The 230,686-nt window shown below is 52.1% G+C and carries 208 protein-coding genes and 2 tRNA genes (2 of these 210 running past the window's edge); 89 read left to right on the top strand and 121 right to left on the bottom strand.

Annotated features, from left to right (window positions below; all coding sequences use genetic code 11):
• The 4 genes from DG177_RS14965 to DG177_RS14950 form a co-directional block, all read right to left on the bottom strand.
• A protein-coding gene (locus DG177_RS14965; RefSeq protein WP_108812218.1) for an adenylosuccinate synthase crosses the window boundary here: on the bottom strand, positions 1 to 180 show its beginning. Its footprint begins 1,110 nt before the window's first position; only the first 180 of its 1,290 coding nucleotides appear in the window; it begins with the start codon at positions 178 to 180; the stop codon falls past the left edge of the window.
• A gap of 18 nt (positions 181 to 198) precedes the next feature.
• Positions 199 to 1,314 (bottom strand): ATP phosphoribosyltransferase regulatory subunit, encoded by a 1,116-nt coding sequence (locus DG177_RS14960; RefSeq protein ID WP_108812217.1) that lies wholly within the window; start codon positions 1,312 to 1,314, stop codon positions 199 to 201.
• Between the two features lie 59 nt (positions 1,315 to 1,373).
• Positions 1,374 to 2,957 (bottom strand): phosphoglycerate dehydrogenase, encoded by a 1,584-nt coding sequence (gene serA, locus DG177_RS14955; RefSeq protein ID WP_108812216.1) that lies wholly within the window; start codon positions 2,955 to 2,957, stop codon positions 1,374 to 1,376.
• A 107-nt stretch (positions 2,958 to 3,064) separates the two neighbouring features.
• Positions 3,065 to 4,234, bottom strand: a complete 1,170-nt coding sequence (locus DG177_RS14950; protein WP_108812215.1) for a phosphoserine transaminase — start codon at positions 4,232 to 4,234, stop codon at positions 3,065 to 3,067.
• 254 nt (positions 4,235 to 4,488) lie between these two features.
• Between DG177_RS14950 and DG177_RS14945 the strand changes: the two genes are divergently transcribed.
• On the top strand, positions 4,489 to 5,151 hold the full coding sequence (locus DG177_RS14945) for an extensin family protein (protein WP_108812214.1): 663 nt from the start codon (positions 4,489 to 4,491) through the stop codon (positions 5,149 to 5,151).
• A gap of 66 nt (positions 5,152 to 5,217) precedes the next feature.
• On the top strand, positions 5,218 to 6,087 hold the full coding sequence (locus DG177_RS14940; RefSeq protein WP_108812213.1) for a TIGR00730 family Rossman fold protein: 870 nt from the start codon (positions 5,218 to 5,220) through the stop codon (positions 6,085 to 6,087).
• A 48-nt stretch (positions 6,088 to 6,135) separates the two neighbouring features.
• On the opposite strand, the gene DG177_RS14935 is transcribed toward DG177_RS14940, so the two are convergent.
• Complete coding sequence (locus tag DG177_RS14935) at positions 6,136 to 6,774, bottom strand: c-type cytochrome (RefSeq protein ID WP_108812212.1); 639 nt, start codon at positions 6,772 to 6,774, stop codon at positions 6,136 to 6,138.
• A gap of 256 nt (positions 6,775 to 7,030) precedes the next feature.
• Here DG177_RS14935 and DG177_RS14930 point away from each other — a divergent pair, with 256 nt between their 5' ends.
• The gene (locus tag DG177_RS14930; RefSeq protein ID WP_108812211.1) at positions 7,031 to 7,939 is read left to right on the top strand and encodes a prephenate dehydratase; all 909 of its coding nucleotides are present in this window, start codon (positions 7,031 to 7,033) and stop codon (positions 7,937 to 7,939) included.
• Positions 7,940 to 8,040: 101 nt separating this feature from the next.
• Here DG177_RS14930 and DG177_RS14925 read toward each other — a convergent pair whose 3' ends face one another.
• From DG177_RS14925 to DG177_RS14910, 4 genes are all read right to left on the bottom strand, one after another.
• Positions 8,041 to 10,944 carry an insulinase family protein gene (locus DG177_RS14925; protein WP_108812210.1) on the bottom strand — a complete coding sequence of 968 codons (2,904 nt, stop codon included), beginning with the start codon at positions 10,942 to 10,944 and terminating at the stop codon, positions 8,041 to 8,043.
• Between the two features lie 168 nt (positions 10,945 to 11,112).
• Entirely contained in the window at positions 11,113 to 13,953 is a 2,841-nt protein-coding gene (polA, locus tag DG177_RS14920) for a DNA polymerase I (protein WP_108812209.1), read from the bottom strand.
• Between the two features lie 90 nt (positions 13,954 to 14,043).
• The gene (locus tag DG177_RS14915) at positions 14,044 to 14,883 is read right to left on the bottom strand and encodes a diguanylate cyclase domain-containing protein (RefSeq protein ID WP_108812208.1); all 840 of its coding nucleotides are present in this window, start codon (positions 14,881 to 14,883) and stop codon (positions 14,044 to 14,046) included.
• A 114-nt stretch (positions 14,884 to 14,997) separates the two neighbouring features.
• Positions 14,998 to 15,894 (bottom strand): LysR substrate-binding domain-containing protein, encoded by an 897-nt coding sequence (locus DG177_RS14910; RefSeq protein WP_108812207.1) that lies wholly within the window; start codon positions 15,892 to 15,894, stop codon positions 14,998 to 15,000.
• A gap of 217 nt (positions 15,895 to 16,111) precedes the next feature.
• Between DG177_RS14910 and DG177_RS14905 the strand changes: the two genes are divergently transcribed.
• The 3 genes from DG177_RS14905 (at position 16,112) to DG177_RS14895 (ending at position 17,871) form a co-directional block, all read left to right on the top strand.
• A complete protein-coding gene (locus tag DG177_RS14905) occupies positions 16,112 to 16,528 on the top strand; it encodes an MAPEG family protein (RefSeq protein WP_108812206.1) in 417 nt (138 codons plus the stop codon).
• Between the two features lie 54 nt (positions 16,529 to 16,582).
• Positions 16,583 to 17,098: a DUF1993 family protein gene (locus DG177_RS14900; protein WP_108812205.1), complete on the top strand. Its 516-nt coding sequence runs from the start codon at positions 16,583 to 16,585 to the stop codon at positions 17,096 to 17,098.
• Positions 17,099 to 17,232: 134 nt separating this feature from the next.
• Positions 17,233 to 17,871, top strand: a complete 639-nt coding sequence (locus tag DG177_RS14895; RefSeq protein ID WP_108812204.1) for a PEPxxWA-CTERM sorting domain-containing protein — start codon at positions 17,233 to 17,235, stop codon at positions 17,869 to 17,871.
• Between the two features lie 71 nt (positions 17,872 to 17,942).
• Here DG177_RS14895 and rimO read toward each other — a convergent pair whose 3' ends face one another.
• Entirely contained in the window at positions 17,943 to 19,310 is a 1,368-nt protein-coding gene (rimO, locus tag DG177_RS14890; protein ID WP_108812203.1) for a 30S ribosomal protein S12 methylthiotransferase RimO, read from the bottom strand.
• Between the two features lie 138 nt (positions 19,311 to 19,448).
• On the opposite strand from rimO, the gene DG177_RS14885 reads away from it, so the two are divergent.
• Positions 19,449 to 19,859 carry a DUF1761 family protein gene (locus tag DG177_RS14885; RefSeq protein WP_108812202.1) on the top strand — a complete coding sequence of 137 codons (411 nt, stop codon included), beginning with the start codon at positions 19,449 to 19,451 and terminating at the stop codon, positions 19,857 to 19,859.
• A gap of 4 nt (positions 19,860 to 19,863) precedes the next feature.
• Here the strand turns inward: DG177_RS14885 and DG177_RS14880 are convergent, their stop codons facing one another.
• From DG177_RS14880 to DG177_RS14860, 5 genes are all read right to left on the bottom strand, one after another.
• On the bottom strand, positions 19,864 to 20,760 hold the full coding sequence (locus DG177_RS14880; RefSeq protein WP_108812201.1) for a phytanoyl-CoA dioxygenase family protein: 897 nt from the start codon (positions 20,758 to 20,760) through the stop codon (positions 19,864 to 19,866).
• Positions 20,761 to 20,819: 59 nt separating this feature from the next.
• Entirely contained in the window at positions 20,820 to 21,545 is a 726-nt protein-coding gene (locus DG177_RS14875) for an alpha/beta fold hydrolase (protein ID WP_108812200.1), read from the bottom strand.
• Between the two features lie 84 nt (positions 21,546 to 21,629).
• A complete protein-coding gene (locus DG177_RS14870) occupies positions 21,630 to 22,694 on the bottom strand; it encodes an NAD-binding protein (protein ID WP_108812199.1) in 1,065 nt (354 codons plus the stop codon).
• A gap of 7 nt (positions 22,695 to 22,701) precedes the next feature.
• The gene (locus DG177_RS14865) at positions 22,702 to 23,775 is read right to left on the bottom strand and encodes a peptidoglycan DD-metalloendopeptidase family protein (RefSeq protein ID WP_108812198.1); all 1,074 of its coding nucleotides are present in this window, start codon (positions 23,773 to 23,775) and stop codon (positions 22,702 to 22,704) included.
• Positions 23,776 to 24,010: 235 nt separating this feature from the next.
• Positions 24,011 to 24,658, bottom strand: coding sequence for a rhomboid family intramembrane serine protease (locus tag DG177_RS14860; protein ID WP_108812197.1), 648 nt, complete (start codon positions 24,656 to 24,658; stop codon positions 24,011 to 24,013).
• Positions 24,659 to 24,795: 137 nt separating this feature from the next.
• On the opposite strand from DG177_RS14860, the gene DG177_RS14855 reads away from it, so the two are divergent.
• The 5 genes from DG177_RS14855 (at position 24,796) to DG177_RS17755 (ending at position 28,575) form a co-directional block, all read left to right on the top strand.
• Complete coding sequence (locus DG177_RS14855; protein WP_337658902.1) at positions 24,796 to 25,257, top strand: hypothetical protein; 462 nt, start codon at positions 24,796 to 24,798, stop codon at positions 25,255 to 25,257.
• Between the two features lie 132 nt (positions 25,258 to 25,389).
• Positions 25,390 to 26,286, top strand: coding sequence for a phosphotransferase (locus tag DG177_RS14850; RefSeq protein ID WP_108812195.1), 897 nt, complete (start codon positions 25,390 to 25,392; stop codon positions 26,284 to 26,286).
• A 556-nt stretch (positions 26,287 to 26,842) separates the two neighbouring features.
• Positions 26,843 to 27,640: a phytanoyl-CoA dioxygenase family protein gene (locus DG177_RS14845; protein ID WP_108812194.1), complete on the top strand. Its 798-nt coding sequence runs from the start codon at positions 26,843 to 26,845 to the stop codon at positions 27,638 to 27,640.
• Between the two features lie 71 nt (positions 27,641 to 27,711).
• Positions 27,712 to 28,269 carry a nucleotidyltransferase family protein gene (locus tag DG177_RS14840; RefSeq protein ID WP_108812193.1) on the top strand — a complete coding sequence of 186 codons (558 nt, stop codon included), beginning with the start codon at positions 27,712 to 27,714 and terminating at the stop codon, positions 28,267 to 28,269.
• Positions 28,270 to 28,428: 159 nt separating this feature from the next.
• A complete protein-coding gene (locus DG177_RS17755; protein ID WP_337658901.1) occupies positions 28,429 to 28,575 on the top strand; it encodes a hypothetical protein in 147 nt (48 codons plus the stop codon).
• On the opposite strand, the gene surE is transcribed toward DG177_RS17755, so the two are convergent.
• Positions 28,563 to 29,330 (bottom strand): 5'/3'-nucleotidase SurE, encoded by a 768-nt coding sequence (gene surE / locus DG177_RS14835; protein WP_108813001.1) that lies wholly within the window; start codon positions 29,328 to 29,330, stop codon positions 28,563 to 28,565. The two genes, DG177_RS17755 and surE, sit on opposite strands and share 13 nt — an antisense overlap.
• A 98-nt stretch (positions 29,331 to 29,428) precedes the next feature.
• Positions 29,429 to 30,715 (bottom strand): serine--tRNA ligase, encoded by a 1,287-nt coding sequence (gene serS, locus DG177_RS14830; RefSeq protein ID WP_108812192.1) that lies wholly within the window; start codon positions 30,713 to 30,715, stop codon positions 29,429 to 29,431.
• A gap of 137 nt (positions 30,716 to 30,852) precedes the next feature.
• Here serS and DG177_RS14825 point away from each other — a divergent pair, with 137 nt between their 5' ends.
• The 5 genes from DG177_RS14825 to DG177_RS14805 all read left to right on the top strand — a co-directional run bounded on the left by DG177_RS14825 (position 30,853) and on the right by DG177_RS14805 (position 34,961).
• Positions 30,853 to 31,431: a hypothetical protein gene (locus DG177_RS14825; RefSeq protein ID WP_337658900.1), complete on the top strand. Its 579-nt coding sequence runs from the start codon at positions 30,853 to 30,855 to the stop codon at positions 31,429 to 31,431.
• Between the two features lie 12 nt (positions 31,432 to 31,443).
• The gene (locus DG177_RS14820; RefSeq protein WP_337658899.1) at positions 31,444 to 32,010 is read left to right on the top strand and encodes a hypothetical protein; all 567 of its coding nucleotides are present in this window, start codon (positions 31,444 to 31,446) and stop codon (positions 32,008 to 32,010) included.
• 789 nt (positions 32,011 to 32,799) lie between these two features.
• Complete coding sequence (gene dksA, locus DG177_RS14815; RefSeq protein WP_337659038.1) at positions 32,800 to 33,210, top strand: RNA polymerase-binding protein DksA; 411 nt, start codon at positions 32,800 to 32,802, stop codon at positions 33,208 to 33,210.
• A 220-nt stretch (positions 33,211 to 33,430) separates the two neighbouring features.
• Complete coding sequence (locus DG177_RS14810) at positions 33,431 to 33,841, top strand: PilZ domain-containing protein (RefSeq protein WP_108812191.1); 411 nt, start codon at positions 33,431 to 33,433, stop codon at positions 33,839 to 33,841.
• 79 nt (positions 33,842 to 33,920) lie between these two features.
• Positions 33,921 to 34,961, top strand: a complete 1,041-nt coding sequence (locus DG177_RS14805) for a CoA transferase (RefSeq protein WP_108812190.1) — start codon at positions 33,921 to 33,923, stop codon at positions 34,959 to 34,961.
• A 12-nt stretch (positions 34,962 to 34,973) separates the two neighbouring features.
• Here the strand turns inward: DG177_RS14805 and DG177_RS14800 are convergent, their stop codons facing one another.
• The 3 genes from DG177_RS14800 to DG177_RS14790 all read right to left on the bottom strand — a co-directional run bounded on the left by DG177_RS14800 (position 34,974) and on the right by DG177_RS14790 (position 38,116).
• Positions 34,974 to 35,705 carry a response regulator gene (locus DG177_RS14800; protein ID WP_108812189.1) on the bottom strand — a complete coding sequence of 244 codons (732 nt, stop codon included), beginning with the start codon at positions 35,703 to 35,705 and terminating at the stop codon, positions 34,974 to 34,976.
• A complete protein-coding gene (locus DG177_RS14795; protein ID WP_337658898.1) occupies positions 35,702 to 36,769 on the bottom strand; it encodes a sensor histidine kinase in 1,068 nt (355 codons plus the stop codon). The genes DG177_RS14800 and DG177_RS14795 overlap by 4 nt, the downstream gene beginning before the upstream one ends.
• 99 nt (positions 36,770 to 36,868) lie before the next feature.
• Positions 36,869 to 38,116, bottom strand: a complete 1,248-nt coding sequence (locus tag DG177_RS14790) for a DUF2891 family protein (protein WP_108812187.1) — start codon at positions 38,114 to 38,116, stop codon at positions 36,869 to 36,871.
• A gap of 39 nt (positions 38,117 to 38,155) precedes the next feature.
• Here DG177_RS14790 and DG177_RS14785 point away from each other — a divergent pair, with 39 nt between their 5' ends.
• The 5 genes from DG177_RS14785 to DG177_RS14765 all read left to right on the top strand — a co-directional run bounded on the left by DG177_RS14785 (position 38,156) and on the right by DG177_RS14765 (position 43,573).
• The gene (locus tag DG177_RS14785) at positions 38,156 to 39,586 is read left to right on the top strand and encodes an MATE family efflux transporter (protein ID WP_108812186.1); all 1,431 of its coding nucleotides are present in this window, start codon (positions 38,156 to 38,158) and stop codon (positions 39,584 to 39,586) included.
• A 223-nt stretch (positions 39,587 to 39,809) separates the two neighbouring features.
• Entirely contained in the window at positions 39,810 to 41,189 is a 1,380-nt protein-coding gene (locus DG177_RS14780; RefSeq protein WP_337658897.1) for a cell wall hydrolase, read from the top strand.
• 120 nt (positions 41,190 to 41,309) lie between these two features.
• Positions 41,310 to 42,683 (top strand): class II 3-deoxy-7-phosphoheptulonate synthase, encoded by a 1,374-nt coding sequence (locus tag DG177_RS14775; protein ID WP_108812185.1) that lies wholly within the window; start codon positions 41,310 to 41,312, stop codon positions 42,681 to 42,683.
• Positions 42,684 to 42,686: 3 nt separating this feature from the next.
• Complete coding sequence (locus tag DG177_RS14770) at positions 42,687 to 42,920, top strand: hypothetical protein (protein WP_108812184.1); 234 nt, start codon at positions 42,687 to 42,689, stop codon at positions 42,918 to 42,920.
• A gap of 101 nt (positions 42,921 to 43,021) precedes the next feature.
• A complete protein-coding gene (locus DG177_RS14765; protein ID WP_108812183.1) occupies positions 43,022 to 43,573 on the top strand; it encodes a DUF4136 domain-containing protein in 552 nt (183 codons plus the stop codon).
• A gap of 5 nt (positions 43,574 to 43,578) precedes the next feature.
• On the opposite strand, the gene DG177_RS14760 is transcribed toward DG177_RS14765, so the two are convergent.
• The 5 genes from DG177_RS14760 to DG177_RS14740 all read right to left on the bottom strand — a co-directional run bounded on the left by DG177_RS14760 (position 43,579) and on the right by DG177_RS14740 (position 49,527).
• A complete protein-coding gene (locus DG177_RS14760) occupies positions 43,579 to 45,867 on the bottom strand; it encodes a CHASE2 domain-containing protein (RefSeq protein WP_108812182.1) in 2,289 nt (762 codons plus the stop codon).
• 63 nt (positions 45,868 to 45,930) lie between these two features.
• Positions 45,931 to 47,298: a FecR family protein gene (locus DG177_RS14755; protein ID WP_337658896.1), complete on the bottom strand. Its 1,368-nt coding sequence runs from the start codon at positions 47,296 to 47,298 to the stop codon at positions 45,931 to 45,933.
• A 2-nt stretch (positions 47,299 to 47,300) separates the two neighbouring features.
• Complete coding sequence (locus DG177_RS14750) at positions 47,301 to 47,996, bottom strand: response regulator (protein ID WP_108812180.1); 696 nt, start codon at positions 47,994 to 47,996, stop codon at positions 47,301 to 47,303.
• A gap of 265 nt (positions 47,997 to 48,261) precedes the next feature.
• A tRNA-Gln gene (locus DG177_RS14745) sits at positions 48,262 to 48,336 on the bottom strand.
• A gap of 93 nt (positions 48,337 to 48,429) precedes the next feature.
• Positions 48,430 to 49,527: a branched-chain amino acid aminotransferase gene (locus tag DG177_RS14740; RefSeq protein WP_108812179.1), complete on the bottom strand. Its 1,098-nt coding sequence runs from the start codon at positions 49,525 to 49,527 to the stop codon at positions 48,430 to 48,432.
• A gap of 91 nt (positions 49,528 to 49,618) precedes the next feature.
• On the opposite strand from DG177_RS14740, the gene DG177_RS14735 reads away from it, so the two are divergent.
• Positions 49,619 to 50,131, top strand: a complete 513-nt coding sequence (locus tag DG177_RS14735) for a MarR family winged helix-turn-helix transcriptional regulator (RefSeq protein ID WP_337658895.1) — start codon at positions 49,619 to 49,621, stop codon at positions 50,129 to 50,131.
• A 14-nt stretch (positions 50,132 to 50,145) separates the two neighbouring features.
• Here the strand turns inward: DG177_RS14735 and proC are convergent, their stop codons facing one another.
• The 4 genes from proC to DG177_RS14715 all read right to left on the bottom strand — a co-directional run bounded on the left by proC (position 50,146) and on the right by DG177_RS14715 (position 52,594).
• Positions 50,146 to 50,958, bottom strand: a complete 813-nt coding sequence (gene proC, locus DG177_RS14730; protein ID WP_337658894.1) for a pyrroline-5-carboxylate reductase — start codon at positions 50,956 to 50,958, stop codon at positions 50,146 to 50,148.
• A gap of 11 nt (positions 50,959 to 50,969) precedes the next feature.
• The gene (locus tag DG177_RS14725) at positions 50,970 to 51,476 is read right to left on the bottom strand and encodes a YbjN domain-containing protein (protein ID WP_108812177.1); all 507 of its coding nucleotides are present in this window, start codon (positions 51,474 to 51,476) and stop codon (positions 50,970 to 50,972) included.
• Between the two features lie 181 nt (positions 51,477 to 51,657).
• On the bottom strand, positions 51,658 to 52,008 hold the full coding sequence (locus DG177_RS14720) for an accessory factor UbiK family protein (protein WP_108812176.1): 351 nt from the start codon (positions 52,006 to 52,008) through the stop codon (positions 51,658 to 51,660).
• Between the two features lie 37 nt (positions 52,009 to 52,045).
• Complete coding sequence (locus tag DG177_RS14715; protein ID WP_108812175.1) at positions 52,046 to 52,594, bottom strand: tryptophan-rich sensory protein; 549 nt, start codon at positions 52,592 to 52,594, stop codon at positions 52,046 to 52,048.
• Positions 52,595 to 52,879: 285 nt separating this feature from the next.
• On the opposite strand from DG177_RS14715, the gene DG177_RS14710 reads away from it, so the two are divergent.
• On the top strand, positions 52,880 to 54,709 hold the full coding sequence (locus tag DG177_RS14710; protein ID WP_108812174.1) for an ABC transporter transmembrane domain-containing protein: 1,830 nt from the start codon (positions 52,880 to 52,882) through the stop codon (positions 54,707 to 54,709).
• 260 nt (positions 54,710 to 54,969) lie between these two features.
• Here the strand turns inward: DG177_RS14710 and DG177_RS14705 are convergent, their stop codons facing one another.
• The 4 genes from DG177_RS14705 to DG177_RS14690 all read right to left on the bottom strand — a co-directional run bounded on the left by DG177_RS14705 (position 54,970) and on the right by DG177_RS14690 (position 57,630).
• Entirely contained in the window at positions 54,970 to 55,422 is a 453-nt protein-coding gene (locus DG177_RS14705) for a biopolymer transporter ExbD (protein ID WP_108812173.1), read from the bottom strand.
• A gap of 43 nt (positions 55,423 to 55,465) precedes the next feature.
• On the bottom strand, positions 55,466 to 55,987 hold the full coding sequence (locus DG177_RS14700) for a biopolymer transporter ExbD (protein WP_108812172.1): 522 nt from the start codon (positions 55,985 to 55,987) through the stop codon (positions 55,466 to 55,468).
• Between the two features lie 127 nt (positions 55,988 to 56,114).
• Positions 56,115 to 56,885 carry a MotA/TolQ/ExbB proton channel family protein gene (locus DG177_RS14695; protein ID WP_108812171.1) on the bottom strand — a complete coding sequence of 257 codons (771 nt, stop codon included), beginning with the start codon at positions 56,883 to 56,885 and terminating at the stop codon, positions 56,115 to 56,117.
• A gap of 82 nt (positions 56,886 to 56,967) precedes the next feature.
• Positions 56,968 to 57,630, bottom strand: coding sequence for a TonB family protein (locus DG177_RS14690; RefSeq protein WP_108812170.1), 663 nt, complete (start codon positions 57,628 to 57,630; stop codon positions 56,968 to 56,970).
• Between the two features lie 264 nt (positions 57,631 to 57,894).
• On the opposite strand from DG177_RS14690, the gene DG177_RS14685 reads away from it, so the two are divergent.
• The gene (locus DG177_RS14685) at positions 57,895 to 58,746 is read left to right on the top strand and encodes a hypothetical protein (RefSeq protein ID WP_337658893.1); all 852 of its coding nucleotides are present in this window, start codon (positions 57,895 to 57,897) and stop codon (positions 58,744 to 58,746) included.
• A 124-nt stretch (positions 58,747 to 58,870) separates the two neighbouring features.
• The gene (locus DG177_RS14680) at positions 58,871 to 60,169 is read left to right on the top strand and encodes a homoserine dehydrogenase (RefSeq protein WP_108812996.1); all 1,299 of its coding nucleotides are present in this window, start codon (positions 58,871 to 58,873) and stop codon (positions 60,167 to 60,169) included.
• Between the two features lie 10 nt (positions 60,170 to 60,179).
• On the opposite strand, the gene DG177_RS14675 is transcribed toward DG177_RS14680, so the two are convergent.
• Positions 60,180 to 60,668 (bottom strand): hypothetical protein, encoded by a 489-nt coding sequence (locus tag DG177_RS14675; protein ID WP_108812169.1) that lies wholly within the window; start codon positions 60,666 to 60,668, stop codon positions 60,180 to 60,182.
• 56 nt (positions 60,669 to 60,724) lie between these two features.
• Between DG177_RS14675 and glpX the strand changes: the two genes are divergently transcribed.
• The 3 genes from glpX to DG177_RS14660 are packed head-to-tail and all read left to right on the top strand — an operon-like array spanning position 60,725 to position 63,547.
• Positions 60,725 to 61,696 (top strand): class II fructose-bisphosphatase, encoded by a 972-nt coding sequence (gene glpX / locus DG177_RS14670; protein ID WP_108812168.1) that lies wholly within the window; start codon positions 60,725 to 60,727, stop codon positions 61,694 to 61,696.
• 3 nt (positions 61,697 to 61,699) lie between these two features.
• Positions 61,700 to 62,947, top strand: coding sequence for an alpha/beta hydrolase (locus DG177_RS14665; protein ID WP_108812167.1), 1,248 nt, complete (start codon positions 61,700 to 61,702; stop codon positions 62,945 to 62,947).
• Complete coding sequence (locus DG177_RS14660; protein WP_108812166.1) at positions 62,948 to 63,547, top strand: uracil-DNA glycosylase family protein; 600 nt, start codon at positions 62,948 to 62,950, stop codon at positions 63,545 to 63,547.
• Here the strand turns inward: DG177_RS14660 and DG177_RS14655 are convergent.
• Entirely contained in the window at positions 63,531 to 64,022 is a 492-nt protein-coding gene (locus DG177_RS14655) for an NAD(P)H-dependent oxidoreductase (RefSeq protein ID WP_108812165.1), read from the bottom strand. The genes DG177_RS14660 and DG177_RS14655 overlap by 17 nt on opposite strands.
• 65 nt (positions 64,023 to 64,087) lie before the next feature.
• On the opposite strand from DG177_RS14655, the gene recJ reads away from it, so the two are divergent.
• The 4 genes from recJ (at position 64,088) to DG177_RS14635 (ending at position 67,712) form a co-directional block, all read left to right on the top strand.
• Positions 64,088 to 65,854, top strand: a complete 1,767-nt coding sequence (gene recJ, locus DG177_RS14650; RefSeq protein ID WP_108812164.1) for a single-stranded-DNA-specific exonuclease RecJ — start codon at positions 64,088 to 64,090, stop codon at positions 65,852 to 65,854.
• Between the two features lie 133 nt (positions 65,855 to 65,987).
• Positions 65,988 to 66,062: transfer RNA gene (locus DG177_RS14645), tRNA-Glu, on the top strand.
• 164 nt (positions 66,063 to 66,226) lie between these two features.
• A complete protein-coding gene (locus tag DG177_RS14640; protein WP_108812163.1) occupies positions 66,227 to 66,394 on the top strand; it encodes an integrase arm-type DNA-binding domain-containing protein in 168 nt (55 codons plus the stop codon).
• Positions 66,395 to 66,668: 274 nt separating this feature from the next.
• Entirely contained in the window at positions 66,669 to 67,712 is a 1,044-nt protein-coding gene (locus DG177_RS14635; RefSeq protein WP_108812162.1) for an alpha/beta fold hydrolase, read from the top strand.
• Here DG177_RS14635 and DG177_RS14630 read toward each other — a convergent pair.
• Genes DG177_RS14630 through DG177_RS14620 form a run of 3 tightly spaced genes read right to left on the bottom strand, consistent with a single transcriptional unit; the run spans position 67,709 to position 72,055 of the window.
• On the bottom strand, positions 67,709 to 70,189 hold the full coding sequence (locus DG177_RS14630) for an outer membrane protein assembly factor BamB family protein (protein WP_108812161.1): 2,481 nt from the start codon (positions 70,187 to 70,189) through the stop codon (positions 67,709 to 67,711). The genes DG177_RS14635 and DG177_RS14630 overlap by 4 nt on opposite strands.
• 42 nt (positions 70,190 to 70,231) lie before the next feature.
• On the bottom strand, positions 70,232 to 70,990 hold the full coding sequence (locus DG177_RS14625; protein WP_108812160.1) for an SDR family oxidoreductase: 759 nt from the start codon (positions 70,988 to 70,990) through the stop codon (positions 70,232 to 70,234).
• Positions 70,991 to 71,002: 12 nt separating this feature from the next.
• Positions 71,003 to 72,055 carry a VOC family protein gene (locus DG177_RS14620; protein WP_337658890.1) on the bottom strand — a complete coding sequence of 351 codons (1,053 nt, stop codon included), beginning with the start codon at positions 72,053 to 72,055 and terminating at the stop codon, positions 71,003 to 71,005.
• A gap of 197 nt (positions 72,056 to 72,252) precedes the next feature.
• Here DG177_RS14620 and DG177_RS14615 point away from each other — a divergent pair, with 197 nt between their 5' ends.
• Positions 72,253 to 74,775 carry a TonB-dependent receptor domain-containing protein gene (locus DG177_RS14615; RefSeq protein WP_108812158.1) on the top strand — a complete coding sequence of 841 codons (2,523 nt, stop codon included), beginning with the start codon at positions 72,253 to 72,255 and terminating at the stop codon, positions 74,773 to 74,775.
• Between the two features lie 38 nt (positions 74,776 to 74,813).
• On the opposite strand, the gene DG177_RS14610 is transcribed toward DG177_RS14615, so the two are convergent.
• The 3 genes from DG177_RS14610 to DG177_RS14600 form a co-directional block, all read right to left on the bottom strand.
• Positions 74,814 to 75,494, bottom strand: a complete 681-nt coding sequence (locus DG177_RS14610) for a TetR family transcriptional regulator (RefSeq protein ID WP_108812157.1) — start codon at positions 75,492 to 75,494, stop codon at positions 74,814 to 74,816.
• Between the two features lie 694 nt (positions 75,495 to 76,188).
• A complete protein-coding gene (locus tag DG177_RS14605) occupies positions 76,189 to 76,644 on the bottom strand; it encodes a nuclear transport factor 2 family protein (RefSeq protein WP_337658887.1) in 456 nt (151 codons plus the stop codon).
• A gap of 68 nt (positions 76,645 to 76,712) precedes the next feature.
• Positions 76,713 to 77,372 (bottom strand): glutathione S-transferase N-terminal domain-containing protein, encoded by a 660-nt coding sequence (locus tag DG177_RS14600; RefSeq protein ID WP_108812155.1) that lies wholly within the window; start codon positions 77,370 to 77,372, stop codon positions 76,713 to 76,715.
• 225 nt (positions 77,373 to 77,597) lie between these two features.
• Between DG177_RS14600 and DG177_RS14595 the strand changes: the two genes are divergently transcribed.
• Positions 77,598 to 78,737, top strand: a complete 1,140-nt coding sequence (locus DG177_RS14595; protein ID WP_108812154.1) for an oxidoreductase — start codon at positions 77,598 to 77,600, stop codon at positions 78,735 to 78,737.
• A 17-nt stretch (positions 78,738 to 78,754) separates the two neighbouring features.
• Here DG177_RS14595 and DG177_RS14590 read toward each other — a convergent pair whose 3' ends face one another.
• On the bottom strand, positions 78,755 to 79,567 hold the full coding sequence (locus DG177_RS14590) for a helix-turn-helix domain-containing protein (RefSeq protein ID WP_337658885.1): 813 nt from the start codon (positions 79,565 to 79,567) through the stop codon (positions 78,755 to 78,757).
• Between the two features lie 104 nt (positions 79,568 to 79,671).
• Here DG177_RS14590 and DG177_RS14585 point away from each other — a divergent pair, with 104 nt between their 5' ends.
• The 4 genes from DG177_RS14585 (at position 79,672) to DG177_RS14570 (ending at position 83,223) form a co-directional block, all read left to right on the top strand.
• The gene (locus tag DG177_RS14585; protein WP_108812152.1) at positions 79,672 to 80,577 is read left to right on the top strand and encodes an SRPBCC family protein; all 906 of its coding nucleotides are present in this window, start codon (positions 79,672 to 79,674) and stop codon (positions 80,575 to 80,577) included.
• Positions 80,578 to 80,688: 111 nt separating this feature from the next.
• Positions 80,689 to 81,813, top strand: a complete 1,125-nt coding sequence (locus tag DG177_RS14580; protein WP_108812151.1) for a serine hydrolase — start codon at positions 80,689 to 80,691, stop codon at positions 81,811 to 81,813.
• A 110-nt stretch (positions 81,814 to 81,923) separates the two neighbouring features.
• Positions 81,924 to 82,340, top strand: coding sequence for a cupin domain-containing protein (locus DG177_RS14575; protein ID WP_337658884.1), 417 nt, complete (start codon positions 81,924 to 81,926; stop codon positions 82,338 to 82,340).
• A gap of 505 nt (positions 82,341 to 82,845) precedes the next feature.
• The gene (locus DG177_RS14570; RefSeq protein ID WP_108812150.1) at positions 82,846 to 83,223 is read left to right on the top strand and encodes a hypothetical protein; all 378 of its coding nucleotides are present in this window, start codon (positions 82,846 to 82,848) and stop codon (positions 83,221 to 83,223) included.
• Between the two features lie 5 nt (positions 83,224 to 83,228).
• On the opposite strand, the gene DG177_RS14565 is transcribed toward DG177_RS14570, so the two are convergent.
• From DG177_RS14565 to DG177_RS14535, 7 genes are all read right to left on the bottom strand, one after another.
• Positions 83,229 to 83,441, bottom strand: coding sequence for a hypothetical protein (locus DG177_RS14565; RefSeq protein WP_108812149.1), 213 nt, complete (start codon positions 83,439 to 83,441; stop codon positions 83,229 to 83,231).
• 167 nt (positions 83,442 to 83,608) lie between these two features.
• Complete coding sequence (locus tag DG177_RS14560) at positions 83,609 to 84,193, bottom strand: hypothetical protein (RefSeq protein ID WP_108812148.1); 585 nt, start codon at positions 84,191 to 84,193, stop codon at positions 83,609 to 83,611.
• Between the two features lie 280 nt (positions 84,194 to 84,473).
• The gene (locus tag DG177_RS14555; RefSeq protein WP_108812147.1) at positions 84,474 to 89,057 is read right to left on the bottom strand and encodes an autotransporter domain-containing protein; all 4,584 of its coding nucleotides are present in this window, start codon (positions 89,055 to 89,057) and stop codon (positions 84,474 to 84,476) included.
• A gap of 242 nt (positions 89,058 to 89,299) precedes the next feature.
• Complete coding sequence (locus DG177_RS14550; protein WP_108812146.1) at positions 89,300 to 90,214, bottom strand: LysR substrate-binding domain-containing protein; 915 nt, start codon at positions 90,212 to 90,214, stop codon at positions 89,300 to 89,302.
• 19 nt (positions 90,215 to 90,233) lie between these two features.
• On the bottom strand, positions 90,234 to 90,446 hold the full coding sequence (locus DG177_RS14545) for a hypothetical protein (RefSeq protein ID WP_108812145.1): 213 nt from the start codon (positions 90,444 to 90,446) through the stop codon (positions 90,234 to 90,236).
• 6 nt (positions 90,447 to 90,452) lie between these two features.
• Positions 90,453 to 90,848, bottom strand: a complete 396-nt coding sequence (locus DG177_RS14540; protein WP_108812144.1) for a cupin domain-containing protein — start codon at positions 90,846 to 90,848, stop codon at positions 90,453 to 90,455.
• A 26-nt stretch (positions 90,849 to 90,874) separates the two neighbouring features.
• Positions 90,875 to 93,103, bottom strand: a complete 2,229-nt coding sequence (locus DG177_RS14535; protein WP_108812143.1) for a TonB-dependent receptor domain-containing protein — start codon at positions 93,101 to 93,103, stop codon at positions 90,875 to 90,877.
• Between the two features lie 273 nt (positions 93,104 to 93,376).
• Between DG177_RS14535 and DG177_RS14530 the strand changes: the two genes are divergently transcribed.
• From DG177_RS14530 to DG177_RS17750, 6 genes are all read left to right on the top strand, one after another.
• The gene (locus DG177_RS14530; protein WP_108812142.1) at positions 93,377 to 94,348 is read left to right on the top strand and encodes a helix-turn-helix domain-containing protein; all 972 of its coding nucleotides are present in this window, start codon (positions 93,377 to 93,379) and stop codon (positions 94,346 to 94,348) included.
• A gap of 98 nt (positions 94,349 to 94,446) precedes the next feature.
• Positions 94,447 to 95,217 (top strand): SDR family oxidoreductase, encoded by a 771-nt coding sequence (locus DG177_RS14525; protein ID WP_108812141.1) that lies wholly within the window; start codon positions 94,447 to 94,449, stop codon positions 95,215 to 95,217.
• Entirely contained in the window at positions 95,214 to 96,221 is a 1,008-nt protein-coding gene (locus tag DG177_RS14520) for a thiamine pyrophosphate-dependent enzyme (RefSeq protein ID WP_108812140.1), read from the top strand. The genes DG177_RS14525 and DG177_RS14520 overlap by 4 nt, the downstream gene beginning before the upstream one ends.
• On the top strand, positions 96,218 to 97,246 hold the full coding sequence (locus DG177_RS14515; protein WP_108812139.1) for a pyruvate dehydrogenase complex E1 component subunit beta: 1,029 nt from the start codon (positions 96,218 to 96,220) through the stop codon (positions 97,244 to 97,246). Before DG177_RS14520 ends, DG177_RS14515 begins: the two co-directional genes overlap by 4 nt.
• Entirely contained in the window at positions 97,239 to 97,475 is a 237-nt protein-coding gene (locus DG177_RS14510) for a biotin/lipoyl-containing protein (protein WP_108812138.1), read from the top strand. Before DG177_RS14515 ends, DG177_RS14510 begins: the two co-directional genes overlap by 8 nt.
• A complete protein-coding gene (locus DG177_RS17750; protein ID WP_337658880.1) occupies positions 97,468 to 98,175 on the top strand; it encodes a lipoate--protein ligase family protein in 708 nt (235 codons plus the stop codon). The genes DG177_RS14510 and DG177_RS17750 overlap by 8 nt, the downstream gene beginning before the upstream one ends.
• A gap of 46 nt (positions 98,176 to 98,221) precedes the next feature.
• On the opposite strand, the gene DG177_RS14500 is transcribed toward DG177_RS17750, so the two are convergent.
• The 6 genes from DG177_RS14500 to DG177_RS14475 all read right to left on the bottom strand — a co-directional run bounded on the left by DG177_RS14500 (position 98,222) and on the right by DG177_RS14475 (position 103,524).
• Positions 98,222 to 99,592, bottom strand: coding sequence for an amino acid permease (locus tag DG177_RS14500; protein WP_108812136.1), 1,371 nt, complete (start codon positions 99,590 to 99,592; stop codon positions 98,222 to 98,224).
• Between the two features lie 36 nt (positions 99,593 to 99,628).
• Positions 99,629 to 100,807: an amidohydrolase family protein gene (locus DG177_RS14495; protein ID WP_108812135.1), complete on the bottom strand. Its 1,179-nt coding sequence runs from the start codon at positions 100,805 to 100,807 to the stop codon at positions 99,629 to 99,631.
• 509 nt (positions 100,808 to 101,316) lie between these two features.
• Positions 101,317 to 101,865: a maltose acetyltransferase domain-containing protein gene (locus DG177_RS14490; RefSeq protein WP_108812994.1), complete on the bottom strand. Its 549-nt coding sequence runs from the start codon at positions 101,863 to 101,865 to the stop codon at positions 101,317 to 101,319.
• A 160-nt stretch (positions 101,866 to 102,025) separates the two neighbouring features.
• Positions 102,026 to 102,634 carry a DNA-3-methyladenine glycosylase I gene (locus DG177_RS14485; protein ID WP_108812134.1) on the bottom strand — a complete coding sequence of 203 codons (609 nt, stop codon included), beginning with the start codon at positions 102,632 to 102,634 and terminating at the stop codon, positions 102,026 to 102,028.
• On the bottom strand, positions 102,631 to 102,927 hold the full coding sequence (locus DG177_RS14480) for a YciI family protein (protein WP_108812133.1): 297 nt from the start codon (positions 102,925 to 102,927) through the stop codon (positions 102,631 to 102,633). Before DG177_RS14480 ends, DG177_RS14485 begins: the two co-directional genes overlap by 4 nt.
• Before the next feature lie 12 nt (positions 102,928 to 102,939).
• Positions 102,940 to 103,524, bottom strand: a complete 585-nt coding sequence (locus DG177_RS14475; protein WP_108812993.1) for a TetR family transcriptional regulator — start codon at positions 103,522 to 103,524, stop codon at positions 102,940 to 102,942.
• A 257-nt stretch (positions 103,525 to 103,781) separates the two neighbouring features.
• On the opposite strand from DG177_RS14475, the gene DG177_RS14470 reads away from it, so the two are divergent.
• Entirely contained in the window at positions 103,782 to 104,912 is a 1,131-nt protein-coding gene (locus tag DG177_RS14470; RefSeq protein WP_337658878.1) for an alkene reductase, read from the top strand.
• Positions 104,913 to 105,167: 255 nt separating this feature from the next.
• Here DG177_RS14470 and DG177_RS14465 read toward each other — a convergent pair whose 3' ends face one another.
• Together DG177_RS14465 and DG177_RS14460 are read right to left on the bottom strand one after the other, a co-directional pair.
• On the bottom strand, positions 105,168 to 105,662 hold the full coding sequence (locus DG177_RS14465; protein ID WP_108812131.1) for an SRPBCC domain-containing protein: 495 nt from the start codon (positions 105,660 to 105,662) through the stop codon (positions 105,168 to 105,170).
• A complete protein-coding gene (locus tag DG177_RS14460; protein ID WP_108812130.1) occupies positions 105,659 to 105,973 on the bottom strand; it encodes a metalloregulator ArsR/SmtB family transcription factor in 315 nt (104 codons plus the stop codon). Before DG177_RS14460 ends, DG177_RS14465 begins: the two co-directional genes overlap by 4 nt.
• A gap of 98 nt (positions 105,974 to 106,071) precedes the next feature.
• Here DG177_RS14460 and DG177_RS14455 point away from each other — a divergent pair, with 98 nt between their 5' ends.
• Positions 106,072 to 106,680 carry a glutathione S-transferase N-terminal domain-containing protein gene (locus DG177_RS14455; protein ID WP_108812129.1) on the top strand — a complete coding sequence of 203 codons (609 nt, stop codon included), beginning with the start codon at positions 106,072 to 106,074 and terminating at the stop codon, positions 106,678 to 106,680.
• 139 nt (positions 106,681 to 106,819) lie between these two features.
• On the opposite strand, the gene DG177_RS14450 is transcribed toward DG177_RS14455, so the two are convergent.
• The 6 genes from DG177_RS14450 to DG177_RS14425 form a co-directional block, all read right to left on the bottom strand.
• The gene (locus DG177_RS14450; RefSeq protein ID WP_337658876.1) at positions 106,820 to 108,610 is read right to left on the bottom strand and encodes a CocE/NonD family hydrolase; all 1,791 of its coding nucleotides are present in this window, start codon (positions 108,608 to 108,610) and stop codon (positions 106,820 to 106,822) included.
• Positions 108,611 to 108,706: 96 nt separating this feature from the next.
• Positions 108,707 to 109,657: a pyridoxal-phosphate dependent enzyme gene (locus DG177_RS14445; RefSeq protein WP_108812127.1), complete on the bottom strand. Its 951-nt coding sequence runs from the start codon at positions 109,655 to 109,657 to the stop codon at positions 108,707 to 108,709.
• A gap of 2 nt (positions 109,658 to 109,659) precedes the next feature.
• The gene (locus DG177_RS14440) at positions 109,660 to 110,340 is read right to left on the bottom strand and encodes a GntR family transcriptional regulator (RefSeq protein WP_108812126.1); all 681 of its coding nucleotides are present in this window, start codon (positions 110,338 to 110,340) and stop codon (positions 109,660 to 109,662) included.
• A gap of 2 nt (positions 110,341 to 110,342) precedes the next feature.
• A complete protein-coding gene (gene alr / locus DG177_RS14435) occupies positions 110,343 to 111,596 on the bottom strand; it encodes an alanine racemase (protein WP_108812125.1) in 1,254 nt (417 codons plus the stop codon).
• Between the two features lie 47 nt (positions 111,597 to 111,643).
• Positions 111,644 to 112,606, bottom strand: coding sequence for a threonine aldolase family protein (locus DG177_RS14430; protein ID WP_337658873.1), 963 nt, complete (start codon positions 112,604 to 112,606; stop codon positions 111,644 to 111,646).
• A 564-nt stretch (positions 112,607 to 113,170) separates the two neighbouring features.
• Entirely contained in the window at positions 113,171 to 113,530 is a 360-nt protein-coding gene (locus DG177_RS14425; protein ID WP_108812123.1) for a winged helix-turn-helix transcriptional regulator, read from the bottom strand.
• A gap of 129 nt (positions 113,531 to 113,659) precedes the next feature.
• On the opposite strand from DG177_RS14425, the gene DG177_RS14420 reads away from it, so the two are divergent.
• The 6 genes from DG177_RS14420 (at position 113,660) to DG177_RS14395 (ending at position 119,438) form a co-directional block, all read left to right on the top strand.
• Positions 113,660 to 114,340 carry a glutathione S-transferase N-terminal domain-containing protein gene (locus DG177_RS14420; RefSeq protein WP_108812122.1) on the top strand — a complete coding sequence of 227 codons (681 nt, stop codon included), beginning with the start codon at positions 113,660 to 113,662 and terminating at the stop codon, positions 114,338 to 114,340.
• A 51-nt stretch (positions 114,341 to 114,391) separates the two neighbouring features.
• Positions 114,392 to 115,177 carry an SDR family oxidoreductase gene (locus tag DG177_RS14415; RefSeq protein WP_108812121.1) on the top strand — a complete coding sequence of 262 codons (786 nt, stop codon included), beginning with the start codon at positions 114,392 to 114,394 and terminating at the stop codon, positions 115,175 to 115,177.
• On the top strand, positions 115,174 to 115,662 hold the full coding sequence (locus DG177_RS14410) for a DUF1330 domain-containing protein (RefSeq protein WP_337658872.1): 489 nt from the start codon (positions 115,174 to 115,176) through the stop codon (positions 115,660 to 115,662). The genes DG177_RS14415 and DG177_RS14410 overlap by 4 nt, the downstream gene beginning before the upstream one ends.
• Positions 115,663 to 115,798: 136 nt before the next feature.
• Positions 115,799 to 116,278, top strand: a complete 480-nt coding sequence (locus DG177_RS14405) for an SRPBCC domain-containing protein (RefSeq protein WP_108812120.1) — start codon at positions 115,799 to 115,801, stop codon at positions 116,276 to 116,278.
• 235 nt (positions 116,279 to 116,513) lie between these two features.
• Entirely contained in the window at positions 116,514 to 117,347 is an 834-nt protein-coding gene (locus tag DG177_RS14400) for an alpha/beta hydrolase-fold protein (RefSeq protein WP_108812119.1), read from the top strand.
• 270 nt (positions 117,348 to 117,617) lie between these two features.
• Entirely contained in the window at positions 117,618 to 119,438 is a 1,821-nt protein-coding gene (locus tag DG177_RS14395) for a serine hydrolase (RefSeq protein WP_337658871.1), read from the top strand.
• 115 nt (positions 119,439 to 119,553) lie between these two features.
• Here DG177_RS14395 and DG177_RS14390 read toward each other — a convergent pair whose 3' ends face one another.
• Both DG177_RS14390 and DG177_RS14385 read right to left on the bottom strand, forming a co-directional pair.
• Positions 119,554 to 120,819, bottom strand: coding sequence for an FG-GAP repeat protein (locus DG177_RS14390; RefSeq protein WP_108812117.1), 1,266 nt, complete (start codon positions 120,817 to 120,819; stop codon positions 119,554 to 119,556).
• A gap of 82 nt (positions 120,820 to 120,901) precedes the next feature.
• Positions 120,902 to 121,528 (bottom strand): LysE family transporter, encoded by a 627-nt coding sequence (locus tag DG177_RS14385; RefSeq protein WP_108812116.1) that lies wholly within the window; start codon positions 121,526 to 121,528, stop codon positions 120,902 to 120,904.
• Positions 121,529 to 121,642: 114 nt separating this feature from the next.
• Between DG177_RS14385 and DG177_RS14380 the strand changes: the two genes are divergently transcribed.
• Positions 121,643 to 122,116 (top strand): AsnC family transcriptional regulator, encoded by a 474-nt coding sequence (locus DG177_RS14380; protein ID WP_108812115.1) that lies wholly within the window; start codon positions 121,643 to 121,645, stop codon positions 122,114 to 122,116.
• Positions 122,117 to 122,119: 3 nt separating this feature from the next.
• Here DG177_RS14380 and DG177_RS14375 read toward each other — a convergent pair whose 3' ends face one another.
• The gene (locus tag DG177_RS14375) at positions 122,120 to 122,620 is read right to left on the bottom strand and encodes a nuclear transport factor 2 family protein (protein ID WP_337658870.1); all 501 of its coding nucleotides are present in this window, start codon (positions 122,618 to 122,620) and stop codon (positions 122,120 to 122,122) included.
• Between the two features lie 313 nt (positions 122,621 to 122,933).
• Between DG177_RS14375 and DG177_RS14370 the strand changes: the two genes are divergently transcribed.
• Positions 122,934 to 124,007 (top strand): putative sulfate exporter family transporter, encoded by a 1,074-nt coding sequence (locus DG177_RS14370; protein WP_108812113.1) that lies wholly within the window; start codon positions 122,934 to 122,936, stop codon positions 124,005 to 124,007.
• A 162-nt stretch (positions 124,008 to 124,169) separates the two neighbouring features.
• A complete protein-coding gene (locus DG177_RS14365) occupies positions 124,170 to 124,418 on the top strand; it encodes a DUF6356 family protein (RefSeq protein ID WP_108812112.1) in 249 nt (82 codons plus the stop codon).
• A gap of 211 nt (positions 124,419 to 124,629) precedes the next feature.
• On the opposite strand, the gene DG177_RS14360 is transcribed toward DG177_RS14365, so the two are convergent.
• Complete coding sequence (locus tag DG177_RS14360) at positions 124,630 to 125,271, bottom strand: hypothetical protein (protein ID WP_108812111.1); 642 nt, start codon at positions 125,269 to 125,271, stop codon at positions 124,630 to 124,632.
• A gap of 96 nt (positions 125,272 to 125,367) precedes the next feature.
• Between DG177_RS14360 and DG177_RS14355 the strand changes: the two genes are divergently transcribed.
• From DG177_RS14355 to DG177_RS14330, 6 genes are all read left to right on the top strand, one after another.
• Positions 125,368 to 125,775: a winged helix-turn-helix transcriptional regulator gene (locus DG177_RS14355; protein WP_108812110.1), complete on the top strand. Its 408-nt coding sequence runs from the start codon at positions 125,368 to 125,370 to the stop codon at positions 125,773 to 125,775.
• Between the two features lie 177 nt (positions 125,776 to 125,952).
• Positions 125,953 to 126,147 (top strand): hypothetical protein, encoded by a 195-nt coding sequence (locus DG177_RS14350; RefSeq protein WP_108812109.1) that lies wholly within the window; start codon positions 125,953 to 125,955, stop codon positions 126,145 to 126,147.
• Complete coding sequence (locus tag DG177_RS14345) at positions 126,134 to 126,598, top strand: MarR family transcriptional regulator (protein WP_108812108.1); 465 nt, start codon at positions 126,134 to 126,136, stop codon at positions 126,596 to 126,598. Before DG177_RS14350 ends, DG177_RS14345 begins: the two co-directional genes overlap by 14 nt.
• A gap of 73 nt (positions 126,599 to 126,671) precedes the next feature.
• Complete coding sequence (locus DG177_RS14340; protein WP_108812107.1) at positions 126,672 to 127,829, top strand: efflux RND transporter periplasmic adaptor subunit; 1,158 nt, start codon at positions 126,672 to 126,674, stop codon at positions 127,827 to 127,829.
• Positions 127,822 to 130,986 (top strand): efflux RND transporter permease subunit, encoded by a 3,165-nt coding sequence (locus DG177_RS14335; protein WP_108812106.1) that lies wholly within the window; start codon positions 127,822 to 127,824, stop codon positions 130,984 to 130,986. The genes DG177_RS14340 and DG177_RS14335 overlap by 8 nt, the downstream gene beginning before the upstream one ends.
• Positions 130,983 to 132,455, top strand: coding sequence for an efflux transporter outer membrane subunit (locus DG177_RS14330; protein WP_108812105.1), 1,473 nt, complete (start codon positions 130,983 to 130,985; stop codon positions 132,453 to 132,455). The genes DG177_RS14335 and DG177_RS14330 overlap by 4 nt, the downstream gene beginning before the upstream one ends.
• 51 nt (positions 132,456 to 132,506) lie before the next feature.
• Here DG177_RS14330 and DG177_RS14325 read toward each other — a convergent pair whose 3' ends face one another.
• The 3 genes from DG177_RS14325 to DG177_RS14315 all read right to left on the bottom strand — a co-directional run bounded on the left by DG177_RS14325 (position 132,507) and on the right by DG177_RS14315 (position 134,234).
• Entirely contained in the window at positions 132,507 to 132,821 is a 315-nt protein-coding gene (locus DG177_RS14325; RefSeq protein WP_108812104.1) for a DUF1272 domain-containing protein, read from the bottom strand.
• Between the two features lie 36 nt (positions 132,822 to 132,857).
• The gene (locus DG177_RS14320) at positions 132,858 to 133,544 is read right to left on the bottom strand and encodes an SDR family NAD(P)-dependent oxidoreductase (protein ID WP_108812103.1); all 687 of its coding nucleotides are present in this window, start codon (positions 133,542 to 133,544) and stop codon (positions 132,858 to 132,860) included.
• 255 nt (positions 133,545 to 133,799) lie between these two features.
• Entirely contained in the window at positions 133,800 to 134,234 is a 435-nt protein-coding gene (locus DG177_RS14315) for a hypothetical protein (RefSeq protein ID WP_108812102.1), read from the bottom strand.
• Between the two features lie 132 nt (positions 134,235 to 134,366).
• Between DG177_RS14315 and DG177_RS14310 the strand changes: the two genes are divergently transcribed.
• Positions 134,367 to 135,449, top strand: a complete 1,083-nt coding sequence (locus DG177_RS14310) for an AraC family transcriptional regulator (RefSeq protein ID WP_337658868.1) — start codon at positions 134,367 to 134,369, stop codon at positions 135,447 to 135,449.
• A gap of 104 nt (positions 135,450 to 135,553) precedes the next feature.
• Here DG177_RS14310 and DG177_RS14305 read toward each other — a convergent pair whose 3' ends face one another.
• Positions 135,554 to 137,371, bottom strand: a complete 1,818-nt coding sequence (locus tag DG177_RS14305) for a serine hydrolase domain-containing protein (RefSeq protein WP_337658866.1) — start codon at positions 137,369 to 137,371, stop codon at positions 135,554 to 135,556.
• A gap of 115 nt (positions 137,372 to 137,486) precedes the next feature.
• Between DG177_RS14305 and DG177_RS14300 the strand changes: the two genes are divergently transcribed.
• The gene (locus tag DG177_RS14300; RefSeq protein ID WP_108812099.1) at positions 137,487 to 139,067 is read left to right on the top strand and encodes a winged helix-turn-helix domain-containing protein; all 1,581 of its coding nucleotides are present in this window, start codon (positions 137,487 to 137,489) and stop codon (positions 139,065 to 139,067) included.
• 93 nt (positions 139,068 to 139,160) lie between these two features.
• Here DG177_RS14300 and DG177_RS14295 read toward each other — a convergent pair whose 3' ends face one another.
• The 11 genes from DG177_RS14295 to DG177_RS14245 form a co-directional block, all read right to left on the bottom strand.
• On the bottom strand, positions 139,161 to 139,982 hold the full coding sequence (locus tag DG177_RS14295) for a transporter (protein ID WP_108812098.1): 822 nt from the start codon (positions 139,980 to 139,982) through the stop codon (positions 139,161 to 139,163).
• A 42-nt stretch (positions 139,983 to 140,024) separates the two neighbouring features.
• Positions 140,025 to 140,708, bottom strand: a complete 684-nt coding sequence (locus tag DG177_RS14290) for a response regulator (protein ID WP_108812097.1) — start codon at positions 140,706 to 140,708, stop codon at positions 140,025 to 140,027.
• Positions 140,705 to 142,354: a histidine kinase dimerization/phospho-acceptor domain-containing protein gene (locus DG177_RS14285; protein WP_108812096.1), complete on the bottom strand. Its 1,650-nt coding sequence runs from the start codon at positions 142,352 to 142,354 to the stop codon at positions 140,705 to 140,707. The genes DG177_RS14290 and DG177_RS14285 overlap by 4 nt, the downstream gene beginning before the upstream one ends.
• A 19-nt stretch (positions 142,355 to 142,373) precedes the next feature.
• Positions 142,374 to 143,501 carry a porin gene (locus tag DG177_RS14280; RefSeq protein ID WP_108812095.1) on the bottom strand — a complete coding sequence of 376 codons (1,128 nt, stop codon included), beginning with the start codon at positions 143,499 to 143,501 and terminating at the stop codon, positions 142,374 to 142,376.
• A 40-nt stretch (positions 143,502 to 143,541) separates the two neighbouring features.
• Positions 143,542 to 144,420 (bottom strand): alpha/beta hydrolase, encoded by an 879-nt coding sequence (locus DG177_RS14275; protein ID WP_337658863.1) that lies wholly within the window; start codon positions 144,418 to 144,420, stop codon positions 143,542 to 143,544.
• A 9-nt stretch (positions 144,421 to 144,429) separates the two neighbouring features.
• The gene (locus DG177_RS14270; RefSeq protein WP_108812093.1) at positions 144,430 to 146,121 is read right to left on the bottom strand and encodes an ATP-binding cassette domain-containing protein; all 1,692 of its coding nucleotides are present in this window, start codon (positions 146,119 to 146,121) and stop codon (positions 144,430 to 144,432) included.
• Positions 146,096 to 147,223: a DUF1611 domain-containing protein gene (locus tag DG177_RS14265; RefSeq protein WP_108812092.1), complete on the bottom strand. Its 1,128-nt coding sequence runs from the start codon at positions 147,221 to 147,223 to the stop codon at positions 146,096 to 146,098. The genes DG177_RS14270 and DG177_RS14265 overlap by 26 nt, the downstream gene beginning before the upstream one ends.
• A gap of 321 nt (positions 147,224 to 147,544) precedes the next feature.
• The gene (locus tag DG177_RS14260; RefSeq protein WP_108812991.1) at positions 147,545 to 148,723 is read right to left on the bottom strand and encodes an LL-diaminopimelate aminotransferase; all 1,179 of its coding nucleotides are present in this window, start codon (positions 148,721 to 148,723) and stop codon (positions 147,545 to 147,547) included.
• A gap of 100 nt (positions 148,724 to 148,823) precedes the next feature.
• Complete coding sequence (locus tag DG177_RS14255; protein ID WP_108812091.1) at positions 148,824 to 150,461, bottom strand: alkaline phosphatase D family protein; 1,638 nt, start codon at positions 150,459 to 150,461, stop codon at positions 148,824 to 148,826.
• 3 nt (positions 150,462 to 150,464) lie between these two features.
• Positions 150,465 to 151,643, bottom strand: coding sequence for a DUF3667 domain-containing protein (locus DG177_RS14250; RefSeq protein ID WP_108812090.1), 1,179 nt, complete (start codon positions 151,641 to 151,643; stop codon positions 150,465 to 150,467).
• A gap of 123 nt (positions 151,644 to 151,766) precedes the next feature.
• Positions 151,767 to 153,791 (bottom strand): oxidoreductase, encoded by a 2,025-nt coding sequence (locus tag DG177_RS14245; protein ID WP_108812089.1) that lies wholly within the window; start codon positions 153,789 to 153,791, stop codon positions 151,767 to 151,769.
• A 144-nt stretch (positions 153,792 to 153,935) separates the two neighbouring features.
• Here DG177_RS14245 and DG177_RS14240 point away from each other — a divergent pair, with 144 nt between their 5' ends.
• Positions 153,936 to 154,706, top strand: a complete 771-nt coding sequence (locus tag DG177_RS14240; protein ID WP_337658862.1) for an NRDE family protein — start codon at positions 153,936 to 153,938, stop codon at positions 154,704 to 154,706.
• A gap of 28 nt (positions 154,707 to 154,734) precedes the next feature.
• Here DG177_RS14240 and DG177_RS14235 read toward each other — a convergent pair whose 3' ends face one another.
• Positions 154,735 to 155,901 (bottom strand): indoleamine 2,3-dioxygenase, encoded by a 1,167-nt coding sequence (locus DG177_RS14235; protein WP_108812990.1) that lies wholly within the window; start codon positions 155,899 to 155,901, stop codon positions 154,735 to 154,737.
• A 99-nt stretch (positions 155,902 to 156,000) separates the two neighbouring features.
• Here DG177_RS14235 and DG177_RS14230 point away from each other — a divergent pair, with 99 nt between their 5' ends.
• A complete protein-coding gene (locus DG177_RS14230; RefSeq protein WP_108812087.1) occupies positions 156,001 to 156,453 on the top strand; it encodes an Lrp/AsnC ligand binding domain-containing protein in 453 nt (150 codons plus the stop codon).
• Between the two features lie 49 nt (positions 156,454 to 156,502).
• Here the strand turns inward: DG177_RS14230 and sciP are convergent, their stop codons facing one another.
• The 4 genes from sciP to DG177_RS14210 all read right to left on the bottom strand — a co-directional run bounded on the left by sciP (position 156,503) and on the right by DG177_RS14210 (position 161,748).
• Complete coding sequence (gene sciP / locus DG177_RS14225; RefSeq protein ID WP_108812086.1) at positions 156,503 to 156,793, bottom strand: CtrA inhibitor SciP; 291 nt, start codon at positions 156,791 to 156,793, stop codon at positions 156,503 to 156,505.
• Between the two features lie 215 nt (positions 156,794 to 157,008).
• A complete protein-coding gene (locus DG177_RS14220; protein WP_108812085.1) occupies positions 157,009 to 158,193 on the bottom strand; it encodes a serine hydrolase in 1,185 nt (394 codons plus the stop codon).
• 27 nt (positions 158,194 to 158,220) lie between these two features.
• Positions 158,221 to 161,349, bottom strand: a complete 3,129-nt coding sequence (locus DG177_RS14215; protein ID WP_108812084.1) for a glycoside hydrolase family 2 TIM barrel-domain containing protein — start codon at positions 161,347 to 161,349, stop codon at positions 158,221 to 158,223.
• 129 nt (positions 161,350 to 161,478) lie between these two features.
• A complete protein-coding gene (locus DG177_RS14210; RefSeq protein WP_108812083.1) occupies positions 161,479 to 161,748 on the bottom strand; it encodes a LuxR C-terminal-related transcriptional regulator in 270 nt (89 codons plus the stop codon).
• 534 nt (positions 161,749 to 162,282) lie between these two features.
• Here DG177_RS14210 and DG177_RS14205 point away from each other — a divergent pair.
• Both DG177_RS14205 and DG177_RS14200 read left to right on the top strand, forming a co-directional pair.
• A complete protein-coding gene (locus DG177_RS14205) occupies positions 162,283 to 162,999 on the top strand; it encodes a helix-turn-helix domain-containing protein (protein ID WP_108812082.1) in 717 nt (238 codons plus the stop codon).
• A gap of 35 nt (positions 163,000 to 163,034) precedes the next feature.
• Positions 163,035 to 164,582 carry a transporter gene (locus DG177_RS14200; RefSeq protein ID WP_337658860.1) on the top strand — a complete coding sequence of 516 codons (1,548 nt, stop codon included), beginning with the start codon at positions 163,035 to 163,037 and terminating at the stop codon, positions 164,580 to 164,582.
• A gap of 384 nt (positions 164,583 to 164,966) precedes the next feature.
• On the opposite strand, the gene DG177_RS14195 is transcribed toward DG177_RS14200, so the two are convergent.
• From DG177_RS14195 to DG177_RS14165, 7 genes are all read right to left on the bottom strand, one after another.
• On the bottom strand, positions 164,967 to 165,563 hold the full coding sequence (locus tag DG177_RS14195; protein WP_108812080.1) for a hypothetical protein: 597 nt from the start codon (positions 165,561 to 165,563) through the stop codon (positions 164,967 to 164,969).
• A gap of 10 nt (positions 165,564 to 165,573) precedes the next feature.
• Positions 165,574 to 166,380 (bottom strand): cysteine peptidase family C39 domain-containing protein, encoded by an 807-nt coding sequence (locus DG177_RS14190; protein ID WP_108812079.1) that lies wholly within the window; start codon positions 166,378 to 166,380, stop codon positions 165,574 to 165,576.
• A gap of 14 nt (positions 166,381 to 166,394) precedes the next feature.
• Entirely contained in the window at positions 166,395 to 166,766 is a 372-nt protein-coding gene (locus tag DG177_RS14185; protein WP_108812078.1) for a hypothetical protein, read from the bottom strand.
• 90 nt (positions 166,767 to 166,856) lie between these two features.
• Complete coding sequence (locus DG177_RS14180) at positions 166,857 to 167,360, bottom strand: hypothetical protein (RefSeq protein ID WP_108812077.1); 504 nt, start codon at positions 167,358 to 167,360, stop codon at positions 166,857 to 166,859.
• Positions 167,361 to 167,602: 242 nt separating this feature from the next.
• Positions 167,603 to 170,038 carry a TonB-dependent receptor domain-containing protein gene (locus DG177_RS14175; RefSeq protein WP_108812076.1) on the bottom strand — a complete coding sequence of 812 codons (2,436 nt, stop codon included), beginning with the start codon at positions 170,036 to 170,038 and terminating at the stop codon, positions 167,603 to 167,605.
• The gene (locus DG177_RS14170) at positions 170,025 to 171,002 is read right to left on the bottom strand and encodes a FecR domain-containing protein (RefSeq protein ID WP_108812075.1); all 978 of its coding nucleotides are present in this window, start codon (positions 171,000 to 171,002) and stop codon (positions 170,025 to 170,027) included. Before DG177_RS14170 ends, DG177_RS14175 begins: the two co-directional genes overlap by 14 nt.
• 48 nt (positions 171,003 to 171,050) lie before the next feature.
• Positions 171,051 to 171,563, bottom strand: a complete 513-nt coding sequence (locus tag DG177_RS14165; protein ID WP_108812074.1) for a sigma-70 family RNA polymerase sigma factor — start codon at positions 171,561 to 171,563, stop codon at positions 171,051 to 171,053.
• A 347-nt stretch (positions 171,564 to 171,910) separates the two neighbouring features.
• On the opposite strand from DG177_RS14165, the gene DG177_RS14160 reads away from it, so the two are divergent.
• Both DG177_RS14160 and DG177_RS14155 read left to right on the top strand, forming a co-directional pair.
• Positions 171,911 to 172,303 (top strand): hypothetical protein, encoded by a 393-nt coding sequence (locus DG177_RS14160; RefSeq protein ID WP_337658859.1) that lies wholly within the window; start codon positions 171,911 to 171,913, stop codon positions 172,301 to 172,303.
• Between the two features lie 17 nt (positions 172,304 to 172,320).
• Entirely contained in the window at positions 172,321 to 173,163 is an 843-nt protein-coding gene (locus DG177_RS14155; protein ID WP_108812072.1) for an aldose epimerase family protein, read from the top strand.
• On the opposite strand, the gene eda is transcribed toward DG177_RS14155, so the two are convergent.
• From eda to DG177_RS14120, 7 genes are all read right to left on the bottom strand, one after another.
• Positions 173,160 to 173,747 (bottom strand): bifunctional 4-hydroxy-2-oxoglutarate aldolase/2-dehydro-3-deoxy-phosphogluconate aldolase, encoded by a 588-nt coding sequence (eda, locus tag DG177_RS14150; protein ID WP_108812989.1) that lies wholly within the window; start codon positions 173,745 to 173,747, stop codon positions 173,160 to 173,162. The two genes, DG177_RS14155 and eda, sit on opposite strands and share 4 nt — an antisense overlap.
• 17 nt (positions 173,748 to 173,764) lie before the next feature.
• Positions 173,765 to 174,739: a glucokinase gene (glk, locus tag DG177_RS14145; protein ID WP_108812071.1), complete on the bottom strand. Its 975-nt coding sequence runs from the start codon at positions 174,737 to 174,739 to the stop codon at positions 173,765 to 173,767.
• A gap of 2 nt (positions 174,740 to 174,741) precedes the next feature.
• Positions 174,742 to 176,562 (bottom strand): phosphogluconate dehydratase, encoded by a 1,821-nt coding sequence (edd, locus tag DG177_RS14140; RefSeq protein ID WP_108812988.1) that lies wholly within the window; start codon positions 176,560 to 176,562, stop codon positions 174,742 to 174,744.
• A complete protein-coding gene (locus DG177_RS14135; protein WP_108812070.1) occupies positions 176,559 to 177,200 on the bottom strand; it encodes a 6-phosphogluconolactonase in 642 nt (213 codons plus the stop codon). Before DG177_RS14135 ends, edd begins: the two co-directional genes overlap by 4 nt.
• Positions 177,193 to 178,641 (bottom strand): glucose-6-phosphate dehydrogenase, encoded by a 1,449-nt coding sequence (gene zwf / locus DG177_RS14130; RefSeq protein WP_108812069.1) that lies wholly within the window; start codon positions 178,639 to 178,641, stop codon positions 177,193 to 177,195. The genes DG177_RS14135 and zwf overlap by 8 nt, the downstream gene beginning before the upstream one ends.
• 216 nt (positions 178,642 to 178,857) lie before the next feature.
• Positions 178,858 to 180,264, bottom strand: coding sequence for a sugar porter family MFS transporter (locus tag DG177_RS14125; protein ID WP_108812068.1), 1,407 nt, complete (start codon positions 180,262 to 180,264; stop codon positions 178,858 to 178,860).
• An 86-nt stretch (positions 180,265 to 180,350) separates the two neighbouring features.
• Positions 180,351 to 181,394, bottom strand: coding sequence for a LacI family DNA-binding transcriptional regulator (locus tag DG177_RS14120; protein WP_337658858.1), 1,044 nt, complete (start codon positions 181,392 to 181,394; stop codon positions 180,351 to 180,353).
• A gap of 247 nt (positions 181,395 to 181,641) precedes the next feature.
• Here DG177_RS14120 and xylB point away from each other — a divergent pair, with 247 nt between their 5' ends.
• Positions 181,642 to 183,111, top strand: a complete 1,470-nt coding sequence (gene xylB, locus DG177_RS14115; RefSeq protein WP_337658857.1) for a xylulokinase — start codon at positions 181,642 to 181,644, stop codon at positions 183,109 to 183,111.
• The gene (gene xylA, locus DG177_RS14110; RefSeq protein WP_108812066.1) at positions 183,108 to 184,448 is read left to right on the top strand and encodes a xylose isomerase; all 1,341 of its coding nucleotides are present in this window, start codon (positions 183,108 to 183,110) and stop codon (positions 184,446 to 184,448) included. Before xylB ends, xylA begins: the two co-directional genes overlap by 4 nt.
• A 124-nt stretch (positions 184,449 to 184,572) precedes the next feature.
• Here xylA and DG177_RS14105 read toward each other — a convergent pair whose 3' ends face one another.
• The gene (locus DG177_RS14105; protein WP_108812065.1) at positions 184,573 to 186,801 is read right to left on the bottom strand and encodes a penicillin acylase family protein; all 2,229 of its coding nucleotides are present in this window, start codon (positions 186,799 to 186,801) and stop codon (positions 184,573 to 184,575) included.
• Positions 186,802 to 186,880: 79 nt separating this feature from the next.
• Between DG177_RS14105 and DG177_RS14100 the strand changes: the two genes are divergently transcribed.
• Positions 186,881 to 188,008 (top strand): helix-turn-helix domain-containing protein, encoded by a 1,128-nt coding sequence (locus DG177_RS14100; protein ID WP_108812064.1) that lies wholly within the window; start codon positions 186,881 to 186,883, stop codon positions 188,006 to 188,008.
• Between the two features lie 123 nt (positions 188,009 to 188,131).
• On the opposite strand, the gene DG177_RS14095 is transcribed toward DG177_RS14100, so the two are convergent.
• From DG177_RS14095 to DG177_RS14085, 3 genes are all read right to left on the bottom strand, one after another.
• The gene (locus DG177_RS14095; protein ID WP_108812986.1) at positions 188,132 to 188,557 is read right to left on the bottom strand and encodes a nuclear transport factor 2 family protein; all 426 of its coding nucleotides are present in this window, start codon (positions 188,555 to 188,557) and stop codon (positions 188,132 to 188,134) included.
• 221 nt (positions 188,558 to 188,778) lie between these two features.
• Entirely contained in the window at positions 188,779 to 191,370 is a 2,592-nt protein-coding gene (locus DG177_RS14090; protein ID WP_337658856.1) for a glycoside hydrolase family 3 protein, read from the bottom strand.
• A 118-nt stretch (positions 191,371 to 191,488) separates the two neighbouring features.
• The gene (locus tag DG177_RS14085; RefSeq protein ID WP_337658855.1) at positions 191,489 to 194,578 is read right to left on the bottom strand and encodes a TonB-dependent receptor; all 3,090 of its coding nucleotides are present in this window, start codon (positions 194,576 to 194,578) and stop codon (positions 191,489 to 191,491) included.
• Positions 194,579 to 194,862: 284 nt separating this feature from the next.
• Between DG177_RS14085 and DG177_RS14080 the strand changes: the two genes are divergently transcribed.
• Genes DG177_RS14080 through DG177_RS14065 form a run of 4 tightly spaced genes read left to right on the top strand, consistent with a single transcriptional unit; the run spans position 194,863 to position 201,034 of the window.
• Positions 194,863 to 196,404, top strand: a complete 1,542-nt coding sequence (locus tag DG177_RS14080) for a tryptophan 7-halogenase (RefSeq protein WP_108812062.1) — start codon at positions 194,863 to 194,865, stop codon at positions 196,402 to 196,404.
• Entirely contained in the window at positions 196,401 to 197,930 is a 1,530-nt protein-coding gene (locus tag DG177_RS14075) for a tryptophan 7-halogenase (RefSeq protein WP_108812061.1), read from the top strand. The genes DG177_RS14080 and DG177_RS14075 overlap by 4 nt, the downstream gene beginning before the upstream one ends.
• Before the next feature lie 10 nt (positions 197,931 to 197,940).
• Complete coding sequence (locus DG177_RS14070) at positions 197,941 to 199,473, top strand: tryptophan 7-halogenase (protein WP_108812060.1); 1,533 nt, start codon at positions 197,941 to 197,943, stop codon at positions 199,471 to 199,473.
• Positions 199,463 to 201,034: a tryptophan 7-halogenase gene (locus tag DG177_RS14065; protein WP_108812059.1), complete on the top strand. Its 1,572-nt coding sequence runs from the start codon at positions 199,463 to 199,465 to the stop codon at positions 201,032 to 201,034. Before DG177_RS14070 ends, DG177_RS14065 begins: the two co-directional genes overlap by 11 nt.
• On the opposite strand, the gene DG177_RS14060 is transcribed toward DG177_RS14065, so the two are convergent.
• The 3 genes from DG177_RS14060 to DG177_RS14050 all read right to left on the bottom strand — a co-directional run bounded on the left by DG177_RS14060 (position 201,029) and on the right by DG177_RS14050 (position 205,368).
• The gene (locus DG177_RS14060) at positions 201,029 to 201,604 is read right to left on the bottom strand and encodes a hypothetical protein (protein WP_108812058.1); all 576 of its coding nucleotides are present in this window, start codon (positions 201,602 to 201,604) and stop codon (positions 201,029 to 201,031) included. The genes DG177_RS14065 and DG177_RS14060 overlap by 6 nt on opposite strands.
• 29 nt (positions 201,605 to 201,633) lie before the next feature.
• Positions 201,634 to 204,252 (bottom strand): glycoside hydrolase family 3 C-terminal domain-containing protein, encoded by a 2,619-nt coding sequence (locus DG177_RS14055; RefSeq protein WP_108812984.1) that lies wholly within the window; start codon positions 204,250 to 204,252, stop codon positions 201,634 to 201,636.
• A gap of 96 nt (positions 204,253 to 204,348) precedes the next feature.
• Positions 204,349 to 205,368 carry a cupin-like domain-containing protein gene (locus DG177_RS14050; RefSeq protein WP_108812057.1) on the bottom strand — a complete coding sequence of 340 codons (1,020 nt, stop codon included), beginning with the start codon at positions 205,366 to 205,368 and terminating at the stop codon, positions 204,349 to 204,351.
• 199 nt (positions 205,369 to 205,567) lie between these two features.
• On the opposite strand from DG177_RS14050, the gene DG177_RS14045 reads away from it, so the two are divergent.
• From DG177_RS14045 to DG177_RS14035, 3 genes are all read left to right on the top strand, one after another.
• Positions 205,568 to 206,452: a TIM barrel protein gene (locus tag DG177_RS14045; RefSeq protein WP_108812056.1), complete on the top strand. Its 885-nt coding sequence runs from the start codon at positions 205,568 to 205,570 to the stop codon at positions 206,450 to 206,452.
• The gene (locus DG177_RS14040; RefSeq protein WP_337658853.1) at positions 206,452 to 207,453 is read left to right on the top strand and encodes a glycoside hydrolase family 5 protein; all 1,002 of its coding nucleotides are present in this window, start codon (positions 206,452 to 206,454) and stop codon (positions 207,451 to 207,453) included. Before DG177_RS14045 ends, DG177_RS14040 begins: the two co-directional genes overlap by 1 nt.
• Before the next feature lie 115 nt (positions 207,454 to 207,568).
• Positions 207,569 to 209,722 (top strand): FAD-dependent oxidoreductase, encoded by a 2,154-nt coding sequence (locus DG177_RS14035; protein ID WP_108812055.1) that lies wholly within the window; start codon positions 207,569 to 207,571, stop codon positions 209,720 to 209,722.
• A 169-nt stretch (positions 209,723 to 209,891) separates the two neighbouring features.
• Here DG177_RS14035 and DG177_RS14030 read toward each other — a convergent pair whose 3' ends face one another.
• The 4 genes from DG177_RS14030 to DG177_RS14015 form a co-directional block, all read right to left on the bottom strand.
• Positions 209,892 to 210,497: a CDP-alcohol phosphatidyltransferase family protein gene (locus tag DG177_RS14030; RefSeq protein ID WP_108812054.1), complete on the bottom strand. Its 606-nt coding sequence runs from the start codon at positions 210,495 to 210,497 to the stop codon at positions 209,892 to 209,894.
• Positions 210,498 to 210,509: 12 nt separating this feature from the next.
• On the bottom strand, positions 210,510 to 211,778 hold the full coding sequence (locus DG177_RS14025; RefSeq protein WP_108812053.1) for a nucleoside transporter C-terminal domain-containing protein: 1,269 nt from the start codon (positions 211,776 to 211,778) through the stop codon (positions 210,510 to 210,512).
• A gap of 79 nt (positions 211,779 to 211,857) precedes the next feature.
• The gene (locus tag DG177_RS14020; protein ID WP_108812052.1) at positions 211,858 to 212,664 is read right to left on the bottom strand and encodes an SDR family oxidoreductase; all 807 of its coding nucleotides are present in this window, start codon (positions 212,662 to 212,664) and stop codon (positions 211,858 to 211,860) included.
• Positions 212,665 to 212,828: 164 nt separating this feature from the next.
• Positions 212,829 to 215,285, bottom strand: a complete 2,457-nt coding sequence (locus tag DG177_RS14015; RefSeq protein WP_337658852.1) for a TonB-dependent receptor — start codon at positions 215,283 to 215,285, stop codon at positions 212,829 to 212,831.
• 272 nt (positions 215,286 to 215,557) lie between these two features.
• Here DG177_RS14015 and DG177_RS14010 point away from each other — a divergent pair, with 272 nt between their 5' ends.
• Together DG177_RS14010 and DG177_RS14005 are read left to right on the top strand one after the other, a co-directional pair.
• Positions 215,558 to 216,319, top strand: a complete 762-nt coding sequence (locus tag DG177_RS14010; protein ID WP_108812982.1) for an SDR family oxidoreductase — start codon at positions 215,558 to 215,560, stop codon at positions 216,317 to 216,319.
• 56 nt (positions 216,320 to 216,375) lie between these two features.
• A complete protein-coding gene (locus DG177_RS14005) occupies positions 216,376 to 216,819 on the top strand; it encodes a hypothetical protein (RefSeq protein ID WP_108812050.1) in 444 nt (147 codons plus the stop codon).
• 17 nt (positions 216,820 to 216,836) lie between these two features.
• Here DG177_RS14005 and DG177_RS14000 read toward each other — a convergent pair whose 3' ends face one another.
• The 6 genes from DG177_RS14000 to DG177_RS13975 all read right to left on the bottom strand — a co-directional run bounded on the left by DG177_RS14000 (position 216,837) and on the right by DG177_RS13975 (position 221,967).
• Complete coding sequence (locus DG177_RS14000; protein WP_108812049.1) at positions 216,837 to 217,226, bottom strand: limonene-1,2-epoxide hydrolase family protein; 390 nt, start codon at positions 217,224 to 217,226, stop codon at positions 216,837 to 216,839.
• Between the two features lie 11 nt (positions 217,227 to 217,237).
• Positions 217,238 to 218,260, bottom strand: coding sequence for a zinc-binding dehydrogenase (locus tag DG177_RS13995; protein ID WP_108812048.1), 1,023 nt, complete (start codon positions 218,258 to 218,260; stop codon positions 217,238 to 217,240).
• 14 nt (positions 218,261 to 218,274) lie between these two features.
• The gene (locus tag DG177_RS13990; protein ID WP_337658851.1) at positions 218,275 to 219,438 is read right to left on the bottom strand and encodes an acyl-CoA dehydrogenase family protein; all 1,164 of its coding nucleotides are present in this window, start codon (positions 219,436 to 219,438) and stop codon (positions 218,275 to 218,277) included.
• A gap of 114 nt (positions 219,439 to 219,552) precedes the next feature.
• On the bottom strand, positions 219,553 to 220,698 hold the full coding sequence (locus DG177_RS13985; RefSeq protein ID WP_108812046.1) for a thiolase C-terminal domain-containing protein: 1,146 nt from the start codon (positions 220,696 to 220,698) through the stop codon (positions 219,553 to 219,555).
• Between the two features lie 12 nt (positions 220,699 to 220,710).
• Positions 220,711 to 221,118, bottom strand: coding sequence for an OB-fold domain-containing protein (locus tag DG177_RS13980; RefSeq protein WP_108812045.1), 408 nt, complete (start codon positions 221,116 to 221,118; stop codon positions 220,711 to 220,713).
• Between the two features lie 78 nt (positions 221,119 to 221,196).
• Positions 221,197 to 221,967 carry a glucose 1-dehydrogenase gene (locus DG177_RS13975; RefSeq protein WP_108812044.1) on the bottom strand — a complete coding sequence of 257 codons (771 nt, stop codon included), beginning with the start codon at positions 221,965 to 221,967 and terminating at the stop codon, positions 221,197 to 221,199.
• A 93-nt stretch (positions 221,968 to 222,060) separates the two neighbouring features.
• Between DG177_RS13975 and DG177_RS13970 the strand changes: the two genes are divergently transcribed.
• Complete coding sequence (locus tag DG177_RS13970) at positions 222,061 to 222,441, top strand: nuclear transport factor 2 family protein (RefSeq protein ID WP_108812043.1); 381 nt, start codon at positions 222,061 to 222,063, stop codon at positions 222,439 to 222,441.
• A gap of 16 nt (positions 222,442 to 222,457) precedes the next feature.
• Here the strand turns inward: DG177_RS13970 and DG177_RS13965 are convergent, their stop codons facing one another.
• The 3 genes from DG177_RS13965 to DG177_RS13955 all read right to left on the bottom strand — a co-directional run bounded on the left by DG177_RS13965 (position 222,458) and on the right by DG177_RS13955 (position 225,922).
• Positions 222,458 to 223,597 (bottom strand): acyl-CoA dehydrogenase family protein, encoded by a 1,140-nt coding sequence (locus DG177_RS13965; protein WP_108812042.1) that lies wholly within the window; start codon positions 223,595 to 223,597, stop codon positions 222,458 to 222,460.
• Positions 223,598 to 223,611: 14 nt separating this feature from the next.
• A complete protein-coding gene (locus DG177_RS13960; RefSeq protein ID WP_108812041.1) occupies positions 223,612 to 224,823 on the bottom strand; it encodes an acyl-CoA dehydrogenase family protein in 1,212 nt (403 codons plus the stop codon).
• 97 nt (positions 224,824 to 224,920) lie between these two features.
• On the bottom strand, positions 224,921 to 225,922 hold the full coding sequence (locus DG177_RS13955) for a zinc-binding dehydrogenase (protein WP_108812040.1): 1,002 nt from the start codon (positions 225,920 to 225,922) through the stop codon (positions 224,921 to 224,923).
• Between the two features lie 122 nt (positions 225,923 to 226,044).
• Here DG177_RS13955 and DG177_RS13950 point away from each other — a divergent pair, with 122 nt between their 5' ends.
• The 6 genes from DG177_RS13950 to DG177_RS13925 form a co-directional block, all read left to right on the top strand.
• Entirely contained in the window at positions 226,045 to 227,037 is a 993-nt protein-coding gene (locus DG177_RS13950; RefSeq protein WP_108812039.1) for a Kelch repeat-containing protein, read from the top strand.
• 19 nt (positions 227,038 to 227,056) lie between these two features.
• Positions 227,057 to 227,827, top strand: coding sequence for an N-acyl homoserine lactonase family protein (locus DG177_RS13945; RefSeq protein ID WP_337658850.1), 771 nt, complete (start codon positions 227,057 to 227,059; stop codon positions 227,825 to 227,827).
• 105 nt (positions 227,828 to 227,932) lie between these two features.
• Entirely contained in the window at positions 227,933 to 228,916 is a 984-nt protein-coding gene (locus DG177_RS13940) for a thiamine pyrophosphate-dependent dehydrogenase E1 component subunit alpha (protein ID WP_337658849.1), read from the top strand.
• Positions 228,913 to 229,905, top strand: a complete 993-nt coding sequence (locus tag DG177_RS13935; RefSeq protein WP_108812036.1) for a pyruvate dehydrogenase complex E1 component subunit beta — start codon at positions 228,913 to 228,915, stop codon at positions 229,903 to 229,905. The genes DG177_RS13940 and DG177_RS13935 overlap by 4 nt, the downstream gene beginning before the upstream one ends.
• A gap of 2 nt (positions 229,906 to 229,907) precedes the next feature.
• Entirely contained in the window at positions 229,908 to 230,141 is a 234-nt protein-coding gene (locus DG177_RS13930) for a biotin/lipoyl-containing protein (RefSeq protein ID WP_108812035.1), read from the top strand.
• Positions 230,142 to 230,277: 136 nt separating this feature from the next.
• Positions 230,278 to 230,686: the 5' portion of a LuxR C-terminal-related transcriptional regulator gene (locus tag DG177_RS13925; RefSeq protein ID WP_108812034.1), read on the top strand. It continues 404 nt past the right edge of the window; the window shows 409 of its 813 coding nt (coding positions 1-409); it begins with the start codon at positions 230,278 to 230,280; its stop codon lies off the right edge, out of view.

Raw genomic sequence — 230,686 nt, 5'->3', positions numbered from 1 at the left:
GACAATACCGGAGGGCAGCAAAGAAAGCTTATAGACTTCGCCATCCACAACCAATGTGTGACCAGCATTATGACCGCCCTGAAACCGTACCACGACATCAGCGCGTTCCGACAACCAGTCGACAATCTTGCCTTTGCCCTCATCACCCCATTGGGCACCGATAACCGTTACATTGGCCATATCTAAAAAGTCTTCCTGTTAAATTGCTACCGGCTTGTCGCCGTCCAGATGATGCGTACAACCCAAAGTGGCGGCATCATCACTATCCGAAAGAGCGGCAACCGTGCGCCATCCCTTAGCGCGCAACGAAGCGGCAATTTCACTGTCATGTCCAAGGGGCAAGAACAATATGTCCTTGGCCTTGGCACTGAAGCCGGCGTCGATCAGTGGGCTCGGATAGAGCGAGAAGCCGACCGCATTTTCCATCCCGCCATCCGCTGTTGGTATCTCATAACTGCCGCCGCGGCCCATCGCACCGACGAAACCCTCTGCAAACAGCGTAAAGCCAAACCAGTTCTGATATTCAAAGCCATGCCGCTCGGTTGGGTCGAGGGTGAGGTTCGCTTTGTCTTTTATGTTCGCGCCAATAGCGGCAATGCCGTCCAGCCGCGATGCCAACAGATTGTCACTGTCAAACGAACGCATCTTAGCCATGGCATCATCAAAAGGCCCTGTTGCCTCAATCAATGGCAGATAGCCAACCGCACCCAGTTCGGCGAGGCCGCCTGCATCTTTCATGTCGAGTTCGCTGCGCACCTCGGCTGCCTGGGCAGCGCTCAGTGGCAATGGTCCGGCGGATAGAATATCCACCAAGTCCGGCATGGTGAAATCCACCGTAATGCCGATCAAACCGGCCCGGCTTAATGCTTCGATTGCGACCGACACGATTTCACTCGCCGCTGCAACGCTATCGGTTCCGATCAGCTCGGCGCCAATCTGCAAACGGCTGCGTTCCGGGCGCAATTGACCGGAACGCAACTTCAATACTTGTCCGGAATAGCTGAGACGTAAGGGCCGTGCTGCCTCCGACAGGCTGGTTGCAGCAATGCGGCCGATCTGCATTGTCACATCGGGTCGTAGGGCCAAGGTCCGCTGCGAAATCGGATCAACAAAACGCATCAAATCGCTTTTTGCCGATCCGGTCATCCGGCCCGTCAGCACATCCTCATATTCAACCAAGGGTGGAGACACCCGCGCATAGCCATGACTGGCCAGCGTATCGAGTACATCACGTTCCAGACGCGACCCTGCTTCAGCATGGGGCGGCAGGGAATCGTGAAAGCCTTCAGGCAGCAAGTTAGACAGCTTTTGCATAGACTTTCGTCTCCATAGCCTAAGCGCGCGCTCAGGCCACCGGTTTTTTGCTCTTCTGTTTAGAAGCGCAGTGCTTTGACCGTTTTCACGCCCTCAAGCTGGCAAACGGCCCACAGCACTGGTTCTTCCACTGGCGAATCGATGGAAAGCAGCAACACAGCTTCTCCACCCGGTGCATCCGCACGGCGCCCCAGATGGAAAGTACCGATATTGACACCCGCCTCGCCCAAGGTTGAGCCAACGCTACCAATAAAGCCGGGTTGATCCTGGTTAACGATATAAAGCATGTCGCCTTCCAGATCCGCCTCAACCTTGATGCCAAACATCTCAACAAGACGCGGTCCGGAAGAACCGAACAGCGTGCCCGCTACGGACTTCTCGCCTTCATCGGTCGTGACCGATACGCGGACCAACGTGTGATAGTCGCCCTCACGGTCATGTCGCACTTCACGGACGTCAAGACCACGCTCTTTCGCAAGATAGGGCGCATTCACCATATTCACCGAGTCGCTATAGGCTGCCATCAACCCGGCGAGAACAGCAGCGGTAATCGGTTTTGGATCGAGCTCGGCGGCTGCGCCTTCAACTTCTACCGAAATACCTTTCAGCGAACTACTGGATAGCTGGCCAATCATTGATCCCAGCTGATTTGCCAGCGTCATATAAGGCTTGAGCTTCGGTGCCTGTTCGGCAGAAAGACTAGGCATGTTCAGTGCATTTTCGACGCCGCCATTGACCAGATAATCGGCCATCTGTTCCGCTACCTGGATGGCGACATTAACCTGCGCCTCGCTGGTCGAAGCTCCCAAATGCGGCGTACAGATAAGGTTTGGCGTGCCAAAGAGCGCGTTTTCCTTTGCTGGCTCCTCCGCATAAACATCCAGCGCTGCGCCGGCGACGTGGCCGGATTCCAACGCCTCTTTCAAGGCCGCTTCATCAATCAAACCGCCGCGGGCACAATTGATGATTCGCACACCGGACTTGGTTTTGGCAATGGCTTCGGCAGACATGATATTACGGGTCTGGTCCGTCAGCGGCGTGTGCATGGTGATGAAATCAGCGCGTTCGAGCAGCTCGTCGAGCGTCACTTTCTCGATTCCAATCTCAACCGCACGGTCTGCGGTTAGAAACGGGTCATAGGCGACAACCTTCATACGCAGCCCGATGGCGCGCTCGGCAACAATCGAGCCAATATTACCGGCACCAATCAAGCCGAGCGTCTTGTTGGTCAGCTCAACCCCCATGAATTTCGATTTTTCCCATTTGCCAGCCTGGGTCGAGGCATCGGCAGATGGCAGTTGCCGCGCCAGCGCAAACATCATCGCAATGGCGTGCTCCGCTGTTGTAATGCTGTTGCCAAACGGAGTGTTCATAACCACCACGCCCTTGGTCGATGCAGCGGGAATATCGACATTGTCGACACCAATACCGGCGCGGCCAACCACCTTCAGGTTGGTGGCGGCTTCCAGTATCTCAGGCGTCACTTTGGTTGATGAGCGGATGGCAAGACCATCATAATCACCGATAATCTTCATCAATTCTTCCGGTGTCTGTCCCGTAATTTCATCCACTTCTACACCGCGTTCACGGAAAATTTCGGCGGCTTTGGGATCCATTTTGTCGGAAATAAGTACTTTTGGCATAGAAAATCTCTTTTGATTCTCGTCATCCCAGCGAAGGCTGGGATCTCCATAATTGTGGCGCTAGCTCGCAAGGAGAATCCAGCTTCCACTGGAATGACGGATAAATGTTAAATCTCGGCTTTGACCTGTGCATAGGCCCATTCAATCCAGGGCAGCAGGCGGCGGATATCTTCTTCCTCAACGGTCGAACCGCACCAGATGCGCAAGGATGCTGGTGCATCGCGATAACCATTAAAGTCATAGCCGATATTCATCTCTTCGAGCATCCCGGCGATCTTCTTGGGCACAGAGGCTTTCTGATCATCATTCAGACCATCATACCAATCACCCTGGAACATCATGCAGACGCCTGTATTCGTCCACTTTGCGGGATCGCTGACCATATTGCGGAGCCATGGTGTCGCTTCGATCCAGTCATGGACCAGCTTGGCATTGCGATCTGCCCTGGCATGCAGCTCAGGCAATCCGCCAATGGATTTGGCCCATTCCAGCGAAGCGATATAATCTTCTGTCGCCAGCAAAGAAGGTGTGTTGATGGTCGCGCCTTCGAAGATAGAACGATTAAGCTTGTCGCCTTTCTTCACACGGAAAATTTTCGGCAGCGGCCAGCTTGGGCTGTAGCTTTCAATCCGTTCAACAGCGCGTGGGCTGAGGATCAGCATGCCGTGGCCGGCTTCTGAACCCATGACTTTCTGCCAGCTATAGGTGGTGGCATCGAGCTTCGCCCAGTCCATAGGCTGCGCAAAAACGGCGCTGGTAGCGTCGTTGATCGTGACACCATCGCGATCGTCAGCAATCCAGTCGGTATTCGGAATTTTTGCTCCTGACGTCGTGCCGTTCCAGGTGAAGACAATATCATCACCCTTGTCGATCTGACTCAGATCGGGAATTTCGCCATAATCGGCTTCGAGGACGGTGAGGTCTGCAGGCTTAAGCTGTTTCACAGCATCCTGTATCCAGACATTGCCGAAGCTTTCCCAAGCCGCAACGGTCACCGGACGCGCGCCGAGCATATTCCACATCGCCAGCTCAACCGCGCCGGTATCGGACGCAGGAACAATGCCGATCAGATAGTCGTCAGGAATGCCCAGCAACTCTCGGCTAAGGTCGATAGCATATTTCAGTCGGCCCTTTCCTGTCGCGGAGCGATGAGAGCGGCCCATGGCCACGGTATTGATTTTGTCGAGAGACCAGCCAGGAAATTTGGCGGTTGGGCCCGATGAAAAATTCGGGCAATTTGGACGCAACTCGGGTTGCGGTAACACAGTATCAGTCATGTATGCTTCTCCTTACAGAGAGCTCGCGCGGCGTTGGGACCGCGTGGCCCGTCGCCGCAATGGTTGTTGCAGCGCAGCAAGTCAAGCGGCAATATCCAAGCGTCTATCAAAGTGGCTTTTTTTTAGGATGACACAGATTGAACGTCGCGAAAGAAAAATTCCATTTGTCGCAAAGACCATCCTATTTGGCTGAAAAACAGGTATAGACCCTGATCTTCAGCTCCGATTTAGGATCTCTTCGTCAAGTAGTTCTTATGAAAAACCCATCTGTTCATACACCCGTTTTGCGCAATTTTTTGATTTTGGGGATGCTGTCACTCGCACTGGGTGCTTGCGGCATACCTGACAGCAAACGGCCATCCAGCAGCACGAAAATTGATCCGAGTCCCAGCGCCCGTCAGTGTTTCGGAGAATTGCGCAATGCCGGTGTCCGTTTTTCACCCCTGCCCGATCAAAATTTCTCCGGCGGTTGTAGCCAGATAGATGCGATCACAATGCTGGATGTCGGTCGCAGTACGGAGATTTCAAACCTCGGGCCGGTCAGATGCGAGCTGGCGAACAAATTTGCCGCATGGACAGAATATGCGGTCAGACGCGCCGCGCGCCAATATCTCGGAAGCGAACTGGTGAGAATTGAGACCATGGGCAGTTATAGTTGCCGCCGTGTCGCCGGATCCAATCGTCTGTCCGAACATGGGCGCGCCAATGCCATCGACGTGTCGGGCTTTGTTTTAGCCGATGGGCGGCGCATTACGCTTACCAAAAACTGGAGAAATGGGCGGCAGGAGAAGAAATTCTTGCGGGCGATCCACAAAAGCGCCTGTAGGCGTTTCGGAACCGTACTCAGCCCCGATTTCAATGCCGCGCATTCCGATCACTTCCATTTTGACATGGGTGGCAACGGTTATTGCCGCTAGAATGATTTTTTCGATAAACCATTAAGTTTATTGGCAAGTCACATTGCTATGCTCTAGGGCAGAGCCATGACAAATAAAGATTTACACGACCGCCGCTTCTATCGTGCAAAACAAGAAGCAGATTTCGCCAAACAACAGGCCCTAAGTACCCCACAGACCGAAGACCCCGCCTACACGCTGGCTTTCCAGGATAATGACTTCCTGCTCCGCGAGGAATTGCGGCCAGTCCGGTTTCAGCTGGAACTGTTGAAACCAGAAATGTTGCTTGATGAGGCGGGTATTGGCTCAACGCTGGTCATGTATGGCTCAGCGCGCATCCCCGAGCCCAGCAAGGCAGATGCACTCGTCGAAGCAGCCACCGACGATGCCTCTTTGAAGACCGCCCAGCGGCTGAAAGAAAAATCCAAATATTACGATGAAGCCCGCAAATTGGGCCAAATCGCCAGCGATTGCGGAATTACGGAAAATGGCAAACGTGACTTTGTTGTCTGCTCCGGGGGTGGACCCTCCATTATGGAAGCGGCCAATCGCGGCGCGACCGATGCAGGCAAAGAATCAATCGGCCTCAACATCGTCCTGCCGCACGAGCAGGCACCGAATGAATATGTGACCCCATCTCTCAGTTTCCAGTTCCACTATTTCGCGCTGCGTAAGATGCACTTCCTGCTACGCGCCAGGGCTGTTGCAGTATTCCCAGGCGGCTTCGGTACGTTTGACGAGTTTTTTGAACTGCTGACGCTGGTTCAGACCGGCAAGATGGAACCGCTTCCGATCATCCTATTCGGTAAAGATTTCTGGCATCGCGTGATAAATTTCGACGCCTTGGCCGAAGAAGGCACGATTAGCGCCAAAGATCTCGACCTGTTTCAATTTGTTGAAACTGCGGATGAAGCCTGGGCTATTATCCAGGAGTTTTACGGTTTAGACTGCGGTTAAAAGCCGACAGCGATTGACCGGTAGAACTGTAATTGACCCGTCGGGATTTTATTCCGCCGCAGCCGCTTCGTCTGCTGCCACAGTTTCTTCCGCAACTTCGGTAGCAGCAGCATCGGCTTCTGCTTCAGCGACCGCTTCACCTTCTGCCGGCGCTTCTTCCGCTGGTGGCTCAGGAAATGGCAAGTTAGACCCTTGCGCATTCATATAGGCGATAACATTGGCACGATCTTCGGGCTTGCTCAGTCCGGCAAATGTCATTTTGGTACCCGGCGCATATTTGCGCGGAGAAATCAGCCACGCATTCATGTTGTCGAAATTCCAGTTGCCTTCGACTGATGACAGAGCATCACTATAAGCAAAGCCGGCGACATTGCCATGCCGCTTGCCCAGAGAATTATAGAGATTCGGGCCGATACCATTGGCACCGCCTTCATTGATCGTGTGACAGGCAATGCACTTCTTGAACACCGCTTCACCAGCCGCAACGTCCGACTTTGCAAGCATCATGCTCATCGGCATTTCTTCCTTGCCACCGTCAGATGATTCGACACCTTCAATCACATAGCCCATGGTTTCGGGGCGCTCATATTTGTCCGCGTGGAAATATTTTCCGCTAAGGATTGAAAAGCCGAGTGCCGCGATTCCGCCAGCTAATACCCAGCCAGCAATGGTGTTGTTATTGTCCATCTCGTGTCAAATCCCTGAATGACGGGCAGGATCAGCCTGCCGAAACTTTGGGGCTTTCTCTAATAAGAGCATCCGTTCAAAGCAAGACCTCAATTGCCTTGCCGCTCACTAATCTTGTCCCAACTGATATGGTAGCGACCCCTAATTATATTGCGTCAGCTTCGCTATTTTCTTTTCAGGTCTTGCGTAGCAGGGATTTGTACGGCAATCGCGGGCCAAACAGTCATCAGCTGAAAGAACAGGAACTGAGAATATTATGAACAGCTTTCCCGAAAACGCGTTGGGAATGGTCAAAAAAATGACCGAAACCGCTGCACAGCAGCCATCTCAAGCCATTGCGTTTCAGGGGGCTCCCGGCGCAAATTCTCATCTTGCCGCGATGGAATATGCGCCGGACTGTCTCACGCTGCCTTGTTTTTCGTTCGAAGACGCACTGGATGCGGTGAAACTTGGCACCGCCGGGTCTGCGATCATCCCAATTGAAAACAGTCTGCACGGGCGCGTCGCCGACATACATTTTCTGCTTCCCGAATCGGGTCTGCATATCGTCGCCGAACATTTCATGCCGATACGGCACTGTTTGATGGCGAAATCTGCGGATGCCGACATCAAAACCGCAATGAGCCATCCACAGGCCCTCGGCCAGTGCCGTCATTATCTGCGCACCCATGACATTATTCCGGTCGCTTATGCCGATACAGCTGCTGCTGCCGCCTATGTTGCGCAACATGACGATCATAGCGCTGCTGCTATTGCGCCCCCGCTCGCTGCTCAGATTTATGGCCTGAAACCAATTGCCGACGCGATTGAGGATGAAGATCATAATATGACCCGCTTCGTTCTGCTCGCGCCCGAAGCTGTGACTCCGCAATCCAATGGCGCTCATGACTACAGGGCGATGACGACCTTCATATTCGAGGTTAAGAATATTCCCGCTGCCCTGTACAAAGCGATGGGCGGCTTCGCCACAAATGGTGTGAATATGACGAAGCTGGAAAGCTACCAGGAGGGAAGCAGTTTTTCGGCATCGAAATTCTATGCTGATATTGAAGGTGCGCCTGGTGATCCAGCGGTAGATCGGGCGCTGGAGGAACTGCATTTCCACTGCAACAGTGTGCGCTTGCTGGGCTCTTATCGTCAGGCTCGCCCAAGAACAAAGAGCTGAAAACTGCCTTAGACGGACTGAAAGAACTGGTTGGGACCAAGTCTGTCTGGGTTGATTAGTTTAACGGACGGGCGAAGCGCGGTCGAAACGGAAGCCCAGTGTCATCCGCCAACCCGTACAGGATCAGTTTGTGCCTCCTCAGGAGGAGCCGGCAGAACATAGGCGGTCACCGCAGCCTGTGTATCGAAAATCTGTGCAGCCAGCACCTTGATATCGTCGACCGTCATGTTTCGCAGAATATTTTCACGGATCCGATGTCTCGCCAACCCGGTAGCATCTGTCTGCGCATCGCCTAAAATATTCAGCCAATAGCCGTTATTTTCCAGCGTGCTGTTAATGTCATCCATTATAGGTTTGAGGGCCCGACCGAAAATATCCTGATCAATTGCTCCATCAGCAAGCCCCTTTCCAACATCCAGTATAGCCTGATGCACGGCATCGACATTTTCTGGCGCTGCGGTTACGCTGGCGAATAAATAGCCATAGTCTTCAAACAGATCATTGGCGAATAGACCGGCACCTGGCGAATAGGTTGCGGCCATTTCTTCTCGGAGAACAGCGGTTAGCTGATTGCGGAATACGCTGCGCAACACCTGCATTTTGAATATATTGACAGGATCGGATGCATCAGGCGTAGGCCAATAGATCCTGACAACTGCCTGATCTTGATTCCCCTGATGGTAATAAGTGAACGGCTCCGCTGGCTGCGCCGGGAATTCGAGCTTGCGCATGTCCAAAAACGCATCCTTGCTGTCTGCTCTTCTGCGCAGCGCGCCAAATGTTCGCGCAACCTCCGCAATTGCGGTCGCCCGATCGACATCGCCGACGATTGTAATCTCGATCAAGCCATTTTCCAGCTGCGGCCCCATCCAGTCGCGTACATCTGCAATTTCGGGCAACAGAAAGCTCTCGAGACTATCATAGCCATAGCGCCGATCACCGGACCGGATCATGCGGGGCAATTCTTTGTCCGCTACTCTGAGCGGGGTCGCATCATGGGTCGGGTACCATGCTTTTATCTTGTCATGATAGCGTCTGACGGTTTGTTCTCGATATGCCGGGGCGGTCACATGAGCGGTCATCAAATTGAGCTGATCCGGAAGATTTTCGCGGTTCGTCCCACCGACAATTTCAAGCGCATCATTGTTGGGACGTAGGCGCACTCTGGTGCCGACACGTTTTCCGGCGAAAAGCGTCCGCAACTCGTCCGCACTATATCCTTCCACGCCACTGCCGTTCAGCAGGTTCTCAGCCAGCCGTCGCAGGCTTTCGTCTTTCTGCGGCATGGAAATAAATCCACTGCCAACGCGCACGCGAACACCAATGGTATCTCTGTCAAAATCCGTCTGTTTGAAATTTAGCCGCACATTGTTGGCAAATGTCACCGTATAGGCATCGGCATCGGGCAGGTACGCCTCCCTCGTCACCAGACCGCGCTTGCCGAAATTGGTATAGGCAAATTTTTTCCGCTGCTCGCTTTCCAATGGCGAAACCGCGATTTTACGGGATGCGATTAGCGCAGAGCCGATCTCCGCTTCGGGATTATCCAACTTTTGATCGGTCGCGAGATAGACAAACGGTTTTTCTATTCCCGTCCAACGTTCGCGAAAAACCCGCTCGACATCAGCGAGTGATATTTCAGCAGCAAACTTCTCGAACCGCTCAAGATCAGTCTCAGGCGCTGTAAAAACACGCTCGTTGGCAAAGCTATCTACCAATTCTTTTGCATAATTATATTCCAGTCCCGCATAGGTCTTGCGGGTATCCTTGCGATCCACGGCCACCTGCAGTCTTTTGCGCCACCGCGCCAGCGCTTCGTCCAGCTCTGTCTGGGAAAAGCCATAGGTAAAGGCGCGTCGGATCTCCTGGTCTCCTCCAGCTAACGCCTCGCGCCAGTTTTCTGGATTGCTGCGCATGCGGATAATCCACGCGTCCACCTTGTCTTCTGGTGCAAAGCGAATAATTGACGCATCAAGATAGGGAGCATCGCCGGCATCGACTTTCCGATCCAGCCGGCGATTGACGATCTGTGCTCCCAATGCGCGCAAAAAACCTTCTTTGCGGCGCGCCAGATTATCAGGACGTTCCTGATAGGGATGAAGAATACCCAATGAGACAGTGGTCAGGATTTCATCATTCTGATGATAGCCGATCCGGCCCGGAATGATGTTGACTGGCGGGGTTTCTGAAGCAGGTGGAGGCGAGAATGCGGATCGCCAGTTGCCAAAATAGGTTTCGATTTTTTTGATCGCCAGATCGGTCTCTACATCTCCGATAAAAGCGATAAATGTATTTTCTGGTCGATAATAAGCGCGGTAATATTTCACAAACTCCGAACGCGGCATGCTGGCGATGGTTTCGTTCGTGCCGATTGGCAAGCGATCAACCAGGCCGCTACCTTCGGTCAGGAAACCCAAATTGGCGACAAGAGCCCGAAAATTGACTGAATCTCGGCTGCGTTTCTCCGACGCAATAATACCGCGCTCCCGCTCGATAGCGTCTTTGTCGAGTGTCAGATTTTCCGCCGTTTCCCGCATCAGGAAAAAGGCTTCATTCAAAATCTCCTCGCCAATGGAAGGCAAGTTCAATTTGTAAGTGGTCTGACTAAAACCGGTGCTCGCATTGGTGTCTGCCCCAAAGGACAAACCATAGCGTTCAAGGCGTTTTATCATCTCACCTTCGGCAACATTTTTCGATCCGTTAAACGCCATATGTTCAAGAAAATGCGCGATACCTCTCTGCTTTTCGGTCTCATTCAATGACCCTGTTGCGACCCGCATTCGCAGCGCCGCAACACCAGTGGGCGTGCTGTTTTTCATCACGGCATAGCGTAAACCGTTTTCGAGCGTGCCGTACACAACACGCGAATCTGGCTCCAGATCACTACCATCATGTGCGAAACCGCCCTTTTGGCCTTCGCTGCTGGCCAATGCTGGCATTGTCGCCAATAGTATAAAGACCGCAAACAGAGCAGCGGGAAATTGCAACCGAAACATCTGTAGCATTAAAGAATCTCCAGAGAACCGGGGGACGGCTGACAATACTCGCCATGCGATGAGCAGGTCATAATTGCCGAGCTATGAGAGAAGATCAACACCCGCTTTCAAAGAACCAGTATCGCCGAAAGCTGACATTCTTCGAAGATTGATCAACGCATTAACGCAGCCGCAACATCAATGTGCCTCATCCCAAGACTTGCCCGTCCCGATATCTACATCCAACGGCACCGACAGCTTCACCGCCGGACTTGCTGCATTCGCCATCACCGTTCGGATCACTTCGGATGCCGCCTCGACATCGCTTTCCGGCAGTTCAAACACCAGTTCATCGTGGACCTGCATCAGCATTTTGACTTGCGACAAGCCGGCATCCGCCAGCGCTGGGCCGATGCGGGCCATGGCGCGTTTAATGATGTCAGCACTTGTACCTTGTATCGGCGCGTTGATCGCGGCGCGTTCACTGCCCTGACGTTCGGCTTGGTTCGCGGATTTCAGACGCTCGAACCAGGTTTTGCGGCCGAACAATGTCTCCGTATAGCCGCTCTCACGTGCGGCCTGCAGGGTCTCGGAGATATAGCGGTTGATGCCTGGGAAGCGCTCAAAATAAGTGTCGATCATCTGTTGCGCTTCATCAGGATCGACCTCCAAACGTTTGGCGAGACCCCAGCGGGAAATACCATAGAGTATGGCAAAATTGATGGTCTTCGCCCGCGCGCGGGTGTCGCGATCCACAGCTCCAAACAATTCTTGCGCCGTCCGATTATGAATGTCTTCACCGGCCGCAAAAGCCTCTTTCAGGGTCTCCACATCGGCGATATGCGCGGCAAGACGAAGCTCGATCTGGCTGTAATCGGCGGCGAGTATGACGTTGCCTGGTGCAGCCACAAAGGCTTGGCGGATTTGTCGGCCGATTTCGGTGCGGATCGGGATATTTTGCAAATTCGGTTCGGTAGAGGATAGCCGCCCGGTTTGTGCGCCGCTCAAGCTATAGGACGTATGAACCCTGCCCGTCTTGCTGTTGATCTGCTCCTGAAGCGCATCCGTGTAGGTCGATTTGAGTTTGGACAATTGGCGCCAATTTACAACCTTCTGAGCAATCGGTTCACCATCACCAGCAAGCCGTTCGAGAACAGTCACATCGGTCGAATATTGTCCACTTTTGCCTTTCTTTCCACCTTTCAGGCCAAGCTTACCAAACAGGATTTCGCCCAGTTGCTTTGGACTGCCGATCGAAAATGGCTCCCCTGCCAATTCGTGGATTTCTTTTTCAAGACTCTCTATATTTTCCGCGAAGCTCTGAGAAAGTCGAGAGAGTTCTTCACGGTCGACCAGCACGCCAGTTTCTTCCATTCTGGCAATGACCGGGACCAGCGGACGGTCGACCATCTGATAAACCCGCGTTGCCTGCTCCGGTGCCATGCGCAAGCGCAGAATTTCCCACAAACGCAAAGTAACGTCTGCGTCTTCAGCGGCATATTCGGTTGCTTTATCGAGCGACACTTCAGCGAAACTGATCGCTTTTTTACCAGTACCGGTCAGCGATTTAAAGCTGATACATTCATGGCCGAGATGCAGCTTGCTGAGTTCGTCCATTCCATGACCATGCAAGCCCGCATCGAGGTTGAAGCTCATCACCAGAGTATCATCAAATGGCGTGATTCGAACGTCATGTTGGGCGAGCACGGTCATGTCATATTTTAAATTCTGACCGATCTTCAGCACCGCATCGTCCTCGAGCAGTGGCTTGAGGCGTGCCAGCGCGTCATCTGTCGGAATCTGTTTGGGCGATTCCGCAAACATATCTCCGCTACCGTGACCAAGCGGGATATAGCAGGCTTCGTTGGGGCCGGTGGCCATGCAGACACCTACCACCCGCGCAGTGACGCTTTCGAGGCTATCTGTCTCGACATCTACGGCGAGCACGCCCTTGGCATGCGCACGATTAATCCACTTATCCAGCGCGTCGATATCCTGCACACATTCATATGCGCTACGGTCAATCGCCGGTACTTCGACCGGTTTGGCTGCAGCCGCCGGAGCGCTATTTCCAATTCCGCCATCAACATCTGGATTTTGTGGCTCCGCCTGCCCGCCGCCGAGTTTCTTGAGCAGCGAGTTAAACCCGTGATGGGTAAGAAATTCACGCAAAGGATCATCTGGAATATCCTTCAGCAAAAAGCTTTCGAGCGTGTCGGGCAGCGGGCAATCTTCCTTCAATGTCACCAACACCCGTGACAGGCGTGCCTGCTCAATATTCTCGAGAATATTCTCCTTCATCTTGGACTTTTTCATATCCGGCGCAGCGGCGAGCACAGCTTCGATATCGCCATATTCATTGATCAGCTTGGAAGCGGTTTTTGGGCCAATGCCAGGGACGCCAGGGATATTGTCCGCGCTGTCACCCATCAGGCCTAACACATCACCAAGCTTTTCAGGACCAACCCCGAATTTTTCTTCAACCGCTGCCTTACCCATCCGAACGTTTTTCATGGTGTCGAGCATGTCGACACGGCTATCATCAAACGGTTCGATCAATTGCATCAGGTCTTTATCAGACGACACAATCGTAACCTTCCATCCCTGTGCCACCGCGGCTTTGGTATAGCTGGCGATCATATCATCAGCTTCGACATTCTCCTCCTCGATAAGCGGCAGCGAAAAAGCACGGGTCGCATCGCGGATCATCGGAAACTGCGGGCGCAAATCTTCCGGGGGTTCCGGGCGATGCGCCTTGTATTCGCTATAAAGTTCATTGCGAAAGCTTTGCGACGATTTGTCGAGCACGACGGCCATATGCGTAGGACCATCCGCTTTATGAAGCTCGTCGGCCAGCTTCCAAAGCATGGTTGTATAACCATATACCGCGCCGACCGGTTCACCATGAATGTTGGTCAGGGGCGGCAGGCGATGATAGGCACGAAAAATATAAGCCGAACCGTCGACCAGATAGAGATGTTGATCTTTACCGGAGCCATTTTCGGACTGTGGAGCACTCGAAGAATCTGTATCTGTCATGCCAGATAGCACTAGCAGCGGCGGACATGCCCGTCATGACTAAATTGTCGAAAATTTGCAGATCAGGCTGCTTGAGTTTTCCGCTCTGGTTCAGGCCCGTATTTCGATCGGCTGCTGCATGACCCCAGCTTCAAAAAAGGGCCGCGGCTTTTCGCGCATGCCGGACGTGTAGCGTACACATTGGTTGCGCCCACGCCTTTTGGCTTCGAACAGGGCACTATCGGCATTGCGCATTGGCAAAGCACGCTCCTCATGTGGTGATATGCTGGTCATGCCAATGCTGATGGTGATCCGGTGAGCGACGCCTTCCTGAGGCTCAAATAGCGTATTTTCAATTTCGAAGCGGATCATCTCGGCAATTATCTCACCTTCGGCGGCGCTGGTGTCAGGTAAAAGGACACCAAATTCTTCACCGCCAATCCGTCCGACCAGATCATCTTTCCGCAGAATTCTCTTGAATACGGACGAGAACAGGATCAGCGCCTTGTCGCCGACAGGGTGACCATAGCTATCATTGATGATTTTGAAATGATCGGCATCAATGATCATCAATACACTATCCTGCGACTGCAGACGTCGTTGATCCAGCAGATCGAGAAAATGCTCCCGATTGGCAAGGCCGGTCAGGCCATCAATGTTCGCCTTGTGCTTCAGCGCTTTGTTGACATCCTGCAAATGCTCACGGGTCTCGCGCAAGCGATTGGCAAGCTTGACCAGTTTTTCGTTCTGTCGCGCAAGATACCAGCCCAGCGGCACGCTAATCGCCCATGGAATGACAAGAGCAATGGTGACTCCATTCCAGAAATCCCGGCCAAAACCAATGAAGGTATAGTGCAATATTGCCGACAATACGACTGACGCGATGGTCGCAATAGCCGTGATGATCGCGGTCTGACGACCGGCTGGCAGCTGAGGGAACGACTTGATCATGCAAGGATGATAAACAAGACCGGTTTACATGAGGTGCAATTTCATAGTTAAGCTGCAGCGAGAAAAAAGACCGCTTTCAAGGCTATTTGCCAGGAATTGGTTAATAGACTGACGTCAATCCACCAGCTGCGGCAACCGTCCGACAAGCGCAGCTTCATTGTCGCGTAATACCGTTTCGGCAAATTCCATAAACGCTCTTACCCGCGCTGTGCGGCGCAAATCATCATGAGTCAATATCCAGATATCGCGCGAGGGAGTTGGATCTCGATCGGTCGCACGGACCAGGTCTGGTATATGATCCCCTGCAAGACACGGGATCATTACAAGCCCCATTGCGGCCCGTGCCATTTCAATCTGCAGGGATATGCTGCCAAAATTTCCCCAAACTGGCACGCGCGCAAATTCGGTATCCTGTGTCCAGTCGGGAAACCGGCTTTCGCGATCAGTCCAACCCAACCAACGTGCTTGCTCAGGCTGGTTAACGAAATCATGGCGCGCGAGATAATCGGGGTGCGCATAAATGGACGTCGTGTAAGCAAACAGTCTTTTACCGACCAGCGTTTCCGGCGGGTTATTGTCCATCCGAATGGCAATATCAGCCTCTCGTCTGGCGACATCCAACAAGTCGTAGCTCGTCAAAATCTCCAGCTCGAGACCCGGATAGGCGTCACAAAATTCTGGCAGGCGCCCGGCAAACATCGATGTCGCAAAAGGTTCCGCCATGGTCACGCGAATTTTACCGGTCAGATCATTATCACGGCCGGCAATATGGCGCTCGACCGCGATCAGATCATCTGCAAATATACCTGCTGCGCGCGCAAGTTCTTCCCCAGCCGATGTTGGAAAATATCCTTCTGGTCGCCGTTCAAACAACGTCACATTGAGCGATTTCTCCAGATGTTCAACTCTTCTGCTAACGGTGCTGTGGTGGACACCAAGGTTTTTCGCGGCCGCTCGGACGGTGCCGCCGTTCATTACCTCGCGAAACGTCTTGATATCTTCCCAGTCCATATCGCCACCTGTTCATCTGCGCCTTGGTTTTCATATTCTTCCACTATAGCCGATACTGCAATAGCATGAAAATTACTTGGCTCGTTTTTGCACCAGCTATGTGCAATTACTTCTTTGGACATTGGTTTTTTTAGCCAGTAACCAAGTACATAGACGGCTTCAATGGCAGTAATTTTTTCTGGCACCCGCACCAACAAAGGCCGCAGGAGAGACCAATATGACTGCACCGATTATTTCCGCTTATGCAGGCGGCTTTTTAATTATCATGCAAGGAATATTGATGGTCCTTACCGGACTGCACCGAGCCAAGGCCGGGATCAACTTGGGTTTGGGCGATGATCCCGTGATGGAACGCAAAGTCCGAAGACATGGTAATCTGGCCGAAAATGCCGGCATTTTTCTAGCTGCCCTGGCCATCGCTGAAATGACAGTTGTCCCGCACCAAACGATCCTGATTATCGCCATCGGATTTGTCTTTGCCCGCTTTTGCCATGCCATAGCGTTATCCACTGAAGCGGGATCGCATGGTGCCCAAGACGGTAAGATATTCGTTCTGGCCCGCGTTATCGGGGCTTTCGGAACCTTGATTTGTTTCCTTGCGCTGGGCGGATTTCTTCTATTCAACTTAATGTGATACGCCTCGCGGCATCATTTCAGACACTATCCCTAAAAACATCAAGGATCCCCAATGACCATCGCCCTTTCCCATATCTTCAAATCCTCCACGGCTCAGGCATTTCGCGGACTGACCAACGTTTTGGAAAAGGCCAAGGCTCATGCCGAGGCCTCTGACGCTGCCGAAGCGGCCTTTATGGAGAACCGGCTATTCCCTGACATGCACGAGATGAAATGGCAGGTGCAGATGATCACCGAGTTTGCAGTGCGTGGCACCGCGCGAATGGAAGGTGTCGCAAGCGATGATTTGCCGAACCTACCAATGGAAGGCGACACATTTGACGCCTTGATCGCACGCGTTGCTGAATGCGGAGCAACTGTGGCCAAGGCCGATGACGCGACCATCGACGGCAATGAAACCATGATGATTTCTATGCCCATCGGCCCGGATCAGACGATGGACCTCGACGGCAAAACCTATGTGATGAGCTTTTACCTCCCCAACCTGTTTTTCCATGTCACGACCACATACAACCTGCTGCGCATGCAGGGCGTTCCGGTCGGTAAGAAAGATTATATGGGCATGTGACAGTGTAATAAGACTGCCCGAAATCAAAATTGCACAATCGTTTAAACTTTGTTAATGAAACTTTAGGGTTCGCATAACTCGGGAATTTTTCGTTCCCACTGGCACGATGTCCAGTGATCCTAAGGATAGTCTTCATGAAAAAATATCTTCTGGTGGGTAGTGCTCTTGCGCTATTATCCGCCGTTCCGGCACAAGCTGCGGAAATCTTGTTCACCGACCGGACCGCATTTAACGCGGCCGCCGGAGCTGGCCTCACCTTTGAAAGCTTTGAAACCGCACAAACAGGTGCGACGGTAAATTATCCGGGGTTCTCAGTAACAGAATCAAATGGCACTAACTTCATCACCCATACGTCAGTCAACAGCTTCTTCACATCAGCCACGTCTGATGGCGCGAATTCCATTTGGTTTGATGATAATGGCAACAGCTTGGCAACATTCGTATTTGATGCACCCATAACGGCTTTCGGATTTGACGTTGCGGCAGCTGCTGCTGGTACGATGACCTTTTCAGGCGGTGCTTCCGGATCATTTGCGCTAGGCGCCGACACTCCGACATTTTTTGGTGTGATCTCAGATACGGCATTTACCACATTGCAGTTCGATATGTCCGGCGGCCCCGAAGTCGGTTTTGATGCCCTTTCATTCGGCGCTGCGACTGTTGGCGCAGTTCCCGAGCCAGCAACATGGGCATTCATGATCTTTGGTTTTGGTGCAATTGGCGGGGCAATGCGGCGTCACCGCAAGACCAATGTGAAAGTCAGCTACGCCTAAACCATAGCTGATATAGTCAATACGAAAGACCTCGCTGGTACTGATCCAGCGAGGTTTTTTGTTACTGGTTTCTAGATTTCCTCTGGGGCTCCGAACAGATCATGGGCGTCGGCGTCTTCAATCTCGACATCGATAATATCGCCAACCGCAATCTGAGCGCTCACATTGCGCAGGAAGACATTGCCGTCGATTTCCGGGGCATCAGCTTGGGATCTGGCGGTGGCACCGATGTCGCCATCTTCATCCGGTTCACCGATTTCGTCGATGATAACGGGCAGGACGCGGCCGACTTTGGCCTGCAGTCTCGCAGCACTGATCGCAGCTGTTTTTTCCATCAGGCGCTGATAGCGCTCTTCCTTGACTTCCTCCGGCACCGCACCGTCCAATGCATTGGCCGCAGCGCCTTCAACCGGTTCAAAGCGGAAACCACCGACCCGGTCGAGCTGCGCTTCTTCCAGCCAGTCGAGCAGATATTGGAAATCCTCTTCCGTCTCACCGGGAAAGCCAACCACGAAGGTTGAGCGGATAGTCAGGTCCGGGCAGATATCGCGCCAGCTTTTCACCCGTTGCAACACTTTGGCTTCATTGGCCGGACGCTTCATGCGCTTCAGGACATTGGGTGCAGCATGCTGGAATGGAATGTCGAGATAGGGCGTGATCTTGCCCTCGGCCATCAGCGGAATGACCTTGTCGACATGCGGATAGGGGTAAACATAATGGAGCCGGGTCCAAACGCCGAGTTCGCCCAGCGCCACGGCCAGATCGGTCATATGTGCCCGCACTTCACGGCCCTGCCCGATCGGTCCATTCCATATCTGAGATTTGTGCCTGATATCAACGCCATAAGCCGATGTGTCCTGGCTGATGACCAGCAATTCCTTGGTACCATTGGCGACGAGCTTTTCTGCTTCGCGCAGGATCGCATCGGGCCGCCGCGACACAAGATCACCCCGCAAGGACGGTATGATACAGAAGGAACAGCGGTGATTGCAGCCTTCGGAAATTTTCAAATAGCTATAGTGACGGGGTGTCAGCTTTAGTCCCGCATCGGGTACGAGATCGACAAAGGCGCCGCGCGCCGCCGGTGCCGCAGCATGAACAGCAGTAACAACATCCTCATATTGATGCGCGCCGGTCACGGCCAGCACTTCGGGAAAACGCGCGCGGATGGCTTCGGCTTCATTGCCCATGCAGCCCGTAACGATCACCCGGCCATTTTCGGCCATTGCCTCACCAATAGCTTCCAGAGACTCTTCCTTGGCACTGTCGAGAAAACCGCAGGTATTGACCAGCACAACGTCTGCGCCCGCATAGTCTGCGGACATTTGATAGCCATCAGAACGCAACTGGGTAAGAATGCGTTCACTGTCGACAAGCGCCTTGGGACAGCCAAGGGACACCATGCCGACTTTGGGCGGAGAAGGAATTGCTGTTGCCATGATGGCAGCGCCCTTACCCGCTATTTACACCGGAGTCACGCGCACTTTGCCGAGGTGCCGCCCCCTTCCCTTCCGTAAACTGGTTTTCCAAGCAATTTCAGTATAAAAGCAGCATGTTCACAAATCAGGGAGGATGGAATGAATATTTTCGATGTAAACTGGATTGCTGTGGTTGTTGCGGCTTTGGCGGGCTTTCTCGTCGGCGGTATCTGGTATGGACCGGTCATGGGCAAGAAATGGATGGGCGCGGTTGGTCTGACCGAGGAAGAAATACAGGGCGGCAATATGGGCAAGATTTATGGCGGTGCTTTTGCCTTCAGCCTGGTTGCCTCATGGACTTTGGCCCATACTTTCGCGAGCTATGGCACAGATTTTTCTTTTACCATTAAGGTGCTGACCGCCTTTGGCGTTGCGCTAGGCTTCATCGTTCCGGCCATTGGCACCAACTATCTGTTCTCACAGAAAAGCAAGACCCTGTTCTTCATCGATGCTGGCTATTGGCTGCTTTTCTATATTGCCATGGGCGCTGTTCACGCCTGGCTCGGATAGAATATCAGACCGTTTCGCTGGAGCGCCGACTGACGCTTTCATAAAGATCGTCGCCGTCGCTCCAGTCGGTAACCTTGCCAGAGAAGAGAAATTCTGGCGGAACAACTTCCGGGCTTTCGCCCGGTCCGGTGGGCGGAGTGTAATAGCCCAGTGCATAGCTGCCCATACAATAACCGAGCAGATCACGTAGTGCCGGATCGAAATCCTTGGCAATGTGAGGCGGGCAGGAAAGATACTGATTTTCTTCCTGTCGCAACCAACCGAGTGCATAGGTGATGTTGAGGCCCATCCGGTCATGATCGGCCATGTTGGCGCCGCCACTATGAATTACCGAACCGGAATAGACCAGAACAGAACCGGCTTTCATCTCGGCATATTGGATTTCATCGGCATTGGCTTCTCGCCCTGCTTCCCAATGGTTCGAGCCTGGAACAACCTGCGTTGCGCCATTTTCCTGGGTAAAATCAGTGACAGCCCAGATCGTGTTGAATTGCGGTTCGATGCTGTCCTGCAAAAAACCGCCCCAGGCCAACCGGTCACGGTGAAGTGGCTGCTTCACTTGCCCGGGCTGGATACGGATTAACTGTGTGAGATGGAGTTGCACCCGCTCGCAAAAGGGCTTCAGAAAGCTGTTGGCACCCCCCAATATTAAATTATGCATGACAAGATCGCGGCAAGCCTGTGATCGGGCGACCAAGGCACCAGTCCGCGTTGTCTTGCGCCCAGTGAAATCATCTCGGCCGGGTTCGGTCGCCTCAACATAGGGCATGATTTCCGATCTCAGCTGTTTCAGGGCCGCTGCGTCGAGAACATCTTCAACGATCGCGGCACCATCATCGCGCAGCACCTGTGCCAGTTTCTCCGGATCACTGGCGGCGGAAAGCCGTTGTAACAAAGCCATAAATCATCTCCTGCCGAGCAGGGTAATCCGATTGCGCTTCGGTTACAAGTAGCGGTCGGTCAAACCCGTCCCGCCAGCGTATCAGCAATAATTCGCCACACTCTGGGATTGAAGCCAAGCCCAAAATGCCCGCCATCGACTTTGATGTTACGCGCTTGCGGATTGTAAATATCCTTGGCGATATCCGGCCCGACTATGCCGTCACGGTTGGAATAAAGGACCGTCAACGGCTGACTGAAACCGATGCTGTTGCGCTCATGCACTTCTTCTTCAAACCTATCGAGATTGATCTGGACCGATTTCGCATAGCGCTGACCAGGGGTTGTATATTTCGGGCCTCCGATAATCGGGGTTCCCATGGTAATCACTTCGCGAACCAGATCGGGAGAGAGGCGAGCAACCTCACGCGCGATGATCCCGCCGAGCGACCAGCCGATCAGAGTCAGTGGCCGTTGATCATTGGCATAATATTGCGCTTCAGCAATGGCGGTAAATCGCTCGATATCGCGATTGACAGAGCCTTGATTTCTGCCGAGCCCCCAATCGGAGACATCATAGTCCAGCCCCGACAGAAAGCCTTTCAAAGGTCCCATGGAGAGTTCGCTGCCGCCATAGCCGGGGATCAGGAAGATAGGTCGGCCATCACCCTTGGGCGCCGTTACTATCCGCGGCCATTGCAAGCCAAAGCGTAAAAAATCCAGAGGCAGTGCCAGTTCGCTAAGCTGAGCGAGACGATTGGGCGGACGTAGGCCACTGGGCATTGGTATCGCATTGGCCTGTGTCATTGCACTTCTCCCGCTGAAAAATAGCTATCTTAGCACCAACATAGCATGTTTGTTCGCAGGTGCAACATAAGCAATCTAGTGGGCTTATGCGTCTTCCCGATCTGCACGGTTACCAGATCCATTACCCGGTGTGATCTCAACAATGATATCTCCGGCTTCAAGTTTCTTGGCTTCTTCTTCCCAGAACCCGTACATATTATTGTCGCGATAGATACGGACACCCAGTCCGTCTTTTACGATATCCTTCATCGCCATGCCGACCTCGTCTTCATCAACGGGCCGTTGGACCAACTTCACCCGTCCGGTTGCCGACGCCAGATCACTGAGATAATCGGATATCTTCGCACCTTCACAGCTTCCTGCAAGCAACAATCCGGCGAAACTCACCGGATTAATAACAGTAGTCGCGCCAGCCTGCCGTGCCAGCATTTCATTGTCTGCCGCGCGCACCGATACGCTGATCGGCAGATGATAGGCGAGATGGCGTGCCGTCAGCACAATCAAGATGCTGGTGTCGTCACGTCCCGCCGAAACGATCATCGAACGTGCTCGGGATATCTTGACGTTCATCAGCGTCACATCTCGGGTCGCATCGCCGTTTATCACTGCACAGCCCAGTTTCTCCGCCTGTGCCAGAGCATCGTCAAACGGGTCGACGACGACAATCTCCGCGGGATTTGTGCCGCGTGCAATCAGCTCCTGCACAGCTTCCTTGCCGCTGGTTCCGAAACCGGCGATCACGATGTGATCGTGCAAATTATTCTGGATGATTTTCATGCGCCAATTGTCCCAGGTTCTTTTGAATACAAAATTATAGGCTGTGCCCAAAAATATAAGCACAACGAAGATGCGAATGGGAGTCACAAGCAATGCGTCAAACATTCGCGCGCGTTCGGTTACCGGTGCGATATCGCCATAACCCGTCGTTGTAATCGAGATCATCGTGAAATAGATGACATCAAGAAAGCTGACATCGCCGTCATAACTGTCCTGCAGACCATTACGATCAAACCAGTGCACGGCAACCGCCGCCCCGATCAGTCCCAAGACAAACAGCACCCGCCAGGCAATATCGAGCCAGATCGGCATGTTCGAACGGCGGCGCAGCGTCAGATAATCGGAAATATTTCGGGAATAGCGCCTGGACATAAAGGGATCAGGTCCGCTTCGGCAGGCGAGAGATGGGATCTAGCGGTTTACGGTCTTTACGAATTTCAAAGTGCAATTGCGGTTCCTGTACATAGCCGCTGTCTCCAGCCTGGCCGATGATATCACCTGCTTTGATCTTTTGTCCACGCGTAACATTGAGTTTGTCCGCGTGACCGTAGGCGGTAACCCAGCCTTTGCCGTGATTAAGCAGGATCAGCCCGCCAAACACGTCTATTTCATCGCCGCTATAGGCGACGACACCGTCGGCGGCTGCACGAATAGGTGTTCCTTTGGCTACTGCGATATTCAACCCGTCATTGACCTTCCCGCCGCCCTTGCTGCCAAAGCTCGAGAGCAATTTGCCGTCGACGGGCCAGATAAACTGGCCGACAAATGCTGTCGGTGCAGCAATCGCCACCGGTGTTTTGACAGGCGCAATGGCCTTGCGCCAATCGGATGGCTCTTCTGCAGCTGAGTTCTCAGCCAGAGCGGGCTGGCTGCCGGTGACAATATCATCAATATCGAGCTCGAAAGAGGCCGCGCGCTGTTCGATACTCATTGCTTGCGGATCAACAGGGGTTGCTGCTGGCAGCAAAAGTTTCTGACCCACCCGTAGGATAAAGGGCTCTTCCAAGCCATTTGATGCCACCACTTCACGCCATGGTACACCATAAGCGCGAGCAATGGCGATACCCGTTTCCCCGCCATTTACCCGGTGATAGCGACCTCCACTGATCTTCAGTCTCTGGCCCGGCTGAATAATATAGGGTGCAACGAGGTTATTTTCCGCCGCAATGATTTGCGAGCTGGCCCCGGTTTTGTTGGCGATACCGCGTAATGTATCACCGGCCTGTACCGTGTATGTGCCATCCTCTATCACCATCGCATTGGGCGACACCTGTTGCGTCGTCCATGTTGGTGGCGGCGCATCAGCAGGGCTTTGCCCAAAGACCGACGCGTCGGTTTCCAGCGTCGGTGGTATGTCCTGAACCGCTTCGTTCTGCGGCCAGCCATAATCACGGCCCGGCGGGATGCAGGCAGACACAGAAATGACCAGAAAAAGGAATATAATCTTACGCATAGACCGCCCCGTTCACTCGCTCTCACCCCAATGAGAGGGTTCTTTCTAGCATCAAATCCATTGGTTACCAGCCCTGCTGGTCGCAACATGTGTAAAACAGTTTATTTCCGGGCCAAGCCATGAGTTGGTAGGCGCCAGAACAAGGGTTGAGGAGTTTCTTGTGGTTTTACCGGAGCAAGTAAAAACAATGAGTCCGCTATGGGCGCAAAAGCAGACACAAACAATATGACTAAGCCTAGCGCTGCTTATGGCGGCGAAGTGAAAATCGCCAAGGACGGCGAGGTTTATCAAATTCCAACGAAGGCCGCGGCGCGGTAGTTTCGGTCACCAGCTTACGGTTTCGTTTGAGGAAAATTGCAGTGATGATTCCTGCGATTGCGCCAAACAGATGCGATTCAAAGGAAACAAAACCTGCGGTGGGCAATACACCAAACACCATGCCGCCGTAGAAAAAGACAACGCCAAGCGCGATAACAATATTGCGGAAACTGCGCTCTATCCATCCGAGTGCGATAATCAGGCTCCATAACCCAAATATCCAGCCGCTTGCGCCAATATGCAGGGCATCGCGGGCAAATAGCCAAACGAGGATACCGGTGATTGCGATGATCATGAAGCTCGCGACAAGAAAATAGCGCCTGCCATTGAGCAAACATAGGAAGTTGAACACCACTATCGCAAGCATGTTATTTCCCAAATGCGTGAAATCACCATGCAGCCACGGCGCGGCGAATATCGTGTAAATGCTGTCAATCTCACGCGGTTCGATGCCGAAACTATTCAGATAGCCGCCGGATAACAGATTGGCGAAATGGACCGCGACAAATAATCCGCATAGGATCGCGATGACTTTCAAGCGTTCTGTCAGGTTGGGAATTTTCATTGGTCCGTTTGGCATAGCATCCGGTCAACCGCTCTGCAAATTTGCAGGATACCGAGCGGCGGCTTTGGGCGCAAAAGCGGACGCTAGAGATTTGACGAACAGATTGATCTCGGCGGAATGGGGGCTAAGATCAATTCATGATACGAACACTTCTTCCTCTGATGCTTTCGTCAATCTTGATTGCCTGTAGTCCTCCAAGTGTAACCGCGCCTAGCCCAGAGGAGCTCCTCACAAAGTGCTGGGGTGCCAAAAAATTGAGAAACGGAAATTTTCGATTGCAAGCCACTATTGTAAATATGGGAGAACACGGATGGAAAGCAGGGACAGAGAATTGCGGCGGCGTAGGCCTTGATATTTCGCCTGACCCTGAGACTTTGGCACAAATGTATGAGGTCCAACTTCAGCGGCAGCCAATCGATAAAATGGGACAATATGTGTTTGATGTTTCACTTGATGTGAGAATTACTAGCCAATTGGAAAAAGGTCTTTCGCTCGAAACACAAACAGTTTCATCGTTCGAGTTGGCTGACCAAAAAGAAGCGTGCAAGATATTTGAGAGTTATTCAGAGCGAGACGTGTGCAATATTTATCAAAAATAGCTTGATTGCCTTAACTGAAAGAACGCTTTTTAGTGTCCGCTTTCGGGATAAAGCGGTCACAACGCTAACGTCTGCTTTGGGTGCAAAAACGGACGTTGCAAGTTTGACGTTTGTTATGGCACCATAAACAGAATGCACACAGACGGTTATCATCTCGACGACAAGTTGGTCCGTAAGTTAATTGACTTACAATTTGAGAATTGGGCACATTTGACCCTCAATCGGATTGATTCTGCGGGCACAGACAATGTGATCTTTCGGCTTGGCAGCGATATGTATATTCGAATGCCGCTAATTCCGTCTGCCTCTGATAAACTCAACAAAGAGCTATCTTGTATTCCTCGACTACCACTTCTGCCATTGAAAACCCCAGAGCCATTGGCGGTTGGTTCCCCAGCTGAAAACTATCAAAGCCCTTGGGCTATTTACCGATGGATTGAAGGAATTGAAGTAAACAGAGGTGGGATCAACGATATCAATGTGGCAGCGGAAACAAATGCTGATTTCATTCGAGTTTTGCATGGCGGCGATATTTCTATGATCCCATCCTATGGAGAGCATAACAATTTCCGAGGCTGCCCGTTACGGAAGAGAGATGAGCCAACGAGACAGGCTATTTTAAATTTGTCCGATATTTATGATGCCACCGAGCTTCTGGCTTTTTGGGAAAAGTCACTGACTATCCCTTCTTGGACAGAAGAACCGGTCTTAGTGCATGGAGACATTCACGCGGGCAATTTGTTGATGAACAATGGTAATATCTCCGCTGTGATTGATTTTGGACTAATGGGTACCGGCGACCCGGCTGTCGACCTCATTGTAAATTGGTCATTGCTATCAAATGGTGCGCGAAAACGTTTTAGAGATGTTTTGGGAACGGATGACAATACCTGGCTTCGTGGGCGAGGTTGGGCATTTTCAACGGCGATGATTGCTCATTCCTACTATCGCCATTCCAATCCCTTTATGACTGGGATGGCGAAACAAGTCATTTCGGAAGTATTGATCGATTTCAGATCAAAGGGCTAGTTCATAATCCCAAACGCTAGCGTCCGCTTTGGGCGCAAAAGCGGACACTAGGCACATCAACCTTTTCAAGTTATTGTCCAATGATGATAGCAATTAGGAATCCGCTTCTGATAGCCTTAGTTTCTTCAATTTTTTTGGCCTCATGTCAGCATACAAAAACGAACGATCCTGATGCATTCCTAAATCCAGAAACTTTGTTGGGAGAACGGATAAAAGCTTGTGGGGTCAAATCCGACATAGCAAACTTTAGTCCTGTAATGCTTGACGATGGCCGCAAGTTAGAAGGCTTGTCAATCGTCAATCATGGAACTTTAGATCCCAGTAAGCGCGGTCGGCTTTGCTTTGCGGGAACCATAGTCCAACTGGGATGCGGTACTAACGAAATCTTATGCACTGATTGGGCATTCGAGTACGGAATAAAAATTGAATAGCCGCAAACCTAATGTCCGCTTTCGGGATGTAGCGGACACTCGGCGCCTGCTCTTTTACATAAAACCAATCATCAGCTAGCAGCCCAATTGCTAACATCTCGAGCCTGATATAGACCGTCATCGCGATGGAGAACTTCGATGATCTTGCGAGAGAGCTGGGCGAGAGGGGCATAATCAAGCTCGAAGGGCTTGTTGCGTCTAAAGATACCCGAGCCGCATATGACATGATCCTGGACCTTGCCGCAGAGCACGGAATTTATACCGATGGTCGCTGGATCAAATCAACAAGCCGTTTTGGCTACCCCAAGCCGTTTCGCAATGCACTTAATGGGCTCAACAGATCAGAGGAATTTCCCGATCTGGTCGGCAACCGACTGACACCGTTAGTTGAGGGGTTTGTCGGTCAACCGGCAACCCCTTTGTCACCAGGTCAGCAAATCCTGTTTACTCTGCCTGGTGAGGACGATTGGTCAGTCCCCAGCGACGCCTGGCATATCGATATGCCCAAATTTGGTGAGCAAGCCTCACCAGGTCTACAGGCCTTCACATTTCTCGATGATGTCGATCCTCAAGGAGGAGCTACGCTTGTGATTGCAGGATCCCATCGTTTGTTAAACAACACCGCTGGTCTTTCTTCCAAGGAGCTTAAGCGCCACTTGCGGAAAGAGGACTATTTCAGATCACTCTTTGATCCCAATCTCCCGACGATTGCGAACCCGGAGGAGACAGTGGGACGCGTCGGAAACGTGGAATTGAAAGTGGTCGAACTCTCCGGCCGCGCTGGTGATGTTTACCTTATGGATTTGCGCGTGCTCCACACTCCCGCGCAGAATTGTTCAGACAAAGCACGACTGATGCTTACATGCCGATTTCCAAGATCAACAATCGCGGCAAGTTTTGGCAATCCTAGTTTGGTCAACTGATCGGCAGAGTGCCCAAATTCTTTCCAGCAACCGAAGTTCCCAATTCTTTAGAATCGCGCTAACCTAGATTGATGTCAGACGCTTTGCGCATAGAAGCTATCCTTCGTTCGGATCCCGTTCGCTGGCACTTATTGGGCGTCGTCGCGGAGTTGGCGTTACCAGATTGTTGGATCGGTGCAGGCTTTGTCAGAAATGCAGTATGGGATTCTCTCCATGGAAGGGCTCCAGGCCCACTATTGGGCGACATCGATGTGATCTGGTTCGATCCCGATCACTCCGACGCTGAACGCGATCGGAACATCGAAGAGACATTGCGCGCCGCGGCCCCTTCGGTCGATTGGTCTGTCAAGAACCAGGCTCGAATGCATCTGCGCAATGGTGACGCACCATATCTGTCTGCAACCGACGCCATGCGCTATTGGCCGGAAACAGCGACAGCCGTCGCAGCGAGGCGACACAATTCAGACCAATGTGAAGTGGCTAGTCCGTTAGGTTTGGATGACCTGTTTGATCTCATTCTCCGCCCTACAGGGAGGTTTGTTGTTGAGAAAAGGAACATTTACGATGAGCGAATTCAGTCGAAGGACTGGATTGGCAAATGGTCGTTGCTGAAAAACGCCACGCCCTAGCGCCACTTACCACCCAGTTCCAGTCTGCCAAGCAGATGTAGGATAGAGTCCGCTTTCGGGATGCGCTGCCCATTTACCCCGGCCCCCTATTCTCCTCTTTCCTACAATGTACCAGATAGGTTATATCTGTGTGTTTCTCTGACATGAAGGACCATAGCTATGACCGAACAGCCCGCTCACGACAGTTTCACCGATATCCCTGCTGCTGAGGAGCTGGCGCGGCCCCGGGCGCGTAGCGAAGGCGACGGATGTCGCCAACCGGCGCCTGAGGTCCAACAAGAACCCTCTCCAACCTATCTATCGTAAAGCTTGCCCAGATCATCCATCGACTCATAATGGGTCAGGTCGAGGTGCAGCGGGGTAATCGAAATATAACCGTCTTCGATCGCCTCCAAATCGGTGCTGTGCGCGGGAGTCTCTACCATCGGTCCGAGGCCGAACCAGTGATATTCAAAGCCGCGCGGGTCGCGGTTACTGACGATTTGCAAGCGGCCATAATCGCGGATGCCTTGCGACACCACACGAATGCCTTTGACTTCACTGGCAGGCAGCGCCGGAAAGTTGATATTGACCAGAGTCCGATGATCCATGCTCTGTTTGATCAAGGGGCGCAACACACGTTCACCCCATTGCAATGCTGCCTCGAAAGGAACGTCATCGCCCATTTCACCGCGTGCATAAGCCTGGCTCAACGCAATCGAGGGAATGCCAGCGAGGGCACCTTCCATCGCAGCAGATACGGTGCCGGAATAGGTTACGTCCTCGCCCAAATTGGCGCCGCGATTGACGCCAGAGAGGATCAGATCAGGCGGCCCGTCTTTCATGATTTTCGCAACCGCCATCATCACACTGTCGGTTGGCGTGCCATCGACCGAATATTGCTGATCCCCGCGCTTGCGGATGCGCAAAGGGCGGGTGAGCGTCAGCGAATGGCCGGCTCCCGAGTTTTCATCAGATGGCGCGACAATCCAGATATCGTTGGAAAAATGCTGGGCAATATCGAGCAATACTTTCATGCCCGGGGCGTCAAATCCGTCGTCATTGGTCAGCAATATGCGCATCATCTTTCCTTTTCCCGTCATTCCTGCGAAAACTGGTATCTCTTCAAAGTCCGCGACCAATCCAACGAGATCCCAGCATTCGCCGGGATGACGATAGGCTAGCTGTCAGCAGGCTCCAGCTTTTCAAGCCCGCCCATATAAGACTTTAACGCTTCCGGAATTATGACACTACCGTCTTCCTGCTGATAGTTTTCCACAACTGCGACCAAAGTCCGCCCGACTGCTAGGCCGGAACCGTTTAGCGTATGGACGAATTGCGTGCCCTTTGTCTCACCTTCGGCCCGGAAACGGGTATTCATCCGGCGTGCCTGATAGTCACCGCAGGTCGAGACGCTTGAAATCTCGCGATAGGTGCCCTGTCCCGGCAACCAGACCTCCAGATCATAGGTTTTGCGCGCGGTTGCTCCCATATCACCCGTGCAGAGCAGCATTTTTCGATAAGGCAGTTCCAGCGCCTTTAAAATCGATTCCGCTGCTTCGGTCATCCGCAGATGTTCCGCATCACTATGATCGGGATGAACGATCCCGACCATCTCAACTTTTTCAAACTGATGCTGCCGGATCAGGCCTTTGGTGTCCTTGCCAGCTGAGCCTGCCTCACTGCGGAAACAGGAGGTCAGCGCGGTCAGTCGGATCGGCAATTGTGTCTCGCTCAATATCTGCCCGCGCACACTATTGGTCAAGCTGACCTCCGCCGTCGGGATGAGCCAGCGGCCATCGGTAGTCTGGAATGAGTCTTCGGAAAACTTGGGCAGCTGGCCCGTACCAAACATAGCCTCGTCCCGCACCAGAACGGGCGGCGCGCATTCCTGAAATCCGTTTTCGATGGTCTGCTGATCCAACATATATTGCCCGATTGCGCGCTGCAGTCGAGCCATTTGACCGCGCAGAAATGCAAAGCGGGCACCGGATATTTCAGCTGCAGTCTCAAAATCCAGGCCCAGCGGAACACCAATATCACTATGCTCTCGCGGTTTAAAATCAAAGCTGCGCGGAGTGCCCCAGCGTTCCACTTCGACATTATCATCTTCATCCGCACCTTCCGGGACATCGGTCTCGGGGAGATTGGGTAACCCGGCTAGAATATCTCGCAATTTACTGGCGACTGCTCGAGACTGCTCTTCCAAAGCAGGCAAACTACTTTTGAGTTCCGAAACCTCGGCCATCAGAGCTTGTGCAGTATCCTCATCGCCCTGACCTTTTGCTTTGCCAATCGCTTTGGATGCTTCATTCCGCCGCGCCTGCCCTTCCTGAAGCCGGGTCGCTAGGCTGCGATTCTCTTCGTCCAATGCCAAAATGGTTGCTGCCACAGGCTCGAAACCCCGGCGTGCTAAAGCAGCATCGAAATCGGCCGCGTTTTCTCTGATGGTTTTTAGATCATGCATGGGACAAGCCTATGCCGAGACACGTGCGTTGGTTCAAGTGCGGAGCTTGGTTTGCGCCACAAAAAAAGCGACCGGATCGCTCCAGCCGCTTTTCGATTTTATCCGGTCAGTCTGACGCTTAAGCAGCAACCGCTTTCTTGGCCTTGCGGCTGCGTGCAAACAAGGCTGCTGCCGCTGCGCCGAAGAGCAGGACGACTGGTGGCGCTGGAACCGGTGTTCCGCCAGTTGATCCACCAGTTGATCCGCCACTGCTCGCACCCGACGAGGTGCTGGAACTGGAACTTGAGCTGCTGCTCGAAGAACTAGAACTGGATGTACTGTTACCGCCAAAGCTCGATGATGTGCTGCTCGCTCCCGATGAGGTGGAGGTCGAACTTGACGATCCGCTGCTTCCCGAAGAACCGCTGCTGCCATTGGAGCCGCCGCTACTCGATGAAGAGCTGGATGAGCTGGAGCTCGAACTGCTCGATGAACCACCAGAGGATCCACTGCTGCCGGATGAACCTGAGCTACCCGACGAACCGGAACCTCCAGAAGATCCAGTGCTACCGTTCGAACCGCCACTGCTTGAAGAGCTTGACGAACTGCCCGAGGATGAACTCGAGCTGCTTGACGAACCGCCCGAAGACCCACTGCTGCCGGATGAACCTGAGCTGCCCGAAGAGCCACTGCTGCCGGTGCTGGTATTACCGCTGCTGGTTGAGGTTCCGGGGTGACCGCTGGAGGTCATGCCGCTGGAAGTCATACCGCTCGATGTCATACCACTCGAAGTGTTACCGCTGGAACTCGACGAACTTGATGAGCTACTCGATGAGGAGCTGGAGCTGCTCGACGAACTTGAAGAACTGCTGCCACCAGTGGAAGTGCTGACTCCGCCAGTCGAAGTACTAACGCCGCCGGTCGAGGTGCTGACACCACCAGTCGAAGTGCTGACACCACCGGTTGATGTACTGATGCTGCCAGAAGAGGTACTGGTCGAGCCACCCGTGGACGTGCTTGAAAAACCACCAGTCGATGTGCTGGTAGAGCCACCGGTACTAGAAAAACCGCCGGTTGAGGTGCTGGTCGAGCCGCCGCTGGTTGAACTGCCACCCGAGGAGGTGCTCGTAGAACCACCGCTGCTGGTCGAAGAGATCACCACAGATCCTCCACCGGAACCGCCACCACCAAAGAAACCGCCGAAGAAACCGCCACCGAAGCCGCCGCCATATCCTCCGCTGCCGCCGATGACGACAGGAACAGAACCACCGCCGCTTTCAAGCACAGGTATTTCGGGCAGAGGTGCCGGAATATAGGCCGGGGCCGGAAGCGGAAGAGGTTGTGGCTGTGCGATGGTCACCACGCTGGGCGCACAAGCCGTCACTGTCTTCGTGACGGTCCGCCGGGTGCGTTTCACCTTGCGTGCGGACTGCCCCCGTTTCAGGACGCGAGCCCGTACTTTCTTTTTCTTGTCGACCTTTTTGACATAAGGGGCTGCCGGCGCTTCTGAAACATGCACTGCACCGCCACCAATTAACGCTCCGCCGCAAGTACAGGCGCATAATTTTGCTAAAGCCATTCGAACCGACATAATATCTTCTCTCTTCCGCTCTAGAACCGACAGACTGGCCTGCAACCATATGCTGGCCGTCTCTTTCGGGTTCCGACATCCATCAAAAACGCAGATGAAGCGGCTAACCACAATTGCGTTAACCTTGTTTGGACCAAGAAATTCCGAAAATTCCTTATCAACCCCTATCCAAGCACAGTTAATGTCCCGAATTGAGACCATTTTTGTCGAACATCTTTCCCACCAGAGAGAAAAACTTGGCAAAATTGGTGGTTTAACAAAGATACCGAACCATCAGAACTTGTAGACAAAGACGGTTATTCGCGTGATTCTGTACGCTCAAGAGGCCCGAACAGGATTAATTTTTGACCCGTTGCACATTGCATCTTGTTTCAAACCAAAGCCAAGTTTATAGGCCCGCTCATAGCCGTTCCTTCGCCGACCTCAATTCGGGGTTGGGGGCAAATGTTGGAGAGTATATTTGGCGTCCTCAGCGAAAAATTCATCCGCCTCGGATAGTGGTTCAAAAGGCGAAATCGTGCTCGAAGACGATTATCGCCCCAGTGCCGACGAGGAATTTATGAACGAACGGCAGCTTGCTTATTTCAAACGCGCTTTGGAACATTGGAAGCAAGATATTATCGACGAGTCCAAGGAAACGCTCGCTCACCTACAGGACGGACCGATACAGGAAGCCGATTTGAACGATCGTGCATCCAGCGAAACCGATTGGGGCCTGGAACTGCGCACACGGGACCGTCAACGCAAGCTGACATCCAAAATTGATGCGGCCCTGCGACGGATCGAAGAAGGCGAATATGGTTACTGTCAGGTTACCGGGGAACCGATCTCGCTCGAAAGGCTGGAAGCCCGGCCAATTGCAACGATGAGTGTCGAGGCGCAGGAAGCCCATGAGCGCAATGAAAAAATCTCTCGCGATCAGTGATTTATCACTAGCCTGACGACTGGACTCAATTCCTGACATACAGATATTTCGTTTAGCGTTAACGCGGCAGACCCAAGCAGTCTGCTGGGGCTGTGTTAGTCTGTGTTTCCGTGGGACGACTTTCCTGACAATCTCCTACAGACATTAACCAATTTTCCATCTTTTCCGGCCTATTATCCATCCCAAGGAAGATAATTTTACATATATCCGCGGGAAGCACATGAAAGAACCATATGACGAAAATCTGGGTAAAAACGGCCAGACCAGTGGCCTACCCAAACGCGAGCTTGATCGGGACAGCCTATTCCTGAAGGCCACGTTGCGCTTCGTCAATGGTGATGACTGTGGCGAAGTACGGATTCGCAACTTGTCCGCTGGCGGGCTGATGGCTGAAGCACCGGTTATCGCAAAGCGGGGCGACAAGGTAGAACTTGAACTGCGTAATATTGGCCGCGTAACTGGCTATGTTGCTTGGGTTGCGCAAGGCCGTTTGGGGATCGCATTTGATCATCCGATTGATCCAAAACTGGCTCGCAAACCGGTAGGACAATCCAAACACGAGCTGCCTCACTATCTCAAGCAGCAAAATACCAAGCTGAGACCGCTTGGTCATGGACAACGTCCACGCTAGCAGCACTCATAAATCTACTTGATTAGAATCCAACGCCTGCATAGGACCGTTTAATCATCTGATTAAACAGGAGCAGGACATGGCTGGGCCATTGGCGGGAATCAATATTGTCGAATTTGCGGGCATAGGCCCGGGACCATTTTGCGGCATGATGCTTGCCGATCAAGGGGCCACAGTCACGGTCCTTCATCGTCCTGGTGGGGCGCCTGATGGCCGTCTCGCGCTCTCCCGCTCACGCAAACTCGTCGAGGTCGATCTGAAATCCGACGCTGGAATTCAACAAACCCGTGATTTGGTGAAGCAGGCCGATGGACTGATTGAAGGCTTCCGCCCCGGAGTGATGGAGCGCCTGGGCCTGGGGCCGGATGTGCTTTTGGCGGATAATCCCAAACTGGTTTACGGCCGGATGACAGGTTGGGGACAATATGGATCGCTCGCCCACGCCGCCGGTCATGACATCAACTATATTTCGATTTCGGGCGCACTCCACGCCTTTGGCCGCGCGGGCGAAAAACCGACACCCCCGATCAATATGGTGGGTGATTTCGGTGGCGGCGGGATGATGCTGGCACTCGGAATGGTTTCGGCCCTCCTCCATGCCAAAACTGGCGGCGAGGGGCAGGTTGTTGACTGCGCAATGACTGACGGATCGGCAGCACTGATGGCAATGATTTTCGACTTTCACAATATTGGCCAGTGGCGCGACGAGCGCGGCGTAAATCTTCTCGATACCGGCGCCCATTTTTACGACAGCTATGAAACGTCGGATGGCAAATATATCTCGATCGGATCGATTGAACCGCAATTTTATGCACAGCTACGCAAGGTGGCCGGGCTCGAAGAGGATACCGAATTTGATGCGCAAATGAACCCAAAATCATGGGAACCGCTAAAGCTAAAGCTGACCGCTTTATTCAAATCCAAAAGCCGTGATGAATGGTGCGCGCTGATGGAAGGGACGGATATTTGCTTCGCCCCTGTTCTGTCGCTGGCAGAGGCCAAACAACATCCACACAATGTAGAGCGCGAAACTTTTGTCGATGTCGGTGGCCATCTGCAGCCGGCACCGACCCCGCGTTACTCTGTAACGGTTTCCGACAAGCCCAAGCCGCCGTCCTGAACGTTTACCGAGTCAATTGCTAAAGGCCGCCATCACCGCCTTGACATAGCTCGGCCCGATCGTGAGCTGCGTGTCGTCGTTCAGCACTACAAATTTTCGGCGCCCCTTACGACGAATATCCCGCACAAATTCCCGGCGCACAGCAGTCGAACGGTGGATGCGCACGAACATTCCCCCTGGCAATCGTTCCAATAGTGATTGCATGGCTTCATGCACCAGATAGCTATGGCCCGGCGAACACAGACGCATATAGTCTCGGTCAGCGGCAATCCAGTCGATATCTGCGCTTCTGATCTGGACCGCACTGTTACCATCCTGCACCCAAATCCGATGAACGTTAGCCTGCGATTGGCCATTGGATGTCATCTGTCTTTTTCGCATGACCCGTCCAAAGGCCTCTTTGAGAAGGCCTTCCTTCACCGGTTTAAGCAAATAGTCTGCGGCATCAAAACGGAATGCTTCAACGGCATAGCGGCTATGAGCGGTCGTAAAAATTATCTCTGGCACCTGGTCGAGGTTCTGGCATTGCCTAGCCACATCGATTCCCGAGACATCGGGCATGTCGATATCGAGCAATAATATTTCCGGGCAGTTTTGAGCAATGATATCCAGCGCTTCCCGTCCGCAGCTGGCAATATTTATGCGGTCAATATTGTTCATCCGGCCACATAGCGACTCAATCCGGCTGCGTGCCAAAGGCTCGTCATCAACAATAAGGATGTTCAGCTTGTGATCCTCAATCATAGGCAATAGTCCCGAAAAATCTGCTGCTCGTCAGGGATAATGATCGTCGCCGCCGCCATTCCCTTTTTGTCATTTCCAGTGAATAGCGCTGCAGAAGGACCATAAAGCGCTGCCAACCGTTCCTTGATATTGGACAAGCCCGTTCCTGTTCCCTTAGCTTTGTCGTTCGCGGCAAGCATTCGGCCATCATTGGCAACTTCCAGTTTCAGACGCCCGGCGTCCCTGACGGCTGAGATCACGACCCGAACCGGGCCGCAGGATTGCGCAACGCCGTGCTTGATTGCATTTTCAACGAGGGGCTGAATGATAAGCGCAGGAATTTTCCAGGCGCGAACATCATCGTCTATCTGGACCTCGAATTTAAGGCGCTTGGGAAAACGGACTTGCTCAATTTCCAGATACCGAACTTGCTGTGCAATTTCCTGTTCAACGGTGATCATATCATCGCCATCGTCGTTCAGAACCGACCGCATATAATCCGCCAATCCATCAACCAGATTTTCAGCCCGGCCGTTCTTCTTGTCAATGATCAGACTGCTGACGGAATTGAGCGCATTAAAAACAAAATGCGGATTGAGCTGATAGCGCAGGGCTCGCATTTCGCTCTCTCGAGTAGCGCGCTCCAGATTTCGGCTGTGAATAAGAGCGACCTGCGTTTTCCGGCTATTGGCCATGGCCAGATAGAGACCGCCCCAACCGACCAAAATGAGATAGTCTACAAAAGCAGTATCGAAGAAATGCGACAAAGCCTCGCGCGAAGGTATATTATGCTCAAGGCTGATATGGTCGAGCATCGGCACAGGATAGGACTGAATCAGGTTGGTCAGATAGGCCACCCCGATAGCCAGGAAGATGGTCGGAATCGTCAATATGAACAGTGCTCGCCCGGTACTGTCACCCATTAAAATCAACAGGCGATACAAAGCCCATGTTACCGTCACTGAAATAGTTGCAGTGATCAGATAGTCCTCTAGATCATGTGTGTGATCCGGTGCGCCCCATAAAAGAGCTCTCAGTGCATTGACCACGAAATAGGCGGTCCAAACTCCAAAAATGCTTTTCATTGCCAGGTCGATATTGACCGGGAATATCCTATGCCAGAAAGGCGATACCTTTGGTGACAGATTTTCTGGGGTGGGGAGGAATTGCGTGGCCATAATAATCTATTGCGTCTCAGCCTCCTGTTCGTTCGATTTGCCATCATTTGGGGTATTTTCTGTTGCCGGCTGGCGGTTCAGGCCACGCTCCGTTCGCCAATAGGTGGCAAAACTAGCCAACCAGTGACTCCCCGCATAGTGCGGGGTACGGACGGATTTCTCTCCCGCATCACCATGTAACTTGGCCGCGGCCAGTAGCGCCGCCTTACGACGATCTGCCTCGGGCAAAGCGGTGGCAATGCCTTCCAACGCCCAGGCACGGGAAAGATTGACGCCATCAAGATGAACCAGCTTGCCATCGCTGGGGTCATTGACAATTCCGATAGCTAGCCAGTCACTGCTGCCATCTACCGGTATATCCGGAAGAAAGGCGGTCAACCATTCGGCAAATTCCGTATTGGACAATACGCGCCGCATCAGGTCTGCCTCCATAAGGCATGGTGAAAGAAAATCCTCGCCTGAAGGTTCATAGGCGAGTGGGCAATTGCGATCATCGCGGTGGAAGATCAGGCTCTTGTCCGCGATGAGCTGCTCCATCTGGCTGTCACTGCTCACCTTGGCCCAATCGAGGAACAGACCAAAGGCAAAGGCCGACTGATTGTGGGTACCTAGCCGGATTGGATATGCGAGTTTCGGAACCCAGGTCTTGATGCGGTTAGTGATGACCGATTCAAGTGGTGTCAGACGGTCCAACCAGACTTGTGCTTGCTGCGCCTTCGCGCCCTCCCCTGCGGAAATTTCCTTCAACTCTGCGGTAAGCTGCAAAAACCAGGCGAGACCATAAGGTCGTTCAAAAGATGCCCTGCCATCGCCATTGAAATAGCTCACTTCACCGGCAATCTTTGCCTCCGTGAAATTGGTCTCCAACGCGGAGGCTATTTCTTCGTCCATCTCTGGAACCGAGTCATTGCCCCACAAGCGAGTGAGCAACCAGTGGCCATGAACTGCACTATGCCAGTCAAAGCAGCCATAAAATACCGGCGTCAGCTTTACTGGTTCCTGCACCTCGACGGCGCTGTTCATAACGTGACTGATCTTGTTCGGATATTGCTTGTTGATGCAATCGAGAGCAATCCGAGCATAGGCGTGCTCCGGCTTCCGCGGCGACTGACTATTGTCGGCCGGATCGGGCGCAACATTTTTGCGCTCGAAATAACCCTGTTCTGATGAATCTCGCTGGCCGTCGTCACCATTTACCGAGCAGGCCGACACCAAAGTGGCTGCCAAGAATAAGGCATAAAACCGCACACGCATATTTTGCTCCCAAAATGACTGTTTAAGCATAGAGAGGATTTGACCGAATGGCAAAACGCTATAGGGCCCATATTCGATAGAATTTTACTGATTCCACCCAACATATTCATTTTTCAGGATCATATTATCGCGAGCCAGACCGCCATATTTCTAACCGGCAGCCCGATGCGACACATTACCGTTATGACTTTGACGGCAAGCATTGGGCTTCTGACTATGTTCATCGTCGATTTTGTCGATTTGCTCTATATTGCGCAGTTGGGCGATAGCGCCCTGACGGCAGCGATGGGATTTGCTGCAACCATCTTGTTTTTCGGTACGGCGTTCAACATCGGTCTCATGATCGCGGCCAGCGCCTTGGCGTCGCGGAAGATTGGGCAAGGCGATGTTGAATATGCGCGTCGGTATCTGACCAATATATTGGTGCTCAGCATGATGCTGATCATTCCGCTCGCGGTCATATTCTTCGTCTTTGCTCCGCAAATATTGGACCTTGCAGGTGCGAAGGGGACTACAAAGGAAGCGGCCACCGGCTATATCCGCATCGTCGCGCCTTTCATGCCATTCAGCGTGACGGCAATGGTCTGCTCTGGTTTTTTACGCGCGCATGGCGCGGCACGACGGGCCATGAATGTGACACTGAGCATGGGTATTACAAATGCCATACTCGACCCAATTTTTATCTTTGGTTTTGGTTTGGGCATTGATGGTGCAGCGATAGCAACCGCTTGTGCTGCCATTGTTTCTTCGATTTTGGCGGTTCTCCCGATCATCAAACATTATGGCGGCTTTCAAACGTTCACGTCCGTTCTGTTCCAAGAGGATTTGAAACCGGTCATGGCAATTTTATTACCTGCAATCATGACCAATGTCGCCACGCCGGTTGGCGGCTTTATCTCTTATCGCTTCATCGCCAGCTATCCTGACGAGGTCATCGCAGGGTTTGCGGTCCTGGGACGGGTTGTGCCTGTTGCCTTTTGCTTGCTTTTTTCGCTGTCTGGTGCGGTGGGGCCGATTATCGGTCAGAATTTCGGAGCGCTGAAATTTGACCGGATCCGCCTGACCATCAAGCAGGCCATGGGCTTCGCCTTTGGCTACACGCTTCTCATTTGGCCGCTCTTGTTCTTGCTCCAGGGGCCGATCAGTGACCTTTTCAATTTGCAGGGCGAAGGGCGCGATGTCTTTTGGCTTTTTGCGGTTTATCTAACCCCATTATTCTTCTTCAACGGTATGTTGTTTATCGCCAACGCCGCGTGCAATAATCTGGAGCGTCCAGCGTGGTCGATGATCATGAACTGGTTGCGCAACACGTTAGGAATATTGCCGTTTCTCTGGATTGGCGGAGCGCTGTACGGGCTACCAGGAATTGTCATCGGCCCCGCAATTGGTGGGGTCCTATTTGGTGTTATCGGCTACGCTATTTCCCGCCATCTGGTGAATATTCAGGAGGCGAATCACGTAAAACGCTAAACAGGCGTGGCCTGGCCAAGCGATTCGAACGTCTCATTTAATTCCGATATTTGCACAATTCCGGATTTCTCCGCAGAATTGCAGCGTTAACCATTTAAGGACTAAGCACCCCGCGTCCCATCTTGAAACAGCCGATTTTTGATCGGCGAAAACTCACAAGAAAGACTGTATTTCCAACCCTTTCAGCCCGTCTGGGCCATTGCAGGTGTTTCGGAAAATTTCAGTGCGTGTTCCTCCTCCCTATGTGCCGCAGCTTGGTGGCAGCAGTTCGGCTCTCGCCGGACCGGCGGGATATGTGCTTTCACCATCGCCGAAATCCCGGCCAGCATCGACTGCTTCTGCAAAGACAAAAAGACCGGATTCGGTTCATCCAGAAATGCCTGTTTCAACCGCAACCACCACTGAAGCTCCCAACTCGGCAGCCAAACGAACCTGGCGTCTGCCAAATTGGCTGATGCTGAATGTTCGCGAACGGATATTGCTGGGGTTATTGGTGTTCAGTCTGGCCATGGTGCCAGCGACCATGCCAAAGGCAAGTCTCGATGCGCAGCAATATGATCCCAGCGATCCCGAATTGCAGCCAGTCGAGCGAGCAGAGGAAAATTTTGCGGGTTCGGCATTTTACTTTATCGATCCCGGCTACGCGATTCCGCAGAACTACAGCGAATTAGCGATCGATCCGCTCGCCGAGACCGGTAAAGATGATCTCGGCCGCCTATTAACTAGCAGCGGCGGCACAGCAACCGCCAGCCGCGATCAAACAGCCTCGGCGCATCTGATCCGCCCGGTCGCTTTCAGAGCCTCGCTGACGGACAATAGTCGGGCGCTGCAATGCCTGACCTCGGCCGTTTACTACGAAGCCGGACTTGAACCCGATGCCGGGCAACGCGCTGTTGCGCAGGTCGTATTGAACCGGGTCCGCCACCCTAGCTATCCACGCACTGTTTGCGGGGTGGTTTTTCAGGGTAGCGAGCGAAGCACCGGATGCCAGTTTTCCTATACGTGTGATGGATCGCTGCGCCGCGTGCCGTCCAGATATCACTGGAACCGGGCCAAGAAGGTTGCAGCCCTGGCACTGTCCGGCAAGATTGCATCGCCAGTCGGCACCGCGACACATTATCACACGACAGAAATTTATCCCTATTGGGCACCCAGCCTGCGATTCCTCGGCACTATAGGCGCGCATCGTTTCTACAGTTGGAAGGGCAGTGCCGGTAAGGCCATCGCATTCAGCCAGAAATATCGCGGCGGCGAGCCCATGCCAGCACCCAAACCGCGTAAATATGATTCGCCACCGGCCTCTGCGCTAGACCCGATTGCCTTGGAAAAAGCCTATGAAGCCGGCCGTCTCAAGGCCCAGCAAGAAGCAGCAAGAGCTGAGAAAGCCGCGGCCATGGCTGCCGATAATGCCCGCCGACACAGCTTGCCGGCACCCGCCATCTCGGTTGGCAAGCCGAAGACTTATCAGGCACCGAATTACAGCAAAGAAGCCGCAAAAAAGGGCGGCGAAAAAGCTTTTGCTGGCCAGAAATTGCCAAATGTCAGCCAAATCAAGCCAAAATATCGTAATGCTGGCACCTGGAAAACAAAACCCGGTAGCTAGGCCGTTTGATAGGATGACTTGTTAGTTTCCAGCGCAACCAAACCGCGCTTTTGCTTGCCATTGCCCTTGAAACGCGACTAAAGCCACCCGATTTTAAGTGAAAGATATTGGAGTGCGCTTATGGCGACGAACTGGACGCCAAATGGTTGGAGAAATTTTGAAGGGCTGCAAATGCCTGACTATCCTGATGCAAGTAAGCTGGCAGATACCGAGCAGCTGCTCGGTACTTATCCGCCGCTGGTCTTTGCTGGCGAAGCGCGCAGCCTGAAGCAGGATCTGGCGGAAGTGGCAGAGGGCAAGGCCTTCCTGTTGCAAGGTGGTGACTGTGCAGAGAGCTTCGCGGAATTTCATCCTAACAATATCCGCGACACTTTCCGGGTCATTTTGCAGATGGCCGTGGTCCTGACATACGCATCAAAAATGCCGGTGGTAAAACTCGGCCGGATGGCGGGGCAATTTGCCAAGCCGCGTTCCGCACCGACAGAAACGCAGGATGGCGTGCAGATGCCAAGCTATCGTGGCGATATAATCAACGGGATCGAATTTGAAGAAGGCCGCCGGCAGCCGGATCCTGATCGCATGGTCCGCGCTTACAATCAGGCAGCCGCAACTCTGAACCTGCTTCGCGCTTTTTCAACCGGTGGTTATGCCAATTTACAACAAGTCCATGGCTGGACCCATGATTTCATGAGCCGCAGCCTCTGGGCCAAGAAATTCGAAGAAATGGCAGACCGCATCGGCGAGGCTCTATCCTTCATGGAAGCCTGCGGAATCAATCCAGATACCGTGCCACAACTCAAGGCGACCTCTTTTTACACCAGTCATGAGGCGCTTTTGCTTCCTTATGAGGAAGCGCTGACGCGGCAAGATAGTTTGACAGGTGAGTGGTATGACACCAGCGCCCACTTCCTTTGGATTGGTGATCGGACCCGCTTTGAAGGGTCCGCCCATGTTGAATTTTTGCGCGGGATAGGCAATCCTATCGGCATGAAATGCGGACCGTCACTGAAAGCCGATGATCTGTTAAAGATGCTTGATACCCTGAACCCCGCACGGGAAGCCGGTCGGATCACGCTGATTTCGCGCTTTGGTCATGATAAGATCGAGAGCGGTCTCGCACCATTGGTTCGCGCCGTAAAACAGGAAGGTCACCCGGTCATCTGGTCCTGTGACCCGATGCATGGCAATGTCATCAAGGCAGATAGCGGCTATAAGACCCGTCCGTTCGAACGCATTCTCGCCGAGGTTCGTGGCTTTTTTGCAGTGCACCGCGCTGAAGGCACTTTTGCTGGCGGCATCCATTGCGAAATGACGGGCCAGAATGTTACCGAATGCACCGGCGGCGCTGTTGCGATTACTGATGCGGCGCTCGGAGATCGTTATCATACCCATTGTGATCCGCGCTTGAACGCTGCCCAGTCGCTGGAGCTGGCATTCCTTTTGGCTGAAATGCTCAATCAGGAATTGTCTGATCGTGCGCGTGAGGCTGCATAGAAAATGGCAGAAAAAATCAAGCCGGAACGGATGCGGCCAGAGGATTATGCCGAAGGAGGATCACCGATGAGTCGTGGCGCTACTTATGTTCGTAAGGAAATTGTCAGCAAGGGCGTCGGCTTTGGTAGCGCGCTTGCCATTGCAATTAGTTTTACCACGCATAAATCAATAGTCTGGGCGATTATTCACGGCTTCTTCTCGTGGTTCTATGTCATCTATTTCGCTCTGACCCGCTAGATAGCAGGCAGTATCCTTCTGGGCTTTTGGCCTATTATCGTGACATTTCAAGCCGATGCCATTAGTGTTACGTTCGGTTACCAACGAGCCAGAGGACTGCTATGCACCGCCTTGTCATCTTGATGATCCCGATATTGGCCCTCACTGCAAGCTGCGGTGGCCCCATTGAAACACGCATTCAAACCGAAGCAGCGGCCGCTCTGCCTGCACAGAAACAATATAGCTTCACCGCCAAGCCGGAACAGAATAGCAAAACTTACGACAAGGCACGCAATCTGGTCGCTCAGGCACTAACCGGGAAAAATTTTGTAGCTGTCGAGTCAGCCTCCGTAATCGTTCATATTGCATTGGCCAACCGCCCGGCATCCATTGCCATGACGACAGGCGAAAAAGAGAATATTGTAAGAATAGCGGATCAAAAGGAGCAAAAATTTCTGCAGTCCTGCGAGGATTTTGAGCATCGCCTAACGATCAATATGATCAATAGCACGAACGGATCGACACTCTATTCGGGTACAGCTGCCGAATATCACTGCAACGGCACCTTTGACCAGTCTCTGCCCCATCTGATCGACGCAGCCCTTTCTGATCTCGGAGGTGCGAGCGCTAAGCCGCCCAACAGCCGGATACGCATACGGACCGGGATTGAGTAAGCCTGCTATTGCTCAGCTTCCGCCGGATCTGGAGCCAGCGGCAATAGAATCGTAAAGCATGCGCCGCCCTTCCTCACATTTTCTGCGCTTATTGTTCCGCCATGGCGTTCGATAACAGCCGCGACGAAGTTCAGGCCCAATCCGGCCCCTTTGACAATCCCTTTGGCGTCCGAATCGTCGCTGGCAAAGCGCTCAAATAACTGGTCCAGCATATCCTCTGCTATTCCGTCACCTTGATCCGCTATGGTGACCGATACAAAGGGCTGTCGATCGAGGCTGATTTTACGCAGCAACAGGCTGATCTCACTATTGTCGGGACTATATTTTATCGCATTGTCGATGAGATTAACGAAGGAGCGATAGAGGCTCGACGGCTCACCAATTATAAAGGCACCATCGGACTGATCGTCAACACGAGATTTAATCCCTCGCTGTTTCGCCAGCGGCCACAAGCTGTCATTGGCCTCGATCACCAGATCGGATAACAAGATATCCTCGCCGGAAAATTCGCTCGACTTGATCCGTGCCAGACCAACAAAATTGTCCGCCAACGCCAGCGTCCTGCGCGCATGGCCTTCAATCCTCTTGTTACTGTCCGTCGCATCTTGCCCATCGAGCAAGGCCAAAATCGCCGCCTGGGGCGACCGCATGTCATGTGACAGCAGCTGCAATACCTCTTCCCTTTCTTGTGCGGCATTAGCCACAGCGGTAATATCGGCAAGATAATGGATATGCCCGCGCAGTTCACCTTCATTGGAAAGAACCCGAGCCCGGCGCATCGCAAATACCTGATCGCTCGTGGACGTAAAATCGACATAATCATGTTCTCGCGCCTGCTGGTCCAGAGCCAGATAATCCTTCACATCACCAAGATCAGCGGGCGATACAAAGCGGGCCAGCATGTCATCGAGCGCCAAATCCAGTGCGCCATCTTCAAAGCCGGTCTGCGCCAGCTTGTTCACGAATTTCACCTGACCATCGAGGCCGGTAATGAACATCGGATCAGGCAGATTTGTCAAAGCATCGGAAATGAATCGGCGTAGATCGCGCACATATTTGATAGCATGAGCCAGTTCTTCGGCCTGCTCGGTCACCAGATCGACCGGTCCCAGCGGCGTCTGCAGAACCGGAATATCGGGCGTCTCCGACCGGTAGTTTTTCAATTCGTCACCCATGAAATCACTTGTCGCCTGCAATCGCCGCCACCCCCAGATAGGATAGACCAGCGCCAGACCAACCAGTGCTGCACCAGGTGCCAACCAAATTTCAAATGACAGAAGCAGAACACTAGATGCCAATATGATCGCTACGAGCGCAAGGGATACGAAAATCGTCGTCCGGGGACGCCAGCGCCAGAACCCGATCAGCAATATCCAGGTCGGGACGAGCGAAAGGATGATATGAAAGGATGGTGATGCTGGTGTGATGAATTGATCTGCCTGGATATCGTTGAGCATATTGGCCATGATTTCGACACCAGCCATAGTTCCGCCATCACCAAGTGGAACCGGGTGCTGGTCTCCCAAACCCTGTGCTGTGGCGCCTACCAAAATGATCTTGTCCTGCAAAAATGCGGCCGGGATCTCACCGTCGACGACAGCTGCATAAGCAATTTGCGAGAACGATCCACGACTGGCAAAAGGCATTAGCAGAGGCTGTTCACAATTATCTAACCGGTCGTAAACGGCAGAATTCTTGCCAAACGCACTGCGATAGATTTGCTCCATCAGATGCGGCCAGGTTGTTTCTTTGCTGTCAGAAGCTTCTCTCGTTCCGACAAAGCAAAGTGATGTTCTGCGTACGACACCGTCGCGATCAAATTGCAAGTTGACGTGGCCGACATCGGTTACCGATTGCCTCAACGGTGCAACCGGCTCTTTGATATCAAATTCAGTTCCATTGGTTCCCGGGAAAACAAAATGCAGTGGTAGAAAGAGGTTTTCGTTCTTTGCTGCGGCTTCCGCCAACGCTGCGTCCTCGTCAGCATTGCCGGGTTCGCTCAGCAATATATCAAATGCAACTGCTTTTGGCCGCGCATCCGCGAGAATATCTAGCAATTCCGCATGGCGCTCCCTCGACCAGGGCCATTTTCCGAACCGCGCCAGGCTGTCTTCATCTATCGCAATGATCAGAATCTCTTCCGATGCTTCGGGTCGATCGACGTCTGAAAGCCGATCGTACAGGAGATTGTCAAACCCAGACAGGCTATTCCAGTAGATCAGTGCGGTCACAACAAGGGATGCGACCAGTGCAACACCGGCCCATTCGATCCCAAGGCGGCGGCGCAGTTTCATTGTCAGTCAGCTCTCCAGATACAGCCCAGACAAAGACCTGGCTTGGCGTCGGCGCTTAGGCCCCTAGCCAGCCACCGTCAATTTTTCAAAATCGGTCCATTTTTGAAAAACGTCCTGATCTTCAGGATCATCAGAATATTGTGTCACCCCGACGCGCCAATAATACTCGCCATCGGGAAGATCTGACAAGGTAATCACATCTTGAGTCAGTCCGGCTTCATCAACAATCGGAATGTTGTTTTCATCGCCGAGAATGAGCTGAAACCGGTAGACTCGTTTACCGCTGCCAGCACCGGTCCATTTGAACCGGAATCCGAAATCCCCTTTGCCTGCGCTGCCGCTCAACGTGCTGAGTTGCCGTTTAAACGCATAGGTTGCTGGCATGCCTTCAAAACCGTCCTGACCAATGGCCGTGGCCTTGGCAAAATAACGCCCGTCCTCGATAGTTGGAAGACTTATGGTCGCATCGTCGGAAAGCTGCTCGGCAACGATATCGACAAAACCGGCATCAGTTGAAACGATCACACGATGCCCTGCCGCGGCTGGGCGTGGCGTAACAGCAAACTCCAAAATCTCTTCCGATTGTACTTTTGCCGGATCAATCAATTCTGGCGGAGATAACAGGTCTGCCTTGGCAATGTCCCCTGTAACGGATGCAGCAGCGCCAGTTCCGGCTGGAACTGCCACCGTCTGGCCATCTTCAAAACTGTCACCGGCAGCAACATCCACCGCCCCTTCGACTGTTTCTGAAAAGGCTGTGCCAGTAGCCCCATCGACACGGGTACGATAGTCTGTCCCCCGTACAGCCGAAACGGCAACCGGTGTCCGAACCCGATAACGATCAGCCTTTTTGTCAAATGGCGTAACCTTTGAACGCATCCGGCCGCTATCCACTGCCAATTCATAGTCGACACTGTCGGTCAACAAGATATGCCGAAGCCGCATAATGCGCATTTTGCTGTTAGACGGCATCGAGATACGCGATCCATCTTCGAGTTGAAGCGTAAGGAAACTGCCAGCCGACGTTGAAAGCCTGCTGCCCTCTGCAATCTCGAGACCTTGAACGGGTCTGATCGCCTGCCCATCGGCTGCAATCGCAACATTGCCTCTAAAAGCAGCCAGATTGGCTTCACTTCTGCGATACTTTAATAAACGAAAGGGAATGGATATTGTCTTGCCCACCGGAATAAAACGGGGGCTCGCGATGCGGTTAAGCCGCTGGACTGCAACATAGTCTGACCGTTTACGCAGATATTTTGAGGCCAGCGCAATCAATGTATCGCCGCGCTTGAAGGTATAATCTACCCGCGCATTATCTGTCGACGTCTGAGCTTGTGCGACAAGAGGTAAAACACAAACGGGGCTGAGTAAAAGAACGGCATAGAGGCGCAAACTGCTAAAGTAGTTACGCTTGGTTTTCCTATATACCATCGTCATACCCCGTTGCTTAGTGTCTCCAATCTATAGCCATAACCGAAAACTGTGAAAATCCGAAACCCGTTCTCAGGCGTCAGAGACAGTTTCGACCGAACCCTTGAAACATGCATATCCAGTGTGCGGGTCGCCAGATGCGCATTTGTCCGCCAAACCGTTTCCATTATGTAACGGCGCGACAACGTCCTGTCGCGATTGCGGAACATCAGATCGGTCAATTCAAACTCTTTGGCGGTCAAAGAAACCTCGGTCTCCTTGTGCCGGACCTTTTGTTCAATACGGTCAAGAATATATTCGCCATATTGCGCGGTTGTTTCCATGGCAACAGCACCGTTGCTACGCCGAAGGATCGCGTTTACCCGCGCAGCAATAACGCCGGGATCTTCCGGTTTGGTAATATAGTCATCGGCACCGGCGTTCAGCGCTTCACTGATATCCTGTTTAGCGGTCCGACTGGTCATCATGATCACGGGTGGACGGTCATCAACCGCTTCTTCCATCCATTCCAATATCTGGATGCCCGTTTTACCCGGCATATTCCAATCAAGGATCACCAGATCAAAAGTGTCTCGCAGCAGTGCAGTAGTCAGAGCGTTGCCTTCGGCAAACCCAACAAAGACATGGCCCTGCCCTTCAACAATATTTCCTAAAAATTCGACGATCGCGCTGTCGTCGTCAGCTATTGCTATACGCATTCATCTTCCCCGGAAGCGAACGACAAAAACATATTTGCCTTCGCTTATTGTAATTTCCCAACCCCGGGTATGTTTATCTCTATTTTATTGGACTTTACCAGAACTACGACATGTAATTTACATTCCTTTACATAAATCAAGGTGAAATCTGGCAAATCGGCGATGAAATTGAGATTGGTTCGAGGATATTCCCGTAAAGAGGCCTTGAATCGGGACGTCCACGACAGAATGATTGTCGCACTGCGATTCGTTTTCAATGATAGTTTGGTTGGGGTGGCAGGATTCGAACCTGCGCATGGCGGCATCAAAAGCCGCTGCCTTACCACTTGGCGACACCCCAATATTGGCCGCTTCATTCGTCAGCGAAGGGGCCTAATATCCAACTTACCTCAAAGGAGCAAGAGGCAGTTACAGCTAATTTCAGAACATTGATTTAGAACAGACGTTTCACCCAGCCATGCTGGTCTTCGACAAGGCCGCGCTGGATGTCTACTAGCCGCATTCGCAGTTTTTCGGTCAATTGGCCCGGGCCGCCACTACCAATGGTAAAATCACCGGATCCAGATCGGACAGTTCCCACAGCAGTCACGACAGCGGCTGTTCCACATGCAAAAGTTTCCAGCAATTTTCCGCTTGCCGCATCTTCGCGCCATTGATCAATAGAGTAAGGTTCTTCACTGACTGCCAAGCCCTCTTCACGGGCCAACACCATAATTGATTCCCGGGTGATTCCGGGCAAAATAGTGCCGGTTAGCGGCGGCGTGATCAGTCGGCCGTCATCCATCACGAAGAACAGGTTCATGCCGCCCAATTCTTCAACCCACCGTTGCTCGGCAGCATCAAGAAATACCACTTGATCACAATCCTGCGTAATCGCCTCTGCCTGCGCGACCAGGCTTGCAGCATAATTGCCACCGCATTTGGCAGCGCCGGTACCCCCCGGTGCGGCCCGACTGTAATCTTGGGACACCCAGATCGTTATCGCCGATGCGCCAGCCTTGAAATAGGCCCCTGCCGGTGATGCGATCACCATGTAGAGATATTCCTTTGCCGGTCTGACCCCTAGGAAGACCTCGCTGGCGAACATAAACGGCCGCAAGTAAAGTGATCCACCTTCGGCTGAAGGAAACCATTCGCGATCGATATCAACCAGCTTCTCAACCGACTGAAGAAACACTGCTTCTGGGAGTTCCGGCATCGCCATCCGCCGAGCGGAGGCCTGAAAGCGCCGGGCATTCTGCTCTGGCCGGAACAAAGCTGTCGTTCCGTCGGCAAGCCGATACGCTTTCATACCCTCGAATATTTCCTGAGCATAATGCAGGACCGAGGATGCAGGGTCCATTGGGATCGAACGGCGCGCTTCTATTTTGGCGTCGTGCCAGCCCTTACCTTCCGTATAACGGATGAGCGCCATATGATCGGTAAACAAGTTTCCAAAGCCAGGATTCTCGAGCAACTTGCTGCGATCCGCATCTGGGACCGGCGCGTTATTGGGCTCCACCAGGATTTCAAGACTGTCGTCGTCGGCCATATCCCGTCACTTTCACTATGCTCGTTGGAAGGATCAATCCCTGATCAGATTATCTTGCAATCCCCAAAGCAGCATGTCAAGATACGTCAACATGGCTGACATATCTCGCCCTTCTGCCTCTCCGGGAGCATCACCACTCTTCCTCCGCGAAGACGAAATCAGACGCGGCGTGGAATTGCTCTATTTTGGTTATACCCGCCTGACAAACGCGATTGATCAAGAGCTGGGCAAACAGGGACTGGGACGGGCCCACCACCGGGCGCTGTATTTTATTGCGCGCCAACCGGATCTGACGGTTGGAGAATTGTTGCGCTTACTAGCGATCACCAAACAGTCGCTAGGCCGTGTGCTCAAAGAATTGCATGACCGCGACCTGGTGGTAACCAAAACCGGATCATTAGATCGCCGACAAAAATTACTGAGGCTGACCGACAAGGGCGCAGCCCTGGAATCCGAACTGTTCGCCCAATTGCGGGAAAAGCTATCCGCTGCCTATGTTACAGCAGGGCAGGAATCGGTGACGGGATTTTGGCATGTACTGGAGGGACTAGTTCCGGAAAGCGATCGTCAGATGGTATTTGACCTGCGTAAAGAGAAAAGCTGACACCGAAAAAGCGTTCAGGCCTTTGCCTCTTCAGCCATTTCCCGGTTCCGCTCCATTGCCGCTTTCAGGACATCCTGGAGTAGCCCATTAATCCGGCCATCAGCATCCAGGACATCAAGCCCTTTGCGCGTGACACCATTGGGGCTGGCCACCTGATCCGCCAGCGAACCTGGACTAACATCTGATCCCGCGGCCAATGTTGCGGCGCCGTCGACCATCGCCAATGCGAGACGAGCGGCCTGTGCTTCATCCATTCCCAGCTGCGCTGCCGAGACCGCCAGCGCATCAATGAAACGAAACAAGAAGGCGGGGCCAGAGCCAGACAGAGCCGTGGCAATATGCATCTGATCTTCATTCTCCAGCCACTCAGGATTGCCAAGTGGAGAGAATAGCTGGTTCATTTGTTCTCTCAGATCATCATCGCCAGCCTCACTGATCAAGATCATTGGGGACTTGGCCACAGTGACTGCCATATTTGGCATCAACCGAATGATTTTGCCCGCTTCTGGAAAGGATTGACGCAAAATGTCAATCTCTGTTCCGGCAAGCACCGATATAATATGGCTGTTTCTACCGACTAGCGGAGCGAGCTCGGCCGCGACCTCATCAAGCTGGTAAGGTTTCATGGCCAGCATCACCAGATCCGGCGCTTTGCCTGCAGGATAATCAGGCCGCGATTGCAGTCCGCCTGGCAGCGGGGAAGAATGCGGTTTGATCACGGTGACCTTGTCGGCATTCAGTCCATTGTCGAGCCAGGCTTGCAGGATAGCGCCGCCCATATTGCCGCAACCGACAAACCAGATGCTGTCAAAGTTGTCGGCGATCATGGCTTTCTCCTCTAAGCTTCGCCCTGCGTGTCGATCATCGCATGTTCAATTGCATCCTGCGGACTTTTGTCGCTCCACAACACAAACTGGAAGACTGGGTAAAAGCGCTCCCACTCATCAATGGCCATATCAACAATTGTCTGAGCCTGGTCCAGACCCAGCATACCGCTGCCACCCAGCATGATCGCATGGCGAAACAACAATATATTATTTGTTGACCAGAGATCAAAATGACCAAGCCAAAGCTGCTCGTTAATCAATCCGAGCGACTCATAGATGGCGATTTTTTTATCGTCGGGAACGCGGATATCGGGAAGCAGCAACAATTGCAGCACGTGATCTTCGTTGCGCCAGATCGCCCGCAACTGATAGCTGGTCCAATTGCCTTTAATCTCAACCGAGATTTCTTCTTCGCTGACATGGTTGACCGACCAGCCGCGTGCTTCAAAAAAAGCGACCAGCATATCAACTGGCGGCGCCTCTTCCTGATCAAGCTCAGACCAAATATCGTCAAGCATTACGTTTCCACATCATGTGCATCTTTGCCCCTGCATTAAGCTCGTAGTGGCCCAGCCCATTAGGCAGAGCAAGGCAACGCTATGGCTTTGATCACATTGTTTGTGGGAAGACTGTGGATAATCACGACCGGCGATCAATCACAAAATCACCGGCCTGTTTTGGCACAATGACCGGTGTAGACTAGCTTTCAGATTTTGGAGGTGTGGTTTTCTTCGCCGCCGGCTTGCGGGCGACTGGCTTGCGAGCCGCTGGTTTGGCCGCCGCAGTCTTACGCGCCGTAGGCTTTGTTGCACCTGTCTTTTCCAGAGCATCGATACGTTTTTTCAAGGCATCTGCTTCCGCTCGAGCATTCGACGCCATTTCCTTCACGGCTTCAAATTCCTCGCGCGATACGAAGTCCATACCACCAACCCATTCCTTTGCTCGTTCCCGTGCGCCGGCCTCGGCTTCACGGCCAACGCCCGCAACGGTTCCGGCAAGGCCGTTCAGTACTTTGGAAAGGTCGTCGAAAAATCTGTTCTGGCTTTGCATGTCAATTACTCCGTCTGGGGGTCAGGCTATTTTGTCTTTATATCTGGGTACTGGCCGCAGGTACAACAAGAGTTTCAGCGCCAGGATTGAGGTCAACAATCTGTTTATTCAAAATTCCCGCGAAACACAGCCATGCCAGATAGGGAACCATAAGCCAGGCGGCGGCTTTGCGTATCCGCCCGAAAACCAGGGTCGTGATAAAGGCCATCGCAAAAATCGTGATCAGGAGCCAAAATGCAGCAGATATTTGATGCATGCCGAAAAATAGCGGCGACCAGAACAGGTTGAGTGCATATTGGATCAGAAACAGGACGATCGCGAGCCCGCGCAAAGGCGCTCCGCGCGCGTGCAAAATCATCGCAAGTGCAACTCCCATCATGATGTAAAGGATTGTCCAAGCGACACCGAACATCCAGCCAGGTGGCTGTGCTTCGGGTTTTACCAACGCCTGAAACCATCGATTTTCCTCGCCCGAACCCGCGACTTGCCCAGAGAGAAAGCCCAGCAGAACAATCACCGGAACGATGAATAAGGCCCATCGCAACAGCGACATGCGCAATTGGCCTTTGGATGCAATTTGATTCACGGTTTCATTTCCTTAAGCCACATATCCTGTCCGCCATACTGACCGTCCAGAACGAATCACACAGCGGAAAACCGCTACAATAGCTTGGTTTCTTAGGCAATTTCGAGCCGCTTTGCCAGCAACTTGGCAGCGGAGCAAATTTGGTAGCTGCGGGACTGAGGTGGTTGGCATTACGCGATTAAGCCCTATCTAGAATAGACCGGCTTGATTGCGCACAGGATTTTCCATCCACCAACAACCGCGATCAGGATTGTGACGTAAGGGTCGGACTGCTAAGGGCTTTTTATGAGTGAAATTACCAATGACAACGCCCCAGAAAAGGAGCAGTCAGACAACGATAAACCTCCGGCAAAGAAAATCGGCAATTTGCGGATGGTCTGGGACCGGGCAATTGGATATCCAAAACAGATAACCTTTGCCGCGATTGCGCTATTCGTTGCAGCCATGGCCACACTGGCGATTCCACTAGGCTTTAAGATGATCGTGGATGAAGGCTTTGTTGCGGATGCAACTGATGTTGCACCTTATTTTCAGGGCTTACTTGGAATTGTTGGGATTTTGTCCATTGCGACGGCCTTTCGTTTTTACTTTGTCAGCTGGCTTGGCGAGCGGGTCGTGGCGGATATCAGACTAGCTGTTCAGCGCAATCTGTTGCGCTTGGCTCCCGGTTTTTTTGAAGAAAACCGACCGTCTGAAATTGCTTCACGGATGACATCTGACACCGCGATTATTGAGCAAATTGTCGGAACCACCGTATCCGTAGCGCTGCGTAATATAGTGATTGGCATTGGTGGGATCATCATTCTCTTCATACTGGCGCCCAAGCTCACTGCAGGGCTTCTGATCGGTATTCCCATAGTCATTCTACCAATCGTTTTTATCGGTCGGAAGCTCACCAACGTATCGCGGTTCAGCCAGGATCGGGTTGCAGACGTTGGCGCTATGGTTTCTGAAACTTTGGGTGCGATGAAAATTGTACAGGCCTTCGGTCAGGAAACCAGAGAACACAAACGTTTTGAAGGAGCGGTGGAATCGACATTTGATACCGCGAAGCGCCGGATCAGATTGCGCGCCGCCTTAACTGCCGTGGTCATTGCGCTAGTGTTTACCGGTATCACTCTGCTGATGTGGCGCGGCGCTCTGGGTGTAGCCGACGGTTCGATATCCGGCGGTACAATCTTCGCTTTTGTTTTGATTGGCGGCCTTGTTGCCGGCGCTTTCGGGGCTTTGACCGAGGTTTATGGAGATTTGCTGCGCGGGGCTGGTGCTGCCGGTCGTTTGGCGGAACTGCTATCGGAAGAACCCGGGATCGCAGCACCTGCATCTCCGATTTCTTTGCCGGAACCACCACGAGGTCAAATCTCTTTTGACAATGTGACATTCGCTTACCCCACGCGGCTGGAGACTTCGGCGCTCAAGAATTTTTCACTAAAAGTATCACCAGGTGAAACTGTCGCTGTTGTTGGCCCGTCTGGCGCTGGCAAATCCACGCTGTTTCAACTCGCCCAGCGTTTCTATGACCCACAGGGCGGGAGCGTAAGAATTGATGGCGTCGCCCTGCCCTCTGCCGATCCTGCAGACATTCGTGAACGTATGGCGTTGGTGCCGCAGGATACGGTGTTGTTTGCAGCCTCTGCGCGCGATAATTTGCGCTATGGTAAATGGGACGCGACAGACGAAGAAATCTGGGCAGCGGCACGCGCCGCCAATGCCGAAAAATTCCTGCTGGAACTCCCAGATGGGCTCGACAGCTTTATGGGAGAAGCTGGAACGCGGCTATCTGGTGGTCAACGCCAGCGTGTTGCCATTGCCCGCGCATTGCTCCGTCAGACACCTATCCTGTTGCTTGACGAAGCAACATCGGCCCTGGATGCCGAGAGCGAGAAGCTGGTTCAAGATGCGCTAGAGCGGCTGATGCGGGATCGCACAACAATTGTTATTGCGCACCGCTTGGCGACCATAAGGTCTGCAGATCGTATCATAGTGATGGACGAAGGCCATATCGTCGAGCAAGGCGACCATGACAGTTTGATTGCTCAGAGCGGATTATATGCCAAACTTGCCGAATTGCAGTTTAACGGTGCAGAGCAATCAAAAGCTGCCGTGGCCGTTTAACCCGATGAACTCCTGGAGTTTCGATCCGGTTCACACAGTATTTGCATAGCTCTTTTAACTCGCAACGAGAGCTGTTCGCTGCGTTGACAAATGAATTCACAATTCTCCCTAGCCAGATTTATCCGGTCAGATTGGCCGGAGAATGACAAGCACAGCCGTTGATATTATCCTGAGGCTAAGGGCGCGACCAGTTAGCGAAGACAAACAAAAAAGGGCGGTGAATTGCTTCACCGCCCTTTTTTGAAAATACAAGATACGTCTTAGTTGGGCAAACGTGAAGCCTTACCAAAACTGCTATATTGTTCGTTACCGACAAAACCGAACTTGCTAACGCCGCTAGACTTGATTTCAGCAAGCACGCGGTCAACGGTCAGATAAGCGCTGACGGGATCCGGTTGGAATTGCAGTTCCGGTTCAGGAACCATTGACTTGGTCTGTGAAAGAAACTGCTTAACCTGATTGAGCGAAACGGGTGTATCGTTCCACAAAATCTGGTTGGTCGCTGTAACTCCCAACCGGTTCTTGACAGGGTCAATCGGTGGTGGTGGTGGTGGATTCGGATCATCCACGGGCAGGTCCAGCTTTACCGCGTGGGTTTGGACCGGGATTGTAATGATGAACATGATGAGCAAAACGAGCAAGACGTCGATCAACGGCGTCGTGTTCATTTCCATCATCGGCTCACCATCATCGTTGCCGCCGCTCATGGCCATTAGTGCGTCTCCTTAAATACTCTAAACTTCATGCCGTTTCAGGCTATTCAATTGCAACTGGCGTCGACAGAAAACCAACCTTGGCAAAACCCGCGCGTTGCATTGCGTAAATCGCACCGCCAATGCACCGGTAAGGTGTGTTAATGTCACCACGGATATGCACTTCAGGCATATCTTCCGGCGTCATATTTTCCACACCGCCAAAAGCTTCGATCTGATTTTCCAGCTGCGTAACCGCACGCTGCACCAGTTCATTCGAGTCTATTGGTGTCGTGTTCCAGTAAATCCGGCAGTTACCGCCTGGATTAGCCCCAGCATAGTCTGGATCACCCGGATCCCGTCCAGCCGAGTCCGTTGTTGTAACGGCCAGCAAAACATTTTCCGGCTTTGTCGTTGTCACCTCAAACTCAAGAACCGGTAGTTCCAATTCAACCGTCTGGATAACCACTGGAACAGCGATCAAGAAAATGATCAGCAAAACGAGCATGACGTCCACCAGCGGGGTCGTGTTAATGTCCGATAGAGGAGTTTCCGCTCCACCGCCGTCCCCAACATTCATCGCCATAAGATTCTATCCTCTTATAATTATACTTTACCGAAATAGCAGGACGTACCTGCATGTCCGGGAATCAGGTGCAGCCCAGGCCGGTTGCGGGAAGAATTAAATCCAGCAATCGGCCAGGGCTAGCGCCTTACTTCTTTGCTGCTGGCTTCGCCGCAGCTGCAGTTGCTGGCTTGGCTTGAGCCGCAGCTTTCATTGCAGATGGCTTCACCGCACCGTCAGATGAAATATAGCCAAGAACATCATTAGCAAAATCGCTGAGATCTTCGGCGATACGCTTGTTGCGGCCCTGCAGCCAGTTATAGGCGAGAACAGCAGGCACAGCCACACCAAGACCAAGTGCGGTCATGATCAGCGCTTCACCAACCGGACCAGCAACAGCATCAATAGATGCCTGGCCAGCAATACCAATTTTAATCAGGGCGCGATAAATACCAATAACGGTACCGAACAGGCCGATAAACGGTGATGTTGCACCAACGGTTGCGAGCCATGGAAGACCGGTTGCCAACTTGGAGTTGATCAGGCCTTGCGAACGATCAAGCGAACCGTGCAGCCAGTCATGGGCTTCCACAGGATCAGTCAAGCGAGCGTGATCTTCTTCCGCTTTGATACCGTCATCAACAATCTGACGATAAGCACTATTCTTTTCGAGCTTGGCAGCGCCTTCCTTCAGGCTGTTGGCTTTCCAGAACGACGCACGAGCAGCTTGTCCCTGCTTCATCACCTTGTTCTGTTCGAACAATTTGGAAAACAGGATATAAAAGGAAGATACTGACATAATCGCCAGAACAGCCAGTGTGAACCAAGCGATGACACCGCCTTGTTCCATTGCTTCCCAAAAGCCGAATTGGTTTTGTGGAGCCGTTGAACCGGCCGCCGATAAGATTTCAATAAACATTATATTTTCCCCTCAAGGATAGATTAAATTTCAAACAGTTTATGTTGCGGATCAGGCAGCCACCCGATCCGCCACGATATTATTATTTCGGTATCTGCCAACGGACCCGGTTTGACCATGTCCCAGTTGTCGGGTTCCCTTGCGCATCAAGCGACGGGCGGAAACGCGCCCTACGTTTGATATTCTTGCAGGTTGCCGCGTCCAAATCACTGTGACCACTCGATCCGGTTATTTGACAACTGTCCACCCGTCCCCTGGCATTAACGACAACCCTAAAGCTGGTTGTACCTTCTCGTTCTTCACGCAGTGCACGAGATGGATAGTCGTTAGCATTCGCCCAGTTGCCTGGTCTACCGCGCGGCTCAGGATTTGCACGCTGTGGAGGCGGTGGAGGCGGTGGTGGCGGTGGTGGTGCAGCAACAACTGGAGCGACCACTGGTGGTGCTACTGGTTGTTGTGAAATCACCGGTCGTGGTGCCGCGGGCGGCGTCACGATTGGCGGTGGTGTTACCACTGGTGGAGGTTCAATTGGTTGATCCGGCGGCGGTGGAGGGGGCTCCTCAATCTCTTCCGGCGGTTCTTCTTCTTGGATATCGATCATATCAAGCTCTGACGCCACTTTCTTGACCGCGCTATAGGCGAGGCCAGTGACTAGAGCATATCCAAACAGCGCGTGAATCAGAACGACAAGAATAATAGATATTATCTTGCTCGAACTCATTTGTTGTTGGTCAGCATAAGCCATTCAGAAACGTAACTCCTTTTCTTCCCTCAGGAATCCAAACCCAATAATAGGTTAACTTATGAGAACTGTTGGATTTTTACCCACAGCGATCCCTTGGATTCCCCACGACAGCTTTTCGTTTCGGTGAAAGCCGTCTTAAAAATGTTTTAACGCGGTAGTTAGGGACAGGCAATCGGTTTGTTAGTTCAGCATTGATTAAGCTGTCAAAAACACAAAATGAGCGTTATGAATCTGAGCTTCAGATGCGAAATTTACAGGAAAATCATGCACAAAATCCTTTTGGTATTCATAACCCTGCTATGGGCAATATCAGCCAATTTTCCCGCTTTTTCGCAGTCAGATACAAGTCCAGATCCATTGCAATATGCAGACTTGGCGGATCTGAGTGTCAATGCTCCAATCATTGCTAAGATTACGGTTAAGCAGGCGATTAAAGTCGATCCAGAAAGAGCGCCCGACGCTCCGCAGGGAACGCAAAGACACTATATTGTGGCGACAACCAATGCTCTGATTCGGGGTCAGGGCGGAATTCCGGAAACGATTCGCTATGTTATAGATTTGCCCCTCAATGAACGCGGACGAGCGCCCAAAATAAAGAAGAAGACTTTCATTATTTTCGCTCGAAATCTTTTGGCTTCCAACGGCGATATCCAGCTTGCCGCGCCGGATGCACAGATTGACTGGACTCCAGCCAGAGATCAGCGTGTCCGCTCATTGGTGCGGGAAATTGTTGCGCGCGATGCCCCTCCTGCTGTTGCTCGTATCGGCAATGCCTTTCATGTTCCCGGGACGATAATCGGAGAAGGCGAAACCCAGATTTTCATGGAAACGAACAGCGGAGATCCGGTGTCCATCACCGTGCTGAGTCGTGAAGGCCAAAAAAAGATTTGGGCCGTGTCACTCAGCGAAATTGTTGACGAGGCTGCGCGAGCACCTGTTCGCAACACATTATTATGGTATCGTCTGGCTTGCTTCCTGCCACGATCATTGCCCGAAGAGTCGCTAACCAGCGATTCGGCAGCAGACGCGAATCAGGCGCGCCGCGACTATGATCTTGTTGTTCAGGATCTCGGCAATTGTCCGCGCACTCGACCGGCAAAATATCGGATACAATAGCCGGACAAAATGAAATCAATGCAGATTGGGTGAAAGACAGGCTGGCATTATGATATCGCAACGCTATTAAGCGTGGCCTAGTTCCTACAACTTGGCTCTTCAGCCCGAATTCAAGGTTTCCATCATGACAACACCGCTCCGTATCGCTCTGGCTGGACTGGGAACTGTAGGATCTGGAGTTATTCGTCTGATCAACGAAAATGGCGCTATGATAGCGCAGCGCGCCGGTCGACCGATAACCGTTACCGCGGTCTCCGCCCGTGATCGTAATCGGGATCGTGGTATCGACTTGTCGCCTTACAAGTGGGTTGATGACACCGGCGCACTGGCATCAGATCCCGATGTTGATTGTGTCGTCGAAATGATTGGCGGCTCTGATGGCCCGGCTCTAGAACTGGCCCGGAACAGCTTGAGCGGTGGCAAATCGTTCGTGACTGCAAACAAGGCGATGATCGCTCATCATGGCATGGAATTAGCTCTGCTTGCGGAAAAGCATAATCTCGGTTTGAAATATGAGGCCGCAGTGGCAGGCGGTATTCCGGTCATAAAAGGTTTGCGCGATGGTGCGTCAGCGAACCGTATTGAACGGGTATATGGCATTCTCAATGGGACGTGCAATTATATACTCACCACCATGGAAAAGCATGGCAGCGATTTTGATGCAGTACTGAAAGATGCACAGGATCTGGGATATGCAGAAGCCGATCCTAGTTTTGATATCGACGGTGTCGACGCCGCCCATAAGCTAGCGATACTGGCCGCATTGTCTTTTGGCACCACCGTCGATTTTGAAGGTGTTGAAATCGCAGGGATCAGGAACATTATGGCAGCTGATATCGGGCAAGCCAAGGCATTGGGATATCGTATCCGCTTGCTGGGAATGGCCCGGATCGATGGCGGCAATCTATTTCAACGCGTAAATCCCTATCTGGTGCCCGAAAGTCACCCGCTGGCGCATATTGAGGGATCAACCAATGCCGTGGTCGCCGAGGGCAATTTCTCCGGACGCTTGATGTTTCAAGGGGCAGGCGCCGGCGACGGGCCGACGGCCTCCGCCGTAGTCGCAGATTTGATTGATATTGCGCGCGGCGATCGCGGGACCGTATTCTCCATGCCCGCCGATCAAATGGTACGAAGCGAACGCGCCGAAAGCGGCAATCGTACAGGCAAAAGCTATATCCGTTTTGTGGTGGCCGACAAGCCGGGCGTGCTCGCAGAAATAACGGCTGCCATGCGCGATGCTAAAGTATCTATCGAAAGCCTTATCCAGACCGAGAAAACAGATGAAGGATCTGTCCTGATAGCAATGGTGACACACCGTAGCCTCGAACGCGATGTTATCCAGAGTCTGGAAAAATTGTCCGATTCAGATAGCCTTCAGGGAGCACCGGTCGTGATGCATTTGCTGAGCGATGAAGACTAACAGACCGCGGTCACTCCTGATCAACTGATTTGATTTGCGCCTGCTTGACATAATCTTCGTCAGGTACAGTCGGCTCAATAGCATTCCAAAGCCGCCCGGCGGGACCGCTTACACCGCTGCCGCTGCCACCGAATGAAACTTTCACAATCGGTAGCCCTTTGAAGCACTGCCGCTCACTGGCATCTATATAGCAACGGCCGGTATTAACATATTCGGCATTGCCCTTGGGGATAGGTTCACGGACCCGATCACCATTGGCGAGCAACTCGGGAAATGGCAGGCGATATTTGCGATTGGCGTCAAATGCTGCACAAACGACGATTTCATCAGGATCGCTGTTTTGCAGACAGCCATCAGCATCAACAGCCACCAGCCGATGCGCAGTTTCGATGAGCTGAAGGGTCCGGTCATTGGGCGCTAACTGTGCATGGGCCGTCTCGAAACCCGCGCCGCAGGTCAGGATTAAGGACAAGGCTATAAGGCTTCTCGACATTGTCATATCGCTCCCCTATCGAGAGTTCAAAATCTGCCCCTATAGAAGGACTAGACATTCAAATGCCTAAATCAAGTGATATTCTCGAACGCGTCCTCGTTTTGGAAATGGTGCGTGTTACTGAGGCTGCTGCGGTTTCTGCTGCAAAGCTAATTGGACGCGGAGACGAAAAGGCCGCTGACGCAGCGGCGGTGGAGGCGATGCGTGCGGCACTGAATGGACTGGATGTTTGCGGCACTGTTGTTATCGGTGAGGGTGAACGCGACGAAGCTCCCATGCTGTTTATTGGCGAGAAAGTCGGCCATGGTTGTGCAGGCGAATCACCGGAAATCGATATCGCGCTGGATCCTCTGGAAGGTACTACGATTACCGCAAAAGCTGGTGCCAATGCCCTTGCAGTTCTGGCCATTGCCGAGAAAGGCAACCTGCTGAACGCGCCGGATGTTTACATGGACAAACTTGCTGTCGGACCGGGCTATTCAGATGGGATTATCGATCTCAACAAGTCGGTAACTGAGAACGTGACCGCGGTAGCCAATGAAAAAGGTGTTGAACCATCGGATATCATTGTCTGTGTGCTCGACCGGCCTCGCCACGAAAAGATCATTTCCGAACTGCGCGAAATAGGCTGCGGCATCATGTTGATTCCGGATGGTGATGTTGCCGGTGTTATTGCCACCACCGATGAAGAAACCACGGTCGATATGTATATGGGTAGTGGCGGCGCACCGGAAGGTGTTTTGGCCGCAGCTGCTCTGCGATGTGTTGGTGGGCAGTTCAAAGGCCGGCTGACTTTTCGTAATGATGACGAGCGCAAACGGGCGCATAAATGGGGCATAGAAGATCTCGACAAGATTTATGACCTCAAAGAACTTGCCAAAGGCGACGTAATTTTCGCTGCCACCGGGGTTACCGATGGTTCGCTATTGGAAGGTGTCAAAAGACTGCGCAGCGGAGTAATGACAACCGAGAGTGTCGTGATGCGTGCCTCTTCCGGGACCGTGCGTTGGGTGAAAAGCGAGCATCGCGCCTGATCTATGATCGGCGGTAGCCTCTTGCCGTTAGTGGCTCGCTTAAAACCACTGATACTGGGCTTACCGCTTCTGGCGGCAGCCTGCATTTCACCGGTCGATTATGGCGATATTCGACATGCAGACTATGTCGCCAACGCGCGCTGTGATCCACCGACAGGCGCGGCTGCAGCCAATGTTACCGCCAAGCCGGAAATGCCGTTCTTTGTGGTGACCAGCCGGTTACCCGATTGCCGAAATGAGGCAATCAAACTGCTCAACCATCGCGGCGACAAGGTTCGCTTTGGCCGGTTTGGTGCTGCGCAAGCTATTATCAATGAGAAAGGCAAGGCCGACGGTCGCCGTGTTCCCGTTGCGATATCCAACGAGGCCCAGTGGTGGAATGACCTATCGAGAACGATGGGCAACCGCGAAGGTCGCGTGCTTGTCTATGTGCATGGTTACCGAGAGACGTTTTTTACCAGTTCTCTTGATACCAGCCAGATCGCACGGCTGACGAACTTCACCGGCCCTGTCATCCAATATTCTTGGCCCTCGCAAGGCGAACTTCTTAAATATGCGGTCGATGAAACCAACATGTACTGGGACGAACGAAACTTCCGCAAGTTCCTGACCAAGCTTGCGCAGCAAAGCTGGACGAAGGAAATTGTCCTCGTCTCCCATTCGCTTGGCGCACGCTTGATATTGCCTGCAGTCGAATTTGTTGACCGGACCACACCCAACGGTGATTCAAGTGTCATTTCCAACATAATCCTCGCCTCCCCAGACATTGATCGGCAAGATTTTGAACGTGATATCGCCGAAGAAATACTGTCGGCTCGACGTGTCAACAATGATCGGCGGATTACCGTCTATGCTTCTGCCGAAGACAGCGCCTTGTCCCTTTCAGACGATGTGCATGGCTATCCGCGATTGGGCCATCCACGCTGCTTCGACCCTTTTAAAGCGGCGGCGTTGAAGGAAAAAGGGCTACCCGAACGCTGCTATGCCGCCAAATCGGAATATGATGTTCCGCCTGAGAAAAGCGGCTTGACCATCGTTGATACCACTGCAGTCAGTAAAGGCCGGATTGGTCATGGCGATTATCTGCGTAGTGCCATTGCATGCCGTGATTTTGCGGCGGTGGTCAATGGCGCGCGCGGAGCAATAAGGGGCCGCAAACCCACCCATTTATCCTATGTATTCGCGCTGGCTGCTCCGGCGAAGGGCGAAGAACTCGACCATCTGGCGATTTGTCGCCGGGAGGCCGATTAGATGGCGGGCAACAGCACCAATCTCGACACACTGCTAAAAGACGTTCGCGCTTGTACAATTTGCGACGGTTTACCGCTTGGTCCCAGCCCGTTACTGCAAGCCGGATCGACATCCAAAATTCTGATTGCCGGCCAGGCACCTGGCAGCAAGACTCACGAAAAAGGTCGCCCTTTTGACGATCAGAGCGGAAAGCGCCTGCGCACCTGGCTCGGTGTCACTGAAGAACAGTTTTATGATCCTGCATTATTCGCGATCATTCCAATGGGTTTCTGTTTTCCTGGGACCGGTAAAGGTGGTGATCTTCCACCTCGTCCAGAATGTGCGCCGCAATGGCGCCGCCCGCTGCTTGGTCAATTACCCAGCGTCCAGTTGACGCTCATCCTGGGCCAATATGCACTCGATTGGCATCTCGGTGATACAAAATCCAGAACGCTGACGGGCACAGTCGAGCGATGGGAAGAATTTTGGCCCGATGCCCTGCCCTTGCCTCATCCCAGCCCAAGAAATATCCGTTGGTTCAAAGCAAATCCATGGTTTGAATCTGATGTCATTCCGGTGCTGCAAAAGCGTGTCACCCAATTGATCAAAACACACCCATAGCCAAGCCGGCAGACAGAGTGGCTCCTATTTCGGCGCACTGCGCCTTGTCGGTCTCGCCGATCGTCTTGGGTGCCAGAATCGCTTCCTCGGTCTGCGCATGGGTACAGATGATCGGTGTATCGATCACTTTTTTAAGCCGCCATCCGGTAGCAATTCGCTCCAGCTGTTTGCGCGCGTTTTCTCCGTCCGAACCGGCGCAAATCATTGCAGCATAGGGGCGCCCCTCAATTTGACCCAAAAGCGGATAATAGCAGCGATCGAAAAACGCCTTCATCACGCCGGCAATTGCAGCCAGATTCTCCGGTGTCGCAAAAATATATCCATCTGCTTCTAACATATTTGGAGGTTCGCAGTTTTCGACGCGCATCACTAAGGTTTCGATATCCTTTTCGCCGCGGGCTGCAGCTGCTGCGGCCTCGGCCATCTGTTCGGTACCGCCGGTATAGCTATGGTAGATGATCAGCAACTTTTTCATGCGCCCTGCCCTAACAGCGATCAAAGCAATTGTCAGCGGACCATGGTTCGCGCATAGCTGCAGACATGAATGCAGTTTTGAATGTTACCCAATCGCTATCTGGCCAAAGCTGGCAATGGCGCAGCACAAGTGCCGATGCGCGCGACCCCGGTTTTCAGCCGGATGACCTGGTTACGCAGCTGTTGCTGGCCCGCGGGGCTACGCGTGAAACACTGGATATCAACAAGGACCCGACGATCAGGGGCTTCATGCCCGATCCGTCGGTTTTTCAAGATATGGATGCCGCAGCAGAGCGATTGGCGCAGGCTGTCCTGAATAGCGAGGAAATTACAGTTTTCGGCGATTATGATGTCGATGGCGCCACCAGTGCTGCCTTGCTCATCCGCTTGCTCCGCGATCTTGGATTGGAGGCCGGCTATTATATCCCGGACCGCCTGATGGAAGGCTATGGCCCATCGGGTGAGGCCTTGGTCAAGCTGGGCAAGCAAGGTTCTGATCTCGTGGTCACCGTCGATTGCGGTGCGATGGCCTTTGATGCGCTCGACATGGCCCATGAAGCGGGCGTTGAAGTCATCGTCGTTGATCATCATAAATGCGCCGCCGAGCTACCTAAGGCTAGCGCGTTGGTGAACCCCAATCGTCTGGATGAAAGCGACGCTGGGGCTGAGCACGGGCATCTCGCTGCGGTTGGCATGGCTTTTCTGTTGGGCGCAGCGCTGGTTCGCAATCTGCGTGGGAAAGGCTTTTTTAAGAACCGCGCTGAACCGAAATTACTGGAGTTGCTCGACATTGTTGCACTCGGCACCGTCGCTGATGTTGCGCAACTGCGTGGACTGAATCGTGCTTTCGTGGCCCAAGGATTAAAAGTGCTGGCAGGCCGGAAAAATATTGGGCTGTCCGCTCTGATCGATGCCAGCCGTTTGAAACGCGCTCCGATTTGCTCTGACCTCGGCTTTGCGTTGGGACCGCGAATCAATGCTGGCGGACGGGTTGGCAAATCCGACCTGGGCGTCCGTTTGTTGACCACGCAGGACCCAGAAGAAGCACAAAAAATTTCGGCGGAGCTGGATCATTTCAACCACGAACGCCGAGCGATCGAAGCCCAGGTGCTGGAAGAGGCAGAGGCCATGTGTGCTTCTCAGCAGAATCAGGCCGTTGCCGTGTTGTCGGCAAAAGGCTGGCATCCCGGTGTCATCGGCATTGTCGCCGGACGCATTAAGGAAAAACTCGGACGGCCTGCGATCATCATTGCTGAGGATGACGAAGGGATTGGCAAGGGTTCAGGTCGATCCATTAGCGGCGTTGATTTGGGAGCGGCCATAATCGCGGCAAAAGAACAAGGCTTGCTGATTGCTGGCGGCGGTCATGCGATGGCAGCGGGCGTCACAATCGATGCAACCAAAATTGAAGCCTTCAGCGAATTTCTGAATGATAGATTGGCTGACACGGTCGGCACCGCGCAGGCTGGCAAGGCATTGCTGCTCGATGCGGTATTGTCTGCCAAAGGCGTCAATCCATTATTTGTCGAAGCGATGGATGGCGCTGGTCCCTATGGCATGGGCTGGCCGGCCCCACGCATTGCCGCCGGACCAGTGCGGATCATCAAATGCGATATTGTTGGCAAGGATCATGTCCGGATGATTGTAGCGGGCGACGATGGCGGATCGATCAAAACCATCGCTTTCCGCGCCGCAGAAAGTGATTTGGGTCAGGCGCTACTTAGTGCCCCCAAAAACCGGAAACTCTGGATCGCCGGTCGCGCCAAGATAGACGATTGGGGCAGCCGCCCGGCCGCTGAAATCCATCTGGAAGACGCAGCTTGGGCCGATTAATGTCGCTCATTGTCTGTGCCACAAAAAATATCCGATAATATGCCCGCAAACCGCCAATAAGGGGTTGACCAAAGCGTCCGATACCCCTAATCGCCCGAATTCGCTGCTTAGCGATGCCATCAGGCATTGGTGCGGCCCCTTCGTCTAGCGGTTAGGACGCGGCCCTTTCACGGCTGAAACACGGGTTCGATTCCCGTAGGGGTCACCACTTTGAACGTCCCAAGACGTCCTAATTTGTCCCGCGAACCCCTGTATTCCCAACGATTTTTCTGTTATGATGTCTCAGAAAGTTCAGAGGCATCCACCCCGATTTCAGAACATAATTGGTACAGGTGATGGACCTCTGGCTTGCAGTAGCCAAAGAGGTCCATCATGTCGGATACGAAAAAACGGAAATCTGGATTAACAGCGGCGTGGATCAAACGCGCGAAGCCCAAAGACAAGCCATACAAGATAAGTGACCGGGATGGGTTGTATCTTTTGATCAAGCCCAGCGGCGTTCGCTATTGGCGTATGAACTACCGCTTCGACCAACGATAGGAGACAGTCTTCTTTGCAGTGGACGCGGTTTGAAAGCTGCCGTTATGCTTCTCAATTGAGAATAGCGGATATTTTGTATCGCTTTTCCTGTGACCGCTTTGGGCGCAAAAGCGGACATTAGCCGTACTCGTAATGAATCTCCACTTCCAGTCCAACAATAGTCGCTTTAACCAAGCGACTAACTAGGGGCTGCAATTGTGCCCGCCTATCATAAGTTGACTATGAGATCACTTAGGGTAAAACTCCAAGTGTATGATATTCCAAGGGTGTATTGATGATGGCTAAACGCCTTCTACTGGTATCTTTTGCCGCAATTGCAGTTGCCATGGTCGCTGTGTTTTCTTGGTCGAGTTGGCCGAGCGCTGTTGACCGTCAATCACCTGATCCTGCTGTGAGCCTTCTCAACGCGCCTCTCGGTGAGCGCGGCAGTTTCCAAGAAGGCTATTTCGAATATGCTGGCAATAGGCTGCATTACGTCGAAGCAGGGCAAGGTGAGACTATTGTATTTCTGCATGGCTTTCCATCATTCTGGTTTTCGTTCCTGCGCCAGGTCGACCACTTTAAAAGCGACTACCGAGTTGTAGCAATTGATGGGCTTGGTGCGGGCAAATCCGATGCACCGACGGATGAACGAGACTATAAGCTTGAAGCGATGGCCGAACATCTTGCCGCATTGCTCGATGAACTGGGAACACAGCAGGTCCACATAGTAGGTCACGATTGGGGCTCAGCCTTCGCCATCGGGTTCGCGCAGCGCTATCCGGAGCGGGTGCTCTCAGTCACCGGCCTCAGCGCACCCGCGATCAACGCCAGTCTCCACGCCTTGGAAACCGATCCCAGTGCCCGAAAGAGCGCGGGCTATGTCGAACGCTTCAAGCAGGCGAACCCGCCGCTATTGGTACTTTTAGGCACGGCGGGCACAATTTACGATGGGGCCTACCGTCCGTTGGTCGATGCGGGAAAGCTGACGTCTGAAGAAGGTGATTTGTTTCGCGGTGCCACCAGCGACCCAAGGCGCACCAACGCGCATATCAATTGGTATCGTGCCAACCTGCCCCATCCAGATGATCTGACAGAGGCTGACTTTTGGCCGTCCCGTAACGCGCGCGTGACGATGCCTGCGTTGTATATATGGGGAGACGATGATCCGATCTTCAACCAAACCGCGCTCGACCGACTGATGGAACTCTCGGATAAGTCCAGACTTCTGACTCTGCCGGATATTGGCCATTGGCCACATGTTCGCGAAGCTGAAATCGTCAATTCGGCCATCCGAACACATATTGAGGCAGCCTCGGTGAATGCAGGCGCGAACTAGCCTTCCAATGCATAGGCGATGACGTAACCGCCTTTACCGTCCACAACGCTTTGCGAATCGATATACTGGTTCGTTGTCGGATCGCGCGGATAGCGCCATGTGGGGTTGGGCACGGTGACGATCAGATATTGTTTGCCGTCACGGGTCGACCGGTATGTCATTGGCGTTGCGAGGCCGTTGCCGGGAAGCGGAGCCTCCCATTTCTCTTCGCCCGTGCGCAGGTCAAAGGCCCGGACTTTTGCATCCATGGCAGAACTAAGAAAAGTGAGCCCGCCACGCGTCGTAAGCGTCCCCGCCCGTACCGCCGTGCCAACATCGTAAGGAATGCCAGAGCGCAGATTAAAGGGACCAGATTGGCTCATATCGCCAGCTGGACGACTCCAGAGCAGCTCCTTGGTGTTGAGGTCGATCACTGCGATTTGAGACCACGGCGGTTCAAAACAAGGAACCTGCGTACCGAGCCGCGACATGAACGGTCCAGGGTAGCCATAGGCCTTGATCTGACGATGATCGAAAGGATCGCTCGGATCGGGGTTGCCCAAAAGTGGCATAGGACCGTCTTCATCGTAGCGTACAGCCGGGTGATTGGAGCCCAGGAAGAGACCTGCAATCGGGCCGGCTTCGGCGACTTGTTCAGGCGTCACCATTATGAGTCGGTGCGCAAGCATCATAGGCGCAGCGACCAGAAGGCCGTTGTCCGCATCAACCGAAACACTGCCCCAGTTAAAACCGCCGAAATTACCCGGATAAAGCATCGTCCCGGTTTGCGTGAGACCTGTGGCAAGCGAAGGGGGGGTGTACATCCCTTCATAATTCATGGTCCGATATTCGATCCGGCAGACCATTTGATCAATTGGAGTAAGGCCCCACATATCCTTTTCGTGGCGGAAAGGGTGAAAATTGGGAAGCGGTGACTCTGGCTGGGTAGCAGCAAGTTTTTCGCCTTCGACCCCACCGGTTTGCGGCACAGGCTTCTCCAGAATTGGGTGCACGGGGGTGCCATCGCGCCGGTCGAGCAGAAAAATATCGCCCATCTTTGTCGGAACCGCGACAGAGGGTACCAACTCGCCTTCGCGCCGGACATCGACCAGCACGGGTTGCGCTGGCAGATCGTAATCCCAAACGTCGTGATGGACGATCTGATAATGCCAACTTGCTCGACCAGTGCTGGCATCAATTGCCACGATTGAGGAAGAATATTCCTCGTCAAAATCGCGCCGCGCCCCGCCAAAATAGTCGGGCGAAGGATTGCCAGTCGGAGCATAAATCAGGCCCAGATCCGCGTCATAACTCATAATTGACCAGACATTCGGTGTGCCCGGCGTGTAGGTCTTACCCTCGGCTGGGGCTTCATTATTGCCTGGATTGCCAAGATCCCAAGCCCAAACGAACTCGCCCGTTATCGCATTAAAAGCGCGTACAACGCCCGATGGCAGTCCCAAGTCCTGAGTGTCCGCTACCTGACCTCCAATTACCAGATTGTCCCCCGCCACTAGCGGAGACGAGGTGACCCAATATTCGAACCGCTCGTGCTGGTCTGCGCCCAACCCTTGCCAAAGGTCGACCACACCGCCTTCGCCAAAATCAGAGCAAAGTTCCCCGGTATCGGCATCCACCGCGATAATCGTCGCATCGACAGTCGAGGTGACAACCCGCTTGGCGCATTGGCCCGTATATCCTTTCGGTGCCTCATGATACCCGACCCCGCGGCAGGTGCGCGCATACTGATTTTCCATCGGCGGTTCGATCCCGTGGTCGTAGCGCCAAAGCTCTTCGCCCGTTGCATCATCCAGTGCGATCATGACATTGCGCGCGGTACACAGGAACAGTTTTCCTTCGATGTTAAGCGGGGTTGCCTTGAAGTCTTCTTCGACACCCGTTCGATAACGCCAGACTTCCTTCAATCCCCCAACAGTTTCGGTGGTGATATCATTGACCGTAGCAAAGCGCGTGCCGCCTTCGGTGTTGCCATAGTGCCGCCAGTCATCAGCGGCTGCGACCGCGTCGCCGTTGCGGACGGTGCCTTCGCTGTTGCGGACATAGCCCTGAAGACTTGCAACTATGAGAAGAAGAACGGAGGCAAGGGCCGGTCCACCGATCCACCAACGGTTGGGCGGCAATGCAACATCGGCTTCTGAATCTTTCCTGTTTATCAGTGACTGGCGATACCACGGCGTCAGGAACCAAATACCGAGACCCAGCCACATGGCAAGACGTGGTAGCAGCGCAAGGAAATGCAATTCGGCCTCGAACACTGACCAGATCAAAGTGGCGACGAGCAATCCTGCATAGACCCAAAACGCCTTTGCGCTTCGCCGGATCGTGAAGAAAGCGACCGCGAGAGATGCGATGCCGGCCAGTGTGTAATAGAAACTGCCGCCCAGATAGACGAGGAATCCGCCTCCCAGAGTCAAAAGCAATCCGATCAACAGGAACAGGATTGCGACAGTCCAGCGCAGTATATTTGAAACACTCATGATCTTATCCTTCGCCGTTTTTCTATCGCACAATCGCCCAAGTTACAGAGGGTAGATGGTGCTCCCGCCGTCAAGAACGATCCCTTGACCGGTCATGAAGTCACTCTCTTTCGACGCAAGGAAAACCGCAGCACCTTCCATATCCTCAAGCTCGCCAATGCGCCCGATCGCGGATCTGCGGCGTGCGGATTCCTGGAACGCCTCGCTCGTATCAAGTGACATTTCGGTTTCAATAAAGCCAGGTAAGAGAGCGTTCACACGGATGCCAGCCTTCCCCAACTCGACGGCAAGCGCTTGCGTCAGTCCGAGCACCGCTGCCTTGGTAGTCGAATAGCCGGCTGCGCCTCCCGAGCCAATCAAGGCCGCAACCGAAGAGGTTACGATCAGTCGGCCTGGAATCTTTCTTTCCAGAAAATGCTCTGTAATCGGGGCCCAGGTCTGCACCACACTCAGCAGATTGAGGTCAATTGTATCGAGCCAGGCTTGTCGACCAATGGTGTGCGAGGCGCCGCGAAAGCCGCCGCCACCTGCATTGGCAAAGCAGCTGTCGACCTTTTCAAATCGGTTGAGCGTTTGCTTGAAGGCGGCGTCGATCTCTGCCTCGTCGGTAACATCGCAGACAAAGGCTTCTGCTTCGCCGCCCATCGCGCGAATTTCTTCAATTGCAGAGGCATTCTTGGCCTCGTTTCGGCCCCAGATTGCGACCTTTGCGCCGCTTTTCACTAGGCCTCGGCAATAAGCGAGCCCTAGCCCGCCATTTCCACCTGTGACAATGGACACGTGGCCCGCCAAATCAAACATTGAAACTATCCCTCATTCTATTCCGTTGTTCCTGAAATTACGTGAGGAAACCAACGCGTCGGTCGGCGCCACCTGCAGGCCGATTAGGTTACCGTCCGGGTCTCGGCCAAAGATGATCTCTCCGCCGTCCATCGCGGTGGGACCTGTCTCGATTGTGCCACCGGCTTGCTCAAACAAAGTGCGCGCCTCTTCGAGATTGGAAACATCAAGGACGATCATATTATAGCCGGGCGCATCGAGTGGGCGCGGCGTCCCGGGAACTTCGGTCGGGTGACTATGAAACTGAAAGATCTCAAGCTCCAGATTGCGGATTTGAAACCATGCAGCTTCGCCCACACCATTATCGAGCCCTGAGACCGCATCGGACTTTTCGCCCTCCATGCGCAAGAAAGGCCATTGGCCGAAACGGCGAAACTCAGGCTGTCCGAGCAGTGCCGCATAAAATTCCGTGAGCCGATCCACGTCCGGCGTGGCAAGGGCGACATGGCGAATGCGACGTTGGTTTTTAGGGGGCTTAGGAAGATTGAGCTGAGCAATGTCGACATGCTCGATCTCTGCAATTAGCCCATCGAAGTCGCGAGAATAAGAATAATAGACCGGATTGCTCGGGTTGAGCTGCTGCATCTCCTTTTTACCCAAATGGGTCGCGCCGCCCGCCAGAAACTTCTGATATGTCTGAGTTTCCTGATCAACCTGATAGCAGACATGCATGATGCCCGGCCCAAAAACTTCTATCGGGGACGTTGCTTGCGCTTTGGCAGATGGATTTGCAAACGACATAAAGCGCAACTGCATATTAACGCTTCGCATCATACGGGTTTGCGCCTCCACCCCTTCGCGCCCCGCCAGTTGATCGAAGGCCTTATTACCTGTGATGGCTGTGTCATCGACTTGTTTCAGGTCGATCGCGTCCTCGTAAAGCGCGGTGGTCTTATCAAGATCGCTGACAACCGCGCCGACCCAGCCTACGCCTTTTATCACCGAATCTTCAGGAAGTTCAGAAGTTTGCGATGCGCACGCGCTCATGGCTAATGCGCCCGATGTCGCTAACGCCAGTTTCCACATCCTCATTGCTATCTCCCATGTGATTGATGCCGCGGCTCATTGAGTCGCCGAGCGACGGTGTTGTCAAGATGCACCATTAATCTCTATATTTACTTCAAGTCAACATAATGTGTAAAATACCTTGTTAAAAGAGCGATAGTACGACATTAAGCTGCCTAAAGTGTACTTTATTATCACTTAATCGGGAGGATAGACTCATGAAAACGACATATCGCGCATTGCTTGCGGGGTTCAGCACAATTGCATATTGCGCCACATCAACGGCCGCTTTCGCACAGGACAACGAGGCGGTCGAAAGTGCCACAGAACCTGATAGCAATCTGATCATTGTGACCGCGTCAAAGCGTCAGGCGACCTTGCAGGAAACGCCGATAGCGGTCTCGGTTACCACGGTAGAACAAATCGAAGATGCGCAAGTGCGGGACCTGCTCGATATTCAGACGCTGGTTCCCTCACTGCGTGTCAGTCAGAGCAGTCTGTCTACGAATACAAATTTCATCATCCGCGGCTTTGGCAACGGATCGGCCAATCCCGGGATTGAGCCTTCAGTCGGCGTGTTTGTAGACGGTGTTTACCGTTCACGCGCTGCTGCGCAGATCGCCGATTTGCCTGACCTGCAGCGAGTCGAGGTGCTCAATGGCCCGCAATCGACCTTGTTTGGCAAGAACGCCTCCGCGGGGATCATCAGCGTCGTCACGCGCGAGCCACAATTCGATTTCGGAGGACTTGCCGAGCTTTCTTATGGTAATTATGATGCAGTCGTTGCCAAAGCCAACATAACGGGCCCGATCAGCGACACGCTCGCGTTCAGCATCGGCGGCAATTACAATCGGCGTGACGGCTATATCGAAGACATTATCATCAATCAGGATATCAATGATCGCAATCGATGGGGCGTGCGCGGGCAGTTGCTGTTCCAGCCTAGCTCCGACCTCAAATTCCGCGTGATTGCCGACTACGACCAGATCGACGAAGTGTGCTGCGGAGCGACGAATGTCGTTGATGGGCCGTTGGGCGGGTTGGTGCGCGCGATTGGCGGCGAGTTTGTTGCTAACGAGCCGCTTTCGCTACAAAGCACGGTCAACTTTGCACCGACAAACGAGGTCGAAAACTACGGCATCTCATTACAAGGCGATTGGAGTACGGGTAATATAGATGTGACGGGAATCGGCGCGTATCGCCGCTCCGACGTGTTCGTAAATCAAGACAGCGACTTTACCAGCCTCAATTCGATTGGCACCAATATCAACACAATTGATATCAAGACATATACGGGCGAACTGCGCGCCGCATCCGATTTCGACGGTCCGCTCAATTTCCTGATCGGTGGCTTTCTTTTCCATGAGACCATCGATCAAGGTGCGGAATTCGGCAATGGCGAGGGTTTCGTGCGCTTCGCTAATGCCGTCACCGGCGGCGCTTACAGCGCGCTTGAGCCTACACTGCGGGCACTTGTCCCCGGTATTCCTGCGGGCAGTTTTGGCGGCGTCGCCCAAGGACGTACGCTCGATTACGACTATGAGAATACGTCGTTCTCAATCTTCGGTCAGCTCGATTTCGAGATCACCGACGGCCTTACGTTCACGGTCGGCGCAAATTATACCGAGGATAAAAAAGAGGTCGTATCGAATAATGTGAGCACCGATGTCTTCTCCGGCATCGACCTTGTTCAGGCGGGCTTTAACGCAGCGGTGGCTGGCGGGGCCCCGCCAGCGGTTGCCAGCGTTCTAGCCTCTGATCCGGCGACCAACCCGTTTCTTGGACTGCGCGGGCTGCAATTCAATCCGCCCTATCTGAACTTTCCCAACGCGGTAGAGGACGGACGCACGGATGATCGGGATCTATCCTATACAATCCGCCTTGCTTATGATGCATCCGACAATGTGAGCCTTTACGCGACTTATGCGACCGGGTTCAAAGCCTCGTCGTTCAACCTATCTAACGACAGCCGCCCATTTGCCGCTGATTTCGTGCCTGGTTCACCGTTTCAGTCGCCCCCGGTGGCAGCTTCGCCAATACGCGATGCGGGGCTCGCCGTGCCGAACCTCAGGACCGGATCACGATTTGCGGGTCCTGAGGAATCAGAAGTCTACGAGATCGGTATCAAGGGCAGCTGGGATGGCTTTTCGTTTAACCTGGCGCTCTTCGACCAGACACTTGAAGGGTTTCAGACCAATGTCTTTACCGGTACAGGTTTTATTCTCGGTAACGCTGAACAGCAATCGGTCACCGGCTTTGAGCTCGATGCCAGAATCTCGCCGATCCCTGAGCTCACCTTCACTGCGGGGGTAACCTATCTCGATTCTGTTTTCGACACCTTTACTGGCGGTACCGCCCTCTCGCCTAGCTTCACCGTAGTCCCGACGGATCTTAGCGGCGAGCGTCCTTCCGGTGTACCTGAATGGTCAGTGGTCGTTGGGGGAACATATGTACTCGATGTTGGCGATGATGCGACGCTGCGCTTCCACGCTGATTATCTTGTTGAGAGCAATGTCGAGATCGTGAACGGCCTGTCGAACTTCAAACGTGCGGTCGAAAACCTCAACGCCTCTGTCACGCTGGGTCTCGCCAATGGACTAGAGTTTTCGCTCTGGGGCCGCAATCTCACCGACACAGCCTATCTCAACCTCGTCTCTCCCGCAGTGGGCCTACCCGGTTCGCTTGTGGGCTTTCGCAATCAGCCGCAGACTTACGGCGGCCTCGTGCGTTTTCGGTTCTAGAGCTCTCCCTGAGGATGCGAGAGAGTGGGCATAGCAGCTCACTCTCTCGTCTTCTTTTTTGTCGCTGAGATAGAAAGAATGGCTGAGGGTGGCTTCACTTTTGCCTGCCGCCCGAAAGCGTCGTTGCGCAGTCCAGCTACACTCCCAAGGATCATTGAGACCGTGATATCCTCGATCATTTGACGATCCATCCCGCTTCGGACGAGAAACTCCCCAGCTGCCGCCGGCATTCCGAAGGAAATCTCTGTCGCAGCTATCGCAACATCGAGGGGAATGTTGAACAACTCAGCGGTGACCTCCGAGAAATAGTGAATGGAAGGTTCACGATTATAATATGTCGGGTCCTGGGCCTTCGCAATATTGGGATAGGCTTGGAGCCTCTCGATAATCAGGCCGCGATCTTCAATGTAAAGCAGGTAGGCACGGGTTACATTTCGGACCAGTTCTTCATAGGTCTCGGCGCTTTCTGCAGCGGTTAGCTGCTCTGTCCGCAGATGGCGATATTCGCGGTTTAGAAGCGCTTTGAGTAGCACAACCAAGCTACCGAAATAGCGGTACATGAGCGTCTTGCTGACGCCTGCCTTCTCTCCGATGGCTTCCAGTGAAAGGTCAGACGTGCCATGCTTGGTGATAAGCTCCGCTGCGCTGTCGAGGATCATAGACTTGCGCTTTTCCGGGCTAAACCGACGCCCCGTTCCTGCTTTCTTTTCGATCTCCATATCAGATTTTGAAGCCTCCACTTGCGTCCTACCAGCGCCAATTCTCGTCAGCTGCACATATCTTGGTTTTGTATACGCGGGCGATCATGGCCAATCAGCAATGGCGATGAATTTCAACATGCACAACAAGCCTGTGGAGCATGTCAACTTTTGAAGCAAGCATCGACGATATCAATCCTGTGGCTGCTATCCAAACAATTATCGCCGTTCAACAAAGTCAAAGCTAATGTCCGCTTTCGGGATAAAGCAAATATCACACTAGCGGCTGTTATTGGGGCGCGAAGCAGATATTCGTTTTGAAAACACTTTTCTGTCGGTTTGAGACCGGGCCTGTTGTATCCGTTCAAAGTCTTGCTCAATTCAGTCTCTGTATCTGAAACATGTGTTCTTAGGTGTGTAAGTCCCCGAAAAGACGCGACAAAATTGCGCTCAAACTGGAGTCAAGGTATTGGTACAAAAGGGAAAGCTACGTGGTGATGGTTGTGGTCTCTGGCGAAATGGTCTCTGCACCGGACTTCCTTGTTCGACGGGGATTTACAGGGAATTTCTCGAAAGCTCGATTTCATTGATGTTTTGCTGACAATGGCGCGCCGCTATTTCTGAGAGTTTCAGGGAGCAATTCCCTAGGCAACAGAGCAAGGAACTCTATCACCAAAACAGGGAAGTATTTTTGTCGAGCAAGCAAGCCCCAAACTTATATTGGCTGTGAAAGAGTTTTGTTGACTATTCGCCATCCAGCAGAGGTTTTTTGCAGGTTGAAATAGTCGGTGCTCGTTGTGCCATCACCACCATTCGTAATGTCGATTCTGGCAATCGCAGCATGTCCGGACACATCAATAATTAAAACTCGACTGGTTCGCGAAGGTTGATCATCGGGGATTTGAGACACACGTTCCCACCAAAAATCTTGTGTTAGAGATCGCAGCGCACCCTTGCTGCTTACAGACATCAAAAATGCTGTTGGATGAAATGATTTCGCAATTGCCGAACGATCTTTTCCATCAGTTACACTAAGATAAATATTCAGAGTTTGCAGAACTGCCATACGATCCGATGGCGGTCCGCCGCCTGCAATATCAGATAGGTCATTGGCGGAGGCCGGTTGGTTGAATGCAAACAAAGCGCATATTATCACAATCCAATATTTCATAGTTTCATTCCTAAAAAGGCGGCTTTGTTTCGAGACATGTTGATGCCCGTCGGTTAATCGCATTGGCTTTAATCCAAAAGATCCGGGACATGCATATTATAGGTTCGAAGAAACAGAGCCATTTTGCCAAGCACTGTCCGTACGCTATCACGCTGCTTCATTCGGTGTTTCCATTTTGCCAGCGCCGGAAACTCTTTGGCGTTCGGACCTTCTCCCAGAAAACCTGCGAAGAATTGAGAAGTATAACATGCAATATCTGCATAGGAAAAATCGAAAACCAAAAATTCCCTGTCGGCAACGGTGCGATCAAGTTCTCCATAAAAGTTTCGAATTGCAGTGCTCGCCGCTTGCAGGTCTTCTTCACTCGCGTTCGCACGCCGTTTCGGCATGAACTGGGTCACCTGCGGAAAGAAAACTTCATCGGATTTGCATTCCCACAAACGAGCTATCGCCCTTTGACGGGCATCGCCCGGCCATAACGGAATATCCGGCGAAAGATCTTCCAGAAATTCAAATAGCAGCGTTGAATCGAACAACGTCAAATCATCATCAATCAGATATGGCACTTCTCCTTTAGGATTGCTTTGCCAAGTAAGGTCCGGTTTGGGTTCGTAGATTGTTTTCATGGAAAACGGCACAAATTCGACCTCAAGATCAATCTGCTTTTCGATGACCGCGATTTCGACTTTTGCACCGTACATGCTGACCGGGGCGGAATAGAGTTTCATGAGTATGTTCTCTTCCAACTACTGAAAATTCATTTGCTAGTGAGTGATCGCTTTTTCGGGACCAGAAGATCATTAGCACCCCAAAAATTCAGCAATGCTCCGCAGAGTGCAATTTCCAGAGAGGTAATAAAATCCCGCGCTTGGAATTTTCATCATTCCTGCCGTGTAATTTTCAAACCTGCTGACCGCACTACGTTGTGTTGTAAACCAATGGAGAATAATTCGATGGCAACACGTCTGTTTCAACCACTGATTCTTGATCAGCTTGAACTACAAAATAGGATCATTGTATCGCCAATGTGCCAATATAGCGCGGAAAATGGATGCGCAGATGATTGGCATATTATGCATATTGGCCAATTCGCCATGGCGAATCCCGGGATGATCATGCTTGAAGGAACGGCTGTGGAAGCCAATGGCAGAATTTCTGAAGGCGACCTTTGCTTGTTCAACGATCCTCAGGAAGCTGCCATTGAACGCTTGGTGCAGTTTGTGCACAGGCATAGCGGATCAAAACTTGGCATGCAGCTATTCCATTCTGGCCGAAAAGGTAGCCAGCGACGGCCATGGGATACGGACTCGGATGGCAATAGCGGAACGACCTTGTCTCAAGAGGATGGAGGATGGGAATGCTATGCCCCAACGGCCGAACAGTTTGACCAAGGCTATCCGATGCCGGCTGAAGCCTCAAAAGATGACCTGAACCGTATCAAGGCGGCATTTGTCAATGCAGCGGAGCGCGCGGCGCGAGCGGGAATTGACACGATAGAACTGCATTATGCTCATGGATATTTGCTCCATTCTTTTCTGTCCGAGGTCAGCAATCACCGCACTGATGAATATGGCGGTCAAATTGAGAATAGGATGCGCTTTCCGTTAGAAGTATTTGAAGCAGTGCGTGAAGTTTGGCCTGATCATAAACCTATCGGCGCACGCGTCTCAGGCACTGATCACGGCAACGCAGAGAACGCTTGGACGCTGGAGGATGCATTGTTGTTCTCACGGGCTCTTACGGAGCGTGGGTGCGACTATATTGACGTTTCAAGTGGATATCTCTCGCCCAATCAAGACGTGCCGAAAGACGATCCAGGTTTTCAAGTATATTTGGCAAAAACCATAAAGCAAGTGGTTGATGTTCCGGTCTTTTCGGTCGGGACCATTGTCAGTCCAAAACAGGCGGAACAGATACTTGATAATGGTTCTGCTGATGCGGTTTGTCTGGCCAGAGGCATGCTTCTCGATCCTAGATGGGTCTGGCGCGCTGCTTTCGAACTTCAGGAGCAGCCGCAATTTCCACCCCAATATGAGCGGGCCTTTATGTGGGGGTTCCAAGATACGGTCGAGCGTATGCGGCAAGCCGAGTGACTGATTCTGATCAACAATCAAAGCTGCTCAAAAAAGGCTTTTGCCGCCTCATCTGCGGGAAAGAAGCTCTCGATCCGGATTTCCTGCAAGGTTACATCAAAGGCGGCACCAAGAGATGTCAGCGTAGAAAACAGACTGAAAGCCTGTCCGTCTTTTTTGACGTTAATTGTGAGCATGGGGAGACGCCAGCTATCTTCTCCCTGGGTGCGCCAGTCAGCTGGAATACCTCCATATTCCGACACTTCCTTGAACAACTCTTCCGAATGTGTTGTCGGACCGGTCGCGAGTGTTTCAGCACGCAACCGCCTCAGCATTATGGAGGCAACCAATTCCCAATTGCTTATATGGCGCCGGTACCCGTCCGGATGCAGTAAACCTCTGACCACATTTGATGCAATCGGTACATTCGCTAAATCGTCTGTATCAAAGAGCCAGGCAAGAAATTTTATCGCATTTCCATTGGCTGCGAGACTGTTGTGAAAGCGATCAAACACCAAGACCGGGTAAGGCATCTGACCTTCGAGAATTTGATCAACTGCTTGCTGAACCGGGGCCAGTTCAGGATCGGTCAGGCTACTTTCATTATATCGGGGTGCAAATCCTGCAGCCAACATCAACTCATTACGGTCACGAAGCGGGATATCCAACGCGTCGCTGAGCGCTACGATCATCATCCTACTTGGGTTTGATCTTCCGGATTCAAGAAAACTGATATGCTTTTGCGAAGACCCGCTGCGTAAAGCCAGTTCCAATTGGCTGACACCCACGCCCCGCCGCCATTGGCGTAGGATATCGGAAAAGCGGTTATGGGATAATATAGCTGTGTTCATCCCTCTTGTTCCCAGTTTTTCGCTCCTCATTCAATTACCTACAATGTAATTGAAACTATTCCTAACCAAAGCAGATTGTCCTCCAAACCAAAGGAGGTTCACTGATGGAATTTCAAGCTCATACAAGCCTTGTTCGTCGCTCGCTGGCGGCAAATTTTATCTTCTCAGGTATATGCGCGCTGTTGCTTTTGGCCAATCCAAATGGAATTGCCGAAACTATGTTCACAAGCCCGGAGGTATGGTTCGGTTTGCCTGCCGGTCGGTTACTGTTAGGTCTCGGATTGGCGTTGTTCCTATTTGGGCAGTTGGTTCTATTTTTCACAGTCCGCAAGCGGATCTCGAAACCCGGAGTTCAATTCATAATTTACAATGACTTGGCCTGGGTGGTTTTAAGCGGTGCGGCACTACTTGTGGGAATGGGCTTTACCACAGGCTGGGGTGTGGCGATTATTGTGGTCGTAGCACTGGTCGTTCTGTTTTTTGCAATCAATCAATTCCTTGGCCTTAAATTTCTGTATCAGGGCAACAGCAAAGTCACTGTTGATCAAGATGGTTATTTTGTCGTCATGACTGCAAGCCGGAAGGTGAATGCCAGTTCGAAGAAGGCCTGGAAGGTGATGGTCGACCATGAACGTTATTCAGACGTTGCGGATAATCTGACAAATGTTGAAATTCTCGGCGACCAGAAAATGGGCAGGGGCATGGAACGCCGGTGCACAGGAAATAAGGGTGAGAGTTGGACAGAACATGCCCATATCTGGGATGAAGGCAGTCGATATGGCTTCATCGTCAATACTAAGGATCCAAACTATCCGTACCCATTGGAGTCATTGAACGCGATTTGGTCGGTGGAGGAAATAGAACCGAACCAGTCCGAGGTGGCAATGCAGATGCGCTTACAGCCAAAGCGAGGTTTGAAAGGCGGTCTGTTCATGATAGCGATGGTGCCTATGTTCGCCACTGTGGTGGACAAGCTACTTGGTCTTTGGGCTTCAAAAATGGAAGTATAATTCAGCTGGATAGATGTGGTGAGAAGTTGTTTTCGAAAGCCTGAACTCCTTTTCGTTCTTCTATCTTGAGGAAAAACGGCTGTTCGACCAATATTCAGTTTGGAGTACAACGTGAGAGGTTCATTTTTTTGGTTCGCGGTTATAAGCTTTGTATCTGTAACGGGTTGCAAAGTTGCTCCCGCGATCAATGTCACTCAACCCGTCAGCGACGATATGGCAGTCATCGCATCACAAAATGCCTTCAATGGTATAGCTGCTGAATATCCCGGGATCAGCGCTACCGTATTCGAAAAAGGTAAAATGATCTGGACCTCAAGCATCGGGTTTGCTGATCGAACCAAGAAAACAGCAGTAACGAAGGACACCTTGTTCAATATCTATTCCACAAGCAAGGCACTGACCGGTTTTGCTTTCGCGCGCCTGATCGAAAAGGGAAAAATACGAGCGGATCAGACAATTGCGCAGTTGGTACCGGATTTGCCAACCGCGCTACACTCGATCAGTGTCTCGGACATATTATCACATCGGAGCGGGATACGTCACTACAATTCACCAAAAGACTGGCTTGAATTTGCCAATCGCAAATGCCGCCATCCATCTGACGCTGTGGCATATTTTAAGTCTGATCCTCTGGTGCATAAACCTGGCGATAAAGAGACCTATTCTACCTTCGCCTTTGTCTTGGCAAGCGAGGTACTGATGCGTGTGACCGGTGCCAATGATTTTGAAACCGCCCTAAATAATAGTTTGGGGCATTGGGCAGATTTTGAATTGGATGGAAGCTCAGCGGAAAAGGCGGCAATGTTCATCGACCCGCGAATTCTGCCTGGGGCCAGGATCACGGATAGCCTGCCAGATATTGTCCCGATGCCACCACTTAGCGCAGAGTGCAAATTTGGCGGTGGCGGGATATTGGCCAGCTCCTATCAACTGGCCCGTGCTGGTGCTGCTTTTGTAGGTGGGGAAATCATTCCAAAAGACCGCATCAAAGCGGGCTTGCGATCCTCTTCGAAACCATCGTCAATTGTTTACGGTGGCGCTATTTCCTATAAAACTATCGAAGATGAATCGATACTTTCATATCAACTCAGCGGAGGAGCGCCGGGAGGCCGCAGCTATTTGCTAATATTGTTCGAGCCGGAAATAGTTGTTGCGATCACTGGTAATGTAGACGGGCCCAATATGGATAAGACGGCGCGCCAAATGGCCAAAATCTGGTTCAAACGAAATCGGTAAACTTGGTTCTGGAAGCACATGTACGCATTGTACCAAATCGCTTCGTCTGGCCGGGCTAAGCAGGTTACTAATAAGATGGTCAAACCAATCCCCCAAAAAGGACAAGTCCTATGAACCAAATGCGCGCGGTCGACATTATCAGACATCTGAATATGAAACCGCATCCCGAGGGTGGTCATTATATTGAAACCTTCCGCGATGATGCCTCGACAGCAATTTACTTCTTGCTGGAGGAGGGCGATTATTCCCATTGGCATCGGGTACATGGTAGTACGGAGCTTTGGCATCACTATGCTGGAGATCCCTTGGAGCTCGTGCTTTCGTCGGATGGCAGTAAGATCGAAAAACATCATCTGGGTCTCAGATTTGAAAAAGATGAAAAACCGATGGTTGTTGTACCTTCAGGATACTGGCAAATGGCCCGGAGCTTGGGAGCTTGGACACTTGTAGGATGTACCCTTGCGCCTGGTTTTGATTTCGCCAATTTTGAAATAGCACCGCCAGACTGGCAGCCAAGTCCCGGTTGAGAGTGGGTGGTGGAGCTAAATGAGCGAAGCGCGTGAAGTGTCGGTTCATCGGGCGACCTAAGTGGCAATCGGTCTGGGCATCAAATAGGATGTTGAGTCTTCGCCAACCAGATTTCTTTATGTCTGCTGAAAGACGTTTGCCAGAGACTCGGCTGACCTTCGGCAATTGCTTCCCTCGACGGGCCTGACACAAATCGCGAAATTGAGTTTGACCGCTGTCTATCTGGTCATCTTTAACACCAGCTCAAAGGAAGCAACTGCATGCTATCAGGAAAAATCGCAATAATAACCGGCGATAGCTCGGAAATGGTCGTTCGGTTGCGCATATTTTTTCAGCCGCCGGAGCTAGGCTTGTCGTTAACGCTCGTCGAACAGAACCGCTAGACTAAATTGTCCTGATTGTGGCAAACCGGTCCCGGCCTTCGCCAGTAAATGTGGGGCATGTGAACGCACGTTTAATCCCAAAGAAATCAAAAAGCGACTGAACACACAAAGTGATTAAAAAATGTTGGTTGGCTGCCTGGGCTCGGCCATGGCGATTGCAGCGCTGGGTTGTTGGTTGTTTGTTCCCAGCGTGGAAGAAAAAACCGCAAATGCCGAATTGGCTGCTTTGGAAAAAGGTCAGGCCAAACATTGTATCAGCCCGCTTGATGGCAGCAATTACTATGTGGATGGTTATGTCGCTACCCGGATGCGTATTCCCAAAAGCTATGAGCATATCCAGACCAATGTCACGGATGTGGATGCGGAGGGAAATCACGAGTTTATAGTCAGCTTCCGCGCTAAAAACGGATTTGGCGGCTTGACCTCCGGTATGGCGGTTGGAAAGTTCAGTAATGAAAGCTGTCAGGTTGTTGAGGCCAAGTTGGTAGACGCGAACTAGCTTGTTTAGCCCGTTTGCAACGCTCGTGCGGATTTGAGTAAAAGAGTTGCATTCTCAGCTTGCTTGATCAACTCATCCAGTTTGTCTAGCAGTGCAGTCTGATCAGTTCCCCGGATGGTAATGGCTTTTGCGCTGGCAAATTCCATGATTGAACCGGCTTCGCTGCACAGCCGTAAAATCAGCAGGTGATTGTCTCCGTGATAGGGTTCGCTGCTCATGCACCGCACCAATCCATGGCTTTGAGACGAAATCCAGTCGCAGCTTTACCGGGTATAAGATTTGCAGGAGCCCGACTTCCACCTTGCGCTCCAATCTCGGTCATTCCAATGAAGTCCGCTTTATCCCGAAAGCAGACATTATAGGTAGCAGAGGAGGTATTAAACCTTCACTCGGTTGAAGGTACCGCAATATTCAAATCGCTCAGCAACTGGTAATATGCCAAAATAGTCAAAATGCCGAGCCCAAGCATCAATATCACCTTATGCTTGAATCCGTGCCGATGATGCTTCTTTCGATCAGCATGGCTAGCGACATCCATCATCTCGTCACCAAACCAAATCGAAAGAGCAGTACCGGCAGCTGAGATCAACAATATGCTCAAATAGGGCCATGGATTGGTCAGAATGGTTTCGAGCAATCTAGTAAGTGGGGTGTCCTCATAGCTCTCCGATGCCGTCAACAACGCCGCAACATTTATCCCAACGGCTACAATCCAGACTATAATCTGCGTTACCAGCATTCTTGCGCCAAAGAGCAGCCTGACTGGAAACGCAATTACGAACCCACCATCTGCAACCGGGGTGCAAAGAACAAAGAAACTCCAACTTAAGAGTGCAAGCCATGCACCCGTTGCAGCGTCGAACTTCCAGCTCATATAAACAAAATAGGACACAAGAACTGCAATCAGACCAAGAAACCGCCACAGGCTTTCTCGATGTGTCTGATGAGATTTGGGAAGGAAATGGTCCATAATAATAACGCTACAGCAAAGGGACGTCGGCGTCACAAGAGCAAATGCAAAACTGGTCTATTTTTCATCTTACCGGTGGTGTTTGTGACACAACAACTGGTATCAACCGACGCAGTGAACTCATGCTAATGCAATTTTATTTCTCTTTATGTCCGCTTTTGCGCCCAAAGCGGACATTGGAACTGCAAATATCAAGTTCTGAATGAGTTTCATTGAACAGAAAAAGCCGGCTGATGTTCCCACCAGCCGGCTTTCCCGGACGAAAGGGTCAACTTTCTACTCAGAACGCAAAGCGAACCTTTATTCCGCCCGAATGGGACTGGTAATCGGATGCGAAACGTCCCCGATATTCCGCTCCGATACTCAACCCGTTCTTGTTGACCAGGTCGAGACCAGCACCGAGGTCAAAGCGGGACTGAGAAGATTCTCCCGCCGTCAATCGGAAACTGTCCAGTCCGCCGTTAAAGCTGCTGTTGATGCCGACGCCGTCACCGATCAGATCATAGCTGTAGCCAATATTGGCAAATGGTACGATCGACAGGTCTTTTGTTTCATCAACTTTACCGGCCAGCTGCAATCCCAGTGTCGCTTCCAGAAACTCGGTCTTGTCGGCGTCCAGGGTAAGGCCCAAGCCGCCGGTTTCGGTAAAGCTGTCCTGCGACAAACCGGCATAACGCAAGCCTGCTGACGGCGTCAGAGTGAAGCCGCCTGTTTCCAGCCGATAACCGGTCGACAGGCTGGCTATCACGCCATCTGCATCGGATTCACCGGTAACCAGTGCACCTACAGCCGTGCGGCTGCTTTCAACATCGTTGAAAGAATAGCCCAGCTCTGCATTGACGAAGGCCGCACCGAAATCGAGGCCTGCATAAGCAGATATCTGATAGCTGTTCACATCAGTTTGTGCGCCGGCCAGACCGTTGGCATCTATGTCGATATCAGCATAGTTCAGCAGAATGCCTACTTTTGCAGTTTCGCCAATGCTCTTGTCGAGACCGAGAGTGAAGCCGATGGTATCAGCATCATAGCCGAGAGCGCTGAGACTATCGGCATCGCGGTCTGCGTTGCGATAGAATATCTGACCCCAGATACCCGTCTCATCACCTGACAAACGATTGGTCAGCAAGCTGCTAGCGAAACGCTGTGTCTCGAAAATCTCTCTGGCCACACCGTCATTAATCGCGGGCAGAAGAGTAAGAGCCGTTGCCTCGAATTCCGCTGTGCTGGTGGCGGCATTCAACCCGTCAAAAACAGCATCCGGCAGGCGGCCGTTGGATACAGCCGATGTGATGGCAGACCCAAAGCCCGAGATATTTGCATCAGCAGACACATTGCCAAGGTCTACGGCGGTTGGTGTCACCGTTATTGATCCCAGGTCGACCTGATAGTCGATCAGGAAATCATCATCGATAACATTCACTGTAACACCATTGTCCGTGAACGTACCCGTTTCGGTCAGAACATTGATCGGAGCATCCAGTGACAGTCCTGCAGATGTCTGATTGGTGGAGATGTTCACGATGCTGCCTGCAGCGAAGCTGGTATCACCATCTACCGCAAGACTGTCCGTGCCCAGGTCGAAGGCCAATGTACCGTCAACGGAAAGGGAACCTTCCAGGCTTCTTGCGCCTGAAATCGTCACCGTGCTTGGTGGCGCCACATCAACCGCAACATTTCCGGTAACATCACCGGCCAAAACGCTGGTTCCACCGGCAAAGGACAGGCTATCCGCTTGCACCGAGCCGATGAAGTCGCCCGTGATAGCGCCGCCATTTTGAACAAAGTTCAAACCAGAAAGCGCAGACGATGCATCAACAGCGACCGGACCTGTCAGGCTGCCATTACTGATGAAATCTCCGGTAAAGGCGATATTCTCGATGAGCAGTGCAGGACCGGTTTCAGAAGAGATGGCACCGTTATTCACGATATCATCTGCCACCGTTACCGTGGTTCCTGCTCCGGCACCATTGAACAGGCGCAGTCCGGCGGAGGCCCCTGAAGGCTGCGCATCGCCGCGACCGGCAATCGTGCCATCATTGATCAGCGTAAAGCTGCGTACGTCACCATCCGCTGTTCCGAGCTGGAAAGACACGCCGGAGCCGGCCACACCGGCATCAATCGTACCGCTGTTGTTCAGCGCAAAATTATTGGCCGTGCCATCTGCATAGACAGTGCCGTTACGCTGCGCTCCGGTACCGATGATGGTGCCGCTATTGTTGACCACCAATCCAGTGCCATCAATATTCAGCGCGCGGCTGCCTGACGAGATGGTTCCGGCATTGTTGACGACAGCGCCGGTGAAATCACCGCCACCCGCCGGTGTAGCATTGCCGAAATACAAACCGTTCTGGACACCGGAAATGGTCGCACCAGCGGCATTTGTGATAGTACCATTGAAGCTGACGCCATTCACGAAGCGGATACCAGCAGTCGTGCCGCTGTCACCTTCACTGTCGATCAGACCACTATTGGAGATATTGCCGGTAAACAGACCCGTCGATGTGCCGTCGAGAACGCCCGCATTGCGCGCCCGTTCAAAACGAAGGCCATCACCTGCGGCAGCCAGACCAGCAGCGGCCGTGCCGCGACCTTGAACGGTTCCGCTATTATCAATCTCAAACGCGTTTCCGGCGGCAGACAGTTCTACTGAGAACCCAGCGCCTTGATTGGCGGCGCCGGCATCGATTGTACCATCATTGTTCAGGACGAAATCCTGCGCCGTGCTGTCTGCATAGACAGTACCGTTGCGCTGATTGCCTGTGCCCAGGATTTGGCCGCCGGAAAGGTTGTTGATCACCAAGCCGGTGCCATCAATATTCAGTGCCCTGCTGTCGGATGAAATAATGCCCGCGTTGTTGACAATAGCACCGGTGAAATCACCACCGCCCGCTGGCGTTGCATTGCCGAAATAGAGGCCATTTTGCGCACCGGAGATGGTGCCACCAGCCTGGTTGTCGATCGTGCCTGAAAAGGATACGCCGTTCACAAAACGGATACCGGCCGCGGTACCCTGCGTGCTTTCGGAGTTAATCACGCCCGAGTTCACAATATCACCGGTAAAGAGTCCAGTTGTCGAACCGTCCAGCAGTCCGGCAACCCGTGCGCGTTCAAAACGCAGGCCGTCACCAGCAGCGGCTGCACCGGCAGATGCCTGACCGCGACCTTTTACGGTGCCAGTATTATTGATCGTGAAGGCATTGCCTGCTTCGCTGAGTTCCACTGAGAACCCGGCACCTTCATTGGCCGATCCGGCATCGATTGTACCATCGTTGTTCAGGACAAAATCCTGCGCCGTGCTGTCTGCATAGACGGTGCCGTTGCGCTGATTACCGGTGCCCAGGATTTGGCCGCCGGAAAGGTTGTTGATCACCAAGCCGGTGCCATCAATATTCAGTGCCCTGCTGTCGGATGAAATAATGCCCGCGTTGTTGACGACAGCGCCAGTAAAGTCACCACCGCCCGCTGGCGTTGCATTGCCGAAATAGAGGCCATTTTGCGCACCAGAGATGGTGCCACCGGCCTGATTTTCGATCGTACCAGAGAAGGATACACCGTTCACAAAACGGATACCGCCGACCGTGCCATTGGCGGCTTCACTGTTGATGGTGCCGCTATTGGTAATATTGCCCGTAAACAGACCCGTTGACGTACCATCCAGAACGCCTGCGTTACGCGCCCGCTCAAAGCGCAGCCCGTCGCCAGCGGCCGCAACACCAGCGCCAGCATTGCCGCGGCCTTGCACGGTGCCAGTGTTATTGATCGTGAAGGCGTTACCAGCTTCACTCAGTTCGACCGAAAAACCTGCACCCTGATTACCGGAACCGGCATCAATGACGCCATCATTATTCAGGACAAAATCCTGCGCCGTGCTGTCTGCATAGACGGCACCATTGCGCTGATTGTTGGTGCCGATGATCTGTCCATCAGCGAGGTTGTTGACAACCAGGCCAGTGCCATCAATGTTCAACGCGCGGCTGTCGGAAGAGATCGTCCCGGCATTGTTGACCACGCCGCCGCTATGGTCGGCGTCATTACCGAAATAAAGGCCATTTTGTGCACCGGAGATGGTGCCCCCAGCCTGATTTTCCAGAACGCCCAGAAATCCGATCCGGTTGGCAAAGCGAATACCGGCAACCGTGCCTTGTGTCGATTCGGACGCGATTGTACCGCTATTGGTGATATTGCCATTATAGACATAGGCAGGGGCCAATCCGGGTCCAAAGAAACGCAGGCCATCACCGGCTGTGCCGCCGGTTGGTGCTGCCTGTCCTCGCCCTTGAACCGTACCGGCATTGACTATGGAACCACTGCGGGGAGCACCGCCGCCGCCAACTTCAATTGCTATTCCGGCACCTTCCACACCAGCGTCGATCAACCCGGTTGCATTGTTATTGATCGCGATATTGTTGGATGTCCGGTTGCCATAAACGGCTCCGTTGCGCTGACTGCCAGTACCGCGAATGATACCATCATTGTTCAACACTGCATCTGTGCCATCGAAATTGACAACGCGCGAACCAGCTTCAAGCACGCCTGTCGCAGCATTGTTTATGATGGCACCCGTTGTGCCTGCATTCACCTGAACCGTCTGGGTTACACCGGTGGTCCGCAAGGTGCCGGCATTATCCAGGGTCACGTCATTATTGTTGACGACCACAACGGGGGCACCATCAACGGTGCTGGTGACACCGGCGGCCGCGCTGATGGTCTCGCCATCGGCCGCACTGGTGACAGTGATATTATCACCATCATTAATGATTTGCTGTGCATGCGCTTGCGCAGATGCCAGCATGGCAATTGTGGACGAAGCCACAAGCAGTTTCTTCGACACGGAGCGAGTCGAACCAAGGGGGAAATTCGTCATTATTCTTACACCTTCCTGTTTGCGGGAAACATTCCCGCGGCACGGCAAGTTCTGAGCGCCGTACCTTCTGGAGCGGTGTGATATGCGGATGAATTCAGCTTGTATAATATAAGCTATTGATGACCATCATAAGCAAATTTTATCACATAAATATCTGATTAAATTAGATAAATACGAAAAGCCCGTCCGGAACCCGGACAGGCTGAAACAGCGTTTTTTGCAATTATGGGTCGGGCGTCATTTCACATGACTGGCGCCACTCCAGGAGGTGGGTCGGTACGAATTTTATCACATAATGCAAAAAGAATATGCTCGCGCGGACATCCTTTCCGGGACAGGAAACCGATGGTCCGGCCATAGCCCGAATCATCAATGGCCACCATGTTTACATCGGGATTGGCCGCACCCAGAAAGTTTCTGGCCAGCGCCGGGACCAAAGTCGACCCAAATCCCTGGGTGATATAATGTGTTGCCGTCAGCAGGCTTGTGGCCGCCAGATCCTCGGGCATATCAATGCCGACATTCTTGCTATCGCACAGTCGCAAGGTATCCTCGCGCAGGCAGTGATCCTCGTCCAGCAGCACCAGTTCTTCGATCGGGATTTCTGCTGACGCTATCCGGTTTCGGTTGGCCAGCCGATGATTTTTGCATACCGCCAGCAACAAATCCTCCCGAAATACCGGTGTGAAATTGGCTGAGGGATGATCAACCGGGCCGCTCACCATTGCAATGTCAACGCGGCGGTTTTCCAGTTCGGATATCAGTTGTTTGGTGGGCGCTTCCCGGAAAATCATTTTCATTTCCTTGCTCAGGTTTTTCACGGTTCCTGCTACATAGGGCACGATAAAGGGCGCCAGTGTCGGGAAGATACCGATTTTCAGCGGAACAGATATCGGGTCCCTATATTCTGCAGCATAATCTCTGATCTGTCGCGCGGATTTCAGCATGTCCCTGGCAGTTTCGATTATCCGGTGCCCCGCTTCCGTCGCCATTACCTTATGGTTGGTGCGTGCAAAAATTTCTACGCCCAACCGTTCCTCAAGCTTTTTGACCTGTGCTGACAGTGCTGGCTGCGAAACATTGCAGGCTTCCGCAGCCCTACCGAAATTGAGGTGCCGATCAATGGCGGCAATATATTCCAGGTCCCTTAACTTCATTTGGCATCTCCCAAGATACCTAAGTTTCGCCGGAACCGGCCACTAGGTTACAATGCGCGATAGAAATTTTGATCAAGTTCGCTGATGAACCGACCTTTTCCTTGATGATCAGACTATAAACTGAGCCGCTGATCGAGTGTGATGTTGCTATTCCAACATCCGCTTTTGCGCCCAAAGCGGACACCAGCGCCATGACCGCTTCATCCCGAAAGCGGACATTTCGGCGTACCATTATCCATCATGCGTCAACCGTGAGTTTTTCTAGATAGCTGTTGTCCAAAAGAAAAATAACATTGTCCTCATCGTCCAGAAAAGCGATCGGACCGTGGTTGGTGAAAAGCAGTTCGGTATAGTCGATAAATTCTGTCAACTCGTGCACCGCACCAAGTGGCTCATAGCCGTAGTAGCCAGTTTTCGCGACATCGGTGCGATATTCCATATGCCCCTTGATCACGTAATATTCGCCGGCCCCAAAATGCTGATGCTTGGCAAAGCTACTGCCCGCCTGACACCGCAGCATAATGGTCCAGCGCCCAGTTTCGGAACTGGCATTCAACAATTTCAAGTCGATGCCTTCCGAGAAGGGAGTCCATGTTTGGGTTTCTGGATCGACTATTAATTCTGCAGATGACATCAAACCTGTCCTTTTCGATATTTTGTTTAGAAACGGAATGTAACGTCGAAGCCCCAAGTCCCCCGCTCACCATAGTAGAGCGGAATGAACCCAAAATCGCGCAGATCGGTTGCATCGACAAGATAGTCTTTGCCAAATACATTCCGAGCCCAAGCGGAGATCTGCCATGCGTCATCAGTGGAATTCAGTGACGCGCGCAAATTGACCAAACCATAGCCTTCGCGGCTACTCAACACGTCCTCTTCAGAGTTGCTGTAGAATTTCTTCCCAGTGTAATTATATTCAGCCCGCAGAGTGAAATCCAAATCATCATTTACGGGAAATGTGTTTTGAACAAATGTCGACAATGTGAATTTGGGAGCACCAGGCAGCCGGTTTCCTGAAAAATCGCGTGGTTGACCGGTGGCTGGATCGATCGCACCGGACCGATAGTTTTGGAAGGTTGCATCAAGAATACCGAAATTCAAACCAAAATCCAGCGTATCGGTTGGCCTGGTAAAGAGTTCGAATTCCAAGCCCATAATTTCCGCATCAGCGGCATTGTCCAACCCCAGCGTTGGAACCGTTCCCGCCTGCTGATTAACACTCAAAACCTGAAGGTCCGTATAATCATAATAGAAGGCGCTGATGTTCAACTGCGCTCGCCGGTCAAATAGTGTAGCCTTTACACCCAGTTCATAGGCAGTCAGAAATTCGGGCTCCACCTGCGTCCTTTCAGCGAGTGAGGTAATTAGGCCGATATTAAACCCGCCGGATTTGAATCCACGGTTGACGGTAGCGAAACCCAAAATTTCATCACTGAAATTGTAATCCGCCGCCACCCGCCAAGAGAAAGCTTTGAAGGTATCGTTAAACTGGCCAAAAGGCACAAGATCAATTTCCGGCCCGTTGGGAGTAGCGGGATCAAAGAAATTGGGTACAAGAAAACCGCGATGTTCCGCTGTGACTTCATCCCATGTATAGCGTAGTCCGCCCGTCAGTGACAGCCGATCGGTTACATCAAAAGTGGTCTGGCCAAATATGGAAACACTTTCATTGTCACGAGCTGAGTCGGTGATGAGGGGGATGGCACCGGAACCAAAAGGAACCTCTCCCACAGCATCGGTTTCACTGTGCGAAACCAAGCTTTCTTGGAAATAATATGCACCCAGTAGCGCGTTAAAACCGTTACCCTCAAAGAGCAGTTGCAGCTCCTGCGAGAATTGATCCGTCTCTGTCAAAAATGCGATCTGGTCGAGCCGTAATGGGCTGCCATCAACGTCGAGGCGATTGTCGACCTCAGCCTCATCATATCCGGTAATAGATCGCAGAGTCAGATCATCGCCAAGTTCGAAAGACGCGTTGAGGCTAACCCAGTAATTGTCTGAGAATGTTCTGCTGGCACCATCAAAATTCAATATTCGGATATCGTCCGGTGCAGGATCGCTATAGCCAAATGCATCGGCCCCATTGATGGTTCCTAATGGTTTTGGTTGATGATAATCGCTCCGGTCCCGGCCATATCCGCCGCTCAGCCGGATATCGACGGCGCTATCCGGATTGTAGCGCAATATCGTACGGATTGCCGATTCATCGATGTTCACAGCGTCCTCGCCGGTGGCAAGGTTGAGCCGTTCCCCGTCGCGCCGGCGCAATAGGCCGGAAAAGCGCATACTGAGACCATCACCAAAGGGAATTGTTGCCGCACCTTCAGCTTCGACAAGATCAAACCGGCCATATCCCACCTTTGCATAGCCTTCAAATTCGTCACCGGGTTGCCGGGATATATATTGAATGGCACCGCCTGTGGTGTTCTTACCAAATAACGTTCCCTGTGGACCGCGCAGGACCTCTATCCGCTCCAGATCGAACAGGGCAAAAGCTTGGCCGCCGGTGGATGCCACCACCACATCGTCCCGATAAATGCTGATCGGACCAACCGAAGATGAGTTAAAATCGTTATTGCCTACCCCACGTATGAAGATGTTGGGAACGCCGGCGAAAGTTTTGAATTCGACATTTGGTACATAATCGCCGATCGAAAGGCTGTTTGAAAAACCGGCTGCAGTGATCTGTTTTGCATCCAACACTGAAATCGAAATTGGAACATCATTAAGGCTTTGCTCGCGGCGTTGTGCAGTCACAACGATCACGGGAACTCCGCTCTCCGATTCACCCTCTTCTTCTGCCGCGGCCCGCGAATCATTCTGTGCGAAGCTAGGTGTGGCCTGACAAAGCGCGACCGCTATAACCCAAGTTGCTGTGTATTTTTTCATCGTAATCCTCCCGAGCGACTATTATTATTTGTTCAGCCGCCTATGCTTTTTTCTAAAGCAAGGTGGTGGCAGCAAACTTGTCCTTTGCGGACCAATCTAAAGTCTCTGGGAGAACTGGTTAGAAACCGAGGTGATATATAAAATGCTTTTAATTCAGTAGATTAAAGCATAATCTAGTCCGTAAGGGTCTAAAAAATTGTTCCTGTGTGACAGCGGGTCTCCTCACTTTGACTTTTGCGAATAGTCCCCTATTTTGGCGGATAGGAGAGAGCATTGGACGTACAAAAAACAGAAATTTGGGACACAAAAATGGTCCCGAGAATGTCGCAGTTTCGGGCGTTCCAACAAGTTTTGGACCGCACTCATTCGCATTGGGATCTGAAGAATTCCAACGATGACCACTATACTGCCGAAGTGAGACGTCACACGGTCAATGACTTTGTCTTTACGGAACTTGCCGCAGATCCATTGACCGGAAATAGGACGATTAGCGATATCCGCCAATCGGATCATCACTATTTTTGTCTACTTTATCTGGAAGCTGGTGACGGGGTATTGCGACAAGGTCCGAATGAATCCAAAGCAGCCGCGGGATCAATCGCCTTGTGGGATAGCACCCGCCCCGCATTTTTTGGTACTCACAGTCAATTCCATCAATTTTCTCTTTTGATACCGCATGAAGTTGCGCTGCAATCGTTACCCGGCATTGAGGACTTATGTGGTTTGAATGTGGACGGTAATGAGGGTACGGGGGCCTTATTGCTATCCCACCTTCGGCAATTACATGACACGATCGATACGATTGATACTCAAGATCGCCCAGCTATTCTGCGCGCAACGGTGGATTTAATGGCTGCGGCCTTTCGACCAAGCGAAGAGAAAATTGGGGGAACTGCGTTTCGCCGGGCGCTGCTGACCCGTGTTCAGGAACATATTATCGAAAACTTGGGCGAGCCTGATCTTGGGCCGCAAAATATTGCGGCTGCCTTCTGTTTCAGCCCGCGTTATTTGCACCGCCTGTTCAATCAATTTGATATGACAGTGTCTGACTGGATTAAGCGCAGCCGGCTATTTCGCAGCCGTTCCGATATGGAAACACCGTATCTGGACGGGTTGTCGATAACGCAAATTGCAATGAAAAATGGCTTCAAGGATTCCTCCCATTTTAGCCGGGTATTCAAACAGGAATTTAGTATGAGCCCGCGTGCTTATCGCAACCAGGCGCATAACTTGCGGCTCAGTTGATCCTGCGTTCCCTGATATACAAGAATAGATACACCTCAGGACAAGCTCTCATATTTTATTCAGGCTAACCTTCTTCACAAAGATGAAGGGGAGAAAGCATGGCGTCGGGAAGACTAGAGGGAAAAATTGCACTTATTACAGGCTCTGCCGGTGGGATTGGATCCGCAATCGTCGCTGCTTTTATCAATGAAGGTGCAAAAGTCTGGCTGAGTGATGTCGAGCCGCAGACAAGCGATGATGGCCGAACACTGAGGTTAGACGTAACCAGCAGTGATGATTGGAGCCAAGCCAAGCAGGCGATTGCAAAGCGTGATGGTCGGTTGGATATTCTCGTCAACAATGCCGGTGTCGAATTGCTGAAACCTCTTCAGGAGGCTTCACTGGACGAATGGCGCCGAGTGATGTCTATCAACGTTGATAGTATCTTTCTGGGCTGTAAATTGCTGGAGGAATTGTTGATCGCAGGGTCTTCATCTCCTCGTCCGGCATCAGTGATCAGTATGTCCTCTATCGCAGGATTGGTCGGCCTACCCAACCAAATCGCGTATAACACATCCAAAGCCGCGGTTCGCCATTTGAGTAAAAGCCTGGCCATTGAATGGGCGGCGCATGAAAAACCTATCAGGGCGAACACTATCCACCCAGGCTGCATCCGCACTACGATGCTGGAAGAGGCAGTTAATATGTGGGTCGAAAACGGCCTGCTGGGCGTTGATGACCCGTGGAGCGACCTTGCCAATATGACGCCAGTCAAGCGCATTGGTGCGACGGCCGATGTTGCAATGGGTGCGGTCTATCTCGCGTCGGATGAGTCAAACTTTGTAACCGGAAGTGAGCTGGTGATTGACGGTGGGTGGACTGCGCAATGACGGAGGCACATGATAATCAGCAGCATCGTATAAGAATGTATGAGATGATGTTTACAAGCCGCTGTTTCGAAGCGGCCACGAAGACGGCATATCTGGAAGGCAAGCAGCCGCTGTTTAACATGGCCAAAGGTCCAATCCCGGGCGAAATGCATTTGTCAGACGGGCAAGAACCGTGCGCAGCAGGCGTCTGCATTCATTTGCGCGGAGAAGATACCGTCACCGCCACCCACCGTCCGCATCATATAGCGATTGCCAAAGGCGTCGATATGAACGCCATGGCGGCGGAAATTTTTGGCAAAGATAGCGGATTATCCGGTGGACGCGGTGGCCATATGCATTTGTTCGATGCGGATGTTAACTTCGCTTGCTCGGGTATTATTGCTCAAGGCATGGGGCCTGCAGTTGGCGCAGCAATGGCAGCAAAATTAAGAGGGCAGGACCATGTTGCGGTTTCTTTCATCGGCGACGGTGCGGCCAATCAAGGTGCCTTTCATGAGGCGTTGAATCTGGCTGCCGTCTGGAGGGCTCCGGTGGTGTTTGTCATTGAAGATAACAGCTATGGTATATCAGTTTCCAAGTCGGATTGCACAGCCGTTGAGCGCAACGCGGTCCGTGCTGCTGGCTATGGAATGCCCGGCATCCATATCGAAAAAAACGATCCGGATACAATTTATGATGCCGCTGGTGAAGCGATCATGCGGGCACGGTCTGGCGGCGGCCCATCTCTGATCGAGATAGAAACCACTCGGCTGGAAGGCCATTTTATGGGCGATGCTGAAGGGTATCGGCCAGAGGGAGAGGTGGACCGTCTACGCGCGTTGGATCCAATTCCAGCTTATCGTGAAACTCTTATAGCGGCGGGATTGGCGCCAGACCAGATAGAGGAATGCGAAGAAAAATGCCGCAATGCCGTTGAAGAGGCATTTGCACAGGCTCGGAATTCCAACCTTCCCGATGCCGAAGAAGCCTTTGAGCGCGTATTTGTCGAGAGGACCAACGCATGAACACAAAAGTTGCAGATCGCAAACTTTCCATCGCAAAGGCCATGGCCGAAGCTGTGTCTCAGGAAATGGAACGAAATGATGATGTTATCGTCATGGGAGAAGATATCGCAAAGCTTGGCGGAGTTTTTGGCAACACTATTGGTTTGCTGGACAGCTTCGGGCCGGAACGGGTACGCGACACACCGATATCGGAAACTGCCTTTATCGGTACGGCAGTTGGTATGGCAGCGGCCGGCATGCGACCGATTGTGGAACTGATGTTTGTCGACTTTTTCGGCGTTTGCATGGATTCGATCTACAATCTTGCAGCGAAACAAAGCTATTTTTCCGGCGGAAATGTTACCTGCCCCATGGTGTTGATGACCTCAGTTGGCGGCGGTTATGGTGATGCCGGACAACATTCGCAGTGCCTTTATGCCACTTTTGGCCATTTACCGGGCATGAAAGTTGTCATCCCATCGAATGCGCATGACGCAAAAGGGCTTATGCTTGCAGCCATTCGTGACGAAAACCCTGTGATCTTCATGTTCCACAAGGCGCTGCAGGGCATGGGATGGCTGGGTACCGAAAAAGGAGCAATTACCCACGTCCCTGAAAGCGACTATGAAATTCCCATTGGCCAGGCTGCCCTTGCAAGACAGGGTGATGATGTGACACTAGTCGGTCTAGGTCTGACGGTGCATCATTGTTTGGCTGCTGCAACAGCACTGGAAAAACAGGATATCTCCGCCGAGGTGATCGATCTCCGGACTATTGCGCCACTGGATCGCAACAGCATTATCCAATCGGTTCAAAAAACCGGCCGCCTGCTATCAGTGGATGACGATTATCACAGCTATGGTGTATCTGGCGAGGTGATCGCTAGCGTGTGCGAAGCGGGCGTACCGCTCAAAAACACCCCGGTACGCATTTCTCATCCTGACATTCCAATTCCTTTTTCGCCAGCTATGGAGAATTTTGTGTTGCCCAATGATGATAAGATCGTCGCCGCCGTCACAGACATGATGGAACTCGCATATGACTGATATCGTCGTTGCAGAAGATCTATATACAGAAGATGGACCAGCGGTCATTTCCAGCTGGCTTTATGACGACGGTGACCGCGTGGGGGCAGGAAGCATCATCGTTGAAATTATGTATGAAAAGACCAGCTTCGAAATTGCCGCACCCGCTGATGGTGTGTTGTCAATTCTGGCGCAAACTGAAGAAGAAGTCGCGCGAGGTCAATGCATTGGACGCATCATTGATGGGTGAGTCTGCAAAGGTAGTCGCGCCTGATTGTAGTCGAATTTCCTTTCGGAACAGAATCATTACATCTTTTCTAGATCGCCACTCCGGCGCTTATTGGGACAAGAACATCAACTCTACTCAGCGCCAGATTGACGCAGACAGCATTCTGCTTGATCGAATGTCCGAACGTGGTTGCGCAGAAACAACTCTTAGAATCTGGCAAAACCATAACTGTTTAGTGGTACCAAAACGTTGGCAAGTGAACCCGCATTTTGAACGAGCAAAAAGGCGTTGCCCAATTCCTGTGGCTCTTCGCATTTCAGGTGGCAGCGCGGTAGTCCACGGATCTCATATCCTAAATATCAGCTTCGCCCAGCAAATAGAACGCTGCAACACAGAAGAGCTGTTTCGTCCGGTGATTGACTATCTGATTCCAGTTCTTCGTGAACTGGGATTAGATGCCGATATTGGCTTTGTCCCTGGAGCCCATTGCAACGGGAAATACAATGTTAGATCAAGCGGCAAAAAGCTTGCCGGAACAGCTGCCTTCACTCGGATCCTTGGGGGATTCCAATACGCCATTACACATGCAGCCGTTTCGATCTGGGAAAATAAAAGTGACCTAAATACCATCAATGCCTTCGAAACAGATTTAGGCCATAAGCCCGCTCATACTGCCAGCGCACATACTTCAATTGAATCAGAAACTAACCAGCAACACTGATCTTACAGCGACCGCTTTTGCGCCCGTAGCGGACTCCATAGAAGCCTTAACGTACTGGCCGTGATATTTGTTTCATCTGAAAAATGTCCGAGTCAGTTGTTAATCTATCCAGATTGACACCTTTGCCATTCAGATAGGCTCGCCGAATAGGATAATAGGCAATAGAAATCCCAACCCAGAATATTATCGTCCACAGAACCGATTGGGTAAGTCCCTGTGCGAGGATAACCAAGCCGATCAGCACACTGATGGCCGACAATATAAAGACCACCCAAATCCAAAACGACCCAAGCTTGAACTGTGCCTGCGCATAGGCATCGGGGAATTTTCCGGGGATGCGGGTTACCGACCATAATATTAATATTGTAGGCAGTGCCGTTATGATTCCCACTGCTCTTGCAATGGCCCCGATTTCGAGACCCAATGCGAGAGGAATGATACCGAGCGCGAGAACTAGGCCAAGCAAATTATAGGGCACGCCGTTTTTGCTCAACTTGCCCAGCCGTTCGGGAATCAACTGATCCCAGGCCGCGACCATGAAATTCCGCGGCACCTGAATTATTGAAGCATTCAGGGTTGTCGCAAGCGCAACCGCTGCGCCTCCCAAAAGAAAATACGATAGTGCCAAATTGGGCAGAAAAACCTCGCCAGCGATGGTCAGTGGTTGATCAATCATTTCCCGCCACGGGAGAACTGCGATGCTAGCGAAGGATATGAACGCATATATCAGACCTACAAATAACGTCGCGCTGATCATAACCAGGGGAATATCGCGACGCGGATTTTTCATTTCTCCGCCAAGCGATACAATTGTCGAAGCACCCGTTGTTGCAAATTTCAAGATGAAAACTGCGGTGAGGAAGCCCATTGCTCCATTTGGCATTATCGGCGTTAGGTCAGTGACCTGCATGTCTGGCGCAGCAAATCCAATATAGATTGCAAAAGCGGAAAGCATGATCAAAACCAGGGTCGTTTGTAAGGCACTGGCCAGCCGTAGACCCATGAAGTTGATCAGAAAAATTGAAATTATCATAATCATTCCCCAGACATTCTGGGAAAGGATTGGAAATATGGGTTGCAGATATAGCCCGAACGCGCTGCCAAACAAGCTTATGCTGACAACCGAAACCATCAATATCAGAAACAGGGAAACGGACCCAATCCATCCTCCGCAAAGGCGTGATGGCCAAACATAATAAGCGCCGATAGTCGGCAAGGCGGACCCGGCAACCATTGCCAATATGTTGGTCAGCAAAGCCAATAGCGACGCACAGAGATAGGCCAGGAATACTCCTGGACCGGTCATTCCGATGGCAACACCGGTCAGCGCGACCGCGCCAGCGCCAATTACTTGTCCAACGGCGATGAAAAACACATCCCAAAAACCGAGAATTCGGGAGAGGTTTTTGGCTGTCATCGACGATGCCAGCTGCGAGCAGTAGGACGCTGTATCTTAATGAGCTCGGGCTTCGGGCCAAATCCGAAGAAAGTTTTCTGTGAAAAATGCTTCCTTGGTTGCATCATCAGCGTTGGCCAGATGCCCGTCAAATTTCGCGAGTGGATCGCGACCACCTTCGACATGCGGATAGTCGCTGCTGAATAAATAGAGGTCAGGCTTTGACTGATTGATCATATTGGCAACATCTTCATGTGGGAATGGGGTAAAAGCCATTTGTGCCGTGATCTGTTCCGATGGTGTACGGTCAAAGCGCACGCTTTTATCTGCACGGCTATAAATGCGGGTTAAATCGTCCATCCGGCGGAGTAATTCCGGTACCCAACCTGCACCCAGTTCCACGGCTGCTCCGCGCAGACTTGGATGGCGTTCAAATAGACCTTCGGCAACCATCATGCTGATAAAGGTTTCAACCGCCTGGTGCAGAACGAACGCGTCTTTGGTACGTACATTCTCCCCACCACCCATCCAGTCTTTGACAGCTGCACGGCCATTGTTACTCCACGACTTCATTGCTTGAAGCGGCGAGCCACCGACATGAAATAGAAACGGAATTCCCGCCTCTGCAAGCCTAGCCCAGAATGGTTCAAGATCGACATGGCCACACGAGAAGCCAATGGGTGCCCTATGTGGAACCCAGACCGCGTCGAGTCCGGCCTCAATCGCGAAATCTAGTTCTGCGATTGCCAATTCAGGAACATCCAGAGGGGCGATCGCTACGCCGAGCAATCGTTCATCATCGCCGCAGAAATCTGCCATATGCCGGTTATGCGCACGTGTCGCGCCGTAGCGGAGTCGCGCTTCGGTTTTGGAACTTGGGTGAAAGGGCAACGCTACGCTATGGGTGGCGAATACCAGCTGCTTGCGAAACCCTAAAAGATCAACCGCCTTTGAACGATCGGAGGAGTTAAACGCACCCAGGGCCTGAATTTCTTTGGAAGTTTTGATCAAATCATCACCCAGGGCGATCATAGAATTTTTGTGATCCTCGCTATGCTGACCGCCTTGTTCCATTATAATCGAAACTTCGTCGTCAGTGACAAGCGACGCACTATAACTGACTTCTGGAATTTCATCTCGCAAACCAGGGTCAGCATATGATTTCAGAAAGTCGGGGAGCTCCATGATGTGGCTATCTGCGTCATAGATCGCCCTGTTTTCAGGTACATATGTCATCTCTTCCTCCCTAGTCGCTTTTATCAACCTCCATAGTAGGGTAGCCTAGATGCAATCTCTTCACAACATCGCTGCGACATTCATACTCGCATGGAATATATCCGCTTTTGCGCCCAAAGCAGACATAAAGATATTCCCTGCTCGATCAGATTATTTCCCTGTTTCACGAATTTAACTCCCTGTTCAATGGCTTAGGGAATTCACTACCGCATCCCGCAAAAACGCTGGCCTTGATCACAGTAAATTCGGTCGAATGGTACGAAACCTACAAAATTCCCTGTAGATTCCCGTCAAACAAGGAAATCCGTTGCAGAGACCAGTTCGCCAGAGACTGCAAACACGTGCTGGAACTTATCAGTCCAACACAGTGTCGGCTCGTTCCTGAAAGAGGACATTGGATTCTGTCGATATGAGTGCCTGCAGTTGAACGGTGTGAGCTGACAAACAGGTTTTGGTAGATCAACTAAAGATACGGACGGACGGTAAGAATAGAAAAACGAGTCAAAGCACTAGCGGATCACCCGCGCAGGATTGCCGGCAACATTTGTTCCCGCTGCGACATCGCGCGTTACGACACTTCCAGCTCCGATGATGGCATTATCACCGATAGAAACGCCCGGCAGAATGATTGCGTTTCCACCTATCCAGACATTTGTACCAATCAAGATAGGATTTCCGAACTCGATTCCGGCACGGCGCTCAAGAGCATCGCGTGGATGGTCGGCTGTGTAGATTTGCACGCCGGGCCCGATTTGCGTTTTTGCTCCGATCTTTATCTTACAAACATCGAGGAGGACGCAGCCATAGTTCATGAAGACATCATCCTCGATGAAAATATTGTAGCCATAGTCAACGTAGAATGGCGCGCGTATGGCTACGCGATCACCAATTGCGCCAAAATGCTCCATTAGCAGTGGGCGTCGGATGTCATCGTCTCCAACGATCGTGCCATTATAGGTCCGCAAGAACCGCTGCGCGGTTGCCCTATCAGTACAAAGTTGGGGATCGCCGGGATCGTAAAGATCACCGTTCTGCATTTTTTCTTTTTCAGTTTTCATAAACTGAACCTCGAGCAATTCTGGCTCGAGCGCAATATTGGGGTCGGTTGTATTCGTATGTAGAGCATGCAAAACTACCCGAAATACTGCTGTGTGCCTTCTGAATAATGTCCATTGCTGGTCAGCTTCCAACACAGAAAACTAAATATTTCGCCCTTGCCTAACTCGGTCGTTTGAAATTGTTCCTTGCCATATCCACGTCAGGCCTCAATGCACATCCTTCACTGTGGTCATTGATGAGGCCCATTGCCTGCATGAATGCAAAAACAGTCGTTGGTCCTAGAAACTTCCAACCGCGTTTTTTCAGTTCACGGGCCAGTTCCACAGAGCTTTTGCTCGTCGATTGGGATTGTGGTGGACCAAGCTCGTCCGGACTTGGTTCAAATCGCCAGAAGAAGGCGGCAAGCGATTCTTCTGCTTCGACCATTTCCACAGCGCGAGCAGCATTGTTGATGACCGCAGCGATTTTACCTTTGTGCCGAACGATATTTTCATTGGCCAGCAGGCGATCTACGTCTTCCTTTCCATAGTGAGCGACCATATTAAAATCGAATCCGTCGAATGCAGCCCGGAAACCCTCGCGCTTGTTGTAGATTGTTCGCCAGCTCAATCCGGATTGGAAGCTCTCAAGGCAGAGTTTCTCAAACAGACGAATATCATCGGCAACCGGAAATCCCCACTCGCGGTCATGATAGTCCAGGAACTCAGGTGCCGCACCACACCACCGACAGCGTGGCCGGCCGTCGGAGCCAACAAACAGGTCGCTCATGCAACAGCGTCTTGCAAGAACGAAAGCCGCGCATCGGTACGAGCGGGGGCCACTTCTTGAATATGCGGTACGACGATGCCTTCGCGAACGAAAGGATCAGCAGCAACCCGCGCCGCCAATTGATCTCGGTCATTCGCGATTGCTATAATTGCTCCCCCAGCCTGAGGTTTAAGGCTACCCACGACGAGAAATACGCCCTCTTCGAATCCTTGGGCTATCCAATCATTGTGGGCGGCCATGAACTCTTTGGCGCTACTTTTTTTCTCGGTCAGATTGAGAGTGATGATAAACATTGTATTTTCCTTCTAAGTCTTGATCTGCAGTCCGTCCGCAATTGCGTCCAGCCAGGCCAGCATTTGCTGGACCTCCTGTTCCAGGAACGGCTCGTCAGGATAAGCATTGGCGAGGCTTGCTGCGCCCTGACTTCGCGCCAGGATATGCATGGCCAGAGAATCGGCATCATCGCTATTTCCCATCGCTTCGAAGCGTCGTTTCAGCCAGACGCGAAAAAGATCATAGAGTGCACGCGCACCAGATTCACCGGGATGGTTCAATTTCGACAATTCTGAAAATAACGTTCCGACAGGACACCCGTAGGATCGAATCTTTTGGTTATTCATTAGCAAGATACGGATGAAGCTGGCGATGCATTGTTTCGGGGATTGGCCAGCATCGATCCACCCATCCAGCATTGCAGCTCTTTCCAAGATACGGCGTTCAATCACTGCATCCAGCATCTCGTCCTTTGTCTTAAAGTGGTAGTAAAAATTTCCGCGCGAGATGCCGACAACTTCCGCTACATCTGCGAAGGATGTAGCGTCGAAACCACGCTCATAATAAAGCCTGTCTGCAGCGGTTATAATTTTCTCTCGTGTTTCAGAGCTGTTCATGTCCTGCCCTTTCAATAGCGCACCGCACAATATCGCCGACCAGCAAGAAGTCAGGTGATGCATTAACATCCCACTAGCTCCGGCTGTTAAAACAAATCCTTCGACGAGCCCCTTACTTTTGGATGGATAAAGTTCCACGTCGCATTGTCATCTGTATATAATAGGTCATATGTCCTATTTGTCAATTGTGATTTTACCTATCAATAAAAGTAACTTGACTTAATAGGACAATCGTCCTAATTGCATTTTTAGGACATTTGACCTATAAGGATTATGCTATGAACTCACATCTATTTTCCCTCGGCCAGATCGGTGATCTCAAGCTTTCAAACCGTATGGTAATGGCGCCCTTGTCGCGTAGCAGGGCGACACCCGAGGGCGTGCCAACGGCGATGATGGCCGAACATTATCAGCAACGCGCTTCTGCGGGCTTGATCATCACGGAATCAATACCTGTGTCGCATCAAGGCATCGGCTACCCAAGCACACCCGGGATATTTACGCCGGAGCAAATGGCTGGGTGGCTGCGCGTTGTTAACGCGGTTCACTCGCAAGGCGGGCACATCTTCGCCCAACTGCAACATTGCGGTCGCATTTCTCACAGAAGCCACCAGCCGGACGACGGGCTTCCCGTCGCCCCTTCGGCCCTTCAGCCGGACGGAGTAGCGTTCACCGCTGAAGGGTATAAACCGTTTGAGAGCCCTCGTGCCCTTGAGACTTCTGAGATCAAGGACGTCGTGGAACAATATCGCATGGCGGCTAAAAATTGCTTGCTTGCCGGTTTTGATGGTGTCGAAGTGCATGGTGGAAACGGTTATTTGATTGATCAGTTCCTCAGGGATGGGACCAACCAACGCTGCGACGAATATGGTGGAAATGTTGCAAACCGAATGCGCTTCCTCAACGAAATATTGGACGCGGTAGCAGAGGTCTATCCAGTTGACCGAATAGGTTTAAGACTTTCGCCTGAAAACTCATTCAACAGCATGTCAGATTCCGATCCGCAGTCGCACTTCGAAAAAATTGTTGAAGGCCTAGCCAACCATGGCCTTGGATATCTTCATGTGCTGGAAACAAGCATGGACATCGCTGGCCATGTTGTGGGAGCGCCTCGGACTATAGACTATGTCCGGCTGCGCAAGCTTTTCCAGGGAACCTATATCGCTAATAATGGTTACACCAAAGAACGGGCTCAGGAAGCCATCCAAAGTGGCCATGCCGATTTGATCTCCTTCGGGGCCGCGTTCTTGTCAAATCCAGATTTGGTCCGTCGGTTCCAGGAAAACCTTCCACTGAACAGGGTCGACAAGTCAACTTTCTACGGCGGTGGAGCTACGGGCTACACTGACTACCCGCGATTTGGCTCAGAAACAGCTGTGGCTATGTAAAGTGACTTTGGTTCGTTGATTGTGTTGTTTTCGTAAAATCCGCATTGCCTCGCAAGAGATCCCAACTGCAAAAATTCTTCAGTTGGGATCTCTTACGACGGGTGGCGCTATTGAAATTGTCCCGCTCACTCAAATCTGACGCCCACAGCCCACATTCCTTCTCGATTCTTCAGGATTGGGCACTGCTACAGGTTCGATGTCTTTAGAAAATTCTAGAGTAAAAGATGACCACAAACTGCGCGGTAACTTTCCAAGTCAAGATATTGTCGTAACACCAGAAATGAGCCGCCTTTCCAAATTGGCAAAAGTCCCGCACCAACCTTCTCCAACACCCAGACGACCTTCCAGACGAACGATCTGTTCATGTTTCAAGCGCACAAACGTATCCTTACCGGAAGGTTCGAAAGTGATGGAAACCTGGGACGCCTGCGTTGTTTCCACATGGCCATTTTCAAGCGTCCGTTCATGCGCATAACTGAACGCCAGATGTTGTCCGATTTCGATCTCAAGATACTGACCGAACAAGACATCACGTCTCCCGCTATCCAATCCAAAATCAAAACGCCAATTCCCTCCGACGCGAAGATCAATTTCTGCAACTTGCACCCCTCCTGGGCCAGGACCAAACCATTGCTTGATTTCACCCTCGTCCGTCCATGCACGAAATACACGGTCTGGCGAGGCTTTGAAAAGTCCAGCAACTATAACCGGCTCCTCGCCATGTGGTGATTGCAGGAAAGATAGGTTCATTGATCACGCTCCAGATGTTCAGCAAGATTAGCAAACTGATTGCTCCAGAATTGCTGATAATGCTCCAGCCATGCAGCGGCATTTTTCATCGGCTCAGCCTGAAGGCTGCAGTAACGCGTTCGGCCTCTTTTTTTTACTTCGACCAGACCGGCGTCAGATAATACTCTGACATGCTTGGAAACGGCGGTCTGAGACATGTCAAATGGTTCCGCGACCTCAGACAGCGGTGTTTCGCCGTTTGCAAGACGTGCGAGAATTGCCCGCCTCGTACCGTCACCGAGCGCAGTAAAAACCACATCAAGCTGCTGCATTTCAATCTCCAGATATTTACTCAACTTAATGGTTGACTATAGACATGCCTTTGAATTAGTCAACCAATCGGTTCAGTTAATCCAAAGGAATAGACAAGATGAAATTGTATAATGGTCAATCACCCAACGGTCTCCGCGTCAGCGTATTTCTTGCTGAGAAAGGAATCGAAATTCCCAGCGAGAACATCGATGTTCCTGCAGGCGAAGCCCGGGAAGCAGAGTTTCTGCAGAAAAACTCACTCGGTGAGATACCGGTTCTCGAATTAGACGATGGCACAATTTTAACAGAGAGCCTCGCGATCTGCCGCTATCTCGAAGCGCTTCATCCAGAAGTTCCGCTCATGGGTACGGATGCCTTGGAGACCGCCAAAGTAGATATGTGGTCTCGCCGAATGGAGCAGCAGATAATGGGGCCGGTTGGCGAAGTGGGTCGCCACAGCTTTCCGTTTTTCGCCGATAAGTTTGAACAGATTCCGGCCTATGCCGAGACACAAAAGCGACTCCAAAACAAGAGATGGGCATGGCTGGATATGGAATTGTCAGATGGGCGCACTTATGTGTGTGAAGACAATTTTTCCGTCGCTGACATAACTGGCATGGCAGCTTTAATGATCTGCCAGTTTGCCGAAATGCCGGTTCCGGAAGAATTTGAGAATGTGAAACGTTGGGAAACTGCGCTTCGCGAAAGACCATCATGGCCAGTGTAGACTAAGCAGATCAGGCTCGAAGAGTATCCCTCCCAGATGCTTGTCTGATCATCCTCCCAAACTTGCTGATTGTTCGGTCCAAAAAGCGGAAAGCACACGTCTGCCCAAGGCCAGAGAATAATCAGCAAGTTTGGATTGGCTAATCGGTAACGACTGGTAGTTCCAGAACACTTGGATACTCAGCGTTGTGATGAAGTTTGATGTGCGCCACACGTGCATCGTCACCGGTTTCAAATCCGAGCTTGCCGCCAGAGTTATAGTTCTTCTGTGCGGACGGATCATTATAGGGTCCGACAGTAAGACGCAGACGGGTTCCTGCAGGTAACGCCCAGGCATTCCAGAGAAAATTCTCAAATTTGTAAGCCTGCACCTCACCTGGTTTAACCAGCATCGGTTTTAGGCCATCGCGAAACCTCGCGCGCACGACGTCTCCGCCCAGGTAAAGCGGCTCCCCGTCCGGGAAAATGGCATAAACCGTCACGAAGATATCAGCATCCGGCGTATCCATTTCCAGATAGAGCTTCAGGCGCATTTGACCTGCCAAGGTCAGTCCGTCCACCATGGGAGGTGAATGAAAAACCAGCGTTTCGGGCATATACGCCGGCGCCGTCGATCGAAGGGCGCCATCGCGAATAGCATTCCAATCGATATCTGTGAGGTCTGCAGGACTGGTGTCCAGAGGATCGCTTTTGAAACGGTGCGGTGTCTCACCGCCTATTGGGGCATCGACAAGATGCCCCGACCGGAACATATCATAGGCTTCATCCGACATCGCAGAAAGATAAAACATGCGTAGCTCGTTAGCGATCTCTTCCAGCGCGTTTGCATACCGCCATTCTTCCGCGCCCCCCACATAGTAAGCGATCCGGCGCTTCAGTAAGTCGGGCTTTGGACCGCGGCCGAGGCGCCAATCGAACCAGTCCAAGTTAAACTGGTCCATATCAAAGACCGCAGACGGTCCAAATTCGACACCCTCGCTCAACTTCTGCCTTGGCTCACGCGTTCCGCCATGGCTCCACGGCCCTATGACCAGATAGTGATTTTTCGTGATACTTTTAGAAGCGCCTGCTTGATGTTCACGGAAATAGCGAAGTGCGCCTGGTTGGTCGCCGTCATAATGACCGGTAATGGTCAGGACCGGCATATGCATTTGAGCATAGTCGTTTGGATTCCATGCTGATGAAGCCCAAGCTTCCGGCTCTGAAAGCCTCTTCACCCATTCCTGGAACTGTTCGGACGGCATACCGACAAAGGAATCATAATCATTGAAGGGAATATGGTCACGGTAGGATGTAAGCTCCCGCTCCCGCCAATACTGACTGTCTGTATAGAAATTTGGATTCATCGCAGAACCCGCCACAAAACCGAGCCATCCTGCGGTATATTTTTGACTGCGATGGCCAGCGACGATGGGAAAATCATACCCAGGGTAAACAGAGGCAGTGGGGATCATCGCCCCAATCTCACCAGGACATGACCGCGCGGCCATCCATTGGGTCATACCGCGATAAGAGCCACCACGCATCAAAACATTGCCGTCTGACCAGGACTGCGCCTTGATCCAAGAAACTGCGTTGCAGATATCTGGACCATGGTCGCTGAATGGGAGAAACTCGCCTTTCGATCCGCCACGTCCGCGAACATCCAGGCTCGCCATTGCATATCCTCGATCGGCATATTTACGGGCACGCGGGTGCGCTTCATCGGAAACATAGGGCGTGGCGACAAGCACGGTTGGATAGCGCCGATTTTCCGGCTCAGGCTTCCAAACCGTTATGGCAAGCGGCGTTCCATCTGCAGCGGCAACTACTTCATGAAGGAGAACATCAACTGGCCGATGGTCCGCTTCTGGTTTTTGTGCGCGAAGCCCGTCACTCCAACTAAGTGCGACAGAGATGATTACGCACAATATTAGCAATCTATGTTTCATAATTGTCTCGGCTTCCAAGATTACAAAATTCGCTAGCTCGTCTCGCCGCAATCGACAGATTCTGATTGGCATACGCCATCAACAAATAGCGGATTGCTATGGAATCCATGCTTTAACCTGAGCTTCCGATACGTTTCCGCCGCAGAGTATCGTTGCTACTTCTGCCTCAGGGATCGCATCCGGGTGTTCGATGAGTGCCGCCAATCCGGCTGCACCCGCCGGCTCAACGAGCAAACCTAGTTCTTTGAAGCAAAGCTGAACGGCTTGGATCATCGATTTGTCGCTAACCAATAGGATATCGTCGGCGAGCTCCTGCATTAACTCAACAGCTTCGGGCACCGGCTCTCTAACGGCAATGCCCTCCGCCACAGTCGATGTTTCAGCTGTTGAGATCGACCTGCCCTCTTTCCAGCTCATGGCCATGGCTGGCGCAGCTTGCGAACAAACGCCGATAACGCGAATGTCGGGCTGATGCGTTTTTATCCATGAAGCTACGCCATTGAGCAGCGCACCATTTCCCACGGGAACGAATACTGCTCCAAATTTTTCTTTGCCGGCGAGCATTTCCATTCCGATCGTTCCCGCCCCGATAGTGATCGCAGATGCGGCCCCGTCTTCAACAAACACATGTCCTTTGGCGCGCGCAAACTCTCTGGCGGCAGATTTGGCCGCATCGAAGTCAGCGCCATATTTTACAACCGCTGCACCGAGCGATCTTATCCGTTCTACCTTCAGTGGATTTGCATTCTCGGCCAGAAAAACCGTCATCGGCACCCCGCGAACACGCGCTGCGTAGGCCATGCCTTGACCAAAATTTCCTACACTTGCGCAGACCAGTGACATATTTGATTCTGCGGCATCAACGAGAAGACAAGCCCCCCGCCCCTTAAAGGATCTGATTGGATTGACCGTTTCGATCTTCAGTACAGGCGCTTTTCCCAACCGAGGAAACAAGGCTTCAGCTTTAAACTGCGGTGTATCCAGAAACACCGAATCTATTAGGGAACGAGCCGCAAGGATTTGATCTTGAACATTGGCGCTCTTCATTTTCAGTGCAATTTTCCTGCGCCAATTGCTGCGCATTCTGCAGTAAGCTTGAGGACCACAGCTTCCATACCGAATTTGTAGTGGCGCTTTAACTCGCTGCTGAGTTCATCCAAGTCGGCATCGCGGAGAAGTTCTATGAGTTTGGCATGCTGTTTCACGGATTCTGCAATCAGCGCAGTATCCGACATATAGTAAGTTTCGTAGCGATAAACTGTACACCTCAAAGTGCTGACCCATGACTGAAGTCGATTGTTTCCGCAGCAAGAAATTAGAGTATCGTGCCACATGGAATCGATTTGAATACCAGCGGCAATATCCTTTGCCCCTGCAAGTTTCTCATTACAGCTTATGAGTTTATCAACAATTGTCGGAAGCAGCGGCCCAGATTCTTCAATTGCAATGACTTCGAGACCCGCAATCAGAGGGTAAACCTCTCGCGCCTCCCGCTCGGTCAAGGAGGACACTGAAAAACCCGACCCCGACGAGCTGGTTGCGAACCCTTCTTGCTCCAGTTTGAACAGCGCTTGCCTAACCGGCGTTCTACTGACCCCGAGTGTTTCTGCCAATCTCGCCTCGACAATCGGCGCACCTGGCTGGATTTCGCCAGCAAGGATCTTGTTCAAGATCAGTTCGTACGCTTCCGTACCTCGCGGCTTTCTGAGATTTTCGTTCTGATCTTTCATGATTATACTAGCTTTCTTGGCAAGAGCGCATTGAGACGACTCATGAGCGCATAGTGACCGATGCCAGCCTGTTTCGCTACGGCTCTCGGTTCGATTTCCTGATGGTCTGGTCCGACCAATGTAGCGATATCACCAAGATTCACGTCCGGTTTTTCGCTTACATCGATGATCGTATGCGCCGAGCTAATGGAGCCAACGACCGGGTAGAGATGGCCACCAATCAGAATCTTACAATTATTAACGGCAGAGCTTGGATAACCATCGGTTGATCCGACTGGGAGCAAGGCAAGTGTTGTCGGCTTCTCCACAGAGTATTTGGGCCCGAAACCGACCGTTTCACCGGGCTGAAGCTGCTCTAGTCTGACAATGCGCGCCCGCAATCGCCAAACATATTTCAAGTCTGCCATCGAAACGGCATTCGCATCGGGATACAGTCCAAATAACGCGGTCGCGGATCGAACTGAATCGAAACGCGCTTCTGGAAGATAGAAAGTGGTGTAGGAAGGTGATGCGTGGATTAATCCCAGTGGAATATTTTCTTTTCGGGCTTCAGCAATGAGTTGATTAAATCGGGCCAACTGCGCCTTATCGTGCTCAATATCATGGATGAACATCGTGTAGATGCCAGCGACCTTTACTGATGGCCGTCGCGCTAGATCCTTCATCCATGGCAGCGCCCGGTTGTAAGGCATTCCCTCGCGATTGAGCCCTGTATCGATGAAGAAGTGTACCGGAATAGGTTTGCCGAGCCGTTTGGAAACACGATCTAACTTATCGCCCGCATCGTCGAGCCAGCATGTCACTTCAATATCATTCAAGACGAGCTCTTCAATTTCCTCTTCGGTGACTTCACTCATATTTAAGATCGGTTTCTTCACCCCAGCCGCCCTGAGGGCGAGCCCTTCCGAAACTCGAACGCAGGCCAGTCTGGACACTTCCGGCATGCTCGCAAGAAGTGGCCCCACGACAGTATCACCCAGGCCGTAAGCATTGTTCTTAACGGGCGCCATAATTGGCGTCCCGCCCGCCATACGCGACACTTCACGAACATTATTTCGAAACGCCTCAGCATCGATTTCGACCCAAGGGTCATTACTATTGACGCTACCTCCTGATCGTAGACGTGAAATGCCCGACACAGCCGGCTCAATGCGTTTGTTTTGGGGCAACGCAGCAGCGGTCGCACAGCCAGTACTTAAAGCGCCCCCGGCACAAACAGCCATGCCCGTTAAAAGACTACGCCTTGTGTTATCCATCCTAAAATACTCCTTACGCCGCGAGACCCGCGTACTGATTGGTCAAATTAAATATGCGCAAAAAACTTGGAGAATGCGTTTTCCAATAGCTCTCTGGGTATTGCAGCTGTCGTCTCACTGCATTTCACCTCCATTGCGCATGTATTTTCGCTTTCGTAGTTCCAAAATACATTTGTGAACCAAACGCCTGTCTCCTTTGCAGCTTCAATTTGGGCTGCTTCAGCAACATGTGCTGGAACCGGCAAAAGAACATGGAAGAAATTCGATTGCGGCGGATTGGGGTAGACCGGATATTGGCTTGTTTCGTCAACAAACGAGGCATAGCTGCGGGTCATTTCCACAAGCCCGTCTATTTGCGCTAGCTTGGTATCAAGCAAGCGTAGTGTATCGCATACAACCGGCCAGTGTTCTGACACCACGCCGCCAAGCCGGGACCGCCAAACCCTTGCTGTTTCGATAAAATCCTCATCGCCAACAAGAGCAGCGCCGCCAAAAGCGCCAATATCTTTATAGAAAGACACATATACGGACGAAAACCCGTCAGCGATCTGAGCGAACGTTCGCTGATCGTAAAACGGGCGGCAACTCCATATCCTGGCGCCGTCCATGTGGAGTGGAACATCGAGCGCGTGGGACTTGTGTTTTAGGGCTTCAAGCTTTTCCCAAGTCGGCAATACACCGCCACTATGGCGCTGCGGCATTTCAACAATCATACATGCCGCCGCTTTATCCATTGATCCAGCTTCTAAGGGGTCTCGCCACTCTCCAACAATTGACGGCTCAAAACCATGGGCATGTTTGTAACCTTCCTCTTCGTGGAGAACCAAATGCGATGTTGGGTGCATCTGCAAAATGTTTCTTCCGGTCCGTTCGCCATGGATCCGAATGGCAATACCTTGGGCGAGTGTTCCAGTCGGACACCACAATGCCGACGGCTTACCAAGCAGAGCAGCCACTTTGTGCTCCAATCGAGAGATCGCTTCTCCTTTACAATAATATTCCTCACTCAAACCCTCGGACCGCATATATTCTTGGATAAGTGGCAACCGATCGGAAAACGACTTCCCGAAATGTTGAAAGGGAAAGGCAAGGTCATGCTTGATCGCTAAATCCGCTTTGGTTGTCGCTTCACCACCAGTTCGAATTTTGTTCGAATCGCGATCGCCGCCAACGCTCAAAGGCGCATTAAGACCGGCGGCATATCCAACATTTGCGGCACCGCTGGCGCAAACCGCCATTCCTGTCAGTAAATTGCGCCTCGTCTTGTCCACCGCATACACTCCTAGAACCAGTTCAGTGATTGTATTCAATTTATGTTATATTGAATACAATCACTGAACTGAAAGATTGTCAAGCATCGCCTCATCAAGTTGCATTGAGATATCGTGTCGGGAACCGGAACCTTTTCAGTCCGTGCTTCAGAAGCTTTGACCAACGACCTGTAAAACGCGAAACAATGCCGTGAGGGCAGATGGTTGGAATCTATCGGGCGGGCAATTTGACAAGTTTAAGAATAATCATATTTCTGCACGCCGGTCAGAAAATCAAAAAAACGATCCGCAATAGGGCCGCTATTATTCCTCCGGAGGATTATCTTTTACCCACCAATCGTGCATGGCCAAGAACATTTCCTGCAGCTCATGCGCGCGTTTGGTTGCCCGGTACTCCACTCTGGGTGGCACTTCGGCGTATACTTTGCGCTCAACCAGACCGTCAGCCTCCAGCGCACGCAATTGTTTCGTCAACATTGTCTGCGTGACGCCGTCGATCATTCGACGCAGTTCGTTGAAGCGTTTCATACCGCGAAAAATCAGAATTTGCAGAATGATGAGTTTCCATTTTCCGCCGATCAGCTTGGCGATATCGGGCATCGGACAAAGCCCGTCTTCATCTTCAGAAAACTGTCGCTTCTCTATTGATGCAGGTTTGTTCATTTTAAACTCCAAAAAGCCGAGTAAGTATCTTTTTTGATACTATACACACTATTTCTGCCTTCTTGCGAAAGAATACTAAAGCTCTACTTTCTTTGCAATCACCGTCAATTACCAAAGAAAGAACCCCTTATGACCATGACAGTTTATGCCGTATCAGGCGCACCGAGACCTTGGAGGGTCTTGGCAGGCTTAACATTCAAAGAACTTGAATATGACATCCATTATCTGGAGGCCTCAAAAGGCGAACATAAAGCCCCCGAATATCTGAAAATCAATCCCCGCGGAACTGTCCCTTCCTTGGTCAAAGGCGATCTTACCCTTCGCGACTCTATAGGGATATTGGCTTGGCTGGACCGGGAATATCCAGACAAGCCACTTTTCGGATCGAATGCCCAAGAGGCTGCCCAAATTTGGCAGAATGTGCTGGAAACGGCAGATTATCTACGTGCCGCCCACAATAGCGTTTTCTTTTCTATTCTCGTGCAGGGTATTTCGGTCGCAGATGCTCCGTCAGAGGAGCGAAAGGTGAAAGAAGAGGCCGCAGATCGCTTGCGATCTGAATGTGAACGGCTGGAGCTTTTGCTAACTCAAAACCAATATTTATGTGGCGAAAGCCCAACCGCAGCAGATGCGGTCGCTTTTCCTGATATCCGGCTCACACAACGCGCGATGGATATCAAGCCCGATGAGATGGCGATGCTAGGGCTCGATAGTTTGAACGAGGATTTTCCCAAACTTGAATCCTGGAAATCCCGCGTGGAAGCCTTGCCAGGCATGCATAGGACCATGCCCCCACATTGGACTGTTTGAGACTTTATACCACCTCCCTTTTTTGAAAGCTTACCAATGGAAAATCCCCCAATGCCCAATTCACTCCTGAAAGATAAAGTCGCCGTCATATTTGGTGCCGGCGGAAGTCTTGGCTCCGAAGTAACGAAAAAATTTGTCGAATTGGGTGCAACGGTTTTTGCATCCACACGATCTACCAACGCCAAACCGTTACCATCTGGAGTGCAGGAACTCCGTGCGATCGATGCACTTGATGAAGAAGCGGTCACTCAATATCTCGATGAGATTGTTACAGCCCATGGCAGGATCGATATTGTTCTGAATCTGGCAACATCGGATCATGCCGCCTTCAACCACGGCAGGCCTGCCAATGAAACATCGCTGGAAGAACTGCTGATTCCGGCGCGCTCGACAATGGGCCCACAATTTGTGACGGCAAAGGCCGCACAAAAGCACATGGCAAGCCAGCGCTCGGGGGTTATACTTTTCATCACTTCGACCCTCGCTGTTGTGGGATCGCCGTGGAGTGCAGCACTTTCCGCGACGCATGCGGGAATTGAGGGTTTGATGAGATCGCTCGCTAGTGAATGGGGCCCTCAGGGCATCCGCGTGCTGGGTGTCCGATCCGAAGCGATGCCAGATACACCAACAATCGAGTACACCTTTCGCACGATGGGTGAAAATCTGGGTCTCTCGCAAATAGAAATGCAGAGCGCTGTCGAACAAAGCAAAGTCGCGCTGGGTCGCCTTCCTTCAAGATCTGAAACCGCCAATGTCCTAGCTTTTGCGGCCTCAGACCTTGCGAGTTACATGATCGGCACAATGCTCAATCATTCCGGTGGTCATGTTCTTCAATGATAAATCAAAAGCATCTCAAACTTGCTGGAGAAATCACTATGAATGCAAACTCTCAACAATTTCTGGAATGGTTTGGAGACGGGTCAGGTGGCTCCTCTCCCACTATTGCACAGTGGACAAACATTCTGCGACTTCCGGAGAATGAACCACTTACTTTGATCAACTTCTTCAAGCTGAATCACCGCGCAAAGTATAACACTCCGTCCAGCACCTTCGAAACCGATGTTTCTGGTGAGGAAGCGTTCAATCGATATGCTGAAATCAGTGTGCCAACTATGGAACGCGTTGGGGGCAAATTTCACCATGTTGGACCATTTTCCGGGATGTTCATTGGCGAAGTAGAACATTGGGATATTGTCGCTATTGGCGCATATCCCGACTTGCGCTCCCTCATTTCGCTCTACTCAGATGAAGGATACCAGTCCGCTTTCGTGCATCGAACCGCAGCTTGCGCAAACCAAAAGGTTATCATCGCTGCGGGTTAGATGGGTCGATCATATCCGCCTCGCTCTGGCCAATTTCGATCGCTGATTTCTCGAGTTGTTTCAATGAGTTCAGATTTTTGAGACCATTATCGAAAATTGATCAAACTACACATAGTCATCCTAAGGATATCAAATCATGACACAGCAAAACTACACGCGCACGATCACGGTAAATGCTAACGCCGATAAATCCTATTGGGCATTAACAGAGGGAATGCACAAATGGTGGACAACACCAGACGCCACGATGAGGAAAATCGGAGATCGGTCAAAGTTCACCTTCCCACCGGGAAACGGTCACTGGACCTTTGAAGCAACCGCCCTCAAACCCGGTAAATATGTTGAAATGGTCTGCGTTGAGGCGCTCCATCTGCATGAGGGCATGCCAGAGAAGATTAAGGCCGAATGGCTGGGTACGCGTGTTCGATGGGACATTCACTCGAACGGCGATAAAACCGAAATCACGATTGAGCATCATGGTCTGGTGCCAGATTTGCATTGCTATGAAATCTGCGAAGCCGGGTGGGACATTTTCTTTGCCAATAGCCTGAAAACCTTTCTGGATACCGGCACAGGAAGTCCCCACCGTGCACCAGCGGAGGTTTCACAAGTGTAATCCGGCTGACAGAACTGGGCTATTGGCAACGCCTGAGATTTGATCGATCAACCATCCCATCGCTGTACTGTTGTTTGACAACATGAACGCAACCGATGGAATGGCCAATAGGCTCGTTGCCTATGTAGTTCATCGAAACACAGAGGAATTTGATCGAACAAGCTTGGCACAATTGTTGAACCTTACCCGTTAAGGTTTCATCGGATACTTTGTTCCAGATCTGCGAGGAAAAATCATGAAGAAAAATGTGCTTTTGGTTTTCGTGCTTTTGCTACCTTTCATCGGCGCCGAAGCCATCGCGCAAAAGCCCTACGAAATGCCGAGAACACAAGTAGTACCGATCCTCGATACAAAGTCGGATAGGCAGTATGAGTTGTATATAAAGCTGCCAGAAGATTATGGAAAAAATCCAGACCAAAAACATCCGGTAATTTATACCGTGGACGCCAAGTGGCACATGGATATGTTGTCCGGTTCCACAGAGTATCTGATGCCAAATGTTATTTTGGTTGGAATATCCTGGCAGAAAGACCTCGACGAAGAGCGGGAACACGTCAGCAGATTTCGCGATTATTCGCTTGTTGAGCGTGCTGGCTCAAAAAATCCGAGAGGCCAAGCTAGCAACCATCTGTCGTTCATTCGTGATGACATCGTCAAATTTGTCGAGACTAACTACCGGGCCGACCCTGACGAACGCACCTTTTTCGGGTATTCTCTAGGGGTACAATTAGGTGCGTATATCCTGTTTGCGCAGCCCGATACTTTTAAAAACTATATTTTTGGTAGTCCAGCTTTCAGCGAGCGAAGCGGCAAATATATTGATGAACTCGAAGCCAAAATGGCACCCCGTCAACCAATACTGAACGCAAATGTTTTTGTCTCGCTTGGTGAATTGGAAGAAAGCGAAATGGGGACAGTGGAAGACTTTGTGTCGGTGCTTCAGCGCAGAAGTCAGTCAGGTTTAAAGCTTACCGGGCTAGAGATAATTGAAGATTCTGACCATGGCGCCGCATTTCCGGCGACCGCAATACGCAGCATAAAATGGTTATCACAGCTAACAAGTAAGTGATTTTTCGCGCTCACAACAATGCAGGTTGATGAAGAGTTCTAGGAGACAAACATGACTATCGGCTTGACGTTCAAAACTACACTCGCAATCACTTTATTGTTAAGCAGTTTTGGCGGCTCTGCCGTGGCAAGTACCAAAGAGAATAATGGACTTGCACCCACGGCCACAGCGGCCGAAACCAAGCTCTCATTCAGAGATGTTCCTTATCTGGAGAAAGCTTATATCGATACAGCGCCAGCCGATAGAAAAGACACTATTGTCGTCGGAAAATTGGGTGTCGATGGCGGCAACAGGGATGTTATCAACAAGTTGGCTCAGGAGATCGCTGCGGGCAAGCACGGTAGCTATGACAGCCTGCTTATTGCCCACAAAGGCAAGCTCTTGTTTGAATCTTACTACGCTCGCGGACGTGTCGACCTGCCCCACTTTCAAGCTTCGACAACCAAGGCATACACAAATCTAGCTATCGGCCGCGCAATTCAGATGGGCTATCTGACAATGGCGGATCTGAATAAGCCTCTTATCGGCTTTCTGAACAATCTGGACTCAACGAGATTTGTCGAAGGCGCTAACAAGATCACCCTTCACAAGGCGATGACCATGCGCTCCGGAATGCGCATCAGTGAAGAACAGAGGGAAGAACTCAACCAAAATCCCGACCAGCTAGCGGGTCAGGGCCAGGTTCAAGCATATCTTGAGCGCAGCGCGCCAATCTCAGAAGATTCTCAGAGCTTTCTTTATCAAGGACGTGACCCGCAACTAGTCATGCAGGTCCTCGACGCCGTGGTGCCAGGCACGGCCAAAGACTTCATCAAGACTGAACTTTTGGACAAGGTGGGCATCGCAGATCATGGCTGGCGCACGGATGTAAGTGGTTTACCGAGTGGGCCTTCCGGCGCAAGAATGACATCACGCGACATGATCAAGTGGGGAATGCTGGCCAGAAATAAGGGCAAATGGAATGGCGAGCAGCTCATTCCAGAAAGGTTTATCGCCAGATCAACAAACAGCATTGTCCGCATCGGCAATGATGACATCTTCTTCACCGGAAACAATGTCTCCAACCCTGGCTATGGATATTATTGGTGGCAGGCAGAAATGAAAGTCGGCGACAGGATCTATTTCACCAGATCGGCGCAAGGCGGTGGCGGCCAATATATCATTTTGATTGATGCGCTGGATCTGATGGTAGTTACCACCGGCCATGAAAGAGATGACAAAACCATGCAGATTACGGCAGACAGGATCCTGCCCGCCTTTATCAACCAGACTGCCAAATCTCGCGCAGATCTTGCAATGACTGAAGCTACAGAACTCAGGGGGCCGTATCTCGGGCAGATACCTCCAGGTTCAACGCCCAAAGTTTTTGCTCCCGGAATTGTCTCGACAGAGCATCGTGATTTTAGCCCTTTTTTCTCTCCCGATATGAAGGAATTTTATTTTACAAGGAAGAATCTCGGGTCTGACAAATGGTCGCTCATTTCTTACAGATCAGAAAATAATCGATGGCGCGAGTCTGTCATAAGGCCAAGAGTGTGGCGCCCGAACATCTCGCCAGACGGCAAGACCATGCATTTGGGTAAATATTATATGGAGCGTACCGACGATGGTTGGTCAGAAATAAAAAGCCTTGGCCCGATGTTTGACCGGGAAGACTTGGGTATCATGCGTTTATCAGCATCCGCCAGCGGTACCTATGTCCTTGACGACTACAAAGGAGACAATGTCATTCGCATTTCGACGCTCCAGGATGGCAAACGCGAAGAACCCAGAGCGCTCGGTAAGGAGATAAATACCGGAAGGTTGAATGCCCACCCCTTCATAGCACCTGATGATTCCTATTTGATCTGGGATGGAGAAAGAGATGAAGGAGTTGGCGGGATTGACCTCTGGATTAGTTTCAAGCAGCAAGATGGCTCTTGGGGTGAGGCCATCAATATGGGCCCGGAGATAAATACCGAAGCCCGGGAAGCCAGTGCATACGTAACCCCAGATGGAAAGTATCTTTTTTTCAATCGCACTGTAAGCCCTGACGAGGGGGATATATTCTGGGTCGATGCCCAGGTCATCGAAAACCTCAGGCCCAAATAAATTGGATCGATAGTGGATGACCACTTAGTCGGCCTGAACTGGATACTTACGGCAGCATAGGGTCACCAAGGGAGCTCATTGATACCCGGACAGATTCTTGATTTTCACTAGTGCTCTAATCGCGATCAATATCAAATACGTAAGCTGAGCCTGCTTCACTGCCTTTATCATCATTACGGGTGGCCGCTATTAGTGCAGCATTCTCTGAGAGGGCAACGCTCCAACCAAACAGATCACCAGCCGCGCCATCGGCGGCTGTAAGCTTGGTCTGAAAGTTCCAGCTATTCCCGGTGCGTTTGAAGACATAGGCTGATCCCGAATTATCACCCTGATCGTCTCGATGCATAGCGCCAATTAATGCCATATCCCCAGAGAGCCCAACATCGCGGCCAAATCTATCATCCGCTTTTCCATCAGGGGCAGTGAGCTTAGCGTGCTGGCGCCAGATGTTGCCCGTACGCTTGAAAATATAGGCTGAACCCGCGTCAACACCCATCGCTTCGTCATCATCTCGGCGAGCCGAGATTAAGGCGGTATCGTCGGACAAGGCAACTCTTACGCCGAAGATATCGGTTTGTGCGCCGTCGGCAGCGGTAAGCTTGGCCTGCTGTCTCCAGCTGTCTCCTGAGCGAACGAAGACATATGCGGCGCCCGCATCAATGGCTTTTTCATCATTCAAATCCGCGCCAACAAGGATCGTGTTATGAGAAAGGGCCACGCTGATCCCAAAAAGGTCACCATCTGCACCATCAGCGGCAGTAAGTTTTGCTTGTCGGTTCCAAGTAGTTCCGGAGCGTGTGAAGACATAGACTGAACCAGAGCCGTTACCTTTATCATCATCATGCGGAGCACCAATAACAAGGGTATCGCCGGAAAGTGCGATGCTCTGGCCAAATGCATCGCCCTCAGCACCATCTGCAGCAGTGAGTTTCATTTGCTGGCTCCAGGTCGTCCCGGAACGAGTAAACACATAAGCAGCTCCCGAATTATCACCATTCTGGTCATGACCAATCGCGCCAGCTACTGCCGTTTCTCCCGAAATCGCGACGTTACCTCCTAGCGTGTCGTTTGCCGCCCCGTCACTGGCGGTGAGCTTGGCTTGTTGCTGCCAGGTGGTTTCGTTGCGTGAGAAAATATAGGCTGCACCGGCATCTACGCCGACATCTTCATTGTCAGCTCTGAAAGCCCCGACCATTGCGGTATCACCCGAGATCGCTACACTGAAGCCTAAAAAATCTTCCGATGCGCCATCGTCAGCGAGCAGTTTTTGTTGCTCTGTCGGCTTCGCTGCAGCTACTGAATCATACATTAAAAAAAACAGCATCATGAGGAACATCACAACACGATTTGTATTCCAGTAGTGAGCAACATCGGCAGTCATATTCTAGTCCTTATATATCATGTTGACGAGCTCTCAGAACATCGGGCCGGCTCCTGAGCGCCATCAGCTTGCGTTGCCCTCATCAAAGCATATTCCTTAAAGCTGCCACAGCACCAATAACTCCAATGGCGATCATCAACACACTGGAAATGCGCTGTAAGTGCGCTTGTATCGACCATTGGGCGAGTGAGTTGATCAAGACGGCCGCCGAGACCATCCATAGGCTAAGCGTGAATGCCGCTATAGTCAAAAACACCGCGCTTAGTAAGACCACCTGGATGAGAAGATTGTCTGCCAAGACAAGGAATTGAGGAAAGAAGGCGGCGTAAAAAACAAAGGCTCCAGGGTGAAGAGCCGCGAGGCCAAAAGCTGTGAGGAAGAGAGAACGTGATCCAGTTCGAGACGGCGGATCGAAATCGATATTGCACTTCCGCAATCCTTGAATCCCGATCCAGATCAGAAAAGCCGCACCAAGAATTTTGACCGCTGTAGCTATCCCAGGTGCAGCATCGAGTAAGACACCAAGGCCTGAGAGCGAGAGAAGCATGACGGTTGCATCTCCAAGGATGATTGCCGGGATCAGGATAATACTAACACTAAGCCCATGAGCTTGTACTGACTGAATCGCGAACAAGACAATCGGCCCAGGAGAAGCCGTTATCAAAAAACTGGTGACGCAATATGCGATCCATAGATCAGTGCTCATCATTTCTTATTCACAGGTACAAGGGACTATTTCTCTATTTTTTATCGATATTAATTGTATGATATATAGATATATAAAGGTATTATTCCGACTTACCCTTGGATCCGGAGGCTATCGTTGAAACGACAAAGACATCAGACAGGCCCTTTGGATGCGACGGACGCTCAAATCCTTGAACTACTTGTCGGTGATGCGCGATTGAGCTTGGCGGAGCTTGCCCGAAAAGTCGGGCTTTCTGCCCCAAGTGTGTCTGAACGATTGAAACGGCTGGAAGAAGAGGACGTCATCCAGAGCTACACAGCAATCATGAATCCCATTGCCATAGGACTATCAGTTTCGGCTTATATTCGAATTCAACCAGTGCCTGGGAAGATGAAAGAGGTCCTGGCCATTGTCGAAGGCTTAGAAGAAATAGTCCGTTGCGACCGCGTTACGGGCGGTGATTGCTATATTGCACGCGCGCACGTTCAGTCTGTTGGTGATCTGGAAGCACTTGTTGATGAGCTATCTCCTTTCGCAATGACTGATACCTCAGTCATTCAGTCAACGCCGGTTCCGTACCGGCTGCCAGCCTTTCCAATTGATCGATAGACTCTAAAGATCATCTACCGTCGTTTGCCAATTTTTATCTTTGGGATTGTGGAAGGATTCGAAGCTAATGTCACCACGCTGCTGATACTCTCGCCAGATTTTGATCTTTCCATGTTCTAGCTTGATCACAGCAACTCCATGCACGGCGGTCTTGCGACCACCATTTTTGAAGGAATATTCACCGGAACCATAGCCGGTATCCGAATTAAACCAAATGTTTTGCCAGATCATTGTTGCGCCGGGCGTTATCCTGTCGAAAAAGATACGAAGCTCTTCTGTACCTTGGTATATCTGACGGTCAGGCGGCTCCGTGTATAAGGCATCATCAGCAAATGCGTTTAGGGCAAGTTCCGTATTCTTCGCATTCCAACCGTCTGAAACTTTGGATAGTAATTGTTCAAACTTTTGTTGGTCCATAGTTATCGATTGTTGCTTCAGCGGCGTCGCGGCGCTGGCAGTACATCCTAGAAGGATTGCACCAAGATAAGCTATCATACGACGCATAATGCATCTCCTTTCTTTGCAGAGGATCAAGAATATTGAACAATTTCTGGAAAGAACATTTGATAACGAAGGTAAAAAACTACGACTGCCTTCGAACGATAGAACAAGCTTCCGGTGCTCGCCCGGCGACCAATATGGCATTGTCACCTTCTGAAAACACATCACGTTCAGGCACCATAACTGCTCGGTGAAACCAAGTTAACGAGCCTTTCGTAGCTACAATTAGAAATAAAGAAGATTGCAAACTCACCGGCTTTTCATCAGAGGTTACTGGAATTGTTTAATCCTTGTATCCAAATTCCGGGAAAACCAATTGTCCGATCTTAATCGCGAGCTACCTCGGGTGGCAGACCTTTATGGAGAACTACAACTCGCAGCGCCTTCTACAAAGAAGACGCTCAGCTCCTATTTTCCTGGCTTGGCCCTGGTCTCGGTGGTTGCATGTGCCGCCTTGTGGCTGAGCGAACATTATGGACCTCCAGCGATTATCATGGGACTGCTGATTGGGTTGGCTCTTAATTTTGTGAGCGCTGACAAGCGATTGTCCGTGGGACTAGATTTCTCATCACAAACGCTATTGCGCATTGGTATTGTTCTGATCGGAATACGCATCAGCTTTGCGGAGATTTCCAGTCTTGGTTTCCTGCCATTCATCGCGCTTATAGGAATCATGTCTTCCGTGATCGTTACGGGCCTGTTGGCTGCCCGGCTTTTTAGACAAGACGTCCTTTTCGGACTGTTGGCCGGCGGGGCAACCGCGATATGCGGCGCTTCGGCAGCCCTGGCCTTATGGAGTATCATCGGAAAAGATCGGATCAGCCAGTCTCGTTTCACCATCATATTGCTCGGAACTACAGTCGCCAGTGCCTGTGCCATGACTTTCTATCCAGCGATAGCAGGATTTCTTGGGCTGAATGACAAACAGGCTGGCTTTCTGATCGGAGCCTCCGTTCATGATGTCGCACAGGCAATAGGTGGCGGATTTTCCTATTCTGCTGAAGCTGGTGAGGTCGCAACGGTGGTAAAACTATCCCGTGTGACTTTGCTTGCTCCGGTGTTGATAATAGTGGCTTTCATCTTGCAGAGATCAACGACAGAACGCGCTCAGCATAGCGGCCAGAATGTCAGTTTGAGGCAAGGACTGCCTTGGTTTATAATTGGCTTCATTCTATTGGTAATACTCAACAGCGTGGTTGTTCTGCCAGAGACCGTGGTCGAGTTCGGCAGTCAAGCAGCAAAGACACTCCTTCTCTTCGCCGTTATAGCCGCGGCGATGAAATCCAATCTTGCGGGTTTAATGTCTCACGGTTGGCGCTCATTTGGGCCGGTGGTTATGACCACCTTCGTCGCTTTTGTGTTGTCCTTGCTATTTGTACAGATGCTTTGAACATCGGGAGCAGATCGAAACATCCTGAAATTCAAAATATTTTTCTGATTAGCTTTCAGAAGATAGAATAAATATCTATTATTTATATTTTCATCCAGATATTTGACGAAGACTTTTCATCGTGCCTCTCTAATTTCCAATCATGGTAACTGAGGAGATAAGATGAGACTTTTCACTGAACATCCAGAGGAAGTGGGCGAAACCTATGGTGAACATTTTGCCATGGCTTCCAGCTTTGGCATCCCGATGATTCTAGCCGGCTTTGCTTGTCTGCTTCACGGTTTCTTCCCATTCCTGTTTGAAAAAACGGGGAGTAATCTGGTGCGAAAACTCTACGGCCGAATGGTAACACATCGGATTAAGCAACCGGAAGGCGAGTCTCCTGAAGTTGAACTGGAATGGTGCATTTGAATGAAATTTACCGCAATCTCGGAAAGCCTCCTAGCGCAGACAACACCGGCTGAAAAATGCTTCGCACCCCAACAAAATCCCAGCCTGGCGCAGTTCTGCTTACGCTAACTGGCGGCACCATGTGTGCTATTCGATAGAACCACAACTGAGATATCTTTGGCAAAACATAGTCTGATCCGTTCGACGGTACATTATGAGTACCTACCAACGATCATTGAAACTGATCGCCCCAAAAAGATCCTCCTTTCAGCCTGAAGGCGAACACAATTGAAGTTACGATTAGTGCCAATATGAAGATTAGCACTTCTCCTCCGGGAATGTGCAACGCTTGGACCAGCATTCGATCATGCTTCTTGATACTGGCCCATTTGTGCAAGGATGCATCCGCAAATTCTTGTGCTGCAAATAGATCGACAAGATCGCGACGACTTCGGTACCGCACAATCACAATGCGATCCCAATTGCCATTCACCTTATCTGACCAACTGCTTCCGAAGATCGGATGAGAACCTCGCACAACCATCAACTTAATCATTACCGAACTAAAACGTTCATAAGCATCTTCGCCTGATCCAGTTAGATCCAGAGCTGCAGGATAGTCTGCCACATCGCGAAACTCATACAAGTTTACTGTATAGATGGGACGGCCGTCATCTTGGCTCAGAAATTTTCTTAATGCTGGTAGGTCATGACGACCGCCAGGACTCTGTGTTTGAGCTTCGATACGGTTCATGTAATCATCAACTTCCGCATCCGTCAGCGGACTGGCATTCCATTGGTACCAATACATCAGAGCCAGAAAAATCGCTCCACCGGCAGCCGCACTTAAACCAATTCGTTTGATGAAGTTCATAATCCACCTTCCGCCGAATGTAATTGCATTTCGCAAGTACTCTCTTCGGTAAAGTGATTGCATTATGCAAGTACTTTCTGTAACATTCTCGGCATCATGCGAAATTCTGACCTTTGTCGTTCACACTGCCCGATCAACTTTGTCCTTGAGACATTCGGTGATCGTTGGACGCTGCTCATTGTACGCGATCTGATGTTTAAAGGTAAGCAGACATATGGTGGGTTTCTGGAATCGGAAGAGCAAATATCCACCAATATTCTGGCAGATAGGTTGCGCCGCCTGGAGGAGCACGAGATTATTCAAAAATCAGTGGCAAAGGATAATCGATCCAAGTTGATTTACCGCTTCACCGATAAAGGAAAGGACTTGATCCCTATCATGCTTGAAGTGACGGCGTGGAGCGCAAGGCATGACATTCAGTCCAACGCACCTGCTACATTCCTTCGCGATTACGAGAATGACCGAGAACAGATGATTGCAGCGGTCCGAACTAATCTGGACTAAGCTGCGATATCCCAAAAATTGTTGAATGAAGCAAACTCTCTTGCACTTTCATGCTTGATGAAATTCCTTTCCCGTTTTGACTACATAACTGCAATTTTCTGAATGGAGTTTGACAAACACTGCATGTAGTGTATATGCACATCCATAAAGTGCATATACACGTAAAGGAGAAAAGTGATGTCGGATATCGGGCCAAAGCAATCCTTTCGAAAACGGCTATCAGACTGGTTTGTCGCACTCGATGAAGTGATCCATGGGTCGGGAGACGATTATCCAGCCGCGATTTTGCAAAATCAGTCCTTGCGTATCACCCAACTCGAAGCCGAGATAGCGAGTCTCAAAAATGAAAGCCGTCCCGATGACCTCAATTGACAAAAAGTCACTTCGCCACTTGGCTCGTGAAGCAGGTGAAGGCTGTATTTGCCAGCGCACGCGCAAAGCCGCTCGGCTCGTCACCAAGACTTATGACGATGCACTACGCCCCTTTGGTTTGCGCGGTACCCAGTTCACTCTTCTTGCCGCAGCGGCCCAGGCCGATGGCGGTGTAAGCATTTCTGAGCTTGCTGAACATTTGGGGATGGATCGCACGACGCTGAGCCGCAACTTGAAGCCACTTGAACGTGACGGAATGATTGACATTCTAGACGAAGAAAATGTCGGCCGCACGAAAACCGTCCGTCTAACAGAATCAGGCTTCGCCAAATTCGCCGAAGCGGCACCCTCCTGGCGACAAACCCAGAAGCAAATGATCTCGTTGCTTGCTGCAGACCAGTTAAGTCCCCTGATGAACGGCCTTCGCTCTCTATCGGATGAATTGAGCTGAGCGCTCAGTAATATCTCCATCGAAACCAATATCAACTCTATAGTGTATATGCACATCGTGAAAGATAATCGCTATGAATAGCTTGAACAAACGACAAATCATGACCGCCGTTGCCATCATCGCGGCTGTGCTCGCGCTTGCCGTTCTGTCAGTCCAACTGGGTTTGTTCGGCAACAGCGAACTAAAAGCCGCAAAACCGCTGCGCGTTTCCACCCAAGTGGCGCAGCAGGAAAAGTCACTCGCAATCACTCGTTCCTTCGCCGGTAGAATAGAGGCTCATCGAGAAGCCGCTGCAGGTTTCGAACTGGGCGGCCTCATCAATGCAGTTTCGGTCGAAGAAGGTCAGAAAATCCGTAAGGGTTCTCCAATGGCAAAGCTCGACACCGATATCCTCCGTGCGCGCCGAAGCGAGCTAATCGCTGCTAGAAATCGTGCCGCCGCCGACCGAGATCTTGCCCGATCCACTTTCAATCGACTCAAGGCAGCGATCGTGCGGGACGCGGTCTCTCAGCAGGCGGTGGACGAGGCAGCTCGTACAATACGGGCGGGAGAAGCCGCACTCGCCCAATCCAATGCGGCAATTCGCTCGCTCAATGTCCAGATCCGCAAGTCAGTTTTACGCGCTCCTTTCAACGCTGTGGTCGTCTCGCGATTGGTTGATGAAGGGACGGTTGTTGCGAGCGGAACGCCAGTTTTGAATTTGCTCGAGGATGGATTATTTGATGCCCGTTTCGGTTTGACCGGACCGGCCGCTGATACGCTGCAACGCGGACGTCAGGCGACGATTAGGGTTGGCAACAAACAGATGGTCGGAGTCGTAAAGTCTGTTTTACCGCTCAAGGATCGCAATTCCCGCAGCGTGGATGTGATTGTCAAGTTGCCTGAACAAGATCCGTCCATTCGCCATGGCGACCTTGCTCGTCTTGACGTGCCGTTCGAACGTGAAGAAACGGGCATCTGGCTGCCTCTCACTGCACTGACAGAAAATTCGCGTGGCATCTGGGCTGCCTATGTTGCCAAGCAAGACAGCAAAGGGATGATCCGCCTTGAGCGTCGCCAATTACAGATTATCCACCAAGAAACCGACCGCGTGTTCGTGCGAGGTACGCTCAAGGCGGGTGATCGGGTTGTTACAGGCGGCCTGCAGCGCCTCAGTCCCGGCCAAGTTGTTGAACTAGCCAAGCCTTCGACTGCAAATCATACCAGCAATGGAGGATTAATCGATGGTTGATCGCGACTCATTTGATCGGACGCCGAAACAAAGCTTTGCCAGCCTGTTTCTGCGCAATCGCCACCTCCTCGTCCTTGGCATCCTCCTAATTCTAGTCAGCGGGCTATCATCAATTTTTGCGTTACCGCGCCTTGAGGATCCGCGGATCGTCAATCGCAATCCAATCATCATCACTCCCGTCCCCGGCGCATCAGCTGAGCGGGTGGAAACTCTTGTGACCAAGGTTTTGGAAGACTCTTTGCGCGAGATCGAAACAATTAAGGACATTGAGTCCACTTCTAGCGCAGGTGTCTCAGTCATTGCGGTGGAACTAGCCGACAGTGTGACTGGTTCGGAAAACCAGGAGATATTTTCTGAAATCCGTGACGAGATTGCCGAAGCAAGGCCATTGCTTCCGCCGCAAGCGCTTGAGCCGATGATAGATGACAAGCGCGACCCGGCCGCATTCACGCTAATCATGGGCTTGAACTGGAGCGGACCTGGAAAGCCAGAGCTCGGTGTGATGAACCGATTGGCCAAGGATCTCGCGGACCGTTTGCGCAATGTGCGCGGAACAGAGATTGTCAGGCTCTACGGCGCGCCAGATGAAGAGATCACGGTCACGGTTGATCAAGGTGAACTGGCCGAACTATCGCTCGATGGGGCCTCGCTTGCCCGGCAGATTGCAGCCAGTGACGCAAAAACACCTGCAGGAGTTTTACGTGGCCGCGTGTCTGACGTCGCCATTGAAGTTGACGGTGAGTTATCGGATGTAGCCCGTATAGCCGAAATACCCATTGCAACCGGGCAAGCAGGACAATCGCTTACCCTGGGCAGCATTGCCGAAGTCGAACGTGGCTGGCGCAAACCGGCCACGGAAATGGCCTTTGCTGATGGCGATCGATCGATCTTTGTTGCTGTCAGGATGGGCAATAGCAGCCGGGTTGATCTGTGGGCTACAGAAGCGAACGCGGCGGTTGATCAGTTTGCCAGTGAGGTCGGCTCCGGTATCGTCGTTGACCGCATTTTCGAGCAGGAAAAATATACGTCCGGGCAACTTGGCGAACTGGTCAGCAATCTTATCGCCGGCGCCATTGTTGTGATTTTGGTTGTGCTGGTAATGATGGGATGGAGACTGGCAATCATCATTGGCCTCGCTCTGCCATTGGTGGTTTCAATGGTGCTGTTCGGTTTACAGCTGATGGGCAATGCCATCCACCAGATGTCGATTTTCGGAATCATCATCGCGCTTGGGCTGTTGATCGACAATGCCATCGTAATGGCAGATGAGGTCACCAAGCATAAAGCTCAGGGCAAGTCTGCTACCCAGGCAGTCGAAGCGGCAGTCGGCCATCTCTTCATTCCTCTCTTCGCTTCCACGCTTACGACTGTCCTTGCGTTCGCCCCGATAATGTTGTTGCCCGGGAGCGCCGGAGACTTTGTCAGTTCGATCGGGCAGAGCGTTATACTCGCCTTGATCAGTTCGTTTATTGTGGCGGTTACAATTACCGCAGCATTGGCGGGCCTGTTCGCTAAGCCAGCGCCTGCGGATGCCCAGAAAAGTCTGTGGCGCGATGGCATTAGCCTACCCCTCATCTCAGAATATTATAAGGCGGGCCTGGACCTTGGCCTGCGCAAACCCGCACTCGCTATCCTTGCTTCAGTCACCCTCCCGCTCAGCGGTTTTGCAGCCATGACCTCGCTGGGAAATGATTTCTTTCCTCCTGTTGACCGCGACATGTTTACGGTCGAGATATGGATGCCGAGCGGTTCCTCCGTCAAAAATACCGCCTCTCAGGCGGAACAGATAGAAGCCGCCATTCGTGAGATCGAACAACCGGAACGCGTATTCTGGCTGGTTGGGGGCTCCTTTCCCACGGTGTACTACAACCTCGTGATGAACAAGGATAACGCCGCCTACTATGCACAAGCCATAGTAAAAGCGTCATCCAATGAAGAAGCCAAGCGAATGATCGCACCGCTCCAGGCCGAGCTCGATGCTCGCTTCCCTGAAGCACAGATCGTGATCGGCCAATTCGGACAGGGACCTCCTGTTGCAGCTGATATCGAATATCGTGTCTTTGGGCCCGATGTCGAGAGACTGCAAGCAATCGGCGATGAGTTGCGACTTGCAATGCAGAGCCACCATGAGATCCTCCACACACAGGCCTCAATGGATCGTGGTTCTCCCAAACTCTGGTTCAACGCCGATGAAGAAGAGGCCCAGTTGGCCAAGCTCTCGTTGTCGGATCTTTCACGACAATTCCAGAACAATTACGAAGGCGGTGTTGGCGGCTTCGTGATCGAACAGCTAGAACAGCTGCCTGTCAGGGTGCGCTACGATGACGGGCTGCGCGGTAATCTCTCCGCAGTCGCATCGTCTGTATTTGTCTCTTCCGGAACAGATCGCTGGGTGCCGGCAGAAGCAATCGGCGACTTTGAGCTGAGACCCGAGCTTACTGCTATTACGCGCTTCGATACGGAGCGGACAAATATTGTGCGGGGATTCACGGCCAATGGCGCGCTGCCGATCACCATTGCCAATGATGTGCTCGAACAACTTGAGGCAGAGGGCTTTGCATTGCCAAGCGGCTATCGCATCGAACTTGGCGGTGCAGTCGAGGTGGATTCCGCCGCACGCGGTAATCTACTTGTTTATGCCCCAATATTACTGACACTTACGATAGCCACGCTCGTCTTGCTGTTTCGCAGCGCGGCGATTGCCGGAGTTCTCGGAACCGTTGCATTCCTCTCCATCGGACTTGGCATGCTGTCGACCTGGGCGATCGGATTTCCGATCAGCTTCAACACAATCCTTGGGACACTTGGACTTATTGGATTGGCTTTCAACAATTCGATTGTCGTGCTGGCCGCGCTCAAAGCCAATCCCAATGCAGCCAGGGGTGAGCCCGAAGCCATCGTCGCTGCGATTATGGACACCTCACGCCATATCGTCTCAACTACGCTAACAACTATCGGCGGATTTCTGCCCTTGTTGCTGATCGTAGGCGGCGATTTCTGGCCATCCCTTGCAATAGTCCTTGCCGGCGGCGTGAGCGGCTCGATGATCCTTGCCTTGCTGTTTGTCCCAGCTGTCTACCTGTTGCTGCAAAAGCGCCGCGGCGCACAAGAACCCGGCACTATCAGCCAAGCGGAACCGGAAGGAAAATTGGTATGACCAAGTCACTCCTAGCGATCACAACAGCACTACTGGCGTCGGCATGTACGGTCGGACCCGACTATACTCCACCGGCAGCGCTCAGTTCTCCGGCACCATTGGGCCTGGTTGAACAAGCCCCCCGATCAAACGCGACCGAAGTCGTAAGGGCCGAGAGCAAATGGTGGGAGGCATTCGGTGATCCGATGCTCACTGATTTGATCGATCATGCGGTTGCGGAAAACCACAATCTAAGGATTGCCTCTGCTAATGTTCGGCTAGCGCGCGCATTGCGGCGCTCGGAGTCCAGCACATTGCTACCACAACTGGGCGCAGGTGCGAGCTATGCGCGCCAACGTGGGAGCGAAAATGGGCAGACAAACCTTGGCGCGTTAAGCGAAGCTGGTGTCGCGGATGTCGAGACTGACTTAATGCAAGTGGGTTTCGACGCCCGATGGGAGATTGATCTCTTTGGCGGTAATCAGCGCCGGGTCGAAGCCGCCAGCGCTAAAGTAGAAAGCGCAATCGAGAGTCGACGGGACGTATTACTTTCGATCATCTCGGAAGTTGCCCGCAATTATGGAGAATTGCGGGGCAATCAGCTACAGATCGATATCACTAATCGCCGCATCGTGATACTGGTTCACACGCTCGAAATAGCGCAAGCCAAGCTTGAAACTGGAATCGGTACGCAGCTCGATGTCGAACGCGCGCGTACTAATCTGGCAAGCACCAGAGCTCAGCTTCCCCGATTGCACACGGCAGAACGCTCGGCGGCTTACCGGCTCGCTGTCCTGACGGGGCGGCAACCTGCGGTCATCGCGAGCGACCTCCTCATCTCCAAGCCGCTCCCTATATCATTGGATATCGTGCCGGTTGGACTTCAGTCAGATCTGCTTTCACGGCGCCCCGACGTACGTCGTGCGGAGCGTGAGCTCGCTGCTGCCAGCGCAGAGATCGGTGTTGCGAAAGCAGAATTCTTTCCGAAATTCTCTTTGACTGGAGCTGCCGGTCAGGAAAGCACTTCATTTTCGAACCTGCTGTCGGGCACAAGCTCGGTCTTCTCGATCATTCCCAGCATCACATTTCCGTTATTCAATGGAGGACGGCTTAGGGCGCAGCTTGAGGCCGCAAATGCCGGGAACGACATGGCCATCGCGCAATTCGAACAGGCGATCTTGTTGGCGGTTGAAGATGTCGAGGCATCGCTTGTTCTTTATGTCGAGACGAACAAGCAGACAGAAGCTCTGCAAGAGGCCCTCAGTGCAGGCCGGAAGTCGGAAGACCTTGCCCGCGACCTTTACAACAGCGGATTGGGCGCATTCATTGATGTCCTCGATGCCGAACGCAGCGTTACCGATCTTGAACTGCAACTGGCCGCTAGCGAGACCGAATCCTTTATCAGCACCATCGCTCTCTACAAGGCGCTTGGTGGTGGCTGGCAAACAGTCGAACAGCGTGACCGAACGGGAGTTATCACCGGATCGTAAGTCCCTGTCAATTATGGACGCCCTTTTCGTGCCCTCTGCTTGCCCTTCCAGTTACCGATCCCTTGGATCGATCGACTTAAGTCGGGCGACTTGGCTGTCAACTTCCGCTCTGGTCCATCTGGTGTGTTTTCGATCGGTTGAGGCGGGAAAGTTCCGTAAGCCGAGTTTTAATTCATTACGGTATGAACGTCTGGGTCGAATGGGTCTCGGAACAAAGCCTCCTCCACAAGTAGCGCATACATTGTGCAAAACCGTTTCAACGCAATCGACGCAATAGGTGCACTCATATGTGCAAATCCTAGCGTCAGGCGAATCTGGCGGTAAATCTCGGTCACACCATTCGCAATTGGGTCGTAGTTGAAGCATAGACTTGTTCCTTTCAAAGGCCTCTGCTGTGATCAATCAGAACGATTCTAGCCATGGACGAAGCTCTAGTTCCCATGTCCACGCGCTGCGATCCTGTGCAGCAATCTGAAAATAGGTTTCTGCAATGGCTTTGGGATCAAGACACTTTTGAAGGTCATCATATGGCGCGCCTCGATCTGGTGAATATATCAGCCCGTCGATGACGAAATGCGCAACATGGATATTTTGTGGCGCCAGTTCGCGTGCAAGGCTTTGGCAAAGTCCTCGCAATGCGAATTTGCCCATCGCAAATGCAGAAGAGTTTGCATATCCCTTGATCCCAGCCGAAGCACCTGTGAAAAGCATGGACCCGCCGTCCCGCTGCATCCGATTGGTGCATTCCCGTGCCGCGAGGAAAGCTCCAACTGCATTCACATCAATCAGTCTCCGAACGTCTGATGATTCCAGTTCTGTAACAGCTCCGCGCGTATATGCTCCAGCATTGTAGATCATTGTTGAAAGCGAAAACCCGGCATCATCGATTGTATTAAACAGATTGATGATGTCGGCCTCCTGTGTGGCATCGCACTGGACCGCAAGTGCGTCAGTTTCCTTGGCGAGTTGATTTAAACTGGACATATTTCTTGCAGCCAAAATGATCCGGTTTCCATCTTCTGCAAACCGTCTGGCGAGTGATGCGCTAAGCCCGGAGCCGGCCCCGATTATAAGCGTTGCTTTCTTCATAGGATTGACTTTCTGATTCTATCCGTCGTTGGTAAATATCATTGAACAATTTCTGCGACAGTTGATACCACAGGTACAAAATGGCTTAACTGGGTTCGAATGGTGTGGAACATACGGACCGGCTTCAATTAGCTTTTGTTACAGACCTGATATCCGCTTCCTGAACACGCCCATCCCATTTCTGCGCTCACGCAAACACAAAACTGCGATCCTTTTGTAGATTGATAGTCTATGAACTCAATAATCCCGAACCCCTCATTCAGAGTCCTTATCCCGACGTGAAAAGCCCTCGACGACGTAGGTTCTGATCACATAGATCCATGGGATTGCGATCAAATCGATCACAACCCCCATCGCGTTAGCTTGAAACAAATCCTGCCCTGAAGAATCTAGCTCACCTCTAGACATCAGCGGGTAGCCTACTGCCGCGATCCAAAGCAATTTATAGCCAAACTGCAGCAACAAGATCGGCAACATTTTTACCGGAAACCGCAGCCCAATTATCGCTAGCAGTGACAATGCACCCCAGAAAGCAAATGCTACACCTTCTATCGGCTCAAAAGTCCCCCAATGCTCAATGAGCGTGCCCCAGGCCGTGAAAGTGAACAGGACACCGGTGAAAAAAAATGGAATCCGCATTATCCAACGACGAATGGCGGATACTTCGAATTCAGTGCTCGGATTAGTCATAGATCGGTCCATATTCCGGACTGTAAAACCCGGCCTGCTTGAAAAAATGCAAACAACAACCAAATTCCTTTGGTATCATTTCGCAATTTTTATCAAAGCCAAGAGACCAGCGCCATTACCCTTCGTAACAATGTGATTGATCATTCGTATCGTCATCGCACAGCCACAAATGTTTCAACCGTTGCCGCTGGTATGGTCGCCGGCTTGCTCGCCTTCTGTGCGAAATTGGGTGTCCAACCTGAATTCCTCTGCGATGCGTCTGATATCAAAATTGCAGAACTCGAAAATCCTGATGCGCGCGTTGCCTTGAGCGCATACATTGACCTTATGCGGATCGCTATCGACGCAACAAACCGTCCCGCACTAGCTCTCGAATATGGCGAAGCTACTGCCATGTCGGAACTGTCAATCGTCGGGCTCCTCATGGAAGCATCGGAAACCATTGGGGACGCCTATATCCAGATGCGCCGCTATGGCCGTCTTGCAATTGAATCGGCAGGGCCAACAGCAGAACCTCGTTTTGAGTTAGTTAGACAAGAAGGTCGGTTGTTCCTCGTGGACGAGCAGCAGCTTTCACAAAAATATCCTGAGCTAACAGAGGGCGCATTTTCTTGGCTGGCCTGTGGCCCCAGACGCTACATGGAGCGCTCCCCGGTTATCGCTGCCCATGTGACTTGGTCAAAACCCGATCATTGGCGAGATTATGAACGGATACTCGCCTGCCCGGTATATTTCGAGAGCAAATGGAATGCACTTGAAATGGAGCCAGATTCGCTTTCCTGGCCGGTGCGACAAAATCCGAAATATGTCTTCGGTATCTTGATCGATCGAGCTGAAGACTTGCTTGGCGAACTGGAAATTCCCGGCCAAATATCGAGAGAGCTCAAAAACCTGCTCACCGCTGTCCTCCATGAAGGCGGCGTTACTGCTGATATTGCAGCACAAAGGATGGGAATGAGCAGACAGACATTGTTTAGACGTTTGAATGATGAAGGCACGGACTTCACCACAATACTTGCTATGCTTCGTCAGGATTTGGCCAAAAAATATCTCAAGGGCTCTAAAGCCTCGCTCAATGAAGTTGCCTATCTGGTCGGATTTTCGGATGCCGCATCGTTCACCAGAGCCTTTAAGAGATGGACAGCAATAACGCCTGGCGAATTTCGTCAAGAGGTCTTGAAGAAGGCCGATCACCCCACCAGTATTGATGTCTAAATCGTCTAGATTCCATGGACTGATGCCAAAAAATTTATGCAGTTCTGGGAAGGTTGATAGCGCGAGAGATCAATAATTGACTCAAAATGCTAACACCATCAGACCTAGGGCAGATCGATAATTGCGGGTATGATATGCCCACCGACAATCTCGTTTCGCCAACGCCCCCAAATCCCGCCCATGCGATAGTTGCCGCCAGTAAAGCCAACGACCAAATCTAGTTCTGGGACGATGAACAGGAGTTGGCCGCCATTTCCGCTTGCCTGATATGACATATAGCTCCGTTCCCCGACGGCAATCTTACCCACGCTCCAGATATAGGCTTGGGATCCGCCAAAATAACTGTTCTGGAAAGTCTCAGGGGTCATGCCGGTCGTCTTTGCGGAGATCTCGACCTTTGCGGTTGTCGACTCACGGACCCAGTCTTTTTCGACAATCTGCTCGCCATTCCATACGCCGCCGGCGGCGAACATTGCGCCAACCTTCAAGATGTCACGTGGTCGCATATAGGCACCGCCTCCGAGATACCCCTCACCATTCGGTGCCAGAGCCCAATGATAAGGTCCAAATTTCAAAGGCTTAGCGATCAGACGATCGAACAGCTCGTAAACAGATGCGCCGCCAACCGATTCCAGACTGGCTCCGACAAGATTTGCGCTGCCAGAACAATAGGCATAGCGCTCGCCTGGATCGTGAAGCATTCGAAGTCCAGCCGTGTAGAGCCAATAATCCTTTTCTTCCTGCTGTTCCCACATGCGCATTTCCGAACCGGCGGAATCGGAATTCACGTCGCAGTCCAGACCACTGGTGTAAGTCATAAGATGCTCGAGAGAAACATCTGCCTTCCTCGGATCATCAACCGGTCGACCGGCGCGTTTCAAAAGGTCAGGGATGGGACGGAGCGAGGCATCTATTGAATATCCCTGTTGTTGCAGCGCCCCGATCATCACCGATCCGAAAACCTTCCCAAGTGACCGCACGTCGTGCCGGGTTTCTCGATCATGTCCAAAGAAATACTCCTCGAAAACCAGTTTCCCCTTGCGTGCCACCAGCAAGGAGTGAATCATTCTGGGGCGCCGGTCACGTGTATCGGCGCTGGCAAGCTCTGCTGTTAAAGCTTGCAATGCAGAGGGGTCAAAGCCCACTCCTTCCGGCGCAGAGACCTTCCATCCGTCATCAAGCCGGGGCGGCGACGCAGAGCGTTGCGACAAATCGCGATTTTGGCGGCTATAGTAGCCCGCGGCCATTTTATCGGTTGCCGGTTTAAGCGCTATCGGTTCGTCAAAACGATCATAGTCAAGCAGAAGTTGCCTGCCGACACCTTCGCCCAGACGATGCCGCTTTTCTCGCTTGCCGCGGCCAGCCATCAAGACCCAACCGTCATTCTCATCGGATAATAACCGAAACTGCGTTGAGCCCAGAATATTATTGCCTTCCGGGTTTCGAACAACTGCGGCAATCTCTGAACCCTCGTCCTGGAATATGTCCAGAAATACTCGATATGGTCGCGATTGGACGGCAAACTCAGCCTGCCATTTTCCGCTGGTGACGGCTGATAGGACGACCGGGGTCGCGACATATTGATAGTCAAGAAGAGAAGGCGGCTGAAACCAATGGCCGCGAATTTCCGACTTGTCGGCTGTCAGTTTACCGACAAACTTTTGACCGTCGGGTCTCCTAACAGAAATCACACCGCCTTCGCGCATCGCTTCTGCCTTCGCTCCATCGACCATCACGCGCCAACCATTGCCTGCTATCTCAATGGACATCGATACAAGACTGGCGGCCCCGTCCGTACTCCACACCCATAGGCCTAGCGGTGGCTCGATAGCCGGTGCATCAACTTGGGCACGCCCAGACTGCGTGCAACACGCTACAAGTAACCCAGCAGCAAATACGGTGGCACTCAATTTTCTGTTCATTCTGTTTCCCTTCGATAGCGGCCCGAGAGACATGGCTGTTGCCGCTTTTCACGTCACTTGAAGAAACTTGAAAATTCTTGAAGCATGGGATTTCAAAGTCGTTTAAGCTGGCAGCATGCGGTACGTTTTGAAAGATTTGCTGATTGATACGGAGACACGCTCCGTTCGTCGCGATGACGCCGATATTAAGCTACCCGATTTGAGCTTCGACGCATTGGTCAAGCTTATTGAGACGGCTCCAGAACCATTAAGCATTGCGGGCTTCTCCAGCGCAGTCTGGCACACCGAGCATGTCAGCGATGAAACCGTAGCCCAGCGCATCACCCTTTTGCGAAAAGCACTTGGCGACGACACTAAAGAACCATCTTATATTCGCACCGTACGTGGCTCGGGATATGCGATCGCTGGAGTGGTTGAACGCCTGGAAAATCAACCCACGCCGAAGCGCTTTTCATTTCCGAACCACCGCAATGCGATCGCAGCGGCATCGGGCTTGATTATCTTGCTTCTCGTTGGGGCTTTGTTCTGGAGCACTCGCAATCTCGGTTCTGACCCAGCAACGGCGGTGGCAAGTTCTGCGCCAGCATCATCGATCACCACACTCATTACACGCGCGAAGGAGCAGCTTGGCCTTCATCAGGCACGCGAGACTGATCGTGCTATCACAATGTTACGTAAAGCTCTGGCGCAAGACCCCAATAGTTTCGACGCTCGCATGACCCTAAGCTTCGCACTCTCGACAAAAGCCACCAAATTCGGAGGTGGTAAAGGCGAGAAAAAGGAAGCTGAGGCGCTTGCACGCGCTTTGATCAGTGAGCGTCCCGAAAGCAGCAATGCCTGGTCCGCCCTGGGCTATACGCTCGGTTCCCAGGGGCGCATGAACGAGAGTCTGTCAGCCTTTCAATATGCATACCAGCTGAATCCGAAGAATGCGCCCGCGGTCTCGAGTGCTGCTTATGTGCATCTCATTCGCGGAGAACTACATCAGGCCTTAAGCCTCGAATTTCAGGCGAGGCAGGCGGGAGGAATGTCGCGCTATGCTGAGATCCAGATTGCACAAAGCCTCGAACTTCTAGGGCATCCAGCAGCATCAGAATGGTATGCGAAAGCCTTTTCTCTCAACCCGGGTCAAGTTGTTGTTTTGAGTGAAATTGCCCGATCCCATCTGCGTCATGGCCGTCCGAATGCCGCGCTAAAGACTCTTGCGCAAGCGCAGGGGGATGACCAGTCAGCGCCGCAGTTAATTCAATTGCGGGCCCGCGCCAATATAGTGCTTGGGCGTATTGAGGAAGCCCAAAAACTGTTGAAGACGGCAGGTTGGAGGGGTCATTACGAACTTGCGGCGCTTGGCGCAGTTTCCGGCGACACGAAGCAGGCGGAGGAATTCTTTCTGCCATCGAAACGCGCTGATCTCGAATCCGATCCTGACCCGGACATGCGCATTCAACTTGCCGAGGTATCCGCAGCTTTGGGGCACGAGAAAGAAGCCATGCGACTTGTCGCGCAAGCCATCAATCTGGGTTGGCGGGACATAAACTGGTTAAAGCAATCGCCATTTCTTTCTTCGCTCATGGCTTCAAACGAAGGACGCCAATTGGAAAACCGTATTGCGCGAGAGCTAGATGCGCAACGCAAACTCGTCGAGGGAACGGAGGGACTAGTGCTCGCAATTGGCGGCAAAGTTCATTCTCTCTAAAAGCGTTTCGTGTCTTTACCTCCGTTCAAAATTTATCGAAGCCTGTTGATGCCACCCAAAATCCACTGCGGCATTTTTGTTAACCATTGGCTTCTAGAATTCCCACTGAGCAAGCGCGAAAGCCTTTGATTCACTATCACTATTCAGCCCAACAGCACCGCCCAGACCGATTGAGATATCGTTGGCAAACTCATAGGTGACGCCAAAAGACAGCAGTTGCTCCACTTCTGTTTCGGTGAACCCGTTTTGTTTTTCCCGTTCCTTCGCCCAAAGATATTCGGTGATTAAATACAGATCATCAATCGGTGCATAGGCAAATCCAGCACCAAAGCCATATTCGCGCAATGAAAGGTCTGCACCATCCTGACGCGCATCGGGCACCGCTTCGTATTCGGCCAAGCCATGAACGAAAATACCGGAAGCCAGCGCCTTGCTGATCCGTGCGCTTAACTGATACCCGAAACCGCCCATGCCCGGTCCATTGTCATTATCTCCGGTGGGCAGCATAATAGCTGCCCCGACTGTGAATTCCGGGATGTTTCCGCCTGTATCTTTCATTAGTGCATAATCGAGACCGATTTCAGGATCACCAATACCGCCAGTGTTATTGACGCTATCAACGAATGGCAATTCGACGAAAAGCTGCAGGCGGTTGGTAATCCCATATTCCACCTCCAGCTCCCATGCTCTTTCATCCGGCCCCTCCAGGCTTTGGTTGAGTGAAGCGCCGATCTGCCATTCGCCTTTTTCCTGCGTATAAGCCTCCTCCAACAGGAAAAGAATTTCCTGCCCTTCAAATTCGTTTTCCGTATCTGATGCAGCGGCTTTTTGCGGGACAAGCGTGGCTATACCGAGAAGTCCAAAAAAGATGCAGATGCCAAGCCAGCGACGGCATCGAGACAGGATTTCAGGCATGGAAATTCCTTTGCTTCTTTTGTCGGATGCTTTTGAAAGGGCTTAATCGCGCGGTTTGGAAAGCCGGTAACCTCGACCGCGCACGGTTTCGATAAGCGGCTCTTCGCGACAATTGTCTATTTTCTTCCGCAATTTCGCAATATAAACATCAACCACATTGGTAAGCGGATCGGTATGCATACCCCAGACATTGCTTAATATCCTCTCGCGGCTGAACAGGTTTCCCGGCTCGCGCATGAGCAATTCCAGAATGGCGAGCTCTTTATCAGTTAGGGTCAGTTCCTCACCACAACACCATACGCGCACGGCTTTGAGATCATATTTCAGATCAGCAATCTCAAGTACACTGTCACCTTGGCGATAATCAATTGAGCGTCGGCCCAGAGCCTCTAACCTTGCCACCAGTTCATCAAAGGAAAAAGGCTTGGTCATATAATCATCCGCGCCCATGCGCAGGCCGGTAATCTTGTCGTTCATCGAATCCATTGCGGTCAGCATCATGATCGGCGTCGCTTGCCCTTCGCTGCGCAAGGCCTGACAAATCTGTGTGCCAGACATGTCCGGTAGCATCAGATCCAAAATTACGACATCATAGTCATTCGCCTGCGCTTCCCGATAGCCGGCTGCGCCGTTGTCGATTAGGGTAACGGCATAGCCTTCGGAACGGAGACCACGGCCAATAAAATCCCCTACGCGTGGATCATCCTCAACAATCAATAGCCTCATGATACAATCCTCATTTGTTTTTCCGCCGCCAGAATTACGGTGGCCGATATAATATCCCTGTCTTTTCGTGCGATTCCAATGGAGCCGTCATGGGCCTCCACAATGGCTTTCGCGACGGGCAATCCAAGTCCGGTTCCATCATCCAATTGCCCGGCATTGTCTCCACGATAGAAGCGGTTGAATATGTGACGCAGATCGTCATCGCTGACAGCTTCAGACACATTGTCGACGGTAATTGCGACACCAGCAGATGCGCTGTTCAAATAGACCGATATTGCGGTATCTGCCGGGGCATAGCGGATCGCATTGTCAAGCAGGATCGCGAACACCTGGCCCAATCGTCCGCGGTCACCGACGACAACCATATCCGAAATATTTTTCTCGGTGACGATCTCGATATTCTTCTTTGTTGCCAACGCTTCAAAGGTCTTGCGTTTCTCTGCAACCAACGCCGCAATATCGACAGGCTTTTTGACCAGTTTCAGTTCGCCGGCCTGTGAGCGCGCAACAAACAGCAGGTCATCAATCAACCGAGCTGTATGGATGGCCTGATCCGCGATGAGTTTTAGGCTTGATTCATATTCCTCAGGGTTCTTCTTTTTGCCGCGCAGACTGATTTCGGCCTCTCCACGGATCACCGTCAGCGGCGTGCGCAATTCGTGACTAATATCGGCGAACAGTCTTTTACGGCCTTCGTCTTTCTCGACCAACGCCTTGTTCGCTTCCTCCAGTTCTTTGGTACGGGATGAAACTGTCTCTTCCAGACCAGCATTTGCGGACATCAGCCGCTTCTGCGCTGAGCCGATTTGTTCCGCCATGTGATTAAACCGGTGTCCTAAATAATCAAACTCGCGCGCTGGCAATTCAGGAATACTATAGTCAAATTTGTTCTGCCCGTAGTGGTCCAAACCATCTTGCAGCTCTGTCATGGACCGATTGAAAATGTGGGACAGGCGCAGAACAGCTGGCGAAACAAACAACAAAGCCAGAACAATGATCACACCGGCGAAGACGGTCAGCTGCCGGCCAAGAAACTGGATATTGCGCTGCGCTTCTTCAATTTCTGATCGCTCTTCAGCCAACAGCGCATTGATCGATTCTGAAAACTGGCCGTCTATCTGCTCGGATACCACGGCAAGAAACCGCTCGCGTGCCATCTCCACCTGCCCGGAATCGCGCAGTATCAATATTTCGTCAAACTGGTTTATTGCCCGGCCGATCAGTCGTTCCAATGCAGCCAGTTCCTCAAGCTCCGCGGCTTCATCTTCAATTTTCCCGACCAGCTCGACTTCTCGTGCAATGTTTTGACGAGCGATATCGAGCTGTTCCTGGATCTGCAATTTAACTTCAGTGATGGCGATCATCGAACTGTTTGGCGGCTGATTGACCGCGACATTCATCTTTTTTACCAAACGCTCGGTTAGCATGGCCGCTTCGCTGTAGCTGTGCACCACATTGTTCGCGAGCTGGTTACGTTCAAACAACAAATTGGAGCGCGTGGTTCCATAAAAATTGGCAACGCTGGCACAAATCGCCAATATGAGCAGCGCACCCAAGGTCGTGAAAAGCCGGGTGCGAAAGGATATTGTACGGGCGCCCGGTCCGAACATCATGCGCCAGATTTTTATACCCCATGATTTGATCATAGTAACTCCTCGCTATTGCCTAAAAGGCGATCTGCAGGCGGGTCGCAACGGCGTCCACGGATTCAGAGAAACCAAAACGGCCGGGATCTACCTCTGCGTGAATATAGTTCAACGCAAATTTGATGTTCTTACCAATATACCAATTGGTCCCGGCAGTGAAATTTTTCTCTTTGCCGCCGGTGACTGAGCCATCCTCTAAATCCAGAAAGCTGACCCTCGCGGCAATTTCCACGGCACCCAGTTTTCCGGTTGGCCGGACAGCTCCAAAACTGCCGGAAGAGAGGCTGAAGCGCTGTCTCTCACCGGTCAGCACATAAGCTGCCTCTATTGATCCACCAGAAAATTCGGGATCGCCGAGAGCTGCAGCGTCATTGAAACGGCGAAGATATTGGCCGTTTATGGCAAATGGGCCATGGGCATAGCCCGCTTCGAGTGCAAGATTGATATAACTACTAACACCATCGAGGTTGCCCGTGTCCACCAACCGGCTAAAACTTAGACCGAATTCTGGTGTCGATCGCACGCGCGTTTCAGCGCCTGTGTTGAGATCGCGTCGATCGATCGCGCCTGCGACAAACAGGACCCGCTTCCTCTCCCTTATCGGTGTCCAGACGATTTTCCCGACGATGCTACTGCCATCTTCGCGTGGTTGCCGATCATCATCTGCATCAATCGGATTTTCAACATAAGCGGCAGTGAATGCAATATTATCGCCACTATATGTCACCGCACCGCCAGTCCGAAATCCGGGAGCCAATGCTGCGGCTAATGAGCGTTCCAAAAACTTAAGATGATTAGAGCTTTTCTGCCGCTCACCAGAAAAAGGAGTAGTCAGATTACCGGCGCGTAGAGTGACATCATCGATGCCTTTATAGGCCAACCAGACGTTACGCAGGCCAGTGGAAATGCCGCCGATATCGGCGTCGAATTTGGCTGTCCAATCGTCACCCACATCGACCGTCGCATCGACGCGCAAGCGCCGCAGATTAATCTCATCCTTGATCATGGTGACATCGTCATCCGATAGCACGGCATCGAGATGGACGCGGCCGCCCAAGGTCAGACGAACGTCATTGGTTTGCACCACGATCCCATCCGATCCCGCCGTGATATCCTGCGCCATAGCCGTGCAAGAAAGACCAGACATTAGTCCGGCTCCCAAAATCCAAAAATATCGAGCCAAGGATCTAATTCTCCTGGCTTACGTTCTGCGGCAACAGGTCACGCAGCAGATGATCGAAGACAAGTTGGCCGTAGCCCTTTTTTTCGAAGTTCCTTCGGAAACCGTGTCGTAAGCCTTTAAGTAGTTGTAACTTTATCTGATTATCGAAAGGCAAATTGGCGTTCATGGTCCGAGTCCAGTTTTGCGCTCGTGCTACACGTGTCCGGCCTTGTGCCAGATCGATATCTTCATGTTTGTTCAGTGAGTCATTGCGGCTGACATCCTTATCACCAACCAACACCAACACGTCTGCTTTGCGAAACCCTTCGAGGGACAGCGACCGGTCACCAAGAGCCGGTGATCGGCCCAATCCAAGCGGATAGGGGTGGGCGCGATCAGGCATTGTGTACCAACCAGGCGCAAACAGCACCAATCGGTCGATCAGATCCGGCTGTAACATCATCAACCGATGCAAAAATTGCCCACCTCCGGAATAACCCACTGCACGGATCGTCGAGAGGTCAAACGCATTGGTTACCTCCAAATCCTGAATCAGTTCCATAAAAGCGATGTTGGGGCACGCTCCATTCCGGTGCGGACGGACCTGTTGATATCGGCGGAACTCCCGTTTGGTAAAATGGGGTACAACGACAGCAACACCCTTTTCTTCGGCATAATCCTGTAAGACAAACATGTGCTGCAGGGCATTGCGGGTATAGCCATGAATGGAAAATACAACTTGCTCCTGTTCTTTTCTATTGCGCGGGCGATAGATAAAATATGACAGCTTGCTAGGCCCGTGCGTCACCGCCGACGATATACGTCCACGCACTTGTAGAGGATTCTCCGTTTCAGACAGTTGGTGCGTGTCGTCACAAGACTTGATATTTTCTGCATAAGACATTCTGGATCCTTAGTTTGCATTGCGTTGGTCAAAACCGGTGAGATGCTGACCGCTTTTATTGTGAATGAGGGAAAGGGCCGGCTGATGACCGGCCCCAAGGGCCCAGATGTCATCAGCCATCGCCAAAAAGCCCGGATCATGGGTCACCATGACAACTGTTCCGGAAAAAGTGCTGATAATCCGGCGCAATGCGGCCATTCCCAGTTCATCGAGATTTTGCTCTGGTTCATCGAGCAACAGGATTTTCGGTTTACTGACCAACGCGCGAGCCAAGATAACCCTGGCACGTTCTCCGGCGCTGAGGTTTGTGCCTTGTTCATGCACCGCTCGATCTGCATGCAACGCAGCATGCGGATTGTTGATCATGATCCCGGCAATCCGAGCGGCATCCTGAATGTCGCTCTGCGATGCTTTGGAACAGCCATATGCGATGTTAGACCAGATTGTTCCGCGCATCAGCGGCATCAGTGAAGACGCAAGCGAGATTGTCCGGCGCAATTCGCCCGTGCGGACAGACATAATGTCACGGCCATCCAAATATATGGCGCCTTTATCTGGATCAATCAGCCGCTGTGCCAAGCGCAACAATGTCGTCTTGCCGACACCGCTATGCCCTTTTATTGCGATCACAGCGCCAGGTTTGGCGGATGCGCTGAAATTTTTGATTACCGAACCAGAGCTAACATTGTCAAAGCGCAGTTCACCGCGGACCCGACCCAGGGCTTTTCGGCTTGTTGAAGCGGCAAGCGCAGGGCCTTTGTGAAAAATAGAACCGATTTTTTCGCGCGCAACCCTGGCGTTTTTCCAATATTCAAACAGGCGGCCAAATCCGTTCAGGGCTGGCGCCGCCAGCGAAACGATACCAAAAGCAGCCACGATCTCGCCCGTGGTAGCGACGCCATTATAGATAGCATAGGCGCCTATGCCCATCGCTGCGACCAATGTCATGCTAGCCACAAGATAACTTAGCGCCCGAACCAATCCGGTTGCTGATGCACGGTTTATCATGGCTTTTTGCAAGCTTTTGGATTGGCGGCGAAGTTTCTTACGCTCCGTCCGGCGCTGTCCAAATGCCTGGACCATAACCATGTTGCTAAGTTTTTCGGCGATATTGCCTGCGATATTTCCGCGGCGGCGCCGGGCTTCGCGGATGGTGTGATCAACCCGTTTGCCAAGCAACAGGATCGCAACCGCCCCGACACTCATCACGGCTAGCGCAGCTACACCAATCATTGGATTGATGATGGTTAGAAAAGTCAGTGCGCCGATCATTATGGTCAATGCAACGATCCCGCTGGCGATACCCATACTGATCCACTGACGCAATGCGGTGAGATCATTCACGAAACGCAACATGACGACACCCTTGCGCAATTCTTCTATGCCGTGGGCAGACATACCGTTGATATGACTGAATATCCGCATCCGGGTTTCAAACACATAATCCTGACCGAGCCGTTCCATATCGATGCGCTCCCGCCATTTAAGAATGGCGATCATCATGGCCAGGCCGGCCATGATGATCGCAGGGGAAACCAGGATGGAGAGATTGCTATTGGCAGCGGCTTGCATGGCATCAAATTGCGATTTTAATGCCAGACCGATGCCGCCAATAGCGACCGCTTGCGCGAAACCGTTCAGAACCAGCTGACAGAGTATGGTTCCGCGCGTGCGATTAAATAATTGCGGCAAACTGCTCATGGGAAAAATCCTTTGCAAGTCCAAGTCCGGACTTAATGCTGACAGGTTCAGTCACATTGGTTGGTTTCGCTGGCTTCATAATCAGGCTGAGAACTTTCTCGTTCTTCTCGAACTCGGAAAGGGTCAAAGCTGGCAAGCCTGTCGCTGCAGCCGCTTCCCTGGCGGCCAAATCCGATGCGGTAAGCGCACCAGAGACTGCGCTTGGGATCAATCCCAAAGCTCTTAGGTGACGCACACCGGCGAGCGCACCCATAGGGTCACCGCTAGCGAACAGGACACTGTCTACCATGTTCTGGAATCTCGGTGATTTCATCAATAGGTCGGTTTCAGTCTGAAACAGGCCATCGGCAATTTCTGCAATGATGATATCGCAGGATTTCGCAGCCTCGGCATAAAGCGTGTCGGCGATATTTTGCAGCTGCGAAAGATTGAGGCCAACCGTTGCTGCATGGCCCGCATCGGTGAAATCAATTGTCACCTTGGCGCCTGAGTCCTTGTAGAACCAGAGGTCCCCGCCTGCACCTGTGCCGGTTATCTTGATCGCGCCGACTTTAAGACCTGCGCGTTTGGCAACCCGGACAATGGCAGCGACAGTCGTTGTCTTGCCAGCATTCATGCCCGATCCAACTACCAAAGCCATATGGGGCCGGACGGTGCGCTCGATGGCAGCCTTTGGCAGCGCATAATCCATCACATTGATCGCACTGCCGTCTTCCCGGCATAATAAGCCGAGTGGCTCGATCGCCGTCGGTTTTTTCGTACTGCTGTGGCGCGACAACAAGGTCGCAGCAATACCGCCGGCAGCAACAAGCGAACATGGCTCGACCGCTTCAGGCACTTTGCCTTCAAATTGATCGGTGGCGTAACGATTGGAATATGCAACGATGATGAGGTCACCCGGGAACATCCGTGCGCGGCGGCCATCGGTCTGTTCAATTCTTTGGTGATGGCCAAGCTGTTTCACCCGAGCAACGCAAAGATCACCATTGCGTGGTTTCAAATCACGCCGAAATCCTTTCGCGTCCTCGATGTTAACATTGCGGGTAACAAAAGCCCGCTTCACGGCCTTGAAGTTCAGTGTCTCTACTTTGTCGAATGTCATCTCTATAACCCTTCTTGTAATGCAATCCGCTTTGATCCTCCTGCGATCACAGCTCAGTAATTGCCCCGCCGCCAGATCGCGGCAAAGGGTCCGGACTGTAAACCGGGTCAGGCGCTCTTTAAGCGTAACTTCATTATGGATTCACACGATCTTCATGTTGATGACAGCCACCTGAACATTTGCGTTAATCGCCGATGAACCGGGGCTTTTTGGTTCATCTGAATGCAATGTAGCGCAGGTGGATATGGCCGCATCCGTCACCCAGTGATCGATTCGGAAACCGGTCTGACGAGATCACGTGCAGCCGTTTTTCGGCCGGTATCAGCCTTGGCTGAGGAACTTTTTCATGCTCCGCGCGGCCTGACGAATACGCTGCTCATTTTCGACCAGTGCAAGACGGACATAGCCTTCGCCCTCGTCACCAAAGCCAGTCCCAGGCGCAACTGCGACGCCCGCTTCCGCAATAAGGCGCTTCGCGAATTCCATTGAGCCGAGTTCGCGAAACTGTTCCGGAACTGGCGCCCAAGCAAACATGCTGGCTTCTGGTGGCGGAATATCCCAACCGGCGCGGCCAAAGCTCTCGACCATGACGTCGCGGCGCTTTTTATAAAGCGCCCGGTTTTCGTCGATTATATCTTGCGGGCCGTTCAGCGCTGCTGTGGCTGCGACCTGTATGGGTGTGAAGGCGCCATAGTCGAGATAGCTCTTTACCCGCGTCAGGGCACCAATCAGCTTCTGGTTCCCGACAGCAAAACCCATACGCCAGCCGGGCATCGAGTAGGTTTTCGACATGCTGGTAAACTCAACCACACAGTCCTTCGCTCCGTCAATCTGAAGCATCGATGGGGTTGGTACATCACCATAGTAGATTTCAGCATAGGCAAGATCGCTGATCACCCACAGCTTGTGCTCGCGCGCGAAATCGACAACCTTTTGGTAAAAATCAAGATCAGCGACATAAGCAGTCGGGTTGGACGGATAGCCCATAACCAGCACTGATGGTTTGGGCACACTATAGCTCATCGCATATTCAAGCCGAGTGAAGAAATCCGGACCGGGTGCCGCGGGAATAGAACGGATCGCTGCTCCTGCGATAATGAAACCGAACGTATGAATTGGATAAGATGGATTTGGGGCCAGCACGACATCGCCCGGCGCTGTGATAGCCTGTGCGAGATTGGCAAGGCCTTCCTTAGAGCCAAGCGTCACTATGACTTCACTTTCCGGATCGAGATCCACGTCAAAGCGACGTTTGTAATAGTTGGACTGTGCCAGACGCAGTCCCTTGATCCCTTTGGAGGCACTGTAGCGGTGCGCCGTAGGGTCATTGGCGGTTTCACAGAGTTTATCGATGACATGCTGCGCCGGCGCGCCGTCCGGATTTCCCATGCCCAAGTCGATAATATCTTCACCGCGGGCGCGCGCTTCCGCCTTCATCGCGTTCACTTCAGCGAACACATAAGGCGGTAGGCGTTTGATGCGGTAAAATTCTTCAGACATGGCTTCTTTCATTCCGGTGTTTCGTTTTACGGAACCGCTGCTTTGCGCAACTTTGATAGGAATGTCGAGGGGTTCAGGACAAATAGTTGTTACAATATGCCTAGACCGCCAAACTCCGTTGCCCCCGCATCACTGTGCGGCTTTCGCTACCCTTCATCATGGTGGACTTTGCCCGGATGGTATCAAGGAAATGCCAGGTCGAAGTGGCTTTCTCCGGTGTCAGCGAAACGGTCATATAGCCACGATTGGAAGTATCGCACCATTGCAGCTGGTTGTTCGTTTCCTGCACGGTGCGAGCCGCGGTCGCGGGATCCGCCCCGGACAGATAGGATTCCAGTCCCGGTGAGGTCACGCTGTGGCCACCAAATTCGACGCCAGCAGCTCCACTGCTGGTCTCCAGATTAAACGCCCAGCCATTATGGCTGTCGCCGGACAGCACGATCAGATCGGCATCTGCCTCTTGCGCGCCCAGCAACGCCCTTTCCCGCGCTTTGGGATAGCCATCCCAGCTGTCGAGATTGATTGGCAGGCCAACTTTGGCAGCGAGTGCGCCAATCGCAACCCGCGCTTTCGCAAAAGCGGGTGCATCATCTGCCAACCAGTTCACTGCTTCTTGAGGTAAGCGAAGGTTGCCCATGACGCACTGTTGACCCCAAACCTGCCATTTGGTGCCTGAATTTCGTGATTTGCGCATCGCGTCAGCCAACCAGGTTTCCTGCACGGCACCCAGCATCTGACGCTCGGGATCTTGCCAGACCGAGTCACGGAATGTCTTCAGTGCCGTTTCGATATCTTCCTGCCCTTGCAATGCCGCCGCGAGATCTGCTGGCTCGCTGCGACCGCCAATTCGGCTTTCGGTCAGGAATAACGTGGCAAGATCACCGATCTGATATTCACTCCAGCGGCCCTTTCCAGTGTCGAGATCCCGGACCGGCATCCATTCGCGATAAACCTGTTCTGCAATTTTTTTGCGAACTTCCCAGTCACCCTCGGTCTTGGGCTGATGGTTTTGTGCACCGCTCATGTGGGCATCGTTGGTAAATTCGTGATCGTCCCACATCGCAACCATTGGAAAGAGCTGATGAATGCGTTGCAGATCCGGATCACTGCGATAGGCTGCGTAGCGCAGACGATAATCAGCAAGCTGGACAATCTCATGCCCCGGATCAATCATCCGGCCTTCTAGTGCCACTTTTTTCGAAGGATAGGTACCAACTGGATATTCATAAAGATAATCGCCCGTGTGCATCACCATATCGAGATCACGGCGCTCGGCGGCATGAGCATAAGCGTTGAAATAGCCAAATGGCAGATTGGAACAACCGAAGACGCCAAGATTAAATTTCTCGATCGTCCCCTGTGGCAAGGTCCGGGTCCGACCGATGACAGATTTTGATCCATCCGGTGCGATGAAACGGTAATAATACCATTGGCCGGGCGCCAGATCCCCAATAACAATTTTGGCGATATGATCTCGGCTAGCAAGCGCCGTAACTTCTCCAGCCATTTTTGCTCTGGAAAAGTCACTAGTTTGCGCCATTTCCACCGTCAGCTTACTTTCGCCTCCGCCAGCATAGCGGGTCCAGAGAAGCACGGAATTTTGCGCGGGCTCGCCACTCGCCACGCCATGGGTAAATCCTCTCGCATGGGCCATAGAAGCATATGCGGGCGCAGACATTGCACCAAGACCGAACGTACCCAGAGCCATTAACTGGCGGCGATCAATTTGAATGGTCATAGTTTATCCTAAAATACCGACTGCGAACAGAATGACGAAAAACAATGTCATGCTGATGACAGTGAAGACTAGCAAGGCCAAAAGTCTAAGAAGCGCCTCGATCCGTGACAGCTTATAGGCATGGCGCAGCTGACGGTACATATGAAAAGGCGGATAGAAGACAAGCAAAGTTCCCCAAATACCATCAGAGACGCCAAGCGCAGCCAGAATGGCACAAGTGATGAAGAGCAGAGACATGAAACTGATCGAATAAGTCGTGAAAACGGCATGATCGTAAAAATGATAACCGCGACGACCAATTAGGGTAAGCCAAACAAATGGCAGCGAAATCGGGATAAGCAACCAGGCAAATTTATAGCCATTGGCCTTTAGCTTGTAGAGCAGCAAATCCGGATTTTCGTTGACGCTCTTGAAAGCGTCTTTAATCATCTTATCCGCTTCTTTCGAACCGGTTGTCACGCTGCTTTCATCATTCAGTACATTGCCGTCTTGAATATCCTCGAGGCCAGTTTGCAACTGGTCGATCTCTTCTTCCGAGAAATTGCCAAGCTGAATATCACCATCGCCTAACTTGACTTCAGGATAAGGTATCTCCTCCCCAGTCATGGTCGCAATAACGTTACGGCCTTTCTTCAAGTCGAGAATTTCCTGCTGCAATTTTGCAGGGTCAGCCGGATTGGCGGCAGTCAGTTCGGCTTCTTTTTCCGTAATCTGTTTTTCAATATCGGCGATCTGCATCGCCACGCCCATGCTAATGTCCTCATCGGTACCAGATCCGCCGCTACCGCCCGAAAACGGATCGCCGAGAAAAGAAAAAACCGCGAACATCATGAAGACCGAGAAGAGGAACAATGCCATCGGAGAGATAAACCGGGCGCGTTGACCGTGAATATACCGCCGGGTCAAATCCCCTGGCTTCCAGGCGAGCAACGGTAATGTTCGCCAGAATTTGCCCTCAAAGTGCAGAACGCCATGGAGAATATCATGCCAGAATGCACCAATTGAACGATGGATATGCAGCGGCTGCCCACAATGGTTGCAATAGCTGCCGGTGACGGTTGCATTGCAATTCAGACATTTACCGACACCGTTTCCGGTCGCATCACCGCCTTCGCTTTCGACTGCCTTCGCAATCAAAGCACCTTCAATGGCCGTTCCGGCTGCATCGAATTCCCCAGACATGGCAAAGAGTTTTCGCCAATTTTGTCAATAAGGCAAGCGGAAATAGCGCTGCAAAGTCCAGTTGCTCGAGAACAGGCACGTTAAGGTCAGAAACCTCTTTGTAGAGCAATGCCGATAGGTCGTTCAGACGGCTGCGGCCATATAAGTCGCCTGATTTATTGCTGCTTTTGCATCAAGCTCCATCGCCTCATAGGCGCCGCCAACCAGTTCAGCCTTCAAACCTTCCGCGCTGAGTTCATCATATAGTTCACGCAAGGGATCCTGCCCCGCACAAATGATTATCGTGTCGACCTCAAGCAGTTGCGGCTGCCCATTTTGCAGGATGTGCAAACCGTTATTGTCGATTTTGACATATTCAACGCCGTTCATCATGCCCACTCCCCGCCGCGTGAGCGTGATCCGATGCGTCCAGCCGGTGGTTTTACCAAGTCCGGCTCCGACCCGACTTTCCTTGCGCTGCAAAAGAGTTATTTCTCGATCCGATTTCGAGACCTTTGGTTCCACTCCGGTCACACCACCGCGTGGATGGTTTTGGAAATCAACACCCCATTCAGCAGCAAACACCTCGCGATCAACTGCACCTGATGGGCCAGCATGGCTAATCAGTTCACACACATCAAAGCCAATGCCGCCCGCACCGATAATCGCGACCTTCTGACCGACCGGTTTTGTGCCAGTTATCACGTCGATATAGCTAACGACTTTAGGATGGTTGATACCCTCGATATCCGGGGTTCGCGGCTTGATGCCTGTGGACACAATGACGTGATCAAATCCTTCTTTCTTTAATGTTTCTGCGTCGGCCCTGGTTTCAAGCCTAAGATCGATAGAATGCAGTTCGATCATCCGGTTATAATAGCGAATGGTTTCGTAAAACTCCTCTTTGCCGGGAATCGTCTTGGCCAGATTAAACTGACCACCAATTTCGGAGGATGCTTCGAATAGTGAGACATGATGTCCGCGCTCGGCAGCAACCGTAGCATAAGCCAGACCCGCAGGTCCCGCTCCAACCACCGCGATCCGCTTCGCATCTGTGACAGGGTCATAGTTCAAAATGGTTTCATGACAAGCCCGAGGGTTTACCAGACATGTCGTCAGTTTTCCTGAAAATGTGTGATCCAGACAAGCCTGGTTACAGGCGATGCAAGTATTGATCTCATCTTCACGCCCTTCAATAGCTTTGCGCATAAATGCACTGTCAGCCAAAAGCGGGCGCGCCATGGAGACCAGATCAGCATCCCCGCGCGTAAGAACCTCTTCCGCCACATCCGGCATATTGATTCGGTTCGATGTAATAACCGGCACGTTGACTTCTTTTCTTAGCCGCCCCGTCACCGACGTAAACGCGGCTCTGGGTACCATGGTCGCAATGGTTGGTACCGCACTCTCATGCCAAGTAAAATGGGTCGAGATAATCGTCACACCGGCTTTCTCCAGCGCTTTGCCAAGAGATATTATCTCATCCCAGCTCATACCGCCTTCCAGCATATCCATCGCAGCGATTCGAAAAATGAGAATGAAGTCCTCTCCAACCGCAGCGCGTGTTTGCTCTACAATTTCAAGCGCAAAACGCATTCGATTTTCGTATGAGCCGCCATATTCATCGTCGCGCAGATTGGTTTTCTGGACCAAGAAAGTGGAGATCAGATATCCGGCTGAACCGATTATCTCTACCCCATCATATCCCGCCTTTTGTGCCATCAAAGCACATTGGACATGATCATCAATCTGTTTTTGAATCCCCGCCTTGTCGAGTTCATTGGGAACATGCCGGGCAATTCTTGATTTCACAGCCGACGGAGCGACCATTTGAGGATTGTTAGCGAGCGGCCCCGGGTGCAAAATTTGCATACAGATTTTCACGTCAGGATCTGCCTGATGAACCGCATTTGTCACCAGGCGATGTTTGGCGGCCTCTTCTTCGTTGGACATTCGGGCGCCGTGCGGAGAAGATTCTTCGTTGGGTGCGATACCGCCAGTTATGATCATTCCGATATTATTGGCGGCTCTTTCGGCAAAATAGGCAGCCATGCGTTCAAACCCGCCATCCATTTCCTCCAGGCCAGTGTGCATGGAGCCCATGATCGAGCGATTTTTGATGGTCGTAAAGCCAAGGTCGAGTGGCTCAAGCAGCTTAGGATATTTCATAGTCTTCTCTTTAATACCATTTCACCGATATCCTATTATCCTATCTGTTAGCCGGAAAAGATCGGGATCGCTCAATCCAATCCGATGATCCCTTAAATTGCCAATCACCAGAAACTGGTCGCCAAGCCTGTTGCGGTCGGTATTATGGGCACAATGTGCATCGTATCCTTCGCTTGGAAGGCGCATCCGCGCTGGAAACTCATTGCCATTGGCAATCGAGATGAAATGCACGCACGGCCGGCCGAGGCGCTTGGTCGGTGGCAAAAGCCGACCCATATGCTGGCCGGACGAGACACTTTAGCTGGTGGCACCTGGTTGGGCCTTTCGGAACAGGGACGCTTTGCCGTTATCACCAATCTCAGCGGCTATGGCACACCGGATGCAAATCTGATTTCGCGTGGTGACCTTCTGAAGGATTTCTTGTCCGGTGAAGGTCGTTATCCTGACCTCTCCTCCAGTCAGTTTGGCGATTTCAATCCATTTAACCTGATCACAGTTGCCAGAGACAAAGCGTTTATTCACTCCAACCGACCGGGCTCTGCCAGCAATGTTCTTGCGCCTGGAATTCATGGTTTGTCTAATGGACCACTGGACGGACCTTGGCCCAAATCGGCGCATCTCAATGCTGCATTGGCTCAATGGATCGAGAGAGAATCTAGTGATCCGGCGGATTTGTTGGATACACTATTGGATGAGACAACATTCCAACCAAAAACACTGACAAACAACGGAACCGGAACACCTCTGGAGCCAAGGGGTTCGGCGATATTCATCCGTAACCCCCTCTATGGGACGCGCTGCAGCACTGTGGTAGCCGTCGATAGCCACGGTCAGGGAACTGCGATCGAACGGCGTTTTGATCATACCGGTGAATCGACAGGCGAAACTGCAATCTCTTTTGCATGGCCGACCTAGGGCCTTTCCCTAAGCTCATGACACCAATCTAAAGCATATGGGCTGCCGCTTCATCGCGATGTTTCTTGAGATATTTCATAAATGGCGTTCCACCTGTTCCGACATCGGATGTATTGCCAGCGCCGCCCTTGGATTGCTTGTTGATATAGCTTGCAGCATATTCGAGATGCCGGGTCCGGAATCGTGTCAGGTTCTCTACACAAGCATTATAAAGACTGCTTAACACCGGGGAATCAACCGACTGGATGAACGGCCGCAATAAACTATTCATGCGAATATCATCGATGAATCTGCGATGTTCGGGCGGCCGGTAAATATGCAGCTGGTCAAGATAGGCGCGAAGCGGATCGCCGGCATGATCGATGCCAAGAAAAGCATCCATTGATGGCACGATTGAGGATTGCGATCCCGTTTGCCCTCGAAAGGCTTGCGGTTTCCCATTTGTCTCTTCGACACCTTCGTAGATCAAGCCCTTTCCGAGAGCTGGATTGTCTTTCCATCCATGAATCCAGGGTCTTACCCGATGGAAATAGACATAGGGATCGCAGCGCTCTGGCATCTGGTCGAAAATATCGTTCATGTCTTCCCAAACGGCGGTCATCGCCGATAAACCGGATTCCAATGTCTCAAGATCCTGATCCCGGCACGCCTGAATGAGCGCAGGCAGCGTAGCCAACATCTCTCCCGCCCTCGCCTCGATCGCCACATGGATCAGGACAAACCACGCTTCGTCCTGTCCACCAAGAAACGGCTGGATCATATATATATTGGACAGGTCAATCGGGCCAGCGGCATCAATTCGTCCCCAATTGTCGAGCACATAGCTGGAATAGGTAAGTAAAGGGGGCTGCCCGATTGAGGCGCCGAGTTGCCAGATTGGTAGAGCAAGGCATTTGGGTAGATGCTGGGGTGGTTTTGCTTCGCCCCAAACATAGGCTTGAACCAAAAACGAATAGTGAACCATGGCCATCCGCCGTTCAGCAAGGCTGCCAGACGCACAAAAATCCGTCAAATCAACAAACGGCAGTGCCTCAATATGTTGACGCAACCGACCGGACAGAATTGTACGGGGTAGCGCCATGGCAGCATCCCGGATCGACTGAAGCGAATTCGGCAAAATGGTCTTGTCGGAATCGAAGTTAGATAAAAATCCGCGATCTGTGGTTATATTGTAGTCCGTGAGATTAGCCGCCATTTCATGTTCCATTGGATTGAGGATATTTGCACAATAATATCCCAAAATAGGCGCAATTTCCTTGCCTTATACTCCCCATGCTATCATTCTTTGCAATATATGATGGAAATTGACGATATAAGCCGCAATATCTTGCGCCAACTCGAACATGATGGCCGAATCAGCAATAGCGATCTGGCCAATAAAGTCGGGCTGTCCGCATCGGCATGTTTGCGACGTGTACAAGATATGGAACGCAATGGTCTGATCAAAGGCTATCGTGCGATACTGAACCCCGCGGTTCGCGGTGCTGCGATTACTATTTTCGTGATGGTCGGACTATCAGAGCATTTGAAAAAGGATGCGCAGGCATTTGAACAAGCCGTCGCGAAAGCATCAGAAGTACGCGAATGTCACAACATTACGGGATCGGTTGAATATCTGCTGCGCGTCGAAGTATCGGACCTTGCCGCCTATAAAAAATTTCATGCCGATACACTTGGGACGCTGCCGCAAGTCAGCAGTATAACATCGCATATTTGCCTGGGCTCTCCGACCGACAAGCGCGCCTAGTACGCGGCGTCTTATCGGTCGATGAGGGAGTCTTTGTGGCTATCGGCGGTCAGGCTTTTTGATACTGTTCACGGCGCTCCTGCAGATGGGTGACTCGTAATCCCGGCATTCCAGCTCGCTCTATCGCCTGTTGCCAGGAAACAAACTCCTCCAGTGACAGATTATACCGGTCGCAAGCCTCGTCGGTGGTCAGCATCCCACCATTAACAGCAGCGACGACCTCGGCTTTACGGCGCACAACCCATCTCGTCGTCATGGGGCATGGCAGATCATCTTTGGTCATCGCTTCACCTAAGGGGCCGATAACAATAGCTGGTCGTGGACGTGTGTTCTCAATCATAATAACCTCTTACATGCCGTTCGGCATCGCTTTGTTCGTACCCCGCAAACAGAAAATGCCTTGCGGAGCTAAACCAACTTGGAATGTTTAAGGTTAACAGAATCGCGTCAATCGTAACCCGTTTCTGATTGAACATTTGCGCCGTTTTGCGCGCAATGGATAAGGACCGGACCGTGAGGCAATTGCCTCCAGACGACCAAATTCAATTAAGAGTATCAGCCGCGCAAAATCTCATAAGTTGCATCTACCAAAGATTGGCCGCGTTGATTTAGCAATAGTCCCATGCCCATCTGGTTCATCGTATATCCAAATGCCAAACCATGGTCCGGGTCGGCAAAACCGATGGATCCACCGGCGCCGACATGACCAAATGCTGCCTTACCAATAACCGCTGACATCTGATCACCACCCGGATGGGCGCGATTATCCATCGACTTCATGAAACCTGAGGCAAAACGGGTAGGCGCCAACAATGTCGCGTCAATCTGGGTTGCAACGGAAACCTCACCCATGTGGGCAAGCCGCTCGGGCGACACCAGCTTAACACCCTTATGTGATCCACCCAAGGCTAGCGGCTCATACATAGCCACTTGACCGCGTGCATTGGACATGCCGCCGGCACCGCCAATCTCCGCCTTATGTGCGGCAGGATCATTTTGGTTCCAGCCGCCATTGTTCAAAAAAGACAGCGCTTGAATTGAATTCGGGTCCGTGAGCAATTTTTTGGTAAAAGCGCTCATCATTGCTGATGGATCAGGCGTTGCCAGAAGGATGGGAGCAATCGGATGGGTGACGTCGTCGGGCAAGCCGATCCAGAAATCTGCACCTAAAGGATCAGCGATTTCATCCCGAAAAAACTGACCCAGTGACTTGCCAGATACCCGGCGGACCAATTCACCAACGGTCCAGCCGAAATTCACCATGTGATAACCGTTTCGGGTTCCCGGCTCCCAAAACGCTTCCTCGTCTTCAAGGCGTTTAATCATATAGTCCCAGTCCAGAAAACCGCCTGGCTTAACCGGATCACGAAAGGCAGGGACTGCACTTTCGTGGTTCAGCATCATCTGGACAGTGGTGGCTTCCTTTCCGTTCTTGGCAAATTCAGGCCAATATTCGGCAACCGGCGCATGGAGTGCCAGCAGTCCGCGATCGACGAGCATATGGGCGCATAAGGCCGTTGCGGCCTTTGTGCAGGAGAAAACAATTGAAATGGTATCCCGTTCCCATGGCACGTCAGTCTTGGGATCAGCGACACCGCCCCACAAATCAACCACACGCTCGCCATTCACACTGATGCAGACTGACGCCCCTACTTCTCCGCGCTCAGCAAAATTCCGATTAAATTCATCGCGAATACGTCCAAACTTCTCTGCTGCCGTGCCGTCGATATTTGCTGTCATCTTGATCAGTCTCCTGTGAAAGCGGTTTTAGGCTGGCCTGATAAACCAGTGGAAAGCATAAGTACCCGGCCCTACGCGATATTCCTGCAACGCATCGGGACCGCAAGCGCCTGTGCCAACACCGCGCATAGCGGCATCAATATGCACTTCTATGCTGTCCTGGCGGACCAGATCCGCGATGGTTGTTGCACGGGTCATATCTAAGTCATGATGATGACGTGCGGAAAAACTGAGATTGGGCAGAGTAATGGAGAATCCCTTACCGCTATTATCTTGGAGAACGAAGTAGCGCGTCTGTTCATGGGCACCATGCTCCTGGGGCAGGACATAGGCGTGATACTGATCGGCAACTTTTGATTCCCAGCGTCCGACTGTCTGCGCACCAATCCTATCGGGATAAGATTCGTCGGGACCGAGTCCCAACCAGGTCAACTGCTCCAATTCTGCAGGAACCGGGAAGCGAATTCCAATCCGAGGCACATCGGTCCACGCGTCCGGCACTATAATCTCTTCATCAATACGAGCGCCATCTGCATTCAACGTCCACTGCGAGCGATGAGTTGCTTTCTGACCATCGGTTCCAATCATTTCCCGGCTAAGACAAAGCAGAGTCTGGTCTTCCTGCTCTTTGACTTGAGGGGGTGATGCGACAAGCTCAAGGTTATCAAGCCCGTTGTTCACCCATTCCATGCGCTTACTCGGACGTTCCTCGCGCCAACCAATTTTACCGCCATCATTGTCCATCGGTGCGCGCCAGAGGCTTGCGGTAATATCGCCTTCAATTGCGATACAATCACCGACATTCACCGTTGATATGTTGCCTTTTTCATCAAACCTAATCTCAACCGGACCAGATTGCAGAGAGTCAGTAACCGGCAGGCTACTGGAAAGACTAAATGCCGGAAAATCGACTGGTTCAGGAATGGCTGTGTCTCCGAGAGCAAATTGATCCCAGGCCAACAGATGCCCGGCTTCAACCCAATCGGATGCTTCACGCAGTCGCCACTGAGTCAGCAGATGCCACTCGTCGTCAGTGTCTATTTCGGTCCTATACGGAATAGATATGGTTTCGCTTTCGCCAGCCGGAATATTTGGAAACAGAGTCCCGCTCTCCACCATCACTCCATTTTTCTGCAGCGACCAAGTTAGCTCAAGATCATCCGTGCTGATAAAAGAACGCCGATTGGTAAAGCATACCTCTTGTCGGCCGTCCAGGTTCGCTCGCACAGGGCGCGCCGCCCACTGATATTCGCGCAGTCCCGGATGCGGTGTCAAATCCGGTCCAACCAGCCCATCACAGCAAAAATTGACATCATTCGGATCATCCCCAAAATGGCCGCCATAGGCCCAGAAGAACCGGCCTTGCGCATCGGTTTCCGCAAAACCATGATCGCGCCATTCCCAAACGAAACCGCCACCCAGCGCGGGTTCTTCAAAAAACGCATCCACATAGTCCGCTATTGATCCATTGGAATTACCCATTGCATGAGAAAATTCGCATAGAATCATTGGACGGTCATCCAGCTTGGTTTCCTCGGCCCATTTTGCCCAACCAACAATAAACTCAATCGACGGATACATTGGACAGATCAAATCCGTGGTCATGCGCTCCCGCATATCGGGCGCATTGCGAGACGTTTCTGTGGGGTCACCCATTAGCGTCTGGAACCGATGAAATATCGCGCCCTCATAGTGCAAGAAACGCGTGTCATCCATCCGCCGAACCATCGCCGCGGCTGCATCATGAGCCGGACCAAGACCGGATTCATTGCCCAAGGACCAGCCGATCACGCTCGCATGATTGCGATCGCGCTGAACCATACGCATAACGCGTTCGATAATTGCTTTCTGATAACGCGGATCATTGGATACTGCCTGCCAGCGCGCATGGCATTCCACATTGGCTTCATCGATAACGTAAAAACCCAATTCATCACACAGATCAAGCAAGCGGTGATCATTAGGATAGTGGGCGGTGCGGATTGCATTAATATTATGCCGGCGCATCAGAAGCAATTCGGCACGCATTTCTTGGACGGTTAGTGTTTTCCCGGTTTCAGGGTGGTGATCATGGCGATTCACCCCAATGATGGTAATCGGCTGGTTGTTAACCAGCAACCGGCGATCCTTAACTTCGACGCGGCGGAACCCAACAGCTATCTTATTGGCTTCGACAATATTGCCCTGGTCATCAAGTAACTCTGTAGCCAGGTGATATAATGCGGGTCGTTCCGCAGACCATGGCTCAGCGTCCGAAATGGTCGCCTCCAAAATCGCTCGGGTTTCGACGAATTGATAGGCGGCGGTATATTGTTCGAAGACATTGCCGTCTGGAAACTGAACAACTGCCCTTTCCGGCAGAGTGATCAAAAGATCGCCCTTCGGCCCGAAAAGCTGTCCGCGCACAGTCCAGCCAGAGGACGACCCATCAATCTTCACGGAACAATGAAGTTGTCCCTTACCGCTTTCAGCATCAAAATCAGCAATGATACTCTGATCTGCAATATGTGTCGCACCACGCGACTCAATATGAACCGAGCGGTGCAGGCCGCCATGATACCAGTGGTCTTGATCCTCGATCCATGTGGCATCCGACCATTTGATTACCATGATTGCAATCAGGTTGACGCCCTCATTCAAGTAAGGCGACAGATCAAATTCACTCGGCAAGCGCGAATCCTTGCCCATGCCCACAAACTCACCGTTGCACCAGACCAGCGCAACACTCTCGAACCCGCCAATGTGGAGAATTGTCTCCCGCGCATGCCAGCCAGACGGCAGATCAAATTGCGTGCGATAGAGGCCTGTGGGATTCTGATCTGGTATTTGCGGTGCAGCCCTACAATCAAAAGGCATTTGCACGTTGGTATATTGTGGCAAATCGTCTGTATTTTGGCGGGTCCAGCTGCCCGGAACTATGATGGAGCGCCAATGGTCGTCATTATATGCGGGCTGTTCCCAACCATCAGGAGAAGCCGTTGGCTTGCCTACCAGAGAAAATTGCCACTCGCCGTCCAATGACAGTTTAAACGCGGATTGCCTATCTGCGTGCATTGCCGCTTCCGCATTCGCAAAAGACGTGAAGGATGTCCGCGCCGGCAGACGGTTAAGTTCCGTCAGTTCGGGTTGCATTATATCATTGAAATTCAGCTGCATGCTTCCTGCCTACAGCAAGAAAACATGAAACAACATATCTCTATTGTGGAACTTATCAGTCTGAATGCGAATTGGCGGATAGTGAGAGCTGGCGAACCCGCTCAAGCGCTAAATACATGGCTCCTTCGGTCATGGAGCTTCAGTCTCGGCAACGGGCTGCCGATCATCGATATCGACCATCAGCAAACCCTCCATAACCGCGCAAGCGACCATATGTGTGCGATTCTTCGCCCGCAATTTCAGACGTACATTCTCGACATGGCGATCCACGGTGCGCGGCGCTATATCAATATGCTGCGCCACTTCTTTGGTCGACATGCCCTGAGCAATAAATTCCAATATCTCATGCTCTCTCAGCGTGAGCACTGGACCGCTGGTCAAACTCTTTTGCTGTAACATCACGAGGCCTACCTTTTAAAATACCGACAAGCCAAAAAAACTTGCCGATCACAAATGCCCCCATTTGTTTCGGTCGTGTACTCACAAGCGACACCATCGCTGCGAGCTATCACTGCGCACAACATTTAACGGCCTGTTGGGCCGCCTAATCTGACTGTTGGTGGTTCCCTCCCCAACAAATCGTCTTAACTGTGACATCGCAGTGACTATGTCGTCCTGCGATAGTTAATCTTTTACTCGTGTACTACAGGTTTGGGATAGGACAAAAACGTCCATGCCAACTGCCTGAATTTACAGTAATTTACATCAGTCTGTCAATCTAGTAGGTAAAATCCCCTAGTAAAAACCCGCAGGCAGAATGACTTGGTTTTCCAAACAAGCGAATCACTGGATAGACGATTTGCACCCTCCTGCCCTACATAATCACCACAAAACAACAAAAGGTCGCATCTGAGGCCGCGATGATATTCTGGGAATATCGTCACGGAATGAACAATAAAGGGTCGTGCTGAAAATCCAGAGGAGACAGCACGGATGCAATCGCTAATGACCGCACCTGCAATCATGCAGGGGCTAAACTCGAACTTGCGCTCTACCACCTTACGGTTTCGCGCAGGACAACTCATATTTGATGAAGGGCAAAGAGCCAGTCGTTGGTACGAAGTGGTGCACGGAACCGTGCGCACATGTCGTTTCCATATGGACGGGCATCGTCACCTAACCGGTTTTTTCTTCAGTGGCGACGTTTTCGGGGCCGACTACGGCAACTATGGAACGGCGGCTGAAGCCGTTACCGACGTCGTGGTTCGGTGTTACAGAGTCGGGGATATCACCGACGACTCAACGCCCAAAAAACAACTCGACGAAGCCGTTACGATTCTGTTTCGTGCGATGTCGACGGCTCAGCGCTATCTGTTCATCATGGGACACCGGACCGCAACTGAGAAGCTTGCGGCGTTTCTGCTGTGCCTGAAACAACAGGCCGATGGTGATTCCTGTATCCGGATCCCGATGTCGCGCAGCGATATCGCTGATTTTCTTGGCCTCACGGTGCACACGGTTAGCCGGACATTTACTGACCTGGCCCGCCGTGGGTTGATCAAAATTGACGGACGACACTCGGTCATCATTACCGATAACTCCGGTCTTTGCAGTATCGCCGGCGAATATCATGACAGCTTGGCGGCCGAACCCGAAACCGACATTCATCCCGCAGCCGGCCTTTGCCTTGGCGAACTATCAGCTGCCTGAAATTTGCATGCCTTGGCATGCTTGGAGACTTCAATATGACCAGCACAATATCAAACCCCCTCGCCTATATAGTCGCCCTTCCCGCTGCGGCATTGTTTGGTGGATCAGCGGATGCCGCGACACCGTCAACAATCGAAAAAGAAAATGTCAGCCCGGCCCAAAGCTTTACTGCTGCTGAAGCCGAAGCGGAGTCGGCCAGAATCATGGCGCGATTACAGGCCGTGCAGTCCAAAAGTCAGTCGCGAGCGGCAGAACCGACGACAGTACCAGCGGAGCCTTCGCCCGCACCGATAATGCAAGCGGCGGCTCCTATGCCCAAACCGGCGACAAAAAAGCCCCAAGCGAAAGTTATGGATCAGGAAACAACTAATATCACCGCTGCTTTGCAAGCGATACAATCCGAACTGTCGGAGCAAAAGCAACTGATCGCCAGCCAGAACGCGCTGATCCAATCTCAAAATGACAAGATCAAACAGCTCGAGCTGCATAATCAACTAGTGCGCGCCGCTGCTCCCGTGGAGACACCGTTTGCCCTTTCGCAGATGCGCGGTACCGGTATTCAGCGAAGCCGGGTAGAGACAGCCGCAGTGCAAATCGGGACGAGCCCGGATGATGAACTGACCATGCCGGAAGGCCCGGTTGGCGAAGCTCCGCCGGAAGCGAACAATATCGAACAGAAGGTTGAAGCCGTGCCGGAAGGGCAAGGAGTGCTGACACCACGCGGACAGTTCGTGCTTGATCCTTCCATTGAATATACACGCTCATCCACCAACCGGTTGGTCTTCCGTGGAATCGAGTTGATTCCGGGTATCCAGATTGGAGCGATTGAAGCCAGCGACGCGGACCGCGACACCATCATCGGAACTTTCGCCATGCGCTACGGTCTGACCAACAGGCTGGAGATCGAGGGCCGCGTTCCCCTACTCTATCGTAAGGATAGAATTCAGGTTGTTCAGCAACGCGATGAACAGATTACCCGGGAAGTTGGTCTAGAGGAAACCGGGATAGGCGACGCCGAAATTTCGCTACGCTATCAACTCAACCGACCCAAATCGCAAAGTCCTATCTGGGTCGCCGGCCTTCGCGTCAAAACCGATACCGGCACCAGTCCCTATGAGATTCCGTTCGACGAATTTGGCGTTGCTACCGGACTTGCCACTGGATCGGGCTTCTGGGGCGTACAACCCAGCATTAGCTTCCTGCTGCCCTCTGACCCTGTCGTCATCTACGGCGGCACCGGCTACTTGTGGAATATTGAACGCAATATCGATCGCGTGGTCGGCGATGTTTTTGTCGGAAAGGTCGATCCGGGTGATGCAATAAACGCGAGCGTCGGTTTTGGCTTTGCACTCAACCCGCGCTTTTCTTTCTCGCTGGGATATCGCCACAACTATATTTTCTCGACCAAAACCCAGCTCGGCGACACATTGCAAGAGAGTAATGATATTCAGGTTGGATCACTCAACTTTGGCATGTCCTATCGCCTCAGTGAAAAGCAATCTATGAATCTCGGCTTCCAGTTTGGCGTGACCGAGGACGCCCCGGACGTCAGCATTGTTGCGCGCATACCCTTCCGCTTTTAGATTATCAAATGACCGCGTTGACCGACGAAACGGGCAAGAAGCATCGACAATCACACCGTGTCCGAGCCCTTTTGCAACCCGTTTTACCGGCCACGCAGCAACAGTTACAAGTATCCTTTTGCGAAAGGTGGATGATCATCTCAGTTCTTTCGCGCGATCAAGAGCTTTGGGATTATAGTCGTCAGTCTCGTTCCATAGATAACGCGCTGAGGACAAATTGTCGCGCACCCATCTTCTTCAGTCCTGATATCACGGCCTCGCACCAGTCGATCAGGTTAGGATTAAGGATCTGTCGGGTCCGCAAAAAAAGCGCCGCGAACCTGCGTGAAGGCTCACAGCGCTTCAGTTTAGGACCGGCAGGATTGGCGGCCGGTCAATTCCCCATCAGTTCCCCAGAGCCCCAATTGCGGCGTGACCCGCTAGATCATCGAGAGCGCTGCCCAGTCGATCCATCATCAGATTGCTATTGAAATTTTCATAGCCAGAAAGACTCAGCGTTGCGTCCACTTCTTGCACGGCCTCAAAGCCGTTGGCGGTATTGATCAGCATATTCTGGACACCATTGGTGGTCTCATGAACAATTGCGGTTTGGCCGTTGTTCAGCAAGTAGACCGGTGTATCGCCAACCTTCATCCGGATATTGCCATTGGACAACACCCCATTTTCGAGCGCAGAAACATCAACCGGGCTTAGTCCGGCAGCAGCCGTCTGGGTGGTATGCGCGCCCTCATCGTTCAGGTTCAGCACCGTCTGCAGAAGCAACTCTCCATTGACATAGGTCCTGATATCAGCCCCGAAATTTATACCTAGCCCAGACACGACAAACCCGCCACGCAGCTTGTCCAAATCTTCGTCTGAAACAAGTGCGGGCAGATCAACCGCCGTCACCGTGGGGTCGGCTTTGGCGATTTGGGGCATGAGCATCGCTGTGAAGGAAGCGATGCAGGCGACCGTGGCGAAATATTTACGTCTGCAGTTCATGGTCTGTCTCTCATCTGACGGTACCAACCCGCACGTCGAGAAGAAATTCTGGCGTGATCTGGTACAGGGGGGGAAGGTGGGTGGTTAAATTGCCGATCGTTGCGGTTTCGGACACCTGATCAGTCGGAGCGGTGGACCAGGGATTCCAGTCACCGGCAAGATTGTAGATAGGTCGTTTGGTAATAGGTCCATCGACGATGGCCAAAGCGATTCCGTTCCAGTATTTATGGAAATCTTCGTAAGAATATTTGTTGATGCCAAGCACAGAATCGCCGACCAGCACCTGATCTTCGGTCTGTCCCTTGACCACAACGAAATGTTTGAAACCATCGATGTCCAGAAGCACGATGACCGGCCGCTTGACCTGAATAAGTTGTCCTGGCTTCAGTTTGAAGCCCTCGGCACGATAACCGATGGATTGCAAATAGTTGCGCATGTCGAGCATCGAGAAGCCGACTTTTTTTATGACCTCTTTATCGCCCTGATCCCACATCGCTTTAAACGGTGTTCTCTCGACTGTTGGTCGATCATAGTGATAGGTGAGCAAGGTCGCGACTGCTGCAGACCCGCAGCTAAAATCATAGCGTTGGCGAACAACCGAACGAAAGGGGATATCCCACCAGGTCATTACGCCGACATAATAGTCTCCACCGGTCGATTCTCGCGCCAAACGGACTTCGGATTGTGCGGCGGAGCTATAAATCAGGGTGGCGCCGGAAAGAGCCAGCAGTCCGCCCTTCAAGAAAGATTTCAAGCCGCTCTTGAAGGGCGGAAAGGCTGGGCGTAGGCCATTTTTGATGGGGGGAGTGAGGGTCATGGCCTATACCTTACCTAATCGGTAATATTGATCGTCACGGCCAGGCCCGCCTGGAGTGCCGACTGAGCGCCGGTGTTGATCACAATATTACCAAGACCGTTAAAACTGGACAGGGAGTTATCCGACAAGTTGACATCACCGGCGGTGAAATCACCGTTGATCGTATTGCCGGTATTGTCCGAGTTAAAGGTCTGTTCGTTAATTGCTATCTGTGTGCCGCCGCGTAGCTCATCGAGCTCGTCTAACGACATCAGGGGGGATGCAGACGGCTGCGCGGTCGTCGCGGGTGCCTGGGGCGCTGCGCCTTGATCCGTGACCTGTGCGCTTGCGTGGGAAGCGGACATGGCCAGTGGGGCTATCATAAGAAGCCAAAAATGCTTTTTCATCGTCTTTACTCCCGATAGGGATACGGATTTGGGGGATGGAGGGGCCGGTTCCATCGGCTGGAACCGGCCCGCCCTTCATCGCGTGGGCGATTAATCGCCGCCACCGCCGCCGGCAGCCGCTTCACCAGCACCATCACCGAAGTTGATGGAGCCTTGTGCCGCAATGTTGGTTGCAGCCTGGTTGTTGTTGTTGACGCCGGTATTCCATGATTGGTTCAGGATACCCGCAAAAGCTGCGAAGGCATTGCCGCGAACATAGTTGTCGCCGCTGTTATAACCGACTGGAGCCGGTGTACCATCTTCACCATCCAGATCGATGAGTTCATCCATCTGAGAGTTGGTGTTATATGCGGTCAGCGTTTGCGTAGCGATAACAAGATCGTTGTTGTTGTTGTTATTGCTGTTGATGTCGTCCAGCGTATTTGTCGTGCTGGCGTCTGCCGCCAGATATACATCAAGCAGATCGTTAACAACGACAGCACCGTTGTTGGTGTCTGTGACATCGTTATTTTGGTTTTGCTGAGCCATGGCAGGGGCGCCAACGGCCAAAGCAACCACTGCAGCTGATGCCGCCATTACTTTAGTCATTTTCATCGGTATTCTCCTTAGGGTCTAAGGCTTCTCATCATTCCCTGATCAAACAAGGAAGGGGGTAAAGAGGCCCTGTTATATGCCGCTTCATGCGACAACCCCTTGTTAGGGCGATTCGCAATTTCGCTTGTTGCGATTTGGCAATTGCCTGAAGAATTTTCGATTTTTGGCGCAAATCCGGCCGATTTTGTCAAATGCCGAATGATCTACGTTCACCTGGAATCTGGATAGCGCGTATCGGATGTCTAGAATTTAACGTCAAAACCAATCCTAATTGTGCGCGGACGGAGCGGGGTGATCTGTTCACCGAAGATCAAAGTGAACGGCGAGCCCAGCGCAAAGCGATTGCCGGACGCATTGAATAAATTGGATGCCTCCAGCCAGATTGAACGCGAGCCGAGGTCAAGACTTGCCGATAGCCCAGTATCGATATAGTCGCCCTGCTTCACGCCCAGTATCGGACCAATGCCAAGCCGGGACTCTCCGGTATAACGAGCCCAAGCGGCCAGCGAGATCGTTTCGTCGTCGGATAGTGGCGCAGAATAGCTGACACCCAGTCTGCCGGAAAAATCGGCAACATTGGGCAGGTTGTCGCTGTCAACAATCACCGTTCCTTCGGCAACATCGCCTACAAACTCACTTCCGGATTCATTGACCAAGATAGTCTCGGCTGGCTGATTAAGGCGGCTGTCGGCCCAAAGTGCGCTCGCCTCAATCAAAAGCCCACGCAGTGGCCGCCAGTTCATAGCCGCATCAACGGTCCATATACGCCCGCTGCCGATATTATCGGTGACTGGTAGACCATTGGTATCAATGAGATCAGCCTGAATATCATTCCACTGGGTATGAGCAACGGTAAAAGATGCATCAAAACCGGTCTCACCCCTACTGCTATAGCTAAGCCCACCTTCAATAGAAGCAACATCATCATGGCGAAACCGCTCAACCATGTCATCGCGGACCGCAATACCGCCGGCGCGAAAACCCTCTTGATATCGGATATGACCGGTCAGCCGTTCAGCCAACTGGTAATACACTCCAACTGAAGGCAGAAATGCAGTTTGGTTATGCTCTGCGTCATCTTCAGGCTCTGAACGCCTGACAAGAGTCGACGCGTCGAGAGTCTTGCCCTGCAACCATACATGGCTTATTCGCCCGCCGACATTCACCGTCAACTTTTTGGACAACGGCCAGGTAAGCTCACCGAAACCGGTCACCTCGCTCACCTCATTTTCTATACCCGCAATATTGGTGGTAAAAAAGCGGCTCTCGATTACACGCCGAATTCGATAGCGGTTATTGATCAGGCTGGTTCCCAAAAACCATCGTCCGCCGTTATCCAGCGACCGGGACAGGCGAGTTTCCGATGTCAGCAGCCGGATGTCACCGCGCTGGCGGAACAGGGCGAGCAATTCAGGATAAAAGGGTTCATTGGCAGGCAGGGACAGATCGAATGTCTCCGAGACTTTCTGGTCGACTAGATTGACCGCCGTCATCAACTCCATACTGTCCCATTGTTTTCGGACTTTCAGCTGGCCTAGCGCAAATCGATTGCGATAGGGTTGAGCAAACGGAGCTGCGCGGTCAAGGCTGTCACCAAGACGATCGGAATACTGACCATCGCGGCCGTCAATCTCCTGTCCGGCCGCCATCAGATCAATCGACCAACCAGCACCAGGATCCGCCCGCAGCATGAAGCGTCCGCCTATTGTGTCTACCCGATTGACATCGTCTAGATCACGTCGCCGGTCATCAATATAGCCGCCCTTTCGGCCGCCATAGACTGACGCGCGGATACCAACCGATCCAGAAACCAGCGGTAGGTTCACGGTCGCATTTGCATCAACCGACGGGTCGCCGTCTTGCGTTGCAGCGAGCGCGATGGAAGCTTTTCCTCCAAACTCATTTAGCCGGACCGCATTGGGAATCAGGCGGATAACACCACCCAACGTCCCTGCCCCAAAGCGCGTTCCTTGCGGTCCCTGATGGATCTCGATTGCGCTTAGATCGATCAACCGCAAATCCGGATCTGGAGCATTATAGTTTAACCTAGCATCGCCTAGATATTGTCCTGACACAGCCTGGTTGGGTCCGTTAAAGCTGGAATCGGCAATACCCCGGATGAAAAGCCGATTGCGCCCCGGACCCAGCTGCGTCGAGCTGATGCTCGGCAATGTGTCGATCAGCGCATCTGTTCCCCGTATCTCTGCTGCAGGGCCGATCTCGTCCAGTGTTAGTGTCCGCAAACTGCCACTCGGCTCCATTGCGAAATCGTTGCGGATGGGTCGTGCAGTGACCACAATGTCCGGATAAGTAATCGGTGCTTTTATTGGCCTTGACCTAGCCAAGCGGCGGGCGATCCGTGTTCGCTTGGGCGGCTTGATCATCGGGACGATACGCCAGTGGCGTTCATCAACACGCTGCGGTTTGGCGCGGCTACCGGCGAGAAGACGGATAAGCGCCTGATAAGACGTCATCCGGCCTTTAACGGGTGGTACCCGTTCCGCACCCAGTTGCGGATCGGAAAGGCCGATGCTGATACCGGCCTGTTCACCAAGCGCAAAAATCGCAGAGTCGAGACGACCTGCGGCTATATCCACCTCCACCTGATTTTCGGCATGAGCAGGAGCAACAATTGCGACACCCAGCACAGCGGCCGCTATGCTATTATGGTACCGCATCGTCCCCTGTCAAAATCCAACCCTTATCTTGTTTTTCCACACTCACGCCTAATAAAGCTGCAATAGGCTCCAAATTCTCTGGATCGCGATCCTTTAACTGGATCACGCCGCTAAACGGTTGCCCCGCAATCGCCTCCGTTACAGAAATACTAACCCCCAGATTGCGCTGAAGTGCATCGGTCACTTGTGCCAGCGTTGCTCCAGTAAAGCTGAGGCGCCCTGTTCGCCAAGTACCGATCTGCCCAATCGCAATGTTCGAAACCGTTACCCTGTTTATGGTCGTGTCCCGATGGAGACGCTTGCCGGCTGGCAGGCTAATATTTTCACGTGCAGGATTATAAATGACCAAGCCTTCGGACACCGCAACATCCAATGTTTCATCATCTTTGACCACATTAAACTCTGTTCCGGCATCGACGAGACGAGCATTTCCGGTATCGACAATGAACGGATCACCATCCTTATGTGTGACGGTAAACAGCGCCTCACCGCGATCAAGCACGGCATGGCGTGGTTTCTTGTTATCAAGGGTAATCCTTGAATCGCCGTTGATTGTTATCTGGCTGCCGTCAGGCAGAGAAACAACTTGCCGCTCGCCAGGACCAGTTACCACATCATAGGGTTGCGGCATTTGTGTCCAGATACCTGCACTGACCGCAACAACCAACGACGCTGCCAACGCGCCAAACATCATGCGGCGGCGGTTTGTCACGGATCCAGGCAAATCCAGTGTATCATTTGCTGGTAGCGGGACCTTGCTTCCATCATCCGGTACACGATTGATCGTTTTGGCCAGATCGACAAACCTATCCTCAGCACTCAATGCCTGCTCATAAACGATATTATGTTGCGGATCTTCCTCCAGCCAACGGGTAAAGGCTTCCCAGTCAGCAAAATCAGCATCCCGCGTGCGGATCACCCAGGCAATAGCCTGGTGCCGGATCATATCATTCACTTCAGTCATATAATCTGTCCTGATACACAGACGTCACCGCTCTTCTGATCCCGCAGACTATGGGGCATCTTCATTCTCCCGCCACTCCGCCAGTGCCCGATACGCTTTTTGCAAATCCTTCTCCACGCTACTCAAACTGATACACAGTTCAGCAGCAATTTGACGCTGCCCGACGCCGTCGACACGAAAGCGACGAAAAACCTTGAAAATGCGGGGACCTTCTTCGGCAATACGAGCCTCAATCTGGTTCAACTGCTGACGCGCGATCAGTGCCCGGTCGGGGAGCGGGAAATCCGAAGCTTCTCCAGTTCCTCTCTCAATATCGCTCCACTCGCTATCACGACGCCTTGAGCGTTGGCTGGAACGATGGCGATCATGCATGATATTATTGGCAGCGCGATACAGATAGGCCACCGGGCTGACGATGGTGCTGTCATCCAGATCGGCCAGACGCAGCCACAGATCCTGCAAAATATCTTCAGCATTATCAACGGCGCCGCGTGCTCGCAAAAACCGCAACAAGGCGTCACGTTGACTAAGGAAAACGGCTTGAAGTTCGTGTTGCTTCATAAGCTGACGAATCTCTGCATCTGGGGGGTGTGGGCCTTACTGAACGGATTAATATCATTCAGCAAGCCTGGAAAGGTGCGATTCTTGGATCGATAATACCGTTTTTTGCAATCGTGTCATGAAGTAATTTTACATATTGATACAGTGCGTTTCAGGACCTCTGAAAATAATCGAAGAAAATTTTGCGGGTTTTAGCAGTGGATGGCGTCTTAAATATCGGACCCATCCCGAACCCTGCGGGTCCTCTGTCCAGATCTTTCCCCGAAGATCGGACCGACCCGGGGGAAGGCTCAGATTGACCTTTCCCCCGGGCTACTAGGGGCAACAAGATCGACAGGAGGCTGTAAGTGAACCGCATAGCAATGCTGATGCTGCCATTGACGCTGGCTGGCTGCACCTCCAGTGACGTCAAAACTGGACATGTCGATGTATCGCAGATGATATTTGTGCCACCCGTCGATGTTTATGAGACGACCCATTGCATAGCATTGCAGCAGGTCCGTTCCACTCGGGTCATTGATCGCGTTGGTATCGCCTATGAAATGCCCGACCGTAAGATTTGGCTCAATCGTCCACAATGGGGAGCTTCCTTACTGCAGGATGATCTTGTCATGGTGAGCCAGACGACGAGTAACATGCTCTGTTCCGGCGATATTGTCCGTTTTGTTGATAGCTCACCGGCAGGAATTCGGGCTTCTGTCGCGCTGGGGCCGTTTATTAGCTATTCTACCGCTCCATAAACGCCTATCCTTGTCGGATGGTGATTTCGCTGCATAACAATGACATAGCATTGATTATTGATCCGCAACGCGGTGGCGGAATATTGCGATTTGACTGGCGCGATCAACCCATATTCCACCCCGCTCGAATGAATGAAAAAGGACCATTGGCCCTCGCAAATTTTGTAATGGTGCCATTTTCCAACCGGATTGCGAACGGACAGTTTTTGTTCAACGGCGAACCCGTGACCTTGGTACCAAACTATCCGGCCGCATCAGCCCAACATCCCATTCACGGACACGGCTGGACCGAGGAATGGCAGATCGTCAGCAAGACAGAGGACACGCTTCATCTTCGCTACGAGCATCCATGCGGTCGGTGGCCATGGCTCTATGTCTGTGATCAAATTATGACACTTGTACCAGACGGCTACATCCATCGCGTGTCGATTACCAACATCGGCGAAACGACTATGCCTGCGGGGCTTGGGTTTCATCCCTATTTTCCGCGATCTAAAGCGAAATTGCACACATCTTTTGACGGCTTCTGGCAAACCTCAAGAGATGGACTGCCAACCAGTTGGATCTCCAAAGTGGGGCCTTATAGCCTATCTGATGATGATCCGGTAGACACGGTTTTTACCGGCCGTAAATCTCCGTTGCTAATCGAGTGGCCACAGCATCAACTCATTATAGAGCCTGATTTTGACTTGCCCGAAACCCATATTTTTGCCCCCGCTGATGAGGATTATTTTTGTATTGAGCCCGTTAGTCATATCACGGATGCCATCAATCGTGGCGGCTTACGCAAGTTAGAAGCCGGCGAAACATGGTCCACTCAAGTTCAATTTTGCGTTACCGAAAAAGATCATCTGCGCTAAAACGCAGCTGCCGTTTGCGCCAGCTGCCTCACTTGCTCAAAATCCGTTACACCTTTTGGAACCACCCAGCTGCCACCCACGCAAAGTACAGCTTCCAAAGCCAGCCAGTCGGGTGCTGTCTGCGGATTTACTCCACCGGTGGGGCAGAATTTGCAGTCTTTAAAAGGCGCTGCAATAGCCTTGAGAGCTGCCAATCCACCAGATGCTTCGGCTGGGAAAAATTTAAAATGTCCCAATCCCATTTCAATGCCGCGCATGATGTCGCTGGCTGATGAAATACCGGGGAGCAACGGAATATCGCGAGTCAAAGCCGCATCGACCAATCCTTCGGTCAGTCCGGGAGACACGATAAATTCAGAACCGGCGTCGATCGCGGATCTTAGGTGATCGCCGTTTAGAACCGTGCCAGCACCGACTATCGCGCCTTCGACCTGTTTCATCTCTGCGATTGCTTCAAGTGCGCAGTCCGTGCGGAGCGTTACCTCCAATATCGGTAAACCACCACTTACCAGCGCTTCGGCTATCGGCCGCGCGCTGGCAACATCGTCAATGACCAATACCGGGATCACGGGCGCTGTGCGCATTATTTTTTCAATTGGTTTCAAACATTATGCTCCTGCAAAAAGGCTGCAGCCGCTCCGAAAAGACCGGGCTGGGGGTGGCGCAGTAATTTAACCGGAATATTTTGCATAACGGCCTCAAACCGCCCCTTGGCAACAAAGCGCTGACAGAAACCGGACTGGGGTAAAATATCAGCGATCCGTGCGCCCAGTCCGCCGCCGATCACCACAGCTTTGGCCCCTTGCGCCAGAGCCAGATCACCCGCCACCGCACCAAGGCTAAGGCAAAAGCGATCAAGCGCCGCAGCGGCGAGACTATCTTTTCCTTCTAACGCCATTTCCCACAACTCTCGATCATCAACCGGTACAGCCGCCCTGCCTTCAAGGTTCGACAGAACTTCATGGATGGCGACCAGACCAGGGCCTGAAACAATCCGTTCCACGGAAACCCGACGGTACTTTTGCCGCAGCTTCTGCAAAATCTGGTCTTCTATACTGTCGAGTGGCGCGAAATCGGTATGACCACCTTCGGTTTCGATTACGTGATAGCTATCCGAAGTCCGCAGCAACTGCACGGCGCCGAGGCCGGTACCGGGACCAAATATCGATATTGGTCCGATCGCCGGCAGTGGTTTGGCAGGACCGCAGCAATGCACAAGACTATCGCCATTGAGATGGGCCACAGCATGGGCCACGGCGCCAAAATCGTTGATCAAGGTAAAGCGGTCAAGACCCAGCTTGGTCGGGATAGCGTGAGGCCGAACAATCCAGGGGTTGTTAGTGAAACGCAAAAGCTCGCCGCCAACCGGACCGGCAACCGCAATCGCTCCGTCTTTCGGCAGTGCACGGCCAATCTGGTCTGCATAAAATTCCCATGCGGTTTGCAGACTGGCGTGATCGGCACTTTTCATTACCACCTGATCCGTCAGTGCCTCAACATGATGACCTTCCACCTGAGCAATGGCAAAACGGGCATGGGTACCGCCAATATCAGCTGTCACAATTTCCTGAGTCAAAACTACAATCCCGCCTGGTTGAGCATGGCTGACGCCCCTGCTTCTGCATTATCAGATAGGCTGCGCATGACGGAAAAAAGCTCCCGTCCGGTGCCAGCGCACTCCACCGGTGTGTCGGCCAGCGACCTTTGCTGCCAATCCGCTTCGTCGACCAAGACAGCCAACTCGCCCGTCTTGGCGCAAATGCGAACGATATCGCCATCCTGCAACTTTGCCAGAGGTCCGCCGTCTTTCGCCTCTGGCCAGCAGTGGATTGCGGCTGGGACCTTGCCGCTGGCACCCGACATACGTCCATCAGTCAGCAGTGCAACCTTGAAACCACGATCTTGCAATACGCCCATTGGCGGAGTGAGCTTGTGCAGCTCTGGCATGCCATTGGCGCGAGGACCCTGAAAACGCACAACGATGATAACATCCTGGTCCAGTTCGCCAGCATCAAAGGCAGTCTTCACATCGTTCTGATCGGCAAAAACCCGAACCGGCGCTTCGACAGTCTGTCGGCTAGGATCAACCGCACTGGTTTTGATCGCCGCTCGGCCGAGATTACCGGTAAGCAGCCGCATGCCGCCATCTGGAGAGAAAGGATCGGACACAGGTCGAAGGATGTCGGCGTTGCGACTTTCCAACGGCGCAGCATTCCAAGCCGGCCTGTCAGCATCAAGCACTACCTCTTTAGCATAATCATACATGTTCATGCCCGCGACGGTCATGATGTCGCCATGCAACAACCCAGCATCCAGAAGTTCGCGGATGACGAACGCCATGCCGCCAGCCGCATGGAAATGATTCACATCAGCGGAGCCGTTGGGATAGATACGCGTCACAAGAGGAACCACAGCCGACAAAGCATCAAAATCTTCCCAATCGATAATGATCCCGGCTGCTCGCGCAATCGCCGGCAAGTGAATCAGATGATTGGTCGAACCACCGGTAGTCAAAAGACCAACCGCAGCGTTCACGATCGCCTTTTCATCAATGCAGCGGCCCAATGGGCGATAGTCATTCCCCGCTTTGCTGATAGTTGGCAATTGCCGCACGGCAGCGCGGGTCAGTTCTTGACGTAGCTTGGTACCTGGATTGACAAAGGCTGCCCCGGGAATATGCAGGCCCATCATTTCCATCATCATCTGATTGGAGTTGGCGGTACCATAAAAGGTGCATGTACCAGCGCCGTGATAGCTTGCGGCTTCGGCTTCCAGCAGCTCATCCTTTGTCGCCTTGCCTTCTGCATAGAGCTGGCGCACGCGCTGTTTTTCCTTGTTGGCAAGGCCGGATGGCATTGGTCCGGCGGGAATCAATATTGTCGGCAAGTGGCCAAAGCGCAGTGCGCCGATTAGCAAGCCCGGAACGATTTTGTCACAGATGCCGAGCAGCAATGTACCTTCGAACATCCCGTGGCTTAGTCCGATCGCTGTTCCCATCGCAATATTGTCGCGGCTGAACAGGCTGAGTTCCATACCCAACTGGCCCTGAGTTACGCCGTCGCACATCGCCGGAACGCCGCCCGCAACCTGTGCAGTGGCACCGGCTTCGCGTGCAAAAATCTTGATTTGTTCGGGATAGCGACCATAGGGCTGATGCGCCGACAGCATATCATTATAGGCCGTGACGATACCTATATTCATCGCCGCACCCGAGCGTATGGCCGATTTATCATCGCCGCTGGCGGCAAAGCCGTGTGCGAGGTTGCCGCAGGACAGGTTGGGACGATGGACGCCCTTGTCACCTTCGCGATCAATCAGATCGAGATAAGCCGCGCGAGACGCCGCGCTGCGTTTGATGATGCGGCTGGTTACCGCTTCCAGGGTGGGGTGCAGGTTTATGTCTCGCTCCAAAAAATTATTATGGGGCAGGTAGCGGCTTTGATCAGCTTCGCAATCGGCAAATCATGTGCCCCCTCTATTGCCTGTTGCAATATAGTTTTCTTGTCGGCTCCACGCACGACAATAATGATTTCATTGGTATCAGTAAGCGCCGCCATATTGAGGCTGAGCCGCTCGAAAGGCGCTTCTGACGGCAAGGGTTCGGGTACCGTACGAACAACCATCGGGCTGTTTTCATCGCCCCGAACCGGTGCTTTCATATCCGGAAACAAGGAAGCAATATGCCCGTCCGCACCCATTCCAATCCAGACAAGATCGGCACGCGGCGGGATCATGCTATCGGTCAGTTCGATGAGTTGCGCTTCACTGTTTGCAAAGGCTTTGGAGAGCTTGCCAAAATTACTGGCTTCATGGTCTTTCGCTACGATACGATCGTCGGTGAGAATTAAGGAAAGCACTTCCCACGGTAGGTTCATGGTCGACAATATGTCAAATATCGCCACTGGCGTATTACCACCGGGAACAGCCAGCAGCCGGGCACCGTGTTGCTCCATCGCTTTCACCAGATGCGCAGCGACAGCGCCTGCATCGGCATCGTCCGCCCAAGTGACTTTCCCAGATACGACGGCGTCATTCATGCCAGCTTACTCCATCCCGCTCGGTCAGGGCAATTGCGGCGGAGGGCCCCCAGCTTCCGGCACCATAGCTTTTCGGTACTACTGCATGATCGCTCCATATCTTCCGTATGGCATCGACCCATGACCATTGCGCCTCGACCTCATCGCGACGGACGAACAGAGTCTGATCACCTTCGATCAGGTCGAGTAACAAGCGTTCATATGCGATCCGGCGACGGGCACTGGCAAAGGCCTGTGTAAGCGAGAGGTCGAGAGGTACCTCACGCAGGACAATACCATCGCGGTCGAGTCCCGGTTCTTTCGCCATCACCTGCAGACGGACATATTCTTCCGGCTGCAGTCGAATGACGAGCCGGTTGGCGATTGGTTTGCCCGAGCGCTCTCCAAAAATACTGTGTGGCACGTCCTTAAACTGGATAACAACTTCACTACGCCGTTCAGCCAGACGTTTGCCAGTGCGCAGGTAGAAGGGCACACCCTGCCAACGCCAATTGTCGACATGGGCCTTCAAAGCGACAAAGGTTTCGGTGTTCGATTGGTCACCCAAATCACTCTGATATCCATCAACAGCGGTGCCATTCACGGCGCCGGCGTCATATTGACCCGTGACAACTTCCGCCGGGTCCAACGCGCGAAGCGAGCGCAGCACTTTGACTTTCTCGTCGCGGATAGCAGTTGCATCATAACTGGCGGGCGGCTCCATCGCGGTAATCGCCAAGAGTTGCAACATGTGGTTCTGGACCATATCCCGCAAAGCGCCGGTATCATCGTAAAAGCCGTGCCGTCCCTCCAAGCCAACCACTTCCGACACGGTGATCTGAACATGATCAATACCACCCGCATTCCATAGCGGTTCGAACATCATGTTGGCGAAACGCAGTGCCAGAATATTCTGTACCGTTTCCTTGCCGAGATAGTGGTCTATCCGGAAGATCCGTTCTTCCGGGAAAGCGGCGGCTACCGCATCATTGATCTCGGTTGAAGATGCGAAATCATTGCCTAGTGGTTTCTCCAGTCCGATGCGGACATTATCCCCGGCGAGACCGGCGGATTGCAGACCTTTTATCGTCGGTTCGAAAAGGAAAGGTGCCGTTGAAAGGAAAATTGATAGACCCGATGCAATATCGCCAAGCTTCGCAGCAAGATCAGCAAAACCTTCCGTCTGCGACGCATCAAGGGGCTGATAGAAAAGCCGCTCCAGAAACCGTTCAATATCGGCAGTATTTTTGCGTTCTTCCGGGAGAAACTCGTGCAATGCCTCACCGATTATTTTTCGATATTCTTCGTCGCTAAGTCGGCTGCGCGCCGTGCCAATTATTCGCAAACCCTTGGCAATCAGGCCATCAGCGTGCAGCGCATAAAGAGAAGGGAGCAGCATACGCCGAGCCAGGTCACCCGTAGCCCCGAAAAGGAGCAATGTGTTGGAAGGGTGGGAATGCATCAATTTTCTATCATCCGTGTTGGAGCAACATTTCTCATACTAATGTAGCGCTCATAAAAGGGCCCTATGAAGCAAGACTGACGAGCCATTTCTTTTAATCCGCAACGGCATACTGTCAACGTTGTCTCGCTCGCATAAGCTGCAGTTTGATGACTGAATTCGTATACAGAGGCTGCGGCCCGAAACCAGACCGCAGCTTCCGCAATACAGAACGGATCAGCCTTCCATTTCCTCCAGTTCCTTGCCGCGGGTTTCCTTGACCATCTTGTAAACAAAGAAGACCGAGACTGCGGCACAAAGGGCGTAGAAGCCATATGCTCCCGCCAAGCCAATGCTGACCAGCATGATGGGAAACGCCATGGTGATACCGAAGTTGGACAGCCATTGCGCCAGACCACTCACGGCTAGGCCAGATCCGCGGATCTGGTTCGGAAACATTTCGCCGAGCATGACCCACATGACTGGCCCCCAGCTAAAGTTGAACAAGGCCGCATAGGCATTGGCACTGATAAGAGCAATCGTGCCAGCATTGTCAGACAACACCAGTTGGCCATCGACGATGGACCCACTGGAAAAGGCCGCCGCCATGATACCCAGCGTAACCGCCATTCCGGCAGAACCAATGATCAACAAGGGTTTGCGGCCGATCTTGTCAATCAAGGCAATAGCCGCAAGACAGGCAATAATCGACAATGATCCGCTCAGTATATTGATCAAGAGTGCGTCATTCTCACTGAATCCAACTGCCTGCCAAAGCACCGCTCCATAATAGAAGACGATATTGATCCCGACCAATTGCTGGAAAGTCGCGAGGCCGATACCTACCCACACGATAGTTCGTACCTTGCCGGTGGCTTTATCCATCAAATCAGAGAATTTTGGCGCATGATCATCAGCAAGCGTAGCCTTGATTTCTTTGACCTTCGATGCCGCGGCGTCACCGCCAAACAGGCGAGTAAGTACGCTTTCGGCTTGCGCATCGCGACCCTTCACCACCAGGAAACGTGGGCTTTCCGGAATAGCCAGAAGCGCCAGCAAAAAAATTGTTGCAGGAATAATTTCAATCCAGAACATCCAGCGCCAGGCCTCGTATCCCATCCAGAAGATATTGGTTGAGGCTCCAGCCGAAGCAGCGAGTAAGTAATTGGAAAGGAAAGCGGCCGTCAGACCGATGATAATCATGATCTGCTGAATACTAGACAAGCGACCACGCATCGAAGCCGGTGTGACTTCGCTAACATAGGCTGGTGCAGTTACACTGGCGGCACCAACGGCGAGGCCGCCAAGGATACGATAAATAACAAATTCGATCGATGATTCGGCAATGCCTGATCCAAACGCGCTAACGATGAAGAATAGGGCCGCTGCCAATAGGAGGTTCCGGCGCCCGAACATATCAGACAACTTACCAGCAGCAAAAGCACCCGCCGCACAACCGAGCAGCATCGATGCCACGTTGAATCCCGTACCGACGCTGTCAGAGTTAAACGCGGCTCTGAGACCATCGACCGTGCCGTTAATAACACCACTATCATAGCCAAACAGAAATCCGCCAATCGTCGCGATCGACACGATCAGCGCTATGAACCCCATATTGGTCTGTTCATTGTCATGCGTTTGCATGGATTAATCCTCCCCTTACTCGAAAATAGACAACGTTGACTTTTAATTTTACACGTCGCCGCGATCCTATTTGTTACGTCCTGAAATTATGCTGAAACTTTTGCTTTTGCGGGCCCGGCAGACTCACGCTTGACCAGATGATGGTCGAGAAATATCGGCTTGGGCCGGTCACCGGATTGGAATGTCTGATCCGTCAACAGCCCGACCGCTTCCGAGACCAGATCGGCAATCGGCTGGTTCACCGTTGTCAGCTGCGGACTTATCACCGCAGCAACTTGCGTATTGTCAAAACCAACCACTGACAGGTCATTGGGCACGTGAATGTTCCGGCGATAGGCAGCCGCTATGACGGCTGCGGCCATATCATCGTTGCTGGCGAAAACCGCGCTCGGCGGATCCGGTAAATCGAGCAGTTTTTCGGCGCACGCAAGACCGGACGCCCATGAAAACTCTCCTTGCTGGATGAGTTCTGAATCGATGGCAATATCGGCCGACACCATCGCCTTTGAATAGCCATCATAGCGCTTTGCCGAAACACTATGATTCGGATGCCCCTTGATAAAGCCGATGCGCGTATGACCGAGGGACAGAAGATGCTCTGTCATTTCCTGGGCCGCGATCTCATCATTGATGTTAATCGACGCCTGAGCTGCACTCGGATTGCGCGGCGCGATCAGAACATAGCGGATCTTTTTCGCATCAAGCATTTTTATGAGATCGGGATTGTCGCACAAAGGCGGCGTTACCACCACACCAACCGGTGATGTGTTGTTGATCATCGACTCAATCTCGGCCAGACCATCTTCACATTCTTCCATGATCAGATGCATGCCGGTTTTGTGGCAGCGCTGCAACGCGCCTAGGTGAACGCTCTCAATATAGCTGCGGCTAGGGTTTTGCACCAGAAGCGCAATGATTTGGGGGCCGCCGACGCGCAGACTACGCGCCGCCACGTTCAGCTTATAGTCCAGTCTTTCCGCAGCACTCATGACAAGTCGGCGGGTTTCTTCCCGAACATTGCTTTCGCCATTAAGTACCCGAGACACGGTTTTGAACGATACGCCGGCGTCCTTGGCCACGTCGATCATGGTCGCGCGTTGGTGCGGCCTCTCGCTCGTCCTGTTCTCCAAACCTCATCCCTTTCGGCGCAAGCCGTTGATCCTCTGGACCTTGCTTAGAATCAAATTGGCACAAGAACAAGGTTTTGACAAGGTTGTCATTACGGAAAACCTCACTTAAAAGGATGGTTGATTCATAAACATACGAATGCACGAGTCAGAAGTTACGGAGAGATAGCAAGATGACAAGCCGGAATGCGCCGGATATTGCCTTGGCCACTAAGCTGGTTAGCTACGAAATTGGTGACCAATTAGCCCCATGATTCCGCACCTGTATCTCGGCATTGATCTGGGTACGTCCGGAGTCAAATCGGTCATCGTTGATGACAGCGATACGGTAGTGGCAGAGGCAAATAGCTCTTTGGAGGTCCAGCGCCCTCACCCATTGCATAGCGAACAAGATCCAGAAGATTGGATGGACGCCGTTGATGCGGCGATCCAGCAACTACCTGACGACTTGCGCAGTCAGATATCAGCAATCGGGATCGCAGGTCAGATGCATGGTGCGGTTTTGATGGGTGCAGATAATGGCATATTGCGACCGGCGATTTTGTGGAATGACGGACGCAGCCATAAAGAATGCGACGCGTTGAAAATCGCGGTTCCGCAATTGGCAGATATCACTGGCAACACAGCAATGCCGGGCTTCACCGCCCCTAAAATATTATGGGTACACAAGCACGAGCCGGATATTTTCTCCAAAATTGCCAAGGTGTTGTTGCCGAAGGATTGGCTGCGCTACAAGCTTTCTGGCGCAATGGTTTCCGATATGTCGGATGCAGCTGGAACATTATGGCTCGATACCGGCAAACGGCAATGGTCAGAAAAGATGTTACAAGCAACAGGCCTGGATTTGTCGCATATGCCAGAGCTGGCCGAGGGTCCGGATGAAAGCGCTTTCCTGTCAGCGAAACTGGCTTCGCGTTGGGGCATGAAATCGGTCCCTATAGCGGCAGGCGGCGGCGACAATGCCGCTGGAGCGGTGGGATCCGGTGTTGCTGGAGCGGGTGAAACCATGTTGTCCATCGGCACATCGGGGGTGATTTTTCATGTTGACGATCAATATCGTCCCAATCCAACTGATGGCGTCCATACCTTTTGTCACGCCCTACCGGACCTGTGGCACCAGATGTCGGTCATGCTGAGTGCCGCCAGCGCCGTGGACTGGGTGGCAAGAACTGTCGGCTTTCGTGATACTCCGGCGCTATTTGCCGCCGCCGAATTGCGCGGGACCCCGACCAAGGGGGAAATTTTTCTGCCATATCTTTCTGGCGAACGCACACCTCATAATGATCCTCACGCGACCGGTGCCTTTTATGGCTTGACCCATGAAACCGATCCGACGGCGCTAGGGCAAGCTGCGCTTGAAGGTATCGCCTTTGCCTATGCGGATGGCGCGGACGCCATCGCGGCTTGCGGCAATGAGATCAAACAACTTAACGTTATCGGCGGCGGATCGCGCTCCCGGTATTGGGGTCGGATCCTAGCTTCAGCGATTGGTAAACCGCTAGTCTATCGCAAAGGCGCTGACAGGGGCGCTGCTTTTGGCGCGGCCCGGCTCGCTCGTATCATGATTGAAGGGATGGGCGCACCCGACATACTCGCGGCTCCGGATATTGTCGAAGCGATTGAACCTGATCCGCAGCTTGCCGATACACTTCACGAGAAACGCATTATTTTCAAAAACTTATATACGAATACCCGTCAGGGTAAGGAGCAGCTTACATGACCAAACATCTCGATTCCGCATCCCGCGAATATTTCAAATCCCTGCCCCAAGCCCGCTATGAAGGTCAGGACAGCACGAATGACTTCGCCTATCGCTATTATGACAAAAACCGGATGGTCATGGGTAAATCAATGGAGGAGCAGTTAAGGCTCTCTGTATGCTTCTGGCATACCTTCTGCTGGGATGGATCGGATGTTTTCGGCGCCGGCGGGTTTCACCGCCCATGGCATCAAATGGATGATCCGAAAGATGCGGCTGCTGCAAAGCGGGAAGCCGCCTTTGATCTTTTCAGTATTCTCGATCTGCCTTTTTACAGCTTTCATGATGTTGACGTGATGGCACCAGCAGAAACAGCGCAAGAGCATGTAACATACCTGAACGAGGCAGTGGAGCATCTTGAGGGACTGATGGCCAGTTCAGGGCAAAAACTGCTTTGGGGCACAGCCAATAATTTCTCTCATCCGCGCTACATGGCTGGGGCGTCAACCAATCCCAATCCCGACATTGCGGCTTTTGCAGCTTTGCAGGTACGCGAGGCGCTCAATGCAACGCACCGTTTGGGTGGGTCTAATTATGTATTATGGGGCGGCCGCGAAGGCTATGACACGATCCTCAACACCAAAATTGGTCAAGAGCTGGATCAGCTTGGTAGATTTTTAAGCCTGGTAGTCGAGCATAAGCACAAGATTGGCTTTACCGGCGATATTCTGATCGAGCCCAAACCGCATGAGCCGACCAAGCATCAATATGACAGCACGGTGCAAACCGTCCATGCCTTCCTGCAACGCTATGGTCTGGAACGCGAAGTCCGCGTCAATATTGAAGCTAACCACGCGACTCTCGCTGGACTTAGTTTCGAGCATGAGGTCGATATGGCATTTGCCCTTGATTTATTCGGATCGCTCGACCTGAATCGCGGCGACCCTCAAAACGGCTGGGATACTGATCAATTTCCCAATGACCTGCGAGAGGTCACGCTGGTGTTGAAATCCATTCTGTCAGCCGGAGGCCTGCGGAATGGCGGCCTGAATTTCGATGCCAAGGTTCGCAGGCAAAGTATTACGGCGGAGGATGTCGCCCAGGCTCATATTGGTGCAGTCGACCTCATGGCCCGCGCACTGCTCAATGCCGAAGCGATGATCCAGGATGGCCGCCTCGATCAGTTCAGAGAACAGCGCTATGCAGGATGGCAAGGCGGTATCGGCGCCAAGATGCTTGCCGGCGAAGTCAATTTAGATGCCGTCGCTGATTTTGCCCTTTCCAGCAACCATGCTCCGAACCCTGTTTCTGGCCGACAGGAATGGCTGGAGAATGTGGTGACCCAGTTGGTTCGATAATCTGAATCGAGGAGCGATTGGTTGCAACATCCGATATGACCGCACGACCCTATTGCGCGCAAAAGCCGTGTGTTGTTTCGAGAAGTTCAAATTTATTGAAATGGAAACCAATTTTTAAACCTGCTCAGTTTTTCTGCCCTGGACGATAGGTTTTTAAAGCTGCCTTCACGATGGCTTTTTCATAGAATCGGACCGGCTTGAACTTCTGCTGAGTGTACAGTCTAGCTTGATCAAAATAATGGGCAGACTCAGGATTTCTGTTCTGGCCATAGGCCATCACTGATCGCGCCTTCAGCTCGGGAGCAAATTCCACTACGCTTACATAGGAGTGTCCATGATTGCCGTAGCTCTTGCTCGATCCGTCTTCAGTTTTCGTATTAAACGTCATAATCGCGCCCATATAGAAAGGCGTGCCGGGCGATGGCAGGTCGTGTTGCGAAGGCGGTATGTTGATCTTACCCCTATGTTCCGCGCGTCTAATTCTATTAAAACGGCCATATGGAATTCGCCAGTCGCCGTAATATTTTTCCAGAAGTGCAGTTGTCCTTCTGAGCCGATTGATCATCGGATATGCGGAATCGTTATCACGCATGTGGAACATCGTGACATAGAGTGCAGCTCCAACTGAGTCGGCATCCGCTCGTCTATCCCATTCGTTGAGGATATGTAGCGCTTCTTTAATTTCCTTTTCCGTTTTTTCATTGTTTGAAGAAGATTGCACCCATTCCGCATTGAGTTTCGCAATATCGGCCGCCGCAGTGGGCAAATAAGTATCGAACGCAAATCGGGATAACTGTTCGAGAGATATTCTATCTTCTGCCGCGATCAGTTGTCTGGATCGCCTTGCAATCGCGGTGTCACGTTCAGATCGAAACATATATGCAGGATAATCTGTCTCTATCAGGTCGGTTCCATCCGTCGAAAAAAAGGGTGAGCTGTTTGAGTTTTGTAGATAGCCTGATGCAGGGTTTTCAATTTGTGGCAGGTCCGCGAGAGAGAAAAACCCTCGCCAGTCGGTTTCGGGGTTGCTGCCATCGACAGGCTTGGACCAGTCCAACTTAGCATTACGTTTGGGGATAGCTCCACCGTAGACGTAGTAAATATGCCCGTCCTGTCCTGCATACATAAGATTATTATAAGTGATGTTCATCGGCGCAATCGCACGTTTGAATTCTGCCAGATTGCGTGCCTTGCTCATATCGAAAAACTGTTTCAGCACGCCACCTTTCGACAGCTTGGCCACTCTTAGCGCGAGGCGCTTGCCACCCGGTCCATCGAACAGCGGGCCGTGTCGAGTTTTCTCAAAATTATATTTTCTTTGTTTGATCCCATCTGGTCCAGCAACAGCAATATTTTCAGTCCATCTTGTGGTTGTCAGTATCTCACCTCCATATTGGTACGAGCCGGATGCGCCATCGACGATTGTCTCTTCATAGACATCATTAATGTCGGGACTATTGGCGGTGATTGACCAACCTGCATCTCCATTGTGACCGGAAATTGGTAAAATCCCGATTCCATATGCCAGCTGACCGGAAACGTTCAGACCTTCGTCGCTGTGCAAAGACATTTCATAGGGAGCATCAAGTGGAATATGCGGGTTGATGAACAACATAGGGTGCCCAGAGGCACTCTTGGATGGCCCGATTGCCCACATGGTCGAGGAAAGATAACCGGAAAATGCAGAGAGAATATTTGGCTGTCCGATTTGCTTTTGGGTTTCGTCATCAATGCCGGAGACATGAAACAATCGATAGCCGACCAGAGCATGCCAAGGTTCAAAATGCATGATCAACTTGGGCTTGATATCGGGCCTAGTTCTCAAAAAATAATTCATACCCTCGGCAAAAGCTTCGCAAAGAGCTTTGATTTCTGCTGATGCGTTCAAATATTCCTGTCTGGAATGATCTTCAATTTCCAGCTTTCTCAAGAAAATGTCCCATGGCAGCCAGTCGGGCCCGCTCACAGACGCAGCGCGGCCCAAAAGTTTTATATAGGCTTGCTCCATATAGTGAAATTCATCCTCGGCTCGAGCATAGGTGGCGCCAAAAACAACGCTCGCATCCGTAGGACCGAAGATGTGTGGAACTCCAAACTCGTCCCGCATGATCGTTACATTCTCCGCAAGTGCTGGCACTTCTAAGCTAGGTTCTAAAACAGATTGGCTGATCGATTCCGTTTTTGAACTATGCAAGGCACAGCTCCCCAGTGCCGCTAAGAACGATAGTGTAACAGCCATCCGAAACGTCGTGTTCAGCATCAAAAAGCCTCTTTCTTTTGCAAGCTGTTTACTTGCTAGATCGAAAAAGAGCTGTTGGCGTCCGTCTGGATGTAGCCGGACGAAATAATCCATTTCTGGTCGGTTGGTTATAGGAACCGGTTCGGCTAAGAGAGACAATACTGCATCATGTAACTGGCAGCTATTTCAACTTATGGACTTATCTCTCAATCTGAACGTTTGGAACCTGGTCATCCTGATCGGGGCACTGCACGGATTGATGATCAGTTTGTTGCTTATACTATCTCGAAGAAACCAGAGAACTGGCAACTTCTTGTTGTCGCTCATGCTGCTATTCTACACCTTACCTGTGCTGCGAGTAGTGCTGCATGATATAGGCTTCATAAGGTCGCTGGGTTACTCATTTCTATCCGTGGAACTTTTATATGGCCTAGGGCCATCACTCTATCTTTACACAAAGTCGCTCACGAATTCCCGCTTCCATCTAGGCAAGCTAGATTTTCTTCATTTTCTGCCGGTCGTGCTCGAAATCGCCTATTACGCCAGCCCATTTTATCAACGGCACGTATTTTACTTTTTTGCCGAACCCATCAACAGCGATCATTTCATCTGGATGGTGGAACAAGCAGGAGGAATTATATCGATTTTTATATATCTGTTTCTGACGAATCGAATTCTCGTGACATACGCAAAATGGATCAAAGAAAACCATTCCGATATCCATGAAAGAACATTGAACTGGTTACAGAAACCCGTGCTTCTCTACACGATATTCTTCTTTCTATGGTTCATTCTAAGAGCGATAGACGTCGTCCGGTTCGGAGATAGCCTTGATATCCCATATTATTATCCTTTCCTTCTTTTTCTGTCGCTTGGCACATATTGGATTGGTACCCAAGGCTATCTGCAAACGCAGTCTATAACTGCCGGTTTTGATCAAAACCGGCCGAAGGAAACGGGACACAAAAACGATCCGGTGCTACTGGGTACGCTATTTAAAGATCTTGAAAGCGTGATGTCTCGAAATAAACCCTATCTCGAAAGCGATTTGAGCCTGACGGTTCTCGCAAACCACTTACGAATAAACCAAAGATTGTTGTCCGAAGTGATCAACTCTCAGGCAGAAGTAAGTTTCTATGAATATATCAATGGGTATCGCATAGAAGAATTCAAAAGACGCATAGTTGCTGATGGCTACGAGCTGCCCTTGATAAATCTCGCTTATGATTGCGGCTTTGGATCAAAGGCAACATTCAATCACGCCTTCAAGAAAAACACTGGTGTGACTCCCTCTCAATATCGAAAGAATCTAAAAGACTAGATTGACCGATGACGTACAAAAGAAAGACTATTGGTAGATTCTCAGCGTCGGCATTCGGGACTTTACCGGCTTTGGATTTCAAGGTTCCTAGTGCGAGCAATCGCTATAGTGGCCGCGGTCCCACTATTTCTTAACGTACCATAATGCATTCACTATCAACCATTTTCCGTCAAAATTTCCCATATGAAAATAGTCGACAAACCACGGTGTTTCTAGCCGAACCGAGGCGGCATTACCGGTCACATCTAGAATTCTACAACTGCGGTCCCACTTGTATTTCGGCGTTTTGAGAGCACCGCGCTTGGTGAGACCAACCAACTCCTCTTTGGTCATCCGCCGCAGCCCGAAACTTTCATAGGGCTGCTTTCCAACGATCGCACGTTTGGCAAGATCGGGATGCAGCGCGCGGGCGACACGATCAGGGTCACCCTCGAGTTGACCATCAACATAATCATGACACGTCGCATCAATCGCAGCAAGCGTCGCTGCATCCGTTGAAGCTGGCTGACTTACCGCAGCTGCTGTGATGATAATGGGGATGAATGCCATGAACTGAATCTCAATATGGTAAGCTGCATCAATGACCTGATAGACAAACCCTATAAGGATTCGTCGCATCAGTTTCTAGAGGGGTGATGCGCGCAGATAGAAAACGATGATCTAAACTCATGTCCGCTTTCGACTTGATGCAGACATTCTTTCGATTCCGTAGGTATTCGTTTGAATGTGTCGAGCTTCACCCCTGCCTGCAGTTGATCAACTCCTGGCAGTCAAAGAGAGCAACTTGCGTCTCCACTGTTCTCGACAATCATGATTTTGGAAAGGGAAACCGAAAATGCTGCTTCACTGCGCAACGTAAATGGCGATGTGATGCGGGTCATGTCGGCACCCGCCTCGCTCATGCAGCTCAACTTGATTTTGCCGATCTTCCAACCCTGCCCAGCGGCTGCCTTCATGCTGCCTGTCACATCAATTAGGCCGTCGCAGGGTTCATCCGCCTTGCATGCGCCGCCCAGCATCACTGAACCTGCTGGTGCGCTTTCCACGCGATAGTCAAATTGCACCGCCATATCGCCGTTAGCCTGCCGCGAGATATCGACCGGATTGGTAGAGATCAAAAAGTCGGCAGGGCCAGACCAGGTCAATTGCCGCACATCTTCCTGCGCTGCCCGATCCGTTGCAATAATATCCAACGTTTCCGCCAGCGACTTGCCGCGACTGTCGCCCAGCGCGCGATAGCCCCGTGCATCTGTCACGCCCATTACCCAGGGTGATTGCGCAACACCGGCCATCATCATTGATGTAATGTCGGATTTGGTCGCGCCGGCCAGTTCTTCACTCTCGCTCAACATGCCGACATTTCTCGGCTGTGCGTAGCTCAGGCCATAGCCATAGGCGAAGAGCGGTGCATAGTTATCATCGCCCTTGTTGATGCCGGTCTGATAAGACGATCCAGGCCAGGAGAAGCTGAGCCGTCCTTTGAAATCATGGGCTGCCTTACGATCAGAACCGGCGACCAAAACATCGGCCACGCCTTGTCCTGCCGAACCAGGAAGCCAGGCAGCGACAAAGGCATCAGCAGCGTTCAATTCGGGATTCACCCACATCGGCCGACCGGACAAAAAGACCGCCACGGTTGGAATACCCGCCGCCTTGTAGTTTTTGAGCTGTTCCAGCGGCTCGGTCGGTTCGAAATCAACATGCGGACGATCTCCCTGGAATTCGGCATAGGGATCCTCGCCAAAGACTACGATCACTACATCTGGCCGCGACGGGTAGGTTCCGTCTTTGCTCAATGAGGCTTGACCACCTGAGGCTTCAATCGCTTGCTTCAGTCCGCCATAGATAGAGTGACCCTTGGGAAAATGGCTATTCTCGTTTCCGGTCCCTTGCCAGCTCAATGTCCAGCCGCCTGATTGCTTGCCGATATCATCTGCGCCATCGCCAGTGACCAACACTTTCGCGCCCGCCTTAATTGGTAAGACGCTTCCCTCATTTTTAAGCAGTACCAGAGATTCGCGAACGGCCTGCCGGGCGATCTCCATGCTGGAATCAGAACCTAGCTGTTCCCATTTTCCAGCCAACGCCCGGGTTGAAGGGCGGCCCGCTTCAAACAGACCGGAGCGAAGCTTGACTCGCAAAATCCGGGCAACGGCTTCGTCCAGACGTGATTGACTGATTTCACCGGACTTCGTTTGGGCTAACGTGTTTTTGTATAGCTCTTTCCACGTATCCGGCGCCATGAACATGTCCAGCCCCGCATTGAAAGATGCTGCACAGCTGGTCGGCTTACAGCCCGCAACTTGACCATGGCCGTTCCAGTCACCAACGACAAATCCGTCAAAGCCCATCCTTCCGCGCAGAACATCGGTCAACATGGGTTTGAAGCCGTGCATCTTCTCGCCATGCCAACTGTTATAAGACGCCATGACGACCTGCACCCCCGCCTCGATGGCTGGGACATAACCGGATGCCTGCAGATCGCGCAGATCCGCTTCGCTCATCAGGTTATCGCCTTGGTCCTTACCGGCCACTGTCCCACCATCGCCGACAAAATGCTTTACCGTAGCCACCAGATTGGCTCCGGTCAGGAAGTCATTGTCACCGGGCCGCCCCTGAATGCCTGCTACAAGTCGTGGAGCAAAGGATGCGACAATTTCCGGATCTTCCGAATAGCTTTCATAGGTCCTGCCCCAACGATCATCGCGGACCACCGCGATAGTCGGCGCGAAGGTCCAGTCCTGTCCGGTGATACGAATTTCCTCAGCGGTCACCCGGCCGATTTCCTCCATCAGGTCCGGGTTATTAGCCGCACCCAGTCCGATATTGTGCGGGAAGATCGTAGCACCGATTATATTATTATGCCCGTGGACCGCATCCGTCCCCCAAAGCACCGGAATGCCAAGGCCGCCATCGCTTGTATCGATCGATGTATCCCAAAATTCGTCGGCCAGTGCCAGCCAAGCCTGCGGCGTCGTCCGATTGTCACCGCCCGGTGCGCTATTGCCGCCGTTCAATACCGAACCAAGGTTATATTTCTTGACGTCCGCCGGGGTAACTGAACCGATGTCGGCTTGAATGACCTGCCCCACCTTTTCTTCCAGCGTCATTTTTGACAGCAGATCAGCAATACGTGCCTCTATGGCCGGGTTGACTGCGATCGGGGACTCGCTTTTCGGCCAGTTCTCGGGGTTTATCGTTGGTTGGTTTGCCACCTCTAGCACAGGCTCTACCTGGGCGATGCTTTCGGCATTGGCGGCACAGCCCCCGAGCAGGAGTGACGAAATGGACAGAACCGAACTTGCAAATATCATCGGACTGGTGCTCCGATCCTTTGGTCCAGTGGATAGAGTATCAGCCATAAATGCTCCTTCGATCAATCGATGTCGCTTATCAAATTTTCAGATCATGACCAGCGCGAAAGTGAGACCCCTTGGGAGTGGGCGGGGTCTCACATTTCGCGCGGGTGACTTTGCTCGCCTAAAAACTAAAGCGAGCAATAAACGTAAAGCGTCGGTCATTGGAGAAGTAAGAGCGCGGTGTCAGCACGCGATCCCCAAATCCGGACCCGTCCGGTGCATCGACCTGCGCTCGGGTAACCGTCGTTTCATTCAACAGGTTCACAGCCTGCACGCCGATTTTCACATGTTCATTGATTGTGTAGAAAATCGATCCATCAAGCTGTCCTGAAGCGTCCTGCCAGATTGGCGAGAACGGGAAGATCACGTCTCGCGTTGTGAGCAGGTAACGCGACCGCCAACTATAAGCCAAACGCGCTGACACGCCATATTTGTCATAAAGCAGGGCGGCATTGAAGTTATGCTTGGACAGTCCCTGCAATGGTAGATTGTTGATCGTCGGTGCAGGTTGCACACCATTGACAGCAGTCGGATTCAAGTTTGAATTCGGAATTTCCGAAGAATCAATAAAGGTATAATTCCCTTGGAAACCGAACCCAGATAAAGGTCCGGGTAGGAAGTCATAAAATTGGTTGTAAGCCAATTCAAATCCCTTAACCGTACCGCTACCGTTGTTAAATGGCCCTGAAACCAGCACATCGGTTGTCACACCAGCACTATTTGTCGCCGACACGATTTCACTACCCGATGTTATCACATTTTTTATATCTTTTAGAAAAAGCGATGCCGTCACGGAACCAGTCGCATTAAAATAATACTCCGCCGATAGATCCCAGTTGGTTGACTCAACTGGCCGAAGATTTGGGTTACCCACGTCCGCTTTAAACAATGGACCATTCGCCAGATCGCCACCGCCAACAACCAGGTCAGTGATATTTTGCTGCGCCACGAAGAAGTTTCGGGTCAAGCCCAGTTCCGGGCGGCTGATTCCTTTTGATACACCAAAACGGAAAATCAGTTCATCGGTAACGCCCAGTTTCAGATTGAGACTAGGCAACCAGTTTGTGAAAGAGCTCTGTTGCGTATCCGGTATCGCAACGCCATCGGCAAAAGCAAATGCGAGCGCCTGTCGTTCGGGTGAAAGCAGACAGAATTCATCAGGTGCTGGTGTCGGAATTGAACAGTCACCGGAAAAGACATCCCCTTGTGTCGGGGTCTGGAATGCGCCGCGCGTCTGGAACTTGGTGTTCACATAGCGCAAGCCAATATTACCATCTAACCGCATTCCTCCAAAGATATCATCGGAACCAAAGTCGAGGCGCAAATAGGTAGCGAATGTTTCTTCCCTGGTCTCGTTGATTTCGCCTTGCGTAAACGGTCCACCATCGACGACATTGCCACGCTGTGCCAATGGTCTCCAGCCAGGATTGGTCCACAAATCATTGATGCTAATCAAGTCCGCTATGGTCGACCCGTCACGATAACCCGAGATAATGTCACCACCATAATATAATGCAGCACTTGGCTGACTAACATCACCACGCTGAAAGTTCGGGAACGCGAAGGTTTCTACTGGACTTCCGGTAACATCGCCAAAGAAGACCGGACCAGTCGACCCGTTCCAGATCTCACTCAACACACCCCAATTGTAAACGGAGAAACGTGTTGTCTGATCGCGGGTGGAGAAACGACCACCAGCGCTTATTTTGCGCAAGAAACTGTCATCATCAAATTCATAATCAACATCACCGCGGAATGCGAATTCATCCCCTTCACTATCTTCCAGATGATCCATGGCAGCACGGTAATAACTGTGTGTAGGATCAGCGAAGTAATCCGCAATATCTGAACCATCAGGCGTTGGAGCGCTGAACCGAACATCTGGAATCCCGCCCGCATTGATATCAATGGCAGCGTTAGCAAACGTACTGCCAAAGATTGAAAGATCGAGATTCTCGGTCGTCGATTCAATATATTGAGCATCGAAATTAAACGACAATCGATCAGTAGGATAGAATTTCAAATTTAGTGAAATGTCCTGAGTGGTTGTCTCTTGATCGACTGAACGGCGCCCAGTGGTATGTTGAAACCCGTTCAAAGGAATACAATTGTCGAACTGGCCCGCCGGACAGTTAGCTGCTGAGCGCCAACCCGCCGTATCGGTTAGGAAGCCATCCGTAAATTGCCCCGTTTCATCGAAACCAAATGTTGTCCCTGGAACAGGGCGCGTTGTGAAAGACTGATCCGCAGCGGTTTCAAAAGTGCGCTCGGTCCATGCCTGCTTTGCTTCAACCCGCAGAAATTCAAACGTCGCCTGAGCATCACCTGCATTGCTTTCCCATTGCAAAGCACCACCGTAGGACTGACGTTCCCGATCAAAATCCTGGGATCGTACACCTGCGCCGCGTGGTACCAGCACCGTGCGTGCTGGGTCGAGGTCATCACGGAACGTGTAGTCCGTAACCTGAGTGCCGTTATTGCGTGAAAATAGCTCGGAACGCGAATAGTTGAGCATCAGGCCGATGTCGCCAATACCACTATTCCATACGTTGCTTGCAAAAATGGAATAGGTCGGCGACCATTTTTTGCGCAGATCGCCATAATTGCCTTCGATAGAGCCTGAAAGCACCAGTTCGCGTTTATCAAACGGCTTACGCGTCCGCAGATCCACCGAACCAGCAAGACCACCTTCGATCATGTCCGCAGTTTGCTGCTTAAAGACATTAACAGCGCCAAGAAGCTCTGGCGAAACATCATTAAATCCAAGCGCTCGGCCATTGTTCGCCGAGAATGTATCGCGACCATTTAGCTCTGAACGAACAAATGTCAGTCCGCGAATAACAACGCCGGCACCTTCGACAGAGAAATGATCCGGATCGTCCGCAGCAGCGAACCGGCTTATTGAAATGCCGGGAATACGTTGCAGGGTTTCTGTTACCGAACGGTCTGGTAACTGACCGATGTCTTCAGCAGTAATCGAATCAACAAATGTGTCCGCCGTTCGCTTGATTTCTTGAGAGGACTTGATGCTTTGCCGAATACCGGTGACGATAATCTCATCATCGGCTCCATCCTGCTGCTCTGCGCCAGCATCTTGCGCCAATGCCGGCTGCGTCGCCACACAACAAAGCGCAATGGCAGAAACCGATGACAGGATTTTACCTGGCCGCATCGTGCCCGCGTTCGCCTCTACAGCTATAAATTTCTTCAAAATACCCTCCCCATCTACAACCCCGGATCGACTTTTTAGCCATCAATTCCGGCGGCCTTGGCACTTATTACACCGTGCTCGAATCTTTATGACAAGCTTGTCATTTGCTGTCTTCCCTCGAAATGACAAGCTTGTCAATGGCGGAATGTAAGGATATTCATAAAAATGTAATGGATCAGATCGAACGTTGCCATTCGGCAACAATTGCTTCTATGTTGTCGTTGTTGGATGATCGGGGCCAATGCCAGTCTTCCTGATGCGCCGTTTAAGCGAAAGAAAATGCAATGCAACATGAGGCAGGACAGGCAATTGAGAATATTGTTATTGTCGGTGGAGGCACTGCTGGTTGGATGACTGCAGCAGCTCTTGCTCACAAGCTATCAGCGACAGGTACAACCATTACTCTGATTGAATCAGCCGAAATTGGAACTGTTGGTGTCGGCGAAGCAACCTTGCCGCATATCCGCTTTTTCAATCAAACCCTGGGCATTGATGAACCCACTTTAATGGCCCGAACCAGCGCAACATTTAAACTGGGCATCGAATTTTGTGACTGGGGTAAGATTGGCGATCGCTATATCCATCCCTTTGGGGACTATGGCGAACAAATTGGTCCAGCGGCTTTTCATCACTATTGGACTCGCATGCATGCGTCCGGCGAGCGGCACAAATTGGATGATTATAGCTATCCGGTGCGTGCTGCCGAAAATGATCGCTTCATGCTTCCCGATCCCGATCCGAGTTCGATCTTCTCCACCTTCTCCTATGCGTTTCAGTTTGATGCCAGCCAATATGCGGCGTTCCTGTCAGACTTTGCACAAAGCAAAGGGGTTCGAAGGATTGAAGGAAAAATTGTTAGTACCGAAACTGATGGATTAACCGGCAATATCGCTTCTGTAACCCTGGAAAACGGCACCGCTATTGAGGGCGATCTGTTCGTCGACTGTTCGGGTTTTCGAGGCTTGTTGATCGAACAGGCATTGCAAACAGGCTATGATGATTGGAGCCATTATCTGCCTTGCAATCGTGCCATCGCCGTTCCTTGCAAAGCTACTGAATCAATCGGTCCCTATACTAGAGCTACGGCACGAACCGCGGGTTGGCAGTGGCGAATTCCTCTACAGCATCGGATTGGCAACGGTCATGTCTATTGCGATCAATATATAAGTGATGATGAGGCTACGTCGCAGCTGATGGATAATCTCGAGGGCAAGGCGCTTGCTGATCCTCGCCAACTATTTTTCAAGACGGGCAAGCGTCGGAAATTGTGGAACAAGAACTGTGTGGCTATCGGTTTGTCAGGGGGGTTCCTGGAACCATTGGAATCGACCAGCATTCATTTGATCCAGAGCGGCATTACGTATCTGATCGAGCTCTTTCCCGAGAAGCAGTGCGACCGTTCAGATGTCGACGAATATAACCGGGTGATGGACCTGGAGTTCGACCGCATCCGCGATTTCCTTGTGCTTCACTATGTTGCCAATCAACGTGACGATGCGCCAATGTGGCGGGACTTGCGCAATATGGAGTGGCCAGAAAGCCTGAAACAGAAAATCGACGCCTTTAGACGCCGTGGAATTATACCGGAATATGCTCACGGGCTGTTTCTTCCGGCCAGTTGGTTGGCCGTATTTGCAGGTCAGAATATCATCCCTGATGCCTATGATCCCCGAGTCGACAAAATGTCAGCAGAAGAGATCGCAGCGCGATTCAGTTTGCTTCGGGAAAAAATATCCAACGCAGTCGACAATACAGGAGAGCATCTGAACTTCATCCAATCTTATGGCGCGGCAATAAACGGCGGTTCAGAAACGGTCATGTCTTGACTGAAAACAGTTCCCTCTCAACGATCGCCATCATTGGATCCGGTGTCGGCATCTGGTCAATGACAGCCTTGCTCGCGAGAATATTACCACCCGATATCAGTCTTTTGGTTATCGAAGATGAGCAAGATTCAGCTACCGAACCGGCCGGTCACGCGATTACCATCGATTGTGAAAATATCTTTCACAAAATGGTCGGATTGAGTGACGCGGAGCTCATATTGGGCTGTGATGGCAATCTGTCTTTGGGAACCCAATTCTCCGGTTGGCAAGGCGATGGAAGCCACTTTATATCCGCGCCTTCGGGAAAACTGCCGGGAATAAATGGTGTTGCCTTCCATCACATCGTCTTGCGCGCTGCAATGGCGAGAGGCGAGCCAGAAAAGCTGCCGGAAATATTTTCTTCCTTTCGCTTTGCTGCACGGGCAGCCTCTGCCGGAAAGTTGACCCATGGATCGAGCGATCCGCAGTCACCGCGGACAATGTTACGACCACGCATGAGCCTGGATGCGCGGCTCTATAACATATTACTGAAAGAAAAAGCTCTGGCAGCGATGACTATCGAGCATCATCAAGCCCAGATAACTGGGATCAAAACGGCCAATAATAGCGACCAAATTCGCCAAGTGGTTTTATCTTCAGGCCAACAGCTAGAAGCAGACCTGTTTGTCGACGTGAGTGGAGTGCTCGCCTCGGATTCGCCGGATAGCCGCATCGTCCCGTTATTGCCCTTCGATCGAATGATAAGCGGTCAGTATCAACGAACAGGCCAAGACTATCATCCGGTGCCCATTGCGCGATGCCTTGACGACGGAGTTGTTTTTGAAACAGCTCTCCGCAACAGCGATTGTAAGACGCTAATTTTTGATTCGACACGACTCAACGATCAACAAGCGAGAGCGCGTCTTGGTGATCAAGGTTCATCGGCCATGTTGTCGCATCTCAGCCAGCATCACATGCACAAACCTTGGTCGGCCAATATCGTTCGTGCTGGTCTCGCGGCCGGTACACTTGGACCCTATCTTTCTGCCGATATCCGGTTGCTACACCAGCAGGCGATTACCTTGTCGGGGCTGATCCCGATTTCCAAAAATATGGATGTAGAGGCAGACGAATATAATCGGCTGAATGCGATAGCCTTTGATCAGTTGCGCGATTTTTATGTACTTCCCTTTGTCTTGAACACACGTCCTGATGATCTTTGGAGAAAAACGCGAGATGCAGACCTACCTGAAAGCATGCAAATCCGTCTTGCTCAATTTGAAAGTCGAGGCCGGTTCGTAACCTTCGATGGCGAGGCTTTTGAAGAACAGGATTGGATCGACATGATGATCGGCTTCGGCCAAATCCCGAGGCGCCACGATCCAATGGCTCAGACGATCGATATGGCTCAGGTCGGACAATCTTTGGGTCGGATGGTCGATGCCTTCAAACAAACCATCGATGCGATGCCTGCACATAGGGCCTATATGGACCAGCTTGTCACCGTCGCGATCAAGGATCAACAATCAGGAAACTCCACTTCATGAATACCAACCTATGAATGATAATCGCATCAGAAAAGTCGTCATTGTCGGCGGGGGCACCGCTGGCTGGATGGCTGCTGCAGCGATCGCTCATGTGCTGAAAAACGGCTATGCGGATATCACGCTGGTGGAATCCGAAGTCATTGGCACAGTCGGCGTCGGTGAAGCGACCATCCCACAGATTGTCAATTTTCAAGCTATGCTGGGTCTGGACGAAAATGAGTTTGTTGCTCGCACCAATGCAACTTTCAAACTGGGGATAGAATTCGTCAACTGGTCGAGCTCAGGCAGCCGCTATATCCACCCCTTTGGCAGCTATGGTATCGAGATGGAGGGCATTGCATTTCACCATTTCTGGCTGAAACAACGCAATATCCAGCGCGCACGCGGCGAAGCTGTCACACCACTTGCGGACTACTGTCTGCAGGCCGTTGCAGCCAAGCGCAATCTTTTCATGCGTCCTGTGCAAGCGCCCAATTCACCGCTGGAAAAAATCGCCTATGCCTTTCAGTTCGATGCCCTGCTCTATGCCAAGTATCTGCGCGAAATTGCCGAGGCCAAGGGCGTCAAACGCGTCGAAGGGCGGGTTGTTGAAGCCAATCTATGCAGCGACAACGGATATATAGATAAATTGGAGCTTGATGACGGACGAGAGATAGAAGGAGATCTATTTGTCGATTGCTCCGGATTTCGCGGGTTGTTGATCGAGGAAGCGCTGCAAACCGGCTATGAAGAATGGAGTCACTGGCTGCCCTGTGACCGGGCGGTTGCAGTTCCATGCGAAAGTATCGGTGATCCGGAACCCTATACACGTTCCACCGCCCATGCGGCGGGTTGGCAGTGGCGTATCCCGTTACAACATCGGATTGGCAATGGGCATGTATTCTCCTCCCCATTCATGTCAGACCAAGATGCTACAGATATCTTGATGCAAAATCTGGACGGCAAACCGCTAGCCGATCCGCGCATATTGAAGTTTGTCACCGGACGTCGGAAGAAATTCTGGAACAGAAATTGTGTCGCAGTGGGTCTCGCCGCCGGGTTCATGGAACCGCTGGAATCGACAAGCATTCATCTAGCCCAATCGGCAATTGCCAAGCTGCTCGCCTTTTTTCCACAACAGGAAATCAAGTCGGTGGATGTCGATATGTTCAACGCCATGACTGTCACGGAATATGAACAGATCCGTGATTTCCTGATCCTGCATTATCATCAAACGAAACGGACAGATTCGGATTTCTGGAATCATGTGCGGACAATGAATGTCCCGGATAATCTGAAACAGAAAATGGAACTTTACCGAGAAACCGGACGAATTTTCCGTGAGAATGACGAGCTTTTCACCGACACCAGCTGGCTAGCGGTTATGGAAGGACAGGAGCTGGAAACCGCCGCCTATCACCCGGTTGTCGATGCCATGGGTGAAGATCAATTGCAGGCACGCCTGAAAAATGTCCGCGATGTGATCATGAATTCAGCCAATGTCATGCCCACCCATCAGAAGTTTATCGACGAAAACTGTAAGGCCGCCATCTATGCCAGCTAAATCCATTGAAAAGATCGTCATCGTTGGCGGTGGCACAGCCGGATGGATGACTGCCGCCGCTCTGTCCAACGTATTTCGCGGATCGGCCATGCAGATAGATCTGGTTGAATCCGAGGAGATCGGAACGGTTGGCGTGGGCGAAGCCACTATCCCTGAAATCATGAAATTCAACGGCTTGCTTGGTGTCGATGAAAATGAATTCATGCGTGCAACACAGGCCACGTTCAAACTGGGTATCGAATTCCAGGACTGGCACAGACCGGGAGAGCGCTATTTCCATCCCTTTGGCGTCTATGGTCTCGACATGGAGGGAATTAGCTTTCACCATTTCTGGCTACGTGCAAAAGCCTCCGGCGATACGTCAGAACTGGAAGATTATTGTCTGGCCTGGCAAGCTGGAAAAGAAGGCAGGTTTGCGCGGCCATCCGGGCCGCCCAACTCACCCCTGTCGGGCATAAGATACGCCTATCATTTTGACGCGATACTCTATGCTAGGTTCCTTCGGCAATATGCCGAAGAGCGCGGCGTCCGACGCACCGAGGGGAAAGTCACCTCGGTTCAGCAACGCGGCAGCGATGGATTTATCGAATCCGTAACATTGGAAAATGGCCAGATCAAAGATGGCCAATTGTTTATCGACTGTACCGGTTTCTTCGGGCTGCTGATAGAGAAGACGTTGCAAAGCGGCTATGATGACTGGTCGCACTGGCTACCCTGCGACAGTGCCGTTGCCGCACCTTGTGAGCGAACAGGAAACCTCACCCCCTATACCCGATCCACGGCGCGGAAAGCCGGCTGGCAATGGCGTATTCCGCTGCAACACCGGGTCGGCAACGGCTATGTCTACTCCAGCCAATATACAAGTGATGAGGAAGCGCGGCAAACACTGGTCGATACGCTCGAAGGGCCAGTGCTAGCAGAACCCCGGCAATTGCGTTTCACAACCGGAAAGCGCCGTGAGATTTGGAAGAATAACTGCGTTGCCATCGGCCTTTCCAGCGGCTTCCTCGAACCTTTGGAGTCCACCAGCATTCATCTGATTCAGAGCGCCATTTCGAAATTGATTTCACTCTTCCCCACCGGCGATTTCAATCCGGTCGACCGGCAGAAGTTCAATGCGCTTATCGATCAGGAATTTGAAACAATCCGTGACTTCCTGATCCTGCACTATAATGCCACCGAGCGGTCCGATTCCGAATTTTGGAACCATGTGCGAACGATGGATATTCCGGAATTTCTGTCTGGCAAGCTGAAACTGTTCCGTCAGGCGGGGCGCATTTTTCGCGACGAAAATGAGATTTTCGCCGAACCCAGTTGGCTAGCAGTGATGACGGGACAAGGTATTTTTCCGGAACAATATCATCCGGTGGCCGGCGTAATCAGCGCCGAAGAAACCAAGCAGCGGCTCAACGCCATAAAAGACGTAATTGGTCGCGCGGCGGCGAGCCTGCCAACCCATGAAGCCTTTATTGAGGAGCACTGCAGCGCTCAAATGACACAAAAAACCGCTCCGATATCGCAAACTACGCCGGTGCGGGAAGAGGATCCGTTTAAACTATGATGCGCCCATATCGAGCACATAGACCTGCCCGATCTCAATCGTTTGCTTAGCACCTGCCAGCTGAAATCCGGCTACAGCTTGCCCCGCCGCCACTGTCATCGTCGCCCGCATTTTCGCTTCATACAGCTTCCAATTGCTAGCGATTTTTATGTCCTGATCGCCAAAGCCATCATAGGGCGCTTTGTCTTCATTGATCCGCACGCCCACAATGCCACTGCCGTCAGCGGTCTCGGCTTTCACCGCACGCGCCCAAAATGCCACGGTAATCATATTTCCTGATGTGATGCCCGTTCTGATTGGCACATTCACACCCATGTCATATTTTTGTGCGCCCTTTTTGGCGACTTTAAGCTGCATAGCGAATTGGCCCGGCGTTTCCGGCGCACTGACCTGTTTTGGCTTCTTGCTGTTGCCGTAAACAACCCAATCCACGATCGTCGGATCGTTGATCAATGTGCCCGGCAAGGCATCGTCTATTGCCTGCAGCACGGCATTGGGCTGTTTCGCTATGGCTGTACCAGCCACTAGAAATATTGCGCACAAGGCAATGACGGAATTGCGAATGATCATGACTGAACTCCCCTGCATGATTTATGTTCTTAGCTTCCCGAAAAACGGACCTTTTTTGTAATGTTGGCTCCCGGTGCCACGCTGCCCGGCTGACCGGACCCGATGCTATACTCAATCGTTCCCTGATAGGCTTTGCGCGAACCGTCGCTATCGACAAAGCGCAGCTTATTAGGCGCGATGGTGAAAGAGACTATTCTCGATCCACCCGCTGGAACAATAACGCGGTCAAACTTCACCAGAGTGCGGAGCGGTGCATCTGCTTCACCATTACGGCGGGAAGCATAGACCTGAACCACTTCATCGGAATCCATCTCGCCCTTGTTGGTCAAAGTCACACTGAGGGTCAGCGGTTTCGAAGGATCATGTGTTTCCGGTACCACCAGATTTGAATAAGCAAAGCGCGTGTAGCTTAGCCCGTGACCAAATGGATAAACGGGCGTTCCCGTAAAATATTTATAGGTCCGGTTTTTCATAGAATAGTCATTGAGCGGCAACATCCCGCCCAGATCCTTGTAAAAAGTTACGGGTAAACGGCCTGCAGGGCTATAGTCCCCCAGCAACAATTCAGTCACGGCAAGACCGGTCGCTTCTCCTGGATAGAAACCTTGCACCACGGCTGGCAGGTTTTTGTCTGCCCAAGACAGGTTGACAGCACTACCGGAGAAATTGACCAAGACAATGGGCTTACCGGTCGCCTGCAGCTTTTTGAGCAGCGCCAGCTGTTCCGCTGGCAGGTCGAGAGAGGTTCGGTCTCCTCCGACGAAGCCGGGGACATCAACTGACATTTCTTCACCTTCAAGCTTTGCAGAAAGGCCGGAGAAAAACAGGATCACATCCGATTTATCTGCCGCAGCCATAGCTTCAGCCGTCAGGTCACGGTCTAGATCGAGCCATTCCAGCCGCGCCATCGGTTCGATCACATTATTGTGCCATACAGGCGCCATAGACAGGCTGACCTTGATCGCGTGCCGTTCGCCTTTGGTGAGTTTGACACCGTCCGTTGCCACTTCCTTACCATCGATTTCAACCTTCAGATCCGGTCCGAACCGATAGCGGCTGGTACTCGCTGGGCTGATATATCCCTCCCAGACTGCGGTGAATGCTTCATCAATCTCGTCTGTGGCTGGTGATCCTTTCCATTCAAAATCGATCGTTTTCTCAACTGCTTCGCGGGCAGGCTCTCCTTGAACTTCTTCGCCTTTGTAGTAGCTTGCCTTAATACCAGGCGCGAAACCATCGCCATCCCGATGTGACAACACCGCAGCTGGAACCGGTTGATAATGGGTGAACATCGAGCCGCCAAGTGAGCTGCCCGGAGCATAGGCGACGTTGCCGTTTCCGAACCGGGCTTTCAGGCCTTCCAGAGCCGTGACCGGACGCACCGGCTTGCCATGATAGTTGCCGATCAGGACATCAAAATTATCGGCATTGGGTCCGATAACTGCAATCTTCCTGTCGGCTTTCAACGGCAAAATGCCGTTGTTTTTTAAAAGTACCAGAGATTTGCGTGCCGCTTCTTTGGTAAGAGCAAGATGCTTTTCTGATCCCACAACATCCATCGGGATAGAGGCGAAGCTGATCTCGTCCGGATTATCAAACATGCCGAGCTTAAACCGGGCGGTGAAGATGCGTTTCAAGGCGCGGTCAATTGTCATCTCATCGATCAAGCCTTTCTCGACTGCTTCTGGCAGGGCCGCATACACACTGCCTTCACCATCGCCGCAAACCAGTTCCGTTCCCGCCTTTACCGAGATCGCTGCAGCTTCAGCCTTGGTCTTCACAAAATCATGATGTTGTGGTCGATGGATATTACCGATGGCCCCGCAATCAGAAACGACAAAACCGGAAAAGCCGAGTTCTTCGCGCAATATATCTTGCATAAGAAACTCGCTCGCACATCCAGGAATACCGCGCACAGCGTTATAGACGCACATCGCCGAGGCCGGATTGGCATCAGCAATGGCGGTGGCGAAAGCCGGCAAATAGGTCTCGTACAGATCTTTGTCGGTCGGGTTATAGTCATCTGTATGCCGCGTGGTTTCAGGACCACTATGCACGGCATAATGTTTCACGGTCGCAACGGTTTTGAGATATTTGGGATCATCCCCTTGCAAACCATTCACGAAATTGACCGCCATACGCCCAGTCAAATAGGGATCTTCACCATAAGTCTCTTGCCCCCGCCCCCAGCGTGGGTCGCGGAAGATATTGATGTTCGGTGACCAGAATGTCAGACCGGTATAGATGGATGCATTGCCGCGCTTCAGAAAATCATGGTGTTTCGCGCGCCCTTCATCGGAAATGGTGGTTGCGATACGCAACATCAGCTCTTCGTCAAATGTCGCTGCCATTCCGATGGCTTGCGGAAAAACCGTTGCTTCTCCAGCCCTGGCAACACCATGGAGGGCCTCATTCCAGTAAACATAAGCCGGGACACCAAGCCGCTCAATCGCCGGCGCCTTGTCATACATTTGTGCCGCTTTTTCTCCCAGTGTCATACGCGAAATCAGGTCGTCGACGCGCTCTTCAATGGATAGAGACTGATCTTGAAATGGGAAATCAGCGTTAGAAACCACATCAGCAGAATCACTGATCTGACATCCCGCTAAAGCGAGCCCAAGCGCAATTGAGCTGATTAATTTCTTCATGACATCCATCCTAAATCGAAATTTTTGCCCTTATGTCATCGTTGTCATTCGAGAGTCAAAGAATTATTTTGAGCCGGCCGCCGCTTCGACTTTTGATCAGATATCGCTTAGACCACCGACCAGAAAAGCTGCTATTTTCCGGTCTCGTTCCGCCGAGCTGGGGCCGAGAACACCCCGGATATGCTCCGGAAGATGGTCTGCTGCCTTACTCGCATCCTCTCCAAAAACATAGTGATCGAACAACGCTCGCCACGCCTGTTTCTCATTAGATGGCAGGTCGCGAATGGAAAGCAATCCATGCGCCACTGCCGCAAGACCAGCGCCAGCAGTTTCATTGGCCCACCAATAGTTGACCAATACATTAAACGGGTCAAAGGACTGAACAAAATGCCACCATAGCGACGGAATATAGATGGCGTCTCCCGGCTCCAAATCCGCGACCAACGCATGGTTCATCGCTTCGCGATATTTGGGATAGCGTTCAAGATCGGGCGCAGTTGGATCAACCATACTTGCCGGTGGACCTGCCATCGTCACTTCGAACGGTCCAACGTAGAGATTCTTCACTTGTTCGGGCGGAAAGAGTAAAAACCGGCGACGCGCGCGCACAGCAACTGCGATATTTTCCGATGCATCAAAATGCGGTGCAACACGGGCCGCATTCCCTATCCACACCCGCGGCGTGACAGCAGGGTCGAGCAATGGCATCGGATTAGCTGCGGCAAATTGCGGAAACAATTCGGCCGATTGACCGGCGCCAGCATAGATGTGCATGGGCGACGGATCATCGCTAATGTCGAGCAGCTTGGCGATGACTTTCTTGATCGCAATTTCGCGTCGCTCAAAATTGAAACCTCGCATATCCTCGCGGTAAAAAAATCGCCCGGCCATTTCGGGCTTGCCAAGATAGGTCATTACCTTCGCATCACTGGCGAGCCCTGTCAGATAGGAGGCAATATCGTCAGTGGACCGCACGGCCGCCTGGGTGGCGGGCCAATCTGCGGCTAGCCCCTTCAATATCAATGGTTTGCCGGTTGGCCGGATTTCCGTATCGAATATATGCCGCGTCACAGCCTCGCGCGATTCCAATGCCTTGGGCGCGACCAACTCAACCATTGCAAGCCCTTTCCATATGATCCTAGCCAGCATCCAAATTTGACCCACAAAGGTCTAGCAGTTCAATCATAGAAGTAAAAGACAACGTTGACATTATTCTCTATCCCGTCCTATCTTCGTGATCGCGGTCGCCGTTTCGTTCCGATGCGGCCCTTAAGGCAAACGCCAAAACCTGCGAATGGAGAGAACCTGCTAGCCCATGCCACATGCCAGGCAAAGACTGCGATATTTGATCATGCTGGCGGCAGCCCTACTGTCATCCTGCACCATGTCGCAGTCTCCTAACGCTTCATCCGCGCCCACTGAAGATTCGCGCATTAGCCACGCCGCACAGCTCTATACAGTCCGTCATGAGCTGCAGTCGGACTTTGCCACGACTCTGCGGCGAGTTGCAGCTCTCGGCTATCAGGAGATCGAGCTCGCTGGGCTTTTCGACCAGGATCCTGCTCATGTGCGCTCCATGACTGACGCGCTGGATTTGCAAATATTGGGATCACATATCACCTGGAAGCGTCTGCGAGATGATCCAGATGGACTCATCGAGGAAACACGCATTCTGGGCGCCGAATATATGATCCTTGCGTGGCTACCGGTTGAAGAGCGACAGACGTTGGCCCAGTGGGAAACCTGGATCGAGATCATCAACGATGTTGCCCGCCGCGCTCATCAGCAGGGCATCCGTTTTGCCTATCACAACCATGAATTCGAGTTTGAACCAATCGATGGCATCGAGCCCTATGACTTGCTGCTCGCTGGCGTAGATCGCCGCTACGTTTCATTCGAACTTGATCTCTATTGGTTGACGTTCGCGGGACGTTCCCCTGAGCCATATTTTCAAGCCTATCCTGGCGGATTTCCACTGATTCACGCGAAAGACATGGACGTGCAAACTACCGCCATGGTCGATGCTGGCGATGGACGGATCGACTTTCCCGCCGTGCTGCAGCAGTCGGAATTGGCGGGCATCACACATTTGATCGCTGAACATGATGTCTCATCCGATCCCTTCCGAACATTGCGCCGCAGTCTTGCCTATTTTCAATCCTTCCATTCCCAATCGCCGCCTGTTCAAAGGAGAAGATAATGAATCGCAAAAAGCTAGTGGCTATCACGATCTGCGCTGCCCTTACATTCAGTTCCGCACTCGCCACAGCGCAAACCGACAGCCTACCGGTTGGCCGCTGCGTCAATATGGGTAATCATCTCGAACCACCACAGGAGGGGGATTGGGGACGCAAGATTGCCGATAATGACTTTCAGATCATCGCGGCCGCCGGTTTTGATACAATCCGTCTGCCTGTCCGCTGGTCAGCGCACGCCGATGAAAATTCCCCCTACACCATTCGAAAATCTTTCATGAATCGCGTCAAGCATGTCGTCTTCTTGGCTCGAGAAGCAGGACTCAATGTGATCCTGGACGACCATCATTATGAGGAACTATACAAGGAACCGGCCAAACATGCACCGCGTCTCGCTGGACTATGGACACAGATTGCGGCGGCTTTCGCCAATGAACCAACTGAGCATCTCTGGTTCGAGATTGAGAACGAACCTCATGATCAGCTAACTCATAAAAATCTGCTCGCCACGCTGCAACCTGCATTGGCAGCCATTCGCGAAACCAATCCTGATCGACCGGTTATTATCGGCGGAGAGCTATGGAGCGGAATCAAATCCCTGGCCACATTACCGCTGCCAGATGATCCGCACATCGTCCCAACCTTTCACTATTACGACCCTTTCCCCTTCACTCATCAGGGGGCGACCTGGGTTGATAACCCGCCACCTTTGGGCAAAAAATATGGCGGCGAAGAAGATCAAAAAGCGCTTGAAGACGACGTTCAAAAGATCCGCGATTATATCGCTCGTACAGGAAAAACACCGTTTATGGGCGAATTTGGCGCCATAGATGCTATCCCGGTTGCCGAGCGGGTCCAATATCAAAAAGCGGTCCGGACCGCGTTTGACGCTGTCGGCATTGGTATGTGCGCCTGGGCTTACACCAATACCTTTCCGCTCTATGACAGCAGAACAAAAAAGTGGTTGCCCGGAATGCTCGATGCCATGGGCTTGAAAGACAACTAGTTTTCTGAATCAACAAACCCGAAAAGCGGAATCGACGGGAACGGTGTAACCCGTTATGCCTTACCGGCGAATACCAGAAAATCATTCTATTCAAGCGGGCTAAGGGAAAACCGACATGGCGAAGAAACTATTACTGCTAGCGGTCATCGTAGCGGCGATATTTGCATTTTTTTACTATGATCTCGGGTCCCAACTGACTCTTGAAAACCTGAAGGCACAGCAAGACGCCATCGATGCCCAATATCGAGCCAATCCACTGCTCATCATTGGTGTATTTTTTCTGATCTATGTTGCAGTCACAGCCTTGTCTATTCCTGGCGCCGCAGTGATGACACTCGCTGCAGGAGCGTTGTTTGGCGTTTTAGTCGGGACGATTATTGTCTCCTTTGCGTCAACCATTGGTGCAACCATTGCATTTCTCACATCCCGCTATTTGCTGGGCGACTGGGTTGAGAGTAAATTTGGCCAGCGGCTCAAAAATATCAATGAAGGTATCAAGCGCGATGGCATTTTTTACCTAATCTCGATCAGGCTAGTTCCGGCCTTTCCATTTTTTGTTGTGAACCTGCTGATGGGCCTCACCAAGATGCGGGTGTGGAAATATTTCATCGCTAGTCAGATTGGCATGCTTGCCGGCACTATCGTTTATGTGAATGCAGGCACTCAGCTGTCGCAGGTGAACTCGGTAGGTGAAGTCTTCTCTCTCTCGGTCATCGGTTCCTTTGTCCTGTTGGCCATATTCCCTTGGATTGCCAAAGGGATTATCGGGTTTGTCAAAAACCGGAAGGTTTACAAAGGCTGGACCCGACCCAAAAAGTTCGACCGTAACCTGATCGTCATTGGAGCGGGCTCAGGCGGACTGGTATCCTCACTAATCGCTGCGACGATCAATGCGAAGGTCACTTTGATCGAGTCTGGGAAAATGGGTGGTGACTGCCTGAACTATGGCTGTGTTCCATCAAAAGCACTTATCAAAAGCGCAAAGATCGCCGAACAAATGCAGCATGCCGATCGCTATGGTCTGACGGCCACCAAGCCGGTCATCAATTTCAAGAATGTGATTGCCCGGGTTGAAGACATTATCAAGACGATTGAACCGCATGATAGCGTAGAGCGGTTTGAAGGCTTGGGAGTCGATGTCGTGCAGGGCTATGCTCGGTTGACCGATCCCTGGACGGTTGAGATTGAGCGCAACGACGGTGATATTCAGACGCTGACTGGCAAGGCTATTGTATTGGCAACCGGAGCCCGACCGTTCGTTCCGCCATTGCCTGGATTGGAAGATACCGGGTTTCTGACCAGCGATACGCTATGGGAGGAAATGGCCAAGCGTGACAACGTTCCGGAAAAGATGGTCGTTCTTGGCGGAGGCCCGATCGGCTGTGAGTTATCGCAATCCTTCGCGCGTCTGGGCAGCAATGTCACCCTGATCGAGATGGCAGACAGGGTTATGGGGATAGAGGACGAGGATGTGTCCGAAATCGCGTCCAAAGCGCTGGCTGATTCCGGTGTCACACTACTCTGCGGCCACAAGGCTCTACGTACCGAAATGCAGAATGGCGCCAAAATGATCATCGTCGAGAATGATAGCGGTGAACAGGCTCTTCCCTTTGACGACTTGCTGATCGCTGTTGGTCGCGCCGCCCGGCTTGAAGGTTTTGGTCTTGAAGAGCTTGGGGTTGAAACAGATCGTACATTGGTAACCAACGAACATCTGCAGGCCACTTTTCCGCATATCTATGCCGCAGGTGATGTTGCCGGCCCCTATCAGCTAACCCATAATGCCTCGCATCAGGCATGGTTCGCGACAGTCAATGCGCTGTTCGGGCGGTATAAAAAGTTCAAGCCGAGTTACGAATTTCTGCCGTGGACGACTTTTCTCGATCCAGAGATCGCGCATGTTGGCCTCAACGAACAACAGGCCGAAAAAGAAGGCATCGAGTACGAGGTCACAAAGTATGGCCTTGATGATCTTGATCGCGCCATTGCCGAAAGCGCCACTGAGGGCTTTGTCAAAGTGCTGACGCCGCCAGGCAAAGATCGGATATTGGGAGTCACCATTGTCGGCCAGAATGCCGGTGAATTGCTCACCGAATATGTCCTAGCCATGAAACACGGGCTAGGCCTTGGCAAGATCCTCGGCACAATTCACACCTATCCTACCATGGCGGAAGCGAATAAATTTGCCGCTGGAGAATGGCGCAAGAAGCACAAGCCGGAATGGGCACTCAAATGGCTGGAGCGCTATTTCAACTGGGCGCGGAGCTAGGCCCAAGAGCTACTAAGTTTACAGAGTGTACAAGGTCCCTTTGAGGGTTTCGCGCAAAGGCGCGAACAAAATTCAACCGGATCATAATATTCAAAACTGAAAAAGAGTCGCTCTGAGATTACTGCAGTTCATAGCTTGTAGGAAAGCGGATAGTACCCGCCGGCGAGACTCAACCGCGAAAGCTAAGCCATGCCAACACCGTGCGCTGAAGCACCGTCAAAACGCATAGCCCGGCAAAAATATAAGCCAGCGTGGCGAAATATCCCGGGAATAAGCAGATGATCAGGAAGAAAGCGATCGTCTCACCTCCCTCAGCAATTCCGGTGCTGTAGAAGAAGCTCTTCTCACCATGGGCGCTGGTTTCCACCCCTTGCTCGCCGGCGGTAACGGCAAAGGCGAGAAAACTGATCCCGGTAATCGTGAACGCGGCTACCAGCATCAGGGCAGGTAGTAGATTGACCGGATCAGCGATCCCGAATGCCAGTGGAATCGATACGTAAAAAATGAAATCGCAGACGATATCCAGATAGCCTCCAAAGGCCGTCTTCTCCGTTGCTCTCGCAACAGCACCGTCAAGGCCGTCCAATAGCCGGCTCAGCACTACCAGTGCCAGAGCCCAACCATAGTGCCCCTGGGAAACGGTATAAGCCCCGCCCAAGCCAAGACCGAGACCCAACAGGGTTATGCTGTTGGCCGTGAGTCCCATCCTAGCCAAGCCCCGACCAACCGCATTAAGCGGAGGATCTATCAGCGGACGGATCTTGGCGTCAAACATTGCAAGCAGACCTCATACCCATGTGATAATCCCGATCACCGCGCCGGTCATCGCGGTGGCACAGTTGCCGGCAAACCAGCTTTTCATGCCCAGACCTGCCACTTCTGCGCCGCGTTCGGGACATAGAGTACCGATGGTCGAGATGATTAGTCCGACACTTGCCAGATTAGCGACACCGCACAATGCATAGGTGACGATCAATAGTCCTTTGGCGCTAAAAGTATCAGCCGGCAGCGCCGCCAGCTCTAGATAAGCGACATATTCATTGAGGATTGCTTTCGTTCCCATCAACGATCCCGCTGCGGCCGACTCTTCCCAAGGCACCCCAATCATCCACATCAGCGGAGCGAATATCCAGCCGAAGATTCGTTTCAAGGTCAGTGCTTCGCCGCCAATCAAGGGCAAAACAGAGAGTATCTGGTCGATCAGTGCAACGAAGGCGAAGATCACTATGATCACCGCTATAACGGCTAGGAAAAGCTGTACGCCATCCATCGTACCCTTGATGATAGCGTCAAAGCTGTTGTCATATTTCAAGCCGGGTTCCTCCCGGTCTACCTTGGTATCGGACCGTCCAGGCACCATCAGCCGCGAGAGCAGGATGGCCGCTGGCAGAGAGATTAGCGAGGCGGAAATCATATGTCCCACCGCATTGGGTACGGTCTTTTCCAACGTGGTCGCATAGAGCACCAATATCGCACCGGATATCGTCGACATGGCCAGCACCATGATCGTGAACAGCTCGGCCCGGCTCATCCGTTCGAAATAGGCGCGCACGGCCAATGGTGACTCGACGACCCCAAGGAAGATATTTGCACCGCCGCTGAGTCCCACGACACCGCTCACTCCCAGCGTCTTTTGCAAAGCCCAGGAAAGGCCTTTGACGATCAACTGCAAAACCCGCCAATGCCACAGCAAGGCTGCCAGCGCCGAAAAAACGATCACCAGCGGCAATATCTGAAAAGCGATGATCAGTGGCGGAGCGGCGCCCTCCTTCAGAACAAACGGTAGCTCGGCGCCGCCGGCATAACCGAACATGTAGCTGGAACCGGCTAAAGTCGCCTGTTCAATCGCCTGCACACCCTGATTGGCGAGGCCGATAATATCCCAGATGACAGGAATGCGAACAATCGAAACGGCAAGGATGAACTGGATGGCAATCGCCCCTGCAATCCAGCGCCAGCTTGGCCGATCCTTACGATTTTCCGACAATGCCCAGGCGACGGTCAGGACAAAGGCAATCCCGATAACGCCCTGAAACTGGCTTAATATATCAAGCAATAGCGATCTTCCCCGTGCCGATGCATCAAAGCACCATCATGGCGGAAAATTACCAGAGCGCCAACCGGCTTTTACACCGTCAACTGTTGGCGGCAGCGACAGCTCCCATCATCAATTCCTGATCCTTGCGCGTTGGATTGCCGCGCAGGCAGAGACCGCCATTAACCTGCAGATTTTCGCCGGTCATGTAACATTCGTCGCTGGCGAGGAAAACAGTCGCCGCTGCAATATCTTCACTGGTACCGATACGGCCCAGCGGATAACGCGCTTCAAAGGATTCCACCAAGCCTGGCACCTGATCAACACCAGCCGTCATAGGTGTGCGGGTGAGGCCCGGTGAAATGCTATTGGCTCTTATACCGCGCTCACCAAATTCATGCGCAATGCAACGGATGATGTGATCGGTTGCGGCCTTGGTACCCATATAGGCCGCATGATCATTCAGCATGATCGTCGCCGTCGCCGAGCTGATTTGAATAATCGAACCACCACTAGGACCGTTAGCGCTCATCGCTTTGATCATCGCCTGATAAAATTGGAACGGGCCAACCAGCTGCAGGGCTGACATCATCTCGAGTTCTTCGCGGGTATTTTCCAGAAACGGCTTGAGGAAACCAAGGCCGGTTGCGTTGACCGCAATATCAACGCCGCCCATTTTGCTGGTCGCGGTTTCTGCAAGGGCATTGACTTCATCTTCGTTCGTCAGATCACACAGCGCATAATGGCCACCCAACTCTCCCGCAAAGCGTTTCAGTTCGTCTTCCTTTCGGCCAGCGACCAGCACATCGGCACCTTCATCGCGCAAACGTTGCGCAATCACCTGCCCCATATTGCCCGCGCCCGCTGCGCCCAACACAATGGCTTTTTTACCTTCAAGACGTCCCATGTTTCGCTCCTCAACCTATATGATCCTTACTGGTCCAATATTAACCGGACACCGTCCCGCCGCCACTCTCAATATGGCTATCCTCGCTGGAAACTTTGACCAAAGAAAAGGCCGGGAACAGCCCCCCAGCTGTCCCGGCCTCTTGTGATCAACGGGAGAGTTGATCAGAACTTGAAGCTGGCCTCCACAAAGACCTGGCGGCCACGGTTCTGGGTTACGACCAGATCATCGCCGACGCCTGGCTCAAGGAATGGACGACCGCCGCTGGTATTGATCCAGATTTCATCGGTCAGGTTCACGCCTACCAGTGACAATTTCCATGCCCCATCAGGATCACCGACCGAAATTGAACCATCGATCGATACATAGCTGTCTTGCTTGAGATCAGTCAGTGAGTCCTCGTTGGTGAAATAGGAACCGCTATATTGCAGGTTGCCGTTCAACCCGAGTTCAAAGGCATCACTCATTGGGATCGACCAGTCAAAGGCAGCGTTGGCTGCAAATTTCGGAGCGCGTGCCGCTGCCCGACCATTGATATCCTCACCCGATGTCGTGACAAACGGCGCGGTGAACTCGGCGTCGGTGTAAGCCAGCGAACCTGAAAGGTTCAAGCCTTCAACCGGCGTCCGCCAAGCCCATTCCACATCAACACCTTGGCTAGTCAGCTGACTGGCGTTGAAGGTCTGGAACTGAATGGTCGTCGCATCGAAATTCTGCACCTGCAGATCATCGAACACATAGTAGAATACAGATGTATTTAATGTAATCGTGCGGTCCGCAAATTGCGCTTTGACGCCAACTTCTCCGCCAAGACCTGTTTCCGACTGATAGATCAATGCGTCGGCAGTTGCCTGTCTTACCGCCGGATCGGGATCATCAAAACCAAGCAAGCTTGAAGATGGCAATGCGCTATTATCGATCCCACCAGATTTGAAGCCGGTTTTAAAGGCTGCATAAATGTTAATATCATCCGTAGCCTGATATCTGAGCGAAACTTCCGGCGAGAAATTGCTATCGCTGAAACGAATTGGTCCCGAGAAGAATCCGCTGTTAATAAATGCCGGTCCGGCAGCCAGAAATGTATGAACATAGGGCACTGTGACCGTGTTCACTTTTTTCTCGTCGGTCCAGCGGAGACCACCGGAAAGTTCAAGTTGATCCGTCAGATCAAGTGTGACGCTTCCGAACAAGGAAACTGCTTCGGTTTTCGTATTGTGTTTCTTGAACCAGTCATAGGTGTTACCAGTCACTGGATCGGGCCCAAGAAATGAGATATTGACCCCCTGTTGCGAGGTATCAAAATCAATTTCGCGGCTTTCATAAAAAGCGCCGACCATGAAGTTGAACATACCGTCAAAGTCACTTGATACACGTAGTTCCTGTGTGAATTGCTCGGTCCGGTTGCGTGGATCACTACAACCAACCCCAGACGGCACGTTACCGAACTGACCGACATAACCATAACAATCTGTATCGACCGCATCGAGATTGAGATAACCGGTAACCGAAGATAACGTCAGCGAATCTGACATATCGAGGTCCCATTTCAACCGACCGAAGAACATATCGGTTTCGCCAAATGGAATGCCATTTTCAAAACGTCCCTCACCGGCGGACCCGGCAGGCACACCTGACCGCAATGCCGCGGCAGCATCTGTATGATGATAGAGACCATCAGAATCGTTACAGTCGGCATTGGATGGGATAACCACCCCGCCCCCGAGCAGGAAGATAGAATCCGCCACACCATTGGGGCCGCAATTGATATCCGAATGCGCGATCGCACCGTCATTTTCATTCTTGATGTAATTGAGTTTCAGGTTCGCGTTGAAATTATCAAATGGATCCCATTGAAATGTTACCCGGCTAACGAAATTCTGAAGACCACGACTGGTCCGAACGGAACCATTAGGGTTGAACGCCGCTGTGCCGGGCGCAAGATCCACATAGTCTTCAATATTGTTAAACTGTGCCGCTACCCGAATGCCCAACGCGTCGGAGATGGGGCCAGACACATAGCCACTAATCGTCGTGCCATTCTCTTCAAACTCCTGAGACGCTTTTACACCCACTTCCCAATTCGGTGTCGGGTTGGCGGACCGGACCGAAAACACACCGGCCGATGCACTTTTCCCGAAAAACAGCGATTGAGGGCCTTTCAGGACGTCAATTTGTTCGACATCAAAAAATCCGGCCTGAACCAGACGCATCGTACTGACCTGAACGCCATCAAAGTCGAACGCGACAGCGGAGTCGAACGAAGCGGAAATATTGGATGAACCAACCCCGCGCAAACTGATCTGACCGCCCGAACCGGAACCACCGACCTGAACGTTCAGTGCAGGAACCCGGCTCACAACATCGGCAATTTCATTGACCTGGAAATTTTCGAGCGTATCGCCGCCAATGGCGGTCACCGTCACCGGCACTTCCTGCAATGTCTCCGTTTGTTTACGTGCAATGACCGTGATGACATTGCTGTCATCATCTTCAGCAGCATCCTGCGCATGAGCCGGAGCCGCAACACCGGCGAAGGCCAGGCTTGCCGCAGAACCCAAAAGCAATCCGCGCATGGATTTTGTCGCAAAGATACTATTGTGGCGTTTAGATTGTTCAGTCATTACTCTCTCCCAAAATTCCCGGGTCGCAGACCTGGGCCTCATCCAAATTAAGTGGCGGTTTTTCCGCCTTATTTATGGGGTCATCTTAAGCAGGAGTTTCGTGGCGCTCTGCTAGCCAATTTGATAGCAAATATGCAAAACTGTGATATTCGCGCAACATATGTTCCGTGGACATTGAAAATCCTTTACGGAAACTAACGATATTGGGGATTGCTATCATAGGTGAAATCAAAGCCTATGCGATCAACAATACAGCTTTGCAGGGAGGATTTATGGGCCGGCTAGAAAGTAAAATTGCGATCGTGACCGGTGCTGGATCGGGTCTTGGTAAAGCGATCAGCGAGTCATTTGTTGCCGAAGGCGCGAAGGTTGTCCTCACCGATATGAATGCCGAAAGCGTTGAGGCAGCAGCAGCATCCATTGGCAACGACGCGATGGCCTTACATCAGGATGTTGTTGATCCGACACGCTGGGACGAGGTGTTTGAAGAAACCGCGAAAAGTTTCGGGACCCCGCATATATTAGTCAATAATGCCGGGCTGGTCATTCCTGCCACCATCGAAGATTGTACCCTGGAGCAATTTCGGTTGACCAATGCGGTGATGCTCGAAGGGGTGTTCCTCGGTTGTCAGACGGCGGTGCGGGCGATGAAATCCAATGATCAACCCAGTGCGATCATCAATATGAGTTCCATGGCTGCACTGCAGGGTTACTCGCCGTTTCTTGCCTATGCCGCGGCCAAGGGCGGTGTGCGGTCAATGACCAAATCGGTAGCGTTACATTGCAAAGAGCAAAATTACCCGATCCGCTGCAATAGCTTGCACCCCGCCGGCATCGACACGCCGATGGTTCGGCAAGCAGCTGTTGGGGCAGAGGGTGATCCGACCTCGGAAACCGGGATGATCCCGCTTGGCGGCTTGGGCCATCCCAAAGATGTGGCCGAACTATGTATCTATCTGGCCAGCGATGCGTCGCGCTTTATGACGGCAGGCGAATATCCGGTCGATAACGGGACGCTTTATCAGCCGAACTGAGATCGCTAAGTCTGAGACCGGCACTAACTGATTACTCCTCCCAGATAAGGCTCAGGATGAAATTGAAAATTGCAACATCGCTCATCCTGATTGTGATCCTGATTGTATGGATTCCCAAAATAGGCTGCATTTACCCCATCCACTACACCCAAACTTATGTGATAAAATTGCGCATTGACGATGAAAATGTCAGCGATTTCAAACGGGAATTTGCGGAATTCGCATCCCGCGAAAAGTCAAACTTTGAAGTCAAACAGTTTTCCAGCCAGACGGTCGGTGACAGCTTCACGGTAAACCATATGGGGTTCTGCAATTTTAAAGAATATGTGTTCACCATCAACAGCTTCGACAAAAACAGGTATGATATCTTCCTGTTTCACAACTTCTTGTTTTCAGACGGAAATATTCAATCAAAAGCACGCGCTTTTGTTGAAATTCTCAAACCAAAATATGAAGTTATTGAACACGGCCACATACGATCTTCGAAAGTTGATGGCTGAAAGCTTATCGAAAAGTACTAACTGATCTCCATCACCCGCGCCATTTCATTCTGAAATTCGGCGAGATCAAAATAGTCCCGCCATTTGGCGATTTTCCCATTTGAAATCTCAAACGTTCCCATCACCCGGATAGCAACCCATTGTCCGTTAATCCGGAACTTGTCGGTCCGTTCTGTCAGCACCACATTCTCGTCGGACGCGATGTGGTGGGTTATCCATTCTGCACCATCCGATCCCATGCCGGAGCCTTCAAAAAAAGCGCGCACGGCCTCAATCCCTTCGCAGGGTTCCATTGGAATATTGTGATAGAAAATATCATCCGCCATCGCTGCATAAATGGAATCATAGTCCATCCGGTTCCAGCTTTCGATAAAGTCGACCACGATTTGTTCAGCAGCATTTGACATTATGAAACTCCTTATTCCTCGGGCGAAACGTCTAAAATGAGCTTACCCTGATTGCCGCCGGAGAACAGCTTCATGAAAGCATCATAGCTGTTCTCAATGCCTTTCTCGATATCCTCGTCATGCTTGATCTTGCCCTCGGCCAACCATTGCCCCATTTGCGCAATGCCCTCGGGAAAGCGCGGCGGATAATCGCGAACCAGAAAGCCTTTGATCGTCGCCTGACGCGAGATGAGATACCACAAGTTGCGCGTGCCCACAGGCTCGGGGCTATTATACTCGCTAATCAAGCCGCAAAGCACCATTCGGCCATATTCGTTGATCGATGCGATGCCGGCGTCCATGATTATGCCGCCAACATTTTCCCAGATGATGTCTACGCCATCTGGTGCAGCGGCTGCGATCTCTGCCTCAAGTTGCGCTTGGCTCTTACCGCGATAATCAATCGCTGCGTCAAAGCCATAATCATCCACCAGCTTGGCACATTTATCGGCACCGCCCGCGATGCCAACGACTCGGCAGCCCTTGATCTTGCCAATCTGTCCCACAAGTGATCCGACCGCACCAGCCGCGCCAGTGACTAACAGTGTATTACCTTCTTTGGGCTTACCATCGTCGATCATTCCGAAATAGGCGGTCATACCGACTGCGCCCAAGACAGAAAGGAAATTCGTCGGCGAAGGGACCAGTGATGCATCAACAGGCGCAGTAAAGCCACCCGCTTCAACCACCGAATATTCTTCCATCGCGGCCAGACCGACAACCCACTGCCCGACCGGAAAGTCGGGATTTTTGGAAGCATGCACGCGGCCCACAGCGCTGGCACGCACGGCATCGCCCAATGGGATGGGCGGCATATAGCTTTCGGCATCACTCATCCAGCCGCGCTGAGCAGGATCGAGTGAGATATAATGATTGCGGACCAGAAACGATCCATCTGCCAGTTCCGGAAGGTCTTCTTCGACTAACGCGAAGTCACTGGGTTTGGGTTCACCGTCGGGACGACTGACGAGGGTAAATTTGCGGTTTTTAGTCATGATCGTATCTCTTCTTAAACCTGATGGGACTTCTTGATTTTCTTGGCTAGTGACCATTTGTGGACTTCGGTCGGGCCGTCATAAACACGGAAGGCACGGACTTCGCGGAAGACCTGTTCGACAACTGTATCCTGACTCAGGCCAGTGCCGCCCATGACTTGTACGCATTTGTCGGCGATGCGGAACAGGGCTTCGGATACCGCAACTTTGGCCATCGAGCTTTCGGTTGTACCAATATCGCCCGTATCTAGCACGCGCGCGCACCAGTCGATCATCAACTCTGCCTGCTTCAGATCAATCTGGTTTTCCGCCAGCATGAAGCCGACGCCTTCATGATCGACCAGCGCCTTGCCAAACGCCATGCGTTTGCAGGCATAGTCGGTGGCAATCTCCTGCGCCCGGTCACAGCATCCAAGCCAGCGCATACAGTGTGTCAGCCGCGCGGGCGCGAGACGAACCTGCGCATATTTGAACCCTTCTCCACTTTCGCCGAGCATCTGGTCAGCGGGCACGCGGAGATTGTCGATATTCACCACCGAATGGCTGCCAGGCATAGAGCTGTCGATGGTATCAAGGACACGCTCGATGGTAATCGCCGGGTCGGGCAAATCGACGAGGAACATGCAGGCACCATCATCAGACTTCGCCATGACGATCCCGACCGTTGCGCCCTTAGCCCCGGTGATGAAGGTCTTGCGACCATTGATAACCCAGTGGTTTCCGTCTGGCTTGGCAGTGGTTTGCATCATCATCGGGTCAGAGCCGGCACCATTTTCACTGGCCGGTTCGGTCATGAAAAAGGCCGATCGCGTAACGCCTTCCACCAGCGGCTTGAGGAAATGCTCTTTCTGCTCTGGCGATGCGCATTTGCCAAGCAGGTACATATTGCCTTCATCCGGCGCGAAGGTGTTGACCGCCAGTGGACCTAGCGGCGACAGGCCTGACTTGCGTAACACCAAAGCCGTTTCGAGATGCGTCAAATGACTGCCGTCTTCACGAATATGCGGAGTGAGAACACCGGCCTCTCGCGCCAAGGCTCGCATTTCCTGCACCAGCTCATCGGTCGGCCCATGATCCTCGCAGCGCGGGTCTTTTTCATAGGCAAATATCTTATCCCGGACAAAGGTTTCGACATTTTCGGCTATGGTACGGGCTTCGGCACTGATTTCGTGGTTCAATGGTTTTCCTTTTATGTGTTCGTCATACTGCGCTTGATACAGCATCCAGAGTTGCAAAACGCAAAGCTAGCCGCTCTGGACCCTGAATCAAGTTCAGGGTGACAATCATGACAATCAACGCTGCAATATCGTCACAGCCGAGACACCCGGTGCACCATAGACCTGTGTATAGGCGGTTTTCGGGACACCTGATACTTGTCGTTCGCCTGCTGTGCCGCGTAACTGCACGACATTTTCGTAGACCTGCCGCAAACCGGATGCACCAATGGGCTCACCACATGCCAGACAGCCGCCATCGGTATTGACCGGCAGTTCTCCGGTAATCTCGGTTCGCCCCTCGATCAGCCATTTTTCCTGATCACCATGGGGGCAAAAGCCATTTTCCGCCATGTGCATGATTTCCGCGCCAGACTCGGTATCCTGAAGCTGGGCGACATCAATATCTTCTGGCCCCATGCCCGCCTGTTCAAAGGCCGCCTTGGCAGCGATTTCTGTCGCCGTCCCGCCGCGTTCATTATCGATGGAAGCCGCAAAAACCTCAAAAGATCCCGGCGGCCGCGTGCGCATGACCGAAGTTTTCAGGCGGATCATCGGCCCGCCCAATTCCTTCGCCTTTTTCTCGCTGGCCAGGATCAGTGCCACAGCACCCTCGGCGGGCGAACAGAACATATATTTGTTGAGTGGGTCGCTGATCATCGGGGCATTCATGATAGTTTCGAGATCCACTTCGCTGCGTCGCCAGGCATGGTCGGTCTTGGCGCCATTGCGGAAGGCTTTTTCGGAAACCCGTCCCAACGCTTCGGTACTGAGATTATTTTCGTGCAGATAGCGCATGATCTTCGCGCCGAAAAACTGCGTTGTCAGCATATAGCCGGCTTCGCCATACCAGTTGGGCAAGCCATAGGCGGACGGATCCGCGTTAAACGCGCCGCGGGGATGCTTGTCAAAGCCAACCGCCATGCCGATCTCATATTCACCCGATTTGATCGCACTCGCCGCCGCGTTCAGCGCCGAGCCCCCGGTTGCGCAGCCGTTGGAGACATTGATAAACTGGATGCCGGTCAGTCCCAGTTTCGACACCATGGTATCCGCGGCGCCAGAGGCAGCCGAACCACCAAAGGCAAATTCGACATCTTCCCAAGCTATACCGGTATCGGCCAAGGCCTGTTTTACGGCATAAACGCCCTGATCCATGCCATCACGGCCTTCGGTACGGCCAAAGGGATGGATACCCGCGCCTACTATGCATACGTCGCTCATCTCAATATCTCCTCAAACTGGCTGGAAAGCGTGGATCATGACTTTCTCGCTGGCCGGTGCATCCGGGTCCAACGGAATCGCAGTCAGTTCCACTTCCATTCCGATTTCAACATCTTCCGGCTCGATGCCAGTCAGCCGCGATTCCACCATGGTTTGTCCCGGCAGAGAGACATAGGCCACGATATAGGGTTTAAAATTCTCTGGATCAGCCGGTCCCGCATAAGGTGTTTTGGGCGGAAACCGCTGCACGGTATAAGTCCAAACGGTTCCTCGGCTCGCGAGAGCTATCGGTTCGATATCGTCATTTGGCGTGAGTGGCAGAGGGAAGAATATCTGGCCCGTCTGTTTGTTCCGCGCGCCGACCAATGCGGTCATATTGTCGTCGGTGAACAGATTGTCTGCAATTGGCTGCGCGTTCATTCGCCCTCTCCTTTATTGCTAGCGACATTAGGCCAAAGCATGCTGCTCAATAACTGCCAAAACGGCTAGGTTGTGAGTTTAATAGCCGGGGTGGACGGCGAGCATCCCGCCATCCACCAGCAGGTCGCTACCGGTCACGAAACTGGCATCATCACTGGCCAAATAGACTGCGGCACCGGCCATGTCAGCGCCCTCGCCCATGCGGTTCATGGGAGACATGGCAGCCACCCGGTCATAAATGTCCGGCACCACCTGTTTGGCGGCATCGATAATCCCGGTATGGGTTCCGCCCGGCACGATGTTGTTGCAGCGAATGTTGAGACCGGATTGCGCGCAGTGCACCGCCACTGATCGGGTCAACATCCGCACCGCGCTTTTGGAAGCAGTGTAAGTGACGTCTCCCGGAAGTGCAGTAAAGGCCGATGTCGAGGCGATATTGATGATCGAACCGGATGATCCACCTGGATTTTGCTTCATCGCCAGAATCGCATTCTGACAACCCAACATCACGCCGGTCAAATTGATGCCGAGCAAATGGTGCCAGCTTTCCAGATCGATTTCCTCAATCGACTTGGCTGCTACGATTCCGGCATTGTTGACGAGAATATCGAGACGACCAAATTCTGATTGCGCTTTGGCCACCACCTCTTGCCAGCCCGCTTCGCCCGACACATCCTGCTCGACAAAAAGCACTCCGGCGTCATCGGCGACCTTTTTACCAAGCTCTACCTGAACATCTGTGGAAAGCACCTTTGCGCCCTCTTCGGCAAAGCGTTTCACCATCGCGGCGCCGATACCGCTGGCACCGCCAGTAATAATTGCCGCTTTTCCCTGCAGCCGCTGAGTCACGTATTGTCTCCTCAAATCCCTATCAAATTAGGGAGACGCCGGTTCGGACCATGCGCCTCTATTATTCATCCTGTTCTTCAGAAAGGAAGCCCGATGCCAACACCCCAACATATAACCGATATCGTCAATCGTTATTTGGCCGCGATTAATGCTGGTGACATGCATGCGGTGATGGATCTTTATGCGGACAATGCCGCGGTTGAGGACCCTGCTGGCACCGAACCGAAAACGGGCGCCGATATCCTGACCTTTTATCAGAATGCTTTTTCTGGCGGCGCGAAAGTTGAACTGACTGACAGTATCAGAATAAGCGCAGAGACTGCGGCCTTCCCGTTTCGTGCGGAGATTGGTCAGGGGGGCGGCAAGGTTCTGATCGTCGAAGTGATCGACATTTTTGAATTTGATGAAGCCGGTAAAGTTGAAAAAATGACGGCGCATTTTGGCCCATCCAATATTACAATGAACGAAGGTTAGATCGCTCTTTTATCACTCAATAGCCCGACCGCTTCGCTAACCGATCTGCATGGAAACCGGCGTCGCCAAACATTTGCTGCGCGACATGGACGCGCTTGAAATAAAGCCCGACATCATATTCGTCGGTCACGCCAATGCCGCCATGCATCTGGATCGCTTCCTGAGTGGACAGCTGGGCGGTCATGCCCGATTTGGCTTTTGCCATTGAACAGGTAGCCGATGCACTTTCAAAATCATCGTCGAGCAATTGCAACGATTTCAGGACAGCTGATTTGGTCATCTCAATCTCGGTCGCAAGATGGGCCGCGCGATGCTGTAGCCCTTGGAACGAACCGATTTTCTGGCCAAATTGCTCGCGCTCTTTCAGATAGTCAGTGGTAATAGAAAAAGCCTGTTGCGACGATCCTGACATTTCCGCGCCCAATACGGCGCGCCCGGCAGCTAAAATTCCTTCGAGGGCTTCATAGCCGCCGTCGACTTCACCCAATATGTCATCGCCGGTGACCTCTAGGCCATCAACCTTGATATTTGCAGCATTGCGACTGTCGATCATCGGTGTGTGGGTGCGATCAATCTCTTCGGCATCTGCATCGACCAGAAATAATGTGATACCCGATGGGTCATTGGCTTCACCCGAAGTGCGAGCCGCGATAATCAGTTTATCGGCGACATGGCCGTCCGCGACAAATGTCTTGGCGCCGGACAACTTATAGCCGTTACCATGCGGTGTAGCGGCAAATTCGATATGCTCGGGCCGGTGGCGCGGTCCTTCGTCGACGGCCAATGCGAAGAGAGCGGAGCCATCACAAATCGAACCCAGATGCTGCTCTTTCTGTTTGTCTGTTCCATAGCGCTGAACTGCAGTTGCACCCAGAACAGAAGTCGAAAAAAACGGAGATGCGGTAAGGTTCCGGCCCATTTGTTCGGCGAGAACGCCCGCGCCGACATAGCCAAATTCGCTGCCGCCAAATTCTTCATCCACGATGATTCCGGCCCAGCCCATATCGGCCATTTCTTTCCACAAATCCCTGCAAAAGCCGTCTGGATTCTTACTATCCCTGATCTCACGAAACGCAGTAACGGGTGCGTTTTCGGTCAAAAAACCATTGGCTGCATCTTGCAGCATTTCCTGTTCTTCGGTGAGAATTAGGGACATATCTATCTCGCCTTTTACGCGCTGGGCAATTCCAAGACGCGCTTGGAAATGATGTTGAGTTGAACTTCGGTCGTGCCGCCAAGGATGGAATAAGCGCGGTTATAGAGCCACGTATTGGCGAGGCTCCCATATTCAATGCCATCCGGACCAATGGTCGCGGCCTCGGTTCCGGCAATATCCATACGCAGCTGACTGCCCTTCTTGGTCAGTTCAGACGCCGTATATTTCAGCATGGATGATTTTGCGCCCAATCCATTTCCGGCATTAGCCTCGTCATTCATCCGTTCAACCGTCAAGTTATAAGCCCAGTCATCAATCTCGGCCTGCGCAATTTTTTGCCGCAAGGATGGGTCATCAAGCCGCCCCGTTGCATCGACGCCGATTTCGCCTGCAGCATAGCCGCCCAGATTTTCGGGTCCGGTAGCGCCCCGCAGCGGCGACATCGTGCCCAACATACCGCGCTCATGTACCAACAGGTTTTTCGCCACGTCCCAGCCGCGATTGACTTCGCCAACAACCGACAGATTATCGTCGCCATAAGCTTTCGGCACTTTCACATCATCAAAGAAAGTCTCGCAAAAGGGCGAATGACCGGAGATAAGGATGATCGGCTTCACGCTAATCCCCTCACTCGCCATATCCATCAGGATGAAGGTAATGCCCTTATGTTTCGGCGCATCAAAATCGGTGCGGACCAGACAGAATATCCAGTCAGAGATATCGGCATTGGACGTCCAGATTTTCTGGCCGTTGATCAGCCAGTGGTTGCCCTTATCTTCACATTTGGTTTTGAGCGACGCGAGGTCAGAACCAGCGCCCGGCTCCGAATAGCCTTGGCACCAGCGGATTTCACCACGTGCGATCCCGCCCAAATGCATTAATTTCTGTTCGTGCGTACCAAAGGCGAGCAAAGCGGGGCCGAGCATCGATATGCCGAAATTGCTGAGCGGTTTGCGTGCGTTGATCCGGTCGCGCTCTTCCGTCAGAATCTTCGCTTCATCCGTTGACAGTCCAGCGCCGCCATATTCCTTGGGCCAGGTTGGAACCGTATAGCCTTTGGCCAAAGCAGCTTCGAACCAGCGCTTCTGAGCGTCGGACTGGAACTCCCATTGACGGCCGCCCCAACACTGATTCTCTGCGGTAATGTCGCCATCGCGCATTTCTTCCGGGCAGTTTTCTGCCAACCAAGCCCGTGTTTCAGCGCGAAATTGTTCCAGATCGCTCATAATTTGCCTCTCGTAATCAAACAGTCATATTGCAGACGGCGAAGGGCTGGCACTGCGCAAATAGTTAGCATGAGGGCAGAACCCGTCCAATCGCCCGTCAGTCCAGCCGCAACATTTGCTTACCAAAGTTCTGGCCTGCAAACAGCCGCTTCAAGGTATCGGGAATATTGTCAAAGCCTTCCTGAATATCTTCCTTGAATGTAATTTTACCTTCCTTGATCCACTGACGCATCCGTTTTTGCGCTTCTGGATATTCACTCATGTAATCAAGGACGATAAATCCCGACATCGTTCCCCGCTTGAAGATCAGATTAAAGTAATTTTCCGGACCAGCGGGCATATCGCCTTTTTCATAGCGAGAAATACCGCCGCAAATCACAACGCGCGCGTGCATCGCAATTTGCGAAAGCGCGTCGTTCAATATGCTGCCGCCAACATTGTCATAAAAGACATTAATCGATTGGTTGCAAAGCTCTTTCAGCTTTGCGCGAACATCGTCATTTTTATAATCAATCGCATGATCATAACCGACATCCTGCGTCAGCCAGTCACATTTTTCCTTACCGCCAGCGATGCCAATGGTCCGGCATCCGGCGATCTTGCCGATCTGACCCACCATGGATCCTGTTGCTCCTGCCGCTCCCGAAACCACCAGTGTATCACCCGGTTGTGGTCGGCCATGTTTGAGCAGACCGAAATAAGCGGTCATACCAGTTGTTCCGAGCGCGCCCAAATTGGCACCCAGCAAGTCATCATCTGGTATTTTGTTCAGTTCACTACCAGGAATCATGGCATAATCCTGCCAGCGCAGCATGCCCATAACCTTGTCACCGGCTGCAAATCTCGAATCGCGGGACTCGACGACGGTTCCAACACCGCTCCCCCGCATCACTTCACCAATTTCGGTTGGCGCAACATAGCCACCTATATTTTCCATCCAGCCTTTTTGCGCAGGATCGAAGCCGAGTATCTCATTTTTGACCAGCACATGACCTTCGGCAACCTCAGGGACCGGTGTCACGACTTTCTTGAAATCATCATCCACCAGCCCGCGGCCTTTTGGACGTCCATTAATCAGCCACTGTCTGTTGTCGGTCATTATCTTCTCCCGTTACGCTTTATGAGCAGCTTGATAGATCACGGACGGTCCAAGAGATAACTGGCAGCTTTGATAGCAGCCAAGGGGGTAGCGAATTTCCGAATCTATGGCATATCGTTTGCATGAAGCGATTCATTGCCTCCACCGTTTTGTTTTTCCTTCTTCTTGTTGGAGCCGGTTTTCTGGCCCGCGCATTTCTTGGTTGGAATGATGGAATGCGTGAAGCGCGTTCTGAAATTCACGCGGCAACACTGAATGGAAAACTCTATGTCGCGGGTGGGATCGGACTGTTCCGAGTATTGGACAGCTGCGAAACGCTGGATTTAGAATCAAACGGCTGGTCGGACTGCGGCGAGCTTCCGCGGGCGCTGCATCATGTAGCAATGGCCGCAGATGACCAGCATGTCTATGCATCGGGGGGATATGTCGCACTGCCGTTTGAGACGGACAAAGCAGCCGGTCTCTTCCGTTATGATCCCGACACCGGCATTTGGACCGAAATCAGCAAACTGCCTCATCCGATCGGCCAACACGCGATGACCCATTTTGGCGGCGCGCTTTATCTGATTGGCGGCCAGGATGACGGGCAGGATCTCGACACTATGTGGCGCTACGATATTGCCGACAAGACGTGGTTGGCGCTGTCGTCGATGCCGACCGCGCGCCATTCCCATGCCATCGGCCGTTCTGGCCCCTTGCTCTATGTGACCGGCGGACGCAGCGCCGAATTTGGCAGCGAAATGAAGCAGGTCGATGTTTATCATTTGACCGAAGATCGCTGGGGAAAACTACCGAATATGCCGCAAGGGCGCGGTGGGCATGGCGCTTTTGTCAGCAACAATAACCTGCATATATTTGGCGGAGAATCGCTCAGCGCAGGGAGAGTTTTTGTCGATCATGACATATTGGATCTTGAAACATTGCAATGGTCTGTCGGAGAGCCGATCAATCAGCCACGTCATGGCTTTGCGGTCAGCGACCAGGAGATATCGGGCAGCGTTACAATCGTTGGCGGCGGCGCACGGCCGGGGATGGAAACTTTATATTCGGTGACAAGCACGGCCCAGACACTGGCTGTAAGATCACAGGCATCTACATCAGATAATGCCCAATAATGATGGGAGGAGAACCAGAATGAGAACAAGTAACGATGAAGGCATATTGCTCTACGCATTTACCTGCGGGTATATTACCCTGCCGATGAGCTTTTTTCTGGATGGCGAGCCGGGCAAAGCGAAAGTGCCAGCCTGCGTATTCCTGATCGATCATCCCAAAGGTCTGGTTCTGTTCGATACCGGTTTCAGCGACCGGTTCGTTGGAATGGAAAAAGGACTCGGTAAAATTGTCGATATGCCGGAGGGGGAATGCGTTGCTGACCGGTTACGCGCCCTGGAAATTGATCCGGCACGGATCGACTATGTGATCAACTCCCATCTCCATATTGATCATGCCGGTGGCAATGCCCTGATCCCCGACGCGACGGTCATCGTGCAGGGACCTGAATGGGATTTTGGGAAGACTGGAGAAGACACCGCCTATGACTTACAAGATTTTGACACGGGTCAGCCGGTCAAGCGTATCGCCGGAGATCATGATCTATTTGGGGACGGCACCGTTATAATTTTTCCAACAGCCGGCCACACCCCCGGCCACCAATCAGTACGGGTAAAGACAGCCACCGGCGAAGCGGTGCTCGCTGCCGATTGTTGTAATATGCGGCGTTCTCTGGATGAGATGCACCTCCCCGATCATTGCTACAATGTGGATCAGTATCGCGGATCTCTGGAGAAACTCTCGCAGTTACGACGAGACGGAGCGCGGATTTTCTATGGTCATGATCCGGAATTCTGGGCCACAATTCCGCAGGCGCAAGCGCTCGATCTTAGTGGCTTGGGGGCAATCTGATAGCCGCCCTACTCCCTATAACAATAGTGGCGAGTAACCCTGCCTGCGCTATGTAGATTTTAAAGCAAATCCCCGTCAGAGGGTAACCATTAAAGGAGCGAAGCCTTGAGCGACACACAGATGGCAGACAAAGATGTCATGATCGACATTTTCACCCGTGCAGACCTGATCATGCAATCGGATATCAAATTCCGCAAAATGATCGGTGCCGGACAGTTGCAGATTGTCTATTATCCCGTGCGCGGGCAGGAAGTTGTCTCTGCCGCGATGATGGCGGCAATCAATCAGGAAGATTATCTCGTCACCATCTATCGCGGACTACATGACCAATTGGCCAAAGGCATTCCATCCAAAGATTTGTGGGCTGAATTTGCGGGTAAAATGGCGGGAACTTGCAAAGGCAAAGGCGGGCCGATGCATATCACCCATCCCGAAACCGGAGTGATGGTGACGACTGGCATTGTCGGATCAGGAATTCCGATTGCCAACGGACTGGGTCTGGCCAGCCAGTTGGAAAAAGATGGCAAGGTTACAGTCTGCTGTTTCGGTGATGGCGCATCCAATATTGGCGCGTTCCATGAAGGTCTGAACATGGCGCAAGTCTGGAAGTTACCGGTGATTTTTCTCTGTCAGAATAACCTTTACTCCGAACATACACCAATGGCCTTTGCGACCAGCTCCGAAACGATCAAACAACGTGGCGATGGTCTGGGCATGCGATCGGTACGGGTCAATGGCAATGATGCCAGCGAAATGTATGCTGCGGCAAAAGAGGCTGTCGAATATGCACGCGCCGGAAACGGGCCGACATTGATCGAGGCAATGACCTTCCGCTTCCACGGACATTTGCTCGGCGATACAGGACATTATATCCCCGAAGCAGAGATGGAACAGGCGCTGAAAGATGATCCGATGCCGATCCTGCGTCAGCAGTTACTCGACATGCAGATTAGCGAGGCGGACATTGCCGCGATTGAAGCGAAAAATGCGGCGACTATCGACGAAGCAGCGAAATTTGCACTCGACGCGCCTTATCCTCCTGGAGACGAATATCGCATCGATGTTCTGGACGAGGAGATTGCAGCATGAGCGACGCACCAAAGGAAATCATGTTCGCGCAGGCTTGTAACATGGCCATGGCCAAAGCAATGGCCGACGACCCCAAGGTCATTCTGATGGGCGAAGATATTGCCGACGATCAAGGCGGCGGTGTGTTTAAAGTAACCGCTGGTCTGTCTGCGCAATATGGTACAGATCGCGTCCGCTCGACCCCGATTTCGGAGCAAGCGATTGTCGGAGCAGCGGTGGGGTCGGCACTGGTCGGCTATAGACCCGTTGCCGAGATTATGTTGATGAACTTCATCACCGTAGCGATGGACCAGATTGTCAATCATGCTGCCAAGTTGCGTTTCATGTCCGGCGGTCAAACCAGTGTGCCGCTCACCATTCGTACCACTACCGGCGCCGGAACCGGCCTTGGCGGACAGCATAGTGATATGCTGGAAGCATGGCTGGCCCACGTACCCGGATTGAAAGTGGTCGCCGCATCCAATCCTGCGGATGCCTATGGTCTGCTCTACTCCTCGATCATGGACGACAATCCGGTGATCTTCATTGAGAATACGCCAACCTATTTCACCAAGGGACCAGCGCCCGCGCCAGATCATGTCGTGCCGCTTGGCAAGGCATCCGTACCGCGAGAGGGTTCGGACATCAGCCTGATCACCTATAGCCGCGGGGTTGGGGCCTGCCATGCTGTGGCCGAAAAACTCGCTGGTGAGGGTATTTCCTGCGAGGTGATCGATCTACGCACCATCGCGCCGTTTGACGAAGAAACAGTGCTGAAGAGCGTTGCCAAAACGAAGGCTGCGGTGGTCGTGCACGAAGCGGTCAAGAATTTCGGCACCGGCGCGGAAATCTCCTCACGCATCCATGAAGAACTATTTTCTGAACTAAAAGGACCGGTTGGCCGTGTTGGATCAGGCTATGCGCCAGTTCCCTTCTCACCCGCCATCGAAAAAGCATGGATGTTCAGTGAAGATGATATCGAACGCGAAATCCGCAAAATACTGGGGTAATAATGGCTACTGAAATACGCATACCGAAACTGGGATTCAGCATGGAAGTGGGGACACTGGCCGAGTGGCTTGTGCCCGATGGTGCGGATGTAACCGAAGGGCAGGAAATCTATGCCCTGGAAAATGATAAATCGACCCAGGAAGTAGAATCTCCTGCGACGGGAAAACTCAAGATCATCGTCGATACAACCGGGGAAGAATATCCGGTTGGTGAGCTAATCGGGACGATAGAATAATCAGCGACAAAAGCGGCTTATCAAAGCCCTATCAACATTATTAGTAATGTTTGGTTGACTGCAAAACCAAACAACGCGACAAGTGGCGCAAGTCGAGGGTCCAGAAACAAGGATTCCGTGGAGGATAAGCGCTATTATGGCAGAGAATTTCGTCGCCGAGATACCTGATGTTTCAAAAGCCACATTTCGTCGCAATGTGGACAGTGTCACTATCACCAATGCCGCGGAAATCCGTCCTGCGGCGGAAGCGATCCACCAAATTGCGCAATCCTATGGCTTTCGCATCGCTGTCAGCGCGGACATCTCATCAAAGGCCCATTTGGTTGATGCCGAAGGGGAGCTGATCAACAAGGATATTTTTGGCTGGGTCGCTGAAGGCGAGCGCTGGTGGGAGGACACCAGACTGGCGCTGAGTTCACCTCTTCCTCGCGCCTGTCGCTACGAGAGTGAGCCAATCTGGTGCAATGCCGAAGGCTTTCATGGTCATTGGCAAAATGAATATCTCGATGAGATCGACCTCACAGAATTTTACGACAATGGTGCCA

It is taken from the genome of Sphingorhabdus sp. Alg231-15, assembly GCF_900149705.1.
Lineage (GTDB): Bacteria > Pseudomonadota > Alphaproteobacteria > Sphingomonadales > Sphingomonadaceae > Parasphingorhabdus.
Note: the sequence above shows the minus strand (reverse complement) of the source record. Positions and strands in the feature narration are given on the sequence as shown.

Bases quoted from the DNA above. Each gene is read 5' to 3' on its own strand.
- surE (WP_108813001.1), bottom strand. From the start codon at position 29,330: ATGCGCATATTGCTGACCAATGACGACGGATTTGACGCCCCGGGCATG.
- DG177_RS14500 (WP_108812136.1), bottom strand. From the start codon at position 99,592: ATGACAGCCAAAAACCTCTCCCGAATTCTCGGTTTTTGGGATGTGTTT.
- DG177_RS14535 (WP_108812143.1), bottom strand. From the start codon at position 93,103: ATGAAAAAATACACAGCAACTTGGGTTATAGCGGTCGCGCTTTGTCAG.
- DG177_RS14540 (WP_108812144.1), bottom strand. From the start codon at position 90,848: ATGTCATCTGCAGAATTAATAGTCGATCCAGAAACCCAAACATGGACT.
- DG177_RS14545 (WP_108812145.1), bottom strand. From the start codon at position 90,446: ATGGTACGCCGAAATGTCCGCTTTCGGGATGAAGCGGTCATGGCGCTG.
- DG177_RS14325 (WP_108812104.1), bottom strand. From the start codon at position 132,821: ATGCTTCAACTACGACCCAATTGCGAATGGTGTGACCGAGATTTACCG.
- DG177_RS14590 (WP_337658885.1), bottom strand. From the start codon at position 79,567: ATGAACACAGCTATATTATCCCATAACCGCTTTTCCGATATCCTACGC.
- DG177_RS14005 (WP_108812050.1), top strand. From the start codon at position 216,376: ATGAAATTGAAAATTGCAACATCGCTCATCCTGATTGTGATCCTGATT.
- DG177_RS14340 (WP_108812107.1), top strand. From the start codon at position 126,672: ATGAATAGCTTGAACAAACGACAAATCATGACCGCCGTTGCCATCATC.
- DG177_RS14255 (WP_108812091.1), bottom strand. From the start codon at position 150,461: ATGACCATTCAAATTGATCGCCGCCAGTTAATGGCTCTGGGTACGTTC.
- DG177_RS14035 (WP_108812055.1), top strand. From the start codon at position 207,569: ATGGCGAAGAAACTATTACTGCTAGCGGTCATCGTAGCGGCGATATTT.
- DG177_RS14550 (WP_108812146.1), bottom strand. From the start codon at position 90,214: ATGAAGTTAAGGGACCTGGAATATATTGCCGCCATTGATCGGCACCTC.
- DG177_RS14265 (WP_108812092.1), bottom strand. From the start codon at position 147,223: ATGACATTCGACAAAGTAGAGACACTGAACTTCAAGGCCGTGAAGCGG.
- DG177_RS14705 (WP_108812173.1), bottom strand. From the start codon at position 55,422: ATGGCCATGAGCGGCGGCAACGATGATGGTGAGCCGATGATGGAAATG.
- DG177_RS14285 (WP_108812096.1), bottom strand. From the start codon at position 142,354: ATGATCAAATCATGGGGTATAAAAATCTGGCGCATGATGTTCGGACCG.
- DG177_RS13970 (WP_108812043.1), top strand. From the start codon at position 222,061: ATGCCAACACCCCAACATATAACCGATATCGTCAATCGTTATTTGGCC.
- DG177_RS13965 (WP_108812042.1), bottom strand. From the start codon at position 223,597: ATGTCCCTAATTCTCACCGAAGAACAGGAAATGCTGCAAGATGCAGCC.
- DG177_RS14910 (WP_108812207.1), bottom strand. From the start codon at position 15,894: ATGGACTGGGAAGATATCAAGACGTTTCGCGAGGTAATGAACGGCGGC.
- DG177_RS14930 (WP_108812211.1), top strand. From the start codon at position 7,031: ATGAACAGCTTTCCCGAAAACGCGTTGGGAATGGTCAAAAAAATGACC.
- alr (WP_108812125.1), bottom strand. From the start codon at position 111,596: ATGGATAACACAAGGCGTAGTCTTTTAACGGGCATGGCTGTTTGTGCC.
- DG177_RS14775 (WP_108812185.1), top strand. From the start codon at position 41,310: ATGGCGACGAACTGGACGCCAAATGGTTGGAGAAATTTTGAAGGGCTG.
- DG177_RS14090 (WP_337658856.1), bottom strand. From the start codon at position 191,370: ATGGCTGATACTCTATCCACTGGACCAAAGGATCGGAGCACCAGTCCG.
- serA (WP_108812216.1), bottom strand. From the start codon at position 2,957: ATGCCAAAAGTACTTATTTCCGACAAAATGGATCCCAAAGCCGCCGAA.
- DG177_RS13960 (WP_108812041.1), bottom strand. From the start codon at position 224,823: ATGAGCGATCTGGAACAATTTCGCGCTGAAACACGGGCTTGGTTGGCA.
- DG177_RS14375 (WP_337658870.1), bottom strand. From the start codon at position 122,620: ATGCGTCGTATGATAGCTTATCTTGGTGCAATCCTTCTAGGATGTACT.
- DG177_RS14515 (WP_108812139.1), top strand. From the start codon at position 96,218: ATGAACACAAAAGTTGCAGATCGCAAACTTTCCATCGCAAAGGCCATG.
- DG177_RS14480 (WP_108812133.1), bottom strand. From the start codon at position 102,927: ATGTTTATCATCACTCTCAATCTGACCGAGAAAAAAAGTAGCGCCAAA.
- DG177_RS14450 (WP_337658876.1), bottom strand. From the start codon at position 108,610: ATGAAACATAGATTGCTAATATTGTGCGTAATCATCTCTGTCGCACTT.
- DG177_RS14440 (WP_108812126.1), bottom strand. From the start codon at position 110,340: ATGAAAGATCAGAACGAAAATCTCAGAAAGCCGCGAGGTACGGAAGCG.
- DG177_RS14820 (WP_337658899.1), top strand. From the start codon at position 31,444: ATGCCGCTGGAAGTCATACCGCTCGATGTCATACCACTCGAAGTGTTA.
- recJ (WP_108812164.1), top strand. From the start codon at position 64,088: ATGAATGCAGTTTTGAATGTTACCCAATCGCTATCTGGCCAAAGCTGG.
- DG177_RS14635 (WP_108812162.1), top strand. From the start codon at position 66,669: ATGATGGCTAAACGCCTTCTACTGGTATCTTTTGCCGCAATTGCAGTT.
- polA (WP_108812209.1), bottom strand. From the start codon at position 13,953: ATGACAGATACAGATTCTTCGAGTGCTCCACAGTCCGAAAATGGCTCC.
- DG177_RS14355 (WP_108812110.1), top strand. From the start codon at position 125,368: ATGCGAAATTCTGACCTTTGTCGTTCACACTGCCCGATCAACTTTGTC.
- DG177_RS14740 (WP_108812179.1), bottom strand. From the start codon at position 49,527: ATGGCCGACGACGACAGTCTTGAAATCCTGGTGGAGCCCAATAACGCG.
- DG177_RS14760 (WP_108812182.1), bottom strand. From the start codon at position 45,867: ATGAAACTGCGCCGCCGCCTTGGGATCGAATGGGCCGGTGTTGCACTG.
- DG177_RS14040 (WP_337658853.1), top strand. From the start codon at position 206,452: ATGAATCGCAAAAAGCTAGTGGCTATCACGATCTGCGCTGCCCTTACA.
- DG177_RS14100 (WP_108812064.1), top strand. From the start codon at position 186,881: ATGGACTTATCTCTCAATCTGAACGTTTGGAACCTGGTCATCCTGATC.
- DG177_RS14805 (WP_108812190.1), top strand. From the start codon at position 33,921: ATGGCTGGGCCATTGGCGGGAATCAATATTGTCGAATTTGCGGGCATA.
- DG177_RS14030 (WP_108812054.1), bottom strand. From the start codon at position 210,497: ATGTTTGACGCCAAGATCCGTCCGCTGATAGATCCTCCGCTTAATGCG.
- DG177_RS14460 (WP_108812130.1), bottom strand. From the start codon at position 105,973: ATGCAGCAGCTTGATGTGGTTTTTACTGCGCTCGGTGACGGTACGAGG.
- DG177_RS14790 (WP_108812187.1), bottom strand. From the start codon at position 38,116: ATGCGTGTGCGGTTTTATGCCTTATTCTTGGCAGCCACTTTGGTGTCG.
- DG177_RS14300 (WP_108812099.1), top strand. From the start codon at position 137,487: ATGCGGTACGTTTTGAAAGATTTGCTGATTGATACGGAGACACGCTCC.
- DG177_RS14240 (WP_337658862.1), top strand. From the start codon at position 153,936: ATGGGCACAATGTGCATCGTATCCTTCGCTTGGAAGGCGCATCCGCGC.
- DG177_RS14875 (WP_108812200.1), bottom strand. From the start codon at position 21,545: ATGACACAGGCCAATGCGATACCAATGCCCAGTGGCCTACGTCCGCCC.
- DG177_RS14685 (WP_337658893.1), top strand. From the start codon at position 57,895: ATGCACAAAATCCTTTTGGTATTCATAACCCTGCTATGGGCAATATCA.
- DG177_RS14315 (WP_108812102.1), bottom strand. From the start codon at position 134,234: ATGACTAATCCGAGCACTGAATTCGAAGTATCCGCCATTCGTCGTTGG.
- DG177_RS14165 (WP_108812074.1), bottom strand. From the start codon at position 171,563: ATGAAGCAACACGAACTTCAAGCCGTTTTCCTTAGTCAACGTGACGCC.
- DG177_RS14755 (WP_337658896.1), bottom strand. From the start codon at position 47,298: ATGGTATATAGGAAAACCAAGCGTAACTACTTTAGCAGTTTGCGCCTC.
- DG177_RS14690 (WP_108812170.1), bottom strand. From the start codon at position 57,630: ATGGCTTATGCTGACCAACAACAAATGAGTTCGAGCAAGATAATATCT.
- DG177_RS14845 (WP_108812194.1), top strand. From the start codon at position 26,843: ATGGAGAACTTCGATGATCTTGCGAGAGAGCTGGGCGAGAGGGGCATA.
- DG177_RS14125 (WP_108812068.1), bottom strand. From the start codon at position 180,264: ATGCAAACGCATGACAATGAACAGACCAATATGGGGTTCATAGCGCTG.
- glpX (WP_108812168.1), top strand. From the start codon at position 60,725: ATGCCTAAATCAAGTGATATTCTCGAACGCGTCCTCGTTTTGGAAATG.
- DG177_RS14070 (WP_108812060.1), top strand. From the start codon at position 197,941: ATGAATGATAATCGCATCAGAAAAGTCGTCATTGTCGGCGGGGGCACC.
- DG177_RS14575 (WP_337658884.1), top strand. From the start codon at position 81,924: ATGAACCAAATGCGCGCGGTCGACATTATCAGACATCTGAATATGAAA.
- DG177_RS14180 (WP_108812077.1), bottom strand. From the start codon at position 167,360: ATGAAAATGACTAAAGTAATGGCGGCATCAGCTGCAGTGGTTGCTTTG.
- DG177_RS13995 (WP_108812048.1), bottom strand. From the start codon at position 218,260: ATGACTAAAAACCGCAAATTTACCCTCGTCAGTCGTCCCGACGGTGAA.
- DG177_RS14850 (WP_108812195.1), top strand. From the start codon at position 25,390: ATGCACACAGACGGTTATCATCTCGACGACAAGTTGGTCCGTAAGTTA.
- DG177_RS14725 (WP_108812177.1), bottom strand. From the start codon at position 51,476: ATGCTTGACGATATTTGGTCTGAGCTTGATCAGGAAGAGGCGCCGCCA.
- DG177_RS14905 (WP_108812206.1), top strand. From the start codon at position 16,112: ATGACTGCACCGATTATTTCCGCTTATGCAGGCGGCTTTTTAATTATC.
- DG177_RS14190 (WP_108812079.1), bottom strand. From the start codon at position 166,380: ATGACCCTCACTCCCCCCATCAAAAATGGCCTACGCCCAGCCTTTCCG.
- DG177_RS14220 (WP_108812085.1), bottom strand. From the start codon at position 158,193: ATGACAGCAAATATCGACGGCACGGCAGCAGAGAAGTTTGGACGTATT.
- DG177_RS14655 (WP_108812165.1), bottom strand. From the start codon at position 64,022: ATGAAAAAGTTGCTGATCATCTACCATAGCTATACCGGCGGTACCGAA.
- DG177_RS14525 (WP_108812141.1), top strand. From the start codon at position 94,447: ATGGCGTCGGGAAGACTAGAGGGAAAAATTGCACTTATTACAGGCTCT.
- DG177_RS14950 (WP_108812215.1), bottom strand. From the start codon at position 4,234: ATGACTGATACTGTGTTACCGCAACCCGAGTTGCGTCCAAATTGCCCG.
- xylA (WP_108812066.1), top strand. From the start codon at position 183,108: ATGACCAAACATCTCGATTCCGCATCCCGCGAATATTTCAAATCCCTG.
- DG177_RS14420 (WP_108812122.1), top strand. From the start codon at position 113,660: ATGACCATGACAGTTTATGCCGTATCAGGCGCACCGAGACCTTGGAGG.
- DG177_RS14455 (WP_108812129.1), top strand. From the start codon at position 106,072: ATGAAATTGTATAATGGTCAATCACCCAACGGTCTCCGCGTCAGCGTA.
- DG177_RS13945 (WP_337658850.1), top strand. From the start codon at position 227,057: ATGAGAACAAGTAACGATGAAGGCATATTGCTCTACGCATTTACCTGC.
- DG177_RS14195 (WP_108812080.1), bottom strand. From the start codon at position 165,563: ATGAACTGCAGACGTAAATATTTCGCCACGGTCGCCTGCATCGCTTCC.
- DG177_RS14475 (WP_108812993.1), bottom strand. From the start codon at position 103,524: ATGAACAGCTCTGAAACACGAGAGAAAATTATAACCGCTGCAGACAGG.
- DG177_RS14335 (WP_108812106.1), top strand. From the start codon at position 127,822: ATGGTTGATCGCGACTCATTTGATCGGACGCCGAAACAAAGCTTTGCC.
- DG177_RS14155 (WP_108812072.1), top strand. From the start codon at position 172,321: ATGGTGATTTCGCTGCATAACAATGACATAGCATTGATTATTGATCCG.
- DG177_RS13980 (WP_108812045.1), bottom strand. From the start codon at position 221,118: ATGAACGCGCAGCCAATTGCAGACAATCTGTTCACCGACGACAATATG.
- DG177_RS14660 (WP_108812166.1), top strand. From the start codon at position 62,948: ATGGCGGGCAACAGCACCAATCTCGACACACTGCTAAAAGACGTTCGC.
- DG177_RS14170 (WP_108812075.1), bottom strand. From the start codon at position 171,002: ATGACTGAAGTGAATGATATGATCCGGCACCAGGCTATTGCCTGGGTG.
- DG177_RS14205 (WP_108812082.1), top strand. From the start codon at position 162,283: ATGCAATCGCTAATGACCGCACCTGCAATCATGCAGGGGCTAAACTCG.
- DG177_RS14320 (WP_108812103.1), bottom strand. From the start codon at position 133,544: ATGAAGAAAGCAACGCTTATAATCGGGGCCGGCTCCGGGCTTAGCGCA.
- DG177_RS14010 (WP_108812982.1), top strand. From the start codon at position 215,558: ATGGGCCGGCTAGAAAGTAAAATTGCGATCGTGACCGGTGCTGGATCG.
- DG177_RS14360 (WP_108812111.1), bottom strand. From the start codon at position 125,271: ATGAACTTCATCAAACGAATTGGTTTAAGTGCGGCTGCCGGTGGAGCG.
- DG177_RS14795 (WP_337658898.1), bottom strand. From the start codon at position 36,769: ATGAAAAGCATTTTTGGAGTTTGGACCGCCTATTTCGTGGTCAATGCA.
- DG177_RS14800 (WP_108812189.1), bottom strand. From the start codon at position 35,705: ATGATTGAGGATCACAAGCTGAACATCCTTATTGTTGATGACGAGCCT.
- DG177_RS14940 (WP_108812213.1), top strand. From the start codon at position 5,218: ATGACAAATAAAGATTTACACGACCGCCGCTTCTATCGTGCAAAACAA.
- DG177_RS14620 (WP_337658890.1), bottom strand. From the start codon at position 72,055: ATGTGGAAACTGGCGTTAGCGACATCGGGCGCATTAGCCATGAGCGCG.
- DG177_RS14630 (WP_108812161.1), bottom strand. From the start codon at position 70,189: ATGAGTGTTTCAAATATACTGCGCTGGACTGTCGCAATCCTGTTCCTG.
- proC (WP_337658894.1), bottom strand. From the start codon at position 50,958: ATGATCGCCGACAACTTTGACAGCATCTGGTTTGTCGGTTGCGGCAAT.
- DG177_RS14465 (WP_108812131.1), bottom strand. From the start codon at position 105,662: ATGAACCTATCTTTCCTGCAATCACCACATGGCGAGGAGCCGGTTATA.
- rimO (WP_108812203.1), bottom strand. From the start codon at position 19,310: ATGGCAACAGCAATTCCTTCTCCGCCCAAAGTCGGCATGGTGTCCCTT.
- DG177_RS14260 (WP_108812991.1), bottom strand. From the start codon at position 148,723: ATGTCTGAAGAATTTTACCGCATCAAACGCCTACCGCCTTATGTGTTC.
- DG177_RS14000 (WP_108812049.1), bottom strand. From the start codon at position 217,226: ATGTCAAATGCTGCTGAACAAATCGTGGTCGACTTTATCGAAAGCTGG.
- DG177_RS14305 (WP_337658866.1), bottom strand. From the start codon at position 137,371: ATGAACAGAAAATTGAGTGCCACCGTATTTGCTGCTGGGTTACTTGTA.
- DG177_RS17755 (WP_337658901.1), top strand. From the start codon at position 28,429: ATGACCGAACAGCCCGCTCACGACAGTTTCACCGATATCCCTGCTGCT.
- DG177_RS17750 (WP_337658880.1), top strand. From the start codon at position 97,468: ATGGGTGAGTCTGCAAAGGTAGTCGCGCCTGATTGTAGTCGAATTTCC.
- DG177_RS14405 (WP_108812120.1), top strand. From the start codon at position 115,799: ATGACACAGCAAAACTACACGCGCACGATCACGGTAAATGCTAACGCC.
- DG177_RS14175 (WP_108812076.1), bottom strand. From the start codon at position 170,038: ATGCGGTACCATAATAGCATAGCGGCCGCTGTGCTGGGTGTCGCAATT.
- DG177_RS14900 (WP_108812205.1), top strand. From the start codon at position 16,583: ATGACCATCGCCCTTTCCCATATCTTCAAATCCTCCACGGCTCAGGCA.
- DG177_RS14935 (WP_108812212.1), bottom strand. From the start codon at position 6,774: ATGGACAATAACAACACCATTGCTGGCTGGGTATTAGCTGGCGGAATC.
- DG177_RS14105 (WP_108812065.1), bottom strand. From the start codon at position 186,801: ATGGATTATTTCGTCCGGCTACATCCAGACGGACGCCAACAGCTCTTT.
- sciP (WP_108812086.1), bottom strand. From the start codon at position 156,793: ATGATTGAGAACACACGTCCACGACCAGCTATTGTTATCGGCCCCTTA.
- DG177_RS14605 (WP_337658887.1), bottom strand. From the start codon at position 76,644: ATGAAATATTGGATTGTGATAATATGCGCTTTGTTTGCATTCAACCAA.
- DG177_RS14510 (WP_108812138.1), top strand. From the start codon at position 97,239: ATGACTGATATCGTCGTTGCAGAAGATCTATATACAGAAGATGGACCA.
- DG177_RS14625 (WP_108812160.1), bottom strand. From the start codon at position 70,990: ATGTTTGATTTGGCGGGCCACGTGTCCATTGTCACAGGTGGAAATGGC.
- zwf (WP_108812069.1), bottom strand. From the start codon at position 178,641: ATGCATTCCCACCCTTCCAACACATTGCTCCTTTTCGGGGCTACGGGT.
- DG177_RS14230 (WP_108812087.1), top strand. From the start codon at position 156,001: ATGATGGAAATTGACGATATAAGCCGCAATATCTTGCGCCAACTCGAA.
- DG177_RS14555 (WP_108812147.1), bottom strand. From the start codon at position 89,057: ATGACGAATTTCCCCCTTGGTTCGACTCGCTCCGTGTCGAAGAAACTG.
- DG177_RS14065 (WP_108812059.1), top strand. From the start codon at position 199,463: ATGCCAGCTAAATCCATTGAAAAGATCGTCATCGTTGGCGGTGGCACA.
- DG177_RS14055 (WP_108812984.1), bottom strand. From the start codon at position 204,252: ATGAAGAAATTAATCAGCTCAATTGCGCTTGGGCTCGCTTTAGCGGGA.
- DG177_RS14565 (WP_108812149.1), bottom strand. From the start codon at position 83,441: ATGAGCAGCGAACCCTATCACGGAGACAATCACCTGCTGATTTTACGG.
- DG177_RS14365 (WP_108812112.1), top strand. From the start codon at position 124,170: ATGAGACTTTTCACTGAACATCCAGAGGAAGTGGGCGAAACCTATGGT.
- DG177_RS14080 (WP_108812062.1), top strand. From the start codon at position 194,863: ATGCAACATGAGGCAGGACAGGCAATTGAGAATATTGTTATTGTCGGT.
- DG177_RS14770 (WP_108812184.1), top strand. From the start codon at position 42,687: ATGGCAGAAAAAATCAAGCCGGAACGGATGCGGCCAGAGGATTATGCC.
- DG177_RS14870 (WP_108812199.1), bottom strand. From the start codon at position 22,694: ATGTCCAGGCGCTATTCCCGAAATATTTCCGATTATCTGACGCTGCGC.
- DG177_RS13930 (WP_108812035.1), top strand. From the start codon at position 229,908: ATGGCTACTGAAATACGCATACCGAAACTGGGATTCAGCATGGAAGTG.
- xylB (WP_337658857.1), top strand. From the start codon at position 181,642: ATGATTCCGCACCTGTATCTCGGCATTGATCTGGGTACGTCCGGAGTC.
- DG177_RS13935 (WP_108812036.1), top strand. From the start codon at position 228,913: ATGAGCGACGCACCAAAGGAAATCATGTTCGCGCAGGCTTGTAACATG.
- DG177_RS14485 (WP_108812134.1), bottom strand. From the start codon at position 102,634: ATGAGCGACCTGTTTGTTGGCTCCGACGGCCGGCCACGCTGTCGGTGG.
- DG177_RS14860 (WP_108812197.1), bottom strand. From the start codon at position 24,658: ATGAAAATTCCCAACCTGACAGAACGCTTGAAAGTCATCGCGATCCTA.
- DG177_RS14275 (WP_337658863.1), bottom strand. From the start codon at position 144,420: ATGTCTTATGCAGAAAATATCAAGTCTTGTGACGACACGCACCAACTG.
- DG177_RS14200 (WP_337658860.1), top strand. From the start codon at position 163,035: ATGACCAGCACAATATCAAACCCCCTCGCCTATATAGTCGCCCTTCCC.
- DG177_RS14640 (WP_108812163.1), top strand. From the start codon at position 66,227: ATGTCGGATACGAAAAAACGGAAATCTGGATTAACAGCGGCGTGGATC.
- DG177_RS14290 (WP_108812097.1), bottom strand. From the start codon at position 140,708: ATGAGGCTATTGATTGTTGAGGATGATCCACGCGTAGGGGATTTTATT.
- DG177_RS14050 (WP_108812057.1), bottom strand. From the start codon at position 205,368: ATGGTTGAGTTGGTCGCGCCCAAGGCATTGGAATCGCGCGAGGCTGTG.
- DG177_RS14885 (WP_108812202.1), top strand. From the start codon at position 19,449: ATGAATATTTTCGATGTAAACTGGATTGCTGTGGTTGTTGCGGCTTTG.
- serS (WP_108812192.1), bottom strand. From the start codon at position 30,715: ATGCATGATCTAAAAACCATCAGAGAAAACGCGGCCGATTTCGATGCT.
- DG177_RS14015 (WP_337658852.1), bottom strand. From the start codon at position 215,285: ATGACTGAACAATCTAAACGCCACAATAGTATCTTTGCGACAAAATCC.
- DG177_RS14700 (WP_108812172.1), bottom strand. From the start codon at position 55,987: ATGGCGATGAATGTTGGGGACGGCGGTGGAGCGGAAACTCCTCTATCG.
- DG177_RS14855 (WP_337658902.1), top strand. From the start codon at position 24,796: ATGATACGAACACTTCTTCCTCTGATGCTTTCGTCAATCTTGATTGCC.
- DG177_RS14945 (WP_108812214.1), top strand. From the start codon at position 4,489: ATGAAAAACCCATCTGTTCATACACCCGTTTTGCGCAATTTTTTGATT.
- DG177_RS14235 (WP_108812990.1), bottom strand. From the start codon at position 155,901: ATGGCGGCTAATCTCACGGACTACAATATAACCACAGATCGCGGATTT.
- DG177_RS14045 (WP_108812056.1), top strand. From the start codon at position 205,568: ATGCCACATGCCAGGCAAAGACTGCGATATTTGATCATGCTGGCGGCA.
- DG177_RS14735 (WP_337658895.1), top strand. From the start codon at position 49,619: ATGGCTGACATATCTCGCCCTTCTGCCTCTCCGGGAGCATCACCACTC.
- DG177_RS14330 (WP_108812105.1), top strand. From the start codon at position 130,983: ATGACCAAGTCACTCCTAGCGATCACAACAGCACTACTGGCGTCGGCA.
- DG177_RS14765 (WP_108812183.1), top strand. From the start codon at position 43,022: ATGCACCGCCTTGTCATCTTGATGATCCCGATATTGGCCCTCACTGCA.
- DG177_RS14350 (WP_108812109.1), top strand. From the start codon at position 125,953: ATGTCGGATATCGGGCCAAAGCAATCCTTTCGAAAACGGCTATCAGAC.
- DG177_RS14495 (WP_108812135.1), bottom strand. From the start codon at position 100,807: ATGACATATGTACCTGAAAACAGGGCGATCTATGACGCAGATAGCCAC.
- DG177_RS14345 (WP_108812108.1), top strand. From the start codon at position 126,134: ATGACCTCAATTGACAAAAAGTCACTTCGCCACTTGGCTCGTGAAGCA.
- DG177_RS14720 (WP_108812176.1), bottom strand. From the start codon at position 52,008: ATGCAAAGCCAGAACAGATTTTTCGACGACCTTTCCAAAGTACTGAAC.
- DG177_RS14880 (WP_108812201.1), bottom strand. From the start codon at position 20,760: ATGGCTTTGTTACAACGGCTTTCCGCCGCCAGTGATCCGGAGAAACTG.
- DG177_RS14840 (WP_108812193.1), top strand. From the start codon at position 27,712: ATGTCAGACGCTTTGCGCATAGAAGCTATCCTTCGTTCGGATCCCGTT.
- DG177_RS14250 (WP_108812090.1), bottom strand. From the start codon at position 151,643: ATGTCTGGGGAATTCGATGCAGCCGGAACGGCCATTGAAGGTGCTTTG.
- DG177_RS14610 (WP_108812157.1), bottom strand. From the start codon at position 75,494: ATGGAGATCGAAAAGAAAGCAGGAACGGGGCGTCGGTTTAGCCCGGAA.
- DG177_RS14135 (WP_108812070.1), bottom strand. From the start codon at position 177,200: ATGAATGACGCCGTCGTATCTGGGAAAGTCACTTGGGCGGACGATGCC.
- DG177_RS14390 (WP_108812117.1), bottom strand. From the start codon at position 120,819: ATGACTGCCGATGTTGCTCACTACTGGAATACAAATCGTGTTGTGATG.
- DG177_RS14020 (WP_108812052.1), bottom strand. From the start codon at position 212,664: ATGGGACGTCTTGAAGGTAAAAAAGCCATTGTGTTGGGCGCAGCGGGC.
- DG177_RS14560 (WP_108812148.1), bottom strand. From the start codon at position 84,193: ATGGACCATTTCCTTCCCAAATCTCATCAGACACATCGAGAAAGCCTG.
- DG177_RS14295 (WP_108812098.1), bottom strand. From the start codon at position 139,982: ATGCCTGAAATCCTGTCTCGATGCCGTCGCTGGCTTGGCATCTGCATC.
- DG177_RS14520 (WP_108812140.1), top strand. From the start codon at position 95,214: ATGACGGAGGCACATGATAATCAGCAGCATCGTATAAGAATGTATGAG.
- DG177_RS14215 (WP_108812084.1), bottom strand. From the start codon at position 161,349: ATGCAGCTGAATTTCAATGATATAATGCAACCCGAACTGACGGAACTT.
- DG177_RS14595 (WP_108812154.1), top strand. From the start codon at position 77,598: ATGGCAACACGTCTGTTTCAACCACTGATTCTTGATCAGCTTGAACTA.
- DG177_RS14895 (WP_108812204.1), top strand. From the start codon at position 17,233: ATGAAAAAATATCTTCTGGTGGGTAGTGCTCTTGCGCTATTATCCGCC.
- DG177_RS14270 (WP_108812093.1), bottom strand. From the start codon at position 146,121: ATGAGCAGTTTGCCGCAATTATTTAATCGCACGCGCGGAACCATACTC.
- DG177_RS14675 (WP_108812169.1), bottom strand. From the start codon at position 60,668: ATGACAATGTCGAGAAGCCTTATAGCCTTGTCCTTAATCCTGACCTGC.
- DG177_RS14400 (WP_108812119.1), top strand. From the start codon at position 116,514: ATGAAGAAAAATGTGCTTTTGGTTTTCGTGCTTTTGCTACCTTTCATC.
- DG177_RS13985 (WP_108812046.1), bottom strand. From the start codon at position 220,698: ATGAGCGACGTATGCATAGTAGGCGCGGGTATCCATCCCTTTGGCCGT.
- DG177_RS14245 (WP_108812089.1), bottom strand. From the start codon at position 153,791: ATGAAATATCCTAAGCTGCTTGAGCCACTCGACCTTGGCTTTACGACC.
- DG177_RS14490 (WP_108812994.1), bottom strand. From the start codon at position 101,865: ATGAAAACTGAAAAAGAAAAAATGCAGAACGGTGATCTTTACGATCCC.
- DG177_RS14415 (WP_108812121.1), top strand. From the start codon at position 114,392: ATGCCCAATTCACTCCTGAAAGATAAAGTCGCCGTCATATTTGGTGCC.
- DG177_RS14385 (WP_108812116.1), bottom strand. From the start codon at position 121,528: ATGATGAGCACTGATCTATGGATCGCATATTGCGTCACCAGTTTTTTG.
- DG177_RS14570 (WP_108812150.1), top strand. From the start codon at position 82,846: ATGTTGGTTGGCTGCCTGGGCTCGGCCATGGCGATTGCAGCGCTGGGT.
- DG177_RS14615 (WP_108812158.1), top strand. From the start codon at position 72,253: ATGAAAACGACATATCGCGCATTGCTTGCGGGGTTCAGCACAATTGCA.
- DG177_RS14750 (WP_108812180.1), bottom strand. From the start codon at position 47,996: ATGCGTATAGCAATAGCTGACGACGACAGCGCGATCGTCGAATTTTTA.
- DG177_RS14915 (WP_108812208.1), bottom strand. From the start codon at position 14,883: ATGATCAAGTCGTTCCCTCAGCTGCCAGCCGGTCGTCAGACCGCGATC.
- DG177_RS14445 (WP_108812127.1), bottom strand. From the start codon at position 109,657: ATGAAGAGCGCCAATGTTCAAGATCAAATCCTTGCGGCTCGTTCCCTA.
- DG177_RS14280 (WP_108812095.1), bottom strand. From the start codon at position 143,501: ATGTCTGGTCTTTCTTGCACGGCTATGGCGCAGGATATCACGGCGGGA.
- DG177_RS13950 (WP_108812039.1), top strand. From the start codon at position 226,045: ATGAAGCGATTCATTGCCTCCACCGTTTTGTTTTTCCTTCTTCTTGTT.
- DG177_RS14600 (WP_108812155.1), bottom strand. From the start codon at position 77,372: ATGAAACTCTATTCCGCCCCGGTCAGCATGTACGGTGCAAAAGTCGAA.
- DG177_RS14925 (WP_108812210.1), bottom strand. From the start codon at position 10,944: ATGCTACAGATGTTTCGGTTGCAATTTCCCGCTGCTCTGTTTGCGGTC.
- DG177_RS14960 (WP_108812217.1), bottom strand. From the start codon at position 1,314: ATGCAAAAGCTGTCTAACTTGCTGCCTGAAGGCTTTCACGATTCCCTG.
- DG177_RS14585 (WP_108812152.1), top strand. From the start codon at position 79,672: ATGGAATTTCAAGCTCATACAAGCCTTGTTCGTCGCTCGCTGGCGGCA.
- DG177_RS14095 (WP_108812986.1), bottom strand. From the start codon at position 188,557: ATGGCATTCATCCCCATTATCATCACAGCAGCTGCGGTAAGTCAGCCA.
- DG177_RS14410 (WP_337658872.1), top strand. From the start codon at position 115,174: ATGATAAATCAAAAGCATCTCAAACTTGCTGGAGAAATCACTATGAAT.
- DG177_RS14060 (WP_108812058.1), bottom strand. From the start codon at position 201,604: ATGATCATTCGCAATTCCGTCATTGCCTTGTGCGCAATATTTCTAGTG.
- DG177_RS14185 (WP_108812078.1), bottom strand. From the start codon at position 166,766: ATGAAAAAGCATTTTTGGCTTCTTATGATAGCCCCACTGGCCATGTCC.
- DG177_RS14680 (WP_108812996.1), top strand. From the start codon at position 58,871: ATGACAACACCGCTCCGTATCGCTCTGGCTGGACTGGGAACTGTAGGA.
- DG177_RS14810 (WP_108812191.1), top strand. From the start codon at position 33,431: ATGAAAGAACCATATGACGAAAATCTGGGTAAAAACGGCCAGACCAGT.
- DG177_RS13955 (WP_108812040.1), bottom strand. From the start codon at position 225,922: ATGACCGACAACAGACAGTGGCTGATTAATGGACGTCCAAAAGGCCGC.
- DG177_RS14710 (WP_108812174.1), top strand. From the start codon at position 52,880: ATGAGTGAAATTACCAATGACAACGCCCCAGAAAAGGAGCAGTCAGAC.
- DG177_RS14665 (WP_108812167.1), top strand. From the start codon at position 61,700: ATGATCGGCGGTAGCCTCTTGCCGTTAGTGGCTCGCTTAAAACCACTG.
- DG177_RS14865 (WP_108812198.1), bottom strand. From the start codon at position 23,775: ATGCGTAAGATTATATTCCTTTTTCTGGTCATTTCTGTGTCTGCCTGC.
- DG177_RS14425 (WP_108812123.1), bottom strand. From the start codon at position 113,530: ATGAACAAACCTGCATCAATAGAGAAGCGACAGTTTTCTGAAGATGAA.
- DG177_RS14695 (WP_108812171.1), bottom strand. From the start codon at position 56,885: ATGTTTATTGAAATCTTATCGGCGGCCGGTTCAACGGCTCCACAAAAC.
- DG177_RS14210 (WP_108812083.1), bottom strand. From the start codon at position 161,748: ATGTTACAGCAAAAGAGTTTGACCAGCGGTCCAGTGCTCACGCTGAGA.
- eda (WP_108812989.1), bottom strand. From the start codon at position 173,747: ATGCGCACAGCGCCCGTGATCCCGGTATTGGTCATTGACGATGTTGCC.